The 222,929-nt window shown below is 72.2% G+C and carries 214 protein-coding genes and 1 rRNA gene (1 of these 215 running past the window's edge); 94 read left to right on the forward strand and 121 right to left on the reverse strand.

From position 1 onward, the window contains the following. Positions 1–78 (reverse strand): 16S ribosomal RNA (locus tag AB0A65_RS13260); the annotation flags it as partial. Positions 79–742: 664 nt separating this feature from the next. On the opposite strand from AB0A65_RS13260, the gene AB0A65_RS13265 reads away from it, so the two are divergent. Next, on the forward strand, positions 743–1,168 hold the full coding sequence (locus AB0A65_RS13265; protein ID WP_106366910.1) for an OsmC family peroxiredoxin: 426 nt from the start codon (positions 743–745) through the stop codon (positions 1,166–1,168). A 208-nt stretch (positions 1,169–1,376) separates the two neighbouring features. Beyond that, the gene (locus AB0A65_RS13270) at positions 1,377–2,669 is read left to right on the forward strand and encodes a lysine 2,3-aminomutase (RefSeq protein ID WP_359950854.1); all 1,293 of its coding nucleotides are present in this window, start codon (positions 1,377–1,379) and stop codon (positions 2,667–2,669) included. Between the two features lie 82 nt (positions 2,670–2,751). On the opposite strand, the gene AB0A65_RS13275 is transcribed toward AB0A65_RS13270, so the two are convergent. Then, positions 2,752–3,504, reverse strand: coding sequence for an NAD(P)H-dependent oxidoreductase (locus AB0A65_RS13275; protein ID WP_359950856.1), 753 nt, complete (start codon positions 3,502–3,504; stop codon positions 2,752–2,754). A 131-nt stretch (positions 3,505–3,635) separates the two neighbouring features. Between AB0A65_RS13275 and AB0A65_RS13280 the strand changes: the two genes are divergently transcribed. Continuing rightward, positions 3,636–4,487: a helix-turn-helix transcriptional regulator gene (locus AB0A65_RS13280; RefSeq protein ID WP_359950858.1), complete on the forward strand. Its 852-nt coding sequence runs from the start codon at positions 3,636–3,638 to the stop codon at positions 4,485–4,487. Positions 4,488–4,508: 21 nt separating this feature from the next. Here AB0A65_RS13280 and AB0A65_RS13285 read toward each other — a convergent pair whose 3' ends face one another. From AB0A65_RS13285 to AB0A65_RS13295, 3 genes are read right to left on the reverse strand one after another with little or no spacing between them, the layout of a single operon-like run. Next, positions 4,509–5,378 carry an NAD(P)-binding domain-containing protein gene (locus AB0A65_RS13285; RefSeq protein ID WP_359950860.1) on the reverse strand — a complete coding sequence of 290 codons (870 nt, stop codon included), beginning with the start codon at positions 5,376–5,378 and terminating at the stop codon, positions 4,509–4,511. A gap of 5 nt (positions 5,379–5,383) precedes the next feature. After that, entirely contained in the window at positions 5,384–6,253 is an 870-nt protein-coding gene (locus tag AB0A65_RS13290) for an NAD(P)-binding domain-containing protein (protein WP_359950862.1), read from the reverse strand. A gap of 12 nt (positions 6,254–6,265) precedes the next feature. Further along, positions 6,266–7,132 carry an NAD(P)-binding domain-containing protein gene (locus AB0A65_RS13295; protein WP_359950864.1) on the reverse strand — a complete coding sequence of 289 codons (867 nt, stop codon included), beginning with the start codon at positions 7,130–7,132 and terminating at the stop codon, positions 6,266–6,268. Between the two features lie 149 nt (positions 7,133–7,281). On the opposite strand from AB0A65_RS13295, the gene AB0A65_RS13300 reads away from it, so the two are divergent. Beyond that, positions 7,282–7,611, forward strand: a complete 330-nt coding sequence (locus AB0A65_RS13300; RefSeq protein WP_359950866.1) for a helix-turn-helix domain-containing protein — start codon at positions 7,282–7,284, stop codon at positions 7,609–7,611. A 51-nt stretch (positions 7,612–7,662) separates the two neighbouring features. On the opposite strand, the gene AB0A65_RS13305 is transcribed toward AB0A65_RS13300, so the two are convergent. The 7 genes from AB0A65_RS13305 to metH all read right to left on the reverse strand — a co-directional run bounded on the left by AB0A65_RS13305 (position 7,663) and on the right by metH (position 15,631). Continuing rightward, entirely contained in the window at positions 7,663–8,829 is a 1,167-nt protein-coding gene (locus AB0A65_RS13305; protein WP_359950868.1) for a hypothetical protein, read from the reverse strand. Between the two features lie 32 nt (positions 8,830–8,861). After that, positions 8,862–9,155, reverse strand: coding sequence for a hypothetical protein (locus tag AB0A65_RS13310; RefSeq protein ID WP_359950870.1), 294 nt, complete (start codon positions 9,153–9,155; stop codon positions 8,862–8,864). Further along, positions 9,148–9,963, reverse strand: a complete 816-nt coding sequence (locus tag AB0A65_RS13315; protein WP_359950872.1) for a hypothetical protein — start codon at positions 9,961–9,963, stop codon at positions 9,148–9,150. Before AB0A65_RS13315 ends, AB0A65_RS13310 begins: the two co-directional genes overlap by 8 nt. 145 nt (positions 9,964–10,108) lie before the next feature. Beyond that, positions 10,109–10,639, reverse strand: a complete 531-nt coding sequence (locus tag AB0A65_RS13320) for a DUF2087 domain-containing protein (protein ID WP_359950874.1) — start codon at positions 10,637–10,639, stop codon at positions 10,109–10,111. A gap of 41 nt (positions 10,640–10,680) precedes the next feature. Beyond that, positions 10,681–11,367 (reverse strand): HAD family phosphatase, encoded by a 687-nt coding sequence (locus tag AB0A65_RS13325; RefSeq protein ID WP_359950876.1) that lies wholly within the window; start codon positions 11,365–11,367, stop codon positions 10,681–10,683. Positions 11,368–11,439: 72 nt separating this feature from the next. Then, positions 11,440–11,997: a thymidine kinase gene (locus AB0A65_RS13330; protein ID WP_359950878.1), complete on the reverse strand. Its 558-nt coding sequence runs from the start codon at positions 11,995–11,997 to the stop codon at positions 11,440–11,442. A gap of 91 nt (positions 11,998–12,088) precedes the next feature. Continuing rightward, a complete protein-coding gene (metH, locus tag AB0A65_RS13335) occupies positions 12,089–15,631 on the reverse strand; it encodes a methionine synthase (protein WP_359950879.1) in 3,543 nt (1,180 codons plus the stop codon). Between the two features lie 143 nt (positions 15,632–15,774). Here metH and AB0A65_RS13340 point away from each other — a divergent pair, with 143 nt between their 5' ends. Beyond that, complete coding sequence (locus AB0A65_RS13340) at positions 15,775–16,410, forward strand: pyridoxamine 5'-phosphate oxidase family protein (RefSeq protein ID WP_359950880.1); 636 nt, start codon at positions 15,775–15,777, stop codon at positions 16,408–16,410. Here the strand turns inward: AB0A65_RS13340 and AB0A65_RS13345 are convergent. The 3 genes from AB0A65_RS13345 to mshC form a co-directional block, all read right to left on the reverse strand. Continuing rightward, positions 16,407–17,300: a phenylalanine 4-monooxygenase gene (locus tag AB0A65_RS13345; protein ID WP_359950882.1), complete on the reverse strand. Its 894-nt coding sequence runs from the start codon at positions 17,298–17,300 to the stop codon at positions 16,407–16,409. The two genes, AB0A65_RS13340 and AB0A65_RS13345, sit on opposite strands and share 4 nt — an antisense overlap. Positions 17,301–17,348: 48 nt before the next feature. Next, positions 17,349–18,914, reverse strand: a complete 1,566-nt coding sequence (locus AB0A65_RS13350) for an enoyl-CoA hydratase-related protein (protein ID WP_359950884.1) — start codon at positions 18,912–18,914, stop codon at positions 17,349–17,351. A gap of 159 nt (positions 18,915–19,073) precedes the next feature. Next, positions 19,074–20,315 (reverse strand): cysteine--1-D-myo-inosityl 2-amino-2-deoxy-alpha-D-glucopyranoside ligase, encoded by a 1,242-nt coding sequence (mshC, locus tag AB0A65_RS13355; protein ID WP_359950886.1) that lies wholly within the window; start codon positions 20,313–20,315, stop codon positions 19,074–19,076. Between the two features lie 117 nt (positions 20,316–20,432). Between mshC and AB0A65_RS13360 the strand changes: the two genes are divergently transcribed. Further along, complete coding sequence (locus tag AB0A65_RS13360) at positions 20,433–21,407, forward strand: aldo/keto reductase (RefSeq protein WP_359950887.1); 975 nt, start codon at positions 20,433–20,435, stop codon at positions 21,405–21,407. A 32-nt stretch (positions 21,408–21,439) separates the two neighbouring features. Here AB0A65_RS13360 and AB0A65_RS13365 read toward each other — a convergent pair whose 3' ends face one another. Continuing rightward, positions 21,440–21,922, reverse strand: coding sequence for a VOC family protein (locus AB0A65_RS13365; RefSeq protein WP_359950889.1), 483 nt, complete (start codon positions 21,920–21,922; stop codon positions 21,440–21,442). A gap of 73 nt (positions 21,923–21,995) precedes the next feature. On the opposite strand from AB0A65_RS13365, the gene AB0A65_RS13370 reads away from it, so the two are divergent. Beyond that, positions 21,996–22,832 (forward strand): helix-turn-helix domain-containing protein, encoded by an 837-nt coding sequence (locus AB0A65_RS13370; RefSeq protein ID WP_359950891.1) that lies wholly within the window; start codon positions 21,996–21,998, stop codon positions 22,830–22,832. Here the strand turns inward: AB0A65_RS13370 and abc-f are convergent. The 10 genes from abc-f to AB0A65_RS13420 all read right to left on the reverse strand — a co-directional run bounded on the left by abc-f (position 22,824) and on the right by AB0A65_RS13420 (position 34,109). Continuing rightward, a complete protein-coding gene (gene abc-f / locus AB0A65_RS13375) occupies positions 22,824–24,455 on the reverse strand; it encodes a ribosomal protection-like ABC-F family protein (RefSeq protein WP_359951590.1) in 1,632 nt (543 codons plus the stop codon). The two genes, AB0A65_RS13370 and abc-f, sit on opposite strands and share 9 nt — an antisense overlap. A 266-nt stretch (positions 24,456–24,721) precedes the next feature. Then, positions 24,722–26,041, reverse strand: a complete 1,320-nt coding sequence (locus AB0A65_RS13380; RefSeq protein WP_359950893.1) for a M20/M25/M40 family metallo-hydrolase — start codon at positions 26,039–26,041, stop codon at positions 24,722–24,724. An 81-nt stretch (positions 26,042–26,122) separates the two neighbouring features. Beyond that, positions 26,123–27,313, reverse strand: coding sequence for a cation:proton antiporter (locus AB0A65_RS13385; RefSeq protein ID WP_359950895.1), 1,191 nt, complete (start codon positions 27,311–27,313; stop codon positions 26,123–26,125). Further along, the gene (locus tag AB0A65_RS13390) at positions 27,313–27,798 is read right to left on the reverse strand and encodes a TrkA C-terminal domain-containing protein (protein ID WP_359950897.1); all 486 of its coding nucleotides are present in this window, start codon (positions 27,796–27,798) and stop codon (positions 27,313–27,315) included. Before AB0A65_RS13390 ends, AB0A65_RS13385 begins: the two co-directional genes overlap by 1 nt. Positions 27,799–27,953: 155 nt before the next feature. After that, positions 27,954–28,952, reverse strand: a complete 999-nt coding sequence (locus tag AB0A65_RS13395) for a serine hydrolase (RefSeq protein ID WP_359950899.1) — start codon at positions 28,950–28,952, stop codon at positions 27,954–27,956. A 98-nt stretch (positions 28,953–29,050) separates the two neighbouring features. After that, positions 29,051–30,370, reverse strand: coding sequence for a glutamate mutase L (locus tag AB0A65_RS13400; protein WP_359951592.1), 1,320 nt, complete (start codon positions 30,368–30,370; stop codon positions 29,051–29,053). Between the two features lie 5 nt (positions 30,371–30,375). Next, on the reverse strand, positions 30,376–30,759 hold the full coding sequence (locus AB0A65_RS13405) for a hotdog fold domain-containing protein (RefSeq protein ID WP_359950901.1): 384 nt from the start codon (positions 30,757–30,759) through the stop codon (positions 30,376–30,378). After that, complete coding sequence (locus AB0A65_RS13410; protein WP_359950903.1) at positions 30,756–31,502, reverse strand: OAM dimerization domain-containing protein; 747 nt, start codon at positions 31,500–31,502, stop codon at positions 30,756–30,758. The genes AB0A65_RS13405 and AB0A65_RS13410 overlap by 4 nt, the downstream gene beginning before the upstream one ends. Further along, a complete protein-coding gene (locus tag AB0A65_RS13415) occupies positions 31,499–33,058 on the reverse strand; it encodes a lysine 5,6-aminomutase subunit alpha (protein ID WP_359950905.1) in 1,560 nt (519 codons plus the stop codon). The genes AB0A65_RS13410 and AB0A65_RS13415 overlap by 4 nt, the downstream gene beginning before the upstream one ends. 1 nt (position 33,059) lies before the next feature. After that, a complete protein-coding gene (locus AB0A65_RS13420) occupies positions 33,060–34,109 on the reverse strand; it encodes an L-erythro-3,5-diaminohexanoate dehydrogenase (protein WP_359950907.1) in 1,050 nt (349 codons plus the stop codon). A gap of 181 nt (positions 34,110–34,290) precedes the next feature. Here AB0A65_RS13420 and AB0A65_RS13425 point away from each other — a divergent pair, with 181 nt between their 5' ends. Then, positions 34,291–35,742 (forward strand): lysine 2,3-aminomutase, encoded by a 1,452-nt coding sequence (locus AB0A65_RS13425; RefSeq protein ID WP_359951594.1) that lies wholly within the window; start codon positions 34,291–34,293, stop codon positions 35,740–35,742. Then, the gene (locus AB0A65_RS13430; RefSeq protein WP_359950909.1) at positions 35,739–36,578 is read left to right on the forward strand and encodes a 3-keto-5-aminohexanoate cleavage protein; all 840 of its coding nucleotides are present in this window, start codon (positions 35,739–35,741) and stop codon (positions 36,576–36,578) included. The genes AB0A65_RS13425 and AB0A65_RS13430 overlap by 4 nt, the downstream gene beginning before the upstream one ends. Before the next feature lie 52 nt (positions 36,579–36,630). Here AB0A65_RS13430 and AB0A65_RS13435 read toward each other — a convergent pair whose 3' ends face one another. Both AB0A65_RS13435 and AB0A65_RS13440 read right to left on the reverse strand, forming a co-directional pair. Further along, positions 36,631–37,017 carry a type II toxin-antitoxin system death-on-curing family toxin gene (locus AB0A65_RS13435; protein WP_359950911.1) on the reverse strand — a complete coding sequence of 129 codons (387 nt, stop codon included), beginning with the start codon at positions 37,015–37,017 and terminating at the stop codon, positions 36,631–36,633. Beyond that, positions 37,014–37,211, reverse strand: a complete 198-nt coding sequence (locus AB0A65_RS13440) for a ribbon-helix-helix protein, CopG family (RefSeq protein WP_359950913.1) — start codon at positions 37,209–37,211, stop codon at positions 37,014–37,016. The genes AB0A65_RS13435 and AB0A65_RS13440 overlap by 4 nt, the downstream gene beginning before the upstream one ends. Before the next feature lie 109 nt (positions 37,212–37,320). Here AB0A65_RS13440 and AB0A65_RS13445 point away from each other — a divergent pair, with 109 nt between their 5' ends. Next, positions 37,321–37,842, forward strand: coding sequence for an isochorismatase family protein (locus AB0A65_RS13445; protein WP_359950915.1), 522 nt, complete (start codon positions 37,321–37,323; stop codon positions 37,840–37,842). Here the strand turns inward: AB0A65_RS13445 and AB0A65_RS13450 are convergent. Further along, complete coding sequence (locus tag AB0A65_RS13450; protein ID WP_359950917.1) at positions 37,820–38,398, reverse strand: DinB family protein; 579 nt, start codon at positions 38,396–38,398, stop codon at positions 37,820–37,822. The genes AB0A65_RS13445 and AB0A65_RS13450 overlap by 23 nt on opposite strands. 39 nt (positions 38,399–38,437) lie before the next feature. Beyond that, positions 38,438–38,740 carry a hypothetical protein gene (locus tag AB0A65_RS13455; RefSeq protein WP_359950919.1) on the reverse strand — a complete coding sequence of 101 codons (303 nt, stop codon included), beginning with the start codon at positions 38,738–38,740 and terminating at the stop codon, positions 38,438–38,440. A 152-nt stretch (positions 38,741–38,892) separates the two neighbouring features. Between AB0A65_RS13455 and AB0A65_RS13460 the strand changes: the two genes are divergently transcribed. Then, complete coding sequence (locus tag AB0A65_RS13460; RefSeq protein ID WP_359950921.1) at positions 38,893–40,542, forward strand: ABC transporter ATP-binding protein; 1,650 nt, start codon at positions 38,893–38,895, stop codon at positions 40,540–40,542. 20 nt (positions 40,543–40,562) lie between these two features. Continuing rightward, the gene (locus tag AB0A65_RS13465; protein WP_359950923.1) at positions 40,563–42,305 is read left to right on the forward strand and encodes an ABC transporter ATP-binding protein; all 1,743 of its coding nucleotides are present in this window, start codon (positions 40,563–40,565) and stop codon (positions 42,303–42,305) included. 7 nt (positions 42,306–42,312) lie between these two features. Here the strand turns inward: AB0A65_RS13465 and AB0A65_RS13470 are convergent, their stop codons facing one another. Together AB0A65_RS13470 and AB0A65_RS13475 are read right to left on the reverse strand one after the other, a co-directional pair. Next, positions 42,313–43,512 carry a serpin family protein gene (locus AB0A65_RS13470; protein ID WP_359950925.1) on the reverse strand — a complete coding sequence of 400 codons (1,200 nt, stop codon included), beginning with the start codon at positions 43,510–43,512 and terminating at the stop codon, positions 42,313–42,315. Beyond that, positions 43,509–44,705 carry a serpin family protein gene (locus AB0A65_RS13475; RefSeq protein WP_359950927.1) on the reverse strand — a complete coding sequence of 399 codons (1,197 nt, stop codon included), beginning with the start codon at positions 44,703–44,705 and terminating at the stop codon, positions 43,509–43,511. The genes AB0A65_RS13470 and AB0A65_RS13475 overlap by 4 nt, the downstream gene beginning before the upstream one ends. 172 nt (positions 44,706–44,877) lie before the next feature. Here AB0A65_RS13475 and AB0A65_RS13480 point away from each other — a divergent pair, with 172 nt between their 5' ends. The 6 genes from AB0A65_RS13480 to AB0A65_RS13505 all read left to right on the forward strand — a co-directional run bounded on the left by AB0A65_RS13480 (position 44,878) and on the right by AB0A65_RS13505 (position 53,406). Beyond that, positions 44,878–46,788: a translation factor GTPase family protein gene (locus tag AB0A65_RS13480; RefSeq protein ID WP_359950929.1), complete on the forward strand. Its 1,911-nt coding sequence runs from the start codon at positions 44,878–44,880 to the stop codon at positions 46,786–46,788. A 226-nt stretch (positions 46,789–47,014) separates the two neighbouring features. After that, positions 47,015–48,040, forward strand: a complete 1,026-nt coding sequence (locus AB0A65_RS13485; RefSeq protein ID WP_359950931.1) for a LacI family DNA-binding transcriptional regulator — start codon at positions 47,015–47,017, stop codon at positions 48,038–48,040. Then, positions 48,037–49,389, forward strand: a complete 1,353-nt coding sequence (locus AB0A65_RS13490; protein WP_359950933.1) for an extracellular solute-binding protein — start codon at positions 48,037–48,039, stop codon at positions 49,387–49,389. The genes AB0A65_RS13485 and AB0A65_RS13490 overlap by 4 nt, the downstream gene beginning before the upstream one ends. A gap of 128 nt (positions 49,390–49,517) precedes the next feature. Beyond that, a complete protein-coding gene (locus AB0A65_RS13495; protein ID WP_359951596.1) occupies positions 49,518–50,339 on the forward strand; it encodes a sugar ABC transporter permease in 822 nt (273 codons plus the stop codon). Beyond that, the gene (locus tag AB0A65_RS13500; protein WP_359950935.1) at positions 50,336–51,220 is read left to right on the forward strand and encodes a carbohydrate ABC transporter permease; all 885 of its coding nucleotides are present in this window, start codon (positions 50,336–50,338) and stop codon (positions 51,218–51,220) included. Before AB0A65_RS13495 ends, AB0A65_RS13500 begins: the two co-directional genes overlap by 4 nt. A 68-nt stretch (positions 51,221–51,288) precedes the next feature. Next, positions 51,289–53,406 (forward strand): beta-galactosidase, encoded by a 2,118-nt coding sequence (locus AB0A65_RS13505; RefSeq protein WP_359950937.1) that lies wholly within the window; start codon positions 51,289–51,291, stop codon positions 53,404–53,406. Here the strand turns inward: AB0A65_RS13505 and AB0A65_RS13510 are convergent. Next, the gene (locus tag AB0A65_RS13510) at positions 53,403–54,269 is read right to left on the reverse strand and encodes a sigma-70 family RNA polymerase sigma factor (protein ID WP_359950939.1); all 867 of its coding nucleotides are present in this window, start codon (positions 54,267–54,269) and stop codon (positions 53,403–53,405) included. The genes AB0A65_RS13505 and AB0A65_RS13510 overlap by 4 nt on opposite strands. A gap of 58 nt (positions 54,270–54,327) precedes the next feature. Further along, complete coding sequence (locus AB0A65_RS13515) at positions 54,328–54,897, reverse strand: TetR/AcrR family transcriptional regulator (RefSeq protein WP_359950941.1); 570 nt, start codon at positions 54,895–54,897, stop codon at positions 54,328–54,330. Positions 54,898–55,015: 118 nt separating this feature from the next. Between AB0A65_RS13515 and AB0A65_RS13520 the strand changes: the two genes are divergently transcribed. Next, entirely contained in the window at positions 55,016–55,426 is a 411-nt protein-coding gene (locus AB0A65_RS13520; RefSeq protein WP_359950943.1) for a DUF4267 domain-containing protein, read from the forward strand. Between the two features lie 81 nt (positions 55,427–55,507). Here AB0A65_RS13520 and AB0A65_RS13525 read toward each other — a convergent pair whose 3' ends face one another. Continuing rightward, a complete protein-coding gene (locus tag AB0A65_RS13525) occupies positions 55,508–56,806 on the reverse strand; it encodes an MFS transporter (RefSeq protein WP_359950945.1) in 1,299 nt (432 codons plus the stop codon). 61 nt (positions 56,807–56,867) lie between these two features. On the opposite strand from AB0A65_RS13525, the gene AB0A65_RS13530 reads away from it, so the two are divergent. Continuing rightward, positions 56,868–57,413 (forward strand): winged helix-turn-helix domain-containing protein, encoded by a 546-nt coding sequence (locus AB0A65_RS13530; RefSeq protein WP_359950947.1) that lies wholly within the window; start codon positions 56,868–56,870, stop codon positions 57,411–57,413. 82 nt (positions 57,414–57,495) lie between these two features. Here AB0A65_RS13530 and AB0A65_RS13535 read toward each other — a convergent pair whose 3' ends face one another. The 5 genes from AB0A65_RS13535 to AB0A65_RS13555 form a co-directional block, all read right to left on the reverse strand. Then, entirely contained in the window at positions 57,496–59,127 is a 1,632-nt protein-coding gene (locus AB0A65_RS13535; RefSeq protein ID WP_359950949.1) for a glycerol-3-phosphate dehydrogenase/oxidase, read from the reverse strand. Between the two features lie 25 nt (positions 59,128–59,152). After that, a complete protein-coding gene (glpK, locus tag AB0A65_RS13540) occupies positions 59,153–60,682 on the reverse strand; it encodes a glycerol kinase GlpK (RefSeq protein WP_359950951.1) in 1,530 nt (509 codons plus the stop codon). Positions 60,683–60,737: 55 nt separating this feature from the next. Next, positions 60,738–61,511: an MIP/aquaporin family protein gene (locus tag AB0A65_RS13545; RefSeq protein WP_359950953.1), complete on the reverse strand. Its 774-nt coding sequence runs from the start codon at positions 61,509–61,511 to the stop codon at positions 60,738–60,740. A gap of 275 nt (positions 61,512–61,786) precedes the next feature. Then, positions 61,787–62,551, reverse strand: a complete 765-nt coding sequence (locus tag AB0A65_RS13550) for an IclR family transcriptional regulator (RefSeq protein WP_359950955.1) — start codon at positions 62,549–62,551, stop codon at positions 61,787–61,789. Between the two features lie 194 nt (positions 62,552–62,745). Further along, positions 62,746–63,993, reverse strand: coding sequence for a cellulose-binding domain-containing protein (locus AB0A65_RS13555; RefSeq protein WP_359950957.1), 1,248 nt, complete (start codon positions 63,991–63,993; stop codon positions 62,746–62,748). Positions 63,994–64,156: 163 nt separating this feature from the next. Between AB0A65_RS13555 and AB0A65_RS13560 the strand changes: the two genes are divergently transcribed. Next, positions 64,157–65,047 carry an SMP-30/gluconolactonase/LRE family protein gene (locus AB0A65_RS13560; RefSeq protein ID WP_359950959.1) on the forward strand — a complete coding sequence of 297 codons (891 nt, stop codon included), beginning with the start codon at positions 64,157–64,159 and terminating at the stop codon, positions 65,045–65,047. Here the strand turns inward: AB0A65_RS13560 and aspT (AB0A65_RS13565) are convergent. Genes aspT (AB0A65_RS13565) through aspT (AB0A65_RS13575) form a run of 3 tightly spaced genes read right to left on the reverse strand, consistent with a single transcriptional unit; the run spans position 65,044 to position 70,087 of the window. After that, the gene (aspT, locus tag AB0A65_RS13565) at positions 65,044–66,729 is read right to left on the reverse strand and encodes an aspartate-alanine antiporter (protein ID WP_359950961.1); all 1,686 of its coding nucleotides are present in this window, start codon (positions 66,727–66,729) and stop codon (positions 65,044–65,046) included. The genes AB0A65_RS13560 and aspT (AB0A65_RS13565) overlap by 4 nt on opposite strands. A 12-nt stretch (positions 66,730–66,741) precedes the next feature. Beyond that, on the reverse strand, positions 66,742–68,361 hold the full coding sequence (locus AB0A65_RS13570; protein ID WP_359950963.1) for a bifunctional aspartate transaminase/aspartate 4-decarboxylase: 1,620 nt from the start codon (positions 68,359–68,361) through the stop codon (positions 66,742–66,744). Positions 68,362–68,389: 28 nt separating this feature from the next. Then, on the reverse strand, positions 68,390–70,087 hold the full coding sequence (gene aspT / locus AB0A65_RS13575) for an aspartate-alanine antiporter (RefSeq protein WP_359950965.1): 1,698 nt from the start codon (positions 70,085–70,087) through the stop codon (positions 68,390–68,392). Between the two features lie 236 nt (positions 70,088–70,323). Between aspT (AB0A65_RS13575) and AB0A65_RS13580 the strand changes: the two genes are divergently transcribed. The 12 genes from AB0A65_RS13580 (at position 70,324) to AB0A65_RS13635 (ending at position 86,258) form a co-directional block, all read left to right on the forward strand. Continuing rightward, on the forward strand, positions 70,324–72,150 hold the full coding sequence (locus AB0A65_RS13580; RefSeq protein ID WP_359950967.1) for an ABC transporter substrate-binding protein: 1,827 nt from the start codon (positions 70,324–70,326) through the stop codon (positions 72,148–72,150). Continuing rightward, positions 72,147–73,190, forward strand: coding sequence for an ABC transporter permease (locus AB0A65_RS13585; RefSeq protein WP_359950969.1), 1,044 nt, complete (start codon positions 72,147–72,149; stop codon positions 73,188–73,190). Before AB0A65_RS13580 ends, AB0A65_RS13585 begins: the two co-directional genes overlap by 4 nt. Further along, positions 73,187–74,098 (forward strand): ABC transporter permease, encoded by a 912-nt coding sequence (locus tag AB0A65_RS13590; RefSeq protein ID WP_359950971.1) that lies wholly within the window; start codon positions 73,187–73,189, stop codon positions 74,096–74,098. The genes AB0A65_RS13585 and AB0A65_RS13590 overlap by 4 nt, the downstream gene beginning before the upstream one ends. Further along, entirely contained in the window at positions 74,095–75,078 is a 984-nt protein-coding gene (locus AB0A65_RS13595; protein WP_359950973.1) for an ABC transporter ATP-binding protein, read from the forward strand. Before AB0A65_RS13590 ends, AB0A65_RS13595 begins: the two co-directional genes overlap by 4 nt. Continuing rightward, entirely contained in the window at positions 75,065–76,063 is a 999-nt protein-coding gene (locus tag AB0A65_RS13600; protein WP_359950975.1) for an ABC transporter ATP-binding protein, read from the forward strand. The genes AB0A65_RS13595 and AB0A65_RS13600 overlap by 14 nt, the downstream gene beginning before the upstream one ends. Continuing rightward, positions 76,060–76,890: a M55 family metallopeptidase gene (locus tag AB0A65_RS13605; RefSeq protein WP_359950977.1), complete on the forward strand. Its 831-nt coding sequence runs from the start codon at positions 76,060–76,062 to the stop codon at positions 76,888–76,890. Before AB0A65_RS13600 ends, AB0A65_RS13605 begins: the two co-directional genes overlap by 4 nt. Beyond that, positions 76,883–78,175, forward strand: a complete 1,293-nt coding sequence (locus AB0A65_RS13610; protein ID WP_359950979.1) for a M20/M25/M40 family metallo-hydrolase — start codon at positions 76,883–76,885, stop codon at positions 78,173–78,175. The genes AB0A65_RS13605 and AB0A65_RS13610 overlap by 8 nt, the downstream gene beginning before the upstream one ends. 9 nt (positions 78,176–78,184) lie before the next feature. Then, complete coding sequence (locus AB0A65_RS13615) at positions 78,185–80,170, forward strand: prolyl oligopeptidase family serine peptidase (protein ID WP_359950981.1); 1,986 nt, start codon at positions 78,185–78,187, stop codon at positions 80,168–80,170. Then, positions 80,167–81,090 carry an LD-carboxypeptidase gene (locus tag AB0A65_RS13620; protein ID WP_359950983.1) on the forward strand — a complete coding sequence of 308 codons (924 nt, stop codon included), beginning with the start codon at positions 80,167–80,169 and terminating at the stop codon, positions 81,088–81,090. The genes AB0A65_RS13615 and AB0A65_RS13620 overlap by 4 nt, the downstream gene beginning before the upstream one ends. Before the next feature lie 135 nt (positions 81,091–81,225). Beyond that, the gene (locus tag AB0A65_RS13625) at positions 81,226–83,004 is read left to right on the forward strand and encodes a glycoside hydrolase family 3 N-terminal domain-containing protein (protein ID WP_359950985.1); all 1,779 of its coding nucleotides are present in this window, start codon (positions 81,226–81,228) and stop codon (positions 83,002–83,004) included. 9 nt (positions 83,005–83,013) lie between these two features. After that, positions 83,014–84,279, forward strand: a complete 1,266-nt coding sequence (locus AB0A65_RS13630; RefSeq protein ID WP_359950987.1) for a DUF1343 domain-containing protein — start codon at positions 83,014–83,016, stop codon at positions 84,277–84,279. A 23-nt stretch (positions 84,280–84,302) separates the two neighbouring features. Further along, entirely contained in the window at positions 84,303–86,258 is a 1,956-nt protein-coding gene (locus tag AB0A65_RS13635; RefSeq protein WP_359950989.1) for a serine hydrolase domain-containing protein, read from the forward strand. On the opposite strand, the gene AB0A65_RS13640 is transcribed toward AB0A65_RS13635, so the two are convergent. Beyond that, positions 86,212–87,216 (reverse strand): SDR family oxidoreductase, encoded by a 1,005-nt coding sequence (locus AB0A65_RS13640; RefSeq protein ID WP_359950991.1) that lies wholly within the window; start codon positions 87,214–87,216, stop codon positions 86,212–86,214. The two genes, AB0A65_RS13635 and AB0A65_RS13640, sit on opposite strands and share 47 nt — an antisense overlap. Positions 87,217–87,293: 77 nt before the next feature. Between AB0A65_RS13640 and AB0A65_RS13645 the strand changes: the two genes are divergently transcribed. Beyond that, the gene (locus tag AB0A65_RS13645; protein WP_359950993.1) at positions 87,294–87,947 is read left to right on the forward strand and encodes a VOC family protein; all 654 of its coding nucleotides are present in this window, start codon (positions 87,294–87,296) and stop codon (positions 87,945–87,947) included. A 4-nt stretch (positions 87,948–87,951) separates the two neighbouring features. Here the strand turns inward: AB0A65_RS13645 and AB0A65_RS13650 are convergent, their stop codons facing one another. Further along, positions 87,952–88,863: an AraC family transcriptional regulator gene (locus AB0A65_RS13650; RefSeq protein WP_359950995.1), complete on the reverse strand. Its 912-nt coding sequence runs from the start codon at positions 88,861–88,863 to the stop codon at positions 87,952–87,954. A 45-nt stretch (positions 88,864–88,908) separates the two neighbouring features. Here AB0A65_RS13650 and AB0A65_RS13655 point away from each other — a divergent pair, with 45 nt between their 5' ends. Continuing rightward, entirely contained in the window at positions 88,909–89,565 is a 657-nt protein-coding gene (locus AB0A65_RS13655; protein ID WP_359950997.1) for an NAD(P)H oxidoreductase, read from the forward strand. 557 nt (positions 89,566–90,122) lie between these two features. Here AB0A65_RS13655 and AB0A65_RS13660 read toward each other — a convergent pair. Genes AB0A65_RS13660 through AB0A65_RS13680 form a run of 5 tightly spaced genes read right to left on the reverse strand, consistent with a single transcriptional unit; the run spans position 90,123 to position 91,950 of the window. Further along, complete coding sequence (locus tag AB0A65_RS13660) at positions 90,123–90,644, reverse strand: DUF6286 domain-containing protein (RefSeq protein ID WP_359950999.1); 522 nt, start codon at positions 90,642–90,644, stop codon at positions 90,123–90,125. After that, complete coding sequence (locus AB0A65_RS13665; protein WP_359951001.1) at positions 90,641–91,006, reverse strand: hypothetical protein; 366 nt, start codon at positions 91,004–91,006, stop codon at positions 90,641–90,643. Before AB0A65_RS13665 ends, AB0A65_RS13660 begins: the two co-directional genes overlap by 4 nt. Continuing rightward, positions 90,999–91,175 (reverse strand): DUF2273 domain-containing protein, encoded by a 177-nt coding sequence (locus AB0A65_RS13670; RefSeq protein WP_359951003.1) that lies wholly within the window; start codon positions 91,173–91,175, stop codon positions 90,999–91,001. Before AB0A65_RS13670 ends, AB0A65_RS13665 begins: the two co-directional genes overlap by 8 nt. Positions 91,176–91,178: 3 nt before the next feature. After that, positions 91,179–91,511, reverse strand: a complete 333-nt coding sequence (locus AB0A65_RS13675) for a hypothetical protein (RefSeq protein WP_359951005.1) — start codon at positions 91,509–91,511, stop codon at positions 91,179–91,181. A gap of 10 nt (positions 91,512–91,521) precedes the next feature. Continuing rightward, positions 91,522–91,950, reverse strand: a complete 429-nt coding sequence (locus tag AB0A65_RS13680; protein ID WP_359951007.1) for an Asp23/Gls24 family envelope stress response protein — start codon at positions 91,948–91,950, stop codon at positions 91,522–91,524. A gap of 171 nt (positions 91,951–92,121) precedes the next feature. Here AB0A65_RS13680 and AB0A65_RS13685 point away from each other — a divergent pair, with 171 nt between their 5' ends. Together AB0A65_RS13685 and AB0A65_RS13690 are read left to right on the forward strand one after the other, a co-directional pair. Beyond that, positions 92,122–93,579 carry a glycoside hydrolase gene (locus AB0A65_RS13685; RefSeq protein ID WP_359951009.1) on the forward strand — a complete coding sequence of 486 codons (1,458 nt, stop codon included), beginning with the start codon at positions 92,122–92,124 and terminating at the stop codon, positions 93,577–93,579. A 49-nt stretch (positions 93,580–93,628) separates the two neighbouring features. Next, positions 93,629–94,114 carry a DUF1269 domain-containing protein gene (locus tag AB0A65_RS13690; RefSeq protein ID WP_359951011.1) on the forward strand — a complete coding sequence of 162 codons (486 nt, stop codon included), beginning with the start codon at positions 93,629–93,631 and terminating at the stop codon, positions 94,112–94,114. 54 nt (positions 94,115–94,168) lie between these two features. On the opposite strand, the gene AB0A65_RS13695 is transcribed toward AB0A65_RS13690, so the two are convergent. The 6 genes from AB0A65_RS13695 to AB0A65_RS13720 all read right to left on the reverse strand — a co-directional run bounded on the left by AB0A65_RS13695 (position 94,169) and on the right by AB0A65_RS13720 (position 99,774). Further along, complete coding sequence (locus tag AB0A65_RS13695) at positions 94,169–95,245, reverse strand: cellulose binding domain-containing protein (RefSeq protein WP_359951013.1); 1,077 nt, start codon at positions 95,243–95,245, stop codon at positions 94,169–94,171. Positions 95,246–95,305: 60 nt separating this feature from the next. Continuing rightward, positions 95,306–95,962, reverse strand: coding sequence for a GNAT family N-acetyltransferase (locus tag AB0A65_RS13700; RefSeq protein WP_359951015.1), 657 nt, complete (start codon positions 95,960–95,962; stop codon positions 95,306–95,308). Next, positions 95,952–97,451, reverse strand: coding sequence for an APC family permease (locus tag AB0A65_RS13705; RefSeq protein ID WP_359951017.1), 1,500 nt, complete (start codon positions 97,449–97,451; stop codon positions 95,952–95,954). Before AB0A65_RS13705 ends, AB0A65_RS13700 begins: the two co-directional genes overlap by 11 nt. Before the next feature lie 33 nt (positions 97,452–97,484). Continuing rightward, positions 97,485–98,156 (reverse strand): GPP34 family phosphoprotein, encoded by a 672-nt coding sequence (locus AB0A65_RS13710; RefSeq protein ID WP_359951019.1) that lies wholly within the window; start codon positions 98,154–98,156, stop codon positions 97,485–97,487. A 226-nt stretch (positions 98,157–98,382) separates the two neighbouring features. Beyond that, positions 98,383–98,739: a hypothetical protein gene (locus AB0A65_RS13715; protein ID WP_359951021.1), complete on the reverse strand. Its 357-nt coding sequence runs from the start codon at positions 98,737–98,739 to the stop codon at positions 98,383–98,385. Positions 98,740–98,820: 81 nt separating this feature from the next. Beyond that, the gene (locus AB0A65_RS13720) at positions 98,821–99,774 is read right to left on the reverse strand and encodes a transcriptional regulator (protein WP_359951023.1); all 954 of its coding nucleotides are present in this window, start codon (positions 99,772–99,774) and stop codon (positions 98,821–98,823) included. A gap of 106 nt (positions 99,775–99,880) precedes the next feature. Here AB0A65_RS13720 and AB0A65_RS13725 point away from each other — a divergent pair, with 106 nt between their 5' ends. Next, positions 99,881–100,288, forward strand: coding sequence for a VOC family protein (locus tag AB0A65_RS13725; RefSeq protein WP_359951025.1), 408 nt, complete (start codon positions 99,881–99,883; stop codon positions 100,286–100,288). Here the strand turns inward: AB0A65_RS13725 and AB0A65_RS13730 are convergent. Then, entirely contained in the window at positions 100,285–101,118 is an 834-nt protein-coding gene (locus tag AB0A65_RS13730; protein WP_359951027.1) for a helix-turn-helix transcriptional regulator, read from the reverse strand. The genes AB0A65_RS13725 and AB0A65_RS13730 overlap by 4 nt on opposite strands. A gap of 100 nt (positions 101,119–101,218) precedes the next feature. On the opposite strand from AB0A65_RS13730, the gene AB0A65_RS13735 reads away from it, so the two are divergent. Then, complete coding sequence (locus AB0A65_RS13735; RefSeq protein ID WP_359951029.1) at positions 101,219–101,983, forward strand: SDR family NAD(P)-dependent oxidoreductase; 765 nt, start codon at positions 101,219–101,221, stop codon at positions 101,981–101,983. A 45-nt stretch (positions 101,984–102,028) separates the two neighbouring features. Here AB0A65_RS13735 and AB0A65_RS13740 read toward each other — a convergent pair whose 3' ends face one another. Then, positions 102,029–105,337, reverse strand: a complete 3,309-nt coding sequence (locus AB0A65_RS13740; protein WP_359951031.1) for a DUF4132 domain-containing protein — start codon at positions 105,335–105,337, stop codon at positions 102,029–102,031. A 99-nt stretch (positions 105,338–105,436) separates the two neighbouring features. Beyond that, positions 105,437–105,826 (reverse strand): VOC family protein, encoded by a 390-nt coding sequence (locus tag AB0A65_RS13745; RefSeq protein WP_359951033.1) that lies wholly within the window; start codon positions 105,824–105,826, stop codon positions 105,437–105,439. An 82-nt stretch (positions 105,827–105,908) separates the two neighbouring features. On the opposite strand from AB0A65_RS13745, the gene AB0A65_RS13750 reads away from it, so the two are divergent. The 5 genes from AB0A65_RS13750 (at position 105,909) to AB0A65_RS13770 (ending at position 111,662) form a co-directional block, all read left to right on the forward strand. Next, entirely contained in the window at positions 105,909–106,895 is a 987-nt protein-coding gene (locus AB0A65_RS13750; RefSeq protein ID WP_359951035.1) for a WYL domain-containing protein, read from the forward strand. After that, positions 106,879–107,625 carry a class I SAM-dependent methyltransferase gene (locus AB0A65_RS13755; protein ID WP_359951037.1) on the forward strand — a complete coding sequence of 249 codons (747 nt, stop codon included), beginning with the start codon at positions 106,879–106,881 and terminating at the stop codon, positions 107,623–107,625. Before AB0A65_RS13750 ends, AB0A65_RS13755 begins: the two co-directional genes overlap by 17 nt. 161 nt (positions 107,626–107,786) lie before the next feature. Then, positions 107,787–109,700, forward strand: coding sequence for a serine hydrolase domain-containing protein (locus tag AB0A65_RS13760; RefSeq protein WP_359951039.1), 1,914 nt, complete (start codon positions 107,787–107,789; stop codon positions 109,698–109,700). A 10-nt stretch (positions 109,701–109,710) separates the two neighbouring features. After that, positions 109,711–111,009, forward strand: a complete 1,299-nt coding sequence (locus AB0A65_RS13765) for a histidine kinase (protein ID WP_359951041.1) — start codon at positions 109,711–109,713, stop codon at positions 111,007–111,009. Continuing rightward, positions 111,006–111,662: a response regulator transcription factor gene (locus AB0A65_RS13770; protein ID WP_359951043.1), complete on the forward strand. Its 657-nt coding sequence runs from the start codon at positions 111,006–111,008 to the stop codon at positions 111,660–111,662. The genes AB0A65_RS13765 and AB0A65_RS13770 overlap by 4 nt, the downstream gene beginning before the upstream one ends. Here AB0A65_RS13770 and AB0A65_RS13775 read toward each other — a convergent pair. The 8 genes from AB0A65_RS13775 to AB0A65_RS13810 all read right to left on the reverse strand — a co-directional run bounded on the left by AB0A65_RS13775 (position 111,632) and on the right by AB0A65_RS13810 (position 120,021). After that, positions 111,632–112,624, reverse strand: coding sequence for a BadF/BadG/BcrA/BcrD ATPase family protein (locus AB0A65_RS13775; protein ID WP_359951045.1), 993 nt, complete (start codon positions 112,622–112,624; stop codon positions 111,632–111,634). The genes AB0A65_RS13770 and AB0A65_RS13775 overlap by 31 nt on opposite strands. Before the next feature lie 4 nt (positions 112,625–112,628). Then, positions 112,629–113,828 (reverse strand): family 16 glycosylhydrolase, encoded by a 1,200-nt coding sequence (locus AB0A65_RS13780; protein WP_359951047.1) that lies wholly within the window; start codon positions 113,826–113,828, stop codon positions 112,629–112,631. A gap of 49 nt (positions 113,829–113,877) precedes the next feature. Further along, entirely contained in the window at positions 113,878–114,720 is an 843-nt protein-coding gene (locus AB0A65_RS13785) for a carbohydrate ABC transporter permease (protein ID WP_359951049.1), read from the reverse strand. Further along, positions 114,717–115,625, reverse strand: a complete 909-nt coding sequence (locus AB0A65_RS13790) for a sugar ABC transporter permease (protein ID WP_359951051.1) — start codon at positions 115,623–115,625, stop codon at positions 114,717–114,719. Before AB0A65_RS13790 ends, AB0A65_RS13785 begins: the two co-directional genes overlap by 4 nt. A 12-nt stretch (positions 115,626–115,637) precedes the next feature. Then, a complete protein-coding gene (ngcE, locus tag AB0A65_RS13795; protein WP_359951053.1) occupies positions 115,638–117,035 on the reverse strand; it encodes an N-acetylglucosamine/diacetylchitobiose ABC transporter substrate-binding protein in 1,398 nt (465 codons plus the stop codon). A 56-nt stretch (positions 117,036–117,091) separates the two neighbouring features. Continuing rightward, a complete protein-coding gene (locus AB0A65_RS13800) occupies positions 117,092–117,865 on the reverse strand; it encodes an SIS domain-containing protein (protein WP_359951055.1) in 774 nt (257 codons plus the stop codon). Then, entirely contained in the window at positions 117,862–118,785 is a 924-nt protein-coding gene (locus AB0A65_RS13805; RefSeq protein WP_359951057.1) for a MurR/RpiR family transcriptional regulator, read from the reverse strand. The genes AB0A65_RS13800 and AB0A65_RS13805 overlap by 4 nt, the downstream gene beginning before the upstream one ends. A gap of 141 nt (positions 118,786–118,926) precedes the next feature. Then, on the reverse strand, positions 118,927–120,021 hold the full coding sequence (locus tag AB0A65_RS13810; protein ID WP_359951059.1) for a hypothetical protein: 1,095 nt from the start codon (positions 120,019–120,021) through the stop codon (positions 118,927–118,929). Positions 120,022–120,244: 223 nt separating this feature from the next. Between AB0A65_RS13810 and AB0A65_RS13815 the strand changes: the two genes are divergently transcribed. Together AB0A65_RS13815 and AB0A65_RS13820 are read left to right on the forward strand one after the other, a co-directional pair. After that, positions 120,245–121,201 carry an NAD(P)-dependent alcohol dehydrogenase gene (locus AB0A65_RS13815; protein WP_359951061.1) on the forward strand — a complete coding sequence of 319 codons (957 nt, stop codon included), beginning with the start codon at positions 120,245–120,247 and terminating at the stop codon, positions 121,199–121,201. 43 nt (positions 121,202–121,244) lie between these two features. Continuing rightward, complete coding sequence (locus AB0A65_RS13820) at positions 121,245–122,174, forward strand: diacylglycerol kinase family protein (protein ID WP_359951063.1); 930 nt, start codon at positions 121,245–121,247, stop codon at positions 122,172–122,174. Between the two features lie 12 nt (positions 122,175–122,186). Here AB0A65_RS13820 and AB0A65_RS13825 read toward each other — a convergent pair whose 3' ends face one another. Then, complete coding sequence (locus AB0A65_RS13825; protein WP_359951065.1) at positions 122,187–123,203, reverse strand: LacI family DNA-binding transcriptional regulator; 1,017 nt, start codon at positions 123,201–123,203, stop codon at positions 122,187–122,189. Between the two features lie 218 nt (positions 123,204–123,421). Here AB0A65_RS13825 and AB0A65_RS13830 point away from each other — a divergent pair, with 218 nt between their 5' ends. From AB0A65_RS13830 to AB0A65_RS13850, 5 genes are all read left to right on the forward strand, one after another. After that, a complete protein-coding gene (locus tag AB0A65_RS13830; RefSeq protein ID WP_359951067.1) occupies positions 123,422–124,417 on the forward strand; it encodes a LacI family DNA-binding transcriptional regulator in 996 nt (331 codons plus the stop codon). A gap of 46 nt (positions 124,418–124,463) precedes the next feature. After that, positions 124,464–124,901, forward strand: coding sequence for an RpiB/LacA/LacB family sugar-phosphate isomerase (locus AB0A65_RS13835; protein WP_359951069.1), 438 nt, complete (start codon positions 124,464–124,466; stop codon positions 124,899–124,901). 51 nt (positions 124,902–124,952) lie between these two features. Next, complete coding sequence (locus AB0A65_RS13840; protein WP_359951071.1) at positions 124,953–126,278, forward strand: MFS transporter; 1,326 nt, start codon at positions 124,953–124,955, stop codon at positions 126,276–126,278. 243 nt (positions 126,279–126,521) lie between these two features. After that, positions 126,522–127,334, forward strand: a complete 813-nt coding sequence (locus tag AB0A65_RS13845) for a SigB/SigF/SigG family RNA polymerase sigma factor (protein WP_359951073.1) — start codon at positions 126,522–126,524, stop codon at positions 127,332–127,334. 95 nt (positions 127,335–127,429) lie between these two features. After that, the gene (locus tag AB0A65_RS13850) at positions 127,430–128,551 is read left to right on the forward strand and encodes a xylan 1,4-beta-xylosidase (protein WP_359951075.1); all 1,122 of its coding nucleotides are present in this window, start codon (positions 127,430–127,432) and stop codon (positions 128,549–128,551) included. A 53-nt stretch (positions 128,552–128,604) separates the two neighbouring features. Here the strand turns inward: AB0A65_RS13850 and AB0A65_RS13855 are convergent, their stop codons facing one another. Then, complete coding sequence (locus tag AB0A65_RS13855; RefSeq protein ID WP_359951598.1) at positions 128,605–129,402, reverse strand: TetR/AcrR family transcriptional regulator; 798 nt, start codon at positions 129,400–129,402, stop codon at positions 128,605–128,607. A 76-nt stretch (positions 129,403–129,478) separates the two neighbouring features. On the opposite strand from AB0A65_RS13855, the gene AB0A65_RS13860 reads away from it, so the two are divergent. The 4 genes from AB0A65_RS13860 (at position 129,479) to AB0A65_RS13875 (ending at position 133,509) form a co-directional block, all read left to right on the forward strand. After that, a complete protein-coding gene (locus AB0A65_RS13860; RefSeq protein WP_359951077.1) occupies positions 129,479–130,711 on the forward strand; it encodes a DUF418 domain-containing protein in 1,233 nt (410 codons plus the stop codon). A 163-nt stretch (positions 130,712–130,874) separates the two neighbouring features. Then, complete coding sequence (locus AB0A65_RS13865) at positions 130,875–131,711, forward strand: type II CAAX endopeptidase family protein (RefSeq protein ID WP_359951079.1); 837 nt, start codon at positions 130,875–130,877, stop codon at positions 131,709–131,711. After that, positions 131,711–132,856 (forward strand): histidine kinase, encoded by a 1,146-nt coding sequence (locus AB0A65_RS13870; RefSeq protein WP_359951081.1) that lies wholly within the window; start codon positions 131,711–131,713, stop codon positions 132,854–132,856. Before AB0A65_RS13865 ends, AB0A65_RS13870 begins: the two co-directional genes overlap by 1 nt. After that, entirely contained in the window at positions 132,853–133,509 is a 657-nt protein-coding gene (locus AB0A65_RS13875) for a response regulator transcription factor (protein ID WP_359951083.1), read from the forward strand. The genes AB0A65_RS13870 and AB0A65_RS13875 overlap by 4 nt, the downstream gene beginning before the upstream one ends. On the opposite strand, the gene AB0A65_RS13880 is transcribed toward AB0A65_RS13875, so the two are convergent. Continuing rightward, a complete protein-coding gene (locus tag AB0A65_RS13880; protein ID WP_359951085.1) occupies positions 133,502–134,200 on the reverse strand; it encodes a MerR family transcriptional regulator in 699 nt (232 codons plus the stop codon). The genes AB0A65_RS13875 and AB0A65_RS13880 overlap by 8 nt on opposite strands. 56 nt (positions 134,201–134,256) lie before the next feature. Between AB0A65_RS13880 and AB0A65_RS13885 the strand changes: the two genes are divergently transcribed. Beyond that, on the forward strand, positions 134,257–134,886 hold the full coding sequence (locus tag AB0A65_RS13885) for a hypothetical protein (protein WP_359951087.1): 630 nt from the start codon (positions 134,257–134,259) through the stop codon (positions 134,884–134,886). 17 nt (positions 134,887–134,903) lie between these two features. Here AB0A65_RS13885 and AB0A65_RS13890 read toward each other — a convergent pair whose 3' ends face one another. Further along, complete coding sequence (locus AB0A65_RS13890) at positions 134,904–135,455, reverse strand: NUDIX domain-containing protein (protein ID WP_359951089.1); 552 nt, start codon at positions 135,453–135,455, stop codon at positions 134,904–134,906. A 157-nt stretch (positions 135,456–135,612) separates the two neighbouring features. Between AB0A65_RS13890 and AB0A65_RS13895 the strand changes: the two genes are divergently transcribed. From AB0A65_RS13895 to AB0A65_RS13915, 5 genes are all read left to right on the forward strand, one after another. Continuing rightward, positions 135,613–137,577 carry an AarF/UbiB family protein gene (locus AB0A65_RS13895; RefSeq protein WP_359951091.1) on the forward strand — a complete coding sequence of 655 codons (1,965 nt, stop codon included), beginning with the start codon at positions 135,613–135,615 and terminating at the stop codon, positions 137,575–137,577. A gap of 134 nt (positions 137,578–137,711) precedes the next feature. Beyond that, positions 137,712–138,626, forward strand: coding sequence for an ABC transporter ATP-binding protein (locus tag AB0A65_RS13900; protein ID WP_359951093.1), 915 nt, complete (start codon positions 137,712–137,714; stop codon positions 138,624–138,626). Between the two features lie 22 nt (positions 138,627–138,648). Beyond that, complete coding sequence (locus tag AB0A65_RS13905; RefSeq protein ID WP_359951095.1) at positions 138,649–139,353, forward strand: ABC transporter permease; 705 nt, start codon at positions 138,649–138,651, stop codon at positions 139,351–139,353. A 2-nt stretch (positions 139,354–139,355) separates the two neighbouring features. Continuing rightward, on the forward strand, positions 139,356–140,552 hold the full coding sequence (locus AB0A65_RS13910) for a sensor histidine kinase (protein ID WP_359951097.1): 1,197 nt from the start codon (positions 139,356–139,358) through the stop codon (positions 140,550–140,552). Beyond that, the gene (locus AB0A65_RS13915; protein WP_359951098.1) at positions 140,549–141,187 is read left to right on the forward strand and encodes a response regulator transcription factor; all 639 of its coding nucleotides are present in this window, start codon (positions 140,549–140,551) and stop codon (positions 141,185–141,187) included. The genes AB0A65_RS13910 and AB0A65_RS13915 overlap by 4 nt, the downstream gene beginning before the upstream one ends. Positions 141,188–141,214: 27 nt before the next feature. Here AB0A65_RS13915 and AB0A65_RS13920 read toward each other — a convergent pair whose 3' ends face one another. From AB0A65_RS13920 to AB0A65_RS13940, 5 genes are all read right to left on the reverse strand, one after another. After that, the gene (locus AB0A65_RS13920) at positions 141,215–142,114 is read right to left on the reverse strand and encodes an arginase family protein (RefSeq protein ID WP_359951100.1); all 900 of its coding nucleotides are present in this window, start codon (positions 142,112–142,114) and stop codon (positions 141,215–141,217) included. 92 nt (positions 142,115–142,206) lie between these two features. Beyond that, positions 142,207–142,647 (reverse strand): SRPBCC domain-containing protein, encoded by a 441-nt coding sequence (locus tag AB0A65_RS13925; RefSeq protein ID WP_359951102.1) that lies wholly within the window; start codon positions 142,645–142,647, stop codon positions 142,207–142,209. Positions 142,648–142,651: 4 nt separating this feature from the next. Beyond that, entirely contained in the window at positions 142,652–143,035 is a 384-nt protein-coding gene (locus tag AB0A65_RS13930) for a metalloregulator ArsR/SmtB family transcription factor (RefSeq protein WP_359951104.1), read from the reverse strand. Further along, the gene (locus AB0A65_RS13935) at positions 143,032–143,490 is read right to left on the reverse strand and encodes an SRPBCC domain-containing protein (protein WP_359951106.1); all 459 of its coding nucleotides are present in this window, start codon (positions 143,488–143,490) and stop codon (positions 143,032–143,034) included. Before AB0A65_RS13935 ends, AB0A65_RS13930 begins: the two co-directional genes overlap by 4 nt. A gap of 92 nt (positions 143,491–143,582) precedes the next feature. Beyond that, positions 143,583–144,128, reverse strand: coding sequence for a hypothetical protein (locus tag AB0A65_RS13940; RefSeq protein ID WP_359951107.1), 546 nt, complete (start codon positions 144,126–144,128; stop codon positions 143,583–143,585). Between the two features lie 50 nt (positions 144,129–144,178). Between AB0A65_RS13940 and AB0A65_RS13945 the strand changes: the two genes are divergently transcribed. From AB0A65_RS13945 to AB0A65_RS13955, 3 genes are read left to right on the forward strand one after another with little or no spacing between them, the layout of a single operon-like run. Continuing rightward, positions 144,179–144,715, forward strand: a complete 537-nt coding sequence (locus AB0A65_RS13945; RefSeq protein WP_359951109.1) for an AAA family ATPase — start codon at positions 144,179–144,181, stop codon at positions 144,713–144,715. Positions 144,716–144,732: 17 nt separating this feature from the next. Beyond that, complete coding sequence (locus AB0A65_RS13950; RefSeq protein WP_359951111.1) at positions 144,733–145,584, forward strand: class I SAM-dependent methyltransferase; 852 nt, start codon at positions 144,733–144,735, stop codon at positions 145,582–145,584. A gap of 31 nt (positions 145,585–145,615) precedes the next feature. Then, complete coding sequence (locus AB0A65_RS13955) at positions 145,616–146,575, forward strand: DMT family transporter (RefSeq protein WP_359951112.1); 960 nt, start codon at positions 145,616–145,618, stop codon at positions 146,573–146,575. Here AB0A65_RS13955 and AB0A65_RS13960 read toward each other — a convergent pair. The 20 genes from AB0A65_RS13960 to AB0A65_RS14055 all read right to left on the reverse strand — a co-directional run bounded on the left by AB0A65_RS13960 (position 146,532) and on the right by AB0A65_RS14055 (position 169,064). Then, positions 146,532–146,942, reverse strand: a complete 411-nt coding sequence (locus tag AB0A65_RS13960; RefSeq protein WP_359951114.1) for a VOC family protein — start codon at positions 146,940–146,942, stop codon at positions 146,532–146,534. The genes AB0A65_RS13955 and AB0A65_RS13960 overlap by 44 nt on opposite strands. A 48-nt stretch (positions 146,943–146,990) precedes the next feature. After that, the gene (locus AB0A65_RS13965; RefSeq protein WP_359951116.1) at positions 146,991–147,740 is read right to left on the reverse strand and encodes a helix-turn-helix domain-containing protein; all 750 of its coding nucleotides are present in this window, start codon (positions 147,738–147,740) and stop codon (positions 146,991–146,993) included. A gap of 23 nt (positions 147,741–147,763) precedes the next feature. Next, positions 147,764–148,282, reverse strand: a complete 519-nt coding sequence (locus tag AB0A65_RS13970) for an acyl-CoA thioesterase (protein WP_359951118.1) — start codon at positions 148,280–148,282, stop codon at positions 147,764–147,766. A 50-nt stretch (positions 148,283–148,332) separates the two neighbouring features. After that, positions 148,333–149,565: a DUF4041 domain-containing protein gene (locus AB0A65_RS13975; protein ID WP_359951120.1), complete on the reverse strand. Its 1,233-nt coding sequence runs from the start codon at positions 149,563–149,565 to the stop codon at positions 148,333–148,335. Positions 149,566–149,714: 149 nt separating this feature from the next. Continuing rightward, positions 149,715–150,962, reverse strand: a complete 1,248-nt coding sequence (locus AB0A65_RS13980) for a hypothetical protein (RefSeq protein WP_359951122.1) — start codon at positions 150,960–150,962, stop codon at positions 149,715–149,717. A 195-nt stretch (positions 150,963–151,157) separates the two neighbouring features. Next, positions 151,158–152,633 (reverse strand): aldehyde dehydrogenase family protein, encoded by a 1,476-nt coding sequence (locus AB0A65_RS13985; RefSeq protein WP_359951124.1) that lies wholly within the window; start codon positions 152,631–152,633, stop codon positions 151,158–151,160. Between the two features lie 8 nt (positions 152,634–152,641). Then, positions 152,642–153,643, reverse strand: coding sequence for a proline racemase family protein (locus AB0A65_RS13990; RefSeq protein ID WP_359951126.1), 1,002 nt, complete (start codon positions 153,641–153,643; stop codon positions 152,642–152,644). A gap of 58 nt (positions 153,644–153,701) precedes the next feature. Further along, positions 153,702–154,619 (reverse strand): dihydrodipicolinate synthase family protein, encoded by a 918-nt coding sequence (locus tag AB0A65_RS13995; RefSeq protein WP_359951128.1) that lies wholly within the window; start codon positions 154,617–154,619, stop codon positions 153,702–153,704. Continuing rightward, a complete protein-coding gene (locus tag AB0A65_RS14000) occupies positions 154,612–156,006 on the reverse strand; it encodes an FAD-dependent oxidoreductase (protein WP_359951130.1) in 1,395 nt (464 codons plus the stop codon). The genes AB0A65_RS13995 and AB0A65_RS14000 overlap by 8 nt, the downstream gene beginning before the upstream one ends. Next, positions 156,003–156,314 carry a (2Fe-2S)-binding protein gene (locus tag AB0A65_RS14005; RefSeq protein ID WP_359951132.1) on the reverse strand — a complete coding sequence of 104 codons (312 nt, stop codon included), beginning with the start codon at positions 156,312–156,314 and terminating at the stop codon, positions 156,003–156,005. Before AB0A65_RS14005 ends, AB0A65_RS14000 begins: the two co-directional genes overlap by 4 nt. Continuing rightward, the gene (locus tag AB0A65_RS14010; protein WP_359951134.1) at positions 156,311–157,495 is read right to left on the reverse strand and encodes an FAD-binding oxidoreductase; all 1,185 of its coding nucleotides are present in this window, start codon (positions 157,493–157,495) and stop codon (positions 156,311–156,313) included. Before AB0A65_RS14010 ends, AB0A65_RS14005 begins: the two co-directional genes overlap by 4 nt. Positions 157,496–157,591: 96 nt before the next feature. Then, the gene (locus tag AB0A65_RS14015) at positions 157,592–158,269 is read right to left on the reverse strand and encodes a GntR family transcriptional regulator (RefSeq protein ID WP_359951136.1); all 678 of its coding nucleotides are present in this window, start codon (positions 158,267–158,269) and stop codon (positions 157,592–157,594) included. A 76-nt stretch (positions 158,270–158,345) separates the two neighbouring features. Then, positions 158,346–161,021 (reverse strand): beta-L-arabinofuranosidase domain-containing protein, encoded by a 2,676-nt coding sequence (locus AB0A65_RS14020; RefSeq protein WP_359951138.1) that lies wholly within the window; start codon positions 161,019–161,021, stop codon positions 158,346–158,348. Continuing rightward, on the reverse strand, positions 161,018–162,433 hold the full coding sequence (locus AB0A65_RS14025; RefSeq protein WP_359951140.1) for an aminopeptidase P family protein: 1,416 nt from the start codon (positions 162,431–162,433) through the stop codon (positions 161,018–161,020). The genes AB0A65_RS14020 and AB0A65_RS14025 overlap by 4 nt, the downstream gene beginning before the upstream one ends. Then, positions 162,430–163,719, reverse strand: a complete 1,290-nt coding sequence (locus AB0A65_RS14030; protein WP_359951142.1) for an alpha/beta fold hydrolase — start codon at positions 163,717–163,719, stop codon at positions 162,430–162,432. The genes AB0A65_RS14025 and AB0A65_RS14030 overlap by 4 nt, the downstream gene beginning before the upstream one ends. Further along, positions 163,716–164,573 (reverse strand): ATP-binding cassette domain-containing protein, encoded by an 858-nt coding sequence (locus AB0A65_RS14035; protein ID WP_359951144.1) that lies wholly within the window; start codon positions 164,571–164,573, stop codon positions 163,716–163,718. Before AB0A65_RS14035 ends, AB0A65_RS14030 begins: the two co-directional genes overlap by 4 nt. After that, on the reverse strand, positions 164,570–165,406 hold the full coding sequence (locus AB0A65_RS14040) for an ABC transporter ATP-binding protein (protein WP_359951146.1): 837 nt from the start codon (positions 165,404–165,406) through the stop codon (positions 164,570–164,572). Before AB0A65_RS14040 ends, AB0A65_RS14035 begins: the two co-directional genes overlap by 4 nt. Continuing rightward, entirely contained in the window at positions 165,403–166,401 is a 999-nt protein-coding gene (locus tag AB0A65_RS14045; RefSeq protein WP_359951148.1) for an ABC transporter permease, read from the reverse strand. The genes AB0A65_RS14040 and AB0A65_RS14045 overlap by 4 nt, the downstream gene beginning before the upstream one ends. After that, positions 166,398–167,372: an ABC transporter permease gene (locus AB0A65_RS14050; protein WP_359951150.1), complete on the reverse strand. Its 975-nt coding sequence runs from the start codon at positions 167,370–167,372 to the stop codon at positions 166,398–166,400. Before AB0A65_RS14050 ends, AB0A65_RS14045 begins: the two co-directional genes overlap by 4 nt. Before the next feature lie 6 nt (positions 167,373–167,378). Next, a complete protein-coding gene (locus tag AB0A65_RS14055; RefSeq protein ID WP_359951152.1) occupies positions 167,379–169,064 on the reverse strand; it encodes an ABC transporter substrate-binding protein in 1,686 nt (561 codons plus the stop codon). A 279-nt stretch (positions 169,065–169,343) separates the two neighbouring features. Here AB0A65_RS14055 and AB0A65_RS14060 point away from each other — a divergent pair, with 279 nt between their 5' ends. Then, positions 169,344–171,473: an alpha-galactosidase gene (locus tag AB0A65_RS14060; RefSeq protein ID WP_359951154.1), complete on the forward strand. Its 2,130-nt coding sequence runs from the start codon at positions 169,344–169,346 to the stop codon at positions 171,471–171,473. Here the strand turns inward: AB0A65_RS14060 and AB0A65_RS14065 are convergent. Continuing rightward, positions 171,470–172,081: a TetR/AcrR family transcriptional regulator gene (locus tag AB0A65_RS14065; protein ID WP_359951156.1), complete on the reverse strand. Its 612-nt coding sequence runs from the start codon at positions 172,079–172,081 to the stop codon at positions 171,470–171,472. The genes AB0A65_RS14060 and AB0A65_RS14065 overlap by 4 nt on opposite strands. A gap of 90 nt (positions 172,082–172,171) precedes the next feature. Here AB0A65_RS14065 and AB0A65_RS14070 point away from each other — a divergent pair, with 90 nt between their 5' ends. Then, positions 172,172–173,206 carry an aldo/keto reductase gene (locus tag AB0A65_RS14070; protein ID WP_359951157.1) on the forward strand — a complete coding sequence of 345 codons (1,035 nt, stop codon included), beginning with the start codon at positions 172,172–172,174 and terminating at the stop codon, positions 173,204–173,206. 40 nt (positions 173,207–173,246) lie between these two features. Here AB0A65_RS14070 and AB0A65_RS14075 read toward each other — a convergent pair whose 3' ends face one another. From AB0A65_RS14075 to AB0A65_RS14085, 3 genes are all read right to left on the reverse strand, one after another. Next, on the reverse strand, positions 173,247–174,641 hold the full coding sequence (locus AB0A65_RS14075) for a cellulase family glycosylhydrolase (protein ID WP_359951159.1): 1,395 nt from the start codon (positions 174,639–174,641) through the stop codon (positions 173,247–173,249). 83 nt (positions 174,642–174,724) lie between these two features. Next, positions 174,725–175,717 carry a MerR family transcriptional regulator gene (locus tag AB0A65_RS14080; protein WP_359951161.1) on the reverse strand — a complete coding sequence of 331 codons (993 nt, stop codon included), beginning with the start codon at positions 175,715–175,717 and terminating at the stop codon, positions 174,725–174,727. Next, entirely contained in the window at positions 175,717–176,367 is a 651-nt protein-coding gene (locus tag AB0A65_RS14085; RefSeq protein ID WP_359951163.1) for a HEAT repeat domain-containing protein, read from the reverse strand. Before AB0A65_RS14085 ends, AB0A65_RS14080 begins: the two co-directional genes overlap by 1 nt. A gap of 185 nt (positions 176,368–176,552) precedes the next feature. Here AB0A65_RS14085 and AB0A65_RS14090 point away from each other — a divergent pair, with 185 nt between their 5' ends. Then, positions 176,553–177,701 (forward strand): MFS transporter, encoded by a 1,149-nt coding sequence (locus AB0A65_RS14090; RefSeq protein WP_359951600.1) that lies wholly within the window; start codon positions 176,553–176,555, stop codon positions 177,699–177,701. 29 nt (positions 177,702–177,730) lie between these two features. Here AB0A65_RS14090 and murF read toward each other — a convergent pair whose 3' ends face one another. Beyond that, entirely contained in the window at positions 177,731–179,089 is a 1,359-nt protein-coding gene (gene murF, locus AB0A65_RS14095) for a UDP-N-acetylmuramoyl-tripeptide--D-alanyl-D-alanine ligase (protein ID WP_359951165.1), read from the reverse strand. A gap of 117 nt (positions 179,090–179,206) precedes the next feature. On the opposite strand from murF, the gene AB0A65_RS14100 reads away from it, so the two are divergent. Genes AB0A65_RS14100 through vanX form a run of 3 tightly spaced genes read left to right on the forward strand, consistent with a single transcriptional unit; the run spans position 179,207 to position 181,834 of the window. After that, positions 179,207–180,178, forward strand: a complete 972-nt coding sequence (locus AB0A65_RS14100; protein ID WP_359951167.1) for an NAD(P)-dependent oxidoreductase — start codon at positions 179,207–179,209, stop codon at positions 180,176–180,178. Further along, positions 180,171–181,211, forward strand: a complete 1,041-nt coding sequence (gene vanA / locus AB0A65_RS14105; protein WP_359951169.1) for a D-alanine--(R)-lactate ligase — start codon at positions 180,171–180,173, stop codon at positions 181,209–181,211. Before AB0A65_RS14100 ends, vanA begins: the two co-directional genes overlap by 8 nt. Before the next feature lie 11 nt (positions 181,212–181,222). Further along, entirely contained in the window at positions 181,223–181,834 is a 612-nt protein-coding gene (gene vanX, locus AB0A65_RS14110) for a D-Ala-D-Ala dipeptidase VanX (RefSeq protein ID WP_359951602.1), read from the forward strand. On the opposite strand, the gene AB0A65_RS14115 is transcribed toward vanX, so the two are convergent. Together AB0A65_RS14115 and AB0A65_RS14120 are read right to left on the reverse strand one after the other, a co-directional pair. Beyond that, complete coding sequence (locus tag AB0A65_RS14115; protein ID WP_359951171.1) at positions 181,831–182,943, reverse strand: HAMP domain-containing sensor histidine kinase; 1,113 nt, start codon at positions 182,941–182,943, stop codon at positions 181,831–181,833. The two genes, vanX and AB0A65_RS14115, sit on opposite strands and share 4 nt — an antisense overlap. Continuing rightward, the gene (locus AB0A65_RS14120; protein ID WP_359951173.1) at positions 182,936–183,607 is read right to left on the reverse strand and encodes a response regulator transcription factor; all 672 of its coding nucleotides are present in this window, start codon (positions 183,605–183,607) and stop codon (positions 182,936–182,938) included. Before AB0A65_RS14120 ends, AB0A65_RS14115 begins: the two co-directional genes overlap by 8 nt. A 91-nt stretch (positions 183,608–183,698) precedes the next feature. On the opposite strand from AB0A65_RS14120, the gene AB0A65_RS14125 reads away from it, so the two are divergent. Next, positions 183,699–184,175: a D-alanyl-D-alanine carboxypeptidase family protein gene (locus AB0A65_RS14125; RefSeq protein WP_359951175.1), complete on the forward strand. Its 477-nt coding sequence runs from the start codon at positions 183,699–183,701 to the stop codon at positions 184,173–184,175. A gap of 8 nt (positions 184,176–184,183) precedes the next feature. Here AB0A65_RS14125 and AB0A65_RS14130 read toward each other — a convergent pair whose 3' ends face one another. After that, positions 184,184–185,530, reverse strand: a complete 1,347-nt coding sequence (locus AB0A65_RS14130) for an MFS transporter (RefSeq protein WP_359951177.1) — start codon at positions 185,528–185,530, stop codon at positions 184,184–184,186. An 81-nt stretch (positions 185,531–185,611) separates the two neighbouring features. Between AB0A65_RS14130 and AB0A65_RS14135 the strand changes: the two genes are divergently transcribed. Further along, a complete protein-coding gene (locus AB0A65_RS14135) occupies positions 185,612–186,133 on the forward strand; it encodes a helix-turn-helix domain-containing protein (protein WP_359951179.1) in 522 nt (173 codons plus the stop codon). Here AB0A65_RS14135 and AB0A65_RS14140 read toward each other — a convergent pair. Beyond that, positions 186,124–187,068 carry a WYL domain-containing protein gene (locus tag AB0A65_RS14140; protein ID WP_359951181.1) on the reverse strand — a complete coding sequence of 315 codons (945 nt, stop codon included), beginning with the start codon at positions 187,066–187,068 and terminating at the stop codon, positions 186,124–186,126. The genes AB0A65_RS14135 and AB0A65_RS14140 overlap by 10 nt on opposite strands. Before the next feature lie 108 nt (positions 187,069–187,176). Between AB0A65_RS14140 and AB0A65_RS14145 the strand changes: the two genes are divergently transcribed. Then, the gene (locus AB0A65_RS14145) at positions 187,177–187,572 is read left to right on the forward strand and encodes a RidA family protein (protein ID WP_359951183.1); all 396 of its coding nucleotides are present in this window, start codon (positions 187,177–187,179) and stop codon (positions 187,570–187,572) included. Between the two features lie 7 nt (positions 187,573–187,579). Here the strand turns inward: AB0A65_RS14145 and AB0A65_RS14150 are convergent, their stop codons facing one another. After that, a complete protein-coding gene (locus tag AB0A65_RS14150; protein WP_359951185.1) occupies positions 187,580–188,272 on the reverse strand; it encodes a FadR/GntR family transcriptional regulator in 693 nt (230 codons plus the stop codon). Between the two features lie 168 nt (positions 188,273–188,440). Between AB0A65_RS14150 and AB0A65_RS14155 the strand changes: the two genes are divergently transcribed. The 4 genes from AB0A65_RS14155 (at position 188,441) to AB0A65_RS14170 (ending at position 192,340) form a co-directional block, all read left to right on the forward strand. Beyond that, on the forward strand, positions 188,441–189,955 hold the full coding sequence (locus AB0A65_RS14155) for a sugar ABC transporter ATP-binding protein (RefSeq protein WP_359951187.1): 1,515 nt from the start codon (positions 188,441–188,443) through the stop codon (positions 189,953–189,955). Further along, the gene (locus AB0A65_RS14160; RefSeq protein WP_359951189.1) at positions 189,952–190,947 is read left to right on the forward strand and encodes an ABC transporter permease; all 996 of its coding nucleotides are present in this window, start codon (positions 189,952–189,954) and stop codon (positions 190,945–190,947) included. The genes AB0A65_RS14155 and AB0A65_RS14160 overlap by 4 nt, the downstream gene beginning before the upstream one ends. A 48-nt stretch (positions 190,948–190,995) precedes the next feature. Next, on the forward strand, positions 190,996–191,961 hold the full coding sequence (locus AB0A65_RS14165; protein ID WP_359951191.1) for an ABC transporter substrate-binding protein: 966 nt from the start codon (positions 190,996–190,998) through the stop codon (positions 191,959–191,961). Positions 191,962–192,100: 139 nt separating this feature from the next. Then, positions 192,101–192,340, forward strand: coding sequence for a hypothetical protein (locus AB0A65_RS14170; protein ID WP_359951193.1), 240 nt, complete (start codon positions 192,101–192,103; stop codon positions 192,338–192,340). 460 nt (positions 192,341–192,800) lie between these two features. Here the strand turns inward: AB0A65_RS14170 and AB0A65_RS14175 are convergent, their stop codons facing one another. The 3 genes from AB0A65_RS14175 to AB0A65_RS14185 form a co-directional block, all read right to left on the reverse strand. After that, positions 192,801–193,424 carry a TetR/AcrR family transcriptional regulator C-terminal domain-containing protein gene (locus tag AB0A65_RS14175; protein WP_359951195.1) on the reverse strand — a complete coding sequence of 208 codons (624 nt, stop codon included), beginning with the start codon at positions 193,422–193,424 and terminating at the stop codon, positions 192,801–192,803. A gap of 135 nt (positions 193,425–193,559) precedes the next feature. After that, positions 193,560–193,949, reverse strand: a complete 390-nt coding sequence (locus AB0A65_RS14180) for a hypothetical protein (RefSeq protein ID WP_359951197.1) — start codon at positions 193,947–193,949, stop codon at positions 193,560–193,562. Positions 193,950–193,981: 32 nt separating this feature from the next. Further along, positions 193,982–194,374 (reverse strand): hypothetical protein, encoded by a 393-nt coding sequence (locus tag AB0A65_RS14185; protein WP_359951199.1) that lies wholly within the window; start codon positions 194,372–194,374, stop codon positions 193,982–193,984. Positions 194,375–194,511: 137 nt separating this feature from the next. Here AB0A65_RS14185 and AB0A65_RS14190 point away from each other — a divergent pair, with 137 nt between their 5' ends. The 5 genes from AB0A65_RS14190 to AB0A65_RS14210 all read left to right on the forward strand — a co-directional run bounded on the left by AB0A65_RS14190 (position 194,512) and on the right by AB0A65_RS14210 (position 201,095). After that, complete coding sequence (locus tag AB0A65_RS14190; protein ID WP_359951201.1) at positions 194,512–197,286, forward strand: BTAD domain-containing putative transcriptional regulator; 2,775 nt, start codon at positions 194,512–194,514, stop codon at positions 197,284–197,286. A 97-nt stretch (positions 197,287–197,383) separates the two neighbouring features. Continuing rightward, positions 197,384–198,439 (forward strand): iron ABC transporter permease, encoded by a 1,056-nt coding sequence (locus AB0A65_RS14195; protein ID WP_359951203.1) that lies wholly within the window; start codon positions 197,384–197,386, stop codon positions 198,437–198,439. After that, complete coding sequence (locus AB0A65_RS14200; RefSeq protein WP_359951205.1) at positions 198,436–199,551, forward strand: iron ABC transporter permease; 1,116 nt, start codon at positions 198,436–198,438, stop codon at positions 199,549–199,551. The genes AB0A65_RS14195 and AB0A65_RS14200 overlap by 4 nt, the downstream gene beginning before the upstream one ends. Further along, positions 199,466–200,407, forward strand: coding sequence for an iron-siderophore ABC transporter substrate-binding protein (locus AB0A65_RS14205; protein WP_359951207.1), 942 nt, complete (start codon positions 199,466–199,468; stop codon positions 200,405–200,407). Before AB0A65_RS14200 ends, AB0A65_RS14205 begins: the two co-directional genes overlap by 86 nt. 217 nt (positions 200,408–200,624) lie before the next feature. Continuing rightward, complete coding sequence (locus AB0A65_RS14210) at positions 200,625–201,095, forward strand: hypothetical protein (RefSeq protein ID WP_359951209.1); 471 nt, start codon at positions 200,625–200,627, stop codon at positions 201,093–201,095. 65 nt (positions 201,096–201,160) lie between these two features. On the opposite strand, the gene AB0A65_RS14215 is transcribed toward AB0A65_RS14210, so the two are convergent. After that, the gene (locus AB0A65_RS14215; RefSeq protein WP_359951211.1) at positions 201,161–202,030 is read right to left on the reverse strand and encodes an aminoglycoside phosphotransferase family protein; all 870 of its coding nucleotides are present in this window, start codon (positions 202,028–202,030) and stop codon (positions 201,161–201,163) included. 82 nt (positions 202,031–202,112) lie between these two features. On the opposite strand from AB0A65_RS14215, the gene AB0A65_RS14220 reads away from it, so the two are divergent. Then, positions 202,113–203,321: a serine hydrolase domain-containing protein gene (locus AB0A65_RS14220; RefSeq protein ID WP_359951213.1), complete on the forward strand. Its 1,209-nt coding sequence runs from the start codon at positions 202,113–202,115 to the stop codon at positions 203,319–203,321. Between the two features lie 38 nt (positions 203,322–203,359). Here AB0A65_RS14220 and mnhG read toward each other — a convergent pair whose 3' ends face one another. The 8 genes from mnhG to AB0A65_RS14260 form a co-directional block, all read right to left on the reverse strand. Continuing rightward, a complete protein-coding gene (gene mnhG, locus AB0A65_RS14225) occupies positions 203,360–203,758 on the reverse strand; it encodes a monovalent cation/H(+) antiporter subunit G (protein ID WP_359951215.1) in 399 nt (132 codons plus the stop codon). Further along, positions 203,755–204,018, reverse strand: coding sequence for a monovalent cation/H+ antiporter complex subunit F (locus AB0A65_RS14230; protein ID WP_359951217.1), 264 nt, complete (start codon positions 204,016–204,018; stop codon positions 203,755–203,757). The genes mnhG and AB0A65_RS14230 overlap by 4 nt, the downstream gene beginning before the upstream one ends. After that, entirely contained in the window at positions 204,015–204,593 is a 579-nt protein-coding gene (locus AB0A65_RS14235; protein ID WP_359951219.1) for a Na+/H+ antiporter subunit E, read from the reverse strand. Before AB0A65_RS14235 ends, AB0A65_RS14230 begins: the two co-directional genes overlap by 4 nt. Continuing rightward, a complete protein-coding gene (locus tag AB0A65_RS14240; protein ID WP_359951221.1) occupies positions 204,590–206,113 on the reverse strand; it encodes a Na+/H+ antiporter subunit D in 1,524 nt (507 codons plus the stop codon). The genes AB0A65_RS14235 and AB0A65_RS14240 overlap by 4 nt, the downstream gene beginning before the upstream one ends. Continuing rightward, positions 206,110–206,553: a Na(+)/H(+) antiporter subunit C gene (locus AB0A65_RS14245; protein WP_359951223.1), complete on the reverse strand. Its 444-nt coding sequence runs from the start codon at positions 206,551–206,553 to the stop codon at positions 206,110–206,112. Before AB0A65_RS14245 ends, AB0A65_RS14240 begins: the two co-directional genes overlap by 4 nt. Further along, the gene (locus AB0A65_RS14250) at positions 206,550–209,384 is read right to left on the reverse strand and encodes a Na+/H+ antiporter subunit A (protein WP_359951225.1); all 2,835 of its coding nucleotides are present in this window, start codon (positions 209,382–209,384) and stop codon (positions 206,550–206,552) included. The genes AB0A65_RS14245 and AB0A65_RS14250 overlap by 4 nt, the downstream gene beginning before the upstream one ends. A gap of 211 nt (positions 209,385–209,595) precedes the next feature. Continuing rightward, the gene (locus AB0A65_RS14255; RefSeq protein WP_359951227.1) at positions 209,596–210,027 is read right to left on the reverse strand and encodes a universal stress protein; all 432 of its coding nucleotides are present in this window, start codon (positions 210,025–210,027) and stop codon (positions 209,596–209,598) included. A gap of 93 nt (positions 210,028–210,120) precedes the next feature. Continuing rightward, complete coding sequence (locus AB0A65_RS14260) at positions 210,121–211,035, reverse strand: LysR family transcriptional regulator (protein ID WP_359951229.1); 915 nt, start codon at positions 211,033–211,035, stop codon at positions 210,121–210,123. 132 nt (positions 211,036–211,167) lie between these two features. On the opposite strand from AB0A65_RS14260, the gene AB0A65_RS14265 reads away from it, so the two are divergent. The 9 genes from AB0A65_RS14265 to AB0A65_RS14305 all read left to right on the forward strand — a co-directional run bounded on the left by AB0A65_RS14265 (position 211,168) and on the right by AB0A65_RS14305 (position 219,705). Then, positions 211,168–212,400: an acyl-CoA dehydrogenase family protein gene (locus AB0A65_RS14265; protein WP_359951231.1), complete on the forward strand. Its 1,233-nt coding sequence runs from the start codon at positions 211,168–211,170 to the stop codon at positions 212,398–212,400. A gap of 43 nt (positions 212,401–212,443) precedes the next feature. Then, positions 212,444–213,550 carry a dimethylsulfone monooxygenase SfnG gene (gene sfnG / locus AB0A65_RS14270; RefSeq protein WP_359951233.1) on the forward strand — a complete coding sequence of 369 codons (1,107 nt, stop codon included), beginning with the start codon at positions 212,444–212,446 and terminating at the stop codon, positions 213,548–213,550. Continuing rightward, the gene (locus AB0A65_RS14275) at positions 213,547–214,740 is read left to right on the forward strand and encodes an SfnB family sulfur acquisition oxidoreductase (protein WP_359951235.1); all 1,194 of its coding nucleotides are present in this window, start codon (positions 213,547–213,549) and stop codon (positions 214,738–214,740) included. The genes sfnG and AB0A65_RS14275 overlap by 4 nt, the downstream gene beginning before the upstream one ends. 38 nt (positions 214,741–214,778) lie before the next feature. Further along, complete coding sequence (locus AB0A65_RS14280; RefSeq protein WP_359951237.1) at positions 214,779–215,912, forward strand: LLM class flavin-dependent oxidoreductase; 1,134 nt, start codon at positions 214,779–214,781, stop codon at positions 215,910–215,912. Positions 215,913–215,930: 18 nt separating this feature from the next. Beyond that, positions 215,931–216,425 (forward strand): flavin reductase family protein, encoded by a 495-nt coding sequence (locus tag AB0A65_RS14285; protein WP_359951239.1) that lies wholly within the window; start codon positions 215,931–215,933, stop codon positions 216,423–216,425. An 83-nt stretch (positions 216,426–216,508) separates the two neighbouring features. After that, on the forward strand, positions 216,509–217,486 hold the full coding sequence (locus AB0A65_RS14290; RefSeq protein WP_359951241.1) for an aminoglycoside phosphotransferase family protein: 978 nt from the start codon (positions 216,509–216,511) through the stop codon (positions 217,484–217,486). Continuing rightward, positions 217,483–218,823, forward strand: coding sequence for an MATE family efflux transporter (locus tag AB0A65_RS14295; RefSeq protein ID WP_359951243.1), 1,341 nt, complete (start codon positions 217,483–217,485; stop codon positions 218,821–218,823). The genes AB0A65_RS14290 and AB0A65_RS14295 overlap by 4 nt, the downstream gene beginning before the upstream one ends. A 58-nt stretch (positions 218,824–218,881) precedes the next feature. Then, on the forward strand, positions 218,882–219,304 hold the full coding sequence (locus tag AB0A65_RS14300; protein ID WP_359951245.1) for a hypothetical protein: 423 nt from the start codon (positions 218,882–218,884) through the stop codon (positions 219,302–219,304). After that, on the forward strand, positions 219,301–219,705 hold the full coding sequence (locus AB0A65_RS14305; protein ID WP_359951247.1) for a hypothetical protein: 405 nt from the start codon (positions 219,301–219,303) through the stop codon (positions 219,703–219,705). Before AB0A65_RS14300 ends, AB0A65_RS14305 begins: the two co-directional genes overlap by 4 nt. Here the strand turns inward: AB0A65_RS14305 and AB0A65_RS14310 are convergent. Next, positions 219,638–221,077 (reverse strand): MFS transporter, encoded by a 1,440-nt coding sequence (locus tag AB0A65_RS14310; protein WP_359951249.1) that lies wholly within the window; start codon positions 221,075–221,077, stop codon positions 219,638–219,640. The genes AB0A65_RS14305 and AB0A65_RS14310 overlap by 68 nt on opposite strands. A 109-nt stretch (positions 221,078–221,186) precedes the next feature. Between AB0A65_RS14310 and AB0A65_RS14315 the strand changes: the two genes are divergently transcribed. Then, a complete protein-coding gene (locus tag AB0A65_RS14315) occupies positions 221,187–221,756 on the forward strand; it encodes a TetR/AcrR family transcriptional regulator (RefSeq protein WP_359951251.1) in 570 nt (189 codons plus the stop codon). A gap of 46 nt (positions 221,757–221,802) precedes the next feature. On the opposite strand, the gene AB0A65_RS14320 is transcribed toward AB0A65_RS14315, so the two are convergent. Further along, positions 221,803–222,279, reverse strand: a complete 477-nt coding sequence (locus tag AB0A65_RS14320) for a hypothetical protein (RefSeq protein ID WP_359951253.1) — start codon at positions 222,277–222,279, stop codon at positions 221,803–221,805. 109 nt (positions 222,280–222,388) lie between these two features. Beyond that, positions 222,389–222,853, reverse strand: coding sequence for a MarR family transcriptional regulator (locus AB0A65_RS14325; RefSeq protein ID WP_359951255.1), 465 nt, complete (start codon positions 222,851–222,853; stop codon positions 222,389–222,391). A gap of 59 nt (positions 222,854–222,912) precedes the next feature. Here AB0A65_RS14325 and AB0A65_RS14330 point away from each other — a divergent pair, with 59 nt between their 5' ends. Next, positions 222,913–222,929, forward strand: the 5' portion of a protein-coding gene (locus AB0A65_RS14330; protein ID WP_359951257.1) for a MarR family winged helix-turn-helix transcriptional regulator. Its footprint extends 412 nt past the window's final position; the window shows 17 of its 429 coding nt (coding positions 1–17); it begins with the start codon at positions 222,913–222,915; its stop codon lies off the right edge, out of view.

Raw genomic sequence — 222,929 nt, forward strand, 5'->3', positions numbered from 1 at the left:
CGGGCCTTTCCGTTCGACTTGCATGTGTGAAGCACGCCGCCAGCGTTCGTCCTGAGCCAGGATCAAACTCTCCAACAAAAACTTGTCGCGCACCACGATCTTACGACCGAAGTGACTCACAGTATGTGTCGAAGCATGTCCTGACCGATTTTCACAGGGCACCAAGCAAGTGCCCCAAGGAAAAGACAGTCAAAAACAGTACCAACCAGAAACCCCCCAGCACCTAGGCCAGAAGACTCCAGCCAGCCCACACGCTGACCATCCAAACACCCTGTTGAGTTCTCAAACAACACGCCACAACAAAGACCTCATCCGAAATGGGATTCGTTCTCCGCCGGAGCAACCCGAACAACATTACTAGTCTCGATCTGCGATGTCTAACCGGGGGTGATTGACCCTGGTCACATGCGATTGAGCCTCTATGAAGCCTCAGGTGATCCCCGCGCTGCGATCTGGACCGCGCCTGGCTCTCAGAGCCTGTCGCGTGCCTCCTAGATCTCCGGACCGGCTTTCCGGCCGTTCCGTTCCCCCGCGGGCAAAGACAAATATACACACCCTCGAAGGGGCCGAAACCAGGGGGGTCATCTGCCGTTCAACGTTACGCTTGACCAGCGAAGACGGAGGGTACTTCCGCGAAGGCGACGGCTGGTCGGCATGGGGCGACCGCCGTCGCGGACCGTCTTCAGACGTCAAGTTCGACTGTTAGCCTGCGAGCGAAGGAACTCCGATCAGAGGAGAAGGCATGTCAGTCACTCGTAACGCACGCACCCGATGGACCGGCGGTCTCCAGGACGGCGGCGGTGTCACCAGCTTCGTGTCGTCCGGTCTGCCGGACACTCCGGTGACCTGGGCGTCGCGCGCGAACGACCCGGAGGGCAAGACCAGCCCCGAGGAGCTCATCGCCGCGGCCCACGCCTCCTGCTACTCCATGGCGCTCTCGGCGGGCCTGGGCAAGGCCGGCTACACGGCGGAGGAGATCGTCACCGAAGCCGGCGTCGACTTCAAGCCCGGCACCGGGATCACGGGCATCGCGCTGACCGTCCGGGCCGTGGTGCCCGGGATCGAGAAGGGCGAGTTCGATGAGATCGCGGCGGCCACCAAGGACGGCTGCCCGGTCAGCCAGGCGCTGAAGGCAGTGCCTATTTCCCTTGAGGCGACCCTGGGTTAGGGTCGTCACAATCAACTGAAAATTTCATATTTCACGCACAGTGTGCGCGAAAGCATCGGGTGCACCATCTGTGGTCGAAAGGCCACGGAGCCGACACGGACGGAGTTCCGGGGAGGCCGGGTGAGCGTTGGTTTCGCGCACTTGTTTGTAACCAGGCCCTGCCGAGCCGCGTTGCAGACCGACACAACATCAAGAGGAGGGAGTTCTCGTGACTGCTCCTGAAAACGCCGGTAGGCGGTTCACCGCCTACACCATTCGTCATCTCGACGATCTGCTCCAACGAGCGCCGCTGTCGGAGGAGCAGCGGCTTCGCACCAGGGCCGTCGCCTCGGTCCTGCCGTTCCGGACGAACGCGTACGTGGTCGATGAGCTCATCGACTGGGACCGTCCGTTCGACGACCCGATGTTCCGGCTGGTGTTCCCGCAGGAGGACATGCTCCCCGCGGAGGACGTCGACCACATCGCGGGGCTGCTGAAGGCCGACGCCTCCAAGCAGGAGGTGACGGCCGCGGCCAACGAGGTGCGGTTCAAGCTGAACCCGCATCCGGCGGGGCAACTCCAGCTCAACATCCCGAAGGCCGGCGAGGAGCCGATTCCGGGGCTCCAGCACAAGTACCGCGAGACGGTGCTGTTCTTCCCGCAGCAGGGCCAGACCTGCCACGCGTACTGCACCTACTGCTTCAGGTGGGCGCAGTTCGTGGGGATCGCCGACCTGAAGATGGCGAACAACGACGTGGAGCAGCTGACCGGCTACGTGCGGGAGCACCCGGAGGTGAGCAGCGTGCTGCTGACCGGCGGGGACCCGATGATCATGGGCGAGCCCGTGCTGCGGCGGTACATCGAGCCGCTGCTGGGCATGGACCACGTCGAATCGATCCGCATCGGGTCGAAGGCGCTCGCGTACTGGCCGCAGCGGTTCGTGACGGACCCCGACGCGGACGACACGCTGCGGCTGTTCGAGCAGGTCGTGGAGTCGGGGCGGAACCTCGCGTTCATGGCGCACTTCTCGCACCTGAAGGAGCTCGACTCCGACATCGTGCGGGAGGCGGTGCGGCGCATCCGGTCCACGGGTGCGGTGATCCGGACGCAGGCGCCGCTGATCAGGACGATCAACGACGACGCGGACCAGTGGGCGGGGATGTGGAGGACCCAGCACAAGCTGGGGATGATCCCGTACTACATGTTCGTGGAGCGCGACACGGGCCCGCAGGACTACTTCTCGGTGCCGCTGGCGCGGGCCTGGGAGATCTTCCGGGACGCGTTCAGCCAGGTCTCGGGCCTGTGCCGGACCGTCAGGGGCCCGTCGATGTCGGCCACGCCGGGCAAGGTGGCGGTGGACGGCGTCGTCGAGATAGGCGAGGAGAAGGTGTTCGCGCTGCGGATGCTCCAGGCCAGGGACCCCCGCATCGTGGGGATCCCGTTCTACGCGAAGTTCGACGAGAACGCCGTGTGGGTGGACGACCTGAAGCCCGCGTTCGCGGACAAGTTCCCGTTCGAGTAGACCCCGTCCTCATCGGCTGGACGGTCGTCTTCTGAACGGCCGGGCCGGAGCGGCAGCCGCCGCTCCGGCCCTTTTCGCGTGCTCAGGCGATGTGCAGCGCAAACCCGGTGGTGCCCGCGGGTTCGAGGCCGGGCTTGAGGCGCTTGGCGTCGTCGTAGTCGTCGGCCTGCTTGCGGTAAGCGACCGGCGCGGTCTCGGCGATGGTCTCCAGGCGGGTGCGCAGGTGCTTCGCGGCCTCGGCGTACTCGGTCTCGCCGAAGCGGTGGACGGCGCCGGTGACGACGACCGGGGGCAGGACCTGCATGCCGGTGTAGAAGAGGACGCCGTGCTGGAGGGGGAACAGCAGGTCGTCGATGGAGCCGTTGACGCCGCGGTCGGACAGGTGTGACTCGGCGGCGCCGGTGGTCACGACGACCATGGCGCGCTTGCCCGCGAGGACGCCGTCGCCGAAGCGGGGCCAGTCGCGGGTGGTGCCGTAGCCGAAGCCGTTGGTGAAGACGCGGTCGATCCAGCCCTTGAGGATCGCCGGGACCGTGTACCACCAGAGCGGGAACTGGAGGACTACGAGGTCGGCGGCGAGGAGCCGCTCCTGCTCGGCGCGGATGTCGGCGGCGATCTCGCCCTTGTCCCAGGCTTCTCCGGCGGCGGCCATGAAGTGCTCGTTCTCGGTGGGGCCGAAGTCGTCGTAGTCGGCGACGGCCTTCCACTTCATGGCGTACAGGTCGGAGACCGTGACGGTGTGGCCGAGGCCCTCCAGGGTCGCGACCGATTCGTCCCGGAGCGCGGCGTTCAGGGAGGCGGCGTGCGGGTGGGCGTAGACGATGTGGATCTGCATGCGGACCATGCTGCGGCGGATCGCGGGAGGCTGCCAGACGTCTGTTCGACCTGGGGTCGTTCGACCCTAGGACTGACAGACCTAGGCATCGGCGGGGCGCCGCGGAGATACTTGCCGCGGAGGTTTGAGTGATGTCATCTGATGCGACCGGGATCCACAAGCTGGAGGACGTCGTCGACCTGGGGAAGTTCCTCCAGGCGCGGCGCGCCAGGGTGAACCCCGACGAGGTCGGGCTGCCGAACGACGCGCGGCGCCGGGTGCCGGGGCTGCGGCGCGAGGAGCTGGCGCTGCTGGCCGGGGTGAGCGTGGACTACTACACGCGTCTGGAGCAGGGCCGGGCGAAGCGCCCGTCGGATCAGGTGCTCGACGCGGTCGCGCGGGCGCTGCGCTTGGACGAGACGACCCGGGCCCACCTGCACCGGCTCGCGGGGAACTCGCGGCGCAACCCGATGCGCGAGCGTCCCGGCGTGCGGCCCTCGCTGGAGACGATGCTCGCGGCGATCGACGGCTTCCCGGCGCTCATCATGAACCACCGGCAGGACGTGCTCGCCTCGAACCGCCTGGCCAGGCTGCTGTACGGCGGATTCGGGTGGGACCTGGAGGCGGGCCCGAACTTCGTGCGACTGCTGTTCGACGACGACTCGCGGGAGTTCTTCCCCGACTGGCAGGACGTGTGCTCGTACGAGACGGTGGCGCAGCTGCGGAAGATGGCGGCGCTGTTCCCCGAGGACGCGGAGCTGACGGCGCTGATCGGCGAGTTGTCGGTGGCGCACCGGGACTTCGCGGAGATGTGGGCGCGGGCCGAGGTGAAGGACTGCAACATCGGCTGGGTGCGGTTCGACCACCCGATGGTGGGCCTGATCCAGCTGTACAAGGACCAGTTCCGGGTCGCGGACGGCTCCGGGCAGATGCTCGTGACGCTGACGGCCGCGCCCGGCACCGACGGGTACGAGAAGCTGCAGCTGCTGGGGGCGGGCGGGTAGTCCCCCGCCCGCCCCTCGCGGTCACTCCATCGGGAGCCGGTCGATCACGCTGATCCAGTCGGCCCCGCCGCGGCCGGTCGCGGCGAGCTCGTCGAGGTGGTGCATCAGCGGCTCCAGGAGCCCGGCGCTGACCCCCTGCCCGCGGGCGGCGGTGATGAGCGATCCGATTGCGGCCCTGGTGAACTCGACGTCCTGGCCGCGGGCCGGGTCGAAGCCGCCGCGGTCGATCTCGGCGCCGAAGTGGTCCAGGTGCGGCAGGAGCGCCCCGAGCCAGCCGCGGACCTCCCCTGCGGTGTCGGCCGCGGGGACGCCGACGGTGCGCATCATCGCGGCGGCCTGGAGGAACCCCGAGAACAGCTGGTACATGGCGGTGAGCAGCGCCATGTCCTTGAGCGAGGCGAGCCCCGCGTCCTCCCCTTCGTAGTCGGCGGCGCCGAGGGCCTCCAGGACCTCGCGGGCGGCGTCGTAGGCGGCGCGGTCCCCGGAGTAGAGGAGCCGCGAGACCGGCGTCCCGATCATGTCGGGGGTCGCCATGATGGCGCCGTCGACGTACGTGAGGCCGTGCTCGGCGGCCCACGCGGCGGTGGAGCGGGCCTGGTCGGGCGTGGTCGTGGTCAGGTTGACCACGGTGCGGCCCTTGAGTTCCGCCGCGAGCGGGTCGAGGTGCTCGCGGACGCTGGCGTGGTCGAACAGGACCACGAGGACGGTGTCGGCGGCCGCGAGGGCCTCGGCGACGGTGGCCGCGGAGGTCGAGCCCGCTTCGGCGTGCGGCGCGGCCTTGGCGGCGGTGCGGTTCCACACGACGGTGGCGTGCCCGGTGTCGCGCAGGCGTGCGGTGATCGCGGAGCCCATGGCCCCGAGTCCGAGGACGGCGACGGTCTGGTTCGGCATGGTTCCTACTTCGGGATCGTGAGTCGGTCGATGATGCGGGGCCAGTCGCTCGCGCCGTGCCCCGTCGCGGACAGCTCGTCGAGCAGCCGCAGGTGCGGTTCGAGGAGCTGGGCGCTGACGCCCTGCTCGCGGCTGGCGGTGATGATCGAGGCGAGGCCGCGGCGGTCGAAGTCGACGCTCTGGCCGCCGGTGTCGTAGGCGCCGCCGTCGACGATCGCGGCGACCTCCTTGCCGTGCGGGAGCATCGCCGCGAGCCACGACTCCACCTCCCCCGCGGTCTCCACCGCGGGGACGCCGACCGTGCGCATCATGGCGACGGCCTGGAGGTAGCCCAGGAGCATGAGGTCCATGGCCGCGAGCAGGGCCATGTCTTTCAGCGAGGCGAGCCCCGCGTCGGCGCCGGTGAACTCGGCGCCGCCCAGGGCCGCCAGCGCGGGTCCGGCGATGGCGTAGGCGTTCTCGTCGCCGGAGTAGAGGAGGCGGGCGGCGGGGGTGCCGATCATGTCGGGGGTCGCCATGACGGCGCCGTCGAGGTAGGCGATGCCGTGGTCGGCGGCCCAGGCGGCGGTGGAACGGGCCTCGTCGGGGGTGGTCGTGGTCAGGTTGACGACGACTTTGCCTTTGAGGTTCGCGGCCGCGGGTTCGAGGTGTTCGCGGACGGTGCCGTGGTCGAGGAGGACGACGAGGACGACGTCCCCTGCGTCGGCGGCGTCGGGGACGGTCGCGGCGGCGGTGGACCCGGCCGCGGTGTGCGGTGCGGTCTTGGCTGCGGTGCGGTTCCAGACGGTGGTGGTGTACCCGGTGTCGCGGAGCCTGGCGGCGATGGCGGAGCCCATGGCGCCGAGGCCGAGGACGGTGATGCGGCCGGTGGGCATGGCGGGTCCTTTCTAGTGGTCGCCGCGGAAGAGGCGGTAGACGGGGACGACGGTGCCGGCCTGCTCGGTGGCGTCGAGGGCGCGGCGGTAGTAGTCCTGGACGGTGCGGGTGATGGCGGCGTCGACTCCGGCGTCCTCGCTGGTGTCGATGACGTGCTGGGCGCTGGCGTGCATCATCTTGAGGCTGGCGAGGTCGTCCCAGCCTCCTTGCTTGGCGGCCTGGGCGAAGTAGAGGGAGAAGTCGCGCTGGCTGCCGGCGTCGTCCTTGGAGAGTTCGAGGAAGGTGTCGATGTCGCCGCCGGAGCGCTCGATCATGGCGAACGCCTGCTGGAGGGAGATGAGGTAGGCGTGGAACATGGCGAGTCCGGCCTGGTAGTAGAGCTGGGCGAGGCCGTAGTCCTCGCCGAGGTGGGTGTTCTTGCAGAGGTGGTCGAGGAGGGGTTTGAGCTCGGCGTGGAGGTCGGCGGGGCCGCTGACGTAGAGCTGGGAGGCGGGGTGGGCGATGTCGTCGCTCTGGGTCATGTAGGCGCCGGTGAGGAAGCGGGCGCCGCGGTCGAGGACCCATCCGGCGCCTTTGGCGGTGTTGGCCGGGGAGTCGGAGGAGAGGTTGACGACGGTCTTGCCGGTGAGGTCGCCGGCTTGTTCGAGGACGCCGTACATGGCGTCGTAGTGGATGAGGGAGAGCAGGACGGTGTCGTTGGCGGCGACGGCTTCGGCGACGGTGGCGGCGGGGACGGCGCCGAGTTCGGCGAGGGCTTCGGTCTTGCCGGGGGTGCGGTTCCAGACGGTGACGCGGACGCCTGCGGCGAGGAGGAGGCGGACGGTGGCGCGGCCCATCGGGCCGAGGCCGAGGACGGTGACGGACTTGTCAGCAGACATGTTGTGCCCCTTGGTAAGTGGTGGTTCCCGGTCGGTGTTGCCGGGTTCCATGGTCGGTCGTGCCGGGTAGGCTCGGCAAGACCGCACTTCCAGGTGGGGTTGCTTACGTCGAGGTTCGGAATACGGTCGGGAGGCGTGCGGTGGAGACGATGGGTGACGTAGATCAAACCTGCGGGATGTCGCTCGCGATCGACGTGGTGGGCGGCAAGTGGAAGATGCACCTCATGTGGGTGCTCGCGGAGGGGCCGGTGCGGTTCGGGGCGATCCGGCGGAAGCTCGACGGGGTGAGCGAGAAGGTCCTCGCGGAGAACCTGCGGCAGCTGGAGGCGAGCGGGGTGGTGCACCGGGAGCTGTACGCGGAGGTGCCGCCGCGGGTGGAGTACTCGCTGACGCCGCTGGGCGAGTCGCTGAGCGCGGCGTTGAAGCCGCTGGAGGACTGGGGGGACGAGCATCGGGAGGTGCTGTCGTCGCGGCGGTAGGAGAGGTTTCGGTTGCGGCCGCGGGGTTCCGGACCCCGCGGCCGCTGCCGTCTAGCGGCTGACGGCCTCGCCGTCCCATTCGGGCGGGCGGTAGCCGCCTTCGTCGTCGTTCTCGTTGGTGGTGGTGGTGGTCGTGGCGGCGTCGCCGTCGACGACGGCCTTGTTGACGAACACGCCGCCGGGGCCGGTGCCGGGGGCGTCGTCGCCGGGCTGCTCGTTGTTCCAGTTGAGGTCGGACTCGTTGCCGCGGGCGGCGTCCTCGAAGGTGTTGGGGATCCAGTCCTGGCCGAGGAGGTCGACGCCGGCGCCGGTCATCTTGTTCTCGGCGTCCGGGTCCACGTCCCCTTGGATGTTCATGCCGGTGTTGTAGGTGCCCTGGACGCCGGTGAAGCCGAGGAGGTACGGGTTGCCCTTGGCCATGATGCCGTCGAGCTTCGGGGAGACCTTGCCGATCGTGCCGGTGCCGGTGCGGCCGGGGGCCATGAGGTTGCCGACGGTCATCTGGGCGAGGCCCTGGAGGAGGCTGAACCCGGTGGAGCCGATGGTGTCGCCGGGGTTGACGAGGTTGCCGCGGGAGGCCATGTAGGCCCAGGAGATCGTCATGTTGCCGCCGATGGCGGCGGCGAGGCCCTGCGCGGCGACCTTGAGGGCCGCCTCGATGGTGTTGATGACGGTGAGGCAGGTCGCGCCGGTGGTGGTGGCGATGAGGCGGCAGTTCTCGGAGACGACGGGGCCGACGGGCGGCGGGATCGCCTTCGTGGCGAGGTAGAAGACCGCGAACGCCATCTGCGCGGTGGCGACTGCGAGCATCAGGGGGATCATCACCGAGAGCATGGTGGCGATGGCGAACAGGGAGATGCCGACCTGCATGGCGAACGCGGCGATGGTCTCCAGCTGCTGGGCGGCCTTCTCGGCCTTCTCCTCGAACGACTTCCGGTCGTCGCCGGACCACTCGTCCTCGCTGAGGGACTTGGCCTCGGTGCGGAGGGCCTCGGCGGCGGCGAGGTACTTCTCGGCGCACTTGAGCCAGTGGGCGGCGCCCTGCATGATCTGGCCGGGGTTGGCCTGCTTCAGGTAGATGGCGCGGGCGATGAAGGTGACGGGGCCGGAGAAGAGGTGCGCGGGGAGGGCGATCTGGGCGGCCGCCAGGGGCGACATGTAGGAGAACGCCTGCTCCATCTTGGAGAACTGCTCGGGGTCGGGTGCGGTGTAGCCCATGAGGTGTGCTGCTTTCGGCTAGGGGCGGGCGTTCACTTGAAGCTCTGCTCGGCGGCGCCGTCGGCGTCCCGCCAGGACTGGGCGGTGGCGGCGAGGTCGTCGTTGAGCGCTTGGAAGCATTCGAGGGCGCCTTGGAGCATCGCGTTCATGTAGCCGGTGCCGAGGGTGTAGGTGACGGCGAGGGACGGGTCGACGGCGGAGTACAGCGGCTGGTCGAGTTTGCGCAGCTCGGGCAGGTGCTGGTTGGCGTCGTTGAGGACGGAGCCGACGTTCTCCTTGATGCGGTCGCCGAGGCCGTCGAGGGTGTCGGGGTCGATCTTAGGCAAGGTGGCCTCCATCGCGGATGAGCTTGGTCAGGCGGGCGTGGTGGTCCTGGATCTGCTCCAGTTCCTTGAGGGCGGCGCCGGTGCGCCGGTCGAGCTCCTCGGCGACGGTCTTGACGGCGTCGGCGCCCATGGGCAGGCCGGCGTCGGGGAAGAAGTCCTCGGCGCGGGCGGCGAGGTCGGCGGCGGCGGCCTTCGCGGTCGCGGTGATCTCGGCTGAGAGCGCTCTCGGACCGTTCTCGAAGGCGCGCTTGCTGAACAGGACCTTCGCGATGGGGTGTTCGAGGGTCGCCTCGACGGTGACCAGCTTGCTCTCGCTGCGGGCGGTGCCGACGGGCATGGGGACGTCCCCGGCGCCGGGGGGCGCGGCCTGGAAGCGGGCGAGCAGCTCGATGGAGTGGTCGAGGACGTCAATGGCGGCCTGCGGGAGGCGCAGGTTCGGGGCGCCGGTGAACCGCTCGTGCGGGTCGTCCTCGGGGTCGTCGGGGGCGAAGGCCGCGCGCTGGCGGTCGAGGGTGGCGCGGAGGCCGCTGTCGGCGAAGCTGTCGCGCAGGCCGGTGAGCAGGGCGAGCGAGTCGGCCATGGACAGGGACGGCTCGGGCTCGGGGGCCGCGGCGTGCGCGAGGTCCTGGGCCTCGCGGGCGGTCGTCGTGACGAGCTCGGCCAGCTCGTGCGTGAACATGTTGACGGCCTTGTCGCCGAGTTCGACGGCGAGTCCCTGCCCGGGGTCGACGACGACGGTCACGTTGCCGCAGGGGCTGGTGTGGCGCAGGGGTTCCGGGGGTTCCCCGGGCGGGGCGCTTTCTGACAAGGGACGGCCTCCTGTGGTCGGGCGGTTGACCGGGACGAAGGCCATCATATGCAAACCTTCTTTGCATCTACCAGACCAAACCGGGACCGTTCCGTGCGGCAACGCGATCGTCATCGCGAGTTCACCCCGTGCCGCCGCACAGGGGTCAGTCGAGCGGCGGGGCCTCCCGGCGGCGGTACTCGCGGCCGCCGACGGTGCGTTCGAGGAGGAGTTCGTCGACCATCTCGCGGCGCAGCGTCAGCGGATCGTCGTGGACCGCGGCGAGCGACTCGGTGACCTCGGCCTGCGTGTAGACCCGGTCGAACGCGAAGAGCCGCTCGGCGAGGTCGCGCAGGACCGCGACGCGGGTGGCGCGGCGGGTCGGGATGACGGTGAGGCGCCCGGCCGTGTACAGGTTGGCCACACCGGGATCGGTGCCCTCGGGGGCGTCCGGGACGGCGGAGCGGGCAGCGGCCGCGGCCTCGCGGAACACCTTGGTGTCGGCGCGGAAGCCGTCGCCGCCCGAGGTCACGAGCCCGGCGCGCACGAGACGCGGGAGGGCCCGGTCGGCGTCGGGGTGGCCCTCGCGTAGCACCGCCAGGCCGGTGCCGTGCTCGCCCGCGAGGACGATCGCGGCGAAGACCCGGAGGCGGGCGGGGTCGGCGAGGGCCTTGACGATCTCGTGGCTCGGTTCCATCCGCCCACGATGGTCCGGATCGCTCAGGACGTCAAGGCGGTTTAGGGCGCGGCGATCTCTCGGAGGTCGGCGAGGGTGATGCCGTCGAGGGTGGTGAGGCGGTGGGCCGGGTTGGACTCGGGGAGGGGGACCTCGCTGGGGACGGCGAAGGTGACCGCGCCCGCGGCCAGCGCGGACTCGCTGCCGGAGCGGGAGTCCTCGATGACGATGCCGCGGGTGATGTCGACGCCGAGCTTCGCGGCCGCGGTGGTGTACGGCTCGGGGTCGGGCTTGCGGGACTGGACCTCGTCGCCGCAGATGATGACGTCGAAGTTCGCGGCGCCGAGGGTGCCGAGGAGGACTTCGGTGAGTTCGCGGGCGGTGGAGGTGACGAGCGCGGTGGGGACGCCTGCGGCGCGGACCTCGTCGAGGAGCTCGCGGGCGCCGGGCTTCCAGGTGACTCCGGCGGCGAAGAGGGTCTTCATGCGGTTGCGCAGCCACTGGACGTGGCCGGGGAAGTCCGCGGCGGGCAGGCCGAGGTCTTCGAGGAGGTAGATGACCGAGGCGTCCTCGTTCGAGCCGACCATGCGGTCGCGGACCTCGGGGCGCAGGGTGCCGCCGAGGACGACCGCGAGCTCTTCGAGGGCGACGTCCCAGAGGGGCTCGGAGTCGAGGAGGGTGCCGTCCATGTCGAAGAAGACGGCCTGCGGGAACTCGTCGGCAGGGGCGGTGCCCGGAATCTCAGTCACGCCCTGAACGGTATCGGGGGCGCGGGGCGGGGCGGCGGTTTCGCCCGTTCCGGGCGAGCAGGCTCACAGCGGTCAGGCGAGTCCGGCGCGGTGGTGGCGGCGGCACAGGACCGTGTAGGAGTCCATGTCGCCGACCTCGACGAGGTCGCCGGAGAAGACCATGACGCCCTCGCGGGTGCGGGCGTTGTGGGTGCCGCGCTCGCCGCACCAGCAGTTGACGCGCACCGGGAGCTCCTCGACGCGGTCGGCGAGCTCGATGAGCCGCTGGGAGGCGGGGAAGAGGCGGCCGAGGAAGTCGGTCTTGAGGCCGAACGCGTAGACGTCGAGGCCGAGGCCGTCGACGGCGTCGGCGAGGTGGTTGATCTGCTTGGGCGCTTCGAGGAACTGGACCTCGTCGACGATGACGTACGGGGGCCGGAGCGCGGCCAGGTCGTCGTAGACGTCGAACCCGGGTTTCACTTCGCGCGCTTCGTGGTTGAGGCCGATGCGGCTGGAGACGACGCCTTCGCCGCCGCGGTCCATGGAGGTGTAGACGACGCCCTCGCCGCCGAGGGAGTGGTGGTACTGGAGGGCGAGGGTGGACTTCCCGGCGTCCATGACGCCGAGGTAGGCGACGAGTTCGTGCGACATGGCCCCTATGGTGCCGTCCCGGTGTCGCGGGGGTGAACGCGGTTCCCGGGCCGGTGCCCGACGCCGCATGGGCGTCGGGCGCTCGCCGGGGCTATTTTGCGTTGAAGTAGCTCGCCTGCGGGTGGTGGAGGACGATCGCGTCGGTGGACTGCTCCGGGTGGAGCTGGTCCCCTTCGGACAGTTCGACGCCGATGCGGTCGGCGCCGAGGAGCTCCACGAGGGTGGCGCGGTCGGCCAGCTCCGGGCAGGCCGGGTAGCCGAAGGAGTAGCGGCAGCCGCGGAAGTCGACGTCGAAGTAGCCCTTGAGGTCGGCGGGGTCGGCGTCGGCGACGGTGCCGCCGCCGGGCAGGACCCACTCGCGGCGCATGCGGCGGTGCCAGTACTCGGCGAGGGACTCGGTGAGCTGCACGGTGAGGCCGTGGACTTCGAGGTAGTCGCGGTAGGCGTTGGCCTTGAACAGCTCGCCGGTGTACTCGGAGACCTTGGAGCCCAGGGTGACCAGCTGCATGCCGAGGACGTCGAGCTGCTCGCCGTCCTTGGCGCGGAAGAAGTCCGCGAGGCACAGGCGCCGGCCCTGGCGCTGGCGCGGGAAGGTGAACCGGGCGCGCTCGGCGTGGCCGTTCTCGTCGAGGACGACGAGGGTGTTCCCCTCGGCGTAGGCCGGGAAGTACGCGTAGGCGACCTTCGCTTCGAGGACGTTGTCGGTGGCGAGCCGGTCGAGCCAGTAGCGCAGGCGCGGGCGGCCCTCGGTCTCCACGAGCTCCTCGTAGGAGGGGCCGCCGTCGCCGCGGCCGGGCTTGAGGCCCCACTGGCCGAGGAACGTGGCGCGCTCGTCGAGGAGCGCGGCGTACTCGGAGGTCTGGATGCCCTTGAGGACGCGGGAGCCGAAGAACGGCGGGACCGGGACGTCCACGTCGGTGTCGACGTCGGAGCGCACGGACGTGTCGTTCAGGTCCGGGAGGGTGTCGGCGACGAGCGTGGCCTGCTTGGCGCGGCGCTCGCGGCGCAGGGCGATCTTCGCCTCCTTCTCGGGGTCGACGATGTCGACGCCGGTGCGGCGGGCCGTCATGACGCGGTTCATGAGGTCGAGGCCCTCGAAGGCGTCGCGGGCGTAGTGGACCTGGCCGCCCTCGAACATCTCGCGGAGGTCGTCCTCGACGTAGGCGCGGGTGAGCGCGGCGCCGCCGAGGAGGACCGGCCAGCGCGTGTGCATGGAGCGGGCCATCATCTCGGCGAGGTTGTCCTTCATGATGACCGTCGATTTGACGAGGAGGCCGCTCATGCCGATGACGTCGGCGCGGTGCTCCTCGGCGGCGTCGAGGATCGCGTTGATGGGCTGCTTGATGCCGAGGTTGACGACGGTGTAGCCGTTGTTGGACAGGATGATGTCGACGAGGTTCTTGCCGATGTCGTGGACGTCGCCGCGGACGGTGGCGAGGACGATCGTGCCCTTGTCGGTGGAGTCGGCCTTGTCCATGTGGGGTTCGAGGTGGGCGACGGCGAACTTCATGGCCTCGGCGGACTGGAGGACGAACGGCAGCTGCATCTGGCCGGAGCCGAAGCGGTCGCCGACGGTCTTCATGCCGTCGAGGAGGTGGTCGTTGATGATGTCGAGGGGCCGCTTGCCGAGGCCGAGGGCCTCGTCCAGGTCGGTGTCCATGCCGTTCTTGTCGCCGTCGATGATCCGCTGGGCGAGGCGCTCGCCGAGCGGGAGGGCGGCGAGCGCTTCGGCGCGGGCCTCCTTGGACCCGGCGAGGCTGACGCCGTCGAAGATCTCGATGAGCTTCTGGAGCGGGTCGTAGTCCTCGGTGCGGCGGTCGTAGACCATGTCGAGGGCGACCTGCTTCTGCTCCTCGGGGATGGAGGCCATGGGCAGGATCTTGGAGGCGTGGACGATGGCGCTGGTGAGGCCCGCTTCGACGCATTCGTTGAGGAACACGGAGTTGAGGACCTGGCGGGCGGCGGGGTTGAGGCCGAAGGAGATGTTGGAGATGCCGAGGGTGAAGTTGACGCCGGGGTAGATCCGGGCGATCTCGCGGATGGCCTCGATGGTCTCGATGCCGTCGCGGCGGGTCTCCTCCTGGCCGGTGGAGATGGGGAAGGTGAGGGCGTCGACGAAGATGTCCTCGATGTTCATGCCCCAGGTGCCGGTGAGGTCCTCGATGAGGCGGGCGGCGACGCGCACTTTCCAGTCGCGGTCGCGGGCCTGGCCCTCCTCGTCGATGCAGAGGGCGACGACGCCCGCGCCGTGCTCGGCGACGAGGGGCATCATGCGCCGGTACCGGGAGTTCGGGCCGTCGCCGTCCTCGTAGTTGACGGAGTTGACGACGCATTTGCCGCCGAGGGCTTCGAGTCCGGCTTCGACCACGTTCGGCTCGGTGGAGTCGAGCATGATCGGGAGGGTGGAGGCGGTGGCGAAGCGGGAGGCGAGGACCTTCATGTCCTCGGCGCCGTCGCGGCCCACGTAGTCGACGCAGAGGTCGAGGAGGTGGGAGCCGCCGCCGGCCTGGTCGCGGGCGATCTCGACGCAGCGGTCGAAGTCGGCGGCGAGCATGGCGTCGCGGAACGCCTTGGAGCCGTTGGCGTTGGTGCGCTCGCCGACGTTGAGGATCGAGGCGTCCTGGCGGAACGGGACGTGGTGGTAGGAGGAGGAGACGCCGGGCTCGAGGACGGGGGTGCGGTCCTTGGGCCTGGCGAGGTCCTGGGGCGCGCCGCCGAGGCGGGCGCGGACGGCGCGGATGTGGTCGGGGGTGGTGCCGCAGCAGCCGCCGACGAGGCTGACGCCGAAGTTCGTCACGAACTCCTCGTGGGCGTCGGCGAGCTCCTCGGGGGTGAGCGGGTAGACCGCGCCGTTCGGGCCGAGGACGGGCAGGCCCGCGTTGGGCATGACGGAGATGGGGACGGGCGAGTGCCGGGAGAGGTAGCGGATGCTCTCGCTCATCTCGTCGGGCCCGGTGGCGCAGTTGAGGCCGATGAGGTCGATGCCGAGGGCGGCGAGGCTGGTGAGGGCCGCGCCGATCTCGCCGCCGACGAGCATGGTCCCGGTGGTCTCGACGGTGACCTGGGCGATGATCGGGGTGCGCTTGCCGAGCTTCGCGTTGGCGCGCTTGGCGCCGATGACGGCGGCCTTGGCCTGGAGGAGGTCCTGGGCGGTCTCGACGAGGAGCGCGTCGGCGCCGCCTTCGATGAGGCCGAGGGAGCACTCCTCGTAGTGGTCGCGCAGGAGCGCGAACGGGGCGTGGCCGAGGGTGGGCAGGCGGGTGCCGCCGCCCATGGAGCCGAGGACGAAGCGGGGCCACTCGGGGGTGGCGTACTCGTCGGCCTTCTCGCGGGCGAGGGTGGCGGCGGCGCGGGCGATCTCGCGGGCGCGGTCCTCGATGCCGTACTCGACGAGGCCGCCGTAGTTGGCGTTGAAGCTGTTGGTCTCGACGCAGTCGGCTCCGGCGGCCAGGTAGGCGTCGTGGATGCCGCGGACGATGTCGGGCCTGGTCAGGGAGAGGATGTCGGAGAGGCCCTCGTGGCCGTCGTAGTCCTCCATCGTCGGGTCGAACGTCTGGAGCATCGTGCCCATGCCGCCGTCGGCGATGACGACGCGGCGCTTCAGGGTCTCAAGGAAAAGGCTCTGCTCAGACACGCGCTCAAGCGTACTTGCGGGTGCCGACAAGTGGGAACCCGGTTTCACAGGTTGGGCAGCGGGCACGGCGAAGATCACACCCGGACGAACGGGGCCGCGGGAGTAGCATCAGGTCGTAACGGCCCCGCTGGAAGGGAACCCCCATGGACACCGCCGACAGCCGCCTGTGGACCGAGGTCACGGACCCCGGGAAGCTCCGTGAGATCGTCGGGACGCCGATGTCCCGGGCCGCCGAGAAGGAGCGGTTCCGGCTCCACCCCAGGGACCGCGAGTGGCTGGCGGCCTCGCCGTACGTGGTCGTGGCGACCACCGACGCCGACGGGAACTGCGACGCCTCCCCCAAGGGCGACCCGCCCGGGATCGTCCACGTCATCGACGACACCACCATCGCGATCCCCGAGCGCAAGGGCAACCGGCGCGTCGACGGGTACATGAACGTCCTCGCGAACCCGCACGTGGGCCTGCTGTCGATCCTGCCGGGGCGCCGCGAGACGCTGCGGATCAACGGGCGCGCCCGGGTGGTCTCGGACGCGCCCTTCTTCGAGGACATGGTCGTCAAGGGCCACAAGCCGATCCTCGCGCTCGTGGTCGAGATCGACACGATCTTCTACCACTGCGGCAAAGCCTCGATGCGCTCCGGCATCTGGAAGCCGGAGACCTGGGAGCCCGACGCGCTGCCGTCGCAGGCGCAGCTCGTGAAGGAGACCCAGGTCGTCGCGGAGTCCGTCGAGGAGCTCACCGAGTACTACGGCACCACGTACGAGAAGGGCCTGTACTAGCCCTTGCCGCCGTCGGCCTTGAGCCGCTCGATCATGTCGTCGTCGCAGGTCTCCCAGAACTCGCCGACGACGTCCTCCAGGCGGTCCATCGACCCCGCGTCGAACAGCTTGTCCTGGTAGTGGGTGATGTCGTAGTCGATGGTGCCCATGGTGACCAGGTCGAGCGGCAGGATCGTCATGTCGCGGAACTCGTCGATCTCCCCGTACGAGGAGAGGATGCCCGCGCCGTACGCCTTCAGGCCGTCGGGCTCGCTGATGACCCCGAACTCCAGGGTGAACCAGAAGACGCGGGAGACGAACTCCAGGGCCTCCTCGGAGTGGACGCGGCGGGCGGCGTCCCCGGCGGCGCGGTACAGCGCGGCGAAGCGGGGCGCGGCGAGCGCGTTGGCGTGGCCGATGACCTCGTGGATCACGTCAGGTTCGGGCGTGTACAGGGGCACCGAGTGGTGCCGGATGTACTGCGTCGCATGGAACTTCGCGTCGGCGAGCACGCCGTAGAACTCGCGCAGGGGCACCAGGCCCGCGGCGGGCAGGTAGCTGAACCCGGTCAGCGGCTCCAGGAGCTCGGAGACCTGGTGGAGCTGCGGGATGTGGTCGGCGGGGAGCTTGAGGCGCTCGGCGCCGTCGAGGTAGTCGTGTGCGGCCAGTTCCCGGTGCTTGACGGCCAGTTCCGCACTGACCAGCCGCCAGATCTCGTGTTCGGCATCGGTGTAGGAGACGGTCGGCATGGGTAGGCCGGGGCTCCAGTCCAATGCGAGTGCCGCGATGGCGTTGCGCCGCTCGCGGTAGTCGGCGTCCGCGAAGCCCGGGTGGGTCTCACCCAGTTCCACGACGACCGTGCCGTCCGCGTCGGTGTTGACCGGCGCGAAGTACTGCCCTTCTTCAAACATGCCTTCAGTCCACCAGGTGGGACGCGGCCTGTCAACGAGCTACGGATATCAGGTGAAGCGCAGTTTCGCGGGCGTCTCCGCAGGTGCCGATTTGCCCAGGAAGTCGCGGCGCTTCGCGTGGAACCCGTGCCGGTCGTCGAACATGTCGCGGGCCATCTCGGCCAGCTCGATCGTCCGGTAGTACGACATCGGCTTCGACTCGGCCCGGCGGCGCGACTTCGCCGCGAACATGCGCCCGCGCGTCACCGGGTCGTTGTAGCCGAGCGCGACCGCGCGCAGCCACCGCCCGAACTCGTCCCAGTCGCGGGGCCCGACGGCGCCGATGAGGCCCATCCGCTGGGCCTCGGTGGCCGAGACCGGGAGCTTCTCGCCGAGGAGGCGCGCGGCGGCGGCCTCGCCGATGCGGTCGGCGACCGACCAGGTGTGCAGCTCGGAGCCGAAGATCCCCATGTCGTAGTAGGGGTTGAGGACGACGCCGTCGCGGGCCACGGTGACGTCGGCGCACAGCCCGGTCATGACGCCGCCCGCGCCGGCGCTGGCGGTGAACGCCGCGACGGTGAGCTGGTCGGCGCCGGCGATGGCCGTGCAGAGGTCGTCGATGGCGTTGATGTTGGCCCACGCCTCGGCGGCGGGGTCGGGGGCGGCGTCGATGACGCCGAGGTGGATGCCGTTGGAGAAGGCGTGCTCGGTCCCGGTGAGGACGAGGATGCGGGTGTCCTCGGCGAGGGCCTTCTCGACCGCCTGGGTGAGGCGGCGGCACTGCTCAGTGTGCATGGCGCCGTTGTAGGAGCGCAGCTGGAGGTAGCCGATGTCGCCGTCGCGGCGGTAGGCCGTCTCCGCGATCGCGGCGGGCGCGGCCGCGAACGGGGCGTCCTTGGGGTCGATGACCATCGCGGCGGGGAGCTTGGGGCCGCGCTTGCGGTCGAGGGTGGCGGCGTAGCCGACCCAGAGGGTGCCGCGGCCGGTCGCGAACGCGACGGCCTCGGCGTCGCGGCCGACGATCGTGCCGGGCTCGGCGCCGGTGTGGTCGTCCGTGGCGGCGGCGTCGAACAGGCAGTAGCCCTGCCCGTTGAGTTCGACGGGCGCGCCGGGGGCGCCGTCGGCGGCGGCGATGCGCCGGGCGAGGTCGGCCGCGGGGGCGCGCCAGTCGAGGGCGAACGCGGGGCGGCGCAGGAGCGGGAGCTCGCCGGTGCCGGGGATCGCGCGCGGGTGCTCGTCGGCGGCCCTGGGCCGGTCCCCCGCGGCGACCTTGCGGACGACGGCGGCGACGCATTCCATGGCCGCGTCGGCGACGCGGCTGTTGTACAGCGCGGACTTGGTGATGCCCGCAGGGACGTCGAACGTGAAGGAGGCCCAGATCGGGCCCGCGTCCATCTCTTCGACCGCCGACAGGGCCGTGACGCCCCAGCGGGGGCTGCGGCCCAGGAGGGCGTGGTCGAGGGACGAAGGGCCGCGGTCGCCCACGGGGCCGGGGTGGACGATCACCGTCGTCCACCGCCTCCACACGTCCTCGGGCACCCGGTGCTTGAGGAACGGGCAGAGGATCAGGTCCGGGTCGATCCGCTCCACCGCGGCGGTCATCGACTCGGGCGTGTGCGCCGGCGCGAGTTCCACGCCGACGTCGTGCCCCTGCTCCCGCAGGGTGCACCACACTCGCTGAGTGAGACCGTTGAAAGCGGACGCAAGCAGCAGGATCTTCAATTCGACTCCAGGAGGATGGGGAGTCGGCCACGCTCAGTTATCAAGCGTACCGATACTCGGCATTTCGCACAATCAGCGCGTGCAGTCTATGCCGAGGATTCCTCCGATCGTGTCCCGGGCGAGCCCGGCTGCGGAGGGATCGTCCCCACCTGCGGAGAGTGTCCGCTCGGCCCACGCGTCGACCACCGCGAGCGCCCCCGGGGTGTCGAGGTCGTCGGCGATCCGCTCGCGCACGGCGGTGAGCATCGCCCCGGCCGGGACGGCCAGCTCTCGGGAGGCGGCCTCGCGCCAGCGGCCCAGGCGCAGCTCGGCCTCGGCGAGGACGGCCGCGCTCCACTGCCGGTCGGCCCGGTAGTGCGAGGCCATGAGGGCCAGGCGCACCGCGGCCGGGTCTACGCCCTCGGCGCGGAGCTTGGAGACGAACACGAGGTTCCCGAGCGACTTCGACATCTTCTCGCCGTCGAGGCCGATCATCCCGGTGTGGACGTACGCGTTCGCGAAGGGCCGCTTGCCGGTCAGCGACTGGGCGTGCGCGGCGGACATCTCGTGGTGCGGATAGATCAGATCGTTCCCCCCGCCCTGGACGTCGATCTGCTCGCCGAGGTAGTCGAGGGCGATGCACGCGCACTCGATGTGCCAGCCGGGGCGGCCTGGGCCGACCTCGGTGTCCCACGACGGCTCGCCGTCCTTAGGGGCGTTCCACAGGACCGGGTCGAGCGGGTCGCGCTTGCCCTCGCGGTCGGGGTCGCCGCCGCGCTCGCGCGCGTACCGGAGCATCGTGTCGCGGTCGTAGTTCGACTCCGAGCCGAAGGCCGGGTCCGCCTCGACCGCGTAGTAGACGTCGCCGGAGTCGTGGCGGTAGGCCGCGCCCGTGGCGAGGAGCTGCGCGACGGCCTTGCCGACCGAGGGGATCGACTCGACGGCGCCGATGTAGTGGCGCGGCGGGAGGACCTTGAGGGCCTCCATGTCCTCGCGGTACAGCGCGGTCTCGCGCAGGCCGAGGACCTGCCAGTCGGTGCCGTCGCGCTCGGCGCGCTCGAACAGCGGCTCGTCGACGTCGGTGACGTTCTGCGCGTAGTGCACGTCCAGGCCCTGGTCGAGCCAGTACCGGTGCACCAGGTCGAACGTGATCATCGTGGCCGCGTGCCCCAGGTGCGTCGCGTCGTAGGGCGTGATGCCGCACACGTACATGCTCGCGCGCTCGGCGTCGGGGGCGACCGTCTCGCGCGGGCCCGCGCTCGCGGTGTCGTGCAGGCGCAGGGCGGGGCCGTGGCCGGGCAGGGCGGGTACGTGCGGTGCGGTCCAGGATTCCATGCCCGCGATCCTATTTCGGAAACCGGCCGACCGGCCAGCGCGCGGAAGGATCGGGCCGTTCCCTCAAGCGCACCTGAGCCTTTCCCGCGAAACGCGTTCGATGTACCTTGTGAACCCATGGAACGCCGACCACTTGGACGCAGCGGCATCGAGGTCTCCTCCCTCGGGCTGGGGACCATGACGTGGACCACCGATGAAGCGGGCCTGGAGGACGCTGCCGCGCAGCTCCAGACGTTCGTGGAGGCCGGCGGCACGCTCGTGGACACCGCCGACGTGTTCGGGCAGGGCATGGCGGAGGCGGCGATCGGGCAGCTCATCGGGAAGATCGCGGCCCGCTCGCAGCTGCACATCGCGACGAAGGCGGGCGTGCGCACCGACGGGGCGCCGCGCAAGCGCGACACGTCGCGCGGGTGGCTCATGCGGTCCCTGGAAGGGTCGCTGCGGCGGCTCGGGACCGACTACATCGACCTGTGGATCCTGCACGTGTACGACCCTGACACGCCCCTTGAGGAGACGATGTCGGTCCTGGACGCGGCCGTGTCCAGCGGGAAGGTCCGGTACGTGGGCCTGTCCAACCACACCGGGTGGCAGACCGCGCGGGCGTACGCGTGGCAGGCGGCGTGGCCCGGGCGCACGCCGATCGTGGCGAGCCAGGTCGAGTACTCGCTGCTCCAGCGCGGCGTGGAGCGGGAGGTGCTGCCCGCGTGCCTGGCGATGGAGCTGGGGGTCCTCGCATGGTCGCCGCTGGGCCGGGGCGTGCTCACGGGCAAGTACCGGTTCGGGCGGCCCGCGGACTCACGGGCGGCGTCGGCGCAGTGGTCGCGGTTCGCGGGCGCGTACCTGGACGAGCGGTCGGCGGGGATCGTGGAGGCGTGCGCGACGGCGGCCGAGGGCCTGGGGGTGAGCCCCCTGGAGGTGGCGCTGGCGTGGGTGCGGGACCAGCCGGGCGTGGCCTCGGCGATCGTGGGCGCGCGGAACGCGACGCAGCTGCGGGCGTCGCTGGCGGCGGAGCAGCTGTTCCTGCCGCCGGAGATCCGCCTGGCGCTGGACGACGTGTCGGCGCCGACGGTGGGGTACCCGGAGAGTTATTGAGCCGCAGGCGGTCCGCCTGCGGCTCCCCCGTGCTACTCCTGGCTGCCCATGGAGGCGATCCACTCGTTCACGCGGCGCTCGCCCTCCTCGCGGGAGACGTCCTCGACGCGGGTCATGATCGACCAGCGGCGCCCGAACGGGTCGGCGATGGACGCGAAGCGGTCGCCGGTGAGGAACACCGAGGGCTCCTCGCGGACGGTGGCCCCGGCTTCGACGGCCTTGGCGAACACGGCGTCGCAGTCCTCGACGTAGAGGACCAGGGACGCGGTGATGTTCTCGGGGTCGGGCTCGGCCATGCCGAACGCCGGGTTGACGTCGCCGAGCTGGACGATCGAGTTCCCGATCTGGATCTCGCAGTGCGCGACGGTGCCGTCGGGCATGTCGTTGCGGGTGAGGACCCGCGCGCCGAAGACCCGCTCGTAGAACTCGATGGCCTTCGCGCCGTCCTTGACGACGATGAACGGCGTGACCGAGTGGTAGCCCTCGGGGATCGGATTCACGTTGCTTTCTGTCATGTCCCCCAGTCTGGTCCGCGGCCGTGGCCTGCGCTTGTAAAAAAGCGACGTACCCCGGCGCTATCTTCGGGGCATGCACGGACCGACGGCGAGCGACAAGGGCATTCTGCGGCCGCAGGAGGCCGCGAGGCACATCGACCTGCGGCGGTACCCGGTGACGGGGCCGCTCGCGAGGTACGTGGAGCGGTTCTGGGCGGTCCACTGGGACCTCCCTGAGGGCGCCTCGTACGAGTCGGTGGTGGTCCCCCACCCGTGCGTGAACCTCAGCTTCATGCCGGGGCTCGGGGCGGAGGTCCACGGGCCGGGCCTGGCGGTGTCGCGGCATCCGCTGACCGGCCGCGGCCGCGTGTTCGGGGCGAAGTTCCGGCCCGGCGGGTTCACGGCGTTCACCGGGATCGGGGCGGCGGCGTTCGCGGACTGGGTCGCGGGCGCGGGCACGATCTTCGGGCCCGAGGTCGAGGAGCTGAACGCGGTCGTGATGAGCGGCGGTGACGAGGCGGCCGTGGAGGTCGTGACGCGGTTCCTCGCGCCGAGGATGCCCGAGCGGGAGGACGTGCGCTACGCGGAGCTGCTGCGGATCGTCACGGCGATGCTGGAGGACCGCGGCATCACCAGGGTGGACCAAGTGGCATCGCGGTTCTTCATGACGCAGAAGGCGCTCCAGCGGCTGTTCCAGGCGTACATCGGGCTCGGCCCGAAGGCCCTCATCTGCCGGTACCGGATCCACGACGCGGCCGACCGCCTCGCCGCGGAGCCGGGCGCGGACCTGGCCCGCCTCGCCTCGCGGCTCGGATGGTCGGACCAGGCCCACTTCACGCACGACTTCAAGGACCTCATCGGGTTCCCTCCGTCCGAGTACGCCGCGCAGTGCGCCTCGGCCGCACGGGAACTCGTCATGGCACTACGGTGAAGCTTGCGAGCCGTTCGAGAGCCCAGTGGTGATGCGGCCTGCGTCCATCTCCACGCGGCGGCCCGCGAACGAGGCGCGGAGCCGCCGGTCGTGGCTGACCAGGACCACCGTGCCCGTGTAGGACGCCAGAGCCGCCTGGAGCTCCTCGGCGAGGACCGGCGACAGGTGGTTCGTCGGCTCGTCGAGCAGGAGTACGTCGACCGGGCGCGACACGAGCCGCGCGAGTTCGAGGCGGCGGCGCTGGCCCGTGGAGAGGGCCGCGACCGGTTTCCCGAACTGCTCGGGTGCGAAGAGCCCCAAGGCGAGCAGGGCCTCGGCGTGCTCTTCGAGCGTGCCGACGCGGCCGTCCGCGAAGGCCCGCAGGACCGACTGGCGGGCCGAGCCGGGCCCGGAGAGCTGGCGCAGGTGGCCGACCGCGCCGGTGCGCACCGCGGTGCCCGCGTCGGGTTCGAGCTCCCCGGCGAGGACCCGCATGAGCGTGGTCTTGCCCGCGCCGTTGGGTCCGGTGACGAGGACGCGTTCGCCTTGGGCCACGGTCAGTTCCGGGACGTCGAGGCGGTCGGCGACCCGGACGCCCGCCACGTGCAGGGCGGGCGCGTCGGAGCCGTCGCCCGCGGTCGTGAGCGTCGGCTCGAACCGGAGCGGCTCGGGCGGCGGCGCGGCGGGATCGGCGTGCAGGCGTTCGAGCCGCCGCTTGGCGATCTTGATGCGGCTCCCGGCCCCGTGGTCGCGGTTGCGGGACCGGAAGGCCCCGGTGGACATGTTCGCCATCGGGAGCTTGCGCGGGATCGCGTCGGCGCGGCCCGCGTTGTGCTCGACGATGCCCTCCTGGCGGACGACCTCGGCGACCCACTGCTCGTAGGCCGCCTGCGCCTGCTGGCGCTCGGTGGCCTTCGCGGTGAGGTAGCCCGCGTAGCCGTTGCCGTAGCGGCGGGCCTTGCGGTCCTCGACCTCGATCATCGTGGTGGTGACGGCCTCCAGGAACGCCCGGTCGTGGGTGACGGCCACGACGGTCCCCGACCAGTCGCGCAGCTGGCCTTCGAGCCAGGCCACGGCCGCGTCGTCGAGGTCGTTGGACGGCTCGTCGAGCAGCAGCAGCGCGGGCCTGGACGCGAGGGTCGCGGCCAGCACGAGCCGCGAGCGCTCCCCGCCCGAGAGGGTCCCGAGCGTGCGGGCGCGGTCGAGCCCGGGCAGGCCGAGCGCGGCCAGGGCCAGGTCGACGCGCAGGTCGGCGTCCCAGCCTTCGCGGGCCTCGAACTGCGCGAGGAGGTCGGCGTAGGCGTCGGCGGCGGTCTCGTCGCCGTCGGAGAGGGCCTTCTCGGTGTCGCGCATGGCGGCCTCGATCCCGCGGAGGTCGGCCAGCGCGAGGTCGATCGCGTCGGCGACGGTGCGGTGCTCGGGCAGGTCCAGCTGCTGGGGCAGGTAGCCGACGCCTCCCGGGGAGGTGACGGTGAGTTCGCCGTTGTCGGGTTCCTCGACCTTGGCGAGGAGCCTGAGCAGGGTGGACTTGCCGGAGCCGTTGTCGCCAACGACGCCGAGGCGTTCGCCGGGTTTGACGGCAAAGCCGACGCGGTCGAGGACGAGGTGGTCGGCGTATCGCTTGGTGACGTCCACTAGGGACAGATGTACGTGGCGGAGCACGGGCGCCTCCAGAAAGCAGTGGAAGGAGAAGGGAGCGGAGGCACGCGGGATCGGAGCGGAGTGCTTCGGGATCGGTGATGCGTGCCGGTGCGGTCGTGGCGGAGCGGTGCTCGACGCGGTGACCGGGCTGCTTCTAGAGGAAGTAAATCAACATCGCCGTGAAGTCTAGGGCGTTCGGGGAGCGGCTGTAAAGGGGCGCGCGGGAACCGGCGCGGTGAGGGTGCTCACCGCGCCGGCCGAGATCGTCCTTAGGACCTGGAGATGAACCGGTCCATGGCGTCCACACCGAACTGGAGGCCCGAGAGCGGGACGCGCTCGTCGATGCCGTGGAACAGCGCGGTGAAGTCGAGGTCGGCGGGGAGCTTCAGGGGCGCGAAGCCGAAGCAGCGGATGCCGAGGGTCGCGAACGCCTTCGCGTCGGTGCCGCCGGAGAGCATGTACGGGACGGTCCGGGCGCCGGGGTCGGCGAGGCGGATCGCCTCGGCCATGGCGTCGACGAGCGCGCCGTCGAAGGAGGTCTCGTAGCCGGGCTGGCGGATCTCGTATTCGAAGTCGATGCCCGCGCCCGCGAGCTCCTTGAGGGTCGCTTCGAGCTCGTCGTTGCGGCCGGGCAGGGAGCGGCAGTCGATGACGGCCTCGGCGGTGGAGGGGATGACGTTGGTCTTGTACCCGGCGTTGAGGCGGGTCGGGTTCGCGGTGTTGCGGAGCGTCGCGCCGACGAGGCGGGCGATCGGGCCGAGCTTGGCGACGGCCTCGTCGGGGTTCGACGGGTCGAACTCGACGCCGGTGAGCTCGGAGACCGACTCCAGGAACTGGCGGACCGTGGGGGTCATCTCGACGGGGAAGTCGTGCTGGCCGATGTTGGCGACCGCGCGGGTGAGGCGGGTGACGGCGTTGTCGTCGTGGAGCATCGAGCCGTGGCCGGGGCGGCCGGTGGCGCGCAGGCGCAGCCAGTCGAGGCCCTTCTCGGCGGTCTGGACGACGTAGACGCGCAGGTCGTTGGGGAGGGTCATGGAGAAGCCGCCGACCTCGCCGACCGCTTCGGTGACGCCCTCGAAGACCTCGGGGTGCTGCTCGACCATGAAGCGGGCGCCGTAGTCGGACCCGGCCTCCTCGTCGGCGGTGAACAGCAGGACCAGGTCGCGCGGGGGGACCTTGCCCGAGCGCTTCCAGTCACGGACGAGCGCGAGGAGCATGGCGTCGAAGTCCTTCATGTCGACCGCGCCACGGCCGAACAGGTAGCCGTCCTTGATCTCGCCGCTGAAGGGGTGGACGGTCCACTCGCTGGCCTCGGCGGGGACGACGTCGAGGTGGCCGTGGAGGAGGAGGGCCCCACGCGAGGGGTCGGCGCCGGGGAAACGGCAGGCGACGGAGGCGCGGCCGGGGGCCGATTCGTAGATCTTCGGTTCGAGGCCGACTTCGGCGAGCTTCTCGGCCACGTACTCGGCGGCGGCGCGCTCCCCCTTCGCGGTCGCGTTGTCGCCGGTGTTCGTCGTGTCGATGCGGATCAGGTCGCGCGCGATGTCGACGACCTCGTCCTCGGGGCGGGGGTTCGCGGTTTCAGCCATCCCTGAGTTGTATCAAGCCCGCGTAACGGTCCGCACCGTGCGGTGGCGGGAGTCGCAGTCGCCACTCCCGCCACCGTCGTGTCAGACCGCGGACTCGGCCAGGCGCCGGGCGCGCGCCTTCTTGCGGCGCTTGGCCACGATCGGGCCCGCGAGGCGCGGGGCCATCGGGCCGAGGGCCGCCATGATGAGCACGTACGCGGCGGCGACCGATCCGAGCTGCGGATCGAGCCCCGCCGCCACGCCGAGGCCGGCGATCACGATGGAGAACTCGCCTCTCGGGAGGAGGACGAGCCCGGCTCTGAGCCGGCCCGTGAAGGCCGAACCGCTCTGGCCCGCCGCCCACCACCCCGTGGCGAACTTCGTGGCGATCGTGACGACCGCGAGGGTGATCGCGATCGGCAGGACCGGCGGGAGGGCGGTCGGGTCGGTGGACAGGCCGAAGTTCACGAAGAAGATCGCCGCGAACAGGTTCTTCAGCGGTTCGAGGGTCTCCTCCGCCTGCCTGGAGACCTCGCCGGACAGGGCCATGCCGACGATGAACGCGCCGACCGCCGCGGACACGTGCACCTGCTCGGCGAGACCGGCGATGACCAGGACGATGCCCATGACCTTGAGCAGCAGGATCTCGTCGTTCGGGGAGGCCAGGAAGCGCGACAGCAGGTGCCCGCACTTCGAGGCGACCACGAACGCGCCCGCGACCGCGACGAGCGCGATGGCGAGGCCCCACGACGCCTGCGCGAACGCCAGGCCCGCGAGGATCGTGGTGAGGATCGGCAGGTACAGGGCCATGACCAGGTCCTCGGCGACCAGCAGCGAGAGCACCGTCGGGGTCTCGCGGTTGCCGAGCCAGCCGAGGTCGGACAGGACCTTCGCGATGATGCCCGAGGAGGACACGTACGTGACGCCGCCGAAGACGACGGCCGCGACGGGGCCCCAGCCGAGGATGAGCGCGCACGCGACGCCGGGGGCGGAGTTGAGCACGAGGTCGACCACGGCGCCGAGCCACGAGGTCTTCATGGTGCCGAGGAGTTCGCGCGGGGTGTATTCGAGGCCGAGCGTGAACAGCAGCAGCACCACGCCGACTTCGGCGCCGACTTCGAGGAAGCCGGTGATGGCGTGCAGTTCGTAGAGACCCCCGTGGCCGAACGCGAGCCCGGCGAGGAGGTAGAGCGGGATGGCGGAGATGCCGGCCCTGCCGGCGAAGGCCCCCAGGAGCCCGAGGGCGCCGACGAGGAGTCCGAGTTCGAGGAGGAGGGTGACGGTCTCGTGCACTACTCGATACCTCTGAGAATCCGGTCGACGGCGTCCACTGCCTCCTGCGTCCCGATCGTCACCAGGCGGTCCCCGACGTGGAGGATCGCAGAGGGAGCGGGTCCGGTCTCGACGCCGTCCGTGCGGACGATCGCCACGATCGAGGCGCCGGTGCGGGTGCGGGCGCGGGTGTCGCCGAGCGGGCGTTCGGCGTACGGGCTCGTCGCGTCCACGAGCAGCTGGCGCGACACGAGGTTGTCGATCTCGTGGTGCAGGCGGTTGAGCTTCTCGACGATGCGGGCGCCGCCGAGGAGTTCGCCGATGGCGGCCGACTCGTCGGCCGAGAACACGATGCAGTCGAGCATCGAGTCCGGATCATCGGGGTCGTAGATGATGAAGTCGCGGCGTCCCTCGCGGTGGGCGACGATGCCGAGGCGAATCCCGCGCTTGGTCTCGAATTCGAACCGCACGCCGATTCCGGGCAACTCGGTGCGCTCCACGTCCACTGTTGATCACTCCTTTTGTGTGGGATACGCACCGAACCGTACATCACACGGCGGACGCTGGAGCTGCGAGTCTGCTGCACGTACAGCCGGTCACGAGCCCGGCGCACGCCGAGCGGCCCCGGCGGGGACCGCCGGGGCCGCATCCGTTCGCGCGGTTACAGGTCGACGCTCGCGGCCTCAGGGTCCTTCACATCGAGGGTGACGGCGTCGTCGGCGGCCAGGCCGGCCGAGTTGACGATGTCGAGCATCTTGCGGCCCATGACGGCGTGCGCCTGGACCACGGGGTGGGTGGCGCCGTAGTTGCCCCAGTTGGCGTCCGACTGGTTCATGAACGAGTAGACCATCACGGGCGCCCCGGCGGTGTTGTAGACGACGCCGGACTCGCTGCGGGTGGCGTCGTCGGCGCCGTACTTCATGGCGATCCGGGCGCGCTCGGCCGAGGACATGGTGCGGCGGAAGCCGTCGTGGTAGCCCGACAGGCCCTTGAGGACGTTGAGGAAGAACCGGGTCGAGTTCACCGACAGGAGCTCGCCGAGCGCGAGCCGGTGCAGCAGCTCGTTGGTCTCGGCGGTCGTGGTGTCGCCCAGCCACATCCGGGCCGGGTTCGCGGGGTTGGGGATGACGCGGGTGTCGTCGAAGCCCTTCGCGGCGAGCACCTCGTTGATCTCGGCGGGCGGGCAGACCAGGCCGCACAGCCGCACCGAGGTGTTGTCGGAGGTCAGGAGCATCGCCACGAGGACGTTCGCGACGGTGATCTCGTCGCCGTACGCGGTCTGGTGGAAGTAGAAGCCGGACCCGGTGAGGATGATGTCCGAGGTCAGCGTGATGCGGTCGTCGAGCGCGAGCTCGCCGCGGTCGATCTTGTCGAGCACGCCGAGGGCGATCCCGAGCTTGTTGACGCTCGCGGCCGTCTGGACGCTCGCGGAGTTCTGATCGACGGCGGTGACCGTCTCGCCGCCGTTGAGGAGCGTGACCTTGGCCTGCCAGGTGCCCCCGGCCTTCGCCGACTCGGCGTCGTAGACGGCCTTGATCCGGTCGGCCGTGATGGCGGCCTGGGTCGCGGAGGTCTCCGCGTGGGCGGCGGTGCCGGTCCCGATGACGGCTCCGGCCGCGGTCACGGCGGCACCGAGTTTCACTACGTCACGTCGCTGCATGTTCGACCTTTCGTCGTTCTTCGGAAGGGACGATCGTCGTTCGGGTGAATACGCTTCCACGGCCCCGGACGGTTGCATCCGCGGTCCGATCAGGTCGGTCAGATCCCGGCCAGGAGGCGTACGGCGAGGTCGTGGCGGCCTTGGGCCGCAAGGAGACCCGCCGGGGCCAGCCGGTAGTCGGCGTCCACGGTGAACCGCGCGTCCTTCGGCGGGCGCACGCCCCCGGAGGTGTCGCCGCCGACCGCTTCCCGCAGCCACTCGGCCGCCTCGGGGTCGCGGCGCAGAATGCCGCCGGAGCCGACCACGAGGCCCACGGCCGCGAGGTCCTTGCCGCCGCGCAGCGGCTCGGTGGGCCCGCCGATGCGCTCCCCGCGGGCGTGGCGGCGGACCGCGACACGCGCGGCGAGGGCGCTCAGCTCCCGGTCGAAGGCCCGCTCGCGGTCGGTGTCGGCGCGGAACGCGGGGTCGGCGCCGCGCCTGCGCGCGGCGTCGGGGAGGTCCCAGTCGGTCGCCAGGTCCTCCTCGTCGGCGGCCTCACTGATGCCGACGGCGGTGTGGCGGACCCCGAGGTCCCCCTCCACCGTCCTTGAGCGCCAGGCGGTCCCGGCGACCTCGGCGCGCGGGCCCTGGAGCTCGGCGTCGGGGGTGAGCACGGAGTACACGTCGGTGGTCGCGCCGCCGACGTCCACGACGAGGAGGTCCCCGGTGCGCTCGGCGAGGAGCTCCACGCCGGTGAGCACCGCGTCGGGGGTGGCGGCCTTGACCATGGCGGTGAAGTCGGCGCTGGCCGAGAGGTGCTTCCCGGCGATCACGTGGCGCAGGAAGACCTCGCGGAGCGCGGTCCGGGCGGGCACGGGGTTGAGGGACCCGATACGCGGCAGGACGTTCCCGACGGCGGTGACCGGGATGCCGGCGGCTTCGAGGAGCGCGGTCACGTCGGGGGCGGCGTTCGCGTTGCCCGCCAGGACGACCGGGGTGCGCAGACCGGAATCGGCGAGGTCCTCGGCGTGGGCGCGGAGCGCGGTCTCGTCGCCGCCGTCGGTGCCGCCCGCGAGGAGGACCACGTCGGGGCGGGAGGCGCCGAGGGCCGCGAAGTCGCCCGCGGTGAGGTTCCCGGCGCGCACGTCCACGACGCGGGCGCCCGCGCTGAGCCCGGCCCGGTAGGCGGCGCGGGCGGTCACCAGCGGCTCGTTGCCGATGACGGCGAGCCGCAGGCCCCCGCCCGCGGAGGAGCACACGAGCGTGTCGATCACGTCGGCGCCCTTGGGGACCGCCGCATCGATCGCGATGCGCAGGCCGTCCATGACGTCGGTGCCGAGGGTCGTCGGGTGCGAGGCGGCCCCGAGGAGCGCGCCGGAGTCCGCGTCGACGGCGGCGGCCTTGGTGTAGGTCGAGCCGACGTCGGCGCAGACGATCACGCCGGTCAAGGCACCACCACGGTGCCCGTGGCGGTGGTGGCGGTGATGGGCTCGTCCAGGACGGCGGCGGCCGAGTCGCCGCGCTCGGGGTCAGCGCGGCAGACCACGGTGAGCGTGAACTCCACGGTGCGGCTGCGCTTCCCGGTGCGGACCACGACCGCGGTGGCCTCCACGACGTCCCCGGCCCGCACGGGCGCCTGGAACTGCACGTCGGAGTAGGACGCGAACAGGCCCTCGTCGCCGTCGGTGAGGATGCACAGCTCGGTGGCGACGTCGCCGAACATGCCGAGCCCGTACGCGCCGTCCACGAGGTTCCCGCCGTAGTGCGCGTGCGAGTAGGGGATGTAGCGGCGGTGGGTCACCTTGGTGCCGTTGTGGTCCGCGGTCATTCGGCGGCCTCTCTTGCGAAGACGAGTCGGTGGACGAGGAACGAGGCGACGTCGGAGGGCATGGTGCCCCGGGTGAAGATCCGGTCGACGCCGAGTTCGGCGGCGGCGCCCTCGTCGAAGCGGGGGCCGCCGACGACCAGGAGCGGGCGCCTGCCCGGCGGCAGGGCCTCGCGGAACGCGGCCGACATCTCGCGGGTGTTGTGCAGGTGGGCGTCCTTCTGGGTGACGACCTGGCTGACCAGGACCGCGTCGGCGCCCTCGTCCACGGCCCGGTTCACCAGGTCGGGGACGGCGACCTGGGCGCCGAGGTTGACCACGCGCAGCTCGCGGTAGTACTCCAGGCCCTTCTCCCCCGCGACGCCCTTGATGTTGAGGATCGCGTCGATGCCCACGGTGTGCGCGTCGGTGCCGATGCAGGCGCCCACGACGGTGAGCTTGCGCCCGAGCTTCTCGCGGACGGCGTCGTTCACTTCCTTGGGGCTGAAGTGCGGGTAGTCGCGCTCGACCACCTTGACCTCGTCGAGGTTGACGAGGTGCGTGGTCGCGCCGTAGACGACGAAGAACGTGTAGTCCTCGCCGATGGGCTTGGCGTGCACGAGCATCGCGCCGTCGAGGCCCATCTTCGCGGCGAGCTGGAGGGCCGCGCCCTCAGCGCGCTTGTCGTGCGGGACGGGCAGGGTGAAGGACATCTGCACCATGCCGTCGCCGGTGGTGTCGCCGTAGGGGCGCACGATGCGGCTCATTCGGTGCCTCCGTCCAGGAGCTCTGCGGCGGGGTTCCAGTAGTCCTCGGCGCGCTCCGCCACGCCGTCGAGGCCGCGGCCGCCGTCGGCGGGGCGCTTCATGATGCCGAAGGTGCCGTCGGCGATGGCGTTGAGCAGGCCGTCGTCCACGATCCTGCCGAGGAGGTCCACGGCCTCGCCGAGGACGTGGTTCGCGCGGTTGGCGATGAACCCGTCGGCGGGCGGGTGGAAGTCCTCGGCGAGCCCGGCGCAGGCGCTCAGGACGTACCTGACGTTCTGGAGCGCGATGTCGCGGTCGGAGAGCCAGGGGGTGACGACCGCTTCGGTCATCATGCCCACCAGGAGGATCGACTGCCCGGTCATGACCCCGGCGAGGTTGAAGAACCCGTCGAGGAGGTTGCCGCGGAAGACGTCGCCGGTCATGTGCTTGGTCGGCGGCATCCACTTCAGCGGCGCGTCGGGGAACAGCTGGCGGGCCAGGAGCGCGTGCGCGAGTTCGAGCCGGAACGACTCGGGCACTTCGGGGTTGATCTCGAAGGCGTGCCCGAGGCCCAGCAGCGGGTCGGGGAGTCCGGCCTCGTGGGCGAAGCGCTCGTTGAGCAGCTGCGAGACGGTGACGGTGTGCGCGGCGTCGACCGCGTCGGCCGTCGTCAGGTAGTTGTCCTCGCCGGTGTTGATGATGATCCCGGCGCGGGCGTGGACCTGGCGGCTGAAGCGCTGGTCCACGAAGGTGCGGATCGGGTTGATGTCGCGGAACAGGATGCCGTACATGGAGTCGTTGAGCATCATGTCGAGCCGGTGCATGCCCGCCAGCGCGGCGATCTCGGGCATGCAGAGCCCGGACGCGTAGTTGGTGAGGCGGATGTAGCGGCCCACTTCACGCGAGGTCTCGTCGAGGGCGGCGCGCATGAGCCGGAAGTTCTCGCCGGTGGCGTAGGTCCCGGCGAAGCCCTCGCGGGTGGCGCCTTCGGGGACGTAGTCCAGGAGGGACTGGCCGGTGGAGCGGATGACGGCGATGACGTCGGCTCCGGCCTTGGCGGCGGCCTGGGCCTGCGGGATGTCCTCGTAGATGTCGCCGGTGGCGACGATGAGGTAGATCCAGGGCCGTTGGGGCGGGTCGCCGATCTCGCCGACGAGCCGGTCGCGGCGGGCGCGGGAGGCGTCGATGCGGTCGAAGCCGTGGCCGACGGCGGCGCTGGCGCGGTCTCGGGCGGCCTGGGCCGCTTGGGCTTTCGGGAGCTCGAAGCGGACGCCGTCCGCGGCGGCGGCGTGGGCGAGGCGTTCGAGGTCGGGGAAGTCCTTGAGGGCGTGGAAGACCGGGAGGGCGATGCCGTGCTCGATGCCGACCTGGTCCTGGACGGCGTCGGCGAGGCGGTTGACCCAGGGGATGCCGTCGGGGTCGGCGCCGGTGAGTCCGGCGAGGCGGAGGGTGGCGCGTTCGACGGAGACGGTGGTGTGGCTGCGGGCCAGGTCCACGACGGGTTGGGCGGCCTTGGCGGCGAGGGCGCGGGCGCGGGCGACGAGGTCGGCGTCCAGCGGCAGGAGCGGTCCGGTCATGTCAGTGCCGCCCGGCGACGCGGTCGTCGAAGAGCGCTCTGAGGCCGGGATGGCGGTCGAGGAGCTGGAGGGCGTAGTCGGCGTGGCCGGGGGTGTAGCCGTTGCCGATGAGCATCTCGACGTCGGCGGCGAGTCCTTCGGCGCCGAGGGCGGCCTGGGGGAAGGAGGTGGCCATGGAGAAGAAGACGACGGTGCCGCCCGTGGCGGTGGAGAGGATCGCGCCGTGCTCGCAGCCGGGGACGTCGACGCAGACGACGGTGACGTCGGCGCCGCGGCCGCGGAGGGCGTCGCTGACGGCGGCGGCGAGGCCGAGGGGGTCGGTGGCGTCGGCGACGGCGATCCGGTCGGCGATGCCGAGCTTGTCGACGCGGTCGGCCTCGTCCTGGTCGCGGACGACGGCGAGGACGCTGGCGGCGCGGGCGTCCTTGGCGGCGGCGAGGGAGAGGGACCCGGACTTGCCCGCGGCGCCGAGGACGGCGACGGTGGGGCCGGAGTGGTAGCGGCGGGAGACGACGCGGCGGACGAGGGCGGGGGCGCCGCAGACGTCGAAGACGGCGAGCGCGAGCTCCTCGGGGAGGTCGTCGGGGATGGGGGCGGCGATGGAGCGGCCGAAGAGGATGGCGGTGCCGGCTGCGGGGACCTGCTCGGAACTGCCGTCCCAGCGCTCCAATCGGTCAGTAATGCGCAGCGGGGTGAGGGTGAGGGAGACGAGGGTGGCGATCTTCTGGCCGACTTTGAGGCCGAGCGGGGAGCGGGGTCCGACGGCGTCGACGGTGCCGATGAGCATGCCGCCGGAGCCGGTGACGGGGTTCTGCATCTTGCCGCGGGCCTCGACGATGGCGAGGACCTCGTCGCGGACGGCGGCGCCGTCGCCGCCGTGCTTGGTGTGGAGCTGCCGGTAGGAGGCGGCGTCGAGGTTGAGGCGCTCGACGCTGACGCGGACCTCGTCGTCGGCGATCTCGGGGTTCGGGTCGAGCCGGTCGGCCGCTTGTGGCAGTGCTCCGGCGGGGCTGACGACCCGGTGCGATCCGACCGGTGAGCCTGTCGACATCGTTGCCGCCCTTTCTCGTAACGGGAGTTGATCGAATCTCAATATGCGAGACCTAGCGAGCAACTGTAACGGAAGGTTATCCTCGTCACAAGGCGGTCTACCCCCGCCCGCGACGTTTCCCCGGGCCGAACATCCCGGGCATGGAGGTGAGAACGTGGCCGATCGACCATTCGAGGCGACGATGCCCAAGATGATCGAACAGCCTTACCAGTACCGGCGGCGTGAGCTGGTCGAGCCCGACTGGACGCGGTTCCCCGGCTGGACGGACGTGACCGAGTCCGACTGGGCCTCGGCGCAGTGGCAGCGCGTGCACTGCGTGAAGAACGTGAAGCAGCTGCGGGCGCTCATGGGCGACCGGCTGCACGAGTCGTTCTACGAGGACCTGGAGTCGGACATCGCGCGCTCGGCGACGATGTCGATGCTCCTGCCGCCGCAGATGCTCAACACGATGGTCCCTCAGGTCGATGAGACCGCGCCGGGCTCGTGGACGGACGCGTTCTACGCCGACCCGGTGCGCCGGTACATGCTCCCCGTGGCCTCGGACCGGCACCCGGACTGGCCCTCCCACCCCTTCGCGGCGCGCGACTCGCTGCACGAGCACGACATGTGGGCCGTCGAGGGCCTGACGCACCGCTACCCCACGAAGGTGCTCGCCGAGCTCCTGTCGACCTGCCCGCAGTACTGCGGGCACTGCACCCGCATGGACCTGGTGGGCAACTCGACGCCCACAGTGGACAAGCGGAAGCTGTCGCTGAAGCCGGTCGACCGGCAGTCGGCGATCCTCGAATACCTCACGACCCACCCGGGGGTGCGCGACGTCGTGGTCTCCGGCGGCGACGTCGCGAACCTGCCGTGGAAGCAGCTGGAGCGGTTCCTCGACCGGCTCCTGGACGTGGAGACGATCCGCGACATCCGCCTGGCCACCAAGGCGCTCATGGGGCTGCCGCAGCACTGGCTCCAGGACGAGGTCGTCGAGGGCATGGCGCGCGTCGCCAAGCGCGCGGCCGGCCAGGGCGTGAACCTGGCGATCCACACGCACGTCAACCACGCCAACTCGGTGACCCCGACGGTGGCGCGCGCGGCGGCCGCGATGCTCGACGCCGGCGTGCGCGACGTGCGCAACCAGGGCGTGCTCATGCGCGGCGTCAACGACACCCAGGCCGACCTGCTCGACCTGTGCTTCGCGCTCCAGGGCGAGGCGAACATCCTGCCGTACTACTTCTACATGTGCGACATGATCCCCAACGCCGAGCACTGGCGGACCTCCGTCGCGCAGGCGCAGGACCTCCAGACCGCGATCATGGGGTACCTGCCGGGGTACGCGACGCCGCGGATCATCTGCGACGTGCCGATGGTCGGCAAGCGCTGGGTCCACCAGCTGTCGGAGTACGACCGGGAGCTCGGGATCTCGTACTGGACGAAGAACTACCGCACGTCCCTGGAGGCCGACGACCCCGACGCGCTGACGCGCCGGTACCCGTTCTACGACCCGATCGACACGCTCCCGAAGGCCGGGCAGCAGTGGTGGGCGGGCATGCACGCCCCGCACGCCGCGAAGGAGGCCGGGAACGCGGCCGCGGTCCGCTCGCGGCAGGCGTCGGCCCGCCAGGACGAGGCGGCGGAGGTCGGATGACCGGGACGCTCATCACGGTGGCGCCCACCGGGGCCGAGGTCGACAAGGCCGAGGTCCCGGTCCTACCGGTGACGCTCGACGAGCTGGTCGACACGGCCGTGAAGTGCGAGTCGGCGGGGGCGTCGATCGTCCACGTCCACTTGCGCGACGACGACGCGAAGCCCACGCTCGACCCGGTGCGCCTGCGCGATGCCGTTGCGGCCCTGCGGGAGTCCACGGACCTCATCGTGCAGCTCTCCACGGGCGGCTCGGTCCGCGACGGCGAGGAGGCCCGCCTCGCGGTCCTCGACGCCGAACCGGACATGGCCTCCTGCACGATGGGCACCGTGAACTTCGGCGACGACGTGTTCACCAACCGCTGGGAGTTCGTGGTGCGCCTCCACGAGCGGATGCGGGAGCTGGCCGTCGTCCCGGAGTACGAGCTGTTCGACCTGGGGCACCTCGCGTCCCTGGAGCGGCTGCTCGACCAGCACGGCCTGCCGTTCGGCGACCACGTCCACGTGGACTTCGTCCTCGGCGTCCCCGGCGGCGCCGCGGGCGACGCCTCCACCGTGACGGCCTTCGCCGAGGGCGTGCGCCGCCACCTGCCGGAGGGGACCACCTTCTCCGCCACCGGCATCGGCCGCACCACCCTCCCGGTCATGTTCGCCTCCCTCGCCCACGGCGGCCACCTCCGCGTCGGCATGGAGGACACCACCTCCTTCGCCCGCCGCCAACCGGTCACCGGCAACGACCAGCTCGTCGCACGCGCGGCGGAAGCGGCGGCCCTGGCCCAGCGCCCGGCCATCACCACGGTCGAGGCGAGGAAGCTCCTGCGGATGCGCGACGCCGACTGAACGAGGAACGCGAAGGGCCCGAGCGGATACCGCTCGGGCCCTTCGCGTCCGGTCACTTGACCGAGGTGGTCCACTTCGCCAGGGTCGCCGCGATCTCGGGCACCTCGTGGTCGCCTCGGGCGATCTCGCGGATGTACACGTCGGCCTCCTCGGGGCTCGGGACCCGGAGGCGCCGGCCGTTGAGGCCGAGCATCAGCTTCGCCGCGATGTAGGCGAGGCGCTTGTTCCCGTCGAGGAGCGCATGATTGCGCGCCAGCGAGTGGAGCAGCGCGGCCGCCTTCTCGTGGAGCGTCGGGTACGCCTCGACGCCGAACACCGCCGCCTGGGGCCGGGCCAGCGAGGATTCGAGGAGGCCCCAGTCGCGCACCGGCGGCGGCTCGTGCCCGGTGACGGCCACGGCGATCCTGATGAGGTCGTCGAGGTCCAGGTAATCGGTCACTTCGCGAGCCGGTCCAGCAGTTCGCGGTCCTCGTCGAGCGCATCGGCGAGCAGCGCGTCGAAGCGCTGGCGGCGCTCGGTCAGGTACATGTGGAGCGCCTCCACCACGAGGTCGTGCTTGGACCGGTGCTCCTTGGCCGCCCGCTCGGTGAGCAGGCGGTCGTCGGCTTCGGAGAGTCGCAGCGTCATGGCCATAGAGAGATGATACCTCGTGGTATCACCTGGTAGCAATCCTTAAGTCCCTGCTCACGGCCCTGCCCGCGCTCCCGCGGACGCACCGCGCGGGCTGAGTACCCTGTTGCCCATGACAACGCTTGAGCCGCAAGGCAGTGCCGTGGTGCTCGTGGACCTGATGCCGCGCCTGGTGGCGCTGGACCTCGCGCCGCACACCGGCGGGGAGGTGCTCGCGGCCGCGCTGGAGCTGGCCCGGAACGCGCGTGCGGCCGGTGTGCCGGTGGTCGCGATCCGGGTCGAGCGCCCGGGCGTGTCCGAGCAGCCGCCGGGCAGCGGGCTGGTGGAGGAGGTCGAGCAGGCCGCCGACGCGGTCGTCGTCAAGCGCACCATCGGCGGGTTCCAGGACACCGGGCTCGACGGCGTGCTGCGCGGGTACGGGGCCTCGACCCTGGTCATGGCCGGGATCGCGACCAACCTCGGCGTCGAGTCGACGGCGCGCGCCGCCTCGGACCTCGGCTACGACCTGGTGTTCGCCGAGGACGCGATGACCGGCCTCACCGGGGCCGAGCACGAAGCCTCCGTGGCGCTGAGCCTCCCGCGCTTCGGCCCGGTCGCCCCGGTGCGCGAGATCAGCTGGAGCGCCGGGAGCTGAGCGGCGTGTCGCGGTAGAGGTCGCGGAGCAGGGAGATCTCCGCTCCGTGGGCCATGGTCTCGCGGTTGAGGTGCAGGACCAGGGCACCGACGGGGTCGTCGGCGTACTCGCCCGCCTTGGGGCCCAACGGGGCGTCGAACTCGGCGGGAGTGAGGGCGGCGATGGCGTCGTGCCAGTGCGCGTAGGCGCGTTCGAGGGTGGCGACGGCGTCGGCGGCGGTGGCCGGGAGGGGCTCGGGCCAGAGGCGCTGGTCGAACATGTGGGCGTCTTCGAGGCCCTCGTGGGGGCCGAACAGGGCGCGGGCGCGGATGCCGAGGACGTCGCGGCTGATGTGGGTCATGCGCCAGGCGATCGTGGTGAACGGCGGCGGCTCGGGGGCGGGGTAGGACTGCTCCAGGTGCAGGGCGCCGTCGGGGCCGGGCCGCAGGGACCAGCAGCCGTCGACCGGCTCCCAGAAGTACTCCTCGTCGGTGAGCCCCTCAAGTCGGGGCCGCAGGTGGAAGTCCCAGTAGAACTCCAGTTGCCCCAGGATCGCCACACGCCAGTTCTCGCTCATGTGACGACCCTAGGGCACCGCACCGACAGGCGGGGTGGATCAGTCGTGGCCCCAGCGGCGGCCGGCGCCCGCGATGGCGCCGCCGATGAGCAGGTAGACGAGGGCGGCGAGGCCGTAGTTGACGATCGCGCGGACCTTGGCGTCGTCGATGGTGAACATGTCGCGGAACAGCCACGAGAACCAGTTCGCGAGTTCGGCGAAGAACGCGACCAGCGGGTTCCCGGGGTTCGCCTCCAGGAGCACGAACGCGAGGTGCAGCAGGATGATCAGGGCGATGAGGCCGAACACGATCGTGATGACGTGTGCGATCAGGGAGTTGTGACGTGAGGCGACGTAGGGCATGACCGGTCCTTCCACATAGTCCACATCGGGGGTCGATGGTGGACCATGGGTTCCCAACGGGCGCCGCGCCCAAACCGGGCCGTTCCGGGGCGGTCCCGGCGGACGGTATTGGAGGAGCCGGAAAAGCCGGTCGGCAGGTAAGCTTCGGTCCCATGCCCCCAGCTCCCCCGCCGCTGACACCCCTGCGGCTCCTCCTCGGGCAGGCGCGGCCGAACCGGGCGCGCCTGGTCCTCGGGTTCCTGTTTTACGCGGGCGCCTCGTGCGCGTCGATGCCGCAGCTGTGGATCGTCGGGAAGATCGTCGACGACGGCCTCATCGCCCGCTCGGCCTCGGACTTCGCGATGTGGCTGGCCGCCGCCGCAGCCCTGGTCGTGGCGCAGCCGATCCTGTGGGCCAACGGGTTCCGGCAGTTCTCCACCGTCGAGGCGCGGAACCAGCGGGCCCTGGTGCGCGACCTGACGGACCACCTGAACCGGGCGGGGACGGCCGTGCGCGACCGCGTCTCGGCCGGGGAGCTGCTCAACCTGCCGAGCGAGGACGCCAGGCGCGCGGCGCGGGCCGTCAGCGACGCCGGGTTCTTCTTCAACACGCTCGCGATGTTCGTCGTCGGGTCGGCGCTGGTGTGGTCGATCCACCCGCTGCTCGGGACCGTGCTCATCAGCGGCAGCGTCGTCACCGCGCTCATCGCCGGGCCCCTGCTCGGGCGCCTCCAGTCGCGCCAGTCGGACTACCGGGCCCGCATCGGCGACCTGTCCGCGCACGCCGCGGACATCGTCGGGGGCCTGCGGGTCCTGCGCGGCATCGGCGGGGACGTGCTGTTCGCGGCCCGGTACCGGGAGCGCTCGACCGCGCTGCGCCGCAAGGGGTACGAGGTCGCCGGGCCGAGCTCGTGGATCCACGCGCTGCGCCACTCGATGCCGATCGTGTTCGTCGCGGTCATCACCTGGGTCGGGGCGATCCTCGCCGCCGACGGCCAGATCACCATCGGGGGCCTGGCCGCGGCGTTCAGCTTCGCCACGATCTTCATCGCCGTCTCCGGGAACTTCGTCGGCTGCTCCCAGTACCTCGTCGCGGCCTGGGTGGCGGCCAAGCGGATCGTGCGGGTCCTCAACATCGGCCCCGACCTCGCCGACGACGGCACCGCACGCGACGGCCGCGGCGAGCTGCGCGACCCCGACTCCGGCCTGGCCGTGCCGGTCTCGGGCCTGACGGTGGTCGTCACCGCCGAGACCGCCCACGCCGCCGACGCGTGCGAGCGCCTCGCCCGCTACCGCGACTCCGGGGCCCTGTGGGGCGGGGAAACCGTCGAGTCGTACCCGCTCGCCGAGGTCAGGGCCCGCATCATGCTCCTCACCGACGAGGACCACCTGTTCACCGGGACGCTCGCCTCCACCATGCGCGTCCCCGAACCGCAAGCGCGGCAGGCGATCACGGCCGCGTGCGCCGACGACGTGGCGTCCCTCGGCTGGGACCGCGCCGTCGAGGAGGGCGGCCGGAACCTCTCCGGCGGGCAGCGCCAGCGCCTGCGCCTCGCCAGAGCCCTTGCGGCCGAACCGGAGACGCTCCTCGCCGTCGAGCCGACGTCGGCCGTGGACGCCCACACCGAGTCGCTCATCGCCGCGCGCGTCGCCGCGGCCCGCGCCGGGCGGGCCACGCTCGTGGTCACCGCGTCGCCGCTGTGGCTCGCGCACGCCGACCTCGCGGTGTGGATGGTCGACGGGAAAGTCCACGCCACCGGCACGCACGCGGAACTCCTCGCCGAGTCCGCGTACCGCCGCCTCGCCTCCCACAGCGTCGACTGACGCGGCCCCCAGGAGAACGCATGAGCACCATGGCAACAGCGCCGGACCGCCTGCCGGTCGCAGGGCCCGCGGAGGTCCGCCGGGCGGTGGGGCGGCTCCTGGCCGCCGACCCGCGCCGGGCCTCGGCGGTCCTGCTGCTGTACTTCTTCGCGGCCGCGTTCAGCGTGTCCGTGCCGATCCTCCTCGGGAAGGTCGTGGACGGCATCGGCGCGGGCTGGAGCGGCGCGCAGGTGAACCTCGTGTGCGCGGTGATCCTCGCGTGCGTGTGCGTCCAGTTCGTGCTCAGCCGCCTCGGGCGGCTCTCGGGGTACCGGTTCGGGGAGCGGGCGGCCGCGCGGCTGCGCGAGTCGGTCGTGGAGCGGGTCCTGGCGCTGCCGCTGGTGCAGGTCGAGCGGGCCGGGCGCGGGGACCTGGGGACGCGGACCGCGTCGGACGTGAACGTCGTCGCGGACATGCTGCGCGACAACGGGCCGACCGTGGCGACCCTCGTCATCGAGGTGGTGGTCCTGTACGTGGCGACGTTCGTCGCCAGCCCGCTGCTGGGCCTGGTCGCGCTGGTGACGGTGCCGCCGCTGTACCTGGCCGCGCGCCGCTACCTGCGCCGGGCCGCGCCCGCGTTCCTGGAGCAGCGGGCCGCGATGAGCGAGGCCGCCGAGACCGTCAGCGCCTCCGGGGCCGGGGCGCGCACGGTGGAGTCGCTTGCGCTGCAGAAGGAGCGGCGGGCCCTCGGGTACGGGCGCGGGCAGGCGATGATGGACCGGATGCTGCGGGTCGTCAAGCTTCAGACGGACTTCTTCACGTTCCTGCTCATGATCAACCGCGGCCAGCTCGTGCTGGTGACGCTCGCCGCCGGGATCTGGTACTTCCAGGGCGGCCTGACGCTCGGCACGGCCATCGCCGCGATCACCGTGACCGTGCGGATCGCCAACCCCACCAACGGGGTCATGACGCAGCTCGGCGAGTTCCAGCAGGGCGCGGCCGCGCTCGCGCGCATCGAGGGCGTCAACCTCGTGCCGACCGAGCCGCGCGAGGCCCGGCCCGACGGCGCCGACCTGCGCATGGACGGCGTGACGTTCGGGTACGGCGACGGCCCCGACGTGCTCCACGGCCTGAGCCTGCACCCCGCGCCGGGCGAGCGGCTGGTGGTGGTCGGGCCCTCCGGGGCCGGGAAGTCCACGATCGCGCGGCTCCTCGCCGGGATCGACCGGCCGCGGACGGGGACGGCGACGCTCGGCGGCGTCCCGGTGTACGACATCGGCGTGGAGGAGCTGCGGAAGCACGTGGTCCTGGTGACCCAGGAGCACTACGTGTTCACGGCCTCGCTGCGCGACAACCTGATCCTCGCCGCACCCGACGCGGACGACGACCGGCTGGTGGACGCGCTGCGGCGCGTGGACGCCCGCTGGGCCCTGGACGAGGGCCTGGACACGGTGCTCGGCCCGGAGCACCGCAAGCTCACCACGGCTGAGGCGCAGCAGATCGCGCTCGCGCGCGTTGTCATCGCAGACCCCGACATCGTGATCCTGGATGAGGCGACCGCCGGGATCGACCCCGCCAGCGCGGGCCGCGTGGAGGCGTCGCTGGCGGCGGCGCTCGCGGGCCGCACGGTCATCGCCATCGCGCACCAGCTCCAGGCCGCCCGTTCGGCCGACCGGATCGCGGTCGTGGAGGACGGGCGGATCGCGGAGGCGGGGACGCACGACGAGCTGCTGGCGGCGGGCAGGATCTACGCGGGCCTGTGGCACGCGTGGCAGGGCGACTGAGCGCGGTCTACGCGGCGGGCGCGGGGGTCTTGACCCAGCCCGCGACGAGCACGAGCCCGGTGGGGCGGTGCACGGCGAGGTAGGCGAAGGGGCGGTCGAAGACGACGTCGGCGCGCACGTGCCGGTGCTCCGCGACCGGAGGCGCGGACCCGTACTGCGCCATGCCCATCGCGGTGACCGCGGCGGCTTCGAAACCGGTGGCGCCGAAGCGGGCCGTGCAGGTCTGCCGGGCCTGGGAGACGAAGAGCCTCCGGGCGGCGAGGCGCTCGAACTGGGCGCGTCTGGGGTTCGCGGCGAGGGTGAGGCCGAGTGCCTCGGCGTCGCGGGCGAGGTCGAGGTCCTCGGTGACGTCGAAGGCGACGGTGGTCGCGCCGATCTCGGGGCCGGTCTGCGGAAAGACGCCGAGGTATTCGCTGACGTGGACGCCGATCGCCTGCTCCCCCACCGCGAGTGCGGTGGCGGAGCGGCCCCAGGCGGGGTCGACGGCGTCGAAGAGCGCACCCGCGGTCCTATGGGGCGGGAGGTCCTCGCGGCCGAGGCCCAGGAGGACGTCGATGTCGCCGTGGCCGCGGACGGTGAGGACCGTGGCCTGCTCGGCGGTGCGCAGGACGTCCTCGTTGTAGGTGGCGCGCAGGACCCGGGGGCGCTCCAGGCTGGACCAGGGGCCGGTCGGGAGGGGCCAGGTGGTCTCCTCGAACGGGGTGACCCACCTGGTGCGCACGAGGAGTGCGCTGGCGAGGAGCAGTTCGATGGGGTCGGGCGCGTCGAGGTCGACGGGCATGGCGTCGATGAGGCCGTCGGTGTTCTCGGCGGCCCAGGCGTCGAGTGCGGCCTTGTCGGCGGCGGTGTCGCCGGTGAGCGAGCCGATGGCCGCGACGGGGAGGGACGCGGTCCAGTCGGGGTCGAGGACGACCTCGGGTCCGGCCCACACGCCGAGGGCGAGGTTGAGACCGTCGGCGCCGCGGGCGCCGTCGAGGAGGCGGCGGGGCAGGGCGGCGGCGCGGGAGGCGTCGAGGCCGACAGCGCCGAGGAGTTCCTTGTGGGTCTTGCCGATCGCGCCGGTCGCGAGCATCGCGAGGAGCGGCCAGACGCCGAGTCCGGAGGCGGCCGCGGGGATCTGGCTGCGGGAGGCGAACCAGCGCCTGGTGAGGACGTTCGCGGCGGCGACGTCGGCGGGGCTCAGGGCGTCGTGCAGTGCGGTGGTCATGCGGTCTCCGGTTCGGCGACCCAGCCTGCGAAGAGGACGAGTCCGGTGGGGCGGTGGCGGACGAGGAAGGCGAAGGGCCGGTCGAAGCGGACGCCGACGCGGACGTGGCGGTGGTCGAGGCGGGGGACGCCGGCGGCGCGGGTCATCGCGATGGCGGTGACGGCGGCGGCCTCGAACCCGGTGGCGCTGAAGACGGCCCGGCAGGTCTGGCGGGCCTGGCTGACGTAGGTGGGTTCGGCGGCGAGGCGGTCGAAGCGGGCGCGGCCCTCGTCGGAGGCGGTGGCGAGGCCGAGGGTGCGGGCGGCTTCGAGGAGGTCGAGGTCGGAGGAGACGTCGAAGCGCACGGTCTGGACGTCCACTTCGGGGCGGGTCTGGGGCCGGGCGGCGCGGTGCTCGGTGACCTCGACGCCGATGGCCCGGTCGCCGACGGCGAGGTCGGTGGCGGGCCTGGTGCGGGAGGGGTCGGCGGCGGTGGCGGCGAGGGAGGCGACGACGAGGCCGGGGTCCCGGTCCTCGGGGCCGAGGCCCAGGATCACGTCGATGTCGTCGTCGCCGGGGACGGTGAGCATCGACAGGTGGTCGCCGACGCGGAGCAGGCCCGCGTCGAGGACGGCGGAGAGGCCGCGGCACTGGCCGAGGCGGGCCCAGGGGCCGGTCTTGAAGCTGCGGCGGGAGTCGGTGAAGGGCGTGGCCCAGGTGGTGCGCACCGAGAGCGCGCTCGCGAGGACGAGGTCGATGGGGCGGGAGAAGTCGAGCGGCATCCGGTCGATGAGGCCGCGGGTGCTGCGGGCGGCCCAGGCGTCGAGCGCGGCCTTGTCTGCGGCGGCGTCGCCGGTGAGGGAGCCGACGGCGTCCACGGGGAGACCGGCGGTCCAGTCGGGGTCGAGGGTGACGCGGGCGCCGGCCCAGACGGCGAGCGCGAGGCGGATCGAATCCGACGTGCGCAGCGCGTCGCTCAGGGCCGCAGGGACTTCTGCGGCGCGCTCGGGGGTGAGCCTGGCGGCGGTGAGGAGTTCCGAACGGGTGTCGCCGACGGCGCCGGTGGCGAGGACGGCGAGCAGCGGCCACAATCCGAAACCGGACATGACCGGCAGCGGTGCTCGGGCGTCAAGCCAGGCCCGGGTGAGGCGGTCGGCGGCCTCGACGTCGCCCGCGGTCAGTGCGCGCTGGATGGTGTCCTCGCTCGTGCCCATGGTGCGGAGCCTAACCCGGGGTCGCCCGTCCCGAAAAGCGGTTGCGGCATCACCGGGGCGGGTCTAGCGTCGCCCGTATTCAGTCCGAATCGATGCAGAGAGGGGTCCGACATGCGCCGGACTTCGGAGTTCACCCAGCGAATCCAGCCGAACTCTGCTCTGAGGACTGTCATTGTCATTTCTGAATCTGGGGATTCTCGCCCACGTCGACGCCGGTAAGACCAGCCTGACCGAGCGGCTGCTGTTCGACGCGGGGATCATCGACCGCGTCGGGAGCGTCGATTCCGGCAGCACGCAGACCGACTCGATGGAGCTGGAGCGCCGCCGCGGGATCACGATCCAGTCGGCCGTCGTCGCGTTCCGCTTGGGCGGCACCACCGTCAACCTCATCGACACGCCCGGCCACACGGACTTCATCGCCGAGGTGGAGCGCGCGCTGCGCGTGCTCGACGGCGCGGTCCTCGTGGTCTCCGCGGTCGAGGGCGTGCAGGCCCAGACGCGGGTCCTGTTCCGCACCCTGGAGCGGCTCGGCGTGCCGACGCTCCTGTTCGTCAACAAGGTCGACCGGCGCGGCGCCCGCGAGGCGGGCCTGCTCGCCGACCTCGCCTCGATGCTCAGCCCGGACCTGCTCCCGATGGGGACGGTGCGGGAGATCGGCACCGGTGGGGCCGAGGCCGTGCCGTTCCGCTTCGGGGACCGCGAGTTCGCGGACCGGGCCGCCGACCTCCTGGCGGGGGGCTCGGACGAGTTCCTCGCCGCGTACCTGGACGACCCCGGCTCGCTCGACTACGACCGGGAGCTGGCCGCGCAGGTCCGCGCGGGCCGGGCGCACCCCGTCTACTTCGGGTCGGCCGTGACCGGCGCCGGGGTGGCGGCGCTGACCGAGGGCGTCCGCCGGTACCTGCCGGTCCCGCAAGGGGATGCGGACGCGGAGCCGCGCGGCACGGTGTTCAAGGTCGAGCACGTCGGCCAGAAGATCGCGTACGTGCGGATGCGCGCGGGCCGGATCGCCCCGCGGGACGCCCTGACGGCGTACCGGCGCGGCGAGTACGGCGCGGTCGAGTCGCACGAGGGCAAGGTGACCGGCGTGGAGGTCTTCGACCACGGCACGGTCACCGTCCCCGGCGAGGCCGGGCCCGGATCGATCGCGAAGGTCAAGGGCCTCAGCGACATCCGCATCGGAGACGTCATCGGGTCCCCCGACGGCCTGGCGACCGGGGGCCTGTTCACGCCGCCGACGCTGGAGACCGTGGTGCGCCCGGCCGACCCGAACGACCGCGTCCCGCTCAACCGGGCGCTCCTGAGCCTCGCCGAGCGCGACCCGCTCGTGGACCCGCACCTGGACGAGCTGTCCGAGGAGATGGCGGTGCGCCTGTACGGGGAGGTGCAGAAGGAGGTCGTGGCCTCGCTCCTGGACGAGGAGTTCGGGATCGGCGTCGAGTTCGAGGAGACCCGCGCGATCCACGTCGAGCGGCCCGTCAAGGCCGCGTCGGCGCTGCACGAGATGGGCGCGTGGGCGCAGACCACGAACGTCGCCACCGTGGGGCTGCGGCTGGAGCCGGGCGAGCCCGGTTCGGGCCTGCGGTACGGGCTCGAAGTGGAGCGCGGCTCGCTGACGCGGGCGCTGCGCAACGCCGTCGAGGAGGGCGTGTTCGCGTACCTGCGGCGCGGCCTGTACGGCTGGGCGGTCACCGACTGCCGGGTGTGGCTGACCGCGACCGGGTACATCGGGCGCACGAGCACGGCCGGGCACTTCCGCGACACCACGATGTACCTGCTCGACGTGATGCTCAAGGAGTCGGGGACGGTGGTGTGCGAGCCGGTCAACCGCTTCCACGTTGAGTTCCCGGCGGGCACCGGCAACGCGGTCCTGAAGACGCTCGGGGAGGCCCGCGCGGACATCAAGGGCCAGTTCTCGACCGAGGCCACCGGGTACGTGTCGGGGTTCCTGCCGACCGAGGCGGTCCACGGCGTGGAGCGGCGCCTCCCGGGCCTGACGGAGGGCCTGGCGCTGTTCACGACCGAGTTCGAGGAGTACCGCCCGGTCTTCGGCCCGCCGCCGCGGCGCGGGCAGCGGGGCTAGACCGGCGGGCGGTCCGGGGCTTCGGCACCGGGCCGCCCGCCTCTGTTTCCGGCCCCGTTCCGGGCCGCGTTTCGAGGTGGTTTCGGGCTTTCGCCGCGGATGTCTTGACACAGGACGGCAGTGTGACGTAGGTTTCATGACAACGTAGTCACAGCAGGTCAGGAGCCCCCTCATGCCCCTCGCGCCTCCCCCCGGCGGGACCCCGGCACGGCGCCGCCCGCCCGGCATGACCGACGTGGCTCGCCTGGCCGGGGTCTCGCAGAAGACCGTCTCGCGCGTCGTCAACAACGAGCGGTACGTCTCCGACGAGGTCCGCGAGAAGGTCCAGCGCGCCGCCCGCGAACTCGGGTTCCGCCCGAACACGGCCGCGCGGGCGCTCATCACCGGCCGCTTCGGGCGCATCGGCGTCGTCGCCCTCGGCACCGCCCTGTACGGTCCCGCGTCCCTTCAAGTCGCGATAGAGCGCGCTACCCGCGCCGCCGGGATCTCCGTCATGGTGGCCAACACGATCGAAGGCCAGCCCGACTCGATCGGCGACGCCGTCGACTGGCTCCTCAGCCAGGGCGTGGACGCGATCATCATCTCCGAGCCGATCGACGAGGGCGTGGAGCTGCGCACCGACCCCGACGTCCCGGTCTACAGCGTCGGCCGCTCCCACCCGCAGGCCGAGAACCTCCTCACCGGCGAGTTCAACACCGACGGCTCCCGCGAAGCGGTCGAGCACCTCCTCGACCTCGGGCACGAACGCGTCTGGCACGTCGCCGGGCCCGCCTCCTGGTTCGCCGCCCGCGAGCGCGCCGACGGCTGGCGGGCCGCCCACGAGGCCCGCGGCATCGAAGCGCCCGAGCCGATCGAAGGCGACTGGACCCCCGCGTCCGGGTACGCCGCCGGGCTGCGGCTCCTCCGGGACCCCGCGGTGACGGCCGTCGCCTGCGCGAACGACGACATGGCGATCGGGCTCATGCGGGCCTACGCCGAAGCGGGCGTGGACGTCCCGGGCCGGGTCAGCGTGACCGGCTTCGACGACATCCCCGCCGCCGCCTACCTCACCCCGCCCCTGACCACGGTCAGGCAGCAGTTCGAGGCCGACGCGATCCGCGGCCTCGGCATCCTCCTGCGGCGCCTCCCGGGCGCGCCCACCGGCGCGCCCCAGCCGCCCCCGCCCCCGGACGCGCCCCTGCTCGCAGTCCGCCGATCCACCGCACCGCCCCCGAACCGGCGCAACGGAGCGCCAGGAAAGGACGCACGATGACACCCCGCTTCAGACGGAGGACGGGGCTCGCCGCCGCGGCCGCGAGCCCGCTCGCGTTCGGCGCCTGCGCCCGCCGGCCCGTCGAACCCCCAGCGCATGTCAGCCAGGCCGAGATCGACGAGGCCATGCGCACCCCCACCGAACTCGACTTCTGGACCTGGGTGCCCGGCATCGAGAAGCAGGTCGCCCTCTTCGAGGAGGCGTACCCGGACATCAAAGTGGACGTCACGAACGCGGCCCAGGGCGCGGGCCACTACGCGAAGATCCGCACCGCCCTGCGCGCCGGGCGCGGCGCCCCTGACGTCGCGCAGATCGAGTACGAGATGGTCCCCGCGTTCACCATCACCGACCACCTCCTGGACCTGCGGCCCTACGGCGCCGGGGAACTGGAGGACCAGTTCGTCGAGTGGGTGTGGGCGCAGGTCAGCGGCAAGGACGGCGAGGTCTGGGCGATCCCGCAGGACACCGGGCCCATGGGGATGCTGTACCGGGCCGACATCTTCGAGGAGCACGGCATCGAGGTCCCGGAGACGTGGGAGGCGTTCGCCGACGCCGCCCGCGCGCTCCACGAGGCCGACCCGGAGGTGTACCTGACGAACTTCCCGCCCAGCCAGGGCGCGTTCTTCGCCGGGTCCCTGTGGCAGGGCGGGGCCGACCCGTTCGCCGGGTCCGAGGGACCGGTCCTCAAAGTCGACGTCACTTCCGAAGCGGCGCAGAAGGTCACGGAGTTCTGGGCCGGGCTCGCCGCCGAGGGCGTCGTCTCCACCGACCCGGACTTCTCCGACCAGTGGTACCAGGCCGCGAACCGCGGCAAGTACGCCACGTGGCTCACGGCCGCATGGGGACCGGTGTTCCTCCAGTCCACCGCCGCGTCCACCAGCGGCAAGTGGCGGGCCGCCCCGCTCCCCCAGTGGGAGTCCGGCGACGAGGTCGCCGGGAACTGGGGCGGGTCCACCAACGGGGTCTTCAACATCACGCAGCACCCGATCCAGGCCGCGGTGTTCGCGCAGTTCATCAACACCGACCCCGAGTGCACCAAGGCCATGGCGACCGAGCAGTTCCTGTTCCCGCCCACCAAGGCCCTCCTGGAGGACCCCGACTTCACCGGCCTGGAACTGGAGTTCTACGGCGGCCAGAAGGTCAACGAGGTGTTCGCGCAGATCAGCGCCACCGTCTCCCCCGACTTCCAGTGGCCGCCGTTCAACGACCAGGTCCGCGCCGACTACGGCGCCACCGTCGGCACCGCCATCGCCGAGGGCGGCGACGCCGTCGCCGCACTGGACGCCTGGCAGGACCGCATCGCCGAGTACGCCGAGTTCCAAGGGTTCACTGTGGAGGAGGGGTCATGAGCACCGACACCGCAGACAGCGCCTCCGAGGCGCCGATCACGCCGCGCATCGGACGGATCGCCAAGCGCGGCAGGGGAGGCAAGGGCCCGCGGTACGCGAGGACCGGGTACCTCTTCGTCGCGCCGTTCATGATCGCGTTCACCGCAATGTTCCTCGTCCCCCTCGCCTACGCCGCCTGGTTCAGCCTCTTCCGCGAGCAGATGATCGGCGGCAACGTCTTCGTCGGCTTCGAGAACTACACGCGGGCGTTCACCGACCCGCAGCTCATCGCCGGACTCGGCCGCGTCGCCCTGTTCTTCCTCATCCAAGTGCCGCTCATGATGGCCCTGGCGCTGTTCTTCGCGCTGGCCCTGGACTCGGCGCTGCTGCGCCTGTCCAAGACCGTGCGCCTGGCGATCTTCATGCCCTACGCGGTGCCGAGCGTCGTCGCCGCCCTCATGTGGGGCTTCCTGTACGGGCCGGACTTCGGGCCCATCGCGCAGCTCGCCGACAAGCTCGGCGCGACCGCGCCGGACTTCCTCGGCGACCTCATGCTCGGCTCCATCGCGAACATCGTGACGTGGGAGTTCACCGGCTACAACATGATCCTGCTGTACGCGGCCCTGCGGGCGATCCCCACGGAGCTGTACGAGGCGGCCGCGGTCGACGGGGCAGGGCCCTGGCGCACCGCGTGGTCGATCAAGATCCCGCTGCTGCGGCCCGCGCTCGTCCTCTGCATGGTCTTCTCCGTCATCGGCAGCTTCCAGCTGTTCAACGAGCCGAGCATCATGCGCACGCTGGCGCCGAACATCATCGTCGCCGACTACACCCCCAACCTCTACGCGTACAACCTCGCGTTCGTCGGCCAGGAGTACAACTATGCGGCCGCCGTGTCCTTCGTGCTCGGCTTCGTCATCATGGCCGGCTCGTACATCTTCATGCTCGCCACCAACCGCAGGAGCCGGTCATGAGCGCCACCCCCGTGAAGGCGCGCAAGGCGCGCCCGAAGCGCAGCACGATCCTCACGATCGGGATGCTCGCGGCCGCCGCCTACTTCCTGCTGCCGCTGTTCTGGCTGGTCGTCGCCTCCACGAAGACCACCGGCGACCTGTTCTCCACCTTCGGGCTCTGGTTCGCCGGGGAGAACAACCTGTTCACGAACGTCGGCAACACGTTCACCGCCGACGACGGCGCGTTCGGGCAGTGGCTCGGCAACTCGCTGCTGTACGCCGTCGCGTCCGCGCTCGGCGGCACGTTCCTCGCCGCCCTCGGCGGCTACGGGTTCGCGAAGTACAGGTTCAAGGGCAACCGGGCCATGTTCATGGGCGTCCTCGGCGCCATGGCCGTGCCCTCGACGGCGCTCGCGATCCCCACGTACCTGCTGTTCAGCCAGGCGGGCCTGACGGACACGCCGTGGGCGATCATCCTGCCGTCCATGGCGAGCCACCCGTTCGGGCTCTACTTCATGCGGATCTACGCAGACAGCGCCGTCCCCGACGAGCTCATCGAGTCGGGCCGCATCGACGGCGCCGGCGACTTCCGGATCTTCTTCCAGGTCACCGGCCGCCTCCTGACGCCCGCCATCGCCACCATCATGCTGTTCATGCTGGTGCAGACCTGGAACAACTACTTCCTGCCGCTCATCATGCTCAACGACCCGTCGCTCTACCCCGTCACCGTGGGCCTCGCCAACTGGCAGGGCCAGGCCGCCAGCTCCGGCGGCGCCAGCGGCGACTACATACCGCTCGTGGTCACCGGGTCGCTCATCTCGATCTTCCCGCTGATCGTCGCCTTCCTGTTCCTCCAGCGCTACTGGACGACCGGCCTGGTCTCCGGCAGCGTCAAGCAGTGAGGCCGCGGGCCGGGCGCCGTGCAAGGACGGCGCCCGGCCCGCTCCCACCCACCCGAGAAGGGAACCGCATGTCCAACTGGCCCAACCCGATCCTCTTCGGCGCCGCGTACTACTACGAGTACCAGCCCGCGGCCGCCGACGGCCTCGACTCCAAGACCGGCCTCGACCGCCTCGCCACCGACCTCGACCTCATGGTCGAAGCCGGGTTCTCCGTCATCCGCGTCGGCGAATCCGTCTGGAGCACTTGGGAACCCGAGAACGACCGCTTCGACCTCGACTGGCTCCAGCCGGTCCTCGACGGCGCGCACGAGCGCGGCATCGCCGTCGTCCTCGGCACCCCCACGTACGCCGTCCCGCCGTGGCTCGCCCGCCTCTACCCCGAGATCGCCGGCGAGCACCGCACCGGCGAGCGGATCGCCTGGGGCGGAAGGCAGGAGGTCGACTACACGCACCCGGCGTTCCGGTTCCACGCCGAACGCGTCATCCGCAGGATCCTCGCGCGGTACGCCGACCACCCCGCGATCATCGGCTTCCAGGTGGACAACGAGCCGGGCCTCCAGCTGTTCCACAACCACGGCGTGTTCCAGCGGTTCACGGACTCCCTGCGGCACCAGTACGGCGACGTCGAGACCCTCAACCGCGAATGGGGCCTGGTCTACTGGTCGCACCGGCTCTCCACCTGGGCCGACCTGTGGACCCCCGACGGGAACTACCAGCCGCAGTACGAGCAGGCGTGGCGGCGGTTCCAGGCCGAGCAGACCACCGAGTTCATCGGCTGGCAGGCCGACATCGCCCGCGAGTACGCGCGCGAGGACCAGTTCACGACCACCTGCATCTCGTACCCGCGCCCCGCGATCGACGACCGCGCGCTCACCGAGCGGCTCTCGATCACCGCCGGGAACCCGTACTACCGCATGCAGGACGCGTTCGCACTGCCGCACGACAGCAGCGGCGACGCGGCCAACTGGAACACCCAGGGGACGTGGGCGCTCTACCACTCGGCCGACCGCATGTACTCCTCGCGTCAGGAGCCGTTCCTGGTGACCGAGACGAACGCCCAGGCCATCGGCGGACCCTGGGAGAACCTGCCCGCGTACGACGGGCAGTGGCGCCAGGCCGGGTGGGCGCTCGTGTCGCGCGGCGCGCGCATGATCGAGTACTGGCACTGGCACACCCTCCACTTCGGAACCGAGACCTACTGGGGCGGGGTCCTCCCCCACAGCCAGGAGCCCGGCCGGACCTACCGCGAGCTCGCGCGCCTCGGCGCGGAGCTCCGCAAGGCGGGCGCGGCCCTCGACGGGCTGGAGCCGCACGCCGACGTCGCGGTCCTGTACTCCAAGCCGAGCGAATGGGCCCTGACGGCGCAGCCGCCGCTCCAGAACGCCGACGGCGGCCCGGACCGCCGCTCCTTCGAGTCCATTACGGGCCCGTTCTACAAGGGCGCCTTCGACGCCGGGCTCCAAGCGCGGATCATCCACACCGAGCAGCTCGGCGACCCGGCCGAGGCGGTCGCGCAGTACCCGGTGCTGGTCGCTGCGGGGATCTACGCGGCCGACGACGCGCTTTTGGACTGGCTGGAGCGGTACGCGGCGGCGGGCGGCCACCTGGTCATCGGCCCGCGGACCGGCTACGGCGACGAGGAGGCGCGGGCGCGCCTGGAGGTGAAGCCGGCGCGCCTGACCGAGGCCGCCGGGGTCTGGTACGAGGAGTTCGCGAACCTCCTGGAACCGGTCGCGGTCCGCGCCCCCGAAGGCTCGGGCCTGAACCTGGGAGAGGATGCGGCGGCGGTGAAGTGGGCCGACGGCGCATACCCGCGCGGTGCAGATCCGCTGGCGGAGTACGTCCACCCGCACTACGGCAAGTTCGCGGCCGCGACGACGCGCGCGCACGGCGAAGGCCGGGTCACGTACATCGGCACGGTCCCCAACGACGCCTTCGCCAAGGCACTCTTCGAGTGGGCCGCCCCGACCGACCACTGGCGCCCGACCCACCCGAGCGTCACGGCGACCAGCGGAACGGCAGGCGACGGATCCACGGTCCGCTTCCTCCACAACTGGTCCTGGGAGAGAGCCGAAGTCGAAATCCCGACCGCAGCGGTCGACCTCCTGGACGACACCGAATACACGGCAGGCACCACGATCCACCTCACTCCGTGGGACGTGAAGATCCTCCGCGACGTGGGCTAAAGCTCGACCAGGTCGAGGGTTGCGATCGTCGCCGGGTCGTTCGTGATCGTGATTTCGGTGATGCGGCCGTTTTCGACGGTGCAGGCGAGGACGGATCGGGGGGTGCCGCCGGGGGCCCACATGGCGCCGACGTAGCCGTCGACGAGGACCGGGATGGCGGCGCGGGCGTTGCCGTTGAAGATGGCGGCGACCTGGGTGGCGCCGAGGACTTCGCGGCCGGCGAAGCCGGTGGCGACCGCGGCGTCGTCGGCGACGACCTTGATGTCCGGGTCGAGGACTTCGAGGAGGTCCTCGAAGCGGCCGTCGCGGGCGGCGGCGAGGAACGCCTCCACGACCGAGCGCTGGAGCGGCACATCCGGGACGGGCGTGCCGCCGCGCACGCGGCGGCGCGCCCGGCTGGCGAGTTGGCGGGTGGCCTCCGGGGTGCGGTCGAGGACCGGGCCGATGCGGTCGAAGGGGACGCCGAAGAGGTCGTGGAGGACGAAGGCGACGCGCTCCGCCGGGTTGAGGGAGTCCAGGACCACTTGCAGCGCAAGGCCGACCGAGTCGGCCATGACCGCCTGGGCCTCCGGGTCGGGGGCGGGGGCGTCGCCGGGGAAGGCGGCCGTGTCGTGGTCGCGGTCGAGTTCGTCCTCTCGGCGGGTGCGGCGCGTGCGCAGGAGGTTGAGGCACACGCGCGACGCGACGGTGGTGAGCCAGCCGCGGAGGTTCTCGACCTCGGCGGTGTCGGTGCGCGCGAAGCGCATCCAGGTCTCCTGGACCGCGTCGTCGGCCTCACTGGAGCTGCCGAGCATGCGGAACGCGACCGCACGCAGGTGGTCGCGGTGCTCCTCGAATCGCTGCACCAGGAAATCGTCGCTCATGGGTCCTCCGTGAAAGTCGGTCAACTGTACTGACCCGCGGAGCCCGCCGGATGTGACGTCAGGAGTTCGTGAACTTCTCCAGCACGACCTCCAGGCGCTCCGCCTGGTGCTCGGGGCGCAGGCGCCCGTCGCGGGCCAGCACCGCCAGGCCGTGGATCGCGGCCCATCCGGCCTCGGTGACGGCCTCGGGGTCGTGGTCGCCCGCGAGGGGCGCGAAGACCGCGAAGAGCGGGGCGAACCCGGCTTTGAGCACGTCGGGCGCGTCGGGGCCGAAGGGGAGGCCCTCGGCGAGTGTGAAGGCGGCCTCGAAGACGGCCGGGTGGCCGGTGGCGAAGTCGAGGTACGCCTGGGCGACGGCCGCGAGCTCCTCCCCCGGGGCCGCGCCCGCGCGGGCCGCTTCGAGGGCTTCGGCGAGTTCGCCGATGCCCTGGAGGGCGACGGCGTCGACGATCGCGCCGCGGCCCGCGAAGTGGGAGTAGAGGACCGGCTGGCTGTATTCGATGCGTTCGGCGAGCCTGCGGATGGTGACCGCGGGCCAGCCGTCGGCCTCGGCCATCTCGCGGGCGGCGTTGACGATGAGGGTTTCGCGCTGGGCGCGTTCGCGTTCGCGTCGCTGACTGGTGACCATGCAAGAAATTCTAGCACCGCTAGACATCCGAGCAAGGCTATGCTAGCGTCATTCATGTAACTAGCACTGCTAGATTTTCTAGCCACCTCAAACGATCGATCGAACCGGGAGTCCCCCAATGAAAGCCCTTCGCATCACCGCCGACGCCCTCACCGTCATCAGCGTCCTCTTCGTCTTCTCCTTCGGCCTCCAGTACCTCCTCACCCCCGGCGCGGTCGCGCCGAGCATGGGCTTCGCCCACTGGCCGACCGGCGAGGCCGCCGAGTTCCTCAGCGTCAAGGGCGCCCGCGACCTCGGCTCGGCGATCGTGCTCCTGGTGCTGCTCGTCATCCGCGAGCGCCGCGCGCTCGGCTGGGCCCTGCTCGCCACCGCGCTCATCCCCATCGGCGACGCCTCGCTCATCCTGGCCCACGGCGGCAGCGCCGCGATGGCCTTCGGCGTCCACTACGCGACGGCGGCCGGCGTCATCGTCATCGGCCTGCTCCAGCTCAAGGTCGCCAAGGGCGCCAAGGCGGTCGAGCAGGGCTGAAAGAAGAGGTGGGCCCGCCCGGCAGCGGGCGCCGACGAGGCTCGGCGGCCGCTGCGGGCGGGCCCGGACGCGGGAGACGGTTCAGGCGGCCGCTCCCGCGAGTTCGTGTTCTGGGTCGGGCAGGGTCGTCATGTTCCGCAACGGCGAGAAGAAGACCGGCAGGAACGCGAGGCACATCCCGGCCGCGGCGATCCACAGCGTGGTGCGGGCGCCGAGGGCCTGGCCGAGGACGCCGCCGAGGATCGCGCCGAGGGCGTACGTGCCGTAGACGACGAAGCGGACGGTGGCGTTCATGCGCCCGAGCATGTTGTCCGGGGTGAGGCGCTGGCGGAAGCTCACCTGGGTGACGTTGTAGACCACGCCCCCGGCGCCGACGAACGCCATGAGGGCGGCGCCGAGCCAGATCCGCCAGCCCGGTTCGGCCGCGGGGACCAGCAGGATGAACGGGGCGGTGACGGCGATCGAGACCCACACGACGCGGCCTTCGCCGAGGAGCCGGGTGAAGATGCCGACGGCGAACGCGCCGAAGACGCCGCCGACGCCGAAGAGCGCGAAGAACAGGCCGATCTCGCCGGGGCTCATGCCCATGTCGCGGGGCAGGAAGACCACGATCATCGCCATGAACGCGCCGGTCCAGAAGTTGTAGGTGCCGGTGCACGACACGATCGAGGCGAGGATGCGGTTGCCGAAGACGAACTTCAGACCGTCCTTGATCTCGGTGGACACGCGGGAGCCGTGGGCCGTTTCGGGTTTGGGCTCGCGGCGGCGGATGCGCAGCAGCAGGAGCGCGGAGGCGCCGAGGGCGACGGCGTCGAAGGCGATGGCGACGGGCGCGGTGAGCCACTGGATCAATTGCCCGGCGAGGACGGGTCCGCCGAGCTGGGCGGTGGCGCGGACGGTCTCCAGTTTGGCGTTGCCCTCGACGAGGTGCTTGCGGCCCACCAGGTGCGGCAGGTAGCTCTGGTACGACACGTCGAAGAAGACGGTGAAGACGCCGATGAGCAGCGCGACGGCGTAGAGCTGCCAGATGGTGAGGACCTCGGTCCACCAGGCGATCGGCACGGTGAGGAGCACGGCGGCGCGCACCACGTCGCTGACGATGAGCACGCGGCGGCGGCGCATCCGGTCGACCCAGGCGCCCGCGGGGAGTCCGATGAGGACGAAAGCGAACATCGTCATGGAGGAGAGCACGCCGACCTCGAACTCGCTGACGTCCAGAGCGATGACGGCCGCGAGGGGCAGCGCGAGCGAGGTGATCTGGTAGCCGACCTGGGCGACGGTGGTCGACAGGAAGAGGTCGCGGAAGTCGTGGTCGCGCAGGAGGCCGAGGCGGTCGCGTTTCGCGGGCGCGCCGGTCTCGGGGTCGCCGAGGGAGATCATGCGATTGAGTATTCCCAATCGATTGGGAAATGTCAATCGGTCCTGCCGCTAGGATGGGGTCGTGGCAGAGCAGCGCAGTTCAGAGGGCTTCAAGGACGACCGGACGCTGGCGACCGAGGCCGAGGCGAAGGCGGTGGCCTCGGCGGTGCGCCTGCGGATTCTGCGCCTGTGCCTGGACCAGGCGCTCACCAACAAGGAGATCGCGCTGCGGCTGGGCTCGAACCCGGCCACCGTGCTCCACCACGTGCGCAAGCTGGTGGACACCGGGTTCCTGGCCCCGCAGGAGGAGCGGATCGGCGCCCGCGGGGCCCGCGAGATCCCGTACCTCGCCACGCGCAAGTCCTGGTCGCTGCGGCTGGGCGAGGAGTTCTGGTCCGACATGTCCACGGCGATGATCGACGTGTTCCAGACCGACGTGGCGCAGCTCGGCGACCCGGCCAAGCTCAACCTCGGGCGGCTCGGGCTGCGGCTCAACGAGGAGCAGTACGAGGAGGTCAACCACCGGTTCAAGGTGCTGCTCAACGACCTCGCGGGCATGGAGCCCGGGCCGGGCGCGCGCCCGTTCTCCGTGTTCCTGGCGATCCACCCCGACTCCAGCCGGGATTAAGGAGCGGGACGGGGACCCCTCAGACCCCGCCCCGCCCTCCGAGGCGGTTGTGCCTGCCTCGTGTGTGTGGAAGAAAGCTTGTTTACCTCTGGTCGAGCAGCCGCTGGACCTTCCCGCGGACCTCGGGCGTGTCGAGCCCGCGGATGGTGAGGGTGGTGCGGCGGCGCAGCACGTCGTCGGGCGTCTCGGCCCACTCCATGTCGCGCGCGTAGACGACCTGCGCCCAGATCTCGGGGGCGTCCGGGTGGACGCGCTCGGCGAGCTCCGGGTGCTCCCCCGCGAGGCGGGCGATGTCGAAGGCGATGGAGCCGTAGTGGGTCGCGAGGTGCTTCGCGGTGTCCTCGCCGAGGTTCGGCAGCGGCGCGCCGCCGTCGGACAGGAGCCGGTGCTCCACGGCGTGCGGGTTCGCGATGCCGGGCAGCGGGAGGCGCCGCGGCAGGTTCCGCATGGGCTCCATCTCGGCGCCGAGCGTGTACCCGGGCATGGCGGCGAGCTTCTTCATCACCGTGCGCCCGATGTGACGGAACGTGGTCCACTTGCCGCCCGCGACGGAGAGCATCCCGCCGCGACCCTCGGTCACCACGGTCTCGCGCTTGGCCTTCGCGGTGGAGCCGGGCCCGCCGGGCAGGACCCGGAGGCCGGCGAACGTGTACGTGATGAGGTCGCGGTCCAGCTGGTTCGAGCGGACCGAGTGACCGGCCTCGTCGAGGATCTGCCGGATGTCCTTCTCGTTGACGGCCACGTCCGCGGGGTCGCCCTCGTACTCCTCGTCGGTGGTGCCGAGCAGGAGCATGTCCTCCCACGGGAGCGCGAACGTGATGCGGTACTTGTCGATCGGCGTCGCCAGCGCGGCCTTCCAGTGGGCGGTGCGCTTGAGGACGAGGTGGGCGCCCTTGGAGAGGCGGATCGACGGGTCGGACCCGGCGTCCTCCATGCGGCGCAGGTGGTCGACCCAGGGGCCGGTGGCGTTGAGGACGACGTGGGCGTTGACGCCGAACTCGGTGCCGTCGGTGCGGTCGCGCAGGTCGGCGCCGGAGACGCGCTTGCGCTGGCCCTGCCTGCCGGTGAAGCGCAGGCCGGTCACTTCGGCGTGGTTGAGGACGACGGCTCCGGCGTCGGCGGCGGCGCGCACGGTCATGAGGGCCATGCGGGCGTCGTTCATCTGGCTGTCGCCGTAGACGGCGACGGCTTTGAGGTCGTCGGTGCGCAGTTCGGGCACGGCCATGCGGGCCTTGACCGGGTTGAGCAGGTGGCCGACGCCGTCGCCGAACGCGGAGAGCGCGGAGTAGGCGAAGACGCCGGCGCCCATCTTGGCGGCGCCGTGGGGGCCGTTCTTGTAGATGGGCAGGTAGAAGGTGAGGGGGCGGGAGAGGTGCGGCGCCACCTGGCGGGTGACGGCGCGGCGTTCGAAGTGGTTCTCGGCGACGAGTTTGACGGCGCCGGTCTGGAGGTAGCGCAGTCCTCCGTGGAGGAGTTTGGAGGAGGCGGACGAGGTGGCCCCGGCGAAGTCGCCGGAGTCGACCAGGGCCACCCGCAGCCCCGACTGGGCGGCGTGCCAGGCGGTGGAGATGCCCAGGATGCCGCCGCCGATGACGAGCAGGTCGAACGTGGTGTTCGACAGGTTGTCGCGCTGCTCGGCCCGGTCGGCGCGCTCGGTGAAGCGTGCGACGGTCGGGTCCTCCCAGTTCGCGGGGAGGTGCTGCAAGGTGGTCATGGCCGCGCTCCTAATTGCACTGTTGCTAGTCTTCCAGCCAGCCCATGGTCCGCTCGACGGCCTTGAGCCAGTTCTTGTACTCGCGGTCCCGCAGGTCCGGGTCCATGTCCGGGGTCCATTCGGCGGCCCGGCGCCAGTTGGCGCGGAGGTCGTCGGTGGAGTCCCAGAAGCCGACCGCGAGGCCGGCCGCGTAGGCGGCGCCGAGGCAGGTGGTCTCGGCGACCATGGGGCGCACGACGGGGGCGTCGAGGACGTCGGCGAGGAACTGCATGAGGAGGTTGTTGGAGGTCATGCCGCCGTCGACCTTGAGGGCGGAGAGCACGACGCCGGAGTCCTTGGTCATGGCGTCGGTGATCTCGCGGGTCTGCCAGGCGGTGGCTTCGAGGACGGCGCGTGCGATGTGGGCCTTGGTGACGTACCTGGTGAGGCCCGCGATGACGCCGCGGGCGTCGGAGCGCCAGTAGGGCGCGAACAGGCCGGAGAAGGCGGGCACGAAGTACGCGCCGCCGTTGTCGTCGACCGAGGCGGCGAGCGTCTCGATCTCGGCGGCGGTCTTGATGAGGCCCATCTGGTCGCGCATCCACTGGACGAGGGAGCCGGTGACGGCGATGGAGCCTTCGAGGGCGTAGACGGGGTCCTGGTCGCCGATGCGGTAGCCGACGGTGGTGAGCAGGCCGGACTCGGAGTGGATGAGCTTCTCGCCGGTGTTCATGAGCATGAACGTGCCGGTGCCGTACGTGGACTTGGCCTCGCCGACGGAGTAGCAGGTCTGTCCGAACAGGGCGGCCTGCTGGTCGCCGAGCGCGGAGGCGACGGGGACGCCGCCGAGGAGTTGGCCGAGCGTGCCGCCGGTGACCTCGCCGTAGGTCTCGGCGGAGGAGCGGATCTCGGGGAGGACCTGGAGGGGGACGCCCATCTCCGCGGCGATGTCCGCGTTCCAGGACAGGTCTTCGAGGTTCATCAGGAGGGTGCGGGAGGCGTTGGTGACGTCGGTGACGTGGACGCCGCCGTTCACGCCGCCGGTGAGGTTCCAGATGACCCAGGAGTCCATGGTGCCGAAGAGGAGGTCCCCGGCTTCGGCCTTCTCGCGCAGCCCTTCGACGTTGTCGAGGAGCCAGGCGATCTTGGGGCCCGCGAAGTAGGCGGCGAGGGGGAGGCCGGTCTCGCGGCGCCAGCGGTCCTGGCCGGCGTCGCCGCCGAGCTGCTTGCAGAGCTGGTCGGTGCGGGTGTCCTGCCAGACGATGGCGTTGTGGACCGGCTGCCCGGTGTGCTTGTCCCACAGCATGGTCGTCTCGCGCTGGTTGGTGATGCCGATGGCGAGGATGTCGTCGCGGCGGGCGCCGGCCTTGACCATGGCGCCGGCGACGACCTCCTGGACGTTGCGCCAGATCTCGGCGGCGTCGTGCTCGACCCAGCCCGGCTTGGGGAGGATCTGCGCGTGCTCCTTCTGGTCGACGGCGACGATGCGGCCGTCGCGGTCGAAGACGATGCACCGGCTGGACGTGGTGCCCTGGTCGATGGCCGCGATGAACGGTCCGGTGTGTGAGTCGGTCATGGTGCGCTCCAAAACATCGTTGTCGAGGCGGAATAGGTCGATTGTGTCCCCATGGCTACGCGAAGGCAACGTTGTAGAGGAGGGCGGCGAGGGAGCCGCCGACGAGCGGGCCGATCACGGGGATCCAGGCGTAGCCCCAGTCCGAGGAGCCCTTGCCCTTGATGGGCAGGAGGGCGTGGACGATGCGGGGGCCGAGGTCGCGGGCCGGGTTGATGGCGTAGCCGGTGGGGCCACCGAGGGAGAGGCCGATGCTGACGACGACGAGCGCGGTGATGAGGACGCCGAGGGCGCCGAGGCCCTTGCCGGAGTCGTTGAGGCCCTGGGTGAGGATCGCGATGAGGAGTACGAAGGTGCCGATGACCTCGGTGAGGATGTTGAGGACGGGCTTGCGGACCTCGGGGCCGGTGGAGAAGATGCCGAGGACGGGGCCGGCCTTGGCGTCTCCTGCGGTCTCCGGGGAGTCGGGCTGGTTGGCGAGGTCGGCCATGTGGGCCTGGAACTGGCCGTAGTAGGCGACCCAGGCGAGGGTCGCGCCGATCATGGCGCCGACCATCTGGGACAGGATGTAGAGGGGGACCTGGCTCCACTCGGTGCCGCCGGTGATGGCGAGGCCGATGGTGACCGCGGGGTTGAGGTGGGCGCCGGAGACGCCGGCGGAGACGTACGCGCCGGTGAGGACGGCGAAGCCCCAGCCGAACGCGATGGCGAGCCATCCGGCGTTCTGGGCCTTGGACTTCTTGAGGGTGACGGCGGCGCACACGCCGGCGCCGAGCAGGATCAGCAGGGCCGTGCCGACGACCTCGCCGACGATGATGTCTGTGTTGGACACTTGGAACTCCTTTGTCCGTGCCCGAGTTCGGTGCCGGGGCGCCGTCCTCGTTGGAAGGGCTTTTGTTCACGTCAGTGACTCAAGTGACCGCTGAAGCCGTTTAGCGTTCGACAATGCCGACCGACGTACGCAAAGTGTTCTCCTCGGTTACCCGCGCGTCAATAGGTATGTGACCACGACCACACCTCCTCCTGAGAACCATTGGAAACGCCTGCAAGACAGGCATACCAGGACCACACGGGGCCCGCAGGAAAGTGGAGAAAAAGGGCGGAACGCTAAAAGGGCTTGGCCCCGAGGTCGCGCGACACCGAGCGCGCGGTGCCGCGGACGGCCGCGACGAGCTCCGGACGCAGCTCCCCGTCCCGGCACACGCGCTCCACGGCGCCGGTAATGCCGACCGCGCCCACCGGGAGGCGGTGCCGGTCGAGGATCGGCGCGGCCACCGAGGCCACGCCCTCCCAGGTCTCCTCCAGGTCGGTGGCGTACCCCTGCGCGCGGGTCGCTTCGAGGACCCGCTCGATGTCGGGCAGCTCGGTCACCGTCGCGGCCGTGAACGGCTCGCGCTTGGCGTCCGCGAGCTCGGCGTGCGCCACCGGGTCGAGGGCCGTGAGCACCTTCCCGAGGGCCGTGGAGTGCATCGGCTGCATCGCGCCGACCTCCAGGACCTGGCGGCTGTCGTCGGGCCGGAACACGTGGTGGACGATGAGGACGCCCTGCTTGTGGACCACCCCGAGGTAGACCGCCTCGCCGCCCGAGCGGGCCAGGTCGTCGGTCCACACCAGCGCGCGGGCCCGCAGCTCGTGGACGTCGAGGTACGTGGTGCCCAGGCGCAGCAGCTCCGCGCCCAGCTGGTAGCGGCCCGAGTCGGGGTCCTGCTCCACGAATCCCTCGTGCTGGAGGGTCCGCAGGATGCCGTGCGCCGTCGCCTTGGCCAGGCCCAGCGCCGAGGCGATGTCGGACAGGCCGAGGCGGCGCTCGCCGCCCGCGAGCAGGCGCAGCATGGCCGCCGCGCGCTCCAGCGACTGGATGTTCTTGGCCATCCCCCGCCTCCGTTCCGGTCCCGTCCGCCAGCGGCTCCGAAAAACGGCCGCGTTCGACAATGCTAAACACTATCGGCTCTTGCCGACCAGATCGGGACCGACACCACTCGGGGAGTGGGAAGTGCGGCGGGCGCACGGGGACGGCGGCGGGCCTTCCGGACCCGCCGCCGTCGTGGGAGGAACGCTAAGGAGCGCTAATAGCCGTACCTGCTCTTGAGGTGGCGCCACCAGTCTCTGAGCATCCACTGGTCGAACGTGGTGATCGTGGTCGAGGAGCCCGCCTTCATGATGAAGCAGCACTGGCCCGTCGGCGTCCAGTCGTAGAAGTCGTCCAGGCCGAACGTGTGGCCGAGCTCGTGCAGGTAGATGTGGATCTGCGCCGAGTTCAGCGCGCCCACGAAGTACTCCTGCCCCATGCGCTGGCCCCAGTCGCCGCCCGCGCCGCCGCCCATGCCCTGGGTCAGCCAGAGGCTCTGGTCGTAGTGGCGCGCCGCGCCGCCCGGGCACTGCGCGTAGTTGCCGTCCTGGTGGAAGAAGCGCCCGCACGCCTCCGAGCACTGCGGGGCGTTCTCGCGGATGTCGCCGATGTAGACGTCCACGGAGTTGTCGGTCCACTGGAGGAGGCTGCGGTCCCTCGCGGCCCAGCCGACCACGTTGACCTCGATCTCGTCGAACGGCCACTCGTTCCAGCCGGCCATCTGGTCGAACCACCGGTTGTACTGGTCCTGGAGCTTCGCGGCGATCTGGTCGCGGGTCTGGGCCGTGACCGGATTCGCCGAGTCCCAGCGGACGCAGTAGTTGATGGTGCCGCCGGTGGCCATGACCTGGTCCCACCCGAAGTTGCGGAAGTTCAGGTTGTAGGTGTCCTCGACGTGGGCCCACACCTCGTTGAGCGGCTGGACCAGGTTCGAGGGCGGGTTCCAGTCGTCCTGGCCGGTGCCCCCGGTCGGGCCCGCGGTCGGGGTGGTGGTCGTCGGCGGGGCCGAGGTGGGCACGACGTCGCCGTTGCACCGGACCCCGTTGAGCGTGAACGAGGTCGGCGTCGCGTTCGAGCTGCCCGAGGTGGTGCCGGAGAAGCCGAAGCTCACCGACGCGCTCGGGGCGAGGCGCTTGTTGTAGTCGACGGCGAGGGCCGTGACGTGCGCGCCGGACTGGGTCGCCGTGGTGTTCCAGGCGTTCGTGACCTTCTGGCCGTTCGCGAAGTCCCATTCGAGGCGCCACGGCTCGACCGCCGCGGCGCCGAGGTTCGCGACCTCCACGTCGGCGTTGAAGCCGCCCGGCCACTGGGCCGTGACCTGGTATTCCACGGCGCATCCGGTGGACTGCGCCGAAGCGGGGTTCATCGCGAAGGTGGCGAGGCTGGCGGCGGTCGCCACCGCGGCCACGCCCGCCAGGACCATGCCCAGTCTTCGCCTGCGGTACTTGGGGAGTGCCGGTCCCATGATCGAGTTCCCGTCTGTGAGGGCGGCCGGGCCCGTCCCGGCGCGGTGCCCTCAGGGTAGAGCGGTAACACGGGACGGCACAATGCAAAGGACGCCGATAAATCGAAAATTATCAATACCGTAGGTTCGAGGTCGAGACGACTGCGACCCCAGGAGGTTCCCGTTGAGCAAGACACCAGTGAGCTTCGCGGTGCACGACGGCCGGTTCAACGTCGGCGGAGACGACTACCTGGAGTGCCTCTTCTCCGGCGGGCGCTGGACCGAGGGGCCCGTCTACATCCCCTCCGGCAGGTACCTGCTGTTCAGCGACATCCCCAACGACCGGCTCATGCGCTGGGACGAGACCGACGGCTCGGTCAGCGTCTTCCGCTCCCCCGCGGGCTACACGAACGGCCACACCCTCGACCGGCAGGGCCGCCTCGTCTCCTGCGAGCAGGGGCAGCGCCGCATCACCCGGACCGAGCTCGACGGCTCCGTCACCGTGCTCGCCGACCGGTTCGAGGGCCGGAGGTTCAACAGCCCCAACGACGTCGTGGTGGACGCCTCCGGGGCCGTGTGGTTCACGGACCCGCCGTACGGGATCACCAGCGACTACGAGGGCCACCGGGCCGAGCCCGAGATCGACGGGTGCCACGTGTACCGCATCGACCCCCTCACCCATGGGGTGACGCGGGTCGCCGACGACTTCCAGCGGCCCAACGGGCTCGCGTTCTCCCCCGACGGGCGGACCCTCTACATCGCCGACACCGCGGGCGGGCACATCAGGCACTTCGCGGTCGAGGACGGGAAGCTCGCTGGCGGCGCCGTGTTCGCCGAGTCCCCCGGCGGCCGCTTCGACGGCCTCCGCACCGACGTCGAGGGCCGCGTGTGGGCCGCCGCCGCGGGCGTCCACTGCTTCGACCCCGACGGCACTCACCTCGCGACCCTCCAGGTCCCCCAGCCCGCCGTGTCCAACCTGGTCTTCGGCGGGCCGAAGCGCAACCGGCTCTTCATCACCGCCACCGACTCGGTGTACTCGATCATGCTGAACACGAACGGGGCCTGGAGCCTCTAACCGAGAGCGTGGGCCATGGCCACCACGATCGGGCCCAGCAGCGGCAGGACGACGTTCGAGAAGGCGTAGACGATCGTGTAGGCCATGAGCGGCGTCGCGTTGCCCGCGGCGCCCTGCACGGCGGTGACGCCGGGCGTGGAGCACTGCTGTCCCGTGACGGCGCCGAGCGTGAGCGGCGCCGGGAGCTTCATGACCTTCCAGGCCACGAACAGCGAAATGAACGCCGGGATGGCGGTCATCGCGACGCCCGCGATCGGCAGGCCGATCCCGAACTCCTTCACCAGCTCCACGGCCTGCGGGCCCGAGGACAGGCCGACCGCGCAGATGAACGTGGCGAGGCCGAGCGTCTTGATGACGTCGGCGGCGCCCGAGTCGTACTGCCCGAACGTGGGCCGCTTCGATCGGATCCACCCGAACAGGAGGCCCGCGAGGAGGCAGCCGCCGCCCGTGCCGAGCGTCAGCGGGATCGTCCCCACGGTCCACACCAGCATCCCGATGAGGAAGCCCAGGACCACGCCGACCGCGATGAACACCATGTCGAAGGTGACCTTCGGGTCGATGCGGAAGCCGATCATCGGGACCGCGCGCTGCATGTCCCGCGCGGCGCCCGCCAGGCGCAGCGTGTCGCCGCGCTGGATGAGCGTCTTGGGCTGGACGGGCAGCTCGTGGTCGCCTCGGGTGATCTTCTGGAGGAACACGCCCTGGCGCTCGTCCTCGAAGTCGCGGCGGATGTCCCCGAGCGTGGACGCCTTGTAGCCCTTGCGGGTCACGACGACGTCGGCGAGGTCCAGGCTCATGCCCATCGACTCGTCGAGGTTCACCTCGGTGCCGACGTGGGCGGCGGCGCCCACGAGCGACTCGCGGCGGCCCACGAGGAGGACCTTGTCGCCCTGGGCGAGCCGGGTGCCCGGCTCGACCTTGACGGCCGTTCCCTCGCGGGAGACCTCCTCGACGGTGGCCTCGCCGAGGTCCGACTGGAGCTCGGCCACGGTGCGCCCGGCGGCGGCCGACACGAGGTACTCGCGGCCGACGATCGGCGGGGCCGCGGGCGCGGCCGTGTCGTCGTCGGCGGCGCCGCCGAGCTTGGCCCAGAGCTTCGCGGCCTCCTCGCGCAGGTTCACGCGCATCATGAGCGGGAAGAACTGGCTCGACAGGAGCACGATCGTGATGAGCCCGCAGATGTAGGAGATCGAGTACGCCGTGCCGACGTTGGCCTGGAGCGTGGAGATCTCGCTCGCGGACAGGTCGAGGCGGCCGATGGCGTCGGTCGCGGTGCCGACCGCCGCGGACTCGGTGGCGCCGCCCGCGAGCAGGCCCGCGGCGGTGCCGACGTCCAGGTTCATGATGAGCACCGCGGCGGCCGTGATCGCCAGGACCGAGACCACCTCGATGCCCGTGAACGTGGCGTAGCGCAGGCTCTTGCGGTTGAGGCTCGCGAAGAACGTCGGCCCCGAGATGTACCCGAGCGTGAAGATGAACAGCGCGAACGCGATCGTCTTCACCTGGTCGTTCAGTTCGATGTCGGCGACCATGCCCAGGAAGATCGCCACGATCAGCGTCCCCGCGACGCCGCCGAGCGAGATCTTCCAGATCTTGACGCGGCCGACGGCGAACCCGAGCGCCAGGCACACGAACAGCGCGATCTCGGGGGTCGACTCCAGTGTCGACTTGATCCAGTCCATCGCCCCTCCCCCTTACCTGCGGCTCTGCTGGAACGCCTCGTGGTACTCGGCGCCGATGCGGCGCAGGGCCGCGCCGATCCGCTTGTAGGCGTCCATGCGGAGGTTCGCCATCGAGACGCGGACCGACCACTCGGGGCCGTCGAAGCCGCCGCCGTTGAGCAGGACGACCGACTCCTCCTGCGCGAGGCGGAAGATCGGGTCCACCGGCTCGTAGTTCGCCTGCATCCAGTCGGCGAACTCCGGGCCCCAGTTGCGGCTCGCCCAGCTGAGGAGGTCGAGCTCCACGTAGTAGTGCGCGGCCTCGGCGTCCTCGGGGTAGGGCACGTCGAGGCCCTCCACGAGCTGCTTGAGGCGCCGGGCGATCACGGCCTGGCAGTCCTGCTTGTACCGGTCCTCGGCGTCGGTGAGGCAGTGGAGGGAGAACAGGACCATCTGGACCTGCTGCGGGGTCGACAGGCCCGCGGTGTGGTTGAGCGCGACGTCCCGGGAGTCGGCCACGATGCGGTCGATGAACTTGAGCTTCTCGGGTTCGAGCGTGATCGACGCGTACCGCTCGCGCAGCGCGGCGGTGCGGGTCTCTTCGAGCGCGGCGATGCGCTGGTCGAAGACGTTGTCCCTGGCGATGGCGATGACGCCGAGGCGCCAGCCGGTGCAGCCGAAGTACTTCGAGAACGAGTAGACGCCGATGGTGTTGGCGGCCTGGCTCGACATGAGCGAGGTGAACCCGTTCGTGAAGGTTCCGTACACGTCGTCGGTGATGATCGTCAGGCCCGGGTTGTCGTTCGCGACGATGCCGCGGATGCGCTCCAGCGTGGCCTCGGCGAGCTTCACCGACGGCGGGTTGGACGGGTTGACCAGGAACAGGGCCTTGATCGACGGGTCCTTGAGCTTGTCGATCTCCGAGTCGGGGTACTGCCAGGTGTGGATGCCGTCCTCGCTGGTGGTGGACGCCTCCAGCGAGACGATGTCGAACGCGTACCGGTCGAGCAGCGGGATCTCCAGGTACGGCGTGAAGATCGGGACCATGATCGCGATCCGGTCGCCGCGGTGGAGCAGGCCGTTGACCTGCGCGGAGTCGAACAGGTAGCACATGGCGGCGGTGCCGCCCTCGACCGCGTACAGGTCCCAGCCGCCCTTCGGGGCGCCGCCCATCTCGGCGTCGAGGTAGGCGTGGACGACCTTCTCGGCGTGGACGAGCATCCGGTCGGGCACCGGGTAGTGGTCGCCGATGATCGCGTCGGCGAGCTCGCCGACCCACTCGTCGGCGTCGAAGCCGAGCGTGCCGGTGCCGTACGCGACGTAGCGGCCGAGGGCCTCGGCGCCGGGCGCGGAGGCGTTGGCCTTGAGGTAGTCGGCGAGGCGCTCGGCGATCCCGTCGGCCTGCGGCATCCCGCCGAACGACTCGAACTCGTCCCAGTCGCGGCGGGTCTCGGTGACCGCGAACTGCCCCAGGAGGAAGAACGCGTCGCGGGGCGCGGTCGCCGTCCAGTTGGGGTTGCCGCGCCCGGCGTTGACCATGGCGAGGGCGTTGGCCTTCTCGTTCTCCCCGGCCAGTTCGATGAGCCGGTTCTTCAGCTCGAAGGGGCTGAGCCCTTCGAGGCGGCGTTCTTCGTCGCGGTCGACCGTGGTCATGGCGTTCCCTTTCGGATGGATAGGCAGGTCAGGCGAGGACGGCCACGATGACCGCGCCCCAGATCGTCAGCAGCACGTTGCCGATGGCGTACGGGATCGTGTAGCCGAGGACGGGGACCTGGCTCTTGGCGGTGTCGGTGATCGCGCCGATCGACGCGGTCGTGGTGTTCGCTCCCGCGGTGATGCCGAGGTTGACCGGCACGGGGATCTTGAACAGCCACTTGCCGAGGAACATGGTCACGAGCATCGGCAGGAGCGTCACGACCAGGCCCGCGAACACCAGGCTCAGGCCCTCGGACTTGACGCCGGAGACGAAGTCCGGGCCCGCCATGATGCCGACGATGCCCACGAACATGCACAGGCCGCCGGTGGAGAGCATCCAGTTCGCGGCGGGCGGGAACTGGCCGAACGTGGGCGACTTGGCGCGCAGCCAGCCGAACACGAGGCCCATGATGAGCGCGCCGCCGGAGGTCGTCAGGCCGATGTCGGCGCCCGCGACGGCGATCGTGGGGACGCCGATGAGCGCGCCGACGACGATGCCGAAGCCGACGTAGGACATGTCGGTGGAGTCCTTGGCGCGGTTGGGGTAGCCGAGGTCGCCGACGACCGCCTCGACCTCCTCCTTGCCGCCCTGGACGGTGATCTCGTCGCCGCCGTGGATGACCGTGTCGTCGCTCCAGGGCAGCTCCTGGCCGCCGCGCACCACTTTGGTGACGAACAGGCGCGGGGCGTGCTCGGCGAAGGCCGGGCCGATCTTCTGCCCCGCGAGCTTCTTGCTGGTGATGACGATCGCGAGCGTCTCCACCTGGTAGTCGAGCAGCTCCTCGTCGTCCACCTCCTCGCCCCACTGGTCGACGCTCAGCGCGACGAGGTCGGGGCGGCGGGCCGCGAGCGTCACCACGTCGCCGGTCTCGATGACGGTGGAGGGCTTGACGGCCTGCACGGTGGTGCCGCGGCGCAGGTCGTGGAACATGATGCGGTGGCCCAGGTCCTCGGCGCGGCGTTCGAGGTCGCCGACGGTGCGGCCGACGACCGATCCGCCGGTGACGCGGTAGGAGCGGCGGACCACCGAGTAGTAGGCCGGGCCGATGCCCGGTTCCTTGGCGACGCCGAGCTGCTTCTCCATCTCGTGGGCGTCGGCGGCGAGGTCCTTGGAGCCGAGCATCCGCGGGGCGAGCGTCGACAGGAAGAACGCCGCCGCGGCCGTGCCGAACAGGTAGCAGACCGCGTAGCCGACGGCGACCTGCGACTCCATCTCCTTGATGTCGGCGGCGCTGAGCCCGGGGAGCGCGCTGATCGCGGAGTCGGCGACGCCGATGACCGCGGACTGGGTGAGGCCGCCCGCGAGGAGCCCGGCGCCCCAGCCGGGGCCGTAGCCGAGGGCCTTGGCGAGGACGATGACGATGCCGAGGCCGACCACGCAGTTGATGACCGCGAGGAGGACCTGCTTGAGGCCGTCGCCTTTGAGGCCCGCGAAGAACTGCGGGCCGACGTTGTAGCCGAGGGCGAACAGGAAGGCCACGAAGGCGACGGTCTTGACGAGGTCGGGGATGTCGATGCCGGAGAAGACGATGCCGACGAGGACGCCCGCGAGGAGCGTCCCGGTGACCGGTCCGAGGGCGATGCCCTTGATCTTCAGCTTGCCGACGAAGAACCCGAGGCCCAGCGCGAGGAAGATCGCGATCTCGGGATGGGCGACCATCGAGTCCTCAAGCCAGTTCCACACCGTGACCCCCGTAACACCGTCAGTAGTCAGCCGAATCTACTGGAAGCGGACGGTGCACTGAGGTCGTTCGCAAGAGTTCGCGGACGCCCCATGTTGCAGCAATGAAAACTTTCTTCACATCGTTGACAACCTAAGAAGAGTTCCGTCATGCTGTCCGGTACATCTGAGGCCCGCGGCGAGTTGCACGCGCGCGGAGCCGACAGGCGCCCGGAACCGAATGCGAGGACCTGCACCCCATGAATCCCCATGCCCTGACGCGGCGGCTCCTTGCCGCCGCGGCCGCGCTCCTGATGTCGGCCGGAGCGCTGGCCGTCGCCGCCCCCGGTGCGGCGGCGCAAGACGATGACAAGGACACGCTCCTCATCGCCACGAACCAGGAGGTGGACACCTTCAACCCGTTCAAGCGGCGGTTCGTGATCACGTACGAGACCAGCATGATGACGTACGAGACGCTCGTGCGCATCGGCGCGGACTACGAGCCCGAACCGGGCCTGGCGACCGAGTGGGAGGAGTCCGAGGACGGTCTCACCTGGACGTTCACGATCCGCGACGGCGCGACCTGGTCGGACGGCGAGCCGCTGACGGCCGAGGACGTGGCGTACACGTACGGCCTGCTCATCGAGAACCAGGCGATCCACGACTGGAACATCGACTTCGCCGGGAACCTCGTCTCCGCGGAGGCCACGGACGAGACCACGTTCGTGCTCACCCTCGCCGAGCCGTCCCCGTGGGACGTGCTCACCCGCGAGGTCTACGTCGTCCCCGAGCACGTGTGGTCCACGTACGCGGACCCGTCGGCCGACGACGCGAACCAGCTGCCGCTGGTCGGCTCCGGCCCGTTCCAGGTCACCGAGTACCAGACCGACGAGTTCATCCGCCTGGAGGCCAACGAGTCCTACTGGGAGGGCGCGCCCGGGTTCGACGAGGTCGTCTACGACTACTACACCGAGACCGACGCGGCCGTGGCCGCGCTGGAGGCCGGCGAGGTCGACATCGTGGGCAACGGGATGGGCGGCCTGAACCCGGCCCAGACCGAGGCGCTCGGCTCGCAGGACCACGTCACCGTCAACGACGTGGAGGGCCGCCGGTACGTCTCGCTGACCCTCAACTACAACTCGGTGACGCAGGACGGCACCGAGTTCGGCGACGGCCACCCCGCGCTCAAGGACCCGGTCGTCAGGCAGGCCATGCACATGGCGCTCGACAAGCAGGCCCTCGTGGACACCGTCCTCGACGGCAGCGGCACCCCCGCGGTCTCGATCATCCCGGCGATCTTCGAGCAGTACCACTGGGACGGCGGCGACCAGCTCGTCGAGTTCGACATCGACGGCGCGAACGCCCTCCTCGACGAGGCGGGCTACGTGCGCGGCGACGACGGCATCCGGACCATGCCCGGGACCGGCGAGCCGCTGAGCTTCCGGTTCTACCAGCACGCCGACAACACCGCGTACGCCACGATCGCGCAGTTCGCGACCGAGTGGTGGGCGGAGATCGGCATCGAGGCCGTACCCGAGGCCATCGAGCAGAGCGCCCTGAACGACCTCGCGTACCTCGGCGAGTTCGACATCGCGTTCTCCGGCTGGGGCGTGGGCCCCAACCCGACCGAGCAGCTCGGCATGCACACGTGCGCGGTCCTGCCGACGCTCACCGACGGGTCCGAGCGCTCCAGCGAGAACAACTACTGCAACCCCGAGTTCGACGCGCTCCACGAGCAGCAGAAGGTCGAGTCCGACCCCGACGCGCGCGCCGAGCTCGTCAAGGAGCAGCAGGCGATCATGTACGCGGACACGCCCGTGATCTACCTGTACTACCAGAACGTCATGGAGGCGTACAACCACGACCGGATCACCGGCATGACCACGCAGCCCTCGGACGGCGGCATGGTCACCGGCCAGCAGGGCTTCACGTGGTCGTACTACACGGCGCAGCCCGCCGGGACCGCCGAGGACTCCGGCACCCCGGTGTGGGTCTGGGTCGTCGTCGGCGCGGCGGTCGTCGTGGTCGTCGCGGGCGGCGCCTGGTTCGCGATGCGGCGCAAGAGCACCGCGGACGAGCGCGAATGACGGCAGCGCCACTCCCCGCGGGCGGGGCCTCGGCCCCGCCCGCGGGGCGGCGCGCGCGGCGGACCTCCTCCGGCTTCGGGCGCTACCTCCTCAAGCACGTCGGCGGGGCGGCCGTGTCGCTCCTGCTCGTCCTGTTCTCGTCGTTCTTCATCTTCCGGCTCATCGGCGGCGACCCGATCGACCAGCTCACGCGCGAGCGCCCCGTCTCGCCGGAGCAGCGGGCCGCGATGCGCGCCGAGATGGGGCTCGACCAGCCCATGTGGAAGCAGTTCTGGGACTACATCACCGGGACGCTCACGATGGACCTCGGCGACTCGTTCCAGTACCGCCGCCCGATCTTCGACCTCATCGTCGAGCGGCTCCCGGCCACGCTCCTGCTCTCGGGCACCGGCATGGTCATCGCCGTGGTCCTGGGCCTGTGGATCGGGACGCGCTCGGGCTGGCGCCAGGGCAGCCGGTACGACCGCGGCCACGTCTCCACCGGGCTGCTGCTGTACTCGGCGCCCACGTTCTGGCTCGGCATGATCGTCATCCTGGTGTTCGCCAGGTACATGGGGATCTTCCCGGTCAACGGGATGCGCTCGCCGAGCACGCCGCCGGAGTTCTGGCCGCAGGCGCTCGACATCGCCCACCACCTGGTGCTGCCGGTCCTCACTTACACGGCCGTGGTCTACGCCGGGTACCTCATGATCATGCGGTCGTCCATCCTGGACGAGATCGGCTCGGACTACCTCACCACCGCGCGGGCCAAGGGCCTGCGCGACGACGAGGTGCGCGACAAGCACGCCGTGCCGAACGCCCTGCTGCCCACCGTGACGCTCGTGTTCCTCGCGATCGGCGGGGTCGTCAACGGCTCCATCGTGACCGAGGCGGTGTTCTCCTGGCCCGGCCTCGGGAGCCTGTTCGTGCAGGCGATCTTCTACCCCGACCGGCCCGTCCTCCAGGCGCTGTTCGTGCTGTTCTCGGCCTCGACCATCATCGCGGTGCTCGCCGCCGAGGTCCTCTACTGGTTCATCGACCCCCGGATTCGGAAGTCATGACGGCATCCCCAACCACCTCGCCGCGGGCCCTCGCATGGGCCCGGCGGCGGCAGTCCTTCGCGCGGTCGTGGGCCGCGTACCGGGCCCAGCGGACCGGCATGGTCGGCCTGGTCCTCCTGGGCGCCATCGTGGTCCTCGCGCTCGCCGCGCCGGTCCTCATCGACGAGTCGGCGCTCAGCGTCACGCAGGCCACCGGCGGGCGCATGGAGCCCCCGAGCCTGGAGTTCCCGCTCGGCACCGACGAAGTGGGCCGCTCGGTCCTCGCGCTCACGCTGTGGGGCTCGCGACTGTCGCTCCTCATCGGGCTCACCGCCACCGTGGTGGCGATCCTCATCGGCACCGCCGTCGGCGTCACCAGCGGCCACATCGGCGGCGCCTACGGCTGGTTCGCGCTGCGGATCTCCGACTGGTTCATGGTGCTGCCCAGCCTCGTCGTCGCCATCGCGCTCCTCGCGGTCCTCGGGCGCAGCATGGGCACCACGATCCTCGTCATCGCGCTCGTCTCCTGGTCCGGGACGACGCGGCTCGTACGGGCGCAGACGCTCACCGTCCAGGCCCGGCCCTACCTGGAGCGCGCCAGAGCGCTCGGCGCCGGGCACTGGCACCAGATGACCAAGCACATCATCCCGAACGTCCTCCCCCTCGTGCTCGCCAGCGCGACGCTGCTGGTGCCCTCGGCGATCCTCATGGAGTCCTCGCTCGCGTGGCTGGGCCTGGGCGACCCGAACGTGGTGTCGTGGGGTTCGATCCTCAACCGCGCCAGCGACAACGGGGCGGTGTCGGCGCACGCGTGGTGGTACCTGCTGCCGCCGGGCCTGGCGATCCTCGTGGTGGTGCTCGCGTTCATGATGTGCGGGCGGGCCCTGGAGGCCGTGTTCAACCCGAGGCTGCGAGGTGAGCAGGCATGACGCTCCTGGAGTTCCGGGACGTGCACGTCACGTACACGGGGTCGCGCGGGCGGGTCCCGGCCGTGCGCGGCGTGGACCTGAAGGTGGAGGCCGGGAAGGTCCTCGGCGTCGCGGGCGAGTCGGGGTGCGGGAAGTCGACGCTCGCGATGGCGGTGCTGCGGCTGCTCCCGAAGTCCGCGGAGGTGACCGGGGAGATCCTGCTCGACGGGGAGGACCTGCTCACGATGGGGTGGGGGCGGCTGCGGGCGGTGCGGTGGACGGGCGCGTCGATCGTGTTCCAGGGGGCGATGCACTCGTTGAACGCGGTGCAGCGCATCGGGAAGCAGGTCGCCGAGCCGATGCTCGTACACGACAGGGACTTGAGCGCCTCTGATGCGGCGAAGCGCGCGGAAGCGCTGCTGGAGCGGGTGGGGCTGCCGGCGTCGCGGCTGCGGTCGTACCCGCACGAGCTGTCGGGGGGCCAGCGCCAGCGCGTCATGATCGCGATGGCGCTCGCGTGCGACCCGGATCTGATCATCGCCGACGAGGCGACGACGGCCCTGGACGTGATGGTGCAGGCGCAAGTGCTGCAACTGATCTCGGGGCTGGTGAAGGAGCGCGGGGTGGGGCTGGTGATGATCAGCCACGACCTGTCGGTGCTCTCGTCGGTGTGCGACACGGCCGCGGTGATGTACGCCGGCCGGGTGGTGGAGCAGGGTCCGGCGCACGAGGTGTTCGCGCGGGCGCGGCATCCGTACTCGGCGGCGCTGGGGGCGGCGTTCCCGGTGATCGGGGACCCGGCGTCGCGGCGCAACCCGGGCGGTCTGGCGGGCGACCCGCCGGACCCGGGGCGGCTGCCGGAGGGCTGCTCGTTCCGGCCGCGGTGCGCGGTGGCGGTGGAGCGGTGCGCGGAGTCGGCGCCGGAGTTGCTGCAAGTGGAGGGCGCGCGGCTGTCCGCGTGCTTCGTCGCCCAGGAGGGGGAGCCCGTTGTCCTTGGATAAGGTGCTGACGGCCCGGGACCTGCGGGTCGAGTTCGGTCTGCCGGGCGGGCGGGTCGCGCGCGCGGTGGACGGGGTGGACCTGGACGTGGCGCCGGGCGAGATCGTGGCGCTGGCGGGCGAGTCCGGTTGCGGGAAGACGACGCTGGCGCGGACGCTGCTGGGCCTGGAGCGTGCGACGGGCGGTGAGGTCGCCTTCGGCGGCGTGCCGCTGGGGCGGTCGACGAAGGCGCTGAAGGCGTACCGGCGGCAGGTGCAGCTGGTGCTCCAGGACCCGTCGGGGGCGTTGAACCCGCGGCACACGGTGTACGACGCGGTGGCCGAGGGCCTGCGGATCCACGGGATCACCGACGACGAGCCGGACCGGGTGGCGGAGGCGCTGTCGCGGGCGGGGCTGCGGCCGCCGGAGCGGTTCTTCCTGGCGTACCCGCACGAGCTGTCGGGCGGTCAGCGCCAGCGCGTGGTGATCGCGGGGGCGCTGGTGCTGGAGCCGAGCATCCTGGTGGCGGACGAGCCGGTGGCGTCGCTGGACGCGTCGGTGCGCGGCGAGATCCTCTCGCTCCTGCTGCGGCTCAAGGAGGACGCGGGCCTGGGGGCGCTGGTGATCACGCACGACCTGGGTCTGGCGTGGAGCATCGCGGACCGGATCGCGATCATGTACCTGGGGCGGATCGTGGAGCAGGGGCCGGTGGAGCAGGTGCTCACGGCGCCGCGGCATCCGTACACGCGGGCGCTGGTGTCAGTGCTGCCGGACTCCCCTGTCGCGGAGCCGATCGTACTGGCGGGCGAGCTGCCGGACGCGTCCAGGATTCCGGGCGGGTGCCGGTTCCGGCCGCGCTGCCAGGAGGTGGCGTCGGGGGGCGCTCTGAAGGTGCTGGACCAGTGCGAGGGCGTGGACCCGGCGGTGCTGGGGCCGGACGCGGAGCCGCACTTGGTCGCATGCCACCTTGACCGTGTACTCGACGACCCTGCGAGGATGGCGGCGTGAAGATCCTCATCAGCGCCGACATGGAGGGCGCCACGGGCGTGACCTGCCCGGAGGACGTCCTGCCGGGCGTGCCGGGCTGGGAGCGGATGCGGCCGGTGTTCACCGGCGACGTGAACGCGGCGGTGCAGGGACTGTTCATGCAGGGCGCGGACGAGGTGGTCGTGAACGAGGCGCACTGGTCGATGCGCAATCTCCTGCTGGAGCTGCTGGACCCGCGCGCGACGATGATCACCGGGCGGCACAAGGACCTCTCGATGATGGAGGGCGTGCAGCACGGGGACGTGGACGGCGTGGTGTTCCTGGGCTACCACGCGGGTGCGGGTGCCGAAGGGGTGCTGGCCCACACGTACCTGGCGAACTCGGTGACGGGCGTGTGGCTCGACGGGGTGCGCGCGAGCGAGGGCCGCCTGAACGCGGCCGTGGCCGCGGAGTTCGGGGTCCCGGTGATCATGGTGATCGGGGACGACAAGGCCGTGGAGGACGCGGAAGGGTATGCGCCGCAGGCGGTCGGCGTGGCGGTGAAGGAGTGCGTGTCGCGGTACGCGGCAAGGTGCTCCCCGCCCGAGGCGACCGCGGAGATGATCGCGACGGGCGCCGCCGCGGCGGCGGCGCTGGCGGTGCGGCACGAGCCGGTGGTGGCGCCGCACCGCGTGGAGGTCGAGTTCGACGCGGACCACCTAGCACGGGCCGTGACGGTCGTCCCGGGCGTCGAGGTGTGCGGCGAGCGGCGGATCGGGTACGACTCGGCGACGATGTACGAGGCGATCCGCAGCTTCAAGGCGGTCACGACCCTGGCGAGCGCGGCGATGGAGGAGCAGTATGGCTGATGCGCAGGCGCTGGAGGAGGTCGTCGCGTTCACGCGGGACCTGATCCGGTTCGACACGACGAACCTGGGCGGCGGGGACGGGAACGAGCGGGCCGCCGCCGAGTACGCGGCCGAGAAACTCGCGGAGGCGGGCTTGGAGCCGGTGCTCGTGGAGAAGGCCCCGAACCGGTCCAATGTGGTCGCCAGGTTGGAGGGGACCGACCCTGAAGCGCCGGCGCTGCTGGTACACGGGCACCTGGACGTGGTGCCCGCGGCGGCCGCGGACTGGTCGGTGGACCCGTTCGGCGGGGAGGTCGACGCGGACGGGATGCTCTGGGGCCGCGGGGCCATCGACATGAAGAGCATGGACGCGATGATGCTCGCGTCCGTGCGGTCGTGGGCGCGCGAAGGGGTGCGGCCGCGGCGGTCGATCGTGTTCGCGTTCGTCGCGGACGAGGAGGCCGAGGCCGAGTACGGCTCGCGGTACCTCGCGCAGGAGCACGCGGACCTGTTCGCGGGCTGCACCGAGGGGATCTCGGAGTCCGGCGGGTTCACGTTCCACAGCAACGGGATGCGGATCTACCCGATCGCGGCGGGCGAGCGCGGCACGGCGTGGCTGGAGCTGACGGCCCGCGGCCGGGCCGGGCACGGGTCGAAGCGGAACCCGGACAACGCGGTGAGCAAGCTGGCGGCGGCGGTCGCGCGGATCGGCGCGCACGAGTGGCCGCTGCGGGTCACGCCCGTCGTCGAGGCAGCCGTCAAGGAGCTGGCGGCGCTGCACGGCGTCGCGGCCGACTACGAGGACCTGAGCGGGCTCGGCGCGGCCGCGCAGCTCGTGGAGTCGACGATGCGCAACTCCGCGAACCCCACGGTCCTCGAAGCGGGCTATAAGGTCAACGTGATCCCCGAGCACGCCCGGGCCGAAGTGGACGGCCGCGTCGTCCCCGGCGGCGAGGACGAGTTCGAGGCGGTCATGAACGAGCTGTGCGGCCCGGACGTGGCGTGGCGGTACGCGCACCGGTCCCGGTCGCTCGCCTCGCCCGTGGAGTCGCCGGTGTTCGCGGCGATGCGCGCCGCGGTGCTGAAGCACGACCCGGAGGGCCACCCGGTGCCGTTCTGCATGTCGGGCGGCACCGACGCGAAGGAGTTCTCGACCCTGGGGATCACCGGGTACGGGTTCTCGCCGCTGGGGTTGCCGCCCGAGTTCGGGTACGGCAAGCTGGCCCACGGCGTGGACGAGCGGGTCCCCGTCGAGGGGCTCAGGTTCGGGCTGCGGGTCCTGGACGACTTCCTGCTGAACGCTTAGGAGACGGATGTGAAGCGAGCCCCTTACGGCGCCTGGGAGTCCCCGATCGGCACCGGCCTGGTCGCCGAGTCCGACGGGCGGCCGGGCTTCCTCGGCGCGGTCGGCGACGAGCTGTGGTGGACCGAGCCGCGGCCCGGCGAGGGCGGGCGGCGGGCGCTCATGCGCCGCACCGCCGACGGCGAGGTCGAGTCGGTGCTGCCCGCGCCGTGGAACGCGCGCAACCGGGTCCACGAGTACGGGGGCCGCCCGTGGGCGGGCGCGATCGGCGAGGACGGCAGCCCCGTCATCGTCTTCACGAACTACGAGGACCAGCGGCTGTACGTGTTCGAGCCGGACCGGTGGCGCGACCCGCTGCCGATCAGCCCTCCCCCGGCGTTCCCGGGGGCGCTGCGCTGGTCCGAGCCCGTCGTGGACCTGGAGCGGTTCGTGGCGTGGGCGGTCATGGAGGAGCACACCGGGCCGGGCGCGACGGACGTCAGGCGGGTCGTCGCGTCCGTGGACCTGACGCGCTACGGCGACGACGCGCGGGTGCGGGAGCTGACCGACGACTCGTACCGGTTCCTCACCGGCCCGAAGCTGAGCCCCTCCGGGACGGCGGTCGCGTGGATCGCCTGGAACCACCCGCACATGCCCTGGGACGAGACGGAACTGCGTGTCGCCGAGGTCGGGGGCGAGCACGAGCCGGTCCTCAGCGGGGTGCGGACGGTCGCCGGGGGCGACGGGGAGTCGATCGCGCAGGTCGAGTGGTCCCGGGACGAGACGCTCGTGTTCGCCGGGGACCGGACCGGCTGGTGGAACCTCCACTGGGTCGACCCGCTCACCGGGGACCGCGGCCCGGTCCACGAGGCCGAGTCCGAGTTCGCCGGGCCCCTGTGGACGCTCGGGTCGACGTGGTTCCAGATCCTCGCCAGCGGCGACATCGCCGCCGTCCACGGGAAGGGCGAGAGCCGCCTCGGGGTCTTCGACGCGTGGGAGCGGAAGCTCACCGCGGTCGAGGGGCCCTGGACCGACTGGGCGCCGGGCCTCGCCGCCGCGGACGACCGCGTGTACGGCCTGGCCGCCGGGCCGCACACCGGCTACGAGGTCGTGGAGGTCGACACCCGCAGCGGCGCCGCGAAAGTCGTGGCCGCCGCGCACGAGCACAAAGTGGACCCCGCGTACCTGCCGGTCCCCGAGCACCGGACCTTCGCCGGCCCCGACGGGCGCGAGGTCCACGCCCACGTCTACCCGCCGCGCAACCCCGAGTACGAAGGGCCCGAAGGGGAGGCGCCGCCGTACGCGGTGTGGGTCCACGGCGGGCCCACCAGCCACGTGCGGGCCGTGCTCGACATGGAGCTGGCGTACTTCACGTCCCGCGGCATCGGCGTCGTCGAGGTCAACTACGGCGGGTCCACCGGGTACGGGCGGGCCTACCGCGAGCGGCTGCGCGAGCGCTGGGGCGAGGTGGACGTGGAGGACTGCGCGGCGGTCGCCCGCGCGCTCGCCGCCGAGGGCGCCGCCGACCCGGCCCGGATCGCGGTCCGCGGCGGCTCCGCCGGTGGCTGGACCTCCGCGGCCTCGCTCACCTCCCCTGCCGCGCAAGGGGTGTACGCGTGCGCGGTGGTCAAGTACCCGATCCTGGACCTGTCCGGGTGGACCGGCGACGACACGCACGACTTCGAGTCCCAGTACGTGTACTCGATGGTGGGCCCGCCGGAGGTCCTGGAGGAGCGCTCGCAGGAGCGGTCCCCCGTGCACCACGCCGACCGGATCGCCGTCCCGTTCATCCTCCTCCAGGGCCTGGAGGACGAGATCTGCCCGCCCGCGCAGGCCGAGAGGCTCCTGGAGCGCGTCCAGGGCAAGGGCATCCCGCACGCCTACCGCACCTACGAGGGCGAGCAGCACGGGTTCCGGCGCACCGCGACCATCGAGGACGCCGTGCTCGCCGAGCACGCCCTGTACGCCGAGGTGTTCGGGTTCAAGGGCCCCGACTTCGACCTGGGGCTGAAGCCGTGACCCTCGCACCGCTGCGCCGCCCGCGGCGCCTCGCCCCCGGCGACCGCGTCGCCGTCGTCTCCCCCGCCAGCCCCTCCCCCGCCGAGCGCATCGACGCGGGACTGGCGGTGCTGCGCTCGTGGGACCTCGAACCGGTCCTCATGCCGCACGCCGCCGGGAGGACCGGGCTGTTCGCGGGACTCGACCTCGACCGGGCCGGGGACTTCCAGGACGCGTGGCTCGACCCGTCGATCGCGGCCGTGTTCGCCGCGCGCGGCGGGTACGGGTCGCAGCGGATGATCGACCACGTCGACTGGGAGCGGCTGCGGAGCGCGGAACCGAAGGCGTTCATCGGGTTCAGCGACATGACGGCCCTCCACGAGGCGCTCGCGCTCAACCTCGGCACCGCCTCGGTCCACGGGCCCATGCCGACCTGGTCGGCCTTCACCGACGACGAGGGGATGCAGGAGCACCTGCGCCAGACCCTGTTCGAGCCCGAGCGGGTCCAGAAGATCGCCTCCCCGACCGCGCGGACCATGAACGGCGGCACCGCCACCGGGGTCACCCTCGGCGGGACGCTGACGCTCCTGGCCGCCGAGATCGGCACGCCCGACCACCGCGCCGACGTCGCGGGCGGCCTGCTGCTGTTGGAGGACGTGGGCGAGGAGCCGTACCGGATCGACCGGGCCCTGACGCAGCTGCGCCGCGCCGGATGGCTCGACGGCCTCGCCGGGATCGTCCTCGGCTCGTGGGCCGAGTGCGGACCGTACGAGGACGTCCGCGCCGTGCTCGCGGACCAGCTCAGGGGCCTGTCGATTCCTGTGGTGGAGGAGTTCGGGTTCGGGCACTGCACGCCGTCGCTCACGATCCCGTTGGGCGTCAAGGCGACTCTCGACGCCGATGCGGGGACGCTCCACTTCGGAGTTCCGGCGCTGGCGTGACCGCGCCGGAAGCACAATTTTGAAAATTCTCTCCGTAGTCTTGCCTTTACATGAAGTTTTCTGCCAGGATGAGCGGATCGGGCCTACCCGTCGAAAAGGGACCGCCCGGACCCCCGCACAGACTGGAGTCGCGCAATGCAGACGCATCCCCGCCGGACCGTGCTCGCCGCCGCCCTCGGCGCCGCCGCAGCGGCCGCCACCGCCGCCGGTACCGCGCAAGCGCACGGCGGCAGCGGCGAGCGGAAGTTCGTCAAGCGCCGCCTCAAGGCCATGAGCCTGGAGGAGAAGGTCGGCCAGCTCTTCACCACCTACGCGTACGGGCAGACCGCCGACACGACCGCGGCCGCCGACGTCGCGAGCAACCGGACCGCGCACGGCGTCGACAACGCCGCCGCGCTCATCGAGAAGTACCACCTCGGCGGCATCATCTACTTCGCGTGGTCGAACAACGTCGCGAACCCCGACCAGATCACCGCGCTCTCCAACGGCCTCCAGGACGCGTCCCTCGCCGGGTGCGGCACGCCCCTGTTCATCGCCACCGACCAGGAGCACGGCCTCGTCACCCGCATCGGCCCGCCCGCGACGCAGCTGCCCGGGGCGATGGCCCTCGGCGCCACGCACGACCCCGAGGCCGCCCGCGCCGCCGCCGTCATCGCCGGGACCGAGCTGCGCGCCATGGGACTGAACCAGAACTTCGCGCCCGACGCCGACGTCAACGTCAACCCCGAGAACCCCGTGATCGGCGTGCGCTCCTTCGGGTCCGACGGCGAGCACGTCGCCTCCTTCGTGGCCGCGCAGGTCGAGGGCTACCAGGCCCGCGGCGACCTCGCCGCCACCGTCAAGCACTTCCCCGGGCACGGCGACACCGAGGACGACAGCCACTCGGAGCTGCCGCAGATCGACCACACCTACGAGGAGTGGCGCGAGATCGACGCCCCGCCGTTCCGCGCCGCGATCGAGTCCGGCGTGGACCTGGTCATGACCGCGCACATCCAGTTCCCGGCCCTCGACGCGTCGCTGCGGCCCGCCACGCTCTCCGCGGACATCCTCACCGGGCTCCTGCGCGACGAGCTCGGCTACGACGGCGTCGTCATCACCGACTCCCTGCGCATGGAGGGCGTGCGCAACGGCTACGGCGACGACCGCATCCCCGTCCTCGCGCTCCTCGCGGGCGCCGACATCCTGCTCATGCCCGAGCACATCGACATCGCGTTCAACGCCGTCCTCGACGCCGTCGCGAACGGCGAGCTCTCGCGGCGGCGCATCGACGAGTCGGTCACCCGCATCCTCGGCCTGAAGTACCGGCTCGGCCTCTTCGGCGACCCGTACGCCGACCCCGACCTCGTGGACGACGTCGTGGGCGTCCCCGCGAGCCTCGAAGCGGCGCAGGCGCTCTCGGACCGGACCACGACCCTCGTCACGAATGACGGGACGCTCCCGGTCCCGACCGACGGCGGCTCGGTGCTCGTCACCGGGTGGGGCGTCACCACCGTCGCGCGGCTCGCGACGGAGTTCACCAACCGCGGCTGGAGCCAGACGAGCCTCGTCACCGGGGCGGCGCCCACGCAGGCGCAGATCGACGCAGCCGTGGCCGCCGCCGCTGGCAAGGGCCTCATCGTCGTCTCCACCAACAACACGAAGCTCAACCCGACGCAGGTCGCGCTCGTCCAGGCGCTCGCGGCCACCGGCGTCCCCGTCGTCGCGCTCGGCGTCCAGAACCCCTACGACATCGCCCACCTCGGCGACCACCCCAACGCGTACCTCGCCACGTACTCGTACTCGCTCGACGGCCTCGAATCGGCCGTCCACGCGATCCTCGGCTCGGTGAACCCCGCCGGGCGGCTCCCCGTCGACATCCCCACCGCCGACGGCACCGGCGTCCTGTTCCCCTTCGGCCACGGCCTGAGCTACTAGGAGCACCGCATGAAACGCAGGACAGTCATCGGCGGCGCCGTCGCCAGCGGCGCAGTCGCGGGGGCCTCGGTCCTCGCGACCGCCTCCCCCGCCGCCGCGGACCGCGGCGGACGGGCCGTCAGGACCGGCGTGGAAGTCCTGGCCCGCAGCGACTTCCGCGAACTCCGGGGCCAGCGCGTCGGGGTCATCTCGAACCCGACGGGCGTCCTCCCGGACCTGAGCCACGAGGTGGACCTCATGCACGGGAGCGGGAAGGTCGACATCGCGGCGGTCTTCGGGCCCGAGCACGGCTTCCGCGGCGTCTCGCAGGCCGGGGAGGGCGAGGACTTCTTCCTCGACGCGAAGACCGGGCTGCCGGTGTACAACGCGTACAACGACATGGACCGGATGGCGGAGGTGTTCGCCGAGACCGGGATCGAGACGGTGGTCTTCGACATCCAGGACGTGGGCGCGCGGTTCTACACGTACATCTGGACCATGTACCTCGCGATGGAGGCCGCCGGGCAGCTGGGCCTGCGGTTCGTCGTCCTCGACCGGCCCAACCCGGGCTCGGCGCTGGCGGCGAGCGGGCCGGTGCTCCACCCCGAGCACGCGACGTTCGTGGGGCTCAAGCCGATCGCGCAGCGGCACGGGATGACCGTGGGCGAGCTGGCGCGGCTGTTCAACGGCGAGTTCCTCGGCGGCGCGGTGGACCTCACCGTGGTGAAGATGGAGCGGTGGCGCCGGGGCATGTACTTCGAGGAGACGGGGCTGCCGTGGGTGCCGCCGTCGCCGAACATGCCGACGGTCGCGACGGCCGTGGCGTACCCGGGGACGTGCCTGTTCGAGGCGACCGCGCTGTCGGAGGGGCGGGGCACGACGAAGCCGTTCGAGCTGCTGGGGGCGCCGGAGATCGACCACGAGTGGTCGGAGGCGCTGGAGGGGCTGGCGGGCGCTCGTTTCCGCGAAGCGTATTTCACCCCGACTTTCTCGAAATGGTCGGGAAAGGTCTGCGGGGGCGTGGAACTGCAAGTCACCCGAAGGGATGAATTCGATCCGATCAGGACGGCGCTGGCGATGATCGTCGCGCAGCGGCGGGCCTTCCCGCAGTACGGCTGGCGGTCACAGGACGTGACGTCGTTCTGGCTGGACAAGCTCACGGGGAACCAGGCCGTGCGCCTGGCGATCGAGGCCGGCGCGGACGTGGACGAGGTCACGCCGCTGTGGGCCGAGGAATTGGATGCGTTTTCCGAGCAAAGAGAGTCGTACTTGCTCTATCGCAGCACCGCTCAGTGATGGCACGATAACCAGGAGACACGATGCAGCGTCGAACCATGCTCGGGGGCGCGGCGGGGGCGCTGTGGTCGGCGTTCGCGCTCGGCTCCCGCGCCAACGCCGAGGAGCGCCCCTCCATGCCCGATCTGACCGGTCCGCCGAGCGCTGGGCCGTACGATGTGACCTTCCCCGAACATCCGCTGGAACTGCGGTACGGGCCTTGCTCAGAAGCGCGGTTGACCGCCGCGCACGTCGACCTCATCACGCCGCAGCTTAAGTCCTATATGGAGGGTTCTGCCCCCTCGTTCCCCGGCTTCACGGTCCTCGCCGCGCGCCATGGCGTGGTCGTCGCGCACGAGGCCGGGGGCCACCGGCTCCGCTACTCCGGGTGGGACGACGAGACCGAGACCGCCGTCGAGCTGCCGGAGGCCGACCGGCTCCCGGCCGAGACCGGCACGGTCTACGACCTCGCCTCGATCTCGAAGCTGTTCACCGCCACGGTGACCGGCCGGCTCATCGACGACCACGTGGTGGACCTGAAGCTGCCCGTCGTCGACTACCTCCCCGAGTTCGACTCCCTCGACCCGGCGAAGTCCCCCATCACGCTGGAGATGCTGCTGTCGCACACCTCCGGGATGATCTCCTTCATCAACCTGTACGACAAGCCCGACGACGCCGCGCGGATGGCCGCGATCTTCGCGCAGCCGCTGCGCCGCGCCCCCGGCTCGGGCTACGAGTACTCCGACCTCAACCTCATCGTCCTCGGCAAGATCCTGGAGCGCGCCACCGGCCAGGGCCTCGCCGAACTCGTCGCCGAGTTCGTATGCGAACCCCTGGGGCTCAAGGACACCGGGTACAACCCGGTGGACCGGATGCGCACGGCCGCGACGGAGTACCAGCCGTGGACGGGCCGCGGCACCGTCCACGGGGAGGTCCACGACGAGAACGCCTGGGCGTTCGGCGGCGTCGCCGGGCACGCGGGCGTGTTCGCCACGGCCTGGGACCTGGCGGTGTTCGGGCAGATGATCCTCAACGGCGGCCGCTACGGCGACGCCGAGATCCTCTCCGAGTCCACCGCGCGCATGGTCTTCACCGACATGAACGCCGGGATGGGCGAGGCCGCCGCGCGCGGCCTCGGCTGGCAGCTCGGCCAGCGCTGGTACATGGACGCGATGAGCTCCCCGGTCACGGTGGGGCACACGGGGTACACGGGCACGTCGATCGTGCTCGACCCGCTCGCGGGCACGCTGCTGGTGCTCATGACGAACCGGGTCCACCCGACGCGCAACCGCGGCACGGCCAGCGCCTACCGGCGGGCGGCCTCGCGGCCGCTGGGCCGGGCGGTGCCGGTGCGGCCCGAGCGGGGCCGCGACTCGTGGTACGCAGGCCAGGTCGACGCCTCGACGGCGACGCTGACCGCGGTGCTGCGGCGCTCCAGCGACTGCGCGACCGCGCGGTTCTCCCTCTGGTACGACACGGAGGCCACGGACCTGGCGGTCCTGGAGGCGAGCCCGGACGGGACGGTGTGGACGGCGGTGCCGCTGGACCTGCGGACCGAGGACCACTGCTGGCGGACCGAGGGCGCGTTCTCGGGGTACTCGGGGCGCCAGTGGATCGACGCGAAGGCGACGCTCCCGGACGGCACGGCCCGGTTGCGCTGGCGGTACACGTCCGACCCGGTGTACCAGGGCCGGGGCGTGTACGTCGACGAGGTCGAGGTGCGCGAGGGCCGCGCCGTCCTGTGGGAGGGCGACGACTTCGAGGCGGTCGGCTGGAGTCGGCAGAGGGATTTAGGGGGTGTCCGGGGATTCCCGGCGAGTCGGTATCCGAGTCCGTTCGTTCGCTCGCAAGGCGGAAGGCCCTCCGAATACCGGGGTTGTATTCGGAGGGCCGACAACGAAGCGAGCGGGCGAACGGGCCGGATAACGGCCGCCCGGAATCCCCGGACACCCCCTAAGGCATGGGGTGGGGCGCGTAGCGGTCGGCGAGCCAGTCCATGACCTTGTCGCGCTCCGCGTCGACCACCTGCTGCTCGGGGTGGGCGTCGTACCAGGCGACCACCTCGCGCGCGCCCAGCTTGAAGGGCGTGGGGCGCTGCCCGAACGCGGGCACGAGGCGCTTGACCTTGGTGTTGTCGAAGACCATCGAGTGGGCCTTGTCGCCGAGGAGGCCCGGGCCCCAGCCCGGGTCGGCGGCGGCGATCGCGTCTGAGGGGACGTGGACGAGGTGCGGCTCGTCCACTCCGGCCGCGGCGGCCACGTGCTGGAAGATCTGGTTCCAGGTGGGGGCCTCGTCGCCGGTGATGTGGAACGCCTCGCCGATCGCGGCGTCCAGGCCGAGGAGCCCGGTGAAGCCGACGGCGAAGTCGCGGGCGTGCGTGATGGTCCACAGCGAGGTGCCGTCGCCGTGGACGACGACGGGCTTCCCGGCGCGCATGCGCTCGACCACGGTCCAGCCGCCGTCGAAGGGCAGCAGGGTCTCGTCGTAGGTGTGGGAGGGCCGGATGATCGTGGCGGGGAAGCCGTCCTCGCGGTAGGCGGCGGTGAGGAGGTCCTCGCAGGCGATCTTGTCGCGCGAGTACTGCCAGAACGGGTTGCGCAGGGGCGTGGACTCGGTGACCGGCAGGTGCGTGGGCGGGGTCTGGTAGGCGCTCGCGGAGGAGATGAACAGGTACTGGCGGGTGCGCCCGGCGAACAGCTCGATGTCGCGGCGGACCTGCTCGGGGGTGAACACGACCCAGTTGACGACGGCGTCGAAGGTCCGGTCGCCGATCGCCTCGCGCACGGAGGCGGGGTCCGAGGCGTCGGCGGTGAGGACCTCGGCGCCTTCGGGGACGGCGCGCTCGCTGGTGCGGCCGCGGTTGAGGACGGTGACGTCGAGGCCCTGGGCGAGGGCCTCGCGCACGCAGGAGGTGGAGATCCGGCCGGTCCCGCCGATGAACAGCACGCTGACGCTCACGTGAAACCCCTTTCAGTTGACGACGGTCCCACCCTACTCGTGGGCGGATGTCGGACCCGCGGGTTACGGTGACCGGCATGGACGGGATGCTGAGCCCGAAGGGCTTCCAGGAGGCCGACGCGAGCGGCCGGTGGCGGGTCCTCGGGGACGGCGCGTGCGCGTTCTTCAGGACCGGGTCGATGCGCGAGGCCGCCGAGTTCGCGGCGGCCGTGGCGGACCTGCCGGGCGCGGGACCGCACCGGCCGGACCTCGACCTGCGGTCGGAGGGGGTGACGGTCCGGCTCGTCGCGGTGGAGCCGGACTTCTGGGGCCTCACGGCCCGGGAGGTCGCACTCGCCCAGGACATCTCGGCCGTGGCCGACGGGCTGGGACTGGAGTCGGACCCCTCACGGCTCCAGTCGGTCCAGGTGGCGGTCGACGCGATGTCGCACCCGGAGGTGATCCGGTTCTGGAAGGCCGTCCTCGGGTACGACGAGCGGGGCGAGGAGGACCTGGCGGACCCGCTGGGGCGCAACGCGCCGTTCTGGTTCCAGGAGATGGACGCGCCGCGCCCGCAGCGCAACCGCATTCATGTGGACGTGTTCCTGCCGCACGACCGGGTGGAGGCGCGCCTCGCGGCGGCGCTGGCCGCCGGGGGCGTGATGGTGCGGGACCGGTCGCCGCACTGGTGGGTGGTGGCGGACCCGGAGGGCAACGAGGCGTGCGTGTCGACGCTCGGGACGCGGGACTAGGACTTCAGGCGGGCTGGGCGGCGCGGAAGGCCCTGGGGCTCATGCCCTGGAGGCGCTTGAACGCGGTGCTGAACGCGAACGGGTCCGCGTAGCCGACCTGCCTGGCGACGGCCGACACGGGGATCTCGGGGTCGGCGAGCAGGTCTTCGGCGAGGGACATGCGCCATTCGGCGAGGTAGCCGAGCGGCGGGCGGCCCATGACGGCCGTGAAGCGCTTCGCGAAGTGCGCGCGGGAGACCCGGGCCTCGGCGGCGAGCGCGTCCACGGTCCAGCGGACCGCGGGGTCGCGGTGCATGGCCTCGATCGCGGGCCCGGTCACGGGGTCGAGGACGCCGCGGTACCAGGCCGGGGCGTCGGCGCCCTGGAGGTCGAACCAGCAGGAGAGCGTGCAGACCAGGCCCCAGTCGAGGACGCGGTCCACGAGGGCGCCGCCGCCGGGGCCGCCGCTGCGGGCCAGGGCGTCGTCGAGGGCGCTGAACCACAGGACGTCCTCCTGCTCGTCGTCGAGGACGAGCGCCTCCGGGAGGGTCCGCAGGAGCCTGCGGTGCCGGGGCCGCAGGTCGCGGTAGGCGCCGACGACGAGCGCGGTCGGGCCGTGCGGGTCGCGCTTGGGCTCGCAGTCGGCGTCGGGGTCGAAGCACGAGACGAGGTAGGCCGGGCCGGTCGCGCCGGGCGGGGCGTCGCAGTCGACGAGGTGGAACGGCTCCGTGTCGCGCACGAGCGCGGTGGAGCCGGCCCGGAGCGGATGCTCGGCGCCGTCGGCGAGGACGAGGCGGGCGCCGCCGTGGACGACGGTGAGGAGCGTCAGCGGGGCGCGGTCGGGGAAGCCGATGCGCCAGCCGGGTTCGAGCCCCGCGCGGGTGACGGAGGCGCCGTCGGCGCGGATGCCGCGGAGCATGTCGCTCAGAGGGTCCATGGCCGCAAGGATAGACGATCGCAAAGGTATCGGCCGGTCTGGTCCATGGTCCGTCTACTCGCGGTCGGGTGTACTTGGCCCATGAGCGAAACCGAACCCACCGCACTCGTCGTCTACGGCCACCACCGCGCCGACTCCTTCACCGCCGCCGTCGCCGAGCGGGCCGCGAAGCGGCTCGCCGGCCGCGGCTATCGCGTCGACCTCCTCGACCTGGAGCGCGAGGGCTTCGACCCGCGCAACAGCGTCGCGGACGAGCCGGACTACGGGAACCGCGACAAGCGCTACAGCGACGAGGTCCACGCCCACGTCGCCCGCGTCCACGCCGCCGACGTGATCGTCACGGTGTTCCCGGTGTGGTGGTTCGGGCTGCCCGCGCTGCTCAAGGGGTGGTTCGACCGGGTATGGAACTACGGGCTGGCGTACGGGCGCAGCAAGTCCCCGATGGCGGGGAAGCGGATGCTGTGGATCGGGCTCGCGGGCCTGCCCGAGGACGACCCGCTCTCGCCGCTCGTGCGCGGGTTCCTCGACGGGCCGCTGCGCGTGGGCGTCTCGGAGTACTGCGGCGTCCCCGGCGCGCACACGCTCGCGTTGTACGACAGCGAGGGACAGGACTTGGAGGGCGAAGCGCGGGAGCGGCACTTCCGGGAGTTGTTCGCGCGAGCCGAGGCGGCCGTGGACACGTTGCTCGACGCTTCGCGGTAAGTGGACGCGGGGCGTGCGGCGGCGGCCGGGGCGCCTCGGGCCGTCCACGAGGACGCGCACGGCGACCTCGCCGTCGGGGAACGCGGCCGCGACGGACTCGGCGACACTCCCGGCGGCGTTGACGAGGGACTCCCCGTCGGCACGCGGGTCGATGTGGGCCCGCAGTTCGATGAGCTGGCCGCCGCGCACCGCGAAGCGGCGGCTGGCGACCCGGTCCACGGGCGCGGCCCGTTCGAGGTCGGCGCGCAGGCGCGGGGCGACCGAGCGCACGTCGAGGTCGATCCGGTCGGCCCCGGTGGAGGACAGTGCGACGCGGCCCTCGGCGGGGCGCGGGAGGCGCGCGAGGAGCCACCACAGGGCGAGCACGGCGAGGACGACGGCGGCGCCGAGCGCGGTCCACGCGAACCAGTCGGCGTCCACCACCTCGTTCACCTGCGCGGTGTCGAGGCGGGTCCAGATCCCGGCGAGGTCGAAGCGCCAGTCGAGGACCGCGGCGCCCGCGGCCAGGAGCAGCAGGCCGATGACGGCGGCGGCGGGGCGGTCGATCGCGGGTCGCCTCATCGGGCTCCCTCCTTGGCCTGCACGGACACCTCGATCTCGGCGAGGCCGCCGAGGCGCGTGCCGACCGATTCGAGGATGTCGGCGATGGCGGCCTCGTTGCCGGGCGCGAGCAGGGCCTTGACGCGGAGGCGGCGGCGCCGCATCTCGGTGGCGGCGTTGAGGACCCCGGGAGCGCGCTCGGCCGCGTCGGCGGCGACCGCCTCGACGGCGGCGGGCGTGACCCACAGGTCGCCGGGGCCGTCGGCGTGCAGGTGGGAGCGGCGGGCCGGGAGGAACGCGGCGACGAGGAACCACAGGCCGAGCAGCGCGGCGGCGATGCCGCCGGCGAGGACCCACGTGGACGGCTCCCGGTCGTCAAGGGCCGCAATGGCTTCGCCGAGCCAGGAGGCGGCGGAGGTCCAGCCGCGCGCGGCGGCGGCGTGCTGGGCGAGGAGCGCGGCGAACGCCAGGAGCAGGAGCGCGCCGAGGACGGCGAGCCAGGAGGCGGCGGGGCTGCGGCGCGGTTCGCGGAGCTTCATCGGACCCTCCGCGGCGCCTGCTCGGGGGCGTCGACCAGGTGGACGCCCACGTCGAGGGCGACCACGTCGTACCCGGTGATGCGGGCGGCCTCGGCGCGCACGCGGGCCGTCAGGTCCCGGGCCGTCGCGGAGACGGGGCCGGGCCAGGCGACGCCGACGTCGAGGCGGGCCCAGATCCGGCCGTGCTTCACGGTGGCCTTGGCCTTGGGGCGCTTGGACTTCGCGGTGCCCTCGCAGGCGAGCGCGGCGCCTTCGAGGATGCGGGCCACGGCGGCGTCGGCGAGGTGCAGGCTACCGCGCTCCCCCGGCGGCCGGTCGGCGCCGGAGCCGGGGAGGTCGGCGAGCGCGAAGTCCTCAGTCACGGCGGCCTCGGAAGCGGTCGAACAGGTCCACTTCGCCGCTGAGCTTGCCCGCGACGGCGAACCCGACGGCGCCGAGGACCACGGCGAGGAGGAACCCGGTGAAGCCGCCGTTGATGACGGCCAGCGCCAGCAGGAGCCCGGCCACGAGGCCGGCGAAGGAAGCCTTCATTGGTCATTCCCCTTTGTTCGCAACGGGAGCGGTGTCGTCCGCTGCGGCGGTGTCTGCGGTGGTGAGGTCCTCGATGACGACGGTGACGGCGCGTCCCGCGGCGAGCGGGGCGACGGCGGTGCGGATCGCGGCGGCCGCGGCCGGGATGTCGGTGCCCCAGGACACGGTCGCGTGGACCTCGCACTCGGTGTCGCCGAGCCGCAGGCCGGGGACGCGGCGGCCGGGGAGGAGGACGGCGGTCCCGTGGTGGAGGCCGGTCACGCCGGGCACGGCCAGGACGGCGTCGGCGATGGCGTCGACGCCCGCGGCGAAGTCCTCGGCGGCCACGGCGGTCACTCGGCTGTCCTCACTCAACCCTCGGGTCGCCTTCGGGCTCGGCGTCGGGGTCGTCCAGGCGCACGTCGTGGACGGTGATGTTGACTTCGGTGACTTCGAGGCCGGTCATGCGCTCGACGGCGTCGACGACGTTGCGGCGCACGCCCGCGGCGAGGTCGGCGATGGCGATGCCGTACTCGGCGACCACGTCGAGGTCCACGGCGGCCTGGCGCTCGCCCACTTCGACCGAGACCCCCTGGCCGTAGTTGGTGCGCGAGCCGGGGATGCGCTCGCGCAGGGCCCCGACGGTGCGGCTGCCGGAGCCGCCGAGCTGGTGGATGCCGTCGACTTCGCGGGCGGCGATGCCCGCGATCTTGGCGACCACCTGGTCGGCGATGACGGTCCGGCCCTGGTCGCTCGCGAGCGGCCCGGCGTCCTCGGTCTTGGTCTTCTCCGGCATCGCTGACCTCCCGGTTCGCAGTGGCCTCCCACCGTCGCACAGAACGGAAGGGGTTGTCGCGGAAAGCGGGGAACCGGGGCGGGACCGCTTTTTCTCATGCTTAATCGAAGGAGTTGACTTTATCGATCGGCGCTGCGATCATCGAAGAACCTCGATGTATTGGAGGGCGCCATGCGCCGCCGCACACTCTTCACCGCCGCCGGGACGGGGGCGCTCGCCGCGGGCGCGGTCCCCTCGGCCGCGCGGGCCGACTACACGACCGCCGTCAACCCCGCGACGACGTGGGGCACCTGGGAGGGCTGGGGCACCTCGCTGTGCTGGTGGGGCCGGGCCTTCGGGAACCGGAACGACCTCGCCGACCTCATGTTCACGCGCAACAACGTCACGTACAACGGGGCCTCGCTGCCGGGCCTGGGCATGAACATCGTCCGCTACAACGCGGGCGCGTGCTCCTGGAACTCGATCAACGGCGAGTCCATGGTGGTCTCGCCCAACATGATGCGCTCGCGGCAGATGGACGGGTACTGGCTCGACTGGAACTCCAGCGACCCGGCCTCGGCGAGCTGGAACTGGAACGTCGACAGCGCACAGCGCAACCTCATGTGGAAGGCCCGCGACCGCGGCGTGAACCTGTTCGAGCTGTTCTCGAACTCGCCGATGTGGTGGATGTGCGTCAACCACAACCCCTCCGGCGGCTCCAGCGGGAGCGCCGACAACCTCCAGTCGTGGAACCGCCAGCAGCACGCCGTGTACATGGCCACCGTGGCGAAGTACGCGCACGACAACTGGGGCGTGGACTTCGACTACGTGGACCCGTTCAACGAGCCGATCGCGAACTGGTGGACGGCTACCGGGACGCAGGAGGGCTGCCACTTCAACGTGGCGACCCAGTCGGTCGTCATCGACCACCTGCGGGCCGAGCTGGACGCGCGGGGGCTGTCGTGGATGCCGATCACCGCCTCCGACGAGTCGCTGTACGACCAGGCCGTGAGCACCTGGAACGGGCTCACCTCCTCGGCGAAGGGGAAGGTCGCGAAGGTCAACGTCCACGGCTACCAGTACGAGGGCGGGCGCCGCGACTCCGTGTACAGCGCCGTCAGCGCGGCCGGGAAGCGCCTGTGGAACTCCGAGTACGGCGAGAACGACGGCACGGGGCTGCGCCTGGCCCGCAACATCAACCTGGACTTCCGCTGGCTCCACCCGACCGGCTGGTGCTACTGGCAGGTCCTCGACGGCGGCGGCTGGGGCCTGGTCCAGGCCGACAACGAGGCCGGGACGCTCGGCGCGGTCAACACCAAGTACTTCGTGTACGCCCAGTACGCGCGGCACATCCGCCCCGGGATGACCATCATCGACGGCGGCGAGGCGAACACGATCGCCGCGCACGACGCGGCCTCGGGGAAGCTCGTCATCGTCACCACCAACTACGGGACGGCGCAGACCGTCACGTACGACCTGTCGGCGTTCGGCACCGTCCCCAACGGCACGGCCGTGCGCTGGTCGACGCAGACCGGCGGGTCCGAGCGGTACGCGCGGTACACCGACACGACGGTCGCCTCGAAGCGGTTCTCGCGGGCGTTCCCGGCGAACACCGTCATGACGTTCGAGATCGAGGGCGTGCGCCGCTGATTCGGGCGTTCGCGCGCCGTGCGCGGCTCCGCGCCCATAGGTTGTGGGGGTGACCGAAGGGAGCGGAGCCGTGGACAGCCCCGAACGCCTCTTCGTCCTCGCCTACCCCGACGCCGCGACCGCCGAGGCCGCGCGCGACCGGCTCCTGGAACTCCAGCGGCCCGAGCACATCACCATCAGGGACCTCGCCGTCGCCGAGAACCGCGACGGGAGGATCAGGCTGCGCCAGTACCGCAACAACACCGCCATCGGCCTCGCCGTCGGCGGCATGTGGGGCGGCCTCATCGGCCTCCTCGTCTTCGCACCCTTCGTGGGCATGGCCCTCGGCGCCGCCGCGGGCGCCGTCGGCGGCGCCCAGACCGACACGGGCATCGACGACGAGTCCATGAAGACCCTCGCCCAGCACCTCACTCCGGGGGCGGCCGCGCTCTTCGTCCTCGAAGAGGGCGCCTCCCGGGACCGCATCGTGGAGGACCTCGCGTCCTTCGGCGGCACCCTCCTGGACGATCCGCTCGAACGACGCCCGCTCAAGTGACGCGCCAACGGCGCCGGGCCCTTTCGGGTCTGGCGCCGTTGGCGTTGGGGTGCTTTACGAGAGGACCTGGTCGAGGGCCTCGAACCAGTTGGCGGCGAGTTTGACGTAGCCGTCCTCGTCGGGGTGGACGCCGTCGTAGGTGTCGACCGAGGGGACCCAGCCGGTGTGCTGGTCGACCACGACGATCGGGGACTGTGCGGTGGACAGGCCCGCGGCCCAGGCCGGGATCTGGGCGTTGAAGTCGATCGTGCGCTGCGGGCAGTCGGCGCAGTTGCTCGGGGCGAGCGGGATGAGCTGCGCCGCGAGGATCACCGCGTCGGGGTTGAGCTCGCGCAGGTCTTCGACGATGGTCGTGTACGCGGCGAGGATGGTCGCGGGCGGGATCGAGGACCAGACGTCGTTGGTGGCGAAGTGCAGCAGGAGCACGTCGGGCGTGTTCTGCTCCAGCCAGCCGCGCACGCTGCCGTTGTTCACCGACTGGGTGACGAGGAAGCCGCCGTGGCCCTCGTGGTCGGGGTCGGAGCCGGCCGGGTTGCACGCCTGGGAGAGCGAGCCGACGAAGTCCACGTCGTACCCGGCGGTGTCGAGGAGCTGCCACAGGTTCCCGCGCCAGCAGCCGGGGCTGCCGGTGATGGAGTCGCCGAGGGGCATGATCCGCACGGCCTCGCCGGGCGGGTCGGTCGGGTCGTCGGTGGTGGGCGGGTCGGTCGGGTCCACTTCGCCGTCGCACAGGTCGCCGTTGATCGAGACCCCGGTGGGGGCGGCGGTGCTGCCGGAGCCGATGAAGCCGAAGACCTCGCGGGTCTGCCCGGCGGCGACGGTGCCGTTCCAGCCGACGTCGGAGCCCGAGAAGGTGCGCCCGCTCTGGGTCCACGAGACGTTCCAGGCGCTGGAGACGGTGGTCCCCGCCGGGAACGTCCACTCGACGTCCCAGCCATTGTTGATCGCCTCGCCCGCGGTGATCGCGACGTTGGCCTGGAAGCCCGAGCCCCAGCTGCTGACGACGGTGTACCGGACCTCGCAGCCGTCCTCGGCGAGTGCCAGGTCCGCCGGGCCGAGGGCCAGTGCCACCGCTCCGAGGGCCGTCGCGGCCGCGGCCGCGAGGGCGGTGATCTTGCGTCTCAATCGCATGCAAAGCTCCTTCACCGGACTCCGGGAACTGAGGGAGCGCTCCCAGACACGATGGGAAGATCATACCGAACCAGGCTTTGTATAGTCAAGTGTGTCAATATTTGCCGGTGAGGACGGCGGCGGACCCGGAGGCCCGCCGCCGCCGCATAAGGCTTGCGGCTCGCGCCACATCGGATAGAGGAACGGCCCGCCGTCCTCCAGCCCGTACCGCTCCCCCAGCGGCTCGTACCCGAGCGTCCCGTACAGGCGCGCGGTCTCGGGCGAGACCGCCTCCAGGTACGCGGGGATGCCGTCCCGGTCGAGCACCCGGTGGTGGCGGCGCAGCATCGCCGAGGCAATCCCGTTGCCGCGCTTGGCCTCACGCACCCCGACCAGCGCCACGTAGTGGTGCGGGACGTCGGGGTGGTGGTCCTCCATCACCTGGTCCAGGTGCCGGAACCGGTCCACGACCGGCCCGCACGCCTCGGCCAGGCGCTCGTCGTAGCCGGGGATCGGCGGCGCCCCGGCCGTGTGGTCGAACCACACGACCGCGCCGTCGAGGTCCCCGGAGGTGACGACCCCGCCGTGCCCGAGCGCGTGCTCCACGAGCAGCTCGAACTGGCCCCGGACCGCCTTGCGGCGCTCCTCCGGGTCGCCGGAGAGCCAGCGGGCCGTGGGGAGCTCGTTGAACTCGTCGGCGAGCATCGCCGCCACGGCGCCGTACGCGCTAACGCTCACTCGCGGCCCCCACGGGCACGGCGGCCCGCTCGGCCGCCTGGACCAGCGGCGCCTTCGCGCCGTGGCCGATCCCGGCGTACACCTCGGGCCGGGCGCGCTTGAGGAACAGGCCCCAGCCCGCGCCCAGGAGCGCCAGCACCGCGAACACGATCGGCACGAGCTTCGGCAGCAGCGAGCCCTTCTCGACGCCCAGGAGCGTGTGGAAGTGGATGACCGACAGGTACATGACCCCGGCCATCGCCAGGACCGCCAGCACCGGCGCGATCCGCGCGGCCCACGCCGACTCGTCGCGCCGATCCCGCGCGAAGTAGACGATGACCGCGATGCCGCACGTCAGGATCAGCGCGATGAGGCCGATGCCCGAGGCGGTGCCGAGGTAGTAGAACAGGTGGACCACCGGGTCGAGGCCGAGCACGGCCCACAGGACGATGACGAGGCCGCCGGCGACGGTCTGCGTGGCCGAGGCGGCGACGGGGGCGCAGGTGCGCACCGAGGTGCGCCCCAGCCACGAGAACACGACCTGCTCGCGGCCCAGCGCGAACAGGTACCGCGCGGTCGTGTTGTGGAAGCTCAGGGCCGCGGCGGTGACCGAGGTGAGCAGCAGGATCCGGCCGACCGTCTCCCACACTGGGCCGAGCTGGTCCCCGGCGAGGCTGAACATGAGGTCGAAGTCGGCGGTGGCGGCGGCGACCACGTTGTCGTCGCCCGCGGCCGTGATGATCGACCACGACGAGACGATGTAGATGAACGCGAGGATGAGGACCGTGGCGATCGTGGCGCGGGCCACGGTCCGCTTGCGGTCGCGGGCCTCCTCGCCGTAGACGGTGGGCGACTCGAACCCGATGAACCCGATGACCGCGAGGGCGAGCACGGCCCCGGCGGCCTCGCCGCTCAGGGCGGTCGGCGAGAACGCGCCGAACGAGACCCCGTCCGCGGCGTTCGCGAAGTTGGAGACGCTGAACACCAGGACGACCGCGACCTCGACGGTGAGGAGCACCGCCAGGACCTTGGCGTTGATGTCGACCGCGCGGGTGCCGAGGAGGCCGACCAGGAGCCAGGCCACGAGCGCGAAGGCCCACCACGGCAGGTCGAGCCCGATCGAGGCGAACAGGCCCTGGGCGACGTAGCCCAGGTAGCCGTAGAGGCTCACCTGGAGGGCGCAGTAGGAGGTGGCGGCGACCCACGCGGCGGCGACGCCCGGGATGCGGCCGAGGCCGCGGGCGACGAACGCGTACATGGCGCCCGCGTTGGCGATGTGGCGGGCCATCGCGGTGTAGCCGACGCTGAACAGCAGCAGGGAGGCCGCGATGATGACGTACCCGAGCGGGATGCCGATCTGGCCGGCCACGGCGAACATGACGACGACGCCTCCGGCGATCACGGTCAGCGGGGTCGCGGCGGTGAGCGAGAAGTGGAGGAGGCTGAGCGTTCCGAGCTTGTCGCGGGCCAGTGCGGACTGGACCGCGCTCGCGGGTGAGGGAGCGGACATGGGGTGGTGACTCCTTATCGTTCGGGCACTTGCTTAGAGGTTGCCGGTGATGGCGGTGTCCGCCACGGCGGCGGTGAGGTGCCCGCGGATCGCCTGGAGCGGCGCGGGCAGCACCCGCAGATGGCCCTCGGCGTATTCGCGCGCGCCGGAGGGCATCTGGGAGTACAGCGACTTCGACAGGCCGACGGACTCGGTGAGCGCGAGGAGGAACGCGTCGAGCAGGGGCATTCGTCGGTCCATCGAGGACAGGTAGCGGCGCAGCCGGGCGAGCGGCGCCTGCGCGATGAGGGCGTCGGCCGCGTCGTAGGTGGTCTGCACCTTGCCGAGCCAGCGGCTGCGCTGCTCCCCGCGGATCATGAGCCCGGCCACGACCATGTGCTCGGCGGTCTTGGTCTGGGTGTCGCTGATGGCCAGGTACTCCAGCCATTCGGGCACCGCGAGGCTCGCGGGTTCGCCTTGCACGAGTTCGCTCAGCCACAGCCCCAAGGAGTCCCGCGGCGGGCCGCCGCGCTTCTCGGCCAGGACGAAGTCCTTGCCTTCATGGGGCCTGACCGCCAGGTGGCCCGAGAACACCAGCTCCGCCAGCAGCGCGGCGCCGAGCGCCAGGCCGATGACGCGCGGGGCGACCGCGGGCTTGTAGAAGTCGTGGTAGGCGGTGATGAGGAACGCGTCGTACACGAGCCGGGGGGTGGGCGCGTCGGGCACCGGGAGTGATCCTTCCAGTACAGGAGCATTCGATCGGATTATGATACGGTCACGCTTTTTCGGGGTTCATATCGGTATTCCGACTATTTCACCGCTGCTAGAGCGCCCGTCGGTCTTTTGCGCGCTCCAGCCCGTGGGCAGCCCGAACGCGCCGAAGCTCCGCACCATTTGGACGGTGCGGAGCTTCTGGTGATTCGCGGCTATTGGGGCCCTTGGGAAGCGCGGGCTACCCGATGACGTCGCAGTAGGGGCGGACGGTCTCGACGACCGTGGGGCCCTCGGCCTCCTCGACGCCGAACAGGGACGCGGCGTCGCGCGCGAGCTGCTCCTCGTCGGCGCCGTCGGCCGCCGACTCGCACAGCTGCCGTGCGCCGTCGACGATCTCGGTGGCCGTGACGTCGGGGGCGAGCTCCTGGAGGTCCCCAGCGAGTCCGGTCGGGAAGTCGCCCGCGAGGTCCTGGATGGAGTCCTCCAGGTTCGGCGCCGAGGGCGTCTCGATGGGCAGTTCGACTTCGCCGCAGGCGGAGAGCGCCAATGCGGAACCGAAGGCGAGTGCGAGCGCGGCGATGGTCCGTCGTGCCATGTGAACTGCTCCTTTGCGGTGGCTTGCGGCCACGGTACCAACGGATCGGGCGTTTCCCGAGGCGCTCGGCGATGGGTTCGGTCACAGGGACGCGGCGGCGAAGCGGGTCGCGAGGTGGGCGAAGGCGCGGGCGAGCTCGGAGGGCCGGGCGGCCTCGATCCCGGCGTCGAAGCGGCCGAAGGACGCGGCGAGCGCGGGCCAGGACCAGGAGCCGAGGGCGACGCGGCAGCGGTCGGGGCCGAGGGCCTCCACGCGGCCGTCCTCCAGGAACGGGGCGACGGTGTCGGCGGACCGCAGGAGCACCGCCTCGCCGCGGCAGGGCCATTCGGGCGTGCCGTCGGCGCCGCGAAAGCGGGCCTGGAGGTACGCGGCGACGTCGCCGCCGGGGAGCGGGCGCGGGGTGAAGCGTGGCCCGGCGGGGGTGCGGGGCGCGATGCGGTCGACGCGGAAGACCCGCCAGTCGCGGCGGTCGAGGTCCCAGGCGACGAGGTACCAGTGGTCGTTCCAGGTGGCGAGGTGGTGGGGCTGGGTGCGGCGGATTCCCTTGTCGCCGCTGCCGTTGGAGGAGTAGTCGAAGCGCAGTTCCTCGCGGTCGCGCACGGCCGCGGCGAGGGCGAGCAGGACCTCCGTGTCGATCGGGGCCGGGCGGGGCCCGCGGGGCACGGCGGCGACCTGGACGGCGTCCACGCGGCGGCGCAGGCGCGGGGGCAGGACCTGCCGGACCGTGGCGAGCGCGAGGGCGGCGGCGTCCTCCATGCCGGTGCCCGCGGCGGTCCGGAGGGCGACGGCGAGGGCCACGGCCTGCTCGTCGTCGAACAGGAGCGGCGGGAGGGCCGAGCCGGGTTCGAGCCGGTAGCCGCCGTGGGGGCCGCGGACGGCGGTGATGCGGTAGCCGAGGTCGCGGAGGCGCTCGACGTCGCGGCGGACCGTGCGCTCGCTGGCGCCGAGGCGGTCCGCCAGCGCCGGGCCGGTCCAGTCGGGGCGGGTCTGGAGGAGCGCGAGCAGGCGGAGGGTCCGCGACGAGGTTCCGGTCATGGGTCCGATCCTGCCACCGGGAGCGGACGGTACCTGTCCGGAATGCGGATCACGCTGGTGCGGCACCGGGCGAGGGACGCCCGGGACGCGAGCGAGGAGCAGTCACATGAGCGTGAGCACCACACCGCACCTGAACTTCCGGGGCGAGGCCAGGGAGGCGCTGGAGTTCTACCGGTCCGTGTTCGGCGGCGACCTGGTGGCGATGACGTACGGGGACATGGGCTCCCAGGACCCGGGCGAGAGGAACCGGGTCGTGTGGGGGCAGGTCGCGGCCCCGAACGGGTTCCGAGTGATGGCCTACGACGTACCCGAGGCGGTGCCGTTCGGGCGCGGCGAGGACCCGTTCTTCGTGTCGGTCCGCGGCGACGACGTGGAGGAGCTGGCGGGCCTGTGGGCGCGGCTGGCGGAGGGCGGCACGGTGGCGCAGCCGTTCGGGCCGTCGGCGTGGGCGAAGGCGTACGGGATGGTGAGGGACCGGTTCGGGATCACGTGGGTCCTGGACGTAGTCGCTTAGGCGGCGGCCGGGCCGAGGACTGCGAGGAGCTTCAGCTGCTCCTCGGCCTCGGTCCGGGGCGCGGCGGTGAGGACGAGGAGCGCCTGGGTCTCGTCCTCGGTGTAGAGCACCTGGCAGTCGAGTTCGATGGGGCCGACCTCGGGGTGGACGAGGGTCTTGTGGTCGGCGAAGCGCTTGGCGACCTCGTGGCGGTCCCACAGCTCGGCGAACTCCGGCGAGCGCTTCCGGAGCGCCGCCACGAGCTCCCCGGCGCGGGACTTGGACCCCATGGCGCCGTAGGCGACCCGCAGGGCCGAGACGAGGGCGCGGCCCTGGCGGTCGCGGTCGTCGGCGGGGTACTTCTCGCGGTCGGCCGGGCGGGTGAACCAGCGGTACGCGTCGTAGCGGTCGAGCCCGGTGAACGCGGTGCGGTCGCCGAACAGGGCCTTCGCGAGGTCGTTCTGCACGAGGGCCTCGCCGAGGTTCGAGAGGATCAGCGCGGGCGTGTCCTGGAGGCGGTCGAGGACGCGAAGGAGCGCGGGGGCGACGTGCGCGCCGTCGCCGATGCGGGCGGGGAGGCCGTGCCCGGCCATCCGGAACAGGTAGTCGCGCTCCTGGTCGGTCAGGCGCAGGGCGCGGGCGAGGGAGGCCAGCATCTGGACGCTCGGCTGCGGGCCGCGGCGCTGTTCGAGCCGCGTGTAGTAGTCGGTGGACATGGACGCGAGCGCGGCGACCTCCTCGCGGCGCAGCCCGGGCGCGCGGCGGCGCACGCCGGGCGGGAGCCCCACGTCCTCGGGCCGCAGGTGCTCGCGGCGGGCGCGCAGGAACTCGGCGAGTGCGGTGCGGTCCATGCGTCCAGTATCGGCCCCTCGGCGGGCCCCAGCCAGGGACCGGCGATCCCCCGATGGACGATCTCTGCACATCGCGCCCGGATTCGCCCAGACTCGGGGCATGGACATTTCAGGGAACACGGTCTTCATCCCCGGTTCGACCTCCGGGATCGGCCTCGCGCTGGCGCTGGAGCTCCAGGCGCGGGGGAACACCGTCGTCGTGGGCGGGCGGCGCGCGGAGCTGCTGGAGCGCCTCGCGGCCGAGCACCCGGGGCTGGACACGGTCCGCATCGACACCGCGGACCCGGCGAGCATCGAGGCGGCCGCGAAGGAGGTGCTGGAGCGGCACCCGGACCTGAACGTGCTCATCGCGATGGCCGGGATCATGCGCGCCGAGGACTGGCACCGGCCCGAGGGGTTCCTCGCGTCGGCCGAGGCCACGGTGGCGACGAACGTGCTCGGGCCGATCCGGCTCATCGCCGCGTTCACCGAGCACCTCCAGACGCGCCCGGCCGCGACGATCATGACCGTCACGTCGGGGCTGGCGTTCACGCCGCTGCGCGCGACCCCCAGCTACAACGCGTCGAAGGCCGCGATCCACATGCTCGGCGAGTCGCTGCGCCTCCAGCTCGCCGACACGTCGGTGCAGGTGGTGGAGCTGGTGCCTCCGGCGGTGCAGACCGACCTCATGCCGGGGCACGCGGCGAACGAGCGGAACCTGCCGCTGGACGAGTACGTCGCGGAGGTCATGGCGCTCATCGAGTCGCAGCCGGACGCGAAGGAGATCCAGGTCGAGCGCGTGAAGTTCCTGCGCTACGGCGAGGCCCGCGGGGACTACGACCAGGTCGTGGCCGTGCTGAACGCGAACGAGCCCGCGAACGACTGAGGCGGCGAAAGGGCCGGGCCCCTCGGGGCCCGGCCCTTTCGCGTGTCAGGCGCCCGGTTCGACCACGCGGGTGAGCGCGGTGAGGGCCTCGGAGGCGGCCACGGGGTTGACGTTCTCCAGGCCCGTGGCGGGCTGGGGGCTCCGCCAGCCGCTGAGGTCGTGCGTGGAGAGGACGACCTCGCGGAGCGTCTGGCGCTCATGGACGTTCACGTCCCCGGCGTAGAGGCCCGGGTCGAGCGCGATCACGAGGTAGCCGGTGCCGGGCAGCTCGCACCACAGGCCGTGCTCGATCCCGGCGTCGAGCGGCGCGGAGCGGACCCAGCCCTTCTTCGTGAGGCCGAGGAGCGCGCCGACGCTGACCTCCGCGCCCTCGAAGCGGGCGAGGCGGCCGGTCGCCAGCTCCTCGTCGGTGAGATAAGCGACGGGGCGGCCGATCTGCTCGAAGGGCTGCACGATCTCGTAGTCGGCGAAGATCTCGGCCCACGCGGCGCCGTCGCCGAGGTCCGCGGCGTGCGCGAGCCGGACGACCGCGCCGTCCGCGATGTCGATGGCGTCCTCGTTCGCGTCGGTGCGGCTGCGGTCCTCCGCGAGGCGGAACGCGACCGGCCCGGTGCCGTCGTCGGCGGTCCACACCAGGCGGCGGGTGAGGTGCCAGGTGAGCGGGTGGCGCACGAAGTACTCGTCGAACTCCGCGGGCGTCCAGGTGCGGCCGGTGACCATGGCGCGTTCGAGGCGCTTGACCTGGTCGGCGGCGACGGTGCGGAGCTCCTTGCGGAGGTTCGCGAACCGCTTGTAGGCGGCGTCGGCGAGGACTTCGTCGTCCTTCGCGCCGGGCTTCGGGAGGGACTTGCGCGGCTTGCCGTCCTCGTCGGTGACGAAGGGCTTGAGCTGCTCGTCGAAGCCGACCTTGAAGCGGCGCGGCCCGTAGTCGAGGACGAGCGCGTCGGCGTCGCGGAGCCCGTAGTCGGGCACGAGCCGGTCGGCGAGCTGCTCGGAGGTCAGGCCGAGCGCGGCCGCGATGGCGGCGATCTGCGCGCGGGCCTCCTCCTTGATGGCCGCGAACCTGGCCTTCTCGCCGATGCCCTGGATGGCGCGCAGGGCCGTCTCGGTGCCGAGCCCGCCGAGGACCTGGAGGCCCTTGACGGCGCGGTGGTGCTGGTTCTCCCCCGGCCAGCGCCCGATGAGCGGCGCGAGCGCGTGGACGGTGCCCTCGTCGCCGAAGTGGAGGAGCTGGGTGAGGGCCCAGGAGTCGTCCCAGGGGGCGCCCGCGGTGAGCCACTGCTCGAACAGGGCGGTGGAGAAGCGGGTGAGGGACGCGCGGTCGCAGGTCTCGGCGAGGACCGCGATGCCCGGGTAGTCGTACTCGGGCGAGCCGAGGCCGAGGACGATCGCGGCGGTGCGGGCCACCGAGTCGGGAAGGGCGCGTTCGCGTCCGGGGAGGAGGAGCTGCGGGAGCGCGGGCGGAGAGACCCACGGGCCGGGGTTCGGGACGGGGACGCCGGCGGGCAGGAGCGGGTCGGCGTCGGCGAGGGGCGCGATCGCGGCGGCGGCTTCGGGCCCGTAGTGGGCGGCGGCGTCGCGGACCGCTTGGGCCCGGCCGGAGGCGGCGAGGTAGCGGAGGGCGGCCTCGGCGGCGGCGCGGGGCTTCTTGGGTTTGTCGAGCGCGTCGGGGACGAGGAGCAGGGCGGCGTCGGGGCCGTGCCGGTCGAGCCAGGCGAACGCGAAGGGCCGCATGGTCTTCAGGCGGACGAGGGCGTCGGCGGCGAGGCGGGCGGCGGCGAGGTTGACGACGGGCAGGAGGATCTCGCGCAGGGACGCGTCCGATCCGGCGAGGAGGGCGATCTGGGCGGCGACGGCGTCGCCGTGGTTGGCGAGGATGCGGCGCATGACGTTCGGGTCGGTGTAGCCGGGGGCGGGGTCCCATTCGGCGGCGTCGACGAGGTCGGCGGGGGCCAGGGCGAGGATGCGGGTCTGGTGGTGGGCGCCGGCCTCGGCGAACTGGGCGGCCTCGTCGGCCCAGTCGCGGTCGCGGTCGTTGTAGCGCACGCCGATCTGGATGTCGAGGTGCTGCTCGCGTTCTCCTGGGGCCCAGTCGACCCGGTTGACCGGGGGCGGGGTGAGTCCTTTGAGGATGACGGGCGGGCCGGTCTCGGTGGCCTTGGACCAGGGCGGGGCGGTGAGCAGGGCCGGGAGTTCGTCGAGGGAGGCGGCGGGGAGGCGGGTCGTGTCGGCGGTGGCGGCCCCGATCGCGGCGCGCACGTCGTCGTCCTGGGCGGCGAGGGCGGGGCCGAGGAGCACGGGGTCGCCGTAGAGGAGCGCGATGAGGCGCTTGCGGATCGCGGTGTCGGCGCCGGGGAGGCGGGCGGCGACGGCGCGGAGGGTGCGCTGCGGGAAGCGGACGGCCGCCTCCAGGGCGTATCCCATCGCGGTGGGGTCGTCGAGGCGGTCGAGGAGGAGGTCGAGCGCGGCGTCGGTGGGGATCAGTGAGAAGCACCGGAAGAGGGTCTTGCGCTCGTTGGTGTCGAGGTAGGCGCCGAGCTGGTTTTCGAGGACGGGGAGGGCGGCGGCGCCGAGGCGGTCGAGGAGGTCGGCGGTCTCGGCGGTGTCGACCCAGCTGGCGCGGATGCTGGTCGGGTCGAGGTCGTCGAGCTGCGCCGGGGTGGTCACGATCTGGAGGAGGTAGAACGTGGCGCTCGCGTTCGGGTTCAGGGCGCGGTGCTCGGCGCACACCTCGTCGAGCCAGGCGGTCTCGGCGGGGACGAGGAGGCTGGCGGCGAAGCGGTGCAGCGGGTCGGTCCGCAGCGGCGCCAGCGCGGCGACGACGCCGGCGTATTCGGCGTCGGGGAGCGCGGCGAGATGGGAGCGGATCGCGGTGAACTCGGTCGTGTTGGCGGCGCGGGCGATCCGGTGGGTCTGGAAGGTCGTCGCGGTGAGGGCGGGGCAGCCGTCGCGGCCGTCGGTGGCGATGTCGAAGGTGAGGAACTCGGCGAGCGCGGCGGCGGCGAACGGCAGACCGTGGTCGGCGGCGGTCGCCTCGAAGCGGTGGCGGTCGAGCACCGGGGTGGAGTGGGCCGAGAGCCGGGTGAGGCCGAGGACCGCGGCCGCGCCGGGGAGGTCGGGCTTCCCGTCGAGGAACGCGAGGGCCGCGTCCCGGTGGCGGGAGTTGGCCTCCAGGTCGAGGTACCCGCGGACGACGGGGTCGATGTCGGCGAGGTGCGCGCGGCTCGCCCCGAGGTCGGCCTTCAGCTTCTTGGGTTTGCCGTTGCCTCTGCGGGGCTTGACGAAGCGGTTCCAGGAGGCGGGGAAGTCGAGGCGGTCCTCGTCGGGGAGCGCGGGGTTCTCGGATTCGGTCACGGGCGCCAGTGTAGGAACCGGGTACGACAGCGTTCGGGCTGGTACGCAGGGTGATCGGACGGGAGCGGGCGGCGACCCGGGGCCGCCGCCCGCGTTTCGCTAATCGACGGGTGCGACCCGGATCAGGTTGCCGTCAGGGTCGGCGGCCACGAAGGTGCGGCCGAAGACCTCGTCGTGCGGGGCGCTGAGAATGGTGACGCCCTTGGCCTTCCACTCCTCGTGGAGCGCGTCGACCGCGGCGGCCGCGTCCCGTCCGCCCGGTACGGCGATGCAGAGTTCACTGGTGCGCACCGGGTTCGCGGCGAAGTCGACGTTGGAGCGGCTCCACAGCGAGAGGCTGATGCCGCCTCCGGGGTTGTCCGGGGCGAGCTCGAAGGAGATGTAGCCCGGGGTCTCGAAGACCGGTTTGATGTCGAAGAGGTCGCCGTAGAAGCGGGCGGCGGCCGGGGCGTCGGCGACGTAGACGATGAAGATGTTCGGTGCGGGCATGATGCCCTCCTTTCCGTCGGGACCGCCACCGTAGGCGGAGAACCTGACGGGATCTGTCAGGTTCTCTGGGAGAATCGGTGCCGTGACTCCTGACAGGTTCTTCTCCCTGCTCCTGGCCCTGCGGACGCGCCCGGAGACCACGGTGGCGGCGCTCGCGGCCGAGACCGGCGTGTCGGACCGGACGGTGATGCGGGACCTGCACTGGCTGCGGGACGCGGGCTTCCCGGTCCTCATGCGCCGCGGCAAGTACGGCGGGGTCTCGATGCTCCCGGGCGGCGGGCTGGACTCGGGGCGGCTGACACCGGGCGAGCGGGAGCATCTGGCGCTCACGGGACTCGACGGGGACCAGCGGCGGCGCCTCGGCGTCGAGCAGGTGAGCGGACGGGCCCTGCGCAAGGTCACCGGCGCGCGGGGGCCGGGCGACCTGATCGCGGTCGGCGACCTCGTCGTCAGCGACAACCGGCCGTGGTTCGGGCCCGAGCCCGCGGGCACCTCCCCCGGGGCGCTCATCGGGGACCTGCGCCGCGGGGTGCGGCTGCGGGTCCGGTACGAACGCGAGCGGGAGGCGGCCCGGTGGCGCACGGTGGACCCGTACGGGCTCTTGGCGAAAGGGGGCCGCTGGTACCTCGTCGCGGACGAGGAGGGGCGGCCGCGGCTGCTCAACCTCCAGCGCGTCGCCGAGTGGGAGCCGCTGCGCACGGCGAGGCGGCTGCGCGAGGGCGCGGGGCTCGCCGCGGTCGCCGCGGAGCTGACGTCGGGGTGGGAGGGGGCCGGGGACCTCGAAGTGCGCCTTCGGATGCAGGAGTACCAGGTGGAGCGGGCGCGGCGCATCCTCGGCTCGCGCCTGTCGATCGGGGAGGCCGAGCCGGACGGGTGGCGGTCGGCGGTGCTGCGGTGCCGCGTCCTGGAGGACGTGCGCCAGCTCTTGGCGTTCGGCGCGACGGCCACGGTCACCGGCCCGCCGGAGGCGGTGGCCCGCGTGAAGGAGCTGGCGAGGGAGATCCTCGACCACTACGCTCATACCGCCTCCAAGGAAAGGACGACCGACCACGATGGACCTCCCACGTAGCTTCACCATCCGCGAGAGCAGCCACCGGCTGATCAACCCGTTCACGCCGGAGAAACTGGCGGCCCTCGGCCGGGCGGTGCGCCCCGCGCCGGGCACGGCCATGCTCGACCTCGCCTGCGGCAAGGGCGAGATGCTGTCCACCTGGGCGCGCGACCACGGCACCACGGGCACCGGCGTCGACATCAGCACGGTCTTCATCGCGGCCGCCCGCGAGCGCGCCGCCGAACTCGGCGTGGCCGAGCGGGTGTCGTTCGTCCACGGCGACGCCGCCGGACACGTTGCGGCCGAACCGGTCGGCATCGCCTCGTGCATCGGCGCGACCTGGATCGGCGACGGCCCCGCCGGGACGGTCGAGCTGCTGCGCCGCAGCCTCGCCCCCGGCGGGCTCATGCTCATCGGCGAGCCGTACTGGCGGCTCGACCCGCCCGACCAGGCCGCCGTCGAAGGCTGCCACATGTCGGCGAAGGAGGACCTGTTCGCCCTCCCGGAGCTGCTGGAGCACTTCAACGGCCTCGGCTGCGACGTCGTCGAGATGGTCCTCGCCGACCAGGACAGCTGGGACCGCTACGTGGCGGCCCAGTGGCTCAACGTCCGCCAGTGGCTCGACGCCAACCCCGACGACGAGCTGTACGCGGAGATGCGCGCCGAGCTCGACACGGCACCCGTCAACCACGCCCGTTACCAGCGCGAATACCTTGGCTGGGGCGTCTTCGCGCTGATGGACCGCTAGGACGGAAGGGGCGCCGCCGGTCCGGCGGCGCCCCTTCGCGTTCCGGGCCGCCTCCCCCAAAGGTCGTAACCCGATTTCCGACTCGCGCGAGAAGTCGGGAAGGTCCCTTTCCGGACAGGATGGCGTGGTCAGACCGAGACCACGCACCCGATGGAGACGACATGACCGCCCGACACCTCGCCGCCGCCGCGGCCCTAGCCGCGGTCGCGGTGCTCGCGACCGCCTGCGGGAGCGCCGCGCCCGCGGTGCCCGAACCGCACACCCCCGACGCGCCGGAGGAGTTCACCGCCGCGAACGTGGACGCCTGGCTCGACGAGACCCTGCCCGGCATGCTCGAAGCCGAGGGGATCGCGGGCGCCAGCGTCGCCGTCGTCGGCGACGGGGAGGTGTTCACGACCCGCGGGTTCGGGGACGCCGCGCCCGGGACGCCCGTGGACCCGGCCGGGACGCTGTTCCGGCCCGGCTCGATCTCGAAGGTGTTCACCGCGACCGCCGTCATGCAGCTCGTCGAGCAGGGGGAGCTCGACCTCGACACCGACGTCGCCGCGTACCTCGACTTCGAGATAGACCGGAACTACCCCGAGGACCTCACCCTGCGGCACCTGCTCAGCCACACCGCCGGGTTCGAGGAGCGCGTCGCCGGGCTCATCGGCCTCGACGGCGAGGAGGTCGACCTGCGCGCGGCCCTCGCGACCGACCCGCCCGAGCAGGTGTTCCGGCCCGGCACGACCCCCTCGTACTCCAACTACGGGAACTCCCTCGCCGGGTACATCGTGGAGCGCGTGAGCGGCGTGCCGTTCGAGGACTACGTCGACGCGAACCTCCTCCAGCCGCTCGGGATGGACTCGTCCTCGTTCCGCCAGCCGCTCCCCGCCGACCTCGCCGACCGCGTCTCGGAGGGGTACAACGACTCCAGCGGGCCGGCCCAGCCGTTCGAGTACGTCGGCACCCCGCCCGCCGGGGCGCTCTCGGCCACGGCCGACGACATGGCGACGTTCATGCTCTCGCAGCTCGGCGTCGGCACGCAGCTGCTCGGTGAGGAGACGCGGGAGCAGATGTTCTCCCCCGCACTCGAATCCGACAGCCTCGGCGCGTTCGCAGAGGCTCCCCGTATGACCCTCGGCTGGTTCCAGGAGGACCAGAACGGGCACCGCGTGGTCGGCCACGGCGGCGACACCAACTTCTTCCACTCCCACCTGAACCTCTACCCCGAGGACGGCGCCGGGATCTACGTGTCCTTCAACAGCACCGGCACCGACGGGACCGCCACGATCGGCCTGCGCAGCGACCTCATGCGCGACTTCGCCGACCGGTACTTCCCCGGCGGGACCGAGGCCACGGCAGTGGACGGCTCGAACGCCGAGCTCCTCGCGGGGACCTACTACTCCTCGCGCGGCTTCCACAGCACGTTCCTGAGCGCCCTCGACCTGTTCAGCACGACCGAGATCACCGCGACGGACGACGGCCGCATCGCGTTCGAGGCCGACCCGGGCACGCTCGAACCCGCCGTCTACGAGCAGGTCGGCCCGGACCTGTGGCGCGAGGTCGGCGGCGAGCGCACCCTCGCCGTCCGCATCGAAGACGGCAAGGTCGCCGGTATCGTCCACGACGCCGCGTTCACCATGCTGCCCATGGACCTCGAACGCCAGCTGTCGCTGCCGTTCACCGTCGCCGCCATCCCGGCGCTCCTCATCGGACTCCTCGCCTGGCCCGCCGGGGCGCTGTACCGGAGGCTGCGGCACCGTCCCGGCCCCGGTCCCGAAGGGCGGCGCTGGCGGGTGCTCGTGCGGGTCGCCGCCGCGGTCTCGCTGCTCGCCGTCGCCGGATGGGCCGTGGTCTTCATGCTCGCCTTGGGCCTTCAGGACCCGCCCGCCGCGCTCATCCGGGCCGTGCAGGTCCTCCAGCTCATCGGGGCGCTTGGCCTGATCCCGGCCGCGGTGCGGCTCGTCGGCGAGATCCGGCGCCGGGCCGGGTGGCGGGCCGTGACCGGTACGGTGGTCACGCTGCTGGCCCTCGGCGCGGTCGCCGACTTCGCGATCGAGTTCCAGCTCCTGTCGCCGAACATCTCCTACTGACGGAGGAAGCATGTCCGCGCCCGCTCCGGCGGCCGCCCTCACCCCGGGAGAGCGCCTCGACAAGGCGCTCTCCCGGATCGGGGCCGCCCGGCCGTTCACCAGGGACGCCGTCCTCGCCGTGGCCGTCGCCGCGACCACGCTGGGGCTGTACACGATCCTGGCGCGCATCGGCCCCGCCGAGGCGTCGCTCCAGGTCACCACCGCCGAGGTGTGGACCATGGGCGCGCTCGCGGCGGCACAGGGGCTGCTGCTGTGCCTGCGGCGGGTGCGGCCGGGCCTGTGCCTGGCGCTCATCGTGGCCGTGCAGCTCGGCATCATCGCGATCGCGCCGCAGATCATGGCCCAGGGCTTCGGTCCGGCCATCGCGGCGTACACGCTGGGGACGCTCGCGTCGGCGCGGTTCACGTTCACCGCCGCCGCGACCGCGGTGGTCCTGGAGACCGGCGCTTCGGCGGCCGCCACGTGGGGCGAGCCGGGCGCGGCGGTCACCGTCCTCAACCAGCTCGGGTCGAGCGCGCTGCTGTACGCGGCGGCCGCTTTCGTCGGCGCGTACGTGGCGGCCCGGCGCCGCAACCGGGCCATGGCGCGGGAGCGGGCCGAGCAGATGCTCAGGGCCGCAAGGGAACGCGCCGAGGCGTCGGTCCGCGCCGAGCGGACCCGCATCGCCCGGGAGCTCCACGACGTGGCCGCGCACCACCTCTCGGGCATGGTCGTCCAGGCCGCCGCGATCGAGCGGCTCATCGACCGCGACCCGGCCGCCGCGAAGGACGGCGCCGCGTGGATCCGCTCGCAGGGCAAGGAGACCCTCGCGAACCTGCGGCAGGTCGTGGGCCTCCTGCGCGAGCGGGGCGACGCCGGCGACGGCGACGCGCCCGTCCCGGGCCTCTCGGCCCTGGATGCGCTGGTGGAGGAGTCGCGGCGCCTCGGCGACGACGTCGCGTTCGCGCGCGAGGGCGAGCCGCTCGTGCTGCCGCCGATCGCGGACATCTCGTTCTACCGGGTCGCCCAGCAGGCGTTGACGAACGCCCGCCAGCACGCGCCGGGAGCGCCGGTGCGGCTGCGCCTCGCGTACAGCGAAAGTGCAGTGGAGCTTCTGGCCGCCAACGGGAGTGCGCGGCGCGCGGTCGCGGCGACCGGGCACGGCGGGAGCGGCCTGGTCGGGATGCGCGAGCGCGCCGACCTCGTCGGCGCCGAGTTCGCGGCGGGCCCGGACGCGGACGGCGGCTGGAGCGTGCGGCTGCGGCTGCCGGTCCGCGAGGCCGACCGGGAGCGGCAGGACGAGGCGTTCGCGAAGGAGGGGAAGCGATGATCAAGGTGCTGCTCGTCGACGACCAGGCGGTGGTCCGCGCCGGGTACCGGGTGATCCTGGAGGACGCCGGGGACATCGAGGTGGTCGGCGAGGCGTCGAACGGCCCGTCCGCGGTGGTCGCCGCGGCCCAGTTCGCGCCCGACGTCGTCTGCATGGACGTGCGCATGCCCGGCGGCGACGGCCTCTCGGCCACGCGGGAGATCGTGGCGGCGCGGGACGGGGACCGCCCGGCGGTGCTGGTGGTGACCACGTTCAATCCCGACGAGTACGTGTTCGGAGCGCTCGAAGCGGGCGCGAGCGGGTTCATCCTCAAGGACTGCGAACCGGAGGACCTGATCGACGCGGTGCGGAAACTCGCCGAGGGCAAGGGCCTCGTGGACCACGCGGTCACGCACCGGGTCATCACGGAGTTCGCGCAGCGGCGGCGGCGTCCCGGGGTTTCGCCTGCGGCCGAGGTGCTCACGGCCCGGGAGTTGGAGATCGTGCTGCTCCTCGCCCGCGGGATGTCGAACGCGGAGATCGCGCAGGAACTGTTCGTGGAGACGAGCACCGTGAAATCGCACCTGGGCCGGGCCATGACGAAGATCGGTGCGCGGGACCGGGTGCAGACCGTGGTGTGGGCCTATGAGAACGGGCTCGTCGAGGGCCGCTGAAGCGACAGGGCGGCGAGCTTCGCGGCCCCGAGCTCGGCCGGTCCGGCCTGGGTGACCGGCGCGCCGGGCCAGGCGGCGGCGAGCCGTGTCCGGACGCCGTCGCGGACGGGGGCGCTGCCGCGGAGCACGCTGCCGGACAACACGATCGGCGTCGTCTCGCCGGGGTCGCGCACGTTCGCGACGGCCGCGGCGAGGTGCGCGGCGGCCTCATCGAGGATCGCCGCGGCGCCCTCGTCCCCCGCCAGCGCGGCCTCGGTGACGAGCGGCGCCAACCGGTCGAGACTGCGGGGCGGGCGCTGGTGGACGGCGATCACGAACGCATCGGAGGCGGGCGGAGGCCCGCCCGCGGCTCGGTCCGGACTCGTTCCGGCCGTTCTGGTTTCATCGGCATCGTCGCCGAGGACGGCCCGGACCACCAGTTCCGTCAGCAGGGTCGGCGGGCGGCCAGCCTGGAGGTGCGCCGCCGTGTCGGCGGCGGCGCGGCGGCCGATCCAGAAGCCTGATCCCTTGTCGCCGAGGAGCCAGCCGAGGCCGTCGCCGACGCGGGTGATGCGGTCGGCGTCGATGCGGGCCGCGGCCGAGCCGGTTCCGGCGATGAGGACCGTGCCGAGCGGTTCGTCCGTGCCCGAGGCGAAGGCGACCTGGGCGTCGCCGACCGCCGCGACCGGGCATCGGAGCCCGGCGGCGTTCCAGACGCGCTGGAACGCCGCCGAGGTGTCGGGCCGGTCGAAGCCGCTGACGCCGGCGAGGCCGAGGACGGCGGCCGCGATGCGGCGGGGGTCGGTACCGGCCAGGGCGTCGGCGAGGGCGCGGGCGACCTCTGCGGCGGCGAGGTCGGGCGGGACGGCCAGCGGGTTGCCCCCGCCGGCGGCGCCCCGGCCGACGACCGTGCCGTCGAGGGTGGTCGTGACCGCGCGGGAGGAGGTCCCGCCGACGTCGAGGCCGAGTACCAGCTTGCTCATGGGATCAGCATGGACCCAGGTCGGTCCATTGCGGCGTCCAGCCCGGCTCGGAGCCCTGGGTCCACCAGTTGGCGCGCCACAGGTGCTCGCCGTCGCCGGACTTCGGGCCGTTCGGGTCGCCGTTCGCGCTGCGCTCGTGGACGACGGTGTTGCCCGCGGTGTAGACGGAGGCGAAGGACCAGTCGGGGGCGGTGCCGCAGTCGGCGCCGGTCGGCGGGTCGGTCGGGTCGGTGGGTTCTTCCGTGGTGGGCGGGGTGGTGGGGCATTCGCCGCCGCCGGTGCCCACGGTGTCGGTGTGGTCGACGCCGTCGGCGCGGTACCCGGCGACGCGGGTGTTCACCTGGGCGGGGGTGAGGACCTCGCCCGCGGTGTGCATGACGTAGTCGACCTGCTGGTTGTAGACGCTGGTGCCGCCCGCGTGGGCGGCGGTGTCGATGAACCAGAGGTTGAAGTTGATGGACATGGGGGTCTCCGGGTAGTACTTCCCGGAGTGGTCGGCGACGAGCGCGCCGTCCACGTAGTACTTGACGTGGCCGTCGGCGACGGTGAACACGAGGTCGTGCCAGCCCGCGTAGCTCTGGCGCTGGTTGTTGTTGATGTTGTCGGCGATCCAGGGGTCGGCCTGGTAAGTCTCCCAGGTGGTCTCGTAGAGGATGTTGCCGGTCTCGCCCCAGCCGCCGTTGGGGAGGTACTCGAAGTCGATCTCGCCGTAGTCGGGGTCCATGGGCGCGTCGAGCGGGGTGATGGTGAAGAACGTCTCGACGAGGTGGTCGCCGTCGGTGCCGCTGACGGGGGCGTCGGCGAACTTGACGCGGGCGGCGTAGGTGCCCTCGAAGAACTTCTGCTGGTGGAGGAGTTCGGCGTGGCTGGTGCCGCCGCCGGTGCCGTCGGTGGCGGCGCGCAGTTGCAGGGACTTCGCGCCGTCCACTGTGGGGAACGAGACGTTGCTCGCGGGCCAGGCGGCGCCGGGGACGCCGGGGCCTCCGGCGTTGGTGCGGACGGTCCAGCCGCGGGCGGCGATGTCGGGGTCGGCGGAGGAGTCGTAGGCGAAGTCGTCGAAGAGGACGCCGTCGCAGGCGGCCGCTTCGGCGGCGTCGGCGTCCCGGTCGGCGTAGGTCGCGGTGGCGGTGCCCGCCGCGGCTACGGCGAGGACGGCCGCCGCGACGCCGACGAGGCGCCTGCGCGGGGTGCGGATGGTGGTCATGAGAGCTCCCTTTCCTGTTGAACTCGTGTCGCACGGATCTGGGGACGGGTCAGCGGACCGCGCCTGCGGTGAGGCCGGCGCGGATCTGGCGTTGGAAGAGGACGTAGGCGGCCAGGACCGGGAGGATCGCGATGACGAGTCCGGCGAAGAGGCCGGAGAAGTCGCTGCGGTAGCCCTGGCTGACGGCGAGGGCGGCGAGGCCCTGGGCGAGGACGTAGCGGTCGGGGTCGGGGTTGAGGACCAGGGGCAGCAGGTACTGGTTCCACAACCCGAGGAAGTTGAAGATGCCGACGCTGACGATGCCGGGGCGGGCCATGGGGAGCATGACCCGGAAGAACACCCCGGCGTGGGAGCAGCCGTCGATGAACGCGGCTTCGGCCGTGGCCGCGGGGAGTCCGCGGAAGAAGGCGTGGAGGAAGAACACGGTGAACGGCAGGGCGTAGGCGGCGTACACGAGGATGAGCCCGTGGTAGGTGCCGAGGAGGCCGAGCTGGTCCACGACGAAGAACAGCGGGACGAGGGCGAGGAACACAGGGAAGAGCATCCCGGCGACGAGTCCGAAGTAGATGACGCGGTTGCCGGGGAAGTCGTAGCGGGCGAGGCAGTAGGCGGTGAGCGCGCCGAGGAGCATGACGAGGACGAGGGCGCCGCCCACGACGATGAGCGTGTTGAGGAGGTAGCGCCCGATCTGGGCCTCCTGCCAGGCGCGGACCCAGTTGCCCCACTGGGGGGACGCGGGGAGGGACCACGGGCTGGCGAAGATCTCGGCGTCGGTCTTGAGGGAGGAGAGCACGGCCCACGCGAGCGGGAGGGTCACGAGGAGGGCCCAGACGGCGAGGACGAGGTGGAGCGCGGCGTCGGTGAGGCGCGGTTTCGCACCGTTCGGTCTCATGCGAGTTCCACCTTCTCTCTCCTGGTGGCGCGCAGGGCGAGCGCGGTGAGCGTGAGGGTGATGAAGAAGAGCGTGACGCCCATGGCGGAGGCGTATCCGAACTCGCCGTAGGTGAACGCGGCGCGGTAGAGGGTGAGGCCGATGACCTCGGTGGCGTTGTCGGGGCCGCCGGGCCCGACGGTCATGATCTGGACCAGCGCGAACCCGTCGAGGGCGAGGATGCCGAGGTAGACGTAGGCGACCTGGACGCTGTCCCACACGAGCGGGAGGGTGATGCGGCGGAACACGGTGAAGCGGCCCGCGCCGTCGAGGGTGGCGGCCTCGACCACGTCGGTGGGCACGGACTCCATTGCGGCGGTGAAGAGGACGACGTAGAAGCCGACCGCGGACCAGACCATGACGGCGGTGACGGCGGGGAGCGCGGTGGCGGGGTCGGCGAGCCAGGCGCGCTGGAGGCCGTCGAGGCCGACGGCGCCGAGGACGCCGTTGAGGAGCCCGTCGCCGGGCGTGTAGACGAACTGGAAGAGGACGCCGAGGATCGCCACGGACAGCAGCTGCGGGAAGAAGTAGACGATGCGGTAGAGCCCGGAGCCGCGCACGCCGCGCCTTTTCGTGCCGCCGCCGAGGGTGAGGCAGGCGGCGAAGAACAGGGCGAGCGCGATCGTGGCGGTCGGCACGACCACGAGCATGATCCCGTTGTTGCGCAGGGCCGCGAGGAACAGGGGGTCGGACCAGAGGTCCGCGAAGTTCGCGAGGCCCACCATGCCGGCCTCGGCGGACAGGCCGTCCCAGTCGGTGAGGGCGAGGTAGAACGCCTGGGCGTAGGGCGAGACGACGAAGACGCCGTAGAGGAGGAGGGGCGGCGCGAGCGCCCCGATCAGGAACCGGTACCTGCCGTGCCGCATGGCCGCCCCCTCTCAGCGCTCGTACTTGACGATTGAGTCGTCGGCGGCGACGGCGTCCGCGGCGGCCTGGATGCGGTCGGCCCAGGCTTCGGGGTCGGCGCGCCCGGCGAGGAGCTCGCCGGTGGCGGTGTCCACTTCGACCGCGAGCTCGGGGTACCAGGTGCGGTACTTGTAGCCGAAGACGTTGTCGCCCGCGGTGTCGAGGGCCGCGGCGACGGAGGCGAGGCCGGGCGAGAGGTCGAGGCCGTCCGTGGCGCCCTTGACGACGGGCATGGCCTTCGCGGACTCGGCGAAGCCGCGGGCGACCTCGCCGGAGAAGAGGCAGCGGAGGTATTCGAGGCCGCCGCGCGGGTTGAGGGCCTGCGCGGGGACCAGGAACGACTCGCTGCTGGAGCCCTGGACGGCGCCGTCGGGGAGGGCGTCGGCACCGGTGAGGGCCGGGACGGCGGCCATCGCCATGTCGAAGCCCTCGGGGGTGACGTCCTGCTGCTCGCCTTCGAGCCAGGAGCCGCACGGGATGAACGCGGCCTGCCCGGTGCACCAGGCGTTCTGGGCCTCGGTGTGGGAGAGGCCCTCGGAGCCTTCGAGGATGTGGCCGCCGGTGACGAGCCTGTGGATCGCGTCGGCGGCGGCGAGGACGCCGTCCTGCCTCCACGCGTCGGGGGCGAGGTTGTCGATGGCGTAGACGAGGTCGAGGCCGCCCGCCTTGGCGGCGAGGGACTGGAGCGGGTCCATCATGTACTCGGGGTACTTGCCCTGCCAGGTCCACGGCGCGATCCCGGCGTCCTTGATCTCACCGCAGAGGGCGAGCATGTCGTCCCAGGTGGCCGGGACGGTCCAGCCGCGGGAGTCGAAGAGGCTGCGGGAGTACCAGATCCCCCAGACCACGTAGGAGTAGTTGAGGAAGCTCGCGGTCCCGTCGAGCGTGCCGTCCTCCACGACGCCGGGCAGCAGGAGGTCGCGGACTTTCACCGCCGGGTCGTCCAGGCTCGGGGCGTCGAGGAGGTCGGCGAGGTCGGTGAGCTGGCCCGCGGCGGCGAGCGCGGCGATGTCGAGGCGCCCGGCGCCGGTGTTGTCCACGACGTCCGGCGGCTCGCCGGACACGAAGCGCGGCTGGAGGACCTCGCCGACCTTCTGGAGCCCTTCGTGGGTGACGGCGGCGCCGGGGTGGCGCTCCTCGTAGAGGGTGACGGCGTGCTGCGTGTACTCCGAGCCGAAGCCGCCGTCGAAGACGACCACTTCGAGGTCGGCGTCCTCGGGGACGCCCAGGGGGTTGTCGTCGGTGACGGCGCCGGTGGCCTGCTCGGCCGGGCCGTCGCCGCCCGCGGTGACGCAGCCGGAGAGCACGGCCGAGGCACCGGCCATTGTGGAGAGTTGCAGGAGGGTGCGGCGGGAGGAGCGGACGTTCATGAGGGGCCTTTCGTGGGGGTTGAAAGGGACAGGCGGAGGGGTTGGGGCGGCGGGGGTCAGGCGGTGCGGCGGATGCGCCCGGCGTAGCGGGCTTCGAGCGCCAGGTTGTGGTCGTCGCCGCCGGGGATGTTGGCGGACAGGTAGACCGGCGGCTCGTGGCCGGCGTCGATGAGGCGCTGCACGGCCTCGCCGACGACCATCTGGGCGAGCACGGCCGAGGTCACGGATGAGACCGCGCCGACCGCGCCGCCGCCGGGCAGCGGCATCGCGGCGTCGCCGTAGGGGGCGCCGTTGTCGAGCACCACGTCGGCGATCTCGCTGAGCCGCTTGCCGGACGGGTGCCGCGACGGGGTCTGCGCGCTGTGCTCGGCGGAGGTGAAGGCGATCAGGGGGTGGCCCTTCTCCTTCACGAGGAGCGCGAGCTCCACGACGACGCCGTTGATCCCGGAGTTCGAGGCGACGGCGAAGACGTCGGCGGGCTCGGTGGGCACGGTTTCGAGGAGCTGGCGCGCGATGTCGGGGTTGCGCTCCAGGAACGGGTCGGCGAGGACCTCCAGCGGGCGCCCGCCCGCGAGGACGAGGTCCCGCAGCGCGATCTTGTTGGAGGGCACCAGGCCCCCGGCCCGCCCGGCCAGCTCCATCGCGAGCGCCTCGGAGTGCCCGGAGCCGAACGCCTGGAGCACGCCGCCCGCCGCGATCGAGTCGGCGATGAGCCGCGCGGCCTCGGCGACGGCGTCGGCCTGCCGCTCGCCCACGCGGCGGACCGTCTCGGTCACGAGGTCGAGGTAGGCCGCGCCGGTGACGCGCGCGGGGGTGGGTTCGGTGGTCACTGGTCCTCCTGGGGGCGGTTGCGGCGGTTGCGGTTCGGCTCGTCGGCGAAGCGGTGCGCCTGCACGGCGCGGGCGGTCACCTCGAACGCCTCGGTGGTGCGCTCGTAGGTGCGCTGCGCGACGGCCACGTAGATGAGGTCGAGGACGAGGAGCTGCGAGTGCAGCGCCGAGAGCGCGGCGAGGCGGAACGTCGTCTCGTGGACGGCGGTCGTGAGCACCACGTCGGCGGCCTGCGCCATCGGCGAGCGGTCGAACGAGGTCACGGCGACGGTGAGCGCGCCCTGCTCGCGGGCCTCGGCGAGGACCTCCACGACCTCGCGGGTGCGGCCGGAGTGCGACAGGCCGATCGCCACGTCCCCTGGGCGCAGGAGCGCGGCGTTGGTGAGCGCGGTGTGCGCGTCGGGCCGGAACCAGCAGGGGACGCGGATGCGCTCCAGGCGGAACGCCAGTTCCCTTGCGGCCGTGCCGCTGCTGCCCAGGCCCACGAGTTCGACGCGGCCCGCCTCGGCGACGGCCCCGGCGACCCGGTCGATCCGGTCGAGGTCGAGGCGGGAGGCGGTCTCCTGGATCGCGCGGGAGTCGGCGCTGGCGACGATCCCGAGGACGCGGTCGAGCGGGTCGCCCGGCTCGATCTCGCGGTCGATGTCGGTCTCCCAGCGGGCCTGCTCGGCGCGGCCGCCCTCGGCGGCGAGGGCCACGCGCAGCTCGGCGTACCCGGAGAAGCCGAGGACGCGGCAGAAGCGGGTGACCGTGGCCGTGGAGGTCCCCGCCCGGTCGGCGAGGTCCGCGATGGACGCCCGCGCCGCGCCGTCCGGGTCCTCCAGGATCTGCGTCGCGACCCGTTGCAGCGCATCGGGAAGCGTCGCGAGCTCCGTTCGGAGGCGCCCCACCACGCTCTGGTTGCGCACTGTCGCCGTCACTGGAAATTCCTTTCATTGAAGGTTCCTTATGAAGAAAATTACGATGAACCGGCGGCCAAGTCAACGCTTCAGGAGAATTAATTTCATCGCGGCGCACGGAAAGGGCGCCCGGGCCGCGGCCCGGGCGCCCGCGGGAGGAGGTCAGGACTCTTCGGCGGCGGTCTCGGCGGGGGCCGGTTCCGCCTGGGCCCGTTCGCCTACGGGCCACAGCTGGAAGAAGTCGGCGTGGAAGGCCAGGAGCGGGAACGTGACCGCCAGGAGCGCGGACGCGATCCACACCTCCAGGTCGAACGTGGGCGCGCCGGACGGGAGGTCCCCGGTGAGGACCGGCGCGAGGAGGCGGTAGACGAGGGCGAGGACGGTGCCGATCACGGCGGCGGCGACCGCGGCTATCACGCCCTTCAAGGGCTGCTTGAACTTCGCGAACAGCGAGCCCTCGAACGTGTTGAGCATGAGGATGGAGCCGAAGATGAACGGGATCGGGACGGTCACCAGGTACACGGGCGCGTCCTGGCCGAAGGCCCCGGTGCCGAGCAGGTAGGCCACCGCGGCGATAGCGAAGGCGGCCACGGTCCACACCGCGCCGAGGACCGGCTGCCGCATGAGCTTCGGGAAGCGCGACAGCGGCCACAGGTCGAAGTGGACCATGAGGAACATGGCCGCGACGGTGGAGACGAGGAAGGCCACGGCGCTCCAGCCGTCGAACAGGCCGCCGGGGTCCTGCTCGGGGATGTAGAGCGGGCTGCCTTCGAGGAACGCGAAGTCGAAGCACACCAGGAAGACCGCGACGGCGATGGCGTAGCAGGCGACGAGGAGGGCGACCCCGGCGATGAGCTTGTTGCGGATGCGGGCGAACGGCCATCCCTGCCAGATGACGGTGAGCCAGAAGCACACGACGACCGAGACGATGATCGCCTGCACCAGCGGCGGGGTCGGCGGGGTCTCCCCCGCGCCGACGGTGACGACGTAGAGGAGGGCGACCACGAGGCCCGCGAGGAGGGCCAGGACGAGGTGGATGAGGCCGCGCAGGGGCTGGCGGCGGGCGGCGGCGAAGGCGGGCTGCTCGGCGTGCCAGAACACGCCGATGACGAGGCTCGCGGGGATGGCGCACATGAGGTAGTACGAGACCCAGCCGGCGAAGGTCGGCCAGTCGAAGAGGGAGATGAAGACCAGGGCCACGACCATGATGAAGAGCGCGGCGGCGACGCCGCGCACGGGCTGCTTGAGAGTGGGCATGCGCTGACTCCTTTCTTCAGTCGGAGGGCGGTCCGGGCCCCGCGAGGTGGGCGCGGGGCCGCATCGAGTGCATTTACGCAGCTCGATGTGTTGGTGATCACATTGCTCTGGTGAGGCGGTGATTGTCAAGGCCCCCAGGAGGTGCGGATGCCTCCGATCGCGGACCCGGCCCCGGCGCCGGTCCGTCTATGCTGGACGCTCCGGCGCGAGACAGGAGTCCGCCATGCGAGCCGTCGTCCAGAAGCGGTACGGGAGCCCCGACGAGATCGAGATGGGCGAACTCCCCCGGCCCGAGCCCGCGGAGGGCGAGGTGCTCGTCAAGGTCAGGGCGGCGTCCCTGAACGGCTCGGACCGCGAGAACCTCGCCGGGAGCCCGTTCTACGCCAGGCTCGGCGGGCTGCGGAGCCCGCGGATGCCGGTGCCGGGGTCCGATGTGGCCGGTGTCGTGGAGGCAGTGGGGAGCGCCGTCACCGAGTACGCGCCGGGCGACGAGGTCTTCGGGGAGCTGCTCGGGTACCGGGGCGGGCTCGCAGAGTACGTCGCGACTCCCCCGAAGCTGCTGGCCCGCAAGCCCTCCGAACTGTCGTTCGTGGACGCGGCGGCCGTGCCGCAGGCCGGGTGCATCGCCCTGCGGGCCACGGCGGGCGTCCGCGAGGGCGAGAAGGTGCTCGTCAACGGCGCGGGCGGCGCCGGGGGCGCGATGGTCGTCGGGCTCGCCAAGCACTTCGGCGCCGAGGTGACCGCCGTGGACCGGGCCGACAAGGCCGACTACCTGCGGCGCGTGGGGGCCGACGAGACGATCGGGTTCGAGGATGAGGACTGGGCCGCCCGGCGCGGGGCCTGGGACCGGATCGTGGACCTCGTGGGGCACCGCTCGCCGTACCGCGTGCAGCGGGCGCTGCGCCCGGACGGCCGGTACCTGATGGTCGGCGGGCACGCGCGCATCCTCCTCGCGGTGCTCCTCGCCGGGCCGACCGCGGGCGTGCGGTCCGGCAAGCGGGTCCGGGTGCTGGTCGTGCCGCAGTCGCGCGCCGACCTCGAAGCGGTGACGGCCCTCGTGCTCGACGGCGCGGTGTCCCCCGTGGTCGACCGGGTGTACCCGCTCGCGGCGGCGCCGACGGCGTTCCGGCGCATCGCCTCCGGCGACAATCGGGGGAAGGTTGTCGTCGAGGTCTCGTGAGCCCGTTAAGCTGGGCGTCCTTACGCGACAAGGAGACGACGAGATGGCAGGCAACCGGATCGCGATCGTGTGGAACCCGTCCAAGACCGCCAAGGAGGACCTGCGCAAGGCGCTCCCGGCGACCGACGCGGCGCTGACCTGGTACGAGACGAGCCCCGACGACCCGGGCCGCGGGGCCGCGGACGAGGCGCTCAAGGCGGGGGCCGACGTGGTCGTGGCCGCGGGCGGCGACGGGACCGTGCGGGCCGTCGCCGAGCGGCTGGCCGCGAGCGGCGCGGACGCCGAGCTGGCGATCGTCCCGATGGGCACCGGGAACCTCCTCGCGCGCAACCTCGGGGTGCCGCTGAACAGCCTCCCGAAGGCGATGGAGCGGGCGTTCGAGGGGCGGGGGAAGGCCATCGACCTCGGCTGGGTCGAGGCCGAAGTGGACGGCGAGTCGGTGCGCAGCGCGTTCGCCGTCATGCTGGGCTTCGGGATCGACGCCCACATGATCGCCGAGACCGACGACGACCTGAAGAGCCGCGTCGGATGGCTGGCCTATGTGGAATCGCTGGGGCGGGCGGTGAACGCCACCGAGGTCGTGGACATCGACCTCACGGTCGACGGCGGCGAGCCCGAGCGCACCGCCGGGCACACGCTGCTCATCGGCAACTGCGGGACCCTCCAGGGCGGCATCCGCCTGCTCCCCGACGCCGACCCCTCGGACGGCGAGCTGGACCTGCTGCTGCTCAGCGCCGAGGGCGTGGGCGGGTGGATCGACACGCTCCGGTCCTTCGTGTGGGACAACGGGGTCCGGCGCCTCATCACCGGGCAGGACAAGGCCGCCAGCGCGGACACCGCCGAGCACGGGCGGGCGTCGCAGCTGAGCGTCGAGCTGTCGCGGCCGCTGGTGCTGGAGATCGACGGTGACGACCTCGGGGAGACCGCGTCGTTCACGGTCTCGCTGCAGGAGAAGGCGATCCGGGTCCGGTAAGAACCCGTCCGACTAGCGGCGGGGCGCGGCGACCGAGTCGCGGGCGACGAACTCGGTGGGCAGGTTGAGTTCGGCGCCGCTGGCGTCGCCTTCGATGGCGCCCAGGAGCTTCGCGACGGCGCGCGAGCCCATGTCGCCCCAGGAGCAGCGGACGGTGGAGAGCGCGGGCGCGGAGAGGTCGGCGCCGAAGATGTCGTCGAAGCCGATGAGGCTGAGGTCGCGGGGGACCTCGACGCCGTGCCGGCGGCAGGCGCCGAGGAGGCCGAGGGCGACGAGGTCGTTGTAGGCGAGCACGGCGGTGACCTCGGCGGCCATGACGTCGGCGAACGCGTCGGTGCCGCCCTCGCGGGTGGGCGCCGAGGACTGGATCTCCACGATGGACATGCCGCGGTCGACGGCGAGGTCGTGGGCGGTCACCCACTTCATGCCGTTCATCCAGGACGCCTCGGGGCCGGCGAGGTAGGCGATGCGGCGGTGGCCGAGGCCGTGGAGGAGGTCGAGGGCCTCGACCATGCCGGGGCGCACGTCAGGGGCGACGGAGGGGACGCCGGGGACGGGGCGGTTGACGGCCACGATCGGCTTGGCGGCGGCGAGCTCCTGGATCTGGGCGTCTTCGAGGCGAGAGGCGACGAGGAGGAGGCCGTCCACGGCGATCTGGAGGCGCTCGGCGGTGGAGCGTTCGAGCTCGGCGGACTCCTGGGAGTCGGCGAAGATGAGCATCGCGTCGTGCTCGCGGGCGATCCGCTCGGCCCCGCGCACCAGGTCGAAGTAGACGGGGTTGGTGAGGTCGGAGACGAGGAGGCCGAGGTTGCCGGTCTTGCCGGTGGGGAGGGCGCGGGCCATCGGGTTGGTGCGGTAGCCGAGGTCGGCGGCGGCCTCGCGGATGCGCTGCTCGGTGCTGGCGCTGACGCGGCCGGGCTGGTTGAGGGCGCGGGAGACGGTGGAGGGGTTGACGCCGGTGATGCGCGCGATGTCGTAGATGGTCGCGGGGGTCTTGCCCTTCGCCGCCGGACGGCGCTTGTCGCCCACGGCTCCCCCTTCGGATCGTCGATCGCCGCACGTGGGTGCGGAGCACCGGCAGGACTGACTGAATCATAGGAGTCTATTTCAAGTTCTGTTAACTGGGGAGGCGCAGGAGTTGCGGTCCGGGCTTGCGCTCCCGTCCGGGGCGGTGTTACGTTGGAAACGTTTCCGCCATGGAAACGATTCCATGACATCGGAGTCCAGCGCACAGAGAGGTGCCACCGTTGGCCACGATCAAAGACGTCGCGGCGCGGGCCGGGGTCGCCGTCGGCACCGCCTCCCGCGTCCTCAGCGGCAGCCCCCAGACCTCCCCCGACTCGCGCGCCCGCGTCCTCGCCGCCGCCGCCGAACTCGGCTACATCGCCAACGGCCCGGCCCGGTCCCTGCGCCGCGCCCGCACCGACGTGCTCGGCCTCCTCGTCTCCGACATCCGCAACCCGTTCTTCTCCGAGCTGGCCCACGCCGCCGAGCAGGAGGCCCGCGCCCACGGCTACACGGTGATCCTCGCGAACGCCAACGAGGACGCCGCGCAGGCCGACGCGGTGCTCGACGTCTTCGCCGCGCAGCGCATCGACGGCCTGCTGCTGTCCCCGCAGGGCCCCAAGACGCCCCGCCTGGAGGCGCTGCTCGCCTCGGACCTGCCGATCGTGCTGCTCAACCGGTCGATCGAGGGCGTGGTCGCGCCGCTCTACGGGACCGACAACGCGGGCGGCGTGGCCCAGGCGCTCAAGTGGCTCCAGCGCCGGGGGCACCGGGACGTGGCCTTCATCGGCGGCCCCGAGACGTTCTCCACGGGCGCCGAGCGCCACGACGCGTACCTGGCCGGGCGTGCGGCGCACGGCATCAGCACCGACGACGTGCTCGTGGACGCGGGCGACTTCCTCGCCGACGGCGCCGCGGAGGCGATGCTCCGCATCCTCGACCGCGGCGCGCTCCCCACGGCGGTCTTCGGCGCCAACGGGCAGACCACCCTGGGCGCCATGCGCGCCGTGCACGAGCGGCTCGGCGCCGAGGCGGCCTCGCTCATCGAGTTCGTGTCCTTCGACGACGTCGAGTGGTTCGCCTTCATGTCCCCGCCCGTGAGCGCGGTGAAGAACGACGCCCCCGAGATCGGCCGCGCCGGCGTCAGGGGCCTCCTCGCCCTCATCGACGGCGGCACCGCGGCCCCGCAGCGCATCGCGACCGTGTTCATCGACCGCTCCGCGGGCGGCGCCGAGTGAGCGACCACCGAACACCCACCACCGCAACCGGAAGGAACACCACCCGATGAGGATCGCGCTCGGAGCCGACCACGCAGGCTTCCCCATGAAGGACACCGTCCGCGGGGTGATCGAGGGCCTGGGGCACGAGGTCCTCGACTGCGGGACCGGGAGCACCGAGCCGGTGGACTTCCCCGACATCGTGCGGGACACGTGCGGTCCCGTACTGGACGGCCGGGCCGACCGGGCGGTCCTGGTGTGCGGCACCGGGCAGGGCGCGGTCATGGCCGCCAACAAGCTCCCCGGCATCCGGTGCGGGCTCGCCCACGAGCCGTACTCGGCGCACCAGGCCGTCGAGCACGACGACGCCAACGCGATCGCCATGGGCGCCTGGCTCGTGCCGCACGCGCTCGTCCCCGACATCCTCCGCGAGTTCCTCGCGGCCGTGTTCGACGACGACGAGGACACGCGCCGCCGGGTCGCCAAGCTCAACGCCCTCGACTGACTCCGCAACCCCCGCAACAGGTCCCGGCACCGATCAAAGGAGATCCCCCGCATGACCCAGGCAGCGACCCCGATACGCAGCCCGCTCGGCTCAAAGGACCGCGTCAAGACCGCCGTCGCGGCGGCCGCGGGCACCAGCGTCGAGAACTACGACTTCATCGCCTACGGCACGGCCGCGGCACTGTACTTCGGCCCCGTGTTCTTCCCGTCCGAGGACCCGCTGACGAGCACGCTCCTCGCGTTCGCGACCCTCGCGGTCGGCTTCGTCATGCGCCCCCTCGGCGGCGCGATCGGCGGGTACCTCGGCGACCGCTACGGCCGCAAGCCCGTCCTCGTCGCCGCCATGGTCGTCATGGGCGCCGCGACCTTCGCGATCGGCCTCATGCCGACGTACGCGCAGATCGGCGTCGCCGCGCCGGTCATCCTCACCGTGGTCCGCATGGTCCAGGGCCTCGCGTTCGGCGCCGAGTGGGGCGGGGCGATCACCATGGCGTACGAGCACGCGCCGTGGCACCGCCGCGGCATGTTCGCCGCGATCCCCCAGTCCGGCAACCCGCTCGGCATCGCCCTCGCCAGCGGCATGTTCGCGTGGAGCGCGACCCTCGAAGGCGACTGGCAGTGGCGCACCCCGTTCCTGTTCAGCGCGGTCCTCGTGATCGTGGCGCTCATCGTCAGGTCCCGGCTCTCGGAGTCCCCGGAGTTCCAGGAGGCGCAGGCCGCCGGGAAGACCGAGAAGAACCCGTTCCTCGCGACCTGGCGGGACGACTGGCGCGGCATCCTCCGGGTGATCGCGCTGCGCGTCGTCGAGTCGTTCGCGTACTACTCGACCGCCACGTACCTGCTGAACTACATCTCCGACCGGGAGCCGGAGCTGCGGCCCGTGGCGCTCGGCGCGATCACCGCCGCGAGCATCACCGCGATCGCCGTGACGTTCCTGGCCGGGACGCTCACCGACCGGATCGGCAGGCGCCCCATCTACATCGGCGGGTGCATCGCGGCGGCGCTGTTCGCGTTCCCCATGTACCTCCTGACGAACGACGGCGAACCGGCGCTCGTCGTCGCGGTGTTCGTCATCGGCATCGGGTTCATCCACGCGGCCCTCACCGGCACGCAGGGCGCGCTGCTCACCGAGCAGTTCCGCACCGCCACGAGGACGTCCGGGGCCTCGCTCGGGTACCAGATCGCCGCCGCGCTCGGCGGGTTCGCGCCGCTCCTCGCGGCCGCGCTGGTCGGGAAGTTCGGCTGGCCCGGCGCGTCGATGCTGTACCTGTTCGCCGCGCTCGTCGGCCTGACGGGCATCCTGCTCACCAGGGAGACCTGGGGCAGGGAGGAGCGCGACCGCGTGAACGCGCTCGTCGCCGCGGCCCGCAAGGGGTGAGGCGGGAGGGGCGGGGCCGGTCGGTCCCGCCCTTGTGTGGTGTCGGATTGACACGTGATGTGCATCACAAACAGGTTTATCCAAAAGAGTTACCCGCCGGTAGGTGACAACTCCCGGAACCGCTCATATGATCAAGGACAAGGCCTTCCGAGGGCACCCCGGCCCTTCGGAGCACTGCCGAGAATAGACGGACAACCCGCACGACGTCTGCGCCCCGGCCGATCACCAATCGGGAGGAAGACGATGAACGACGTACGACAAGACCGCCGCAAGACCCGATCCGAGGAGTACGGCCACCTGGAGCCGCTGTTCACCGAGCTCGAAGGACTCGCCCCGGAGGACCCGAAGCGGTCCGAGGTCAGAGACCGGCTCGTGACCGGCTACCTGCCCCTGGCAGAGCACATCGCGAGGCGCTTCTCCGGCAAGGGGATCGCCAAGGACGACCTGGTGCAGGTCGCCTCGGTGGGCCTCATCCACGCCGTGGACCGCTTCGACACGAGCAAGGGGTCCGACTTCCTCTCGTTCGCGGTCCCGACCGTCATGGGCGAGGTCAGAAGGCACTTCCGCGACACCACCTGGCCGATGCGCGTCCCCCGCCGCCTCCAGGAGCTTCGCCTCAACATCAACAACGCCACGCCCGAGCTCGCGCAGCGCCTCGGCCGCCCCCCGACGGAGGCCGAACTCGCCGCGCACCTCGGGATCAGCGAGCGCGAGGTCCTCGAAGGACTCGAAGCGCGCCAGGCGTACCGGCCCGTCTCCCTCGACGAGTCCCCGTTCGAGGACGACGGCCGGCTCCCCCTGGCCGAGACCATGGGCGACGAGGACGCCGCCCTCGCCTTCGTGGACGACCACGAGTCGCTGGCGCCGCTCCTCCAGGAGCTGCCCGAGCGCGAGCGCACCATCCTGGCGCTGCGCTACTTCGGCGACATGACCCAGACGCAGATCGCCGAGGAGGTGGGCATCTCGCAGATGCACGTCTCGCGGCTGCTCAGCCGCACCCTCGGCGGCCTCAGGGAGGAGCTCGCCGAGTCCATGGCCGAGTCCGTGGACGCCTGAGAAGGGATATCGCCGACCGCATCGCGACGCTTGCCCCGCAGTGTCCGAAGCCATAGCATGAGGTCGGCGATATCCCTTCTGCCATAAGGAGATCCATGACCCTCCACAGAGTAATCGGATCGCGACGACGGGGCCGCTGGGCGATGCTCGGCCTGGCCGGGGCGAGCCTCCTGGCGGTCGCCGCCGTCACGGTCCCCGCGCACGCGGACGGTGCGGACGCGGACGCCGCGTTCCAGGTGGGCGTCACGCACGAGCGCTACAGCGCCGACTGGTGGGGCGACGAGCAGGCCGTCGAGGACGCGAGGGAGATCCTCAGCAGCGTCGGGCCGCTCCAGAATCAGCACCTCATGGGCTTCGGCACCGAGAACCCCTGGCCCGCACAGAATTCGAGCGCCCGGGACTGGGGCAGCCTGGACGAGCGCATCGACCTCATCGAGGCGACCGGAGGGACCCCGGTGGTCACGCTGTGCTGCGCCCCGGGCTGGATGACCCCCTCCGGCGAGGATTGGCCGGACGCGTACGAGGCGCCGCAGCCGCAGTTCTACGACGAGTACGCGCAGCTGTCGGCCGAGACCGCCGCCCGGTACCCGCAGGTCGAGTACTTCCAGGTCTGGAACGAGTTCAAGGGCTTCTGGAACGATGACCTCAACCGCTGGGACTACGAGGGCTACACCGAGCTGTACAACCTGGTCTACGCCGCCGTCAAGGAGGTCCGGCCGGACGCGCGGATCGGCGGGCCGTACGTGTCGCTCAACAGCTTCCAGGACTGCACGCACGACTGCTCCGACCTCGAGGGGTCCTGGGGCACCGCCGACCAGCGCGACCTCGACGCCATGGAGTACTGGCTCGCGAACGCCGACGGCGCCGAGTTCTTCACCGTGGACGCCTGGTCGTCCACGAACGACGGCTACCACCCGGGGACGGCGGGCACGTACAACAAGTTCCGCGACGTCACCGAGTGGATCACCGCCCGCACCGACCTGCCCGTGTGGTGGTCGGAGTTCTACGCCCCCGCGTCCGCTGCGGACGAGTCGAGCTCGGTGGCGCTCATGCGCGCCGCGATCGAGGGGATGCGCGACGGCGGCGCCGCGGTGGCGCTGCTGTGGAGCCCCGAGTGCCAGTCGGAGCTGCCGTGCCTGTGGACCGCGACCTCGGAGGCGGGCGGCGGGCAGGCCACGGAGTACGTGCCACTGATCCAGGAGTTCTCCGGCCGCTAGACGGAGCGGTCCGGCCCCGCGTCCCTCGGGCGCGGGGCCGTTCTGCTGCTCGCCTACTGCCTTTCGGCGGCCGCGACGGCGACGGCCACGCCGTCGAGGAGGAGGTCCAGGCCGAAGGAGAAGTCGTTCTCGCCGGTGTCCTCCCCCGTGTCCTCCAGGAGCCCGCCGCCGAAGAGCGCGGCGGCGTCCGGGAAGCGCTCGGGGTCGACCAGTCGGGCCATCGCGCGCCCGTACTCGCGCTCGGCGGCGGCCTGGTCCAGGCCGGTGCCCTCGCGGCCCTGCGCGAGGGACTGGGCGAGCTGCGCAGCGCTGAGGACGTAGCCGCTGACGATCATGAGCGCACCGACCTTGGCTCCCCAGTCGAGGCGGGTCGGGCGCATGGTGCGGAGCCCGGCGTCGAACCAGTCGATCCCGTTGGGGCCGCTGGGCGGTCCGGAGGGCGGGACCTGCGCGAGCCACGGGTGGGCGGTGAGGACGGCCATCTGCTCGGTCGCCCACAGCCGCAGGCGCTCGCGCCACGGGCCGGTGCCCGCGAGGGACCCGGGGGCCGGGCCCTGGGCGGCGTCGCGCATGAGGTCGAGCAGCTCGTCCTTGGAGCCGACGTGGCGGTAGAGCGACATCTTGGTCACGTCGAGGGCCTCGGCGACCCGCGGGAGGGTCACGGCCGCGATCCCCTCGCGGTCGGCGAGGGCCACGGCGGCGTCCACGACCGTGCCGACGTCGAGCCGGGCGGGGCGGCCGCGCTTCGCATCGGGTGCGATGCGCCACAGCCGCGCCAGCTCCGGCGGCACGCGCTCCTGGTCCATGGCCTGGCCGCCCTCCGTTCTGCTCGTGGGGATGCGGGGGGCCATCATCGCACACCCTATTAGTATCCCTCGTATAGTATCCTTCAGACACTATCTCGGTCCACGGAACGAAGGAATCGACATGACCACCCCGACCACCACCGCCCCGCCCGCCGGGCCCGGCACCGCCCGCGGCCCCGTCCGCCAGGGCGAGCGGGCCCTCGCCCCCGACCTCGCCCGCGGCGCCATGCTCCTGCTCATCGCCCTCGCCAACAGCGCCGGGTACTTCCTCGCCAGCGCCCCCGGCGTCGAGGTCCACCCGCAGGGCTTCGAGCGCGTCTACAACTTCCTCATGGTCGAACTCGTGCACGCCCGCGCGTTCCCGCTGTTCGCCCTTCTCTTCGGCTACGGCCTCGTGCAGCTCTCGCGCCGCCAGGAGCGGTCCGGGGCCTCGCCGCGGCAGGTGCGGAACGTGCTGCTGCGCCGCGGTGCGGCGCTGTTCCTCTTCGGCGCCGTCCACGGCGTGCTGCTCTACTCCGGGGACTTCCTCGGCGCGTACGGCCTCATCTGCGTGCTCTTCACGCTCCTGCTGCTCCAGCGCTCGGAGCGGGTCCACCGCTTCGCGCCCTGGTACCTCGCGGTCGGCGGTGCGTACACCCTCGTGCTCGCGGTGCTGGCCGTCATGGGCCTGGTCGGCGGCGGCAGCGGCGCGGCGATCCCGGTGTCGCCCTTCCCGTCCGCGCTCGCGCCGACGTACCTGGAGTCGCTCGCGGAGCGGGCGGCCGAGTGGCCGATGCACACGCTCACGATCCTGCCGATGATCCTCATGGTGTGGGTCGGCGCGTGGGCCGCGCGGCACCGCATCCTCGAAGCGCCGCAGGAGCACCTGGTGCTGCTGCGCACCACGGCGATCGGCGGCCTCCTGGTGGCGCTCGCGGGCGGCCTGCCGATGGCGCTGCTGACGGCGGGCGCGATCGACATGGACGAGGCGACGGCCGGGTCGGCCAAGATGCTGTACGAGACGTCCGGGTTCTTCGGGGGCCTGGGGTACGCGGCGGTGTTCGGCCTGATCGCGTACGCGCTGCGCGGCAGGGAGAAGCACGGCGCGGTCGTCACGGCGGTCTCGGCGCTCGGACAGCGGTCGCTGACGGGGTACCTGTTCCAGTCGGTGGCGTGGCTGGCACTGGCGGCGCCGTTCGGGCTGGCGCTTGCGGAGAAGTCGTCGAGCCCGCTGCTGGTGTCGGGGCTGTGCGCGGTCCTGGTGTGGGTCCTGACCGTGGTCGCGGCGGACGTGATGCGGCGCCTGCGGTACCGGGGCCCGGCGGAGATGCTGCTGCGGCGCATGGTCTACGCGCGCAAGGCGAGCGAGAAGTAGTCCTCTGAGGAGCGGGGCCCGCCGGTCGGCGGGCCCCGTTCGGCTTGTCCCCCATGGGAGCTACGTCGAAGTGTCAACTTCGCGGGGATTCGGGCGGGCGTGCCCGTCCGTAGCGTTCTAGGCAGCCGCGGCGCCCCCGCCGCGGATCTGCGAAGGAGTCCTCATGAGACTGGTATGGCAGCTCTTGGCGGTCGCGCTGATCGCCTTCCTCGGCGGCCAGGGCCTGTACGCCGCCGACGGGAGCCCGTGGCTGCAACTGGCGATCGGCGCGGTGACCGCGGTGGTCGCGGTCGTCGTGTACCGGTGGGTGGTCGCGAAGACCGAGCGGCGGGACGTGGCGGAGCTCGGGCGGCCGGGCGCCGTCGGCGGGACACTGCTGGGGACGGTGCTGGGCGTGGCGATGTTCGGGTTCGTCATCGCGAACATCGCGTTCCTCGGCCACTACACGGTGGACGGTCTCGGGTCGCCGCAAGGCGCGGTCGGGCTGGTCGGGTTCATGGCCGCGGCGGCCGTCACGGAGGAGCTGCTCTTCCGCGGGGTGCTGCTGCGGATCGTGGAGGGCTGGTTCGGGACGTGGATCGCGCTGGGGTCCACGAGCCTCCTGTTCGGCCTGTCGCACCTGACGAACCCGAACGCGACCCTGTGGGGCGCGATCGCGATCGCGATCGAGGCGGGCGGGATGCTCGGCGCGGCGTACATCGCCACGCGGCGCCTGTGGCTACCCATCGGGCTCCACTTCGGATGGAACGTCGCGGCGTCGGCGATCTTCTCCACGGAGGTGTCCGGGAACGGGACCCCGCAGGGGCTCCTGGACGCGGCGACCACCGGGCCCGTGGCGGTCAGCGGCGGGGCGTTCGGCCCCGAGGGCAGCGGGTACGCGGTGTTCGCGGGGACCGTGCTCACGATCGTGTTCCTGCTCATCGCGAAGCGGCGCGGAAACATCAAGCCGCTCCGTCGCCGCGGCGAGCGCGGCGAGCCCGCCGCTACACTGCCCCGGTGATGGAACTGCGGCAGATCCCGGACCGGTGGCGCCGACTCGACGTCACCGTCCGGGACCTCCCCCTCGGGCTGCTGCTGGCGGCCCTGTCCTTCCTCCCGGTGCTCCGCGGCCACGAGACGCAGGTCGGCGACCTGCCCGGGCGGCCGCTCGACACCCTCGGGTTCGCGATCCTCGCGCTCGAATGCCTCCCGATCGCCCTGCGGCGCAAGCTCCCCGCGGTGAGCCTCGGGCTCGTGGCACTCGGGTTCACGCTCGCCTCGCTCGGGAGCTACCACACGGTCGCGGGCACAGCCCTGCCGATCGCGCTGCTCAGCGCGGGCGCGCACCTGGAGCGCTTCCGGCGCACCGCCATCGGGGTGCTCACCGCGGCCTACGCGGGCCTGGCGGTCGCGCTCACCGGGCTCGGATCGACCGAGGGCGCCGGGAGCTTCCTGGTGTTCTACCTGATGCTGGCCGCCACATGGTGCGTCGGCGCGTGGCTGCGGTCGACGCGGGCGGCGGAGGCCGAGCGGCGGCGCCACGTCGCCGAGACCACCCGTGCGGCGGAGCGGACCCGGATCGCGCGGGAGCTGCACGACGTCGTCACGCACCACGTCACGGCCATGGTCGTCCAGGCCGAGGCGGCCCGGTACCTCACGGCCGCACCGGAACGACTCGACCAGGCGCTCCAGGCGGTGGGCGACACGGGCCGCCGCGCCGTCACGGACCTGCGGCACCTCCTGGACCTACTCGAACCGGGCCGCGGGGCCGAGCCGCGGACGCCCCCGGTGGGGCGGCTGCTCACGCTCGTGGAGCAGACCCGGCAGGCCGGGCAGCCGGTCGAGTTCACCGAGCAGGGCACGCCCGCGGCGTCGACCGGCAGCGCCGACCTCGTCGCGTACCGGGTCGTGCAGGAGGGGCTCACCAACGCGCTCAAGCACGCCCGCAGCAGCCCCACGCGGGTCGTGGTTCAGCATCGGGACAGCGACATCACCGTGGAGGTGGCGACCGAGCGCTCGGCGGCGGTCACGGCCGTGTCCGGGACCGGGCGGGGCCTGGCGGGGCTGCGGGAGCGGGTGGACCTCCTCGGCGGTGAGTTCCAGGCGGGCGCCACGGACGGCGGATTCGCGATCCGGGCGCGCATCCCCGCGCGGGGCGCCTCGTGAGCGCGCCGATCAGCGTCCTCGTGTGCGACGACCAGATGCTCATCCGCACCGGCCTGGTCACGATCATCGACGCCCAGCCGGACCTGGAGGTCGCGGGCGAGTGCGGCGACGGGAAGTCCGCTGTGGACCTGGCCCGGCGGCTGCGCCCCGACGTGGTGCTCATGGACGTGCGGATGCCCGTGCTCGACGGCATCGAGGCCACCCGGCGCCTCGCGGGCGACGGTGTCGCCGACCCGGTCAAGGTCCTCGTGGTGACCACGTTCAACCTGGACGAGTACGTGTACGAGGCCCTGCGCGCGGGCGCGAGCGGCTTCCTCCTCAAGGACGCCCCGCCCGTGCAACTGCTGCAAGGCATCCGCACGGTCGCCACCGGCGCGGCCCTCCTCGACCCGGAGGTGACCCGGGCGCTCGTGGGGAGGTACGCGGCGCGCATCCGCCCCGCGGGCGGGTCCGCGGAGGTCCCGCTGACCCCGCGCGAGCTGGAGGTGCTGCGGCTCATCGCGGACGGCCGGTCCAACGGCGAGATCGCGGCGGCCCTGGTCATCAGCCCCGAGACCGTGAAGACGTTCGTGTCGCGCATCCTCGGCAAACTGGGCCTGCGCGACCGCGTGCAGGCCGTGGTCTACGCCTACCGGCACGGCCTGGTCACCTGACGGGGACCTCCAGGACGGTGGCGGCCGCGCCGTCCCCGTCGACGAGGCGCTCCTCCACTGTGGGCCCCGCGACCGAGAGCCTCTGGCGCCCGAGCCAGGCGAACAGCTCCTCCCCCGCGACGCGGACGCCGCACTCCTCCGGGACGACGGCCCGGACGACCCGCCGCGCGGGCAGGTCCAGCGCTTCGCCGTCCGGGGCGGCGACCGCGGCCTCGAAGCCGCCGCCGGGCGCGCCGGTGAGCCAGGTGAGGAGCACGCCGGGGCCGTCCTCGCAGGCGGCGGCCAGTTCGGACGGGTGCGCGACGGCGATCCTGCGGACCTTGAGGCGCCGCTCCCCCACTGAGGCGACCTGCGGCAGGACCGGGGCCGCGACGGCGAGGCGGTCTTCAGCGGCCGCGAGGGCCGCGGTCATGGCCGCAATCTCGCTGCGCAGCAGCGCGGCCCGCGCTTCGAGGAGCTGCCGCACCTGCTCGTCGGGGGCGTCCACCACGGACTCGATCTCCCGCAGCGTCAGACCGAGGCGCTGCAGGCCGCGGATGCGCTCCAGCCGGACCAGCTCGGCCGCGCCGTACCAGCGGTACCCGGTGGCCCGCTCGACCGCGGCCGGGGGCAGCAGCCCGATCCGGTCGTAGTGCCGCAGGGTCCGCTCCGAGACCCCGGCCATCCGCGCGAGCCTCCCGATGCGCCACATCGCTCCCCCTCCCGACTTGACCTTGCCGCTGCGTCAGGGTTCTAGCGTCCCAGGGTATGACGATCGACCACAATGCCCCGGGCCGCCGTTTCGGCGTCCTCGTCGCGGCGGCCCTCGCCCTCATGCTCGCCAGCGCCGCCGTCGCGGTGCCGACCGGCTTGGCGCTCAACCCCTCCGACATCGACGCGACGCTGCGGGCGGTCGCGGACCGGCCGGGCCTGCACCTGCTCGAACTGGGCTTCGACGTGCTCGGCTGGCTGGCGCTCGCCATGGCGGGCCTGGTGACGGCGGCGCAGGGGCGGGCGCTGGTCCCGGCGGGCCTGCTCGTGCTCGCGGGGGCGGCCGGGCTGCTCCACGACGCCGGGAACATGGCCGTCACGCAGCTCGCCGCCGAACCGGCGGCCGCGCCTGCGGCGCAGGCGGTGCTGCTCACCGCGAAGTGGACGGTGAACCTGGCGGGCCTGCTGTGGACCGCCGCGACGGTGAGTGCGGCGCTGGGTGAACGCGGGCGCCTCCGGGCGGCGGGCCTGGCGGCGGCGGTGTGCGGACTCGCCTCGGTGGCGCTCCCCTGGACGACGGGGACGGCCGGACCGTCGCCGGCGGCCGAGCAGCTCGGGTACGGGCTGCACCTGCCGGTGATGGCCTGGTGGGCGGCGCTGGCGTGGCGGTCGGCCCGGGGGCGCTGATCCTCGGGTCGCCTCGGCTACCAGCGGATGTGGATGGGGGTCTGCGGGGGTCCCTCGGTGAGGAGGCGGCGCACGAGGTCGGGGAGGCCGCGCGGGAGGATGCGCACGGGCGCGGCGTCCATGGCGTCGGGGTCGAGCCAGGCGTGCGGGGTGGCCGCGGGGGTGCGGGCGGCGTCGGTGCGCAGGAGGAAGAACTCGTCGGCGGCGGCGACGAACGCGCCGGAGTCGATGCGCTGCTGGAGGCTGTAGCAGGTGGCGACCGGGGTGCCGAGTTCCGCTGGGGTCGCGGCGAATCCGAGCTCTTCGGCGAGTTCTCGGACGGCGGCCTCGGCGGGGGTCTCGCCTGGCTCGACCGCGCCGCCGGGGGTGTGGAAGTAGCGGTCGCCCACGTCGCGGATCTTCGCGGGCCGGTCCAGGAGGAGGACGCGGCCGTGGTGGTCGAGGAGGACGGCGCGGGCGGTCCGGCGGCGGATCGTGGTGCGGCCGGGCTCCTCGGGGGCGTGGTCGTCCAGGGCGCGGTCCGGTGCGGGTTCGGCCGCGGTCGGTCGCGGCGCTTCTGCGATGGTCATGGGACTCAGCGTAAACGCGGTGTCCGACATGCGCTTGTTCTAATTGTGTGTCCGGTTGCGAGGCGGGGCGCGACACGCGGCGCGGGGCGGGCGCCAATGGACCGTCCGGCGTAGCCTGTGCTGTCGACCGCTGTCCCGTCCGGAAAGGCCGTCCCCCATGACCGAGTTCCTGCTGTCGGTGTTCGGCATCGCGTTCAACACCGCGGCGGTCGCGTACGTCGCGACCAGGCTGCTCGACGTGCGGTACACGCTGTGGCGCCTGGTCGTGGTCTCGGTGTGCGGCTACAGCGTCATGCAGTACGGGCTCCTGCCGTCCCTGCTCGCGCCGTTCCAGCACCGCGAGCCCACCGCGGAGGAGATGCCCGGGACGTTCGCGGTGTGGGTCCTCGCGCTCGTGACCGCGCCGGTGATCGCGATGATCATGCTGGTGGTGTGGGAGGCGGTGATCCCCACGGGCGCGGTGCCGCCCGCGCGCACCTGGTTCAAGGGGCTGCGCACGCGGCTGCGGCGCACCCGCCGGTACCTCCAGATCCTCGCCATCGCGGGCCGCCACGGCCTCATCGGGCTGCTGCGGGGGCGGCGCCTGGCGTCGCAGGACGAGGAGATGGCGCGGGCGCTGCGGCGGGCGCTGGACGACGCGGGCGTGACGTTCGTGAAGCTCGGGCAGATCCTCTCGACGCGGCGGGACCTCCTTCCGGCCGTGTACATCGCGGAGCTGTCGAAGCTCCAGGACCAGGCCGCGCCGGTCCCCGGGACGAGCGCGGTGCGGCTCGTGGAGGCCGCCGCGGGGGCGCCGGTCGGCGAGGTGTTCGCGGCCTTCGACCCCGAACCCGTTGCGGCCGCGTCGATCGCGCAGGTCCACACCGCCGTGCTCCACGGCGGCGAGGCGGTCGTGGTGAAGGTGCGGCGGCCCGGCGCCGACGTCACGGTGGAGCGGGACCTCGACATCATCCGGCGCCTCGCGCGCAGCCTCGACCGGCACACGTCATGGGGCCGTTCGATGGACGTCCTGGGGCTGGCCGACGGGTTCGCGGAGGCGCTCCGCGAGGAAGTGGACTTCACCGTGGAGGCCCGGAACCTCGCGCAGGTCGCGGCCGCGCACGACCGGCGGCGGGCCGAGGTGCGGGTGCCGCGGCCGCACGCGGACCTCTCGGACGAGCAGGTGCTCGTCATGGAGCGGCTGCCGGGCGTCCCGCTCGCGTCCGCGGACCTCGCGGAGCGGGGCCTGGACGGGCGGGTCCTCGCGGCGGCGCTGCTGCGGGAGCTGCTGGACGAGATCATGGTCGACGGGATCTTCCACGCCGACCCGCACCCGGGGAACCTCATGCTCCTGGACGACGACCGGATCGGGCTCATCGACTACGGGTCCGTGGGGCGCCTCGACCGGGAGCTGCGCGCCTCCTTCGAGGCGATCCTCCAGGCCGTGGACCGCCAGGACGGGCCCGCGCTCGCCGACGCGCTCGTGAGCGTCTCCAGCCGCCCCGACGAGCTCGACCAGACCGGGTTCGAGCGGGCCCTCGGCTCGTTCATGGCCCGCCACCTCGTGCCGGGCGCGGCCCCGGGCATCCGCATGTTCTCCGAGCTGTTCCGCATCATCGCCAAGTACCGCATCGTGATCCCGCCCGAGCTCGCGGCCGTGTTCCGCACGCTCGCCACATTGGAGGGCTGCCTGACCGCGATCGACCCGGGCTTCGACCTCATCGCCGAGGCCCGCGACGTGGGCCAGCGCTACGCCGAGCGGCGCCTGCGCCCCGCCGCCGTGCAGGACCTCGTCATCGAGGAGGTCCACGACCTGCTGCCGGTGCTGCGGAAGCTCCCGCGGCGGCTCGACCGGCTGCTGGCGTCCGTCGAGTCGGGACAGCTGTCGGTGAACTTCCGGCTGTTCGCGAAGTCGGAGGACCGCCGCACGGTCACGGCGTGGCTCCACCAGGTGCTCCTGACCGTGCTCGCGGCGGCGTCGGGCGTGATGGCGGTGATGCTGCTGGGCAACGAGTCCGGGCCGATGCTGACCTCGGAGTTCACGCTGTTCCAGTTCTTCGGCCTGTCGCTGCTGCTCATCGCCTCGGTGATGGCGCTGCGGGTGCTGGCGGACATCTTCACGAGGCGCTCGGGCCAGGACTAGGCCGCGCCCGCGGACTGACCCGCCGGGCCGCCGCCGTCATCAACCGATCGGTTGTTTCGGCGTAGGGAGGTCGGTGTGTCGAAAGCGGCCCGCGGGTCGATTCCGCGGGGCCCGTTCTCGATGAGGCTTGAGGCATGGCAATCATCGAAGTCACCGGCCTCCGGAAGTCCTACGGCGGACGCACCGTCCTCGACGGGATCTCGTTCGGCGTCGAGCAGGGCGAGGTGTTCGGCATCCTCGGCCCCAACGGCGCCGGCAAGACCACCACCGTCGAGTGCGCCGAGGGCCTGCGCCGCCCCGACGCCGGGACCGTCAGCGTCCTCGGGCTCGACCCCCACCGCGACGTCAGGGCCGTCCGCGAGGCGATCGGCGTGCAGCTCCAGCAGACCCAGCTCCCCGACAACCTCAAAGTGTGGGAGGCCCTCGACCTCTACGCCTCCTTCTACTCGCGGCCCAGGGACTGGCGCGCCCTCATGGAGGAGTGGGGCCTCGCCGGGCTGCGGAACGCCAGGTTCGGGAAGCTCTCCGGCGGCCAGAAGCAGCGCCTGTTCATCGCGCTCGCCCTCGTCGGGAACCCGCGGGTGGCGTTCCTCGACGAGCTCACCACCGGCCTCGACCCGCAGGCGCGGCGCTCCACGTGGGAGCTGGTCAAGCGCGTCCGCGACAGCGGCGTCACCACGGTCCTGGTGAGCCACTACATGGACGAGGTCGAGGAGCTGTGCGACCGCGTCGCCGTCATCGACCGGGGCACCGTGGTCGCCCTCGACACCCCCGCCGGGCTCGTCGACCGCGCCGGCGGGCCGCAGCAGATGCGGTTCACGCTCCCCCGCGGGGCCGCGGACCCGACCGCGGTCGTCGCCGCCGTCCCCGGCGTGACCGCCACCGAGCGGGACGGCGACCGCGTCACCGTGACCGGCACCGGCGACTTCGCCACCGCGGTCACCGGCGCCCTCGCCCGCAACCACGTGCTCGTCACCGACCTGCGCATCGACCAGCGCTCCCTCGAAGACGCCTTCATCGCCCTCACCGGCCGCCCCCTCGACCGCTAACGCCCCCAAAGGAACCAGTGCCATGACCGCCTTCGTGAAACTCGCCGCCGTCGAGACCAAGCTCCTCGTGCGCGAACCCGGCTCCCTCGTGAGCGTCCTCATCCCCCTGTTCTTCCTCGTGGTCTTCGGCGCCTCCGCCGACTCCACGGACATGGTCCTGCTGCCGATGGGCATGGCCATCGCCGTGGCCCTCATCGGCCTCTACCTGCTGCCCACCACCCTCGCCTCCTACCGCGAGCGCGGCATCCTGCGCCGCATGTCGACCACGCCCGTGCGGCCCGGGAACCTCCTCACCGTGCAGATGCTCCTCCAGGTGGTCCTCCTCGCGGCCGCGACCGCACTCCAGCTCGCCGTCGCCGGGGGCCTGCTCGGCCTGTCGCTGCCGGCCGGGTTCGCCCCCGTGGCGCTCGTGCTCGCCCTCGGGACCGCCGCGATGTTCGCCGTCGGCCTGCTCATCGCCGCCCTCGCCCCGACCGGCCGGGCCGCCAACGGGATCGGCGTCTTGCTCTACTTCCCCATGGCCTACCTGGCCGGACTCATCCAGCCGGCCGCCCAGATGCCTGCTAGCCTGGCGCGGATCGGCGAGTACACCCCTCTCGGCGCGTTCCGCACCGGCCTCGGCCAGGCGTGGGCAGGCCAGGCCCCCGAGCCGCTGCCCCTGGTCCTGCTCGCCGCTTACACCCTGATCATCAGCGCCGTCGCGGCGCGCGCCTTCCGCTGGGAGTAGCCATGACGGACACCGGACGCCTCGACCGCTGGGAACGGCGGATCGAGGCGCAGGTGCGCCTGGCGCCGTACGTGCTCCTGGTGTTCGCCGCGGTCCTGTACTGGTTCGCCGAGGACGCGGAGTGGGGCGACCGGGCCGCCGTCCTCGGCCTCGCGGCCGCGGCGGCGGCCTGGGTGCGGTTCGCCGCCGGGCGCCTCCCGGGCGGGGTCTACATCGCGGTCCTGGTCGGCCTCGTCGCCGCACTGGGCTCGTACGCGGTCTGGTTCACGGCGTTCTTCGGGTTCGCCGGGTACCTGCATGCGTGGCGGTTCCTCAAGGGCCCCTGGCGGTTCGCGGGGGTCGCGGCCACGGCCGCGGTGAGCGTCCCGACCTACCTCGGGGTGCCGGGCGACGCCGTCGAGCTGCTGGTGTGCCTCCTGTTCACGGCCGCGATCACGGCCCTGGTCGCGCTGTTCAGCTTCGTCGGGGACGTGACGACCGAGCGCAGCGCCGAGCGCAAGCGGACGGTCGACCGGCTCGAAGCCGCGCTCGCCGAGAACGCCGGGCTCCACGCGCAGCTGCTCGTCCAGGCCCGCGAGGCCGGGATCATGGACGAGCGCCAGCGGATCGCCGCGGAGATCCACGACACGCTCGCGCAGGGGTTCACCGGGATCATCGCGCAGCTCGAAGCGGTGCAGGGCCCCGCGGACTGGGCCGAGCGGTCCGGCAAGGCGATGCTCCTGGCCCGCGGGGGCCTGGCCGAGGCGCGGCGGACCGTCCACGCGGTCGTGCCCGCGCAGTTGGAGGCCGCGGCGCTGCACGAGGCGCTGGAGGCGGTCGCCGAGGCGTGGTCGGAGCTGCACGGCGTCCCGGTCGAGTGCGCGGCCACCGGCACGGTGCGCCCGCTGCACCCCGAGGTCGAGGCCGCGCTGCTGCGGGTGGCGCAGGAGTCGCTGGCGAACGCCGCGAAGTACGCGCGGGCCGGGCGGGTCGCGGTCACGCTGTCCTACATCGACGAGGTGGTGGCGCTCGACGTGCTCGACGACGGCGCCGGGTTCGACCCCGCGCGGGTCGCCGAGGCCGGCGGGTTCGGCCTCACCTCGATGCGCCGCCGGGTCGAGCGCCTCGGCGGCGGGTTCGTGATCGAATCGGCCCCGGGCGAGGGGACGGCCGTCTCGGCGACCCTGCCCGCCTCAGCACGCGAAGGGACCACCGCATGAGCGGGACCATCCGACTCCTCATCGCCGACGACCACCCGATCGTCCGCGACGGCTTCCGGGGCGTGTTCGCCTCCGAACCGGGCTTCGAGGTGCTGGGCGAGGCCGCGAACGGCGCCGAGGCCGTGGCGATGGCGAAGGCCCTGGGGCCGGACGTGATCCTCATGGACCTGCGGATGCCGGTCATGGGCGGGGTCGAGGCGATCCGGGAGCTGGCGGAGGCCGGGGTCCCCGCGCGGGTCCTGGTGCTGACGACGTACGACACCGAGGGCGACGTGCGCCCGGCGATCGAGGCGGGGGCGACGGGCTACCTGCTCAAGGACACCGGCCGCGAGGACCTGGTGCGGGCCGCGCGGGCCGCGGCCCGGGGCGAGGCGGTGCTGGCCCCGGCGGTGGCGACGCGGCTGATGAGCCAGGTGCGCACGCCGCAGGAGGCGTTGAGCGACAGGGAGGTCGAGATCCTCCGGCTCGTCGCCGACGGCGCCACGAACCGGGAGGCCGCGAAGCGCCTGTTCCTCAGCGAGGCGACCGTGAAGACCCACCTGCTGCACCTGTACGCGAAGCTCGGGGTGAACGACCGGGCCGCCGCGGTGGCGGCGGGGTTCCGGCGCGGCATCCTCGACGTTGAAGGGCGTTGAGCCGAAGAGTCCTGCGGCGCAGGCGGTTCAGCGGAGCGGGGCGAGGGCGGCCGCGACGGCGTCGGTGAGTTCGGCGGCGAGGCGCCCGTCCGGGTCCAGGTCGGGGTCGAACACGGTGAGCTCGAATCCGGCGCAGCGATCCGAGGCGAGGAGCGGGCCGAGGAGGTCCCCGAGTTCGGCGTAGGAGAGGCCGCCGGGGTTCGGGGAGTCGACGGCGGGCATGACGGCGGCGTCGAGCACGTCGGCGTCCATGTGGACCCAGAAGCCGTCGAGGTCCGTGCGCTCCAGGCGGTCGAGCGCCGCGGCGGCGGTCGCGGCCGCACCGGCGGCGCGGAGCCGGGCGAGCGGGTGCACGTCGGCGCCGAGGGATTCGAGCTCCGCGGTGTACTCGTCGTCGTCGCGGATGCCGAGGACCACGGCGTCCCCGATGCCGACGTAGGGCCGCAGGCCGTCGAGGTCGGTGGCGAGCGGCTGGCCGTGCCCCGTGGCCAGCGCCAGGTCCTCGCCCGCGGCGGCGCCGACGCCCGGGGAGTTGTCGGGGTGGCGGAAGTCGGAGTGGCCGTCGAGGAACGCGAGGCCGTAGCGGCCGCGGCGGCGCAGGGCGAGGGCCGCGCCGAGGACGATGGAGCAGTCGCCGCCGAGGACCACGGGGAACCGGTCGGCGTCGAGGAGCGCGCCGATGCGGTCGGCGAGGCGGGCGGTGTAGGCGGCGATGGCGTCGGCGTTGAAGAGGCCGTCGCCGAGCTTCCAGTCGCCGCGGTCGTAGCGCGGCGGGGTGGCGTACCCGGCGTCCTCGGCGCCGATGCGGGCGAGCAGGCCCTGGTCGCGGACGGCCCCGGCGAGCTTGTAGCAGCCGGGGACGAGGCCGGGCCCGGGCGGGCGGAGGCCGAGGTTCGAGGGGGCGTCGAGGACGGCGAGGCTGCGCATTGGGTGGACGGTACACCCCGGGTCAGGTGCCGGCGCCGGGGAACGCCCGGGGCCCCTCCCGCGGGCGGGAGGGGCCGGTCGGGCCGGGGCGGTCACCAGTTGTCGGTCTTGACGTCGCCCGGTGCGGGGTCGCCCTTGCCGTGCTCCACGAGCGCCTTGAGGCTCAGGAGGAACGAGGCCCACTTGGTGGAGCAGTGGTGCATGAACTCGATCGGCTCGGCCCAGCCCTCGTGCTTGAAGAGGACGATCGCCCAGCCGTCCTCGTCGCGCAGGTCCCAGTGGACGCGGGTGCCGATCCACTCGGGGGTCCCGCCGACGACCTCCCAGAGGACGCGCTCGCCGGGCTCGGACTCGACGACGCGCATGTCGAACCCGCCGTCGGGGAAGCGGAAGGCGATCTCGCCCCCGGTCCCGGTGGTGCCGGTGGTGTCCTCGGTCCACCAGCCGCGCAGGCCGTCGATGGTGGTGAGGGCCCGGTAGACGTCGTCGGCGGTGCGGTCTTCGGCGGCGATCCGGTGCAGGATGTCGACCATGGTCTTACTCCTTCTCGATTCGTTCGTGCTGGGTGTCGGGCTCGGCAGAGCCCCCGCCGCCCGTGCGCTGGATGGTCTCGGCGATCCGCTTGATGCGGTCGAGTCGCGAGTCCCATGCGGAGCCGACGGCGTTCAGTTGGGCGACGGCGCGCGCGAGCTGCGCCTCGTCGACGCGGTAGCGGCGCTCGCGGCCCGCGGTGGCGCCGTGCACGAGGCCGGCCTTGTCGAGGACGGCGAGGTGCTTGGCGATGGCCTGGCGGGTCACCGGGATCTGCTCGCTGAGGCTCGTGGCGGTGCCCGAGCCGTCGGTGAGCAGGCGGTCGATCATGCGGCGGCGCGTCGGGTCCCCGACCGCCGACCACAGGTCGTCGTCCACGAGCGTGCTCATCGCGCGGCCTTCGCGACCGCCGCGGGCAGGCGCGGGACGAAGAAGTCCCAGCCCCGGACGTGGGCCGCGTACTCCTCGGCGGCGACGGCCTCGGCCCAGCCGCGCTCGCGGAACCCGGTCTCGGTCATCCGCAGCAGCGTCCCGGCCCCGTCGGGTTCGAGCTCGAACGTGACGAGGAACGAGTTCCCATGGGCCGCTTCCTCTTCCTCGGCGTGCGTCCAGCGGAACGCGAACATCCGCGGCGGCTCGGCGTCCACCACGGTGAACTGCTCCCACTGCACGCTCCCGTCCCCTTGGCGGAACCCGATCCGCCCGGCCTTCCCGGGGACCGCCTCGTACTCGGCCTCGTCGGGCCACCAGTCCTTCACGTGCTCGGGGTCGCTGACCACCTTGAACACCACGTCGGGCGCGGCGTCGATCCGGATCTCCCGCTCGATCGTCCCGTACTCGTCCATGACCCTCTCCTAACTCGCAACCATTGGTTGCATATAAAGCTAGCAGGGTTCAGGAAGACGCGCAACCTTTTGTTGCATATTCTTCGGAACGGCTACTTCCGCGGATGGTCGGCGGTGCACCAGACCTCGGCGTCGGCGATGAACGCGCTGGACATCGGCGCCGCCTCGTCCACCCGCGGCCCGCCGGGGAGAGGCTCGCCGCCGACGGCGATCGACGCTTCCCGGCACGGGATCCACACCGTCGAGAGGAGGTGCGGGACCCCGCCCAGGTCGTAGTCGTCCTTGCGGGTCAGGTACCGCTCGATCGGACCGGTGATCGCGACCGAGACGTCGTCGGCCGCGGCCGTGAACCCGGTGGCGAGGTCGAGGTCGAACTCCACGTCGGCCGTGGTGAACTCCGGCTCGGACCAGGCGATGTCGCCGGCGAGCCTGATGTGCCGGTTGAACTCGGTGCCGAGCCAGCGGCCCAGCTCCGGGTCGGGGCCGATGACCCGCACCCGGCCCGGAACGGCGAGCACCAGCGCGCGCCCAGGGCCGCGCACCGACCAGTCCACGCGCCAGACCGAGGCGTAGGCGACCGCCCGGCCGCCGTCGAAGACCGTCGCGCACGGGTTGGCGCCCATGAGAAGGAGCGTCATGCGCCCACCATAGTGCGGGCGGTCGAGCACCGGGAGGGTAAGAAGGTCCCATGCATGGAAACGGAACGCCCGCAAAGCAGGTCATCGCGTTCACCGGGCTGCCGGGGACCGGGAAGTCGACGCTGTCCGAGCGGCTGGCGCGGGAGCTCCGGACGCCCGCGTTCGCCGGGGACTGGATGATGGGGGCGCTGACGCCGTACCGGATCCTGGGCGACCTGGACAAGGACGCGTTCATCTCGCTGCACGACCACGTGCTGGAGACGCTCTTCGTGCGCCAGCTCCTCCTCGACCAGTCGGCCATCACCGACTCGGTGCTCTCCGACGAGACCGCCAAGCAGTGGGCCGAGGTGGCCGCCGGGCACGGGGCGCGGCTGCGCGTCGTCGAGTGCGTCTGCTCCGACGTCGAGCTGCACCGGTCCCGCCTCGACGGGCGCGTGCGCGGCATCCCCGGCTGGCACGAGATCGACTGGGACCACGTCGAACGGCTCAAGACCTGGCTCCCGGCGCTCACCGTCGAACGCCTCCGGGTCGACGCCGTCGACTCGGTCGAGGACAACCTCAGGACCGTGCTCGACTACCTCTCCTAGTCAGTAGGGTGGCCGTTGTGGCGAATGAATCGATGCGGCAGAACTGGACCGACGGGGCCGCGTGGTGGGTCGCGAACGAAGCGGTGTTCGACGCGGTGTTCGCGCCGGTGACGGCCGCGATCCTCGCGGCGGCGCGGCCGGAGGCCGGGCAGCGGGTGCTCGACGTGGGCTGCGGGAGCGGGACGCTCCTGGAGGCGGGCGCCAGAGCGGGCGCTTCGGTTGCGGGCGTGGACATCTCCGAGGGGATGGCCGCGGCCGCCAGGCGGCGCGTACCCGAAGCGGGCGTGATCGTGGCCGACGCGCAGACCGCGGACCTGCTCGCCGCACTCCCCGGGGACCCGTTCGACCTGGTCGTCTCCCGGTTCGGCGTCATGTTCTTCGAGGACCCCGAGGCCGCGTTCGCCAACCTCCGCAGCGCCACCGCGCCCGGGGCCCGGCTCGTGTTCGCGTGCTGGCGGACCGCGGCCGAGAACCCCATGTTCGGCATGGGGTCGAGCGTCCTCAGCGCCCGCCTCGACCCGCCGCCCGGACCCGAGGAGCCCGGCGCGCCCGGCCCCACCGCGTTCGCCGACCGCGACCGGCTCGCCGCGATCCTCGAAGGCGCCGGCTGGGCGCCCAGGATCGAGGCGTTCGACTTCACCGTCGACTACGGCTACAACGGGACCGACGGCGTCGAGGAACGGCTCACCAGCGTCGAGAGCGGCGGCGTCGGGCGCACGGCCCGCGCGCAGCTCCTCCCCCGCATCGGCCCCGACGGCTGGGACGCGCTCCTCGACGAGGTCCGCGCCGAACTGCGGCGCCACCTCGTGGACGGTGTCCTCCGCTTCCCCGGTGCCGTCTGGCTGGTCGACGCCACGAACCCCCGATAGAGCCCGACAGCCCACGACGAAAGCCGCCCCCTTGCGCACCGACAGATCCACCATGCTCGCCGTCGCCGCCCTCGTCGGCGCGACCCTGTTCTGGGCAGGGAACTACATCGTCGGCCAGCGCGCCGTCGAGACCATCGACCCGCTCAGCCTGGTCCTGCTGCGGTGGGGCCTCGCGCTCGTCCCGCTCCTCGTCATCGCGCAGTTGGTGGAGCGGCCGCGCTGGAGGGAGGTCGCGAAGGCGTGGCCGTGGCTGCTCGCGTTGAGCGCCTTCGGGATTCTGGGCTACAACCTGTTCCTGTACGCGGCGCTGGAGTACACGGACGCGTTCAGCGCCTCGCTCGTGAACGCGTTCAACCCGGCGCTGATCACGCTCGCGGCGGCGGTGTTCCTGCGCGAGCGCCTGACGCCGCTGTCCGTGGGCGGGGTCCTCATCGCGCTCGTCGGGGTGCTGGTGGTGCTCGGCGACGGGGACTTCGGGTCGCTGCTGCGCGGCGGGTTCGGGACCGGCGAGCTGCTCATGCTCGGGGCGATCGCGGCGTGGACGGCGTACACGGTGGCGGGGCGGCGGGGGCCGCGGCTGCCGCCGGTGACCTCGACGGCGGTGCAGGCCGCGATCGCGGTGGTCGTGCTGGCGCCGTTCAGCCTCGCGGCGGGCGGGCCCGCGCTGCCGGGGACGGGGGCGGCGCTGTGGTCGCTGCTGTTCATCGCGGTGTTCCCGTCGGTGCTGTCGTACCTGCTGTGGAACCACGCGCTGACGTCGATTCCGCCGGGCCACGCGGGCGTGTTCCTCAACCTCATCACCGTGTTCACGGCGGTGTTCACGATCCTCGCGGGCGAGCCGTGGACGGCGGCGCAGGTCGCGGGCGGCGTCATCGTCATCGCCGGGGTGGTGCTGACGAACCTGAAGGCGTTCGCGGGGCCGGGCGTCCCGGCCCCGCGGCTTCCCGCTACTCCGGGGCGCCGGGCATCGCGGTCGGGTCGTAGGACATGAGCTCCCACGAGTGCCCGTCCGGGTCGTCCACGGCGCGGTTGTAGAGCCAGCCCATGTCCTGGGCCGGGCGCGGCTCGGTGCCGCCCGCGGCGACGGCGGCCTCCACGAGCCGGTCGACGTCCTCCTTGGACTCGGCGGCGAGGGCGTTGATGACCTGGATCGGGCCGTTCGCGATGTCGCGCTTGGTGAACCCGGAGAACTGCTCGTGGGTCATGAGCTGGACGGCGACGGCTTCACTGAGGACGACCTGCGCGGAGGTCTCGTCGGTGAACTGCGGGTTGAGGGTGCCGCCGAGGGCGAGGTAGAACGCCTTGGACGCGTCGAGGTCGGCGGCGGGAAGGTTGACGTAGATCTGGGTGAACGCCATGACGGCCTCCTGGTTGGCGGCGGCCGGTCGTTCCGGCCTGCTACGAATCTAAGGCCGGACCTGGGCGTCCGTCTTGTACAGAAGCGACAGCACCTCGTCGGGCGCGGGTTTCTGGAGCTCGGTGGCCTTGCGGCCGACGAACCGGGCCATGGACCGGGCGAGGTGGGGCTGGTCGTGGTAGCCGACGAGGTGGACGACGTCGGCCGCGGCGGTGCCGGCCTGGAGGAGCATGGCGGCCTGGCGGGCGCGCTCGATCTGGCGGATCGTCCCCTGCGTGAGGCCGGTGGCGGCGGCGACGCGGCGCTGCACGGACCGGGGCGTGACCAGCAGGGGCGTGTCCCCGGCGAGGACGTCGGCGACGAGCGGGTCGCGCACGAGGAGCCCGGCGCGGACGAGGCGGTCCACGAAGACCTCGGCGTTGCCGTAGGCGGGGATCTCCCATTCGGCGCCTTCGAGGACGAACGTGCGGTCGGTCGCGTGCGGGCTGTCGACGCTGGAGTCGACGAGGGCGGGGACGGGGAGGTTCCGCAGGTGGGCGCCGTGGCGGAAGACCACGCCGAACGCGCCGTCCATGCCGCCGCCCATGGGGACGACGGTGGGGCGGGTCTCGGGGCCGCGCACGGACACGCTGGTGACGCCCCCGGCGGTCCAGGCGATGAGCTCCCAGTTGGAGTTCGCCACTGAGACCATGCGGGCGGGTGCGGGCGCGGCGCCGGGTTCCACCCGGTAGACGCGCTCGACGTACGGCGAGTCCGAGGGCCGGTGTTCGAGCCCGGGGATCTGCGGGTCCTGAGCCACGCCCCCGATGCTACCGGCGTCGGTCAGGCGCTGGGGATGCGCGAGGCGACCGTCAGGTCGAGGAGCCACTGCGGGACGTCGCTCGGGGGGAACCCGCCCGCGAGGGCCTCCAGCTCGTCGTGCTCCACGGAGCCGCCGCCGCGCTTGAGGAAGCGGGTGCGCACGTGCGCCTGGGCGTAGACGGTCTCGCCGGAGCGGAACGTCTGCTCGATGTAGCCCCACTTGTCGTCGAAGCCGAGCACGCGGGTGTGGACCTCGAACCGCTGCCACGGCTGGAGCGACTTGCGGTAGGTGATGGTCTGCCCGGCGACCACGGGGTACCAGCCCGCGTCGCGCATCTTCTTGAGGAACCCGGCGCGGTGCATGAGGTCGAGCCGACCCACGTCCATGATCGTCAGGTACCGCCCGTTGGTCATGTGCCCCAGCGGGTCGAGGTCGGTGGGCACGACCCGGAACGGCGTCACCGCGGTCTCCCAGAGGCCCATGGGCCCCCGGCGGCGCGCGCGCAGCCACAGGTTCAGCAGCCGGAAGTACAGGTTCACGAGCGCACCGCCGTCGGGGAGGGACCAGTAAGTTACCCGAGAGTAGCAAATCAGGTAGACCGGCTGCCATCGGTGCGGCGGGCAGTCCGTGATTCTTCAGGCCATTCGCCGAAAGACTGCACGAACTCGGTCGCCTCCGCATGCTCGGTGAAGTCCAGGAGGTTCCCCACCTTTTCGGCCAGCGCCGCTTTCACCTCGGACGGGGTGACGAAGAAGAACTCCTTTCGCGGGTTGGCATGGTTCAGCCGCCTGTCGGCGAACTGTCGGTGCAGCTCGCTCTCCAGGGATACGGCGTCTTCGGAGAAGTACAGGACGTGGACGTCGAATCGGAACGGAACCGCGGCGCCGCTCAATTCGACAATGCGCTCTTCAGGATAGAGCCGCCTGGTCAATCCGATCTTGACCACGTTCTCGCCGAATGCTCCGCGGTTCGAGATCACGTAGACGTATCCGGCTCGGATGTTCGCCGCACGGAAATCGTTGTGCTCGATGGCCGCTTCGACGGCGGACAGACGCCGCTCCAAGTCCTCGCTGGTCTCGCCTTTCGAGCGCAGCGTCTCCAGGGCGTTCAGCAGATGCGACTGCTCTTTGTCGAGCCGCGCCCGTTCCTCGGCCAGCTCACGCTCCACCCGGGCCTGCTCGCGGAGCTGCGCACGCGCCTCGCGGGCGGCCTCCTTCTCCTCCTGCTTCTTCATCAGCCAATCCGCCGTCAGCTCGATCTCCTCCAGCCGCAGAGCATGGAAATCGTCGCTGATGCGCATCTCCATCAGCGCGCCCAGTTTGGCGATCGCCGTTCGAGATGACTCAAGCCGCCGTTTCGCGGTGACGACATTGCCGAGCCGCAACGACCGGATGCTGTTGTCGGCTTCGGCGTTGTAGGCGCGCAGCATCAGTTTGGCGAGGTCCGCGGTCATGCGTCGGCCCTTGGCCAGTGAATTGTCGAAGGTGAACATGTTCGACTTGACGATCGCCCTGTCCGACTTGACCGCGTCAACGATCCGTGAACCGATGTCGGCCAGGCGATCTTGGAAGGCGACGGCATTCTCCAGCGGATGGTGGTACCGGTAGATGCCTACGTTCTGGAGGACCTGGTCGTCGTCCAGACTCACCGGCGAGCCGTCAGCGGACTGCAACAGCGAGACCTGCTCCCGCAGCGCTGCGTTCTCCTCTTCCAGTTTCTCCATCCGGGTCTTGCCTGGCCCGATTGCCGGCTCGGCGGGTTCGGCCGGCTCGGTCGGCTCCTCGGCTGCGTCCAGTCGGGCCTGGACTGCCTTCTGATCCACATGATCGTCTTCGCCGCCGAGCCACAGCTGCCATCCATCGGGCGGCTTCGGCCATTTGGGGTCGGGGGTCCATCCGGCCGGCGGCTTCCAACCCGCGGGTGGTTTCGGCCAGCCGGGAGGCGGGTTGAAGACCGCCTTTCCAGGAGCATTCACAAGGTGCGAATCCCCCTGGTCTTCACCGGGGTCAGACCGAACGGGTTCTTGGAGACCGAGGCTCCGAGATAATCCAGTGTCGCGACGGGGACGACGGCACTGAGGTCGACTTCGAGGAACTTCTCCCTGGAAGCACCCACTGCGACGAACGGCAGATAAGTGGCTTTGCCGGTCGCGGGGTCCGCAGTCTCGGTACCGACCTCAAGGGAGATGCTCTGGATCAGCCCGCGGCGGTCCGCCTCGAACACCTCGTGCAGGCTTCGGAGCGCGACCTGGTGCACCACGTCCGCATATCGGTCTTTGCATGCCTTCTGCGAAAGCTGCGTGGCCGCGATCTCATCGCTGGCCTTCACATACCGGTACGTCTTGACGGTGGGCATGTGGTCGGGCGCCGGGATCTCGACGCGCAGTGAAAGCTCTGCGGTCTCGCTGTTGAATCCGAAATCGGAGTCCACTTCGAAACCCTCGGGGTACACCGAGTTCGCAAGCACGATTCCGATGTACTGCTGGACCGCGTCCTCGGTTCCGTACCCAAGGTTCACGATGAACTCGTCGAGCGCCGCGTTGTGCTTTTCAGCTTCTTTCTCGCGCCGTGCGCATGCCTTGTCGTATTTGGCCTTCTCTTTGGACAGCGAGTCGAGTCGAGCCTGTTCTGCGATCGCATACTGATCCGCCTGCGCCTGACGCCGTTGCGGCAGGCTCTGCAACTCGACCTGCCATCGCTGGTATGCGTCGGCGAACGCCGCTTCGGCGCGCGCTTTCGCCTCTTCGAGCTTCTTCTTGCGTCCGAACATCCCGGACGGCTTCTCCAGCGGTTGGCGCATCGGCTGGGGAGGATCTGCGATCGGAATCGGCTGCGGTAGGGGAACACCGAATCCTTTGGCGTCGAACGGCGGATGCTGCGCGACCTTCCGAAGCCTCTCAAGGTCGACATAGTCGTCCACTTCGAGCGTTGACGCGAGGAGACTGTCGAGCTTGTCGTACTCGGCTTCGAGTTCCGCGTTCTGCTGACCGACCTCTGCTTGCCTCGCTGCCACATACGCATCGGCGGCGAGTTTCTCAAGCCGCTTCCGCTCCGCCTCCGATGCCCGCTGCGCGGCGGCCCTTGCTCGCTCCTGAGCACGCCTTGCCTGCTCAGCACGGCGGACCGCCGCCTCATGCTGGCGCTGCGCCGTCCGCTGCCGTTGCTCCGCAAGACGCGCCTGATGCTGCATCTCGGCGAAGAACCCTCTTCTGCGCCCCATCCGTGCCTCCTTGGAACAGTGCGCCGATTTTACGATGGAACTCAATAGGAGTCCAGTAACGTATTCGCTCGCGCAGAGGCAGAACCCGGCGGAATGCCCTTATTGATTTGGTCTGTTCTATTGAATTCCTTGCTTTGATCGAAACTGAGACCGACTCGATGCCGAGTACTCCGATCGGCTTATGCCGTCGCCCGTTCAGGAGGCGGCGCGGGCTCCCCAGGTGGTGCTTTCTCCTGCGGGGGCGATGCGTTGGGGGACGTGCCACGGGTTGTCGTCGCGGAGGGCCGGGGGGAGGGCTTCGGTGGGGGCGTTCTGGTAGGCGACGGCGCGGACGAAGCGGGCGATGGCGGCGGTGCCGACGCTGGTGCCGCCGGAGGTGGTGGCGGGCCAGGGGCCGCCGTGCTGCATCGCGGGGGTGACGGCGACGCCGGTGGGCCAGCCGTCGAAGAGGACGCGGCCCGCGCGGCGGGCGGCGGCGCGGACGAGGGCCGAGACGTCGTCGCCGTCGGCGCGGTGGACGGCCACCGTCAGCTCGCCCTCGAAGAGCGAGTCGAGGAGCTCCGCGTAGTCGGTGCCCTCCGGGGACTCGACGAGGATCGTGATGGGGCCGAAGCACTCGGCGAGGAGCGCGTCCGGGTGGGGCCGGAAGTCAGCGAGCGGGACGGCCGCGATCGTGGGGGTCACCCAGCCCTGGCCGTCCTCGTCGGTGCGGACCGAGCCGGGGGCGACGAGGCGCACGCCCGCGGCGGACAGGACGGCCTCGCGGCCGTCGGTGTAGTTCGCGGCGATGCGCGGATCGAGCATCCGCTGCTCCGCGCCCGCGGCGGCGGCCGCGAGGGCCTCGTCCAGGCCGTGGCCGACGGGGAGGAACACCAGGCCGGGCTTGGTGCACAGCTGCCCGGCGGAGCCGCCGACGCTCGCGGCCAGGCCCGAGGCGAACTCGGGGCCGCGCTCGGCGATCGCGGCGGGGGTCGCGAAGACCGGGTTGACGGAGCCGAGCTCGCCGTAGAACGGGATCGGCGCGGGGCGGGCGGCGGCGATGTCGGCGAGGAGGCGGCCCGCGCGCAGCGACCCGGTGAAGGACGCGGCCTTCACCAAGGGGTGCTTGAGCAGCGCGGTGCCCTCGTCCTGGGTCTCGATGAGCTGCAAGGTGCCCGCGGGCAGACCGGCGGCTTCGAGGGCCGCGGCGCCGAGCGCGGCGGTGCGGCGGGAGAGGCGCGGGTGGCCCGGGTGGGCCTTGACGACGACCGGGTTGCCCGCGGCGAGCGCCGAGGCGGTGTCGCCCCCGGCGACGGAGAACGCGAACGGGAAGTTCCCGGCGGCGAAGTTGAGGACCGGGCCGATCGGCTCGTTGCCGCTGCGCACGTCGGGGCGCGGCCCGAGCGCGAACTCCGGGTCGGCGCGGTCGATCCGCACGTCGAGGTAGGCGCCGTCCACCACGGTGTCGGCGAACAGCCGCAGCTGGACGGCGGTCCGCTTGATCTCGCCGCGCAGCCGCGCCTCGGCGAGCCCGGTCTCCTCCGTCGCCAGCGCGACGAGCTCGTCGGCGTTCGCGGTGAGCGCGTCCGCGAAGGCCACGAGGGCCCCGGCGCGCACCGCGGGCGGGACGTCGGCGAGCGCGCGGGCGGCGGCGTCGGCGGTCGTGGCGACGGTCTCGGTGCTGGTCGTCATCTGCTCTCCTAGAACTGGAAGCCGGTCGGGAACGGGTCGGTCGGGTCGAGCGTGTACTGGGCGGTGCCGGTGATCCAGGCGCGGCCGGTCACGGTGGGGACGACGGCGGGCCGGTCCCCCACGGTGGTCTCGCGGACGAGCCGCCCGATGAAGCGCGAGCCGATGAACGACTCGTTGACGAAGTCGGTGTCGAGGGCGAGTTCCCCGCGGGCCCACAGTTCGGCCATGCGCGCGGAGGTGCCGGTGCCGCAAGGGGAACGGTCGAACCAGCCGGGGTAAATGGCCATGGCGTGGCGCGAGTGCTTCGCGTCGGAGCCGGGGGCGATGAACTCGACGTGGTGGCAGTGGTCGAGGCCCGCGATGTCGGGGTGGACGGGCGCGGCGGTGGCGTTGATCGCGTCCATGATCGCGAGCCCGGCGGTGAGGATGTCCTGCTGGCGGTCGCGGTCGAAGGGGAGGCCGACGGCGTCGAGGTCGACCATGGCGTAGAAGTTGCCGCCGAAGGCCATCGAGTAGGGGACGGTGCCGTACCCGGGGACCTCGACGGTGGTGTCGAGCGCTTCGACGTAGCTGGGGACGTTCTCGATGGTGACGGAGGCGGCGCGGCCGTCCTCGACGGCGACGCGGGCGGTGACGGGCCCGGCGGGGGTGTCGAGGCGGATCTCGGTGACCGGTTCGGTCACGGGGACCATGCCGGTCTCTACGAGGACGGTGGCGACGCCGATGGTGCCGTGCCCGCACATGGGCAGGCACCCGGAGACCTCGATGTAGACGACGCCCCAGTCGCAGTCGGGGCGGGTGGAGGGCTGGAGGATCGCGCCGCTCATCGCGGCGTGGCCCCGCGGCTCGTTCATGAGGTACAGCCGCAGGTCGTCGAGGTGCTCGATGAAGTGGAGGCGCTTGTCGTTCATGGTGGCGCCGGGGATGACGCCGACGCCGCCGGTGACGACGCGAGTGGGCATGCCCTCGGTGTGGGAGTCGACGGCGCTGATGAGGCGGTTCGTTCGCATGTTCGTCCTTCGGCTGGGCGCCCTGTACGGCCGTGTGCACCGTACAGGGCGCGGGGCGTCAGCGCGAGGCGGCGAAGTCGAGGGCGCGGCGGGTGTCGCGCACGACCTGGTCGCGCTGGGCCTCGGAGAGGGGGCCGCGCGGCGGGCGGGTGGCGCCGCCGTACGAGTGCCCGGCGATGTCCATGGAGAGCTTGATGGCCTGCACGAACTCGGTCTTGGAGTCCCAGCGGAACACCGGGACGAGGCCGCTGTAGAGGTGGCGGGCCTCTTCGATGCGGCCTTCCTGCACGAGGGTGTAGATCTCGACGGCCTCGGCGGGGAACGCGTTGGGGTACCCGGCGAACCAGCCGGTGGCCCCGACGACGAGGGACTCGAAGAGGAGGTCGTCGGCGCCGGCGATGACGTCGATGCCGCACCGCTCCTTGATCTCCAGGACGCGGCGGACGTCGGTCGAGAACTCCTTGATCGCCACGACGTTCTCCAGCTCGAAGAGCTCGGCGACGAGGTCGGGGACGAGGTCGACCTTGGTGTCGATCGGGTTGTTGTACATCATGATCGGCAGGCCGACCTCGTTGACGCGGGCGTAGTGCTCCAGGACCTCGCCGCGGTTGGCGCGGTAGATCGTGGGCGGGAGGAGGAGCACGCCGTCGGCGCCGTCCTCCTTCGCGTACTCGGCCCACTGGACGGCCTGGTGCCAGCCGACGCCGTGGACGCCCGCGACGACGAGTCCGCGGTCCCCGACGGTCTCGACGGCGACCTGGACGACCTTGCGGCGCTCCTCGTCGGTGAGGGAGGAGTACTCGCCGAGGGACCCGTTCGGGCCGACGCCGCGGCAGCCGCTGCGCATGAGGAAGTCGCAGTGCTCGGCGAACCGGTCGTAGTCGACGGCGAGGCCGCCCGGCGCCTTCGGGTCCTCCTTGAAGGCGAGGGTGGTGGCGACGATGACGCCTCCGAGGTCGAAGTTCTTGCTAGACATGGGTGTCCTTCCCACAGGTGGTGGCTGGCGCGGCGAGGTCGCCGAGCCGGATGGGCGCGGCCAGGGGCCGCCGGTCGGTGGTGTCCTCGGCGCGGGCGGGGTCCGCGCCGGTGAGTTCCTCCACGGTGCGTCCGCACATGCGGGCCTGGCAGATGCCCAGTCCCGCACGGGAGGTGAGCTTCACGGAGCGCAGTGCGGCCTGGTCCGTCGCGGCCGCGGCGTCGCAGAGGGGCCCGTAGGCGACCTCCTCGCAGCGGCAGACGACGGTGTCGTCGCGCAGCCACGACGTCCACCCGCGGCGGATGCCGTGGGCGGCGTCGATGCGCCGCGCGAAATCGGTGGTGGCGCCCCGCCGCTTCAGGTCCGCAGGGGACGCGGGGGCTCCGGCGGCGCGGGCCCCGGCGATGCGGCCCTCGACGAGCGCCGCGTCGACCCCGCCGATGCCGGTGATCTCCCCTGCGGCGTAGACGCTTTCGACGCTGGTGCGCTGGTCGGCGTCCACGGCGACGAACCGGTCGGGGCCGATGCGGCACCCGGCGGCGATGGGGAGTTCGAGGCGGGGCGTGAACCCGTGGGAGACGCACACGGCGTCGGCCGCGAGGGTCCGCTCGGTGCCCGGGACCGGGGACCAGTCGGCGTTCAGGCGGGCGATGACGACCTCTTCGACGCGGCCGTCCCCGCGGGCCTCCACGACGGCGCGGCCGAGCCGGTACGGGACGCGGCGGCCGAGGTGGTGGGCGGCGTACCCGGCGAGCTCGCCGCCTTTGTGGGCGGCGCCGAGGAGGCGCCAGGGCCGCGGGAGCCAGCCTTTGGCGAGCGCGGAGGGCCGGGCGGCCTCGTAGACGCCGAGGACGCGTGCGCCTGCGGCCGTGAGGGACTGGGCGACCGGGAGCAGGAACGGCCCGGCCCCGGCGACGACGGCGCGGCGGCCGACGGCGACGCGTTCGCCCTTCGCGAGGGCCTGGGCGGCCCCGGCGGAGAACACGCCGGGGAGGTTCCAGCCGGGGAACGGGAGCGTGCGGTCGTGGGCGCCGGTGGCGAGGACCAGCGCGTCGGGGGTGAGGGTGCGGGCCGCGCGGCCGCCCGCGTCGGCGGGGCCGATCAGGACGTGGACGGCGATGCCGTCGTGCGTCTCGATCGCCCACACCTGGGCTTCGGTGACGACCTCGATCCCGGCGAGGCTGCCGCGGAGGCGGTCGAAGGCGGCCCAGCCGTGGTGGAGGCGGGCCTCGCGCTGCGCGGGCCGCTGCAGGGGCAGGTGGCGCCAGTACTGGCCGCCGAGGCCGTCCCCGGAGTCCAGGAGCGTGACGCGGGCGCCGGCGTCGGAGGCGGCGACCGCGGCGGAGAGCCCGGCCGGGCCCGCGCCGACGACGAGGACGTGGGTCACGGCGCCTCCTTCGTGTCGTCCTGTGTGGTCACGGTGTCGCCGTCGTTCGCGCGGCGCAGGCACAGCCGCACGTCCGATTCGCCGTTGACGGCGGCGATGCAGTCGAAGCACACGCCGATCCCGCAGAACACGCCGCGGCGGCGGCCCGCGGTCGTGGTGCGCCACTCGGTGGTGCCGTGCGCGAGGAGGACTCCGGCGATCGACTGGCCTTGCAGCCCTTCGATCCTCGTGCCGTCCACGGTGATGTGCAGCGGCTTCGGCTCGTCGGGCCGGATCGGGTCGGTCTCCCAGGGGACGATCGCGCTCATGCGGCGCCTCCCGTCAGGTGGGCGGCCAGCGAGGGCCGCGAGGGCTGGAACGGGGCGGGGTCGATCGCGGGCGCGGTGCCGGTGAGCTGCGCGCACAGGAGGTCCCCGGTGACGCCCGCGAGGCCGATCCCGGCGCCCTCGTGGCCGGTGGCGTACCACAGGCCGGGGTGGCGGGGGTCCGGGCCGACGACCGGGAGGTGGTCGGGCACGTAGGGGCGGAAGCCGCCGTAGGCGCGGATCACGGGGGTGCCGGCGAGGAACGGGAACAGCCGCAGGGCCCGCTTGGCGATCTCGGCGAGCACGTGGACGCGGAGGCGGTCGTCGAAACCGATCTGCTGGCGGCTCGATCCGATGAGGACGGTCCCGCCGGGGGTGGACTCGACGACGCTGGAGGTCTGGAGGTCGGCGTCCGCGGACTGGGTGGCGCCGAAGTAGTCGCCGTCGTAGACCTTGTGGAACACGCGCTGCGCCATGCGGGCGGTCACCAGGACCATGCCGCGGCGGGGGCGCACCGGCAGGTCCGCGCCGAGGACTCCGGCGACAGTCCCCGACCAGGGCCCGGCGGCGACGACCACGGACGGCGCGCTGATCGTCTCGGTGGCGGTGCGGACGCCGGTGATCCGGTCGCCCTCGCGCACGACGCCGACCACTTCTTGGTGGGGCAGGACCGTGACGCCCGCGCGGCGCGCGGAGGCCAGGAGCGCCTCGGTGGCGACGACGGGCTGGAGCTGCGCGTCCTGCGGGTAGTGGACGGCCGCGGTGATGGCCGGGTTCAGGTGCGGTTCGAGCGAGAGCGCTTCCCGGGCCGTCAGGTGCGCGACCTCGACGCCCGCGGCGGCCTGGCCGTCCGCGAAGGCCCGCAGCGGTTCTGCGCCTTCCTCGGTGGTGGCGACCACGACGCCGCCCTTGGGGTCGTACTCGATGTCGGGGAAGCCGGGGCCGAGCTCGTCGGCGAGGGACGCGGCGAGGCCGGGCCAGTGGCGCGCGGCGAGCATCGCGAGGTCGAGTTCCGGGCCGGGGGCCTTGTCGGAGACGAGGAGGTTGCCCTCGCCGCGGGCGCTGGTGGCGCTCGCGGGGGCGCCGCGGTCCACGACGACGACGCGCAGGCCCGTCCGGGCGAGCGCCCGCGCGCACGCGGCGCCGACGATCCCCGCGCCGATGACCACGACGTCTGCGTTCACGTTCCCTCCTTGTAATATGTCACATATTTCAACAAAGCCGGGTCGTCCTCTGTACACGACCCTGCACCGGAGTGCCGCCGCCGACAGGCGAACGGCCTAATCCGCCGCGGGTTCCTCCGCCTTGCCCGCCCACCAGCCGACGGCGTGGCCGATGTGCTGGCGCATGAGCTCCGCGCACGCGTCGGCGTCGCCCGCCACGAGGTGGTCGAGGAGCCGGTGGTGCTCGGCCGCGGAGACGTCGAGCATGCTGGTCTCCACCAGCGAGACCAGGCCGACGAGGCGGGTGCGGGCCCGCAGCTCGGCGATGGTCTCCACGAGCACCGGGTTCCCGAGGATCGCGGTGAGCTCCAAGTGGAACTTCTGGTCCGCGAGCAGGTACGCGGTGAGGTCGCCCGAGCGGGCGCCCGCCACGATGTCGTCGGCCTGGGTGCGCAGTTCGGCGAGACGCTCGGTCGGGAACGCGGCGGCGAGGCGCGCCATCGCGGGCGGCTCCAGCAGCAGCCGGATCTCCACGATGTCGTGCAGCAGGTCGTCGCTGACGGCCGTGACGCGGAAGCCCTTGTTGCGCACCGGTTCCACGAACCCGCGCTTCTCCAGGTCGAGGATCGCCTCCCGGACCGGGGTGGCGGACACGGCGAACTGCTCGGCGAGGCGGGGCACCGTCAGGAGCGCCCCGGGCGCGAGTTCGCCGGAGATGATCGCGGTCGAGAGGGTCCGCTCGACGCGCGCGCGCAGGCTTTCGCCCGGTTCGAGGCGATTGTCAGAGGTCAACATGATGCTCCCGCTCCCCACATGGCGCACTGGCCGCGCCGCCGTGCAGTGTACGCGATGGCGGCGACGATTCCGCTGGTCATGGACTTTCCCGCCTTCCGGGGATCACGAGGCGCCGCCGGGGCTCCTCGTTGCCGGCGCGGTCGGTCGCGGCGTACTCGATGACCTGCGGCTCGTCGTCGATCGCGCGCACGAACGCCTCCTGGAACGTGCCCCAGAACGTGCCGGGGCCCTCCCACTGGATGCGCTCCACACCGGACACGGCGTCGTCGGCGCGGAGTGTGATCTCCACGCTCGCACCGAGATCCTTGACGACGGCCTCGGAGACGGGCGGCTCGGTGTCGACGCTGAGTTCGCGGCTCACGGCCCCCGTGCGGCCCTCGCGGTCGCGGACGCGGGCCTCGACGCGGTGCACGCCTTCGCCGGTGACCGCGACGGGCCCGGTGTACGGGGTCCAGTCGGCGCCGTCGAGGCGCAGTTCGAGTTCCAGCTCGTCGGAGGTTCCCGAGTCGATGTCGAAGCCGCGCAGGCGGATGCGGGGCGCGGTGGTGTACCAGCCGGAGGGCGCGGGCTCGTCCAGGACCTCGATCGCGACCGCGGGCGGGACCTTCCCGGCGTCGTTCAGAGCAGGGTCGTTCAGGACCGGGACGTCGAGGCGGCCGTCGGCGCGGGGCGTGCCCGTGGCGCCGTCGAACGCGGCCGCGGCGGCGAGCACTGCGGTGAGTTCGTCGCGGCCGAGGAGCCCTTCGGCGCGCACGCGGCGGGCGGTGTCGGCGACGCGGGCGAGGAACGCGGTCCGGTCGGTGAAGGCGCCGGGGGCCCACAGCTCGTCGAGGAAGGTGGAGCCGTCGGCACGCTGCCGGTTCGGGACGCCGGTCCCGTTGCCGCCGAACGCGATTTCGGCGTCGGCGGACCGGACGTACATGTGGTACCGGCCGTCCTCGCCGGACCAGCACGGCTCGAAGGAAGTGCCTTCGATCCGGATCGCGCCGTCGCGGCCGAGTTCGGCGAGGAGCTGCGCGCCGGTGCGGCCGGTGATGAGGCTCCCGTCGAACGCACGGCGCCCGTTGAGGCCGAACGCGAGGCCGGTGGTGGCCTCGGACTGCGCAAGGAGGAGCGTCGCTCCGAGGAACAGCGCGCACTGGCGCGGGTCGTCCACCGCGGCCTCGGCGCGCAGCGACACGGGCGTGGTCAGGGTCAGTTCGTCGCCGTCGCGCCAGGCGCGGGTGACCGCGGCGTACTCCCCCACTGTGGGGGCGTCGAGCGCGTCGCCGTTGAGGCGCAGCTCCGGAACGCCTGCGGCCCAGGCGGGGACGCGGAGGCGCACGGTGCGCTCGGTGCCATCGCCGGAGCCGGTGAAGCGCAGGGACACCGACTCACCGAGCGGGAAGCCGGAGCGCTGCGACACGCGCAGGCCCGCCTCGGACCAGTCGAGGTCCGCGTCGGCCGCGAAGTTCGCGTAGAGCCCGTCGGGGGCGGCGAGGAAGACCGTGTCCTGGTACTTGACGTGGTTCTCCAGGCCCGTGCCGCCGCAGCAGGTGCCCACGTTGTCGTACTCGCGCAGCGCGCCTGGGTGGACCGGGAACATGTACGTGACCTCGGGGCTGACGTCGGACCGGGCGGCCCGGCGCGAACCGAGGATGTGATTGAGGACCGTGCGCTCGTAGTACGCCATGTAGCGGGCGTCGCGAGTGTGCGCGAAGAGCCGCCGCGCGAGTTTCAGCAGGTTGTAGCTGGCGCAGGTCTCGGCGTTGCGGTGGCCCACGTCGCCCGCGACCGTGCCGGGCGGGCCCCACAGCTCGGACTCGCCGGTGCCGCCGTGGGCGTAGGTGCGACCGGGCACGATCTGGTCCCAGATGCCCAGTGCCGCATCGAGGTAGCGGCGCTCGCCGGTCAGCTCGTACTCGTCCACGTAGCCGATGAGCTGCGGGAGGTGCTGGTTGGCGTGCATGTCGGTGAGCACGTCGGTGCGGGAGGCGCCCGCGTCGAGCAGGTGGTCCTGGTCGAAGAACCTGGCGGTCTCCAGGAAGCGCGGCTCGTCGGCGGCGGCGCTGAGCCGGGCCATGGTCTCGTTCATGCCGCCGAACTCGCCCGCGATGTACAGCGACCACATGCGCTGGCGGCGTTCGGGTTCGAGGCGGGCGAGGCGGCCGTGGACCCAGTGGCCCATCGACACGGCGAGGCCGAGGGCCTGCCGGTTGCCCACGAGTTCGTAGGCGTCGAGGAGCCCAGCCATGAGCTTGTGGCAGGTGTAGTACGGGGCCCAGATCTCGCCGTACGGCGCGAAGTCCTCCAGGCGTGAGAACTGCCACTCGCCGTACGCCGCAAGGAAGCCGGGGTGCGAGTAGCGGCCCGTGGCGGCCAGCGCGGCCTGGACCTCGCCGAGGCCCGCGACGAGGTCGTCCACTTTGGCGCGCAGTGTCGGGTCGTCCTCGCCTGCGGCGCTGAGGGCGAGCATGGAGAGGAAGTGGCCCGCGTAGTGGCCGCGCACGAGGTTCGCGGTCTGGGCGTGCTCGCGGCCGGGGTAGTCGCGCTCGCCCCAGGCGTCCTCGTTGGGGTGGCCGAAGTCCTCCCAGTTGCCGGGCGGGAGGGCCCCGCGGGTGTCGAGTCCGGCGTTGCGGCGGAAGACCGCGAGGAGGCGGTCCACGGGGTAGGCGCGGGCGAGGTGGAGCAGTTCGGTGCGGGCGCGGGCGAAGACGCTCGCATCGTCGATGCGGGCGGCGCCGAGCGGGAAGGGCTGCAACAGGTCAGTCACTGCTGGGCCTTCGTCCAGGACTCGGCTGTCCATTTTTCAAGACCCTCCGCGTCGATCGGGAGGCCCGCGGAGAGGACTTCGGAGCCGGTGGCGGTCACGAGCACGTCGTCTTCGAGGCGCACGCCGATGCCGCGCAGCTCCGGCGGGACGGTGAGGTCGTTGGCGTGGAAGTACAGGCCGGGTTCGACGGTCATGACGACGCCCGCTTCGAGGTCGGCGCCCATGTAGTCCTCGTACTCGGCCTTGGAGCAGTCGTGGACGTCGAGGCCGAGGTGGTGGCCGATGCCGCAGGCGAGGTAGCGGCGGTGCTGCTGGCCCTCCGGGGACAGGGCCTCGTCGACGGAGACGGGCAGGAGGCCCCAGTCGTGGAGGCCGGTGGCGATGACCTCCATTGCGGCGTAGTGGAAGTCGAGGTACTCGACGCCGGGCCTGATCTGCGCGAGTCCGGCGCGGTGGGCCTTCTCGACCAGGTCGTGGACCTCGCGCTGGCGGGGACTGAAGGTCCCGGAGGCGGGGAGGGTGCGGGTGACGTCGGCGGTGTAGAGGCTGCGGGCCTCCACGCCCATGTCGAGGAGGAGCACCTCGTCGGGGAGGACCGGGCCGTCGCAGCGGACCCAGTGGAGGGTGGGCGCGTGGGGGCCGGAGCCGACGATGGTGGTGTAGCCGGTGCCGTTGCCGTGGGTGCGGGCGTGGCGGTCGAAGGTCCCCTGGAGCCAGCGCTCGCCGAGGCCCTCGGTGACGGCGCGCGGGATCTCGGCGGCGACCGCGGCGAAGCCGGTGACGGTGGCGTCCACGGCCTCGCGGAGCTGCGCGATCTCCCAGTGGTCCTTGACCATCCGCAGTTGCGAGAGGGTGCGGTCGAGGAGCGGGGACGCCTCCAGGCCGTGGGCGGCGGCGCCGGTCGCGGTGGCGAGGGCGCCGGTGAGGTCGAGGCCGTCGAGGTCGGCGAGCGGCCGCACGGTCAGGCCGAGGGCGTCGGCCCATTCGGGCAGGCCCGGGGAGGCGCCGACCCAGAGTTCGCCGTGGGCGGCGTTCGCGAAGAACCCGGTGTCGCCGGGGCGGAACGGCGGCGGCATGAACAGGCGGGCGTCGTGGCCGCCGGGGCGCGGGGTCATGACGAGGACTGCGGCTTCGATCTGGGCGCCGGTGAGCCACGTGAAGGAGCTGTCGGCGCGGAAGGCGTAGTCGTTGTCGTCGTTGCGGACCGGCGCGGTCCCGGCCGCGACGAGGATCATCTCGCCGGGGAGGCGCGCGCTGAGGCGGTCGCGGTGGGCCGCGGCGGCCTCGGGGGCGCCGGGGACCGCGGCGGCGGGCACCGGGTCGGTGCCCCAGCCGGTCGCGATGTAGTCGGTGAACGCGGGGGTCTCGGTCAGCCGCGGGTAGCGGGTGCCGGCGTAGGGGGGCCTTGTCATCGCCGTTCTCCTCCTCGGTCGCGGACCAGGTCGCGCAGGCGGGTGAGGACCCGGCCCGACCCGATGCCGTCGTGCTCGAACTCGTTGGTCACCCACGCCTGGGCGTTGCCGAGGCCGTTCAGGGTGTCCAGTTGCAGGCCGGAGTCGACGAACATGTCGTCGAAGTAGACGACCGCGGCGACGGGGACCTCGTTGGCCGCCAGGCGGTCGGCGTCGAAGACACGGCTCCACTCGCGGCGCTCGGCGAGGGCGTGGACGGCGGGCGCGAAGCCGCGCAGGAGCCTGACCTCCTCGAACATCCACGGGAACGCCATCTCACCGGTGAACGGGAGCGGGCGCACGTCCTCTTCGAACTCGGGGCGGCGGTCGCGCTCGCGCTGCGCGGCCCACGCGGTGGGGCCGTTGGCGCCGTCGCCGTAGATGGACTCCTGGAGGGTCCAGAACAGCGGGTTGGACGCGGAGGAGGTGCGGGCGAGGACGTCGGCGAGGAAGCCCTCGGAGAGGCGGCCGCCGCGGATGAACGCGTTCTCGACCAGCCAGTGCATCCGCTCGAACCCGGGCTTCATGCCGAAGTCGATGCCGAGGGACTGGAAGCGGCGCACGGTGAGCACGTCGCCGTCCGGCAGGAGCACCGGCTCGGCGGCGAGCCGGTCGGCGACGGCCGCGACGGCGTCGGCGTCGTGCGGGTAGCGCCGGTAGTACTCGGCGGTCTTGGCGGCGACGCGGTCGAAGGTGCGGCGGTAGACCTCGTCGGCGCTCATCGGGTTGCCGGGGATGCCGCCGCACACGTACGCGGCGGCGAGGGCCTCGGGCGCGTGGGAGAGGTAGGCGAGGGTGAGCCAGCCGCCGTAGGACTGCGCGAGCGTCGTCCACCTGCGGCCCCCGTAGACCGAGGTGCGCACGTGTTCGAGGTCGCGGACGATCGAGTCGGCGCGGAAGCACGCGAGGTAGTCCGCCCCGGCCTCGGCGTCCCCGATCTCAGCGACGATCTGCGCGTCGAGCGGGGTGCTGCGGCCGGTGCCGCGCTGGTCCACGAGGACGACCCGGTGGTCCTTCAGGGCCTCCTCGATCCACCCGTCGGCCTTGAGGGGCCGCGGGTTCGCGCCGCCGGGGCCGCCCTGGAGGTAGGTGAGCAGCGGCAGGTCGGCTTCGCGCCGGTCGGGGTCGACCAGTTCGCGCACGAACACCTCGATCGTGCCGCGCGAGGCGTCGGCCCAGTCGAGCGGCACGTCCACGTACCGCTCGCTCACCCGCATGCCGGGCATCGAGTACTCCACTGCCGTCATTTCCCTGCCTCCTGTCGGTCCCGCCGCGCCGCCTCGTTGCGGCGCCGTGCGGCGTCCCATTCCGGCCTGATCCTAGGGACGGCCGCGAGGAGCTTGCGGGTGTACGGGTCCTGCGGGTCCCCGAACACCGCGTCGCGTCCGCCCTGCTCGACGATCCGGCCCTCGTTCATCACCGCGACGCGCGTCGCGATCTGCCGCACCACCGCCAGGTCGTGCGCGATGAACAGGTAGCTGAAGCCCTCTTCGTCCTGGAGGCGCTTGAGCAGGTTGATGACCTGCGCCTGCACCGAGACGTCGAGGGCCGAGACGGCCTCGTCGGCGATGATGAGCCGCGGCGAGACCGCCAGCGCGCGGGCGATGCCGATGCGCTGGGCCTGTCCGCCGGAGAACTGGGCGGGGAAGCGCGCGGAGTGGTCGGGGTTGAGGCCGACCCTTTCCATGAGCGCCTTGGTGAACGCGCGCGCGCCGCCGGGGATCGGCCGCTTCTGGTAGACGAGCGGGGCGGTGACGATCCGCTCGACGGTGTGCTTGGGGTTCAGGGAGGAGTACGGGTCCTGGAAGACCATCTGGACTTCGCAGCGGTACGCGTGGAGGTCCTTGCCGGTGAGGGCGTGGACCTCGCGGCCGTCGAACTCGATGGTCCCCTCGGTGGTGTCGATGAGCCGGGCGATGAGGCGCGCGGTCGTGGACTTGCCGGAGCCGGACTCGCCGACGAGCGCGAGGGTCTCGCCGGTGCCCACTTCCAGGGACACGTCGTCCACGGCGCGGAGCTTCGCGGTGCGGCCCAGGAGGCCGCCGCCGTGGACCGCGAACTCCTTGACGAGGTTGCTCGCGCGGAGCAGGGGTTCGCTCATCGGTCCTCCTCGGTGGTGGTGCGCAGCAGCCCGATCTCGTCGTCGATGCGGGGGACGGCGTCGAGGAGCATGCGGGTGTAGTCGGCCTGCGGGTCGCAGAAGACCCGCTCGGCGGTGCCCTGCTCGACGAGGTCGCCTTCGCGCATGACGACGATCTGGTCGGCGACCTCGCTGACGACGGCGAGGTCGTGGGTGATGAGGATGAGCCCGGCGCCGGTGTCGCGGCGGATCTCGGCCAGGAGGTCGAGGATCTGGGCCTGGACGGTGACGTCGAGGGCGGTGGTGGGCTCGTCGGCGATGATGAGGTCGGGTTCCATGCTCAGGGTCATCGCGATCATGACGCGCTGGCGCATCCCGCCGGAGAACTGGTGCGGGTAGTGGTCGACGCGGCGGGCGGCGTCGCGGATGTGGACGCGTTCCATGGCCTCGATCGCGACCTTGCGGGCCTCGCGGCGGGTCACGCCGGTGCGGTGCGAGCGGTACGCCTCGGCGATCTGGGTGCCCACCGTGTAGTACGGGTTGAGCGAGGACAGCGGGTCCTGGAAGACCATGGCGATGCGGTCGCCGCGGACGGACCGCATCTCGCGCTCGCGCAGGGTCGTGAGTTCGGTGCCGTCGAGCTCGATGGAGCCGGATCGCTTGGCGCCCTTGGGGAGCAGGCCCATGATCGCGAGGCTGGTCATGGACTTGCCGGAGCCGGACTCGCCGACGATGCCAAGGGCGCCGCCGCGCGGCAGATCGAAGGCGAGGTCCTTGACGACCTCGACGTCCCCTGCGGCGGTGGGGAAGCCGACGGTGAGGTCGCGGACGCGCAGGAGCGGTGTCTCGGTCATGCCGCGCTCCCGACTCGCACCCGCGGGTCGATCGCGGTGTACAGCAGGTCGACGACCATGTTGCCGACGACGACGAGGAACGCCGCGAGGAGCGTGACGCCCATGATGACGGGCTGGTCGTTCTTGGTGATGGAGTCGGCGGCGAGCTTCCCGACCCCGTTGAGGCCGAACACGGTCTCGGTGATGAGGGCGCCGCCGAGGAGCCCGGCGAAGTCCATGCCGAAGATCGTGACGATCGGGGTGAGGGCCGGGCGCAGGGCGTGGCGCCGCCACACGAGGCCGGGGCTGAGGCCCTTCGCGCGGGCGGTGCGCACGTAGTTCTCCTGGAGGGTCTCGATGACGTTGGCGCGCGTGAGCCTGGTGTAGACGGCGGCGGCGCCGATGGAGAGCACGATCCAGGGCATGAGGAAGTTCATGAACCACTGGAGCGGGTCCTCGCTGAACGGCACGGCCTGCGGGAACGGGAGCCATCCGAGCGTGACGACCAGGAGGAACTGGAGCGACAGCGCGAGGACGTAGTTCGGGACGGACATGCCGGTGAGGGTGAGGCCGGTGATGAACCGGTCGGTGAACTTCCCTTCGCGCACGGCGGAGACGAGTCCTGCGGAGACGCCCGCGAGGAGCCACAGCACCGCGGCTCCGACCGCGACGGTGGCGGAGACGGGGAGGCGCTGGAGGATCATGTCCGTGACCGGCTGGCTCGACTGGAACGAGTAGCCGAGGCACGGTGCGACGCAGTCGATCGCGTTGGCGCCGGTGCCGTAGGTGCGGCCGACGAACAGGCCGGAGAGGAACGTCCAGAACTGGGCGAGGAACGGCTCGTCGAGGCCGAGGTTGGCGCGGATCTGGTCGATGGCCTCGGGCGTGCAGTTCTTGCCGCAGATCTGCACCGCCGGGTCGGGCGAGAGCAGGAAGAAGATCACGTAGGTGAACAGGCACACCAGGAACAGCACGACGGCCATGCCCAGCAGGCGGTTGGCGAGGAAGCGGATCATGCGCGGCCCTCCCCGGACTCGGCGATCTTCTTGATGCGGTCGCCGAGGACGGTGAACGACAGCACGAGCAGGAACAGGAACGCGCCCGGGAACAGGAAGTACGCGGGGTCGACGGCGTACCAGGACACGGAGGACGCGATCATCTGGCCCCACGAGGGGGTCGGGGGGACGACGCCCACGCCGAGGAAGGACAGGCCGGCCTCGGTGCCGACGTACCCGGGGACCGCGAGGGTGGTCATGACGATGATGGTGGAGGAGAGGTTCGGGAGGATCTCCTTGAAGATGATCTGGGCGCTGGAGGCGCCCGACGCCTTCGCGGACTCGACGAACTCGCGCTGCTTCAGGGACATGGTCTGGCCGCGCACGATCCGGGCCAGGTAGGGCCAGCCGAAGAAGGAGATCACGACGACCAGGAGGGCCTGCCGGTTCTCGGCCGGGAGGGCCGAGAGCACCGCGATCATGAAGATGAGGGCCGGGAAGGCCATCAGGAACTCCATGATCCGGGAGATCACCATGTCGGTGCGCCCGCCGAAGTACCCGGCGATCAGGCCGAAGACGACGCCGAGGGTCGAGGTGAGCGCGGTCGCGAGGAGCGCGATCGTCATGGACACCCTGGCGCCGTAGACGATGCGCGCGAAGATGTCGCGCCCGTTGCCGGGCTCGACGCCGAACCAGTGGTCGGTCCCGATGCCGCCGCCCCAGCCGAGCGGGAGCCCGCCGAGGTTCGGGTCCACGGCGGCCTGGTCGAACTCCAGGGGGCCGTAGCCGGAGAGCTTGACCAGGAGCGGGGCCGTCAGGGCCATGAGGATGACGACGAGGATGTAGGCGGCGCAGGCGACCGCGGCGCGGTCGCGCATGAAGGCGCGGGCGAGGCGTCGCCCTGAGGCGGGCGGCGAGGACGACGCGGGGTCGCCCGTCGCCTCACCGCCCGCCGCGCCTTCAGCTTCGAGTTCTGTCGGAGTGAAGGTCATCGGTGATCAGCCTGCGGACGGGTCCTTGAGCCCGATGATCGTCAGGTCCGTCATGCTGGTGTTGGGGATGTAGTTCGCGATGTTCTCGCCGGGCAGGAACACGCTGGGCTCCTGGAGCAGCGGGACCATCGGGGCGAGGCCCATGACCTGCTCGTCGAAGTCGCCCCAGGCGACATTCGCCGCGTCGAGGTCGGTCATCGCGCGGATCTCGTCGATGCGCGCGTTGATCGCCGGGTCGTCGAACAGCCCGATGTTGGTGTTGCCCTTGTCGGTGATGACGCGGCCGTCGACCAGCGGCGGGACCATGGTGGAGGAGCTGGAGGCCCAGTCCGGGCACCAGCCGGTGATCGCGGCGTCGCTCATCTGCGAGGGCGTGCCGATGGTCTCGTAGTACGTGGAGGTGTCGATGACGTTGAGCTGCACGTCCACGTTGATCTTCGCCAGCGACTGCTGGATCGACTCGGCCTGCGCCTGCATGATCGGCTGCGAGCGGATGTCGAGCGTGAACGAGAAGCCGTCTTCGAGGCCGGCCGCGGCGAGGAGCTCCAGCGCCTTGTCGGGGTCGCCGTTGTTGCCTTCGCTCGGGTACAGGTCGAAGTCCTTGTGACCGTTCACCGCGTCGGGGATGATCGTGGTGGCCGGGAGGGCGAGCTGGTTGCCGCCCGAGGCAGTCTGGAGCGAGGTGCGGTCGATGGCGTAGTTCATCGCCTGGCGCACTTCGAGCTGGTCGAACGGCGCCTCGGTGGTGTCCATGCCCATGTAGGTGACGCAGTACGCCTCGGCGGTCTCGGCGCGCTCGGCGAGGTCCGGGGACTGGAGGCGCGCGAGGGTCGCGGGCTGGACCTTCCCGGCGATGGCGCTCTGGTCGGCGCCCTGCCCGGCGATGAGCCGCTCGTCGATCGTGGCCCCGTCGAGGCCGATCTCGAACTCCCAGGCGTCGGGGTACGCCTTGCGGACGTCGTCGGTGCCGGCGTCCCAGTTCTCGTTGCGCACCAGCTTGATGAGGCTGCCGGGCGTGTAGGTGTCCACGGTGTACGGACCGGAGGCGATGACGTCGTTGATGAACTCGTCGCCCGCGCCGGTCCCGACCGGGAACGGCACCGCGTTCGGCTGCGCCAGGACGCTGTCGAACTCGGGGAACGGCGCGATGAGGTGGAAGACGATGGTCTTCTCGTCGGGCGTCTCGATCCCGGGGTGCTCGCCGGACTGGTACGGGCCGAGGTAGTCATCGGGGGCCGCGATCGTGTTCTTCAGCCACGGGGAGCCGATGCCGATCTCGGGGTCCCACGCGCGGGAGATGCCGAAGGCCAGCTCGGTGGAGGTGATGGGGTCGCCGTTGTCGAACTTCAGGCCGTCTTTGAGGGTGTAGGTCCAGGTGAGGCCGTCTTCGGACGCGGTGCCGAGGCTCTCGGCCATGTCCGGGACGATCGCGTTCGGGTCGTCGGAGTCGCCCGCGGCCTGCATGGTGAGGCCGCGGTAGATGAGGCGGTAGAACGCGTTGACGCCGCCGTCCCAGCCGCGGGCCGGGTCGAGGTAGGAGAAGTCGGCGTTCTGGAGCATGTGGATGGTCCCGCCGGAGACGGGGTCGTCGCCCGCGGTGCCCGCGGAGTCGGTCTGCCCGCCGGAGCAGCCGGTGAGGAGGAGGGCCGCGGCGAGGAGTGCCGCGGGCGCCCTTGTCAGTTTCTTCAACATGGGGGAGGTCCTTCATTTGTGCGCCGAACGACGGGCCGCATTCCCGGGGGGCGGGTGTTCACGGGGCCGTCTGGCCAATGCCTCGGAAGCGTCGGTTCGCAGTAACATATCACATATCACATACCACTGACTCGGGCTCGGGTTTCGCCTCCGACCAGGCCGGATGGGAACCGCCTGGTCTCGCGATGCCCGGGCGACTACGGTAGGGCGCCGACGGCAAGCGCTATTCCCAATGCCCGCAACCCCGCTGTTCCGAACCCACTGTTCCGAAGGAGCACCGTGAACTCACCGACCCTCCTGCGCCGCGACGGCGTGGCCCTCGTCCTGGCGGCCGCCGAGGCGGGCCTGCCGCCCGTGCTCCACTGGGGCCGCGACCTCGGACCGCTCGACGCGGCCGGGATCGCCGCCCTCGAAGCCGCGACGGCCCGCCAGACCCGGCCCGGCACCCTCGACGCCGCCTGGCGGGTGCCGCTGGTCCCGCAGGACTCGGACGGCTGGGCCGGGCGCCCGGCCCTCCTCGCCACCCGCGACGGCCGCCCGCTCTTCCCCCGCTGGGACGCGACGGTGGAGCGGACGGGCGATGCGGCGGTCGCAATCACCGCGACCGACGCCGAGGCGGGCCTGACGCTGCGGACGCGCCTGGAGATCGGCGCGGGCGGGCTCGTGCTCCTCGACCACGAGCTGACGAACGACGGCGGGGACCGCGTGGAGGTCGCGTGGCTCGAAGCGGTACTGCCCGTGGCGAAGTCGGCCGACCACCTCACCGCGTTCTCCGGCCGGTGGGCGCGCGAGAAGGCCCCGCTGACCGCTCCGATGCCGCGCGGCGCCACGGTGCGCGAGTCGCGGCGCGGGCGCGGCGGCCACGACGCCCCCTGGGTCACGTTCGCTTCAGCGGGTCTGCCGCGCAACCGGACCGGCGAGGTCTGGGCCGTCCACCTCGGATGGAGCGCCGACGTGCGCCACCGCACCGACCGGCTCACCGAGCACGGCACCGCCCTCGGCGCCGGGGAGCTGGTGCGCCCCGGCGAGATCCGCCTCGCAGCAGGCGAGTCGTACCGGACGCCGACCGCGTACTTCTCCTACGCGGACAACGGGCTCGACGGCGTCGCCGACCGCTTCCACACCTGGATGCGCTCGCGGCCGCAGCACCCGAAGACGGCGCGCCCGCTCGTGCTGAACACGTGGGAGGCCGTGTACTTCGACCACGACCAGGCCCGCCTGGAGCGGCTGGCCCGCCGCGCCGCTGAGGTCGGAGTCGAGCGGTTCGTCCTGGACGACGGCTGGTTCCACCTGCGCCGCAACGACAAGGCCGGGCTCGGCGACTGGGTCGTGGACCCGGCGGTGTGGCCCGAGGGCCTCGAACCGCTCGCGGAGCTCGTGCGCTCGCTCGGCATGCAGTTCGGGCTGTGGTTCGAGCCGGAGATGGTGAACCTGGATTCCGATGTCGCACGCGCGCATCCGGACTGGGTCCTCGCCAACCCGGCGTCGGTGCCCTCGCCGGAGGGCCTGTCGTTCCGGACCCAGTACGTGCTGGACCTGGCGAACCCGGACGCGTTCGAGCACCTGCGCTCGCAAATGTCCACACTGGTCGAGCGGCTCGGCATCGCGTTCATCAAGTGGGACCACAACCGCGACCTCGTCGAGGCCGTCCACGACGGCGCCCCGGGGACGCACGCGCAGACCCTCGCGGCGTACCGCCTCATCGACCGGCTCAAGGCCGACCACCCCGGCCTGGAGATCGAGTCGTGCTCCTCGGGCGGCGCCCGCACCGACCTGGGCGTCCTCCAGCGCACCGACCGCGTCTGGGCCTCCGACTCGAACGACCCGGTCGAGCGCCAGGACATCCAGCGCTGGACCGAGCTGGTCCTCCCCCCGGAGATGATCGGCGCCCACGTGGGCCCCTCCCCCGCGCACTCCTCGGGCCGGGCCACGCCGCTCCCCTACCGGATCGCGACCTCGCTCCAGGGCTCGGCCGGATTCGAGTGGGACCTCCTGTCCTGCAACGAGGAGGAGACCGCCCAGATCACCGAGTTCGCGTCCCTCTACAAGGAACTGCGCGGCCTCCTCCACACCGGATCGGTGGTCCACCCCGACACGATCGACCCGGCCCTGCGCGTCCGCGGCGTCGTGGCCGCCGACAGGTCGGAGGCGGTCTTCACCGTCGCCACGGTCGCGTCCCTCGAAGAGGCCCTTCCCGAGCGCCTCCTCCTCGACGGCCTCGACCCCGCACGGCACTACAAGGTGAACGTGCGCAGCGAGATCGGCGAGGCCCGGTGGGGCTGGACCACCCCGCCGTGGCTCGCGGGCGAGCCCCTGACGGTCCCCGGCGCGGTCCTCACCGGCATCGGCCTCCAGCTCCCGGGCCTGTGGCCCGTGCAGGCGGTCCTGATCCACCTGACCGCGGTCTAGACGACGTAGGCGCCCGAGCGGGCGGCGGCCGCGGTTGCGCTGGCCGCCCGCTTCGCCGTGTCCGGGTCGAGGGGGTCGCCGGAGACGAGGAAGCGGTAGTAGAGGGGGGCGGAGAGGGCGCGGATGACCTCGGCGGGGTCGGTGCCCGCGGGGATCTCCTTGCGGGCGAGGGCGTCGGTGACGCAGGGGGACCACTCGTCGATGCGGAGGCGGTAGAAGCGGTGGAGGGCCGCGGCGGCCTCGGGGTCGGAGGCCGCGGCGGCGATGAGGGCCTTGAAGAGCGGGCCCTGGCGGTCGTCGGTGAGGGTCTTGAGGATGAGGGCGGCGAGGGCGGCCAGGTCCCCGTCGAGGGCGCCGGTGGCGGCGCGGGGCAGCGAGGACTCGGCCATCTCGGCGAGCATGTCGGCGACGAGGCCGTGGACGGTGCCCCAGCGGCGGTAGACGGTGGTCTTGCCGACCCCGGCGCGGCGGGCCACCTCGGCGAGGTCGACCCCGCCGATGCCCTTGTCGGCCAGTGCGTCTCCGGCGGCGCGGAGCACGGCCTCGCGGACGCGGGCGGTGCGTCCGCCGGGCCGGGCGGTGCCGGGGGCGCCAGTGGCCTGATTCATAACGGGACTCCAGTTGCATTAACGGCGGTTGCTGAGCTAGCTTAGACCCAACATTAACGGAACTGAAGTTCCTTTAGAAGGGAAACCGCCATGGAACACCGCCGTCTCGGCCGCTCCGGCCTCCTCGTCCCCGCCCTGTCCTTCGGCGCCGGGACCTTCGGCGGCTCCGGGCCGCTGTTCGGCGCCTGGGGCGACACCGGCACCGCCCAGGCCCGCCGCATGGTCGACATCGCACTGGACGCGGGCATGGCCATGTTCGACACCGCCGACGTCTACTCCGACGGCGCCTCGGAAGAGGTCCTCGGCGCGGCCCTCAAGGGCCGCAGGGACCGGGCGCTCATCTCCACGAAGGCCGGACTTCCGGTGGGCGAGGGCGCCAACGAGGCAGGGGCCTCCCGGGTCCACCTGACGCGGGCCGTCGAGACCGCGCTGCGGCGCCTCGACACCGACTACATCGACCTGTTCCAGCTGCACGCCTTCGACGCCCGCACCCCGGTGGAGGAGACCCTCGCGGTCCTCGACGACCTCGTGCGGGCCGGGAAGATCCGGTACGTCGGCGCCTCGAACTACTCGGGATGGCAGCTCATGAAGTCCCTCGACGCCGCCGACCGCGACCGGCGCCCGCGCTTCGTCGCGCACCAGGTGTACTACTCGCTCGTGGGCCGCGACTACGAGTGGGAGCTCATGCCGCTGGGCCTGGACCAGGGCGTCGGCGCGCTCGTGTGGAGCCCGCTCGGATGGGGTCGGCTCACCGGGAAGATCCGGCGCGGCCAGCCCGTCCCGGAGGGCAGCCGCCTGCACCAGACCGCGCAGTTCGGGCCGCCCGTGGAGGACGAGGCCCTGTACCGGGTCGTGGACGTGCTCGACGAGATCAGCGCCGAGACCGGGAGGTCGGTGCCGCAGATCGCGATCAACTGGCTCCTGCGCCGCCCCACCGTCGCGTCGGTGATCGTCGGCGCCCGCGACGAGGCGCAGCTGCGGCAGAACCTCGGCGCGATCGGGTGGGAGCTCGACGCCGAGCAGGTCGCCCGGCTCGACAAGGCCAGCGCGAGGACCGCGCCGTACCCGTACTACCCGTACGAGCGGCAGGAGGGCTTCGCGCGGCTGAACCCGCCGGCGGTGTGAGCGGTGAGGGCCCGGTCCACTGGGGACCGGGCCCCGCTCGCTACGGCAGGTTCGCGATCACGAAGGGCGCGTGGCCGTGCAGGTAGTTGTCCCACCCTCCGGTGACGGGAGCCCCGGCGGACAGCAGGTTGGTGGAGTCGTTCCCGACGTCCAGTTTCCATGCGGTCCAGGAGATCTTGTTCGCGGACATCCAGTCGATCCAGCGCTGCGCCTCGTCCAGGCAGACGCGGCCGTCCAGTCCGCCGTCGGCGGCGCTGGCGCCCCACTCGGTGACGAACAGGGCCAGTCCCGCGTCTATGGCGGCGTCGGCCTTGTCGCGGTTCCACTGGGCGTGGGTGCACGAGTAGAAGTGCAGCGTGTACATGAGGTTGGTGCCGGAGACCGGGCTCTGGGCGGCGACGTCGACGTCCTGGGACCAGGTCGGGGTGCCGAGCACGATGATGTTGTCGGGGTCCTGCGCTCGGATCGCCGCGGTCACGGCCTGGTGGTAGGGCTTGAGGACGCCGGTCCAGGAGACCTGCTCGGGCTCGTTGTAGGTCTCCCAGATGACGTTGGGGAGGTGCCCGTAGCGGTCGGCGAGGTCGGAGAAGAACGCGACGGCCTCGGCCTGGTGCTGGTGCGCCTGGTGCGCATGGAAGTCGACGATGACGTAGACGCCGGCCTCGGCCGCGTTCTGGATCACCGTCTCCACTTCGGACTTCCAGCCCTGGGGGTCGTCGAGGTAGGCGCCCTCGGGCTCGACGCCCATGGCGACGCGGAAGACCTCGATGTTCCAGTTGTCGCGCATCCACTCCAGTGCCTGGAGGTTCTGCGCGTACGGCTGGGTCTGCCAGTGCAGCCACATGCTGGAGACGCCGCGGAGCTGGATCTGCGCGCCGCTCTCGTCGCACATGCCGGCGCCGCAGACGTGGAGCTGGCCGTGCTCCTCGACGGGGGTGCCCGCGGGGGGCGGGTCCGTCGGCTCGGGGTCGGTGGGTTCGGGGTCCGTGGGCTCGGGGTCGGTGGTCTGCTCGCCGCCGGCTTCGGCGCAGGGGACGCCGTCGATCTCCACGTTGGCGATGCCGCCGGAGTCGCCGTTCGCGGTGAAGCCGAAGACCTCCCGGGTCTGCCCCGCGGCGATCGCGCCGTTCCATCCCGCGTCGGAGGCCGTGAAGTGCGACCCGCTGAGGGACTGGGCGGTGACGTTCCAGGCGCTGATGCCGGAGACAGCGCCGGTGAAGTCCCATTCCACGGTCCAGCCGTCGAGCGCCTCGCCCGCGGTGATGCTCACGTTGGCCTGGAAGCCGGAGCCCCAGTCGTTGACCACGTCGTACTCGACGTCGCATGCGGCTGCGGCGCTGGCGTTCTGGGCCGCCGCGACGGTGAGCGCGCTCGCGCCGAGCGCCGCGGTGACCGCGGCGAGGATCGCCGCCGTCCTTCGTCTTCGCGTCTTCATATGCCGTCCCTGGGTAGAGGATTTCGGGGTGCGGAAGCGCTCCCAAACAACATATTGAAGTTTGCCAATCTATTTTCCCGGCGTCAAGCCCTGTCCCGCGCCTCCACGACGCCCGCGAGCGCGGCCGCGGTCCGGGCGACCGTGCGGTCCGGGTCCGCGGCGAGGGGCCGGAGCAGGTCGAGCGCGAGGCCGGTCGGGAGTTCGGCGAGGGCCTGGACGAGGCGCAGCCGGGCGTCCGGATCGGCGGCGGCGAGCGCCGCGGTGAGGTCGTACGCGATGGCCGCGGCCGGCCCGGGGTCGGCGGCGAGCGCACCGAGGACCTCGGCGGCGTCCACGTCGTTGGCGCCCTTGACGACCATGTCCACGAGCACGGGGATCGCGGCGGCGCTCCCCCGGGCGCCGAGCGCGAGGGCGGCGCGGCCGCGCACGGCGGTGACCGCGTCGTCCAGGACGGTGTCGAGCGCGGTCGAGGAGTCGTCGCCGGGGATCTCGGCGAGGGCCTGGACGGCGCGCAGCCGCACGTCGGGGTCGTCGGAGGCCAGGCCCGGGACGAGGCTCGCCACGCCGTAGTCGGCGCGGGCCAGGGCCCACTGGAGGGCCCCGGCCACGAGCGGGTCGCGTTCGGCCAGCACGGCTTCGGCGAGGAGCGGCGCGGGCAGCTCCGCCTCCAGCGCCGCCTGCTGGCGGCGGGCGGCGCTCGGCGAGGCGAGGCCGCGCAGCAGCTCCACGATGCGGAGCACGTCCTCCCAGCCCTCCGGGTCGGAGGCGTCGACGGCCTTGAGCCGCTTGAGGAGTTCCTGCTCGCGGGCGAGCCGGGCCTCCGCGGCGGCGGTGAGGTCGGCGATGAGCGCGGCCGGCGCGAACCCCGGGTCGTCGAGGACCGCGCCGATCTGGCGCAGCGACAGGCCCAGGGTCCGCAGGCTCTCCACGTGGAAGATCCGCCGGATGTCCGCGTCGGCGTACTCCCGGTAGCCCCCGGTGGTGCGGCCCGTGGGCCGCACCAGGCCGAGGTTGTCGTAGTGCCGGAGCATCCTGGTGGAGACGCCGGAGCGCCGCGCGACCTCGCCGATGAGCATTACGCCTCCGGTTCCCGGCCGCCGAGCGCGGCGATCCGCTTCGCGGCGTCCACGGCGGGCTCGAACGCGGCCTCCGGGTCCCGCAGGAGCCGCTCCGTCGCCACCGCGTGCGCCGCTATGACGGGGTCGTCGCCCGCCATGGCGGCCTTGAGAACCGGCTCGGCGTGCTCGCCGAGCGCCGCGAGCGCCCGGCTCAGGCTGCGCTGCACGTCGCGTTCACCGCGCCCGAACTGGGCGGCGAGCTCCTCGGCGAGCGCGCGCTCCTGACCCTCCGGGACGAGGACAACGGCCGCGCGCCAGGCGGCGCGGGCGACCTCGTCGTCGCCGTCGCGCAACAGGTCCCGCGTGATCGCGGGCCAGGCCCGCGCGTCGCCGACCTTCGAGAGCGTGTGCAGCGCTTGCGCGCGGGCCTGCACGTTCGCCGAGTCCAGCTCGGCGAGCAGGGCCGGGACGGTGACGTCAGCGGGGAGCCGCGTCAGCGCCCACGTGAGCATGTCGCGGACGTAGAAGTCCGGCTCGACCGCGCACCGCGCGATCAGCACCTCCGCAACCTCCGGATCGGCCTCAGTACCCGCGGCGAGCGCGGCCTTCAACCGCACCGAGGCGTCGCGGGCGGCGAGCGCGCCGGTCGGCGTGCGTGTCGTGTCCATGGGGACCACCTCCGCGATCAAGCGAACACCTTGTCATCGTGTCAATGTCAAGCCCGCCGCGGGGCGAAATCGGGGAGGACCGATGACCCCGGCCGCTGGAGGGTCCGTGTTGCGGCATCGAGGAGCCGGTCGCCGCCTGAGCGGATTGCGCCCCTTCTGCTAGATTTGCCGCCGTGACGAGGGTGATGATGGGGCCGCTGTACTTGGCGGGGTTCACCACTGCGTTCGGGGCACACGGTGTCGCGTCGGTGCTGGGCGCCGAGTCCGACGACATCGGTCTCACGCTTCTGGGGCTCGGTGCGGTGCTGGCGCTGTACGACGTCGCCGAGGTGATCCTGAAGCCGGTCTTCGGGGCGCTGTCGGACCGGGTGGGGGCCAAGCCGGTGATCGTGGGCGGCCTCGTGGCGTTCGTGCTCGCTTCGCTTGCGGCCCTGATCGATCCGACGCCGCTCGTGTTCGCACTCGCCCGGCTCGGGCAGGGGGCGGCGGCGTCCGCGTTCTCCCCCGCGTCGTCGGCGGCGGTCGCGCGCTTGGCGGGCCGGGAGCGGCTCGGGCGGTACTTCGGCCGGTACGGCGCCTGGAAGAGCCTGGGATACGTGCTCGGCCCGCTCATCGGCGTGGGCCTGACGCACCTGTTCGGCATCGAGGCGGTGTACGTGGCGCTGGCCGCGCTCGCGGCCGTCGCCGCGGCGTGGACCCTCGCCGCGCTTCCGGCGCTACCGGTGGTCCCCCGGCCCCGATATACCCTTGCCGACCTGGTCAGGCAGACCACGGAGCGCGGGTTCCTCGTCCCGACCGCGCTGCTCGCGACGACCACTGCGGTGCTCGGTGTGGCCGTGGGGTTCCTGCCGCTCCTCGCGACGCGGCTCGACCTGCCGGCGCTCATGGGCGCCGCGGCGGTCGCGGCCCTGGCGCTGGCCTCGACGGTCATGCAGCCGCTCGTCGGGAAGCTGCGGGACACCGGCGGGATCGCCGACCGGACCGGGACCGCTGCGGGACTGGTCCTCGCGGCGGTCGCGTTGGGGCTCATCGCGATCGCGCCGCATTGGTCGACGCTGCTGGGTTCGGCGGTCCTGCTGGGCATCACGGTCGGCACGGTCACCCCGCTCGCCTTCGCCCACCTCGCGGCCGCCACGCCCGAGGAGCGCATGGGCCGAACGATGGGGAACGCCGAACTCGGCCGTGAGCTCGGCGATGCCGGAGGCCCGCTGCTCGTGGGCGGAATCGCGACGGCTGCAACGCTTCCGGCCGCACTGGGGGTGCTCGCGGTACTCAGCCTCGCATCGGCGGGCCTGGCCCGCTTCGGGCTGGCCAGGCGCCAGCCGGTCGCGTAGCGCCTCCGGAGGCATCGCCTGGCGGGGCCTCAGCGTCGGTCGAGGGCTTCGATCGCCTCCGCTATCTCATCGAGGCGGGCCGCTCGGGACGCCTTCACGAGGACCACGTCTCCTGGGGCGAGGTGGACTCGGAGCCAGTCTGCGGTGGCGGCGTTGGTGGGCAAGAAGAGTGCGTGTTCTTCTGCGCCCTCGGCGATGAGGCGGGCGTCGGGGCCGACCGCGACCACTGCGTCAGCGCGGGCGGCGGCGTAGGCGCCGATCGCGCGGTGTTCGGGGTCGGCGGCGTCGCCGAGTTCGGCCATTTCGCCGAGGATCGCGATGCGGCGGCCGCCTTCGATCGCCGCCAGCGCGTCGAGGGCGGCGCGGGTCGAGTCCGGGTTGGCGTTGTAGGCGTCGTTCAGGAGGATCACGCCGTTGGCGAGTTCGCGGAGTTCCATGCGCCACTTGGAGAGTGAGGCGGTCTCCAAAGCTTTCGCGGCCGCGTCGAGGGGCACGCCCGCGGCGAGTCCCACGGCCGCCGCGGCGGCGGCGTTGCCCGCCTGGTGGGCGCCGGGGACCGGGAGTGCGACCCGGGCTGAGTCCTCAGTGGTCCGGAGTGTGAAGGCCGGGCGGCCGAGGCGGTCAAGGGTCAGGTCGGTCACGCGCACGTCGGCGTCGGGCGCCGTGCCGAAGGTGAGCACGGGCCCGTCGGTGAGGGTGCGCATGGCGGCCGTGCGGGGGTCGTCGGCGTTGAGGACGGCCGTGCCGCCGGGCGCGAGTCCTTGCACGAGTTCGCCTTTCGCCTTCGCGATGGCGTCGCGGGTCTTCATGTAGCTCAGGTGCGCCTGCCCGACGTTCAGGACCACCCCGATGTCCGGCGGGGCCAAAGCGGCGAGAGCCGCGATGTCGCCGACGCGTCGCGCGCCCATCTCCAGGACCAGGAAGCGGGTCGCGGCGTCGGCGCGGAGCATCGTGATCGGGGTGCCGAGTTCGTTGTTGAGCGATCCGGTGGTCGCGACCGTGGGCGCGGCGGCGCCGAGGACGGCCGCGATGAGGTCCTTGGTGCCGGTCTTCCCTTGGGAGCCGGTCACTCCGGCGATGGTCAGGTTGCCGCGCAAGACGTGCACCACGTGCGCGGCGAGCGCCTGGAGCGCTTCCTGCGCATCGGCGACGACCACTGTGGGCAGCGCCGTGGGGCGGGAGCCGAGGACGGCGACGGCGCCCGCCTCCCCGGCCTGGGCGGCGAAGTCGTGGCCGTCGGCGTGCTCGCCCGCGAAGGCGACGAGGAGGCCGCCGGGTGCGGCGTCGCGGCCGTCGAGGACGGCGGGGGCGGTGACTGTGACGGCGGGGTCGCCCGCGACGGTGCCGCCGGTGACCGCGGCGATCTCGCGGAGGTCGAGCGGGATCATGCGGCGGCTCCGGTGCGGTTCGGGATCATGCGGGCCAGTCAAGGGCGCGGGCCGTATCGCGGGCGTATGGAAATCCGCATACGCCCTGACAACACGGACGGGGCTTGACTCCTCGGCATGACAGAGAGCGAACCCGCCCACATCGCCGTCTACGGGTGCGGGCCCGACGAGGCCGACGCGTTCCGCGCCCTGGGCGACCGGATCGACCCGGTGCTCACCGACGCGCCCGTGTCGGAGGCCAACGCCGCCTTGGCGTCCGGGGCCAGGTGCATCAGCATCGGGCACAAGGCCCGCGTGTCGAGCGCGACGCTGCTCGCGCTCAAGCGGGCCGGCGTCGAGTACGTGTCGACCAGGAGCGTGGGCTGCAATCACGTGAACGTCAAGTACGCCGAGAGCATCGGGATCACGGTCGAGAACGTCTCGTACTCCCCCGACGGCGTCGCGGACTACACGCTGATGCTGATGCTCATGGTGCTGCGCAACGCCAGGTCGGTGGTGCTGCGCGCCGACGTGCACGACTACCGGCTGTACGAGGAGCGCGGCCGGGAGCTGCGGGACCTCACGGTGGGCGTGGTGGGGACCGGGCGGATCGGGGCGGCCGTGATCGACCGGCTGCGGGGGTTCGGGTGCCGGGTGCTCGCGTTCGACAAGCAGCCCAAGGCGGACGCGGAGTACCTGCCGCTGGACCGGCTGCTGCGCGAGAGCGACGTCATCACGCTCCACACGCCGCTGAACGCCCACACGCACCACCTCCTCGACCGCGGCCGCATCGACCGGCTGAAGCCCGGCGCGGTCGTCGTGAACACCGGGCGGGGGCCGCTCATCGACACCGAGGCGCTGGTCCCGGCCCTGGAGGGCGGGCGGCTCGGAGGCGCGGCGCTCGACGTGATCGAGGGCGAGGAGGGGGTCTTCTACGCCGACCGCCGGGACCGGCTGGTCGGGAACAACGCGCTGGAGCGGCTCCAGAAGCTGCCCAATGTGGTCGTCAGCCCGCACACCGCGTACTACACCGACCGGGCGCTGCGCGACACCGTCGCGCACTCGGTCGCGAACTGCCTGCGCTACGAGGAGAGGATTCAGCATGGCTAGGTTGAGGATCGGGGTCCTCTTCGGAGGGGCATCGGAGGAGCACCCCGTGTCGGTGAAGTCCGCGCGGGAGGTCGCGAAGCACCTCGACCCCGCGAAGTACGAGCCGTTCTACATCGGGATCACGAAGGACGGCGAGTGGCGGCTCTGCGAAGGGCCCGAAGGGGACTGGGAGCGCGGGGAGTCGCGCCCGGCGGTGCTCGCGCCGGACCGGGGCGTCCACGGGCTGCTCGTGCTGGACCACGGGAAGTACGAGGAGGTGCGGCTCGACGCGGTGGTGCCGGTGCTGCACGGCCGGTACGGCGAGGACGGGGCGGTGCAGGGGCTCCTGGAGCTGGCGGGCATCCCCTACGCGGGCTGCGACATCGCGGGTTCGGCGCTGTGCATCGACAAGTCGCTGACCTACCTGGTGGCGCGGAGCGCGGGGATCGCGGTGCCGGAGTTCCGGATCGTCGCCGAAGGCGAGGAGGTCGACCCGGCGTCGCTGAAGTACCCGGTGTTCGTGAAGCCCGCCCGGTCGGGCTCCTCGTTCGGGGTGAGCAAGGTGGCCGGGCCCGGGGAGCTGGCGGCGGCACTCGCGGAGGCGCGGGAGTACGACGTGAAGGTCCTCGTCGAAGAGGCCGTGGACGGCGCGGAGATCGGGTGTGCGATCCTGGGCAGCGGCCCGGACCTGGTCGCGGGCGAGGTGGACCGGATCGCCCTGTCGCACGGGTTCTTCCGCATCCACCAGGAGGAACGGCCCGAGACCGGCTCGGACAACTCGGTGGCGATCGTCCCGGCCGACATCCCGGCCGCGTCGCGGACGCTCGTCCGGGAGACCGCGAAGGCCGCGTACCGGGCCCTTGGCTGCAAAGGACTGTCGCGAGTGGACATGTTCCTCACGGAGGACGGCGGGGTCGTCCTCAACGAGGTGAACACCCTGCCGGGCATGACCTCCTACAGCCGCTATCCGCGGATGATGGCGGCGTCGGGGCTCGGCATGGGGGCGGTGCTCGACCGGATGATCGAGCTGGCGCTGGCGGGGACGGGGCGCTGAAGGACGTGGCACTGAGGGACGGCTTCGCCTTCGTCGACGAGGCGCTCCCGGGCGTCCGCTGGGACGCCAAGTACGCCGGGCCGGACAACTTCACCGGACGGGCGGTCGACGGGTACCTGGCGTCCCGCGTCGTAGGCACGGTGGAGCTGTGCGCGGCACTGGAGCGGGCGCAGGGCAAGGCCGAAGCGCGCGGGTTCGGACTGCTCGTGTGGGACGCGTACCGGCCGCAGCGCGCGGTGGACGCGTTCCTGCGCTGGGCCGAGGAGCCCGAGGACGGCGCGGCGAAGGCCCGGCACTACCCGAACATCGCGCGGACCGAGATGGTCGAGCGCGGCTACGTGGCGCCCCGGTCGGGCCACAGCCGCGGGTCCACGGTAGACCTGACGTTCACGTACCTGGACACGGGCGCCCCGGTCCCGATGGGCGGCGACCACGACCTCATGGACCCGGTCTCCCATCATGGCGCCGAAGGCGTGCCGGAGCTCGCGGCCGCGAACCGGCAGGCGCTCAGGTCCGTCATGGAGTCGTGCGGGTTCCGGGCCTACCCGTGGGAGTGGTGGCACTACACCCTGCGGGACGAGCCCTACCCCGAGACGTACTTCGACTTCCCGGTCGAAGGCTAGGACGCGGCGGGCAGGCGGACCGTGGCCGCGAGTCCGCCGCCTTCGCGCGGGGCGAGGGTCAGGGAGCCGTCGTGGGCGCGGGCGATGCTGTCGGCGATGGCCAGGCCCAGGCCGATGCCGACGTGGTCGGTGCGGGTGCGGCCGGAGCCGCGCTGGAACCGCTCGGTGAGCGTCGCGACCAGTTGGGGCGCAAGGACTTTGCCGGTGTTCTCCACGATGAGGTACGCGTCCCCGGCGTCGACGCCGGTGGCGACGCGGACCAGGCCGCCCTCGGGCAGGTTGTGGACGATCGCGTTGTGCAGCAGGTTCACCGCGAGCTGGAGCAGCAGCGCGTAGGAGCCGCTCGCGGGCGCCGCGTCCCCCGAGACCTCGACCGCGACGCCGCGCCGCTCCGCGAGCTCCAGCAGGGACTCCGCGGCCTCCTCGGCGGCGAGCGAGAGGTCCACGGGCTCGGAGGTGAAGGCCCGCTGGTCGGAGCGGCTGAGCAGGAGCAGCGCCTCGGTGAGGTCGATCGCGCGGGCGTTCATCAGGTGGAGGCGCTCGATGAGCTCGCCGGGGTCGCGGGACGGGTCCGAGCGGGCCACTTCGAGCATCGTCTGCGTGATCGCCAGCGGCGTGCGGAGTTCATGGGAGGCGTTGGCGGCGAAGCGCTGCTGCTCGGCGACGTGCGCTTCGAGCCGCGCGAGCATCGAGTCGAAGGAGTCGGCGAGCTCGCGGAACTCGTCCCCGCGGCCGGGCAGGCGGATGCGGTGGCCGAGCGCACCGCCCGCGGCCTCGCGGGTCGCCTCGGTGATGCGGGTGAGCGGCGCGAGCATGCGCCCGGCCAGGAACCAGCCGCCCGCGAGCCCGAGGAGCAGTAGGAACACCAGCGACGCGAAGGCTTTGGGCGCGAACGCCCGCCACAGGTCGTTGCGGCCGGGGACGAACAGGCCCGGGCCGATCGTCCCGTCGGAGAACTCCCGGCCGCGGACCGTGACCGCCTCCGCCGGGACGTACCGCAGCAGGAACAGCCACACGATCGCCAACAGCAGGCTCCCCGCCACCACGAGGAACAGCGCGTACGACACGGTGAGCCGCAAGCGGACCGAGGGACCGGGCCTCCTATCCACGCTCGGGCTCCTCGATCCGGTAGCCGACCCCGGCCACCGTGGCGATGACCCACGGCTCGCCGAGGCGCTTGCGCAGCGCCGAGACGGTGATGCGCACGGCGTTCGTGAACGGGTCGGCGTGCTCGTCCCACGCCTTCTCCAGCAGCTCCTCGGCGCTGACCACGCCGCCCTCGGCCGCCACGAGCACTTCGAGGACCGCGAACTGCTTCCGGGTGAGCGCCACGTACCTCCCGTCCCGGTAGACCTCGCGGCGGAACGGGTCCACGCGCAGGCCCGCCAGCTCGCGCACTGGCGGGCGGTGGTGGGCGCGCCTGCGGTCCAGGGCCCGCAGCCGCAGCACCAGCTCCCGGAACTCGAACGGCTTCGTCAGGTAGTCGTCGGTGCCCAGCTCGAACCCGGACGCCTTGTCGTCCAAGCGGTCCGCGGCCGTGAGCATGAGGATGCCCATGCCGGTGCCCGACGCGACGATCTCGCGGGCGACCTCGTCGCCCGACGGCCCGGGAATGTCGCGGTCCAGGACCGCGATGTCGTAGGCGTTGACGCTCAGCAGCTCCAGGGCCGCGTCGCCGTCCCCGGCGATGTCGGCGGCTATGGCCTCCAGGCGGAGGCCGTCGCGGATCGCCTCCGCGAGCAGGGGTTCGTCCTCGACGATCAGTACGCGCATAAGGAACACGATGCTACGGGCCCGCACCTATCGCCCGCATATCGAAAACCGCATACGGCCCCATAACCGCGCAGTCCGTTCACTGGAGCGCATGAGCCACTCGACGATCTCCCCCGCCCGCCGGGCCCTCGGCGCCGCGCACGGCGCCGTCCCCGCCGGGACCACCGTCTTCGACGACGCCCCCGCGGTCGCGAACCTCGACCCGGACCTCCTCGCGGCCCTGCGCCGGGCCGCGGCCGCCGCGGCGGGCGAGGGCGTCGTCTTCCGCGTCAACGGCGGCTGGCGCTCCCCCGCCTACCAGGGGGAGCTGCTCTCCGAGGCCGTCGCCGAGCACGGCTCCCCCGAGGCCGCCGCCCGCTGGGTGTCCACGCCCGAGACGTCCGCGCACGTCGCGGGCCGCGCGATCGACCTCGCCGCCGACGCCCGCGCCTGGCTCGCCGACCACGGCGCCGCCTACGGCCTGTACCGGGTCTACCGCAACGAGCCGTGGCACTTCGAGCTCTGGCCCTGGTCCAGCCCGCCCCCGATGTACCCGGACCCGTCCCACGACCCCCGCACCCGGCGGTAGCGGCGGCGTCAGGCCCGGCGTGAGAGGGCCGCGAAGCCGGCCGCGGCGGCCGCCGCGAGGGCCGCGCAGGTCCAGAGGGCCCCGTCCGTGCCGGCCGCGTCCACCAGGGTCGCGACGATCGGGATGCCCGCGGCGGTCCCGATGTAGCGCATCGTGTTGTTGACGCCCGAGCCCATGCCGCCGCGGTCGGCCGGGACGCTGTCGATGCTCAGGCGCGTCAGCGCCGGGTTCGCGGCCCCGTAGCCCGCCCCCGCGAGGATCAGGGCGGGCGCGGCGTGCCACCACGACCAGTCGTCGGCCAGGCCCGTGAGCAGGGCCGAACCGGCTCCGGCGACGACCAGCGCGAGGACCAGGAGCATCGCGGGCGTCAGGTTGAACCGCTTGACCTGCAACGAGACCAGGAACGCGGCGGTGGACCACAGGGCGACCACCGCGGCCGTCTCGACCGATCCGAGGATCGCGTCCGACTGGTACACCGTGGGCAGGTAGCTCATCATGCTGATGACCGCGATGCCGGTGACCAGCGCGCCGAGCGAGGCGATGAGGAACGCCGGGCGGGCGAACAGGGCCGGGTCGAGCATGGGTTCGCGGCCGCGGAGCTGGACGAGGACGAACACGGCCGTGCAGGCCGCGGCGGCGGCGAGGAGGCCGATGACCACGGGGTCGGACCAGTCCTGGCGGCCGAGGGTGAGGCCGGACATGAGGGCGGCGACGCCGAGGCCGAGCGTGATCGTCCCGGCGACATCGGCGCGGCGCGGGTGCTCGGCGCGGGACTCGGGGAGCACGAGGCGCCCTGCCAGCGCGAGGGCCGCGGCGGCGGCCGCGTAGAGCCAGTAGGGGCCGTTCCAGCCGAGTGCGGCGTCGAGGCCCGCGGCGAGGACCGCTCCGGCGCCGACGCCGAGGCCCATCATGGCGCCGTAGAGGGCGGTGGCGCGGCGGCGCTCGTCAGGACTGGTGAAGACGGCGCCCATGATGCCGAGGCTGGAGGTGAGGAGGGCGGCGCTGGCGGCGCCTTGGATGACGCGGGCGGCGGCGAAGACGGCGGTGTTCGGGGCGAGGGCGGCGAGGAGGACGGCGGCGGCGAAGAGCCAGGCGCCCGCGGTGAGGACTTTGCGGCGGCCGTGGTTGTCGGCGAGGTTGCCGGAGGTGAGGAGGGGGACGGCGAGGCCGAGGGAGATGGCGTTGATGATCCAGGTCTGGCCGGTCTCGCCCGCGTGGAGGTGGGCGGCGGTCTGCGGGGCGAGGATGAGGGGGGTGGAGTAGTTGAGGATGACGAGGAGTGGGGCCGCGCAGAGGAGCGCGAGGACCGGTCCGGTCCTGACGGTCGGGCGGGTCGGGGCGAGGGTCGCCGTCATGGGTACTCCTAGGTTCGGTCAATGAACTCACCGGAGCCTAGCACCGTTGGTTCAGTGAATGAACCGGGGTAGGATGCGGTCATGGCACTCGGCAAGGACTACCCCGGGCAGGACTGCTCGCTCTCGCGCGCGCTGGAGATGCTCGGCGAGCGGTGGACCCTGCTCGTGGTGCAGAACGCGATCTACGGCGTGCGCCGCTTCAGCGACTTCCAAGTGCGCCTGGACATCCCGAAGGCGGTGCTGTCGGACCGGCTGGCCCGCCTGACCGAGGGCGGGGTGCTGGAGAAGCGCGCGTACCAGGCGTCCCCGGTGCGGTACGAGTACGTGCCGACCGACGCGGGCGTGGAGCTGTGGCCGGTGGTCTACGCGCTGGGCGTGTGGGGGTACCGGCACATCGGCGGCGAGCCGCCGCGCCTGTTCCGGCACGCCGAGTGCGGAGCGGCGCTGCTGCCGTCCACGGACTGCTCGGCGTGCGGGCCGGTGCACCCGCGGGACGTGGAGATGTACCCGGGTCCGGGCGCGAAGCGCACCGACCGGGTGAGCCAGGCGATGAACCGGCCCCGGCGGCTCCTCGTACCGGTCGAGTTGGAGCCTCAGGCGTAGCGGGCGGCCATCGCGGCGGCGCGGTCGCGGAGGGCGGTGCGCAGTGACGGCGGGGCGAGGGCCTCGGCGTCGGTGCCGAGCCGCCACAGGGCCCATTCGGCGTGGCGCGCGTCCTGGAAGGCCAGTTCGAGGCGGAGGTGGCCGTCGGGGTCGGGGATCTCGGTGAGGACGGCGGCGACGGTGTCAAGGAGCTCTTCGCGGCGGGCGGGGTCGACGCGGACGAGGACGCGGAGGCGGTCGTCGGCGAGGAAGCGGGCGGCGCGCTCGTTCCAGATCCGGTCGAGGTCGACGCGGTCGGGCCGTTCGGCGGGCTCGTCGAGGGCCTCGGCGGCGGCGATGCGCGAGAGCCGGTAGGTGCGGTCGGCGCCGGAGCGGGTGGCGAGCAGGTAGGACTTGCCGCGCACGGTCACGAGGCCGATGGGGTCGACGGTGCGCCACTGCGGGTCCTGTCCGGCGGCGGTGTAGTGGAGGCGCAGGCGGCGTCCGGCGAGGACGGCGCGGCGGACGGTGCCGAGGACCGCGGCGGGCACGTCGTCAGTGGCGGGGCGGCGCGAGAGCAGGTCGGTGCCGGGTTCGAGGAGGAACCGCTGCGCGGCGTCGTCCACGGTCGCGCGGTGGGACTCCGGGAGGGCGTCCACGACTTTGCGCAGGCCTGAGGCGAGGGCGGGGCCGAGGCCGAAGGGGCCCGCGGTGAGCAGGGCGAGCGCTTCGTCACGGTTGAGGCCGGTCAGCTCGGTGCGGAAGCCGGGGAGGAGCGCGAACCCGCCGTGGCGGCCGCGTTCGCCGTAGACGGGGACGCCCGCGGCGGACAGGGCCTCGATGTCGCGCAGCACGGTCCGGGTGGAGACCTCCAGTTCGGCGGCGAGGGCGTCGGCGGTGAGGCGGCCGCGCTGTCGCAGCAGCAGGACCAGGGAGACGAGGCGGTCGGCGCGCATCCGGAGAATGCTACCGGAATACCTGACATGAGGTGTCGTGATTTCCTGGGAGGCTCCTTGTCGCGGCGCCGGAACCGGCGCCGATCCGACGATGGAGGCGATGGGGCAATGGAACGAACCGCGGTGAACCCGGTGGAGTGGTCGCTGGAGCTGGGCTTCAACCAGGGCGAGCTGGTGTCGGGGCAGACCCGGACGCTGTACTGCTCGGGGCAGACGTCGATGGGGAAGGACGGGCGGCCCGAGCACGAGGGCGACATGGCCGCGCAGCTGGCGCTGAGCCTCGACAACCTGGAGGCGGTGCTCGCGGAGGCGGGGATGGGGCTGTCGGACCTGGTGCGGCTCAACGTGTACACGACCGATGTGGACGCCCTGTTCCCGCATTACGGGGTGCTCGCGGGGCGGCTCGGCGCCGCCGGGGCGGCGCCCGCGACGACGATGCTCGGGGTGGTGCGCCTGGCGGTCCCGGGCCAGCTGGTGGAGCTGGAGGGGACGGCGGTCGCTTAAGGACGGTTCACTCGGCGGGGAGGAACCCGAGGGACTCCTCAACGCCGAGCAGGTGGTTCGCCATGCGGACGCGCGCGGCCTCGGGGTCGCGCGCGTCCAGGGCGCGCCAGATCGCGAGGTGCTCCTCGTGGGTGCGGTGGAGCACACCGTCCTCGCTGAGGCTGCGCCACAGGCGTTCGCGCACGGTGCGGCTGGCGAGCGCCTCGATCATGCCGATGAGCACCGGGTTCCCGGTGTGGGAGGCGATGATCCGGTGGAAGGCGATGTCGATCTCCATGAGCCGCTCGTGCGCGTCCCCGGCGCCGTCGAGGAACGGTTCCGCCTCGTGGAGCAGGGCCTTCGCGTCGGCGAGGGAGCCGTCGGTGATGCGGACGGCGGCGAGGCGCGCGGCCTCGGACTCCAGGAGGCGGCGCAGGGCGTGGACGTGCTCGGCGTGCCCCTCCCCGTGCAGGTCCACGATGAACCCCATGGGCGCCAGGAGCCTTGAGAAGTCGAGGCTCGTCACGTAGGTGCCGTCCCCTTGGCGGGTGTCGAGGACGCCGAGCATCGACAGGGCCCTGACGCCCTCGCGCAGCGAGCCGCGGGAGACGCCGAGGGTCTCGGCGAGCTCCTTCTCCACGGGCAGCCGCTCGCCGGGGCGCAGCTGCCCGCTGACGATCATGTGCTTGATGCCGTTGACGACATCGTCGGTGCGGGACATGCCGCCAGTATCGCCGAGGCCCGCGATCCGGCGCAAGAATCATCAGACGTCTGGCAGGCGGGACGGGAGAAGACCCAGACGTATCAACAAATTTCAATGGTTGACACATCAGTTCGGCCTCATTACCATTCGATACGTCAGATGTATGGCCCACTCCTTGGAGGACCCGTGCACGACCTGCTGCTGCGACTCGAAGGGATCTCCAAGGGCTTTCCGGGCGTCCAGGCCCTCTCGGGCGTCCACTTGGAACTGCGGGCCGGCGAGGTCCACGCGGTCGTCGGCGAGAACGGCGCGGGCAAGTCGACGCTCATGAAGCTCCTCGCCGGGATCCACCAGCGCGACGCCGGGACGATCGAGGTCGGCGGCCGGGCGGTGGAGATCGAGAACCCCAGGGCCGCGCAGGAACTGGGCATCAGCATCATCCACCAGGAGTTCTCGCTGATGCCGGACCTGACGATCGCCGAGAACATCTACATCGGACGCGAACCGCGCCGGGGCCCGTTCACCGACGACCGGAGGCTCAACCGGCAGGCGGCGGACCTGTTCGCGCGCTTGGGGATCGACCTGGACCCGCGGGCCCGGGTGGGCGACCTGCTCGTGGCGCAGCAGCAGGTCGTGGAGATCGCGAAGGCCCTGTCGTTCGACTCGCGGGTCCTCATCATGGACGAGCCGACCGCCGCGCTCACCGAGTCCGAGACCGCGAACCTGTTCCGGCTCATCAGGGACCTGCGCGACCAGGGCACCGGCGTCATCTACATCTCGCACCGCCTCGGGGAGCTGAAGGAGATCGCCGACCGGATCACCGTCCTCCGCGACGGCGAGTACGTCGAGACCCTCGACGCCGCCGGAGCCGACCTGCGCCGCGTCGTGGCGCTCATGGTCGGGCGCGAACTGGCCGGCAGCGGCGGGCCGCCGCGCACCGGCGACCCGTCGAGGCCGGTGGTCCTGGAGGTCAAGGGCCTCGGGTCCAAAGGGCTCCTGGACGACGTCAGCTTCGAGCTGAGAGAAGGCGAGATCCTCGGATTCGCCGGGCTCGTGGGCGCGGGCCGCACCGAGGTCGCGCGAATCATCTGCGGCGCTGACAAAGCCGACCGCGGCACGATCCTGCTGCGCGGCAGGCCCGTCAAGATCCGGACCCCGGCCGACGCGGCGCGGCTGCGCATAGGGTACCTCTCCGAGGACCGCAAGCGCTTCGGGCTCCTGCTCGACCAGGACGTGGGCTTCAACATCCTCGCCTCGTCCCTCGCAGAGCACGCGAACCCCCTGGGGCTCATGCGGGACGCGGAGGGCCGCCGCACGGCCGAGCGGTACGTGGAGTCGCTGCGCATCCGCACGCCGTCCCTGCGGACGCCCGTGCGGTCGCTGTCGGGCGGCAACCAGCAGAAGGTCATCCTCGCGCGCTGGCTCGCGAAGGACTGCGACGTCCTCATCTTCGACGAGCCCACCCGCGGCATCGACGTCGGCGCGAAGGAGGAGATCTACGAACTCCTCGACGAGCTTGCCGCGGAAGGGAAGTCGATCATCATGATCTCCTCCGAGCTGCCGGAGGTCCTGCGCATGGCGCACCGGATCGCCGTCATGTGCGAAGGGAGGGTCACCGGCGTCCTCGACGGCGCCGAGGCCGACCAGAGGACCGTCATGGACTACGCCACCAGGGCCGGAGCACACGGAGGAATCGCATGAACCAGCCGGACACCGCCGCGGCGCCGCGCGTCCTGGGGCCCTCGTGGAACTTCGTGCGCCGCCAGCTCCAGCAGGTGCTGGCGTTCGCGAGCCTCATCGTCCTCGCCGCGTTCTTCGCCATCGCGAACCCGAACTTCCTGACCTGGTCGAACCTGAGCGGCATCCTCCTGTCGACGGCCGTCATCGGCATCCTCGCGCTCGGCACCACGTTCGTCATCATCACCTCCGGCATCGAGCTGTCGCTGGGCACCGGCATGACGCTCGCGGCCGTCATGACCGGCGTCATGCTCACCTCCTGGGGCCTGCCGCTGCCCCTCGGCGTCCTCGGCGGGGTCCTCACCGGGGCGCTCATCGGCCTTGTCAACGGCGTGAGCATCGCCGTGCTGAAGATCCCGCCGTTCATCGCGACGCTCGCGATGATGCTCATCGCCCAGGGGCTCGCGCTGGTCATCTCGGGGACCGCGCCGATCTACTTCACCGACGTCCCCGGGTTCACCGACATCTCCCTGGCCTCGCTCGTGCCCGGCGTGCGCCTGCCCAACGCCGTGCTCATCCTGTTCGCGCTCACCGCGATCGCCGCGCTCATCCTCGGCAAGACGCTCCTCGGCCGCTACTCGTTCGCCATCGGGTCCAACGAGGACGCCGCGAGCCTCTCCGGGATCGCCGTGCGCAAGTGGAAGATCGCCGTCTACACGCTCTCGGGGTGCTTCATGGGCATCGCGGGCGTGGTGCTCGCCGCCCGCCTCAACTCCGCGCAGCCGTCCCTCGGCATCGGGTACGAGCTCCAGGCCATCGCCGCCGTCGTCATCGGCGGCACCTCCCTCCAGGGCGGCAAGGGCTCCATCGTCGGGACGCTCATCGGCGCGCTCATCGTCGGCACCGTCACCAACGGGCTGCGCATCATGTCCATCCCGCAGGAGTGGCAGTCCGTCGTCATCGGCCTGGTCATCCTCGCCGCCGTCTACATCGACATCCTCCGCAGGGGCAGGTAGTCCGGCTCGTCCTCCCCCGCAACCGTCCCTCTCGAAACGGAGAAACCCATGATGAAACGCAGGGCCGTACTCGCCGGAGCCCCCGGGGCGCTGCTCCTGATCGCCGGCTGCGGCGACGACGCCACCGAGGGCCTGGACCCCGACAAGCCCTACATCGCCCTGGTGTCCAAGGGATTCCAGCACCAGTTCTGGCAGGCCGTCCAGCAGGGCGCCGAGCAGGCCGCCGAGGAGTTCGGCGTCGAGATCACCTTCGAGGGCCCCGACTCCGAGTCCGAGGTGGCGCAGCAGATCGACATGCTCCAGACCGCGCTTGACCGCGACCCCGACGCCATCGGGTTCGCCGCGCTCGACAGCCAGGCCGCCGCCCCGCTCATGACCGAGGCCGAGAGCCGCGGCGTCCCCGTGATCGCCTTCGACTCCGGCGTCGACTCCGACGTGCCCGTGACCAACGCCTCCACCGACAACCTCGCCGCCGCGGCCCTCGCCGCCGAACACCTCGTGGAGCTCATCGGCGGCGCCGGGCAGATCGCCCTCGTCGTCCACGACCAGACCAGCGTCACCGGCGTGCAGCGCCGCGACGGCTTCACCGAGTGGGTCGAGGCCAACGCACCCGACGTCGAGATCGTGTCGGTGCAGTACGGCGGCGGCGACCAGCTCGAATCCACCAACATCGCCACCGCGATCATCGAGGGCAACCCCGACCTCAAGGGCCTCTACGGCGCCAACGAGGGCTCCGCGATCGGCGTCATCAACGCCGTCCAGGAGCTCGACCGCGTCGGCGAGATCCAGGTCGTCGGCTTCGACTCCGGCCAGGCCCAGATCGACGCGATCCGGGACGGCGTCATGGCCGGCGCCATCACCCAGAACCCCGTCGGGATCGGCTACGAGACCGTCAAGGCCGCCGTCGCCGCCATCAACGGCGAGGACCTCCCCGAGACCATCGACACCGGCTTCTACTGGTACGACGCGACGAACATCGACGACGCCGAGATCCAGGCCGTGCTGTACGAGTGACGCGCTCCGGGACGGGGGGATGACGCCCTCCCGTCCCGGGCCGGGGGTTGGGCCGACTCGCGGGGTACAGCAGCCTGTACCCGTGTTTCACCAGGTGAGGGCATTGGGCGCGAGCGCGTTCCGCCATATCGTCGTAGACATGCACACGACACCTGGAGGAGCCATGGACGACTTCCGCACCGCACCGCCCCGCAGCGGCCTCAGCCACGACAAGATCGTCAACCGGTCCCTGTGGGCCGGGTTCGTCGGCGGCTCGATCCTGAACGCCTTCCTCCAGGTGATCGGCCTGGGGCTCCTCGCCATCCCGTTCGGCGTCCTCGCGCTCGCCAGCGGCATCGGCCTGGTCGTGCGCGCCGTCGTGCGGCCCAAGCCCCGGTAGGGGAACGCCGAACGACTCGCGCAGCACGATCCGATCCCCCAGAGCGATGCGCGAGTCGAGCGGCGGCGGACCTCCGTTCGCCCCGCTTGAGCGGGGGCGAGCGGCGCCGACGTCTACTGTGAACACCGCCCCGGTCTCATCGCGAGCCGGGGTGGTGTCTTTTGTCTTTCGAGGTCGGCGCGGGTGCCGAGGTGTTCGGTTGGCCCGCATCCGGTCTGGCGTAGGGTTGGTCCCTTGCGGACCCCCCGTGCCGTTCAGGTACAGAGTACGTGATTCAATTGCATCGTTCACGTACGGGGTACGTACTCCGGTGAGCAAACGGTCTCACAGGCTGCGCGGCCATGCCGCGCACGACCACGCCCGACCGTCTCCGGCATCGGCGGTGCGCGCACCGAAAGCCGCCGATGCCGGGCCCGCCGCCGCGGACCCGGCCCACTGGCCTGGGCCGGGTCCGCGGCCTTTAGGGCTCCAGGCCCTTGAGAATGATGCGCAGTCCGTCGCGGAACCGCGACAGCGGGTCCGATGCGGTTGCGGCGCCGCCGATCTCGACCAGCCGCGGAAAACGCTCCCCGTCCAGTTCCGCCCCTTGCCCCACGGCCGGAACGGGTTCGGGCTCGGGCGGCGGGACCGCCAGCTCGACCTGCGCGAACCCGGAGACGAACCCCGAGACGACCCGGAACGCCACCAGTAGCTCGGGGCCGCGGTAGCCGGCCCGGTGCAGCGCGTCGAGCATGGCCTCGGCGGGCGCGAGGGCCGACTCGTGCAGGGCGCCGCGGGCGAGCATGAGCGGGACGGCGTTCGGGTGGTCCCACACCGTCAGGAGGACGCCCTCGGCGACGGCGGCGAGGGCCTCGCGCCAGTCGTCCCCTTCGGACTCCTCCCAGGTCGACTTCGCCATGACCGCCTCGGTCACGAGCGCTTCGAGCCCGGTCCGGCCGTCGACGTAGTTGTAGATGGTCATCGCGCCCGTGCCGAGCTCGGCGGCGAGGCTGCGCATCGTCAGCCCCGCCAGCCCCCGCTCGTCGACGATGGCGAGGGCCGTGGACTGCAACCGCTCACGCGTGAACCTTCTGGGCGCGGGCATGCTCCTCCTCGTTCGGGGACTGCGGGCGCCGGGGACGTGATGGGAGGCGCCCACGTGAAAGGTACCGAACAGTTGTGACAGGAGAGCACGCGGAAACCGCCCACCGTCACCGGTGGGCGGCTCCACGTCACGGGCCTACGGGGTGTTGGAGGTCCAGATGCCGCCGTCGACCACGAAGCTCCCCGGCGGGCAGCTGACGATCGAGGGGACGTTGGAGGTGGTCTGCCAGACGGAGGGGTTGCGGGTGAACCGCGGGCCGCCGCCCTCGGTCTGGCACACCGCAAAGACCATCCAGGAACCGCCGTTCGCCTTGGTGCAGCGGGCGAGCCAGCCCTGGTAGTACTGGTAGTCGGCGCAGCCCGAGGGCCAGCCCATGATGGTCATGTCGTCGTCGGCGGCGGCGACGGCGGTGACCGGGGCGGCCTGCGCGGGTTCGGGTTCCGCCGCGGCGGCCCCTTGGATCCCGGTCAGGAGGCTGACCGCCATCGCCGTCGAGGCGAGCAGCGCGTAGATCGTCTTCTTCATGAGAGTCGGTCCTTTCTCGGAGGGGTTCGGGGTCAGGGGGTCGGCGAGGTCCAGATGTTGGCGCTCACGCCGTGGGAGCTGCCGGGGCAGTACGCCCGGGACCAGCCGGTCTGGCGCCAGGTGCCGTTGGCCGTGAACGTGTTCCCGGCGTTGTCCTTGCAGGTCGCCATCGCCTGGTAGGAGCCGCCGTTGTGGCTGGAGCACGAGGCGACCGCGCCCCAGTCCTGGACCTGGGCGGTGCAGCCGGTGGGCCAGCCCATGATGGTCACGTCGTCTTCCGCGGCGGCCGGGACCGCGGTGCCGAGGGAGAACACCCCGGCCAGCATCAACCCGGCCGCGGCGGCCGCGGCCGTCCGCCTGAGTCGCGTCATGAGCATGACGTTCACCTGCTTTCTGTTGTGGCGCAGCGAGATCGTTCGGCGCATTGAGATCTACCCTGGCGGACGGCGGTGGTGATAATGTGGCGGTTCCGTGGCCCCGCGGGCCCTTGCCCCGCCCGCGCGCCGCGATGCGATCCGGCGGACGGTCAGGTCCGCCGCGACGCGTCCCTTGAGGAGGCGCCATGGCCGCCGAGACGGTGAAGTTCCGGGCGCTGGGACCGTTGGAGCTCGCGGTCGGCGGCCGGGCCGTGACCCCGCGGGGCGCGAAGCCCCGCGCCCTGCTGGCCCTGCTGCTCCTCGACGTGAACCGGGTCTGCGAGCGCGACCTCCTCATCGACCGGCTCTGGGCCGGGCGCCCGCCCGAGGGCGCCAAGGCGACACTGCGCGCGTACGTGTACCAGCTGCGGAAGGAACTGGGGCGCTTCGAGAACGGCGTGGTGCTCGACGCGCGCGGCGGCGGGTACGCGCTGGAGGTCGCGACCGAGGCCGTGGACGCGCACCGCTTCGAGGCGCTCGCGGCAGAGGGCCGCCGACTGCTGCGCGGGGGCGGATCCGAGGCGGCGGCGGCCGCGTTCCGGGAGGGCCTGGGCCTGTGGCGGGGCGCGGCCTTCGCGGGGATCGACGTGCCCGCCGTGCGGGACAAGGCGAGGCTGCTCGACGAGCTGCGCATGGAGGCCACCGAGGAGTGCCTCGGCGCCGAGCTCGAATCCGGGGCGGTAGCGGTGTCCGAACTGGAGCATCTGACGGCGGCGCATCCGCTGCGCGAGGGCATGTGGCGCCTGCTGATGCTGGCGCTATACCGGTCCGGGCGGCAGGCGGAGGCGCTGGAGGCGTACCGGCGCCTGTTCCGGCTGCTGGACGGCGAACTCGGGGTGAAGCCCTCGCCGCAGGTCGAGCGGTTGCACCGCCAGATCCTCGACGCCGACCCGGACCTCCAGCGACCCGGCGGGAGCGTGCGCGTGCGGACCGTGCCGCGCCAGCTGCCCGCCCCGCCCGCGCACTTCACCGGGCGCGAGGCGCAGCTGTCCGAGATGGACGAACTGCTGGCGTCCCCGGACGCGCCGGTCGCGGTCGTCAGCGGCACCGCGGGCGTCGGCAAGACCGCGTTCGCGGTCCACTGGGCGCACCGCGCCTCGGAGCGCTTCCCCGACGGGCAGCTGTACGTGAACCTGCGCGGCTTCGACCCGGTCGGGCAGCCGGTGGCGCCCGGGGAGGCGGTGCGGTCGCTCTTGAGCGCGCTCGGCACGGCGCCCGAGACGGTGCCGGGCGAGTTGGACGCGCAGATCGGCCTGTACCGGAGTGCGCTGGCGGACAAGCGGGTCCTGCTCGTGCTCGACAACGCCCGGGACGCCGCGCAGGTGCGCCCGCTGCTGCCCGGCGGGCGCGGCACGGCCGCGGTCGTCACCAGCCGCGACCGGCTCTCCGGGCTCGTGGCCCATGGGGCGCAGCCGATCGGGCTGCGCCAGCTCGGCGCCGCGGAGTCCGGGCTGTTCCTGGAGCGGCGGCTCCGCAAGCGCCGCACCGCGGCCGAGCCGGAGGCGGCCGCGCAGATCGCCGCCGACTGCGCCGGGCTCCCGCTGGCGCTCGCAGTGGTCACCGCCCGGGCCGCGGGGAACCCGCACTTCGCGCTGGCGGCGCTCGCCCGGGAGCTGCGCGAGGCCGCGCGCCGCCTCGACGCGCTCGCCGACCCCGACCCGGCCGCCGACGTGCGGGCCGTGTTCTCGTGGTCCTACCGGGCCCTATCCCCCGGGGCCGCGAAGATGTTCCGGCTGCTGGGGACGCATCCGGGCCCGGACTTCACCGCGGCCGCGGCGGCCTCGCTCGCCGGGACCGGGGCGCCGCCCGCGCACCGGCTGCTCGACGAGCTGGAGCGGGCGAGCCTGCTGTACGAGACGTCGCCGGGCCGGTTCGCGTTCCACGACCTGGTCCACGCGTATGCGGCGGACCTCGCCGCCCAGGACAAGGACCGTGAGGATGCCGTGCTGCGGACCCTCGACCACTACCTCCGCACCGCGTATGCGGGGATGCGGCTGATCCAGCCGATCCAGGACGCGATCACCCTCGCCCCGGCACCGCCGGGCGCCGCGCCCGAGCCGCTCGCGGACGGGCGGGCCGCGATGGCCTGGTTCGGCGCCGAGCGGGACGTGCTGCTCGCCCTGGTCGAGCACGCGGCGGCGCTCGGGCTGGACGGGCACTGCTGGCAGCTCGCCTGGGCCGCAAGCGAATACCTCCACCGCGCCGGGCACTGGCACGACCTCGCGCGGAGCTGGGAGACCGTCCGCGCCCGCACCGGGCCGCACACTGAGGGCGAGGTCATGGTCCGCGTGGAGCGCCGCCTCGCGTTCGCGTACTCGCTGCTCGACCGCTTCGAGGAGGCCCACGAGCTGCTCGACCGGTCGCTGGAGCAGTGCCGGGACCTGGGGAATCCCGGGGGCGAGGGGCATGTGCACCAGTTGCGCGGGTACGTGTGGCGGCGGCAGGGGAAGTTCGACGCGGCGATCGAGTGCAACCGCCGCGCCCTGGAGCTGTACCGGGCGGCGGAACATCAAGGGGGCCAGGCGATCGCGCTCAACTCGATCGGGTGGCACCGGGCCACGGTCGACGGGGCGTATCTGGAAGCGCTCGCGGACTGCGAAGCGGCCCTGGGGTTCGCGGAGGCCGCCGACGACCGCGCCGGGCAGGCCGCGATCCTCGACAGCCTCGGGTACGTCCACCACCACCTCGGCCGGTTCGACCTCGCGGTGGACCACTACGAGCGGTCCGTGGACCTCTCCCGCGACGTGGGCGCCCGTTCGGGCGAGGCCGCCGCCCTCGCAAACCTCGCCGACACCCACCTCGCGCTGAACGACCCCGACGCCGCCCGCGACGCCTGGACGCAAGCCCTTGAAATCCTCGACGACATCGCCCACCCCGACGCGGACAGCATCAGAGCGAAGCTGGCCGGACTCGACGACTGACCGCGTCCTCGCTACCCCTCCCGCCCCGGAACCGAGCCCCCGTCACATCGGGGCACCGCCCGCCCGGGGCGAGGTTAGCCTCTCCTAATATCGGCTGGTGCCCGTCGTCCTCCGACCGCCCCGCCGCACCGCTCTGCGGCTCCCCCGGCCCGCCGCCACCGCCCGCGGCCGGGCCGCCGTGTGCGCTGCGGCCGCGGTCCTGCTGGGGCTCATCCTGATCGCGTCGCTCGCGTTCGGCGCGCGGGACCTCTCCCCCGCCGAGGTCTGGGACGGCCTCACCCGCGCCGACCCGATCGCGGCCTCCGTCGTGTGGGACCAGCGCGTCCCGCGGACCCTCGTCGGCCTGCTCGCCGGCGCCGGGCTCGCGGTCGCCGGGGTCCTCATGCAGACCCTCACCCGCAACCCCCTCGCCGACCCGCGGATCTTCGGCGTCGCCGCCGGGGCGAGCCTCGGCGTCGTGCTCGGCATGAGCGTCCTCGGGCTCACCGGCATGGGCCAGTACGTGTGGCTCGGCATCGCCGGGGCCCTGGTCGCGGGGGTCGTCGGGTACGCCGTCGCGACGCTCGCGAACCGCGCCACCGGCGGCGGGACCGCCACGTACGCGCTCACCGGGGCGGCGATCGACGCGAGCCTCTCCGCGGTCGTCTACGCGGTCCTCGCCACCAACGTGCAGTCCTTCGACCGGTACCGGTTCTGGGCCGTCGGGTCCCTCGCCGGGCGCGGCACCGACGTCGTGATCGGCATGGCGCCGTTCCTCATCGCGGGCCTGCTCCTCGCGTTCCTCGCAGCACGGGGGCTCGACGGCCTGCAACTGGGCGCCGAGACCGCGGCCGGGCTCGGCCACCGCGTCGGGCTCACGCGCGGGACCGCCGCGGTCACCGTCGCGCTCCTCACCGGGGCGGCCGTGGCCGCCGCCGGGCCGGTCGGGTTCATCGGCCTCGCCATCCCTCACCTCGCGCGGTGGGCCGTCGGCGCGGCCCACCGGCCGCAGCTCGCCCTGAGCCTGCTCCTCGGGCCCTCGATGCTCCTCGCGGCCGACGTCATCGGCCGCGTCGTCGTCCCCGGCGAGGCCCCCGCCGGGATCATCTGCGCGGTCATCGGGGCGCCGCTGCTCATCGTGCTCGTCAGGCGCGCCAGGACGGTGAACGCGTGAACGCCGTGAAGCTCCCCGGAAAGTCCGTGGTCCGCCTCGGCGCCCGGTCGCTGACGTGGCACCGGCGCAGCGCCGCCGTCTGCGTGCTCCTGCTGGCCGTGCTCGTCGGGGCCGTGATCGTGTCGCTGTGCGTGGGCCACACGTACATCACGTTCGCCGACGTCGTCGCCACCCTCACCGGGACCACCGGCTACGACCGCACGGTCGAGGTCCTGCGCCTGCCGCGCATCGTCCTCGCCGTCGCCGCCGGGGCCGCACTCGCCCTGGGCGGGGCGCTCATCCAGTCGGTGGCCCGCAACCCGCTCGCCAGCCCCGACATCGTCGGGGTCACCGCCGGGGCCGGGCTCGCCGCGACCGCGACGCTCACGTTCGGGCTCGGGTACGCGTTCCTCGCGCCGTCGGCGCTCGCGGGCGGGCTCGCCGCCGCCGTGCTCGTGCTCCTCGTGGCCGCCCGCGGCTCCCTCGCCGCGCCGCGGTTCGTGCTCGCGGGCGTCGCCGTGACCGTGCTCCTCAAGTCCGGCATCCAGATCCTGCTCATCTCCGCCGACGCCATCGACGCCCAGCGCGCCCAGATCTGGCTCATCGGCACGCTCGGCGGCCGCGGCTGGACCGAGGCCGCGTTCCTCGGCGTGTTCCTCGCGGCCACGCTGCCCGCGCTCTTCTGGGCGCAAAGGGCCCTCGACACCACCGACCTCGACGACCCCACGGCCACCGGCATCGGCGTGCGCGTCACCGGCCAGCGCATCGGCCTCGCCGTCCTCGGCGTCGCGCTCGCCTCGGCGGCGGTCTCGCAGGTCGGCGCCGTCGAGTTCGTGGCGCTCGCGGCGCCGCAGATCGCGCGGCGCCTCGCCCGCACCTCCCGCCCGCCGCTGCTCGGCTCGGCCCTCACGGGCGCGGTCCTGCTCGTCCTCGCGGACTGGCTGGGCCGCACCGCGTTCGGCGACTACCAGATGCCCGCCGGCGTGCTCACCGCCGCGCTCGGCGGCGTCTACCTGCTGTACCTCCTCCTTACGAAGGGAACCCGAAATGAGAAGACGACTGGTCGCCTCCGGATTGGCGGCCGCCTGCGCGCTCGCGCTGGCCGCCTGCGGCACCTCCGACCCGGCCGCTGAGCGCAACGACGCCGAGGGCGAGACCCGCACCATCGAGCACGCCATGGGCACCACCGAGGTCCCGGTGGACCCGCAGCGCGTCGTCGTCCTCGACACCGACAAGATCGACACGGCGCTCTCGCTGGGGATCACGCCGATCGGCGCGGCCCGCGCGAGCGAGGCCGAGCTGCCGACCTACCTGGGGCAGCTGTCGGGCGTCACCGTGGTGGGCACCAGCGCCGAGCCTGACCTGGAGGCCATCGAGCAGCTGAAGCCGGACCTGATCCTCGGCTCGAAGTTCCGGCAGGAGGAGTTCTACGACGAGCTGGACGCCATCGCGCCCACCGTGTTCACCGAGCTGGTCGGTCTGACGTGGAAGGAGAACTTCCTCCTCGACGGCGAGGCGCTCGGCCGCGGCGACACCGCGAAGGAGCTGCTGGACGGGTACGAGGCGCGGGCCGCGGAGTTCGGCGCGTCCCTCGGCGAGGCCGTGTCCACCGAGGTGAGCCTGGTGCGGTTCATGCCCGACCAGATCCGCGTCTACGGCCCGGACTCGTTCTCCGGCATCGTCCTCGGCGACACCGGCCTGGCCCGTCCCGAGCTCCAGCAGTTGAACGGGGCCGAGGACCGGCGCTTCGCCGAGGTGTCGGCCGAGGAGGTCGACACGCTCGGCGGCGACGTGGTGTTCTACTGCGCGTACGGCGACGACGGCGACGCGAAACTCGCCGAGTACACCGGCGGCGCCCTGTGGCAGTCGATCCCGGCCGTGCAGGAGGGCAACGCCCACCAGGTGGACGACGAGGTCTGGATGACCGGCATCGGCGTCACCGCCGCGGGCATGATCCTCGACGACCTGGAGTCGTTCCTCAGCGCATAGCGCCGGGGACCGTGCCCCCCGCGGTGCCGCGCACGGCCGCGTCGAGGAGCTCCTCGACGCGGCCGGCGGGGACCGGTGCGGCCCTTGCTGAAGCGGCGCCGCGGCCGCGCCTGACTCCCGGGATCGTGCCGCCTGCGGCACGCGGCGGCGGACCGCTGGCGAGCGGGGCTTATGGTTCACACCGCAAGCATCCGACGCTTACGGGATTGGCAGCATCATGAGCGACTTCTCCGTCGACAACGCGGGCGACGACTCCTACTCGACCGACGAGTACGAGACCGAGTCCACGGACACCTACAGCACCGACGACTCCACGTCCTACTCCGAGGACACCTACACGGACGACGTCTACACCGCCACCGCCGACACCGACATGGACGGCGACGGCGTCCTCGAATCCGTGTCCTACGACAACGACGGCGACGGCTACAACGAGACCGTCGAGTCCGACACGGACGACGACGGCTGGGTCGACACGGTCTACACCGACGCGGACGGCGACGGCTACTCCGAGACCCTCCTCGTCGACACCGACGGCGACACCTTCCTCGACACGTACGCCACGGACACCGACCTCGACGGCTTCGTCGACACCCTCGAAGCCGACACCGACGGCGACATGGTCATCGACACCACCGCCACGGACACCGACGGCGACGGCACCTTCGAGACCGTCGAGTCGGTATAAACCGACCACTCACCACACGACGGCGCGGTACCCCTTCAGTACCGCGCCGTCGTCATGCCCGGACCTCACGCACCGACCTCGGCGAGGACGGCTTCGATCATCCTGTGGCCCTGGGCCTCGAAGGCGGCGTCGCCGACCTGGCGGGCCCAGCAGGCCGTGCCGATCGCGGAGCGGACGCGCTGGCGGAGCCAGGCGGCGGGCTCGCGCGGGTCGCGGCCGTAGCCCGAGACGAACGCCTCCTCGGCGCCCGGGTGGTGCAGGAACTCCCTGACGGCCAGGCGCTCGAAGTCCTCCGCGGCCGGGCGCAGGTCGGCGCGGCCGAAGTCGATCACGCGGAGCACGCCACGGTCGTGAACGCTGTGGTCGAGGAGCCAGTTGCGGGTCTGCCAGTCACCGTGCGTCGGCACGCAGGCGGCGCCGCCGGAGGGCCAGGACCGGACCAGCGCCGCGAGGCGCGCGGCGGTGCCGGGCGCGATCCCGTGGGGGCGGTCGAGCCAGGCGAGGGCCTTGGCGTTCATGCGGGCCTCGTAGTCGGGGTCGTCGGCGGCGGCCTGGCCGTGGAACTCGCGCAGCAGCGCACCGGCCTGCGCGTAGACGTCCGGGTCGGCGGCCGCGGCGGTGTCCTGGACGAGCGTCCCGGGAAGGTACTCGGTCACCAGGATCTTCGCACCGGTGTCCGCGTGGAGCAGCCGGGCGGCCCGCCCGCGGCGCACCCACGGCCCGGTCCACTCGCGGTGCGCGCGGATCTCCCGCGCGATGTGGGCGTCCGAGGCGCCGCCCGCCTTCACCACGACGAGCCGACCGCCGGAGCGGACCCGCAGGACCGTGGTCTCGACCAGGCCCCAGCCCATGTCGGCCTCGACGGACGCGCCGGGCAGCCAGGCCCCGATCAGCTCGCGCTGGCGGTCGGCGAGGGCGCTCAGAGGTTCGGTCACCGGGCCCAGCCTAGCGTCAAGTCGAACAAGCTTGTGGCGGAACAGGGTTCACTTCAGGCTCGTTCTCCCCTAGGGTCGGGGGATGCGAAATCGAACACCCGTTGCAGCTCTGGCTGCGCTCGCGATCGTCCTGTCCCCCACCGCCGCTGCGAACGCGCACGGCTCGTCGCTCGATGAGGAGCTGCTCGAAGAGAAACTCGAAGCGTATGCGGCCGTGGGCGACTACGCCGCACTCGCGGCCGTCGCCGACGGCGACGACTCCTGGACCGGCGCCGCCGGGAACCGGACCGTGGGCGGCGGCGAGGAGGCCGAGGACGACGACCTCTTCCGCATCGCCAGCCTCACCAAGTCGATGCTGGCCGTCGTGGTCTTCCAGCTCGAAGCCGAGGGCGAGCTCGACCTGGACGACCCGATCGACGAGTACCTCCCCGGCGTCCTACCCTACGAGGAGGAGATCACGATCCGCCAGCTCCTGGGCCACACCGCCGGCCTGGGCGAGTACTTCTGGAAGCTGTACCCGTCGCTGCTGGAGGGCAGCATCGCCGATCTCGAAGCGCACCAGGCGGAGCACCACACGCCCCAGGAGCTCATCGCGATCGCGACCGACGTGCCGCTGCTGTTCCCGCCCGGCGAGGGGTGGTCGTACTCGACCACCGGGTACCTCGTGCTCGGCCTGCTCGTGGAGGACCTCACCGGGGACTCGCTGCGCCACCAGCTCAAGGAGCGCGTGTTCGAGCCCGCGGGCATGGACGACGCGTACTTCCCGCGCGACAACACCGCCGGGTTCCGCGGCGACCACACCACGCCGTACATCACCACCGGCGACCCGTCGCGGCCCTACCTGGACACGACCAGCTACTCGCACAGCGTCTTCTGGTCCGGCGGCTCGGTCGTGGCCGATGTGGACGACGTGAACGCGTTCTACCGGGCCGCCGCCGACGGCACGCTGCTGACGGCCGAGCAGTTCACCGAGGCCGTGGACTTCCGCGACACGCACTGGGGCTTCGACTACGGGCTCGGGTTCACCGGCCTCAAGCCCGGCTGCCCCGGGAACCCCGACGAGATGTTCATGGGCCACACCGGAGGCGGCGTCGGCCACACCACGTACTCGTTCCACTCCCTCGACGGCCAGCGCCAGGTGACCCTGACATGGAACCTCGACAACTCCCACGGCACCGTCGATCCCGACGCGCTCCAGGAGGCCCAGGACGAGTTCATCGCCGCGGCGCTCTGCGGCGGCGACGCCTCGGCGCCGTCCGCGACGACCGAGCGGCTCCTCTCGGTCGGTTGAGCCACCGGGCCGCCGGGGCGCGAGCCCCGGCGGTCCGCTCAGCTCGGCGGCGTCGCGGGGAAGCGGCTCGGGGCGTCGTCGGGCTTGTCGCTGAAGCGCTCCATGTGCGGGGCGAGCTCGTCGGTGAGGAGCAGGTCAGTGCGGGTCTGGCCGTCGCGGTAGGCGGCGCGGCCGACCATGTGGGCGGCGACGGGCGCGGTGGCGAGCTGGAAGACCGCGATGAGGACCATCGTGGTGATGTCGACGACCGTCGCGATGCGGATCGCGCAGCCCGTGAGCATCAGGAGCAGGCCGAGGACCTGGGGTTTCGCGGCGGCGTGCATGCGGCTCAGGAGGTCGGGGAAGCGCAGCAGGGCCACGCCCGCGGCGAGGCTGAGGAGCGCGCCGGTGACCATGAGGACCGCGGCGACCGCGTCGAGAACGCCTTCGAGGGTCATGACTGCTTCTCCCGGGTGACGAAGCGGGCCACGGCGACCGAGCCGGTGATGCCCAGCAGGGACACGACGACGAGCACCGGGAGGGCCGTGGGGTCGCGGCTGAACGCGGCCTCGGCGATGATCGCGGTGGCGGTGATCGCCAGGAGCACGTCGGTGGCGACGATGCGGTCCAGTGTGGTGGGTCCGCGGACGACGCGGACCAGGGTCATCGCGCAGGCGGCGGTGAGCAGCACGGCGATGGCGACGGCGGCGTAGGTCATGCCGGGGCCCCTTCCGGTTCGGTGGGCGGGCGCGCCTCGACCAGGCGCAGCTCCGCGTCGGACCCGATGGCGCGCACGAGCCGCGCCTCCAGGCGCAGCACCTCGGCGCGCAGGTGCTCCAGGTGCTCGGCGTCGCGGACCCCGAGCATGTGGATGTACAGGGTCCCGGTCTGGTGGTCGGCCTCGGCGATGAGGCTGCCGGGCACCAGCGAGACGGCCTCGGCGACGAGCGTCATGTTCAGGTCGGACTTGACGCGCAGTTGGACGGCGACGATCGCGCTCTTCGGCTCGCCGGGCCGGAACGCCAGCAGCGCCACCTGGAAGCTCGCGACGGTGAGGTCGAGGAAGAAGCGCGCGAAGAACTTCACGACGGCGACCGGCCGCAGCCGCCCGCCGAACTTCACCGGCGGCAGCGGGAACACGATGAGGATCGCGACCGCGATGACGGCCCCGGTGATCGTGTTCAGCCAGGTGAACGCGCCCCACAGCAGGTTCCACACCAGGACGAGGCCGATGACGGCGGTGATGCGGCTGCGCAGGCGCTCGCGCTTGGTCAGCGCGGTCAGGGGGCTCATGGGGCACCGTCCGGGAAGACCGCCTCGATGTACGGCGTGCGGGTGATGAGGTCGGCCGCGGCCTCGGAGGTCACGGCGAAGAGCGGCCCGGCGACGACGGTGAGCGCGACGCTGAACGTCACGAGCGCGATCGTGGGCGCGACCATGAGCTTCGGCAGCATCGCCCCGCCGTCGAAGTCGGCGTCGTCGCGCGGCATCTCCGGGTGCGGCGTGCGCCAGAACGCGAGGTTCCATACGCGTCCGATCGCGTACAGCGTCAAGAGGCTCGTGAGGACCCCGCCCGCGACGACCGCCCACACGAGCGGGCTCGCGGCCTCCACGCCCGCCTGGAGCAGCCCGAGCTTCCCGAGGTACCCCGAGAACGGCGGGATGCCCGCGAGGTTGAGCGCGGGGATGAAGAACAGCACGGCCAGGACCGGCGCGATCTTCCCGAGCCCGCCGAGCCGGTCGAGCGCCGTCGAGCCGCCGCGGCGCTCCACGAGCCCGGCGGCGAGGAACAGCGTCGTCTGGATCGTGATGTGGTGCGCGATGTAGAAGATCGCGGCGCTCAGTCCGGCCTCGGTCGCGAGCGCCACGCCGAACAGCATGTACCCGATGTGGCTGATGAGCGTGAACGACAGGAGCCGTTTGATGTCGGACTGGGCGACCGCGCCGAGGATGCCGACGACCATGGTGAGCAGGGATATCACCAGGAGCACGTCGCCGATGCGCCCGTCGGGGAACAGGAGCGTCTCGGTGCGGATGATCGCGTACACGCCGACTTTCGTGAGGAGCCCGGCGAAGACGGCGGTGACGGGCGCGGGCGCGGTCGGGTAGGAGTCGGGGAGCCAGGACCCGAGCGGGAACACCGCGGCCTTGATGCCGAACGCCAGCAGCAGCATCCCTTGCAGGAGCAGCCGCAGGTTGTCGGGGAGCGCGTCGAACCGCCCGGCGAGCTGCGCCATGTTGAGCGTCCCGGTGGCGCCGTAGATGAGGCCGAGGGCGCTCAGGAAGATCACCGAGGACAGGAGGCTGACGACGACGTACGTGGTGCCCGCGCGGATGCGGTTCTCGGTGCTGCCCAAGGTGAGGAGCACGTAGGAGGCGACGAGGAGGATCTCGAAGCCGACGTACAGGTTGAACAGGTCGCCCGAGAGGAACGCGTTCGTGACGCCGGCGGTCAGCGCCAGGTAGGTCGGGTGGTAGACCGACATCGGGGTCTCCTCGTCCCCGTCGGCCGAGCCCTGCCCGATGGAGTAGACGAGGACGCAGAGGGTGACCGCGGTGGAGACCACGAGCATGAGCGCGGCGAGCTTGTCGGCGATGAGGACGATCCCCAGCGGGGGCGGCCAGCCGCCGACCGCGACGACCTGCGGGCCGTCGGTCACCGTGAGCGCCAGCAGCATCGAGGACACGGCGAGGGTCGCGGTGAGCGCGGTGAGGCTGACGGTGCGCTGGATGCCGGGGCGCCGGGCGAGCATGAGCGTCAGGGCGGCCCCGAGCAGGGGGATGACGACCGGGAGCGGGACGAGGAAGGTCATCGGCCCTCCTTGCCCGGGGCGCAGTGGTACACGGGGTCGGGGAGGTCGTCGTCGCCGCTCTCCTTGGCGTGCGGCCCCTCGTCGCGTTCGGCGAGGTCGATGATGCGGCGGTCCTCGGCGTCGTCCTGGACCTCGTCGTGGCCGAGGAGCTGCTGGCTGCGGTAGGCGAGCGCGAGGAGGAACGCGGTGATGCCGAGCGTGATGACGATGGCGGTGAGGATCATCGCCTGCGGGAGCGGGTCGCTCATGCCCTCGACCGGGGTCTCGCCGACGATCGGCGGGGTCCCGAACTCGCTGCCCATGAGGATGAGCACGTTGACGCCGTTGCCGACGAGCACCACGCCGATGAGGACGCGGGTGAGCGTGCGCTCCAGCAGGAGCGAGACGCCCGCGCCGATCAGGACGCCCACGACGACCACGTAGACCAGGTTCGGGATCATGCGGGCTCCTTCTCGGGCACCAGGGCCGGGGAGGGGTCGGCGGACTCGCCGTGGCGGTCGATCTCCGCGCCGAGGCTGCGGAGGATGTCGAGCACCAGGCCGACGACGACGAGGTACACGCCGATGTCGAAGAACGTGGAGGTGACGAAGTGGACGTGGCCCACCACGGGCAGCTCGAAGTCGAGGATCGCGCTCTGGAGGACGGTGCCGCCCAGCAGGAGCGAGGCCGCGCCGGTGCCGACGGAGACGAGCAGGCCGGTGCCGAGGAGGCGCCCGGCGTCCACGGGCGCGGCGGCGTTGAGCTCGGCGCGCCCGCCCGCGAGGTACCGGAAGGTGAGCGCGAGCCCGGCGACGAGGCCGCCCGCGAAGCCGCCGCCGGGGTGGTTGTGGCCGGTGAACAGCAGGTAGATCGAGAACAGGACGATCGTGTGGAACAGCAGCCGGGTGACGACCTGGAGGATGATCGCCTGGTGGCTGCCGCTGGTCTCGGGCCGCGCGAGCCACTTGACGTGCTCGCCGGTCTTCGGCGGCGCGGGCCGCGAGCCGCCGCGGCGGATCAGGAGGCGTTCGCGCCCGAAGATGAGGCTCGCGACGCCGGTGGCGGCCACGAGCAGGACCGCGATCTCGCCCATGGTGTCCCACGCGCGGATGTCCACGAGGATGACGTTCACGATGTTGTGCCCGCCGCCGTAGGTGACGGCGAGGTCGGGGAACTCCTCGGAGATCGGCGGTGCGGTGCGGCCGCTGACGGCCACGTACGCCATCGCTGCGGCCACCACCCCGACGGCCACGCCGACGCCGACCCTGAAGCGCCGCACCATCTTCAGCGGGCGCTCGGAGAACCGGGCGGGCAGGCGCCGCAGGACCAGCACGAACATGACGATCGTGACGGTCTCGACGAGGAACTGGGTCAGGGCCAGGTCGGGGGCGCCGTGGAAGATGAACAGCATGGCGACGCCGTAGCCGGAGACGCCGGTGAGGATCATCGCGGTGAAGCGGCGCCGGGCCACCGCGGCGGTGATCGCGGCGGTGACGACGACGGCGCCCGCGACCAGCTGCAGCGGCGTGTCGAACAGGCGGACCCGGAGCGGCCAGGGGCCGTCGAAGACGAGGAGCCCGCCCGCGAAGACCACGAGGGACACGAGGATCACGCCGAGGTAGAACGGCAGCGAGCCGCGCTGAGTGCCGCCGGTGATCTCGACGGCGGCGCGGTCGACGCCGCCGAGGGCCTGCTTGTAGACCGTCCCGGACGCGAGCGGGAGCTTCACGGAGCGCCAGGCGCTGGTGCGGTGCGTCGCGGCGTAGATCGCGGCGCCGCAGGCGATCGCCAGGAGCGAGAACCCGAGCGCGGGGGTGAAGCCGTGCCACAGCGCCAGGTGGTAGACGTGCCCGGCGTGCGGGTACCGGTCCGCGTACGGGGACAGGAGCCCGTCGGCGGCGGGGGCGAGGAAGCCCGCGGCCAGGCCCGCGGTCGCGAGGAGCACGGGCGCGGCGAGGAACCCGGCCCCGGCGGGGGCGGCCTCGGTCGGCGCGGTGTCGCTCTTGCGGGCGAACGCGCCCCACAGGAACCGCAGGCCGTAGGCGACGGTGAGCGCGGCGCCCGCGACGAGGACGGCGAGCATCGCGCGGTCCCACGGGCCGCCGTCCCAGAACGCGGCGAGCATCGCCTCCTTGGCGACGAACCCGAGGGTCGGCGGCAGGCCGATCATCGACGCGACCGCGACGACGGCGGTGGCGGCGAGCACGGGCCTGCGGTCGCCGAGGCCGCTGAGCGAGTAGATCTCGCGCGTCCCGGTGGTCTTGTCGATGATGCCGACGATGAGGAACAGCGCGGCCTTGAACATGGCGTGCCCGGCGAGGAGCGCGGCCCCGGCCAGCGCCGTGTTGTAGGAGCCGGAGCCGAGGACGACGGCGATCATGCCGAGCTGGCTGACCGTGCCGTAGGCGAGCATGAGCTTGAGGTCGGTCTGGCGCAGTGCCGTCCATCCCCCGAAGAGGAACGTGAGGCCGCCGCAGACCCAGATCACCTGCTGCCACGGCGTGTCGGTGGCGAACGCGGGGGTGAGCATCCCGATGAGGAACACGCCGGCCTTGACCATGGCGGCGGCGTGGAGGTAGGCGCTGACGGGGGTGGGGGCGGCCATGGCGCTGGGGAGCCAGAAGCTGAAGGGGAAGACCGCTGATTTGGAGAGGGCGCCGAGGAGGACGAGGACGAGCGCGGTGACGAGGTAGGCGCCGCCGGGCAGGTCGTCGACCACTTCGGACAGGCGGTAGGTGCCGGCGTGCTCGCCGAGCATGATGAAGCCGACGAGCATGGCGAGCCCGCCGAAGGTGGTGACGAGGAGGGCCTGCATGGCGGCCCAGCGGCTGGCGCTGCGGGCGGGGTCGTGTCCGATGAGGAGGTAGGAGAAGACGGAGGTCAGCTCCCAGAAGACATAGAGCAGGAGCAGGTCGTCGGAGACGACGAGGCCGAACATGGCTCCGGCGAAGGCGGTGAAGACGGCGGCGAAGCGGCCGAGGCCCTGCTCGGTGGCGGGGAAGTAGTGGGCGGAGTAGGCGAGGACGAGGGCGCCGACGCCGCTGACCAGGAGGACCATGACCCAGGGGAACGTGGTCATGCGGAACGCGAGTTCCTGGTCGAGCTGGGGCACCCACCGGTAGGTCTCGGTGACGGCGCCGCCGAGGCGCACGGTCTCGGCCTGGGCGAGGGCCCAGGCGAAGGTCGCCGCGGGCACGGCGGCGACGGCGTAGAGGGCGCGCGGGCCCCACCACCGGACGAGGGCGGGCGCGACGATCGCCGCGAAGGCATAGCAGGCAAGTAGGACTAGCAAACGACCCCCGGGAAGATTCAGTTGGCCCCGACCCTATCCGTTCAGGTGCGGCCGCCGCCAAATTCGGCGCATCTGAAATCGGATTGTCTACAGGGTCCGGCGCGGGGAGCTGTGGTTCTGTCCACAAGGCGTGCAATAACATGCGCGGTTGTCGCGTTCTGCGCGCGGTGTCGCGCACGGACGTGACCCTCGCCTCCCCGCGCCGGGACGGTCACTCCGCGGCGCGGATCACGACGACCGGGCAGTCGGCGTTGGTGACGCAGTGGAGGCTCACGGACCCCAGCAGGGTCCCCTTGATGCCGCCCTGTCCGCGGCTGCCGACCACGAGGAGGTCGGCGGTCTTCGACTGCTCGATGAGGACCTTCGCCGGGTGCCCGAGGGCCGCGGTGCGTTCGACCACGAGGTCCTCGCGCCCCTCGACCGCCGCGTCCACCGACTCGTTCAGGGCGCGCTCGGCGGTCTCGGTGAAGCTCTCCCCCGGGACGGCCTCCACGGCGGTCCCGTAGACGACCGGGGGCTGCCAGCCGTACACGGCCGCCACGGCGGCCCCGGTCTTCTCGGCGTACCGCAGCGCCCAGTCCAGCGCCTCCATCGACACCGGCGATCCGTCGACGCCGACCACCACTCGCTCGGTCTGTTCCATCCGGCCTCCTTCGGTCGCTCCCGGGACCCTCCGGGTAAGGGCCCTCGGGCCCACAGGGTATGCGAGTGGCCAGTGAGGTGTCGAAGGGCGCCTTCAGCCGCGGAACGGCGCGGCGTCGCCGCGGTCGGCGGAGCGGGCCGCGAGGAGGGCGGCGAGTTCGTCGACGGCGGCCGGGGGCCGGACGGTCTTCCTGCGGAGCAGCCACATCGCGACCGGGGTGCGGTCGTCCTTGATGGGGCGCGCGGTGATGAGGCCGCCGCGGGCGAGGGGGTCGCCGTGGACGGAGTAGTCGGGGAGGATCGTCGCGCCGAGGCCCTCGGCGACGAGCATCTTCCCCATCTCGGCGCCGTCCACGCTGTGCCACACCGCGGGCAGGCGGGAGCCGAAGAGCCGCATGGCGAACCGGTGCATCACGTACCCCGCGCGCATCCCCACGAAGGTCTCCCCGCGCAGGTCCTCGGCGCTCACCTCGGCCTGCGCGGCGAGCGGGTGGGCGCCGGGCAGGACCGCGACGGGACGGCCGCGCTTGAGCTCGGCCCCTTGGAGGTTCGCGGGCACAGAAGCGTCGCCGAGGACGTTCACGAGGCCGAGGTCCAGGGAGCCGTCGGCGAGCCCGGCCTCGATCTCGTCCTGCTGGAGGGCCCGGACCTCGACGCGGGCGCCGGGGCGGCCCGCGCGGAAGTCGCGGATCGCCGGGAGCAGGAGGCTCGCGGTGCCCGCGTTGACGGTGCCGACGCGGATCGCGCGGGCGGCGGTGGTCGCCGCGGCGGACTGGAGCCGGTCCACGGCGTCGAGCACGCCGACCATGTGCTCCAGGAGCTCCTTGCCGCGCATGGTGATCCGGGCGCCGTCGCGGCGGCGCTCCAGGAGTGTGACGCCGAGTTCGCGTTCGAGCTTGCTCACGGCCTCGCTGAGCGCGGGCTGCGAGACGTGCAGGTGCTCGCTCGCGCGCCGCAGCGACCCGTGCCGCGCGACCGCCGCGACGTACTCCAGTTGTTCGATGCGCATGCGCCGCCCGCCTCCGGTCTTCGGTGCGGCCGATGGGGTCATCGGCCGATCCGATGGTCGAGAGCTGTTCCTCGATTTCATTTCCTAGTAACTTGATAGGAAAAGATTACTCCGAGGAAGGGGTTCAGCACAATGACGAACGGACAGGACGCGCCCGACTGGTCCACGCCGCCCGCGACGCCGGACGGGTGGGTCGCCCGCGCCCGCGAGGTGGCCGCCAGGCTCGCGGTCGACGCCGTAGTGCGCGACCGGGAGGGCGCGACCCCGTACGCGGAGGTCGAGCTGCTCAAGGACGCCGGACTCGTCCCGCTCCTCGCCCCCGCCGAGTACGGCGGCGGCGGGCAGGACTGGACCACCGCGTACCGCGTGATCCGGGCCGTCGCCGCGGGCGACGGCTCCATCGGGCAGCTCCTCGGCTACCACTACCTGTGGGCCTGGGCCGCAAGACTGGTCGGCACCCCCGCGCAGATCGAGGCCGTCGAGCGCCAGGCCGCCGAGGAGGGCTGGTTCTTCGGCGGGGCCGTCAACCCCCGCGACGACGACCTGGTGATCCGCGAGGAGGACGGCGAGCTGGTCTTCAACGGCCGCAAGACGTTCTCCACCGGCGGGAAGGTCTCCGACGTCACCGTGCTCGAAGGGGTCCTGGAGGGCACCGGCAAGCACGTGTTCGCGATCGTCCCCACCGACCAGGACGGCATCGTCTTCGCCGGCGACTGGGACAACCTCGGCCAGCGCCTCACCGAATCGGGTTCGGCGGTGATCGAGAACGTGCGCGTCCCGTGGGCGGCCGCCGCCGGGTACGTGCCGCGGGCCGACGGGTACGAGTTCGTGCCGCGCACCTACAACACGCTGAACGTGCCGCTGATCCAGCTGGTGTTCACCAACTTCTACCTCGGGATCGCGCAGGGCGCGCTGGAGACGGCCGCGGCGTACACGCGCGAGAAGACCCGGGCGTGGCCATACGCGGCGGACCGGAAGGAGCGCGGGGTCGACGAGTTCTACGTGCAGGAGGCGTACGGGGACCTCCAGTCGAAGCTGTGGGCCGCCGAGGCGCTCGCGGAGCGGGCCGCGGGGCTCGTCGAACAGATCAATGCCCGCGCGGACGACGTGACGCCCGAGGAGCGCGGCGAGGCCGCCGTGGTCATCGCGGCCGCGAAGCAGACCGCGATCGACGCGGGGCTGGAGATCGGCACGCGGGTGTTCGAGGTGACCGGCGCGCGGGCGAGCGCGAACGCGGTGGGCCTGGACCTGTTCTGGCGCAACATCAGGACGCACTCGCTGCACGACCCGGTGGCGCACAAGCGGGCCGAGGTGGGCCGGTACGCGCTGACGGGCGAGCTGCCCGAGCCGACCTGGTACACGTGACCGTCCCTTCACGACCATCCGATCCCCACGTCTGGAGCCGCACATGAGCACACCGTCCACTGAACCGCTGAAATTCGCGTACTGGGTCCCGAACGTCTCGGGGGGCCTGGTGGTCTCGAAGATCGAGCAGCGCACCGACTGGAGCTACGAGTACAACGTGGAGCTCGCCCGCCTCGCCGAGGAGTCGGGGTTCGAGTACGCGCTCTCGCAGGTCCGCTACATCGCCTCGTACGGGGCGGCGTACCAGCACGAGTCCACCTCGTTCAGCCTGGCGCTGCTGCTGGCGACGCAGCGGCTCAAGGTGATCGCCGCCGTCCATCCGGGACTGTGGCACCCGGGGGTCCTCGCGAAGTGGATCGCCACCGCCGACCAGCTGTCGGGCGGGCGGGCCGCGGTGAACGTGGTCTCGGGCTGGTTCAAGGACGAGTTCACGAAGCTCGGCGAGCCGTGGCTGGAGCACGGCGAGCGATACCGGCGCTCCGAGGAGTTCATCCGGTACCTCAAGGAGATCTGGACGAGCGAGCACGCCGAGTTGCACGGCGACTTCTACCGGCTCCACGACTTCGACCTGAAGCCGAAGCCCGTGAGCGGTGAGGGCAGGGCGCACCCGGAGGTGTTCCAGGGCGGCAACTCGGTCGACGCGCGCGGCATGGCCGGGCGGGTCTCGGACTGGTACTTCGCCAACGGGAACTCCCCCGAGGGCGTGGAGGCGCAGATCCGGGACGTGCGGGAGGTGGCCGCGGTCCACGGGCGCACGGTCCGCTTCGGCGTCAACGGGTTCCTCATCGCGCGGGAGACGGAGGCCGAGGCGCGGGCGGTGCTGCGGGAGATCGTGGACAAGGCCGACCGGGAGGCCGTGGCGGGCTTCGGGGCGGCCGTCAAGCAGGCCGGGAAGTCCACAGGCGATGGACAGGGCATGTGGCAGGACTCGGGGTTCGAGGACCTGGTCCAGTACAACGACGGGTTCCGCACGGGCCTGATCGGGACGCCGGAGCAGATCGCCCGCCGCATCCTGGAGTACAAGCGCCGCGGCGCCGACCTGCTGCTCCTGGGGTTCCTGCACTACCTGGAGGACGTCGAGCACTTCGGGCGGCACGTGCTGCCGATCGTGCGCGAACTCGAAGCGGCGGAACTGGAGCGGGTGCCGTGAGCGAATCGGTCTGCCGCGTCCTCGACGCCGCGGCCGCGCTCGGCGCGGCGTCGGGGCTGGCCGGGGAGTTCGCGGCGGGCGCCGCCGAGCGCGACGCCCGCCGCACCCTCCCGTACGCCGAGGTCGACCGCCTCGCGGCCTCGGGGCTCCTCGCGATCACCGTGCCGCAGGAGCACGGCGGCGCGGACCTCCCGACCGCGGTGGTCGCGGAGGTGTTCCGGCGCCTCGCCGTGGGCGACCCGAACCTCGCGCAGATCCCCCACAGCCACTTCGTGTACGTCAACCAGCTGCGGTTGCAGGGCGACGGGGACCAGCAGCGGCGCCTGTTCGCGGAGGTGCTGCGCGGCAAGCGGTTCGGGAACGCGCAGACCGAGTTCGGCACGAAGCACGTGCGGGACCACCGCACCGCGCTGACACCGGACGGGCCGGGCCGGTGGCGGCTGAACGGCACGAAGTTCTACTGCACGGGCGCGCTGTTCGCGGACTGGATCCCGGTGCTGGCGCACCTGGGGATCGAGGGGCCGATGCACGTGGCGTGGGTGCGCCGGGACGCGCAGGGCGTGGAGGTCGTGGACGACTGGGACGGGATCGGCCAGCGCACCACCGCGAGCGGCACGGTTCGGCTCCAGAACGTCTCGGTCGCGGACGAGTGGATCACCCCGTACGCGGCCACGTTCGAGGGCCCGCAGACGTACGGGGCGTTCGCGCAGGTCCTACACGCGGCGATCGACGCCGGGATCGGCAGGGCGGCGCTGGAGGAGGCCGCGGAGTTCGTGCGCACGAAGTCGCGGCCGCACCCGGACGCGGGCGTGGAGCGGGCCGCGGACGACCCGCTCACCGTGCGCGCGTTCGGGGAGATGGAGCTGGCGCTGCGCGGCGCCGAGGCGCTGCTGAAGGAGGCGGCGTCCGCTGTGGACGACGCGAACGCGGACCTGACGGAGGGGTCGGCGGCGCGGGCGTCCCTGGCGGTCGCGGCTGCGCGGGCGGCGACCGCGACGGCCGCGGTGGACACCGCGAGCCGGGTGTTCGAGGTCGCGGGGACGCGCAGTGCCCTCGCGGGCCTGAACCTGGACCGGCACTGGCGCAACGCCCGCGTCCACACCCTGCACGACCCGGCGGCGTGGAAGGTCCAGCACCTGGGCCGGTGGGCCCTCGACGGGGCGCCGCCGCCGCGCCACGGGCAGCTGTGAGGACCGGCCGTGAGACCGACGGGAATGAGGAGAGGGCATTGAGCGCGTTGCAGTTCCACTGGTTCCTGCCGACGAACGGCGGCGACGGCCGCCAGGTCGTGGACGGCGGCCACGGGGTCGGCGCGGGCGCGTCGTCCCGGCCCGCGTCGGTGTCGTACCTGGGGCAGGTCGCGCGGGCGGCCGAGGACAACGGGTTCGCGGGGGCGCTGACGCCGACGGGCGCGTGGTGCGAGGACGCGTGGGTGTCCACGGCGATGCTCTCGCAGGTGTCGGCGCGGCTGAAGTTCCTCGTGGCGTTCCGCCCTGGGGTCGTCTCGCCGTTCCTCGCCGCGCAGATGGCGGGCACGTTCCAGCACTTGACGGGCGGGCGGCTGCTGCTCAACGTGGTCACCGGCGGCGAATCGCACGAGCAGCGCATGTACGGGGACTTCGCGGACAAGGAGGCCCGGTACGAGCGGTGCGGGGAGTTCCTGCACATCGTGCGGCGCCTGTGGGCCGGGGAGGCCGTCGACTTCGGGGGGAAGCACCTGCGGGTCGAGGGCGCGCGGCTCGCGCAGCTCCCCGACCCCGTGCCGGACGTCTACTTCGGCGGGTCGTCCCCGGCGGCCGGGCGGGTCGCGGCCGAGCACGCGGACGTGTACCTGACCTGGGGCGAACCGCCGGCGGCCGTAGCCGAGAAGGTGGCTTGGATCAGGGGGCTCGCGGGCGGGCGGCCGATCCGGTTCGGGCTGCGCGTCCACGTCATCAACCGCGACACCAGCGCTGAGGCGTGGGCCGAGGCGGACCGGCTGCTGGCCGGGATCGGCGAGGACGACATCGCGCGCGTCCAGGCCGGGCTGCGCCGCTCCGAGTCCGAGGGCCAGCGCCGGATGCTGGACCTGAACGGCGGCAGCAAGTCCGGCCTGGAGATCCATCCAGGACTGTGGGCCGGGATCGGGCTGGTGCGCGGCGGCGCGGGCACGGCGCTGGTCGGCTCGCACACCGAGGTCGCGGACCTCATCGAGGAGTACCGGCGGGTCGGGATCGAGGAGTTCGTGCTCTCGTCCTACCCGCATCTGGAGGGCGCGTACTGGTTCGGCGAAGGCGTGCTGCCGGAGCTGGAGCGGCGCGGCCTGTGGTCGCACCCGGCGCCCCCGCGCGCCCGGGCGGCGGCCGTCCCGTTCGCGAACTGAACCCCTAGGAGGCACCCCATGTCCCTGAGCACCAACCAGGACCTCGACCCGCGGCGGCTGCGGGAGGCGTTCGGCGCCTTCCCGACCGGGGTGGTGGCCGTGGCCGCCGCTGTGGACGGGCGGGTCACCGGGCTGGCGGCGAGCTCGTTCACGTCGGTGAGCCTGGACCCGCCGCTCGTGTCGTTCTCGATCGCCGTGTCCTCGAAGACCTGGCCGGACCTGCGCCGGGCCCGCCACCTGGGCCTCACGGTGCTCGCCGACCACCACGGGGCGGTGTGCCGGCAGCTCGCCGGGGACCCGGCGACGCGGTTCGCCGGGCTCGCGCTGAGCAGTACGGACGAGGGCGCGGTGACCCTGGACGACGGGCTCGCGCGCTTCGACTGCTCGGTGTACCGGGAGGTCGAGGCGGGCGACCACGTGATCGTGCTGCTGCGCCTCCACGCCGTCGACCACTCGGACGCGGCCGGGCCGCTGGTGTTCCACCGCAGCGGGTTCCGGAGCCTCGCCGCCTGAGGTGTGGACAGGTGTACACAGTCGGCGTACGGTCGTCCGCGAGGGCGCCTCGCACCGGGGACCGCCGCGTGAGGAGACCCCCGATGGAGAGCATCACCAAGAACCGCCAGACCCCGGACGCCCTGCGCTCCATGATCGCCCGCGCGTACGGGCCCGGTCAGGTGCCCGAGGGGGACGGGTTCGCCGAGGAGCTCGGGCACGGCTGGTTCAACGTCGCGTACCGGCTGCGACTGCGCGACGGCGCGCAGGTCGTCCTCAAGATCGCGCCCCCGCCGGGGATCGAGGTCATGACGTACGAGCGCGGCGCGATGGACATCGAGCTGGCGTCGCTCGTGCTCATCCGCGAGCGCACCGACGTGCCCGTCCCGGACGTGCACTTCGCGGACGCGAGCCTGGAGCTGTGCGACGCGCCGTACTTCTTCATGCCGTTCGTCGTGGGCGAGAACCTCGGGATTGTTGCCGACGACCTCGATCCTGAAGCGCGCGAGGCGTACTGGGAGCAGCTCGGGGCGCTCAACGCCGGGCTCAACGCGATCAAGGGGACCGGGTTCGGACCGCTCCTGGACCCGCGGTTCGACACGTGGCGCGCGGCGTTCTCGGCCATGTTCGGCGACGTCCTCGCCGACGGCGAGCGCCGCGGCGTGGACCTCGGGTACGGCTACGACCGCATGCGGGTCCTGCTTGCGCGCCATGCCGACAGCCTCGACGAGGTGACCGAGCCGCGGTTCGTGGAATGGGACCTGTGGCCGTCCAACGCGATGATCGCGGACGGGCGCATCACGTGCGTCATCGACCACGAGCGGGCGTTCTGGGGCGACCCGCTCATGGAGGCCGGGTTCTGCGGCGCCGAACTGCCCGCGTTCTCCGACGCCGCGGCGTTCGCGCGCGGCTGGGGCCGCGGTGAGCTGACGGCGACCGAGCGGACGCGGCGCCGCCTCTACGGGCTGTACCTGGTGCTCGTCATGGTCATCGAGACCGAGTACCGCGGGCACACCGACACGAAGCAGTACGACTGGGCCCGAAGGGAACTCGACGGCCTCATGGCCGTGTTCGACGCGTGAGCGCCAAGACCGAGGGCGTCGAGGCCCTGGCCGACGCCCCGGTCGGGCGCCTCCTGTGGCACGGCACCGCGCAGGCGACGATGTCCGTGGGCATCTACGGGATCTACGCGCTCACCAACGCCGCGTTCGTCGCCCACGGCGTCGGCCCGACCGCGATGGGCGCGGTCAACCTCGTCGCGCCCGTGCTCCTCGTCCTCAGCGCCCTGTCGACCACCGTCGGCGTCGGCGGGGCGTCCCTCGTGTCGCGGCGGCTCGGCGCCGAGGACGCCACGGGCGCGGCGCGCGCGGCCGGGAACTCGTTCCTGCTGTTCTGGACCGGCGCCCTCGCCATGGCCATCGCGGGCCTGGTGCTCCTCGAACCGCTGCTGAGCGCGCTCGGCGCCGAGGGCGACATGCGCGGGTACGCCCGCGACTACGCCGTCCTCATCCTCGCCTCGACGCTCGTCGGCACCGGGTTCTCCAGCCTCATCAGAGCCGAAGGGCGCCTTCGGTTCGCGACGATGCAGTGGGTCGTGCCGGTCCTCGTCCAGATCGTCCTGGACCCGGTCCTCATCTACGGGTTCGACATGGGCGTGCGCGGCGCGGCCCTCGGCACCGCGGGCGGGCAGGCGGTCTCGGCCGCGATGAGCCTGTGGTTCTTCTTCTGGCAGCGCGAGCGGCCCTACCGCGTGCGCGCCGCCGACCTGCTCCCCCACTGGCCCACGCTCCGGTCGCTCCTCGCGGTCGGCGCCCCGTCGATGCTCGCCGGGCTCGGCGCGACCGCCCTGACGCTCCTGGTCAACAACCTCCTCGCGGGGCTCCTCATCACCGCGTACGCGGTCGCCGCGCGCGTCCAGGTCTTCGCGGTCATGCCCCAGCAGGGCATCAGCATGGGCATGCAGCCGATCGTCGGCTTCAACACCGGCCGCGGCCGGCCCGACCGCGTCGACCGCGCCCGCACGCTCGCACTGCGCACCACCGTCGCCTACAGCGCCGCCGCGGCCGCCTTCGCCGCGCTCCTGGCCGGGCCGATCACCACCGCGCTCCTCGGCTCGCCTTCACCGGAGGCCGCGACGGCATTGCGGCTCATCGCGATCGGCATCGCCGCCTCCGGCGTCCCGCTCCTGGTCTCGGCGTACTTCCAGGCCGTGGGGGCGCCGCTCCCGTCGTACCTCATCTCGATCGGGACGCTCCTCGTCCTCAAGATCCCGGCGGTCCTCGCGTTCAGCGCGCTCGGCCCCGCAGGCGTGTGGACCGGCCTCGCGGTCGGCGACCTCGCCGCCGCGGCGGCGGCCCTGGTCCTGCTCCGGGTGTTCGCGGTTGTACGCCCCGCGCGGGCCGTACCTCCTGCGGTGTAGCGCGATTGACGACTCGGGGCCGATCCCGCGGCGCGGGCGCGGCGGCAGACTGGCCCGCGTGAAACTGGTCTTCCTCGGGTGGACGCGCTTCGTCGTCGTCCTCCTCGTCCTCCAAATCGGACTCGCCGGGTGGGGCGCCGTCTCCACCGGCGGCGAGCGCATCGAGCGGTTCATCGTCCACGCGGGCAACGGCGGCCTGCTCATGTTCTGGCTCCTGCTGTCGACGATCCTCGCCCTCATCGCCCGCCCCGGGCTCAAGGCGGTGCTGCTCACGGCCCTGTCCACGTTCATGATCTGGATGCAGGGCGCCCTCGCGTACGGCTTCGGCACCGAGGGCGTGCTCGGCGGCGTCGGCATCGCGCTCCACGCCGCCAACGGCCTCGGCGTCCTCCTCATCCAGCTCGCCGTCGCCCGCCTCGCCAAGCAGGCGGTCGACGCCAGGCGCGCCGAGAAGGCCCTCGCAAAGGCGGTCGCCGCATGAACCGGCCCTTCGCGATGATCCTGCGCGCGTGGATGATCCTGCTGCTGGTGCTCCTGGTCGTCCAGTTCGCGCTGGCCGGGTTCGGCGTCGGCTACGGCGGCGGCATCGGCCCCGGCTTCGAGCTCCACTTCCGCAACGGCGACGCCCTCCTGTACCTCTACGCGGCCGCGATCCTCCTCGCCCTCGCCGCCCGCATCGGCCCGAAACCCGTATGGCTCACCGCTCTCGGCACCTTCCTCGTCCTCCTCCAGCACGCCCTGGCCCTCGTCAACGTCCCCGGCACCCTCTGGGGCCAGTCCCTCTTCCTCGTCCACGCCCTCAACGGCCTCGTCCTCATCCTCCTGACACTCCGAACCGGCGCCCTGGTCCGGCGGCGACTCCGCGAACCCGTCGCGGGCTAGCGAGGCCGATGGAGGCGGCCGCGGCGCAGGCCGCGGCCAGGAACGCTGCGGTGTAGCCGGTGCTCCCGGGCACCGCGGTGATGACGACGGCCGCGACCTGGGCGCTGGCCGCGCCGCCGACGGTCCGCAAGATGGTGTTGAGACCCGTTGCGGCGCCGGTGCTCTCGCGACCGGACGCGCCGACGACGATCGCGCCGAGGGAGGCGAACGCGAGGCCGTACGCCAGGCCCATCACCGAGCCCGCCGCGTACAGCTGCCACGCGTGTGCGTGCCCGAACGCGAGCCCGGCCAGCGCGAGGACCGCGAGCGCGGCCCCGAGGCGGAACACCGCCGTGTCGCCGATCCGGGCGGCGAGGCGGGCGGCGGCCGGGGCGCCGACGACCATCGTGACGGCCATGGGCGCCATGAGGAGTCCGGTCCGCTCGGGCGTGTAGGCGAAGCCGAACGCGGGGTCCTGGACGAGCCGCGGGATGAGGGTGACGGCCGCGAACATGCCGACGCCGACGCTGAGCGTCGCGAGGTTCGCGGCCCGCATCGCGGGGTCGCGGAGCAGGCCGAGGTCGACGAGGGGCGCGGCGGTGCGGGCCTCGATGCGCCAGAACGCGGCGCCGCCGAGGACCGCGGCCGCGGCGAGGCCGAGAGTGGCCGGGGAGGTCCAGCCCCAGGTGCCGCCGCGGCTGACGGCGAGGAGCAGGGCGACGAGGGTCGCCGAGAGGGCCGCGGCGCCGGGGAGGTCGAGGCCGCGGCCGGTCGCGGTGCCGGGTTCGGCGGGGAGCAGGCGGGTCCCGGCGAGCGCGACTACGGCGAGGGCGAGCGTGGTCCAGAACAGCGCGGGCGTGCCAAACGTCCCGGCGAGGGGTCCGGCGGCGACCATGCCGAGGGCGCCGCCGACGCCGAACATGGCGCTGATCCCGGCGACGAGCCGCGGCAGGCGGTCGGCGGGGACCGCGGTGCGGGCGAGGCCGAACGCGGCGGGGAAGGCGGCGCCGGAGAGCCCTTGGAGGACGCGTCCGGCGAGGAGCCCGGGGAACGATCCGGCGAGGTCGGCGGCCGCGGCGGCGGCGCTGCCGACGGCGAGGGCCGCGAGCGCGGCGGTGAGGACGCGGCGGTGGCCGCGGAGGTCGCCGAGCCGTCCGGCGATGGGGACGGCGACCGCGGAGGCGAGCATGAACGCGGTGAGGAGCCAGGTGGCGTCGGCGGCGGGCACGCCGAGCCCGGCGCCGAAGGCGGGGAGGACGGCGAGCACGACGGTCTGCGCGAGGGCGACGCCGAGGACGGCGAGCAAGAGCACGGGCCCGGTCGCGGCGGCACGGTTGCCGTTGCGGCGCAAGAGGATTGCGGTCAGGGTGGTAAGTCCGGCGAGGATCCACATGGGGGACGGGCCTCCGATCGTTTGGAAGTTAGGCGAGCCTAACATAATAAGTGACCATTGGTCACTAACGAGCGGGGTCGGCGGCCCGGGCTGCACTAGACTCGCGACCGTGACAGGGAACAGGCCGGGGCGGCCCGCGCGGCTGAGCCGCGAGCGGATCGTCGCCGCCGCGCTCGACGGCGGCCTCGCGGAGCTGACGATGCGCGAACTGGCCGCGCGCCTGGACGTCTCGCACGCGGCGCTCTACCGGTGGGTGCGCGACCGCGACGCCCTCATGGACCTGGTCAGCGCCGCGATCGTCGAGCGCATCGTCCCCGCCACCGAGCCGACCGCCGCGACCTGGCGCGAGTGGCTCGCGGCCCTGGCCTGGGCCATGCACGACGAGTTCCTGGCCGTCCCCGGCTTCGCCTCCCATGTGGCCCGCCCGCACCGCCACGACCCGGCCTCGTTCGGTCTCCTGCGCGACCGGGCCCGCGCCGCGTTCACGGCCGCGGGCTGCTCCCCCGCCATGGCCGAGCAGTCCTGGCGGATCTTCGGCCTCGGCGTCGTCCAATGGCTCGGCGGCGCGGAGGCGGGCCTCGACCTGGGCCCCGAGACCTCCCGCTTCGACCTCTACCTGGACGTCCTCCTCCGCGGCCTCCCCGCCCGCGAGCCCGCCGAACACCCCCGCACGCAGTAGCGCTCTCCGAAGTGCCTCCCGGCACCTCAGAGAGCGCTCTCTCTTGCTAGCAGCCGCAGATCACGATGCCGGGGTCGAAGGCCGCGTTGCGGTCCCGCGGCTCCTCGCCGTGGCCCCAGCCGTCGGTGTGCGCCTTCTCGTGCCGCCCGACCCGGTCCCAGTCCTGCTGGCCGGCGCCGTAGCGCTCCATCTCGCACTTGTCGTAGACGATGTACCAGTCGCCCTCGGACCACCAGGTGGCGTAGGCGAGGACGTTGTCGTAGCAGTCGCCGCCGTAGTACGTCGGCACGTTCCCGTCGAGGTCCGGCGGGTACGTGTGCCCCTTGTCGCCGTGGTTGAGCACCCCGAGGTCCGCACTCGCGGCGGCCTCCTGCTGCTCCGGCGTGGGGTCGGTGATGACGCTCAGCGTCAGCACGTTGTCGGGATGGGAGTGCTCCTCCGCCGCGGGCGCCGGCGTGTCCAACGCCAGCGTCAACATCAACGCCACCGTCCCAGCGGCGGCGAACAGGGTCTTCAGGGGCATACGCGCTCCTTTGCGAAAGGTCGGGCGAATTTCATTAAGGTTTGCATACAGATACAAACCTGTCAATAAATCTCGCCCCCCTTTGCCCCGATTCGCGACCCGGCCCGACTCAACCCCGGTGGCGCGGCCAGGCATCGACGAAGCGCTCCAGGAGCGCGGCGAGGGTCCGCGCCTCGTCCTCGCTGAACCCGCCGAGCGCCTCGGCGACACTGCGGCGGCGGGCGGCGTGGACGCGCCCGACGAAGTCCCGGCCCGCGGCGGTGAGGCGGATGGTCGCATATCGCTGATCGCCGGGGGCCGCCTCGCGCTCGATGAGCCCGTCGGCGAGCAGCGCCGCGGTGAGACGACTGGCCCGGGGCCGGTCGACGTCGATGGCCTCGGCGATCTGCGAAATCGCCTGGCCCTCGGCCCGCCCGTCGAGCGCATCGAGATACCGGAACCGCGCCGCACTGGCCGCAGACGCCTGCGCCGCAACCCCATCGGCCGTGCGCCGCTGAAGCCCCCGAGCCTGCTGGTCGCGCCGAATCCGCACGAGCGCCTGCTCGATCACTTCATCAGGTCCGCGCTCACCCATGAACCCACCCTACAACAGTTGCCACTTGACAACTACCGCTGCCGCAATACACTGGTTGTATGACGACAACTAATAA

It is taken from the genome of Glycomyces sp. NPDC047010, assembly GCF_040644205.1.
Classification (GTDB): Bacteria; Actinomycetota; Actinomycetes; order Mycobacteriales; family Micromonosporaceae; genus Glycomyces.

Bases quoted from the DNA above. Each gene is read 5' to 3' on its own strand.
- AB0A65_RS13265 (WP_106366910.1), top strand. From the start codon at position 743: ATGTCAGTCACTCGTAACGCACGCACCCGATGGACCGGCGGTCTCCAG.
- AB0A65_RS13275 (WP_359950856.1), bottom strand. From the start codon at position 3,504: ATGCAGATCCACATCGTCTACGCCCACCCGCACGCCGCCTCCCTGAAC.
- AB0A65_RS13280 (WP_359950858.1), top strand. From the start codon at position 3,636: ATGTCATCTGATGCGACCGGGATCCACAAGCTGGAGGACGTCGTCGAC.
- AB0A65_RS13285 (WP_359950860.1), bottom strand. From the start codon at position 5,378: ATGCCGAACCAGACCGTCGCCGTCCTCGGACTCGGGGCCATGGGCTCC.
- AB0A65_RS13290 (WP_359950862.1), bottom strand. From the start codon at position 6,253: ATGCCCACCGGCCGCATCACCGTCCTCGGCCTCGGCGCCATGGGCTCC.
- AB0A65_RS13295 (WP_359950864.1), bottom strand. From the start codon at position 7,132: ATGTCTGCTGACAAGTCCGTCACCGTCCTCGGCCTCGGCCCGATGGGC.
- AB0A65_RS13300 (WP_359950866.1), top strand. From the start codon at position 7,282: ATGGGTGACGTAGATCAAACCTGCGGGATGTCGCTCGCGATCGACGTG.
- AB0A65_RS13305 (WP_359950868.1), bottom strand. From the start codon at position 8,829: ATGGGCTACACCGCACCCGACCCCGAGCAGTTCTCCAAGATGGAGCAG.
- AB0A65_RS13320 (WP_359950874.1), bottom strand. From the start codon at position 10,639: ATGGAACCGAGCCACGAGATCGTCAAGGCCCTCGCCGACCCCGCCCGC.
- AB0A65_RS13330 (WP_359950878.1), bottom strand. From the start codon at position 11,997: ATGTCGCACGAACTCGTCGCCTACCTCGGCGTCATGGACGCCGGGAAG.
- AB0A65_RS13340 (WP_359950880.1), top strand. From the start codon at position 15,775: ATGGACACCGCCGACAGCCGCCTGTGGACCGAGGTCACGGACCCCGGG.
- AB0A65_RS13345 (WP_359950882.1), bottom strand. From the start codon at position 17,300: ATGTTTGAAGAAGGGCAGTACTTCGCGCCGGTCAACACCGACGCGGAC.
- mshC (WP_359950886.1), bottom strand. From the start codon at position 20,315: ATGGAATCCTGGACCGCACCGCACGTACCCGCCCTGCCCGGCCACGGC.
- AB0A65_RS13360 (WP_359950887.1), top strand. From the start codon at position 20,433: ATGGAACGCCGACCACTTGGACGCAGCGGCATCGAGGTCTCCTCCCTC.
- AB0A65_RS13365 (WP_359950889.1), bottom strand. From the start codon at position 21,922: ATGACAGAAAGCAACGTGAATCCGATCCCCGAGGGCTACCACTCGGTC.
- AB0A65_RS13370 (WP_359950891.1), top strand. From the start codon at position 21,996: ATGCACGGACCGACGGCGAGCGACAAGGGCATTCTGCGGCCGCAGGAG.
- AB0A65_RS13380 (WP_359950893.1), bottom strand. From the start codon at position 26,041: ATGGCTGAAACCGCGAACCCCCGCCCCGAGGACGAGGTCGTCGACATC.
- AB0A65_RS13395 (WP_359950899.1), bottom strand. From the start codon at position 28,952: ATGCAGCGACGTGACGTAGTGAAACTCGGTGCCGCCGTGACCGCGGCC.
- AB0A65_RS13405 (WP_359950901.1), bottom strand. From the start codon at position 30,759: ATGACCGCGGACCACAACGGCACCAAGGTGACCCACCGCCGCTACATC.
- AB0A65_RS13410 (WP_359950903.1), bottom strand. From the start codon at position 31,502: ATGAGCCGCATCGTGCGCCCCTACGGCGACACCACCGGCGACGGCATG.
- AB0A65_RS13415 (WP_359950905.1), bottom strand. From the start codon at position 33,058: ATGACCGGACCGCTCCTGCCGCTGGACGCCGACCTCGTCGCCCGCGCC.
- AB0A65_RS13420 (WP_359950907.1), bottom strand. From the start codon at position 34,109: ATGTCGACAGGCTCACCGGTCGGATCGCACCGGGTCGTCAGCCCCGCC.
- AB0A65_RS13425 (WP_359951594.1), top strand. From the start codon at position 34,291: ATGCCCAAGATGATCGAACAGCCTTACCAGTACCGGCGGCGTGAGCTG.
- AB0A65_RS13430 (WP_359950909.1), top strand. From the start codon at position 35,739: ATGACCGGGACGCTCATCACGGTGGCGCCCACCGGGGCCGAGGTCGAC.
- AB0A65_RS13440 (WP_359950913.1), bottom strand. From the start codon at position 37,211: ATGGCCATGACGCTGCGACTCTCCGAAGCCGACGACCGCCTGCTCACC.
- AB0A65_RS13445 (WP_359950915.1), top strand. From the start codon at position 37,321: ATGACAACGCTTGAGCCGCAAGGCAGTGCCGTGGTGCTCGTGGACCTG.
- AB0A65_RS13450 (WP_359950917.1), bottom strand. From the start codon at position 38,398: ATGAGCGAGAACTGGCGTGTGGCGATCCTGGGGCAACTGGAGTTCTAC.
- AB0A65_RS13455 (WP_359950919.1), bottom strand. From the start codon at position 38,740: ATGCCCTACGTCGCCTCACGTCACAACTCCCTGATCGCACACGTCATC.
- AB0A65_RS13460 (WP_359950921.1), top strand. From the start codon at position 38,893: ATGCCCCCAGCTCCCCCGCCGCTGACACCCCTGCGGCTCCTCCTCGGG.
- AB0A65_RS13465 (WP_359950923.1), top strand. From the start codon at position 40,563: ATGAGCACCATGGCAACAGCGCCGGACCGCCTGCCGGTCGCAGGGCCC.
- AB0A65_RS13470 (WP_359950925.1), bottom strand. From the start codon at position 43,512: ATGACCACCGCACTGCACGACGCCCTGAGCCCCGCCGACGTCGCCGCC.
- AB0A65_RS13475 (WP_359950927.1), bottom strand. From the start codon at position 44,705: ATGGGCACGAGCGAGGACACCATCCAGCGCGCACTGACCGCGGGCGAC.
- AB0A65_RS13485 (WP_359950931.1), top strand. From the start codon at position 47,015: ATGACCGACGTGGCTCGCCTGGCCGGGGTCTCGCAGAAGACCGTCTCG.
- AB0A65_RS13490 (WP_359950933.1), top strand. From the start codon at position 48,037: ATGACACCCCGCTTCAGACGGAGGACGGGGCTCGCCGCCGCGGCCGCG.
- AB0A65_RS13495 (WP_359951596.1), top strand. From the start codon at position 49,518: ATGATCGCGTTCACCGCAATGTTCCTCGTCCCCCTCGCCTACGCCGCC.
- AB0A65_RS13500 (WP_359950935.1), top strand. From the start codon at position 50,336: ATGAGCGCCACCCCCGTGAAGGCGCGCAAGGCGCGCCCGAAGCGCAGC.
- AB0A65_RS13505 (WP_359950937.1), top strand. From the start codon at position 51,289: ATGTCCAACTGGCCCAACCCGATCCTCTTCGGCGCCGCGTACTACTAC.
- AB0A65_RS13510 (WP_359950939.1), bottom strand. From the start codon at position 54,269: ATGAGCGACGATTTCCTGGTGCAGCGATTCGAGGAGCACCGCGACCAC.
- AB0A65_RS13515 (WP_359950941.1), bottom strand. From the start codon at position 54,897: ATGGTCACCAGTCAGCGACGCGAACGCGAACGCGCCCAGCGCGAAACC.
- AB0A65_RS13520 (WP_359950943.1), top strand. From the start codon at position 55,016: ATGAAAGCCCTTCGCATCACCGCCGACGCCCTCACCGTCATCAGCGTC.
- AB0A65_RS13525 (WP_359950945.1), bottom strand. From the start codon at position 56,806: ATGATCTCCCTCGGCGACCCCGAGACCGGCGCGCCCGCGAAACGCGAC.
- AB0A65_RS13535 (WP_359950949.1), bottom strand. From the start codon at position 59,127: ATGACCACCTTGCAGCACCTCCCCGCGAACTGGGAGGACCCGACCGTC.
- glpK (WP_359950951.1), bottom strand. From the start codon at position 60,682: ATGACCGACTCACACACCGGACCGTTCATCGCGGCCATCGACCAGGGC.
- AB0A65_RS13550 (WP_359950955.1), bottom strand. From the start codon at position 62,551: ATGGCCAAGAACATCCAGTCGCTGGAGCGCGCGGCGGCCATGCTGCGC.
- AB0A65_RS13555 (WP_359950957.1), bottom strand. From the start codon at position 63,993: ATGGGACCGGCACTCCCCAAGTACCGCAGGCGAAGACTGGGCATGGTC.
- aspT (WP_359950961.1), bottom strand. From the start codon at position 66,729: ATGGACTGGATCAAGTCGACACTGGAGTCGACCCCCGAGATCGCGCTG.
- AB0A65_RS13570 (WP_359950963.1), bottom strand. From the start codon at position 68,361: ATGACCACGGTCGACCGCGACGAAGAACGCCGCCTCGAAGGGCTCAGC.
- AB0A65_RS13580 (WP_359950967.1), top strand. From the start codon at position 70,324: ATGAATCCCCATGCCCTGACGCGGCGGCTCCTTGCCGCCGCGGCCGCG.
- AB0A65_RS13585 (WP_359950969.1), top strand. From the start codon at position 72,147: ATGACGGCAGCGCCACTCCCCGCGGGCGGGGCCTCGGCCCCGCCCGCG.
- AB0A65_RS13590 (WP_359950971.1), top strand. From the start codon at position 73,187: ATGACGGCATCCCCAACCACCTCGCCGCGGGCCCTCGCATGGGCCCGG.
- AB0A65_RS13595 (WP_359950973.1), top strand. From the start codon at position 74,095: ATGACGCTCCTGGAGTTCCGGGACGTGCACGTCACGTACACGGGGTCG.
- AB0A65_RS13610 (WP_359950979.1), top strand. From the start codon at position 76,883: ATGGCTGATGCGCAGGCGCTGGAGGAGGTCGTCGCGTTCACGCGGGAC.
- AB0A65_RS13625 (WP_359950985.1), top strand. From the start codon at position 81,226: ATGCAGACGCATCCCCGCCGGACCGTGCTCGCCGCCGCCCTCGGCGCC.
- AB0A65_RS13630 (WP_359950987.1), top strand. From the start codon at position 83,014: ATGAAACGCAGGACAGTCATCGGCGGCGCCGTCGCCAGCGGCGCAGTC.
- AB0A65_RS13635 (WP_359950989.1), top strand. From the start codon at position 84,303: ATGCAGCGTCGAACCATGCTCGGGGGCGCGGCGGGGGCGCTGTGGTCG.
- AB0A65_RS13645 (WP_359950993.1), top strand. From the start codon at position 87,294: ATGGACGGGATGCTGAGCCCGAAGGGCTTCCAGGAGGCCGACGCGAGC.
- AB0A65_RS13650 (WP_359950995.1), bottom strand. From the start codon at position 88,863: ATGGACCCTCTGAGCGACATGCTCCGCGGCATCCGCGCCGACGGCGCC.
- AB0A65_RS13655 (WP_359950997.1), top strand. From the start codon at position 88,909: ATGGTCCGTCTACTCGCGGTCGGGTGTACTTGGCCCATGAGCGAAACC.
- AB0A65_RS13660 (WP_359950999.1), bottom strand. From the start codon at position 90,644: ATGAAGCTCCGCGAACCGCGCCGCAGCCCCGCCGCCTCCTGGCTCGCC.
- AB0A65_RS13670 (WP_359951003.1), bottom strand. From the start codon at position 91,175: ATGAAGGCTTCCTTCGCCGGCCTCGTGGCCGGGCTCCTGCTGGCGCTG.
- AB0A65_RS13680 (WP_359951007.1), bottom strand. From the start codon at position 91,950: ATGCCGGAGAAGACCAAGACCGAGGACGCCGGGCCGCTCGCGAGCGAC.
- AB0A65_RS13685 (WP_359951009.1), top strand. From the start codon at position 92,122: ATGCGCCGCCGCACACTCTTCACCGCCGCCGGGACGGGGGCGCTCGCC.
- AB0A65_RS13695 (WP_359951013.1), bottom strand. From the start codon at position 95,245: ATGCGATTGAGACGCAAGATCACCGCCCTCGCGGCCGCGGCCGCGACG.
- AB0A65_RS13705 (WP_359951017.1), bottom strand. From the start codon at position 97,451: ATGTCCGCTCCCTCACCCGCGAGCGCGGTCCAGTCCGCACTGGCCCGC.
- AB0A65_RS13715 (WP_359951021.1), bottom strand. From the start codon at position 98,739: ATGGCACGACGGACCATCGCCGCGCTCGCACTCGCCTTCGGTTCCGCA.
- AB0A65_RS13720 (WP_359951023.1), bottom strand. From the start codon at position 99,774: ATGACCGGAACCTCGTCGCGGACCCTCCGCCTGCTCGCGCTCCTCCAG.
- AB0A65_RS13725 (WP_359951025.1), top strand. From the start codon at position 99,881: ATGAGCGTGAGCACCACACCGCACCTGAACTTCCGGGGCGAGGCCAGG.
- AB0A65_RS13730 (WP_359951027.1), bottom strand. From the start codon at position 101,118: ATGGACCGCACCGCACTCGCCGAGTTCCTGCGCGCCCGCCGCGAGCAC.
- AB0A65_RS13735 (WP_359951029.1), top strand. From the start codon at position 101,219: ATGGACATTTCAGGGAACACGGTCTTCATCCCCGGTTCGACCTCCGGG.
- AB0A65_RS13745 (WP_359951033.1), bottom strand. From the start codon at position 105,826: ATGCCCGCACCGAACATCTTCATCGTCTACGTCGCCGACGCCCCGGCC.
- AB0A65_RS13755 (WP_359951037.1), top strand. From the start codon at position 106,879: ATGGACCTCCCACGTAGCTTCACCATCCGCGAGAGCAGCCACCGGCTG.
- AB0A65_RS13760 (WP_359951039.1), top strand. From the start codon at position 107,787: ATGACCGCCCGACACCTCGCCGCCGCCGCGGCCCTAGCCGCGGTCGCG.
- AB0A65_RS13765 (WP_359951041.1), top strand. From the start codon at position 109,711: ATGTCCGCGCCCGCTCCGGCGGCCGCCCTCACCCCGGGAGAGCGCCTC.
- AB0A65_RS13770 (WP_359951043.1), top strand. From the start codon at position 111,006: ATGATCAAGGTGCTGCTCGTCGACGACCAGGCGGTGGTCCGCGCCGGG.
- AB0A65_RS13775 (WP_359951045.1), bottom strand. From the start codon at position 112,624: ATGAGCAAGCTGGTACTCGGCCTCGACGTCGGCGGGACCTCCTCCCGC.
- AB0A65_RS13780 (WP_359951047.1), bottom strand. From the start codon at position 113,828: ATGACCACCATCCGCACCCCGCGCAGGCGCCTCGTCGGCGTCGCGGCG.
- AB0A65_RS13785 (WP_359951049.1), bottom strand. From the start codon at position 114,720: ATGAGACCGAACGGTGCGAAACCGCGCCTCACCGACGCCGCGCTCCAC.
- AB0A65_RS13790 (WP_359951051.1), bottom strand. From the start codon at position 115,625: ATGCGGCACGGCAGGTACCGGTTCCTGATCGGGGCGCTCGCGCCGCCC.
- ngcE (WP_359951053.1), bottom strand. From the start codon at position 117,035: ATGAACGTCCGCTCCTCCCGCCGCACCCTCCTGCAACTCTCCACAATG.
- AB0A65_RS13810 (WP_359951059.1), bottom strand. From the start codon at position 120,021: ATGCCCACTCTCAAGCAGCCCGTGCGCGGCGTCGCCGCCGCGCTCTTC.
- AB0A65_RS13815 (WP_359951061.1), top strand. From the start codon at position 120,245: ATGCGAGCCGTCGTCCAGAAGCGGTACGGGAGCCCCGACGAGATCGAG.
- AB0A65_RS13820 (WP_359951063.1), top strand. From the start codon at position 121,245: ATGGCAGGCAACCGGATCGCGATCGTGTGGAACCCGTCCAAGACCGCC.
- AB0A65_RS13835 (WP_359951069.1), top strand. From the start codon at position 124,464: ATGAGGATCGCGCTCGGAGCCGACCACGCAGGCTTCCCCATGAAGGAC.
- AB0A65_RS13840 (WP_359951071.1), top strand. From the start codon at position 124,953: ATGACCCAGGCAGCGACCCCGATACGCAGCCCGCTCGGCTCAAAGGAC.
- AB0A65_RS13845 (WP_359951073.1), top strand. From the start codon at position 126,522: ATGAACGACGTACGACAAGACCGCCGCAAGACCCGATCCGAGGAGTAC.
- AB0A65_RS13850 (WP_359951075.1), top strand. From the start codon at position 127,430: ATGACCCTCCACAGAGTAATCGGATCGCGACGACGGGGCCGCTGGGCG.
- AB0A65_RS13855 (WP_359951598.1), bottom strand. From the start codon at position 129,402: ATGGCCCCCCGCATCCCCACGAGCAGAACGGAGGGCGGCCAGGCCATG.
- AB0A65_RS13860 (WP_359951077.1), top strand. From the start codon at position 129,479: ATGACCACCCCGACCACCACCGCCCCGCCCGCCGGGCCCGGCACCGCC.
- AB0A65_RS13865 (WP_359951079.1), top strand. From the start codon at position 130,875: ATGAGACTGGTATGGCAGCTCTTGGCGGTCGCGCTGATCGCCTTCCTC.
- AB0A65_RS13870 (WP_359951081.1), top strand. From the start codon at position 131,711: ATGGAACTGCGGCAGATCCCGGACCGGTGGCGCCGACTCGACGTCACC.
- AB0A65_RS13880 (WP_359951085.1), bottom strand. From the start codon at position 134,200: ATGTGGCGCATCGGGAGGCTCGCGCGGATGGCCGGGGTCTCGGAGCGG.
- AB0A65_RS13885 (WP_359951087.1), top strand. From the start codon at position 134,257: ATGACGATCGACCACAATGCCCCGGGCCGCCGTTTCGGCGTCCTCGTC.
- AB0A65_RS13890 (WP_359951089.1), bottom strand. From the start codon at position 135,455: ATGACCATCGCAGAAGCGCCGCGACCGACCGCGGCCGAACCCGCACCG.
- AB0A65_RS13895 (WP_359951091.1), top strand. From the start codon at position 135,613: ATGACCGAGTTCCTGCTGTCGGTGTTCGGCATCGCGTTCAACACCGCG.
- AB0A65_RS13900 (WP_359951093.1), top strand. From the start codon at position 137,712: ATGGCAATCATCGAAGTCACCGGCCTCCGGAAGTCCTACGGCGGACGC.
- AB0A65_RS13905 (WP_359951095.1), top strand. From the start codon at position 138,649: ATGACCGCCTTCGTGAAACTCGCCGCCGTCGAGACCAAGCTCCTCGTG.
- AB0A65_RS13910 (WP_359951097.1), top strand. From the start codon at position 139,356: ATGACGGACACCGGACGCCTCGACCGCTGGGAACGGCGGATCGAGGCG.
- AB0A65_RS13915 (WP_359951098.1), top strand. From the start codon at position 140,549: ATGAGCGGGACCATCCGACTCCTCATCGCCGACGACCACCCGATCGTC.
- AB0A65_RS13920 (WP_359951100.1), bottom strand. From the start codon at position 142,114: ATGCGCAGCCTCGCCGTCCTCGACGCCCCCTCGAACCTCGGCCTCCGC.
- AB0A65_RS13925 (WP_359951102.1), bottom strand. From the start codon at position 142,647: ATGGTCGACATCCTGCACCGGATCGCCGCCGAAGACCGCACCGCCGAC.
- AB0A65_RS13930 (WP_359951104.1), bottom strand. From the start codon at position 143,035: ATGAGCACGCTCGTGGACGACGACCTGTGGTCGGCGGTCGGGGACCCG.
- AB0A65_RS13935 (WP_359951106.1), bottom strand. From the start codon at position 143,490: ATGGACGAGTACGGGACGATCGAGCGGGAGATCCGGATCGACGCCGCG.
- AB0A65_RS13940 (WP_359951107.1), bottom strand. From the start codon at position 144,128: ATGACGCTCCTTCTCATGGGCGCCAACCCGTGCGCGACGGTCTTCGAC.
- AB0A65_RS13945 (WP_359951109.1), top strand. From the start codon at position 144,179: ATGCATGGAAACGGAACGCCCGCAAAGCAGGTCATCGCGTTCACCGGG.
- AB0A65_RS13960 (WP_359951114.1), bottom strand. From the start codon at position 146,942: ATGGCGTTCACCCAGATCTACGTCAACCTTCCCGCCGCCGACCTCGAC.
- AB0A65_RS13980 (WP_359951122.1), bottom strand. From the start codon at position 150,962: ATGGGGCGCAGAAGAGGGTTCTTCGCCGAGATGCAGCATCAGGCGCGT.
- AB0A65_RS13985 (WP_359951124.1), bottom strand. From the start codon at position 152,633: ATGACGACCAGCACCGAGACCGTCGCCACGACCGCCGACGCCGCCGCC.
- AB0A65_RS13990 (WP_359951126.1), bottom strand. From the start codon at position 153,643: ATGCGAACGAACCGCCTCATCAGCGCCGTCGACTCCCACACCGAGGGC.
- AB0A65_RS13995 (WP_359951128.1), bottom strand. From the start codon at position 154,619: ATGTCTAGCAAGAACTTCGACCTCGGAGGCGTCATCGTCGCCACCACC.
- AB0A65_RS14005 (WP_359951132.1), bottom strand. From the start codon at position 156,314: ATGAGCGCGATCGTCCCCTGGGAGACCGACCCGATCCGGCCCGACGAG.
- AB0A65_RS14015 (WP_359951136.1), bottom strand. From the start codon at position 158,269: ATGTTGACCTCTGACAATCGCCTCGAACCGGGCGAAAGCCTGCGCGCG.
- AB0A65_RS14025 (WP_359951140.1), bottom strand. From the start codon at position 162,433: ATGACAAGGCCCCCCTACGCCGGCACCCGCTACCCGCGGCTGACCGAG.
- AB0A65_RS14030 (WP_359951142.1), bottom strand. From the start codon at position 163,719: ATGACGGCAGTGGAGTACTCGATGCCCGGCATGCGGGTGAGCGAGCGG.
- AB0A65_RS14035 (WP_359951144.1), bottom strand. From the start codon at position 164,573: ATGAGCGAACCCCTGCTCCGCGCGAGCAACCTCGTCAAGGAGTTCGCG.
- AB0A65_RS14040 (WP_359951146.1), bottom strand. From the start codon at position 165,406: ATGACCGAGACACCGCTCCTGCGCGTCCGCGACCTCACCGTCGGCTTC.
- AB0A65_RS14045 (WP_359951148.1), bottom strand. From the start codon at position 166,401: ATGATCCGCTTCCTCGCCAACCGCCTGCTGGGCATGGCCGTCGTGCTG.
- AB0A65_RS14050 (WP_359951150.1), bottom strand. From the start codon at position 167,372: ATGACCTTCACTCCGACAGAACTCGAAGCTGAAGGCGCGGCGGGCGGT.
- AB0A65_RS14055 (WP_359951152.1), bottom strand. From the start codon at position 169,064: ATGTTGAAGAAACTGACAAGGGCGCCCGCGGCACTCCTCGCCGCGGCC.
- AB0A65_RS14065 (WP_359951156.1), bottom strand. From the start codon at position 172,081: ATGAATCAGGCCACTGGCGCCCCCGGCACCGCCCGGCCCGGCGGACGC.
- AB0A65_RS14070 (WP_359951157.1), top strand. From the start codon at position 172,172: ATGGAACACCGCCGTCTCGGCCGCTCCGGCCTCCTCGTCCCCGCCCTG.
- AB0A65_RS14075 (WP_359951159.1), bottom strand. From the start codon at position 174,641: ATGAAGACGCGAAGACGAAGGACGGCGGCGATCCTCGCCGCGGTCACC.
- AB0A65_RS14080 (WP_359951161.1), bottom strand. From the start codon at position 175,717: ATGCTCATCGGCGAGGTCGCGCGGCGCTCCGGCGTCTCCACCAGGATG.
- AB0A65_RS14085 (WP_359951163.1), bottom strand. From the start codon at position 176,367: ATGGACACGACACGCACGCCGACCGGCGCGCTCGCCGCCCGCGACGCC.
- AB0A65_RS14090 (WP_359951600.1), top strand. From the start codon at position 176,553: ATGATGGGGCCGCTGTACTTGGCGGGGTTCACCACTGCGTTCGGGGCA.
- murF (WP_359951165.1), bottom strand. From the start codon at position 179,089: ATGATCCCGCTCGACCTCCGCGAGATCGCCGCGGTCACCGGCGGCACC.
- AB0A65_RS14100 (WP_359951167.1), top strand. From the start codon at position 179,207: ATGACAGAGAGCGAACCCGCCCACATCGCCGTCTACGGGTGCGGGCCC.
- vanA (WP_359951169.1), top strand. From the start codon at position 180,171: ATGGCTAGGTTGAGGATCGGGGTCCTCTTCGGAGGGGCATCGGAGGAG.
- AB0A65_RS14120 (WP_359951173.1), bottom strand. From the start codon at position 183,607: ATGCGCGTACTGATCGTCGAGGACGAACCCCTGCTCGCGGAGGCGATC.
- AB0A65_RS14125 (WP_359951175.1), top strand. From the start codon at position 183,699: ATGAGCCACTCGACGATCTCCCCCGCCCGCCGGGCCCTCGGCGCCGCG.
- AB0A65_RS14130 (WP_359951177.1), bottom strand. From the start codon at position 185,530: ATGACGGCGACCCTCGCCCCGACCCGCCCGACCGTCAGGACCGGACCG.
- AB0A65_RS14135 (WP_359951179.1), top strand. From the start codon at position 185,612: ATGGCACTCGGCAAGGACTACCCCGGGCAGGACTGCTCGCTCTCGCGC.
- AB0A65_RS14140 (WP_359951181.1), bottom strand. From the start codon at position 187,068: ATGCGCGCCGACCGCCTCGTCTCCCTGGTCCTGCTGCTGCGACAGCGC.
- AB0A65_RS14145 (WP_359951183.1), top strand. From the start codon at position 187,177: ATGGAACGAACCGCGGTGAACCCGGTGGAGTGGTCGCTGGAGCTGGGC.
- AB0A65_RS14150 (WP_359951185.1), bottom strand. From the start codon at position 188,272: ATGTCCCGCACCGACGATGTCGTCAACGGCATCAAGCACATGATCGTC.
- AB0A65_RS14160 (WP_359951189.1), top strand. From the start codon at position 189,952: ATGAACCAGCCGGACACCGCCGCGGCGCCGCGCGTCCTGGGGCCCTCG.
- AB0A65_RS14165 (WP_359951191.1), top strand. From the start codon at position 190,996: ATGATGAAACGCAGGGCCGTACTCGCCGGAGCCCCCGGGGCGCTGCTC.
- AB0A65_RS14170 (WP_359951193.1), top strand. From the start codon at position 192,101: ATGCACACGACACCTGGAGGAGCCATGGACGACTTCCGCACCGCACCG.
- AB0A65_RS14175 (WP_359951195.1), bottom strand. From the start codon at position 193,424: ATGCCCGCGCCCAGAAGGTTCACGCGTGAGCGGTTGCAGTCCACGGCC.
- AB0A65_RS14180 (WP_359951197.1), bottom strand. From the start codon at position 193,949: ATGAAGAAGACGATCTACGCGCTGCTCGCCTCGACGGCGATGGCGGTC.
- AB0A65_RS14185 (WP_359951199.1), bottom strand. From the start codon at position 194,374: ATGCGCCGAACGATCTCGCTGCGCCACAACAGAAAGCAGGTGAACGTC.
- AB0A65_RS14190 (WP_359951201.1), top strand. From the start codon at position 194,512: ATGGCCGCCGAGACGGTGAAGTTCCGGGCGCTGGGACCGTTGGAGCTC.
- AB0A65_RS14205 (WP_359951207.1), top strand. From the start codon at position 199,466: ATGAGAAGACGACTGGTCGCCTCCGGATTGGCGGCCGCCTGCGCGCTC.
- AB0A65_RS14210 (WP_359951209.1), top strand. From the start codon at position 200,625: ATGAGCGACTTCTCCGTCGACAACGCGGGCGACGACTCCTACTCGACC.
- AB0A65_RS14220 (WP_359951213.1), top strand. From the start codon at position 202,113: ATGCGAAATCGAACACCCGTTGCAGCTCTGGCTGCGCTCGCGATCGTC.
- mnhG (WP_359951215.1), bottom strand. From the start codon at position 203,758: ATGACCCTCGAAGGCGTTCTCGACGCGGTCGCCGCGGTCCTCATGGTC.
- AB0A65_RS14230 (WP_359951217.1), bottom strand. From the start codon at position 204,018: ATGACCTACGCCGCCGTCGCCATCGCCGTGCTGCTCACCGCCGCCTGC.
- AB0A65_RS14235 (WP_359951219.1), bottom strand. From the start codon at position 204,593: ATGAGCCCCCTGACCGCGCTGACCAAGCGCGAGCGCCTGCGCAGCCGC.
- AB0A65_RS14240 (WP_359951221.1), bottom strand. From the start codon at position 206,113: ATGACCTTCCTCGTCCCGCTCCCGGTCGTCATCCCCCTGCTCGGGGCC.
- AB0A65_RS14245 (WP_359951223.1), bottom strand. From the start codon at position 206,553: ATGATCCCGAACCTGGTCTACGTGGTCGTCGTGGGCGTCCTGATCGGC.
- AB0A65_RS14255 (WP_359951227.1), bottom strand. From the start codon at position 210,027: ATGGAACAGACCGAGCGAGTGGTGGTCGGCGTCGACGGATCGCCGGTG.
- AB0A65_RS14260 (WP_359951229.1), bottom strand. From the start codon at position 211,035: ATGCGCATCGAACAACTGGAGTACGTCGCGGCGGTCGCGCGGCACGGG.
- AB0A65_RS14265 (WP_359951231.1), top strand. From the start codon at position 211,168: ATGACGAACGGACAGGACGCGCCCGACTGGTCCACGCCGCCCGCGACG.
- sfnG (WP_359951233.1), top strand. From the start codon at position 212,444: ATGAGCACACCGTCCACTGAACCGCTGAAATTCGCGTACTGGGTCCCG.
- AB0A65_RS14285 (WP_359951239.1), top strand. From the start codon at position 215,931: ATGTCCCTGAGCACCAACCAGGACCTCGACCCGCGGCGGCTGCGGGAG.
- AB0A65_RS14290 (WP_359951241.1), top strand. From the start codon at position 216,509: ATGGAGAGCATCACCAAGAACCGCCAGACCCCGGACGCCCTGCGCTCC.
- AB0A65_RS14305 (WP_359951247.1), top strand. From the start codon at position 219,301: ATGAACCGGCCCTTCGCGATGATCCTGCGCGCGTGGATGATCCTGCTG.
- AB0A65_RS14310 (WP_359951249.1), bottom strand. From the start codon at position 221,077: ATGTGGATCCTCGCCGGACTTACCACCCTGACCGCAATCCTCTTGCGC.
- AB0A65_RS14320 (WP_359951253.1), bottom strand. From the start codon at position 222,279: ATGCCCCTGAAGACCCTGTTCGCCGCCGCTGGGACGGTGGCGTTGATG.
- AB0A65_RS14325 (WP_359951255.1), bottom strand. From the start codon at position 222,853: ATGGGTGAGCGCGGACCTGATGAAGTGATCGAGCAGGCGCTCGTGCGG.